This is a genomic window from Limnobacter parvus (genome assembly GCF_024623725.1).
GTDB lineage: Bacteria > Pseudomonadota > Gammaproteobacteria > Burkholderiales > Burkholderiaceae_B > Limnobacter > Limnobacter parvus.
This window is the reverse complement of the sequence record NZ_JANKHG010000001.1, coordinates 169,785-400,470: the sequence shown is the minus strand read 5'-3', so window position 1 is coordinate 400,470 and position 230,686 is coordinate 169,785. Positions and strand designations below refer to the sequence as shown.

214 protein-coding genes and 4 pseudogenes (2 of these 218 only partly in view) are annotated in these 230,686 nt (G+C 50.3%); 128 read left to right on the top strand and 90 right to left on the bottom strand.

From position 1 onward, the window contains the following. Nucleotides 1-437: the 5' portion of a FadR/GntR family transcriptional regulator gene (locus NSP04_RS01850; RefSeq protein ID WP_257510629.1), read on the bottom strand. The gene continues 289 nt to the left of window position 1, outside the view; the window shows 437 of its 726 coding nt (coding positions 1-437); it begins with the start codon at nt 435-437; the stop codon falls past the left edge of the window. 94 nt (nt 438-531) lie between these two features. Continuing rightward, nucleotides 532-1,467 carry a hydrogen peroxide-inducible genes activator gene (locus NSP04_RS01845; protein ID WP_257510628.1) on the bottom strand — a complete coding sequence of 312 codons (936 nt, stop codon included), beginning with the start codon at nt 1,465-1,467 and terminating at the stop codon, nt 532-534. Between the two features lie 83 nt (nt 1,468-1,550). Here NSP04_RS01845 and NSP04_RS01840 point away from each other — a divergent pair, with 83 nt between their 5' ends. The 4 genes from NSP04_RS01840 to NSP04_RS01825 all read left to right on the top strand — a co-directional run bounded on the left by NSP04_RS01840 (nt 1,551) and on the right by NSP04_RS01825 (nt 4,933). Continuing rightward, complete coding sequence (locus NSP04_RS01840) at nt 1,551-2,744, top strand: SUMF1/EgtB/PvdO family nonheme iron enzyme (RefSeq protein ID WP_257510627.1); 1,194 nt, start codon at nt 1,551-1,553, stop codon at nt 2,742-2,744. Between the two features lie 105 nt (nt 2,745-2,849). Continuing rightward, nucleotides 2,850-3,773 (top strand): ZIP family metal transporter, encoded by a 924-nt coding sequence (locus NSP04_RS01835; protein WP_257510626.1) that lies wholly within the window; start codon nt 2,850-2,852, stop codon nt 3,771-3,773. A gap of 22 nt (nt 3,774-3,795) precedes the next feature. Next, a complete protein-coding gene (locus NSP04_RS01830; RefSeq protein ID WP_257510625.1) occupies nt 3,796-4,335 on the top strand; it encodes an MOSC domain-containing protein in 540 nt (179 codons plus the stop codon). 10 nt (nt 4,336-4,345) lie between these two features. Continuing rightward, nucleotides 4,346-4,933: an NUDIX domain-containing protein gene (locus tag NSP04_RS01825; RefSeq protein WP_257510624.1), complete on the top strand. Its 588-nt coding sequence runs from the start codon at nt 4,346-4,348 to the stop codon at nt 4,931-4,933. Here NSP04_RS01825 and NSP04_RS01820 read toward each other — a convergent pair. Continuing rightward, entirely contained in the window at nt 4,921-5,736 is an 816-nt protein-coding gene (locus NSP04_RS01820; RefSeq protein WP_257510623.1) for a DODA-type extradiol aromatic ring-opening family dioxygenase, read from the bottom strand. The genes NSP04_RS01825 and NSP04_RS01820 overlap by 13 nt on opposite strands. A 160-nt stretch (nt 5,737-5,896) precedes the next feature. Here NSP04_RS01820 and NSP04_RS01815 point away from each other — a divergent pair, with 160 nt between their 5' ends. From NSP04_RS01815 to NSP04_RS01750, 14 genes are all read left to right on the top strand, one after another. Further along, on the top strand, nt 5,897-8,044 hold the full coding sequence (locus tag NSP04_RS01815) for a dihydrolipoyl dehydrogenase family protein (RefSeq protein WP_257510622.1): 2,148 nt from the start codon (nt 5,897-5,899) through the stop codon (nt 8,042-8,044). A gap of 645 nt (nt 8,045-8,689) precedes the next feature. Beyond that, nucleotides 8,690-10,051 (top strand): glutathione-disulfide reductase, encoded by a 1,362-nt coding sequence (gene gorA / locus NSP04_RS01810; protein ID WP_257510621.1) that lies wholly within the window; start codon nt 8,690-8,692, stop codon nt 10,049-10,051. A 177-nt stretch (nt 10,052-10,228) separates the two neighbouring features. Next, a complete protein-coding gene (locus tag NSP04_RS01805) occupies nt 10,229-11,305 on the top strand; it encodes a type VI secretion system protein TssA (protein WP_257510620.1) in 1,077 nt (358 codons plus the stop codon). Nucleotides 11,306-11,347: 42 nt separating this feature from the next. After that, a complete protein-coding gene (gene tssB, locus NSP04_RS01800; protein WP_257510619.1) occupies nt 11,348-11,860 on the top strand; it encodes a type VI secretion system contractile sheath small subunit in 513 nt (170 codons plus the stop codon). 2 nt (nt 11,861-11,862) lie between these two features. Then, nucleotides 11,863-13,353, top strand: a complete 1,491-nt coding sequence (tssC, locus tag NSP04_RS01795; protein ID WP_257510618.1) for a type VI secretion system contractile sheath large subunit — start codon at nt 11,863-11,865, stop codon at nt 13,351-13,353. Between the two features lie 39 nt (nt 13,354-13,392). Next, the gene (locus NSP04_RS01790) at nt 13,393-13,875 is read left to right on the top strand and encodes an Hcp family type VI secretion system effector (protein ID WP_257510617.1); all 483 of its coding nucleotides are present in this window, start codon (nt 13,393-13,395) and stop codon (nt 13,873-13,875) included. Between the two features lie 20 nt (nt 13,876-13,895). Beyond that, entirely contained in the window at nt 13,896-14,378 is a 483-nt protein-coding gene (locus tag NSP04_RS01785) for an Hcp family type VI secretion system effector (RefSeq protein WP_257510616.1), read from the top strand. A 4-nt stretch (nt 14,379-14,382) separates the two neighbouring features. Beyond that, complete coding sequence (gene tssE, locus NSP04_RS01780) at nt 14,383-14,886, top strand: type VI secretion system baseplate subunit TssE (RefSeq protein ID WP_257510615.1); 504 nt, start codon at nt 14,383-14,385, stop codon at nt 14,884-14,886. Nucleotides 14,887-14,904: 18 nt separating this feature from the next. Next, the gene (gene tssF, locus NSP04_RS01775) at nt 14,905-16,758 is read left to right on the top strand and encodes a type VI secretion system baseplate subunit TssF (protein ID WP_257510614.1); all 1,854 of its coding nucleotides are present in this window, start codon (nt 14,905-14,907) and stop codon (nt 16,756-16,758) included. 13 nt (nt 16,759-16,771) lie between these two features. After that, on the top strand, nt 16,772-17,857 hold the full coding sequence (gene tssG / locus NSP04_RS01770) for a type VI secretion system baseplate subunit TssG (protein ID WP_257510613.1): 1,086 nt from the start codon (nt 16,772-16,774) through the stop codon (nt 17,855-17,857). Next, nucleotides 17,854-20,538 (top strand): type VI secretion system ATPase TssH, encoded by a 2,685-nt coding sequence (gene tssH / locus NSP04_RS01765; RefSeq protein ID WP_257510612.1) that lies wholly within the window; start codon nt 17,854-17,856, stop codon nt 20,536-20,538. The genes tssG and tssH overlap by 4 nt, the downstream gene beginning before the upstream one ends. Continuing rightward, on the top strand, nt 20,507-21,943 hold the full coding sequence (locus tag NSP04_RS01760) for a caspase family protein (RefSeq protein ID WP_257510611.1): 1,437 nt from the start codon (nt 20,507-20,509) through the stop codon (nt 21,941-21,943). The genes tssH and NSP04_RS01760 overlap by 32 nt, the downstream gene beginning before the upstream one ends. A gap of 139 nt (nt 21,944-22,082) precedes the next feature. Then, on the top strand, nt 22,083-22,727 hold the full coding sequence (locus NSP04_RS01755) for a hypothetical protein (RefSeq protein ID WP_257510610.1): 645 nt from the start codon (nt 22,083-22,085) through the stop codon (nt 22,725-22,727). Between the two features lie 58 nt (nt 22,728-22,785). Further along, nucleotides 22,786-23,241: an RNA-binding S4 domain-containing protein gene (locus NSP04_RS01750; protein ID WP_257510609.1), complete on the top strand. Its 456-nt coding sequence runs from the start codon at nt 22,786-22,788 to the stop codon at nt 23,239-23,241. A 22-nt stretch (nt 23,242-23,263) separates the two neighbouring features. Here NSP04_RS01750 and NSP04_RS01745 read toward each other — a convergent pair whose 3' ends face one another. The 4 genes from NSP04_RS01745 to NSP04_RS01730 form a co-directional block, all read right to left on the bottom strand. Next, the gene (locus NSP04_RS01745) at nt 23,264-23,752 is read right to left on the bottom strand and encodes a TlpA disulfide reductase family protein (protein WP_257510608.1); all 489 of its coding nucleotides are present in this window, start codon (nt 23,750-23,752) and stop codon (nt 23,264-23,266) included. A 19-nt stretch (nt 23,753-23,771) separates the two neighbouring features. Then, a complete protein-coding gene (locus tag NSP04_RS01740; protein ID WP_257510607.1) occupies nt 23,772-24,443 on the bottom strand; it encodes a BON domain-containing protein in 672 nt (223 codons plus the stop codon). Next, nucleotides 24,433-25,035: a phosphoheptose isomerase gene (locus NSP04_RS01735; RefSeq protein WP_257510606.1), complete on the bottom strand. Its 603-nt coding sequence runs from the start codon at nt 25,033-25,035 to the stop codon at nt 24,433-24,435. The genes NSP04_RS01740 and NSP04_RS01735 overlap by 11 nt, the downstream gene beginning before the upstream one ends. A gap of 89 nt (nt 25,036-25,124) precedes the next feature. After that, nucleotides 25,125-25,631 carry a YraN family protein gene (locus NSP04_RS01730; RefSeq protein WP_257510605.1) on the bottom strand — a complete coding sequence of 169 codons (507 nt, stop codon included), beginning with the start codon at nt 25,629-25,631 and terminating at the stop codon, nt 25,125-25,127. 37 nt (nt 25,632-25,668) lie between these two features. On the opposite strand from NSP04_RS01730, the gene rsmI reads away from it, so the two are divergent. After that, nucleotides 25,669-26,559 (top strand): 16S rRNA (cytidine(1402)-2'-O)-methyltransferase, encoded by an 891-nt coding sequence (rsmI, locus tag NSP04_RS01725; protein ID WP_257510604.1) that lies wholly within the window; start codon nt 25,669-25,671, stop codon nt 26,557-26,559. 311 nt (nt 26,560-26,870) lie between these two features. Here rsmI and dksA read toward each other — a convergent pair whose 3' ends face one another. Genes dksA through NSP04_RS01710 form a run of 3 tightly spaced genes read right to left on the bottom strand, consistent with a single transcriptional unit; the run spans nt 26,871 to nt 29,423 of the window. Beyond that, on the bottom strand, nt 26,871-27,296 hold the full coding sequence (gene dksA / locus NSP04_RS01720) for an RNA polymerase-binding protein DksA (RefSeq protein ID WP_257510603.1): 426 nt from the start codon (nt 27,294-27,296) through the stop codon (nt 26,871-26,873). Between the two features lie 51 nt (nt 27,297-27,347). Then, nucleotides 27,348-28,340: a CobW family GTP-binding protein gene (locus NSP04_RS01715; protein ID WP_257510602.1), complete on the bottom strand. Its 993-nt coding sequence runs from the start codon at nt 28,338-28,340 to the stop codon at nt 27,348-27,350. Nucleotides 28,341-28,400: 60 nt separating this feature from the next. Continuing rightward, complete coding sequence (locus tag NSP04_RS01710) at nt 28,401-29,423, bottom strand: MBL fold metallo-hydrolase (RefSeq protein ID WP_257510601.1); 1,023 nt, start codon at nt 29,421-29,423, stop codon at nt 28,401-28,403. A gap of 95 nt (nt 29,424-29,518) precedes the next feature. On the opposite strand from NSP04_RS01710, the gene NSP04_RS01705 reads away from it, so the two are divergent. Continuing rightward, nucleotides 29,519-30,700 (top strand): isovaleryl-CoA dehydrogenase, encoded by a 1,182-nt coding sequence (locus NSP04_RS01705; RefSeq protein ID WP_306815193.1) that lies wholly within the window; start codon nt 29,519-29,521, stop codon nt 30,698-30,700. 4 nt (nt 30,701-30,704) lie between these two features. Here NSP04_RS01705 and NSP04_RS01700 read toward each other — a convergent pair whose 3' ends face one another. Further along, a complete protein-coding gene (locus tag NSP04_RS01700) occupies nt 30,705-31,937 on the bottom strand; it encodes an alpha/beta hydrolase family protein (protein WP_257510600.1) in 1,233 nt (410 codons plus the stop codon). Nucleotides 31,938-32,058: 121 nt separating this feature from the next. On the opposite strand from NSP04_RS01700, the gene aceK reads away from it, so the two are divergent. Beyond that, on the top strand, nt 32,059-33,891 hold the full coding sequence (gene aceK / locus NSP04_RS01695; RefSeq protein ID WP_257510599.1) for a bifunctional isocitrate dehydrogenase kinase/phosphatase: 1,833 nt from the start codon (nt 32,059-32,061) through the stop codon (nt 33,889-33,891). On the opposite strand, the gene NSP04_RS01690 is transcribed toward aceK, so the two are convergent. The 3 genes from NSP04_RS01690 to NSP04_RS01680 all read right to left on the bottom strand — a co-directional run bounded on the left by NSP04_RS01690 (nt 33,875) and on the right by NSP04_RS01680 (nt 38,065). Then, nucleotides 33,875-35,173 carry a hypothetical protein gene (locus NSP04_RS01690; RefSeq protein WP_257510598.1) on the bottom strand — a complete coding sequence of 433 codons (1,299 nt, stop codon included), beginning with the start codon at nt 35,171-35,173 and terminating at the stop codon, nt 33,875-33,877. The two genes, aceK and NSP04_RS01690, sit on opposite strands and share 17 nt — an antisense overlap. A gap of 35 nt (nt 35,174-35,208) precedes the next feature. Then, complete coding sequence (locus NSP04_RS01685; protein ID WP_257510597.1) at nt 35,209-36,510, bottom strand: hypothetical protein; 1,302 nt, start codon at nt 36,508-36,510, stop codon at nt 35,209-35,211. Between the two features lie 829 nt (nt 36,511-37,339). Next, a complete protein-coding gene (locus tag NSP04_RS01680; protein WP_257510596.1) occupies nt 37,340-38,065 on the bottom strand; it encodes a nitroreductase in 726 nt (241 codons plus the stop codon). A gap of 132 nt (nt 38,066-38,197) precedes the next feature. Here NSP04_RS01680 and NSP04_RS01675 point away from each other — a divergent pair, with 132 nt between their 5' ends. Continuing rightward, entirely contained in the window at nt 38,198-39,721 is a 1,524-nt protein-coding gene (locus NSP04_RS01675) for a flavin-containing monooxygenase (protein WP_257510595.1), read from the top strand. A 41-nt stretch (nt 39,722-39,762) separates the two neighbouring features. Here NSP04_RS01675 and NSP04_RS01670 read toward each other — a convergent pair whose 3' ends face one another. From NSP04_RS01670 to NSP04_RS01660, 3 genes are all read right to left on the bottom strand, one after another. Beyond that, nucleotides 39,763-40,359, bottom strand: coding sequence for a hypothetical protein (locus NSP04_RS01670; RefSeq protein ID WP_257510594.1), 597 nt, complete (start codon nt 40,357-40,359; stop codon nt 39,763-39,765). A 2-nt stretch (nt 40,360-40,361) separates the two neighbouring features. Next, nucleotides 40,362-40,868, bottom strand: a complete 507-nt coding sequence (locus tag NSP04_RS01665) for a D-Ala-D-Ala carboxypeptidase family metallohydrolase (RefSeq protein WP_257510593.1) — start codon at nt 40,866-40,868, stop codon at nt 40,362-40,364. 92 nt (nt 40,869-40,960) lie between these two features. Next, complete coding sequence (locus NSP04_RS01660; RefSeq protein ID WP_257510592.1) at nt 40,961-41,458, bottom strand: hypothetical protein; 498 nt, start codon at nt 41,456-41,458, stop codon at nt 40,961-40,963. A gap of 188 nt (nt 41,459-41,646) precedes the next feature. Between NSP04_RS01660 and NSP04_RS01655 the strand changes: the two genes are divergently transcribed. The 4 genes from NSP04_RS01655 (at nt 41,647) to NSP04_RS01640 (ending at nt 45,463) form a co-directional block, all read left to right on the top strand. Then, the gene (locus tag NSP04_RS01655) at nt 41,647-42,315 is read left to right on the top strand and encodes an exopolysaccharide biosynthesis protein (protein WP_257510591.1); all 669 of its coding nucleotides are present in this window, start codon (nt 41,647-41,649) and stop codon (nt 42,313-42,315) included. A gap of 82 nt (nt 42,316-42,397) precedes the next feature. Then, nucleotides 42,398-43,006 carry a 2-hydroxychromene-2-carboxylate isomerase gene (locus tag NSP04_RS01650; RefSeq protein ID WP_257510590.1) on the top strand — a complete coding sequence of 203 codons (609 nt, stop codon included), beginning with the start codon at nt 42,398-42,400 and terminating at the stop codon, nt 43,004-43,006. A 2-nt stretch (nt 43,007-43,008) separates the two neighbouring features. Further along, nucleotides 43,009-44,619 carry a carboxyl transferase domain-containing protein gene (locus tag NSP04_RS01645; protein WP_257510589.1) on the top strand — a complete coding sequence of 537 codons (1,611 nt, stop codon included), beginning with the start codon at nt 43,009-43,011 and terminating at the stop codon, nt 44,617-44,619. 46 nt (nt 44,620-44,665) lie between these two features. Further along, entirely contained in the window at nt 44,666-45,463 is a 798-nt protein-coding gene (locus NSP04_RS01640; protein ID WP_257510588.1) for an enoyl-CoA hydratase-related protein, read from the top strand. 67 nt (nt 45,464-45,530) lie between these two features. On the opposite strand, the gene NSP04_RS01635 is transcribed toward NSP04_RS01640, so the two are convergent. After that, complete coding sequence (locus NSP04_RS01635; RefSeq protein WP_257510587.1) at nt 45,531-45,689, bottom strand: hypothetical protein; 159 nt, start codon at nt 45,687-45,689, stop codon at nt 45,531-45,533. Between the two features lie 19 nt (nt 45,690-45,708). Between NSP04_RS01635 and NSP04_RS01630 the strand changes: the two genes are divergently transcribed. The 4 genes from NSP04_RS01630 to NSP04_RS01615 all read left to right on the top strand — a co-directional run bounded on the left by NSP04_RS01630 (nt 45,709) and on the right by NSP04_RS01615 (nt 51,784). Further along, complete coding sequence (locus NSP04_RS01630; RefSeq protein WP_257510586.1) at nt 45,709-46,632, top strand: protein kinase domain-containing protein; 924 nt, start codon at nt 45,709-45,711, stop codon at nt 46,630-46,632. A 93-nt stretch (nt 46,633-46,725) separates the two neighbouring features. Then, nucleotides 46,726-48,726 carry a cation:proton antiporter gene (locus tag NSP04_RS01625; protein ID WP_257510585.1) on the top strand — a complete coding sequence of 667 codons (2,001 nt, stop codon included), beginning with the start codon at nt 46,726-46,728 and terminating at the stop codon, nt 48,724-48,726. Nucleotides 48,727-48,803: 77 nt separating this feature from the next. Next, a complete protein-coding gene (locus tag NSP04_RS01620; RefSeq protein WP_257510584.1) occupies nt 48,804-50,849 on the top strand; it encodes an acetyl/propionyl/methylcrotonyl-CoA carboxylase subunit alpha in 2,046 nt (681 codons plus the stop codon). Then, on the top strand, nt 50,849-51,784 hold the full coding sequence (locus NSP04_RS01615; protein WP_257510654.1) for a hydroxymethylglutaryl-CoA lyase: 936 nt from the start codon (nt 50,849-50,851) through the stop codon (nt 51,782-51,784). The genes NSP04_RS01620 and NSP04_RS01615 overlap by 1 nt, the downstream gene beginning before the upstream one ends. Here the strand turns inward: NSP04_RS01615 and NSP04_RS01610 are convergent. Genes NSP04_RS01610 through gspG form a run of 15 tightly spaced genes read right to left on the bottom strand, consistent with a single transcriptional unit; the run spans nt 51,781 to nt 67,666 of the window. Beyond that, on the bottom strand, nt 51,781-53,649 hold the full coding sequence (locus NSP04_RS01610; RefSeq protein ID WP_257510583.1) for a sensor histidine kinase: 1,869 nt from the start codon (nt 53,647-53,649) through the stop codon (nt 51,781-51,783). The genes NSP04_RS01615 and NSP04_RS01610 overlap by 4 nt on opposite strands. A gap of 56 nt (nt 53,650-53,705) precedes the next feature. After that, nucleotides 53,706-54,419 (bottom strand): response regulator, encoded by a 714-nt coding sequence (locus NSP04_RS01605; protein ID WP_257510582.1) that lies wholly within the window; start codon nt 54,417-54,419, stop codon nt 53,706-53,708. Nucleotides 54,420-54,427: 8 nt separating this feature from the next. After that, complete coding sequence (locus NSP04_RS01600) at nt 54,428-56,326, bottom strand: sensor histidine kinase (protein ID WP_257510581.1); 1,899 nt, start codon at nt 56,324-56,326, stop codon at nt 54,428-54,430. A gap of 11 nt (nt 56,327-56,337) precedes the next feature. Then, a complete protein-coding gene (locus NSP04_RS01595) occupies nt 56,338-57,081 on the bottom strand; it encodes a response regulator transcription factor (protein WP_257510580.1) in 744 nt (247 codons plus the stop codon). Then, the gene (gene gspF / locus NSP04_RS01590) at nt 57,078-58,292 is read right to left on the bottom strand and encodes a type II secretion system inner membrane protein GspF (RefSeq protein ID WP_257510579.1); all 1,215 of its coding nucleotides are present in this window, start codon (nt 58,290-58,292) and stop codon (nt 57,078-57,080) included. Before gspF ends, NSP04_RS01595 begins: the two co-directional genes overlap by 4 nt. Before the next feature lie 5 nt (nt 58,293-58,297). Next, on the bottom strand, nt 58,298-59,761 hold the full coding sequence (gene gspE / locus NSP04_RS01585) for a type II secretion system ATPase GspE (protein ID WP_257510578.1): 1,464 nt from the start codon (nt 59,759-59,761) through the stop codon (nt 58,298-58,300). Then, nucleotides 59,758-62,157 (bottom strand): type II secretion system secretin GspD, encoded by a 2,400-nt coding sequence (gene gspD / locus NSP04_RS01580; protein ID WP_257510653.1) that lies wholly within the window; start codon nt 62,155-62,157, stop codon nt 59,758-59,760. The genes gspE and gspD overlap by 4 nt, the downstream gene beginning before the upstream one ends. A gap of 26 nt (nt 62,158-62,183) precedes the next feature. Continuing rightward, entirely contained in the window at nt 62,184-62,915 is a 732-nt protein-coding gene (gene gspN, locus NSP04_RS01575) for a type II secretion system protein N (RefSeq protein WP_257510577.1), read from the bottom strand. Further along, nucleotides 62,912-63,421, bottom strand: coding sequence for a type II secretion system protein M (locus tag NSP04_RS01570; RefSeq protein WP_257510576.1), 510 nt, complete (start codon nt 63,419-63,421; stop codon nt 62,912-62,914). The genes gspN and NSP04_RS01570 overlap by 4 nt, the downstream gene beginning before the upstream one ends. Beyond that, nucleotides 63,418-64,671 (bottom strand): type II secretion system protein GspL, encoded by a 1,254-nt coding sequence (gene gspL, locus NSP04_RS01565; RefSeq protein ID WP_257510575.1) that lies wholly within the window; start codon nt 64,669-64,671, stop codon nt 63,418-63,420. The genes NSP04_RS01570 and gspL overlap by 4 nt, the downstream gene beginning before the upstream one ends. Further along, nucleotides 64,672-65,634: a type II secretion system minor pseudopilin GspK gene (gene gspK, locus NSP04_RS01560; protein ID WP_257510574.1), complete on the bottom strand. Its 963-nt coding sequence runs from the start codon at nt 65,632-65,634 to the stop codon at nt 64,672-64,674. Next, the gene (locus tag NSP04_RS01555; RefSeq protein WP_257510573.1) at nt 65,634-66,356 is read right to left on the bottom strand and encodes a PulJ/GspJ family protein; all 723 of its coding nucleotides are present in this window, start codon (nt 66,354-66,356) and stop codon (nt 65,634-65,636) included. The genes gspK and NSP04_RS01555 overlap by 1 nt, the downstream gene beginning before the upstream one ends. After that, on the bottom strand, nt 66,353-66,727 hold the full coding sequence (gene gspI, locus NSP04_RS01550; RefSeq protein WP_257510572.1) for a type II secretion system minor pseudopilin GspI: 375 nt from the start codon (nt 66,725-66,727) through the stop codon (nt 66,353-66,355). The genes NSP04_RS01555 and gspI overlap by 4 nt, the downstream gene beginning before the upstream one ends. Next, nucleotides 66,724-67,233, bottom strand: a complete 510-nt coding sequence (locus NSP04_RS01545; RefSeq protein ID WP_257510571.1) for a prepilin-type N-terminal cleavage/methylation domain-containing protein — start codon at nt 67,231-67,233, stop codon at nt 66,724-66,726. Before NSP04_RS01545 ends, gspI begins: the two co-directional genes overlap by 4 nt. Next, nucleotides 67,205-67,666, bottom strand: coding sequence for a type II secretion system major pseudopilin GspG (gene gspG / locus NSP04_RS01540; protein ID WP_257510570.1), 462 nt, complete (start codon nt 67,664-67,666; stop codon nt 67,205-67,207). Before gspG ends, NSP04_RS01545 begins: the two co-directional genes overlap by 29 nt. A gap of 335 nt (nt 67,667-68,001) precedes the next feature. Here gspG and NSP04_RS01535 point away from each other — a divergent pair, with 335 nt between their 5' ends. Further along, on the top strand, nt 68,002-68,487 hold the full coding sequence (locus tag NSP04_RS01535) for a type II secretion system protein N (protein ID WP_257510569.1): 486 nt from the start codon (nt 68,002-68,004) through the stop codon (nt 68,485-68,487). On the opposite strand, the gene NSP04_RS01530 is transcribed toward NSP04_RS01535, so the two are convergent. Both NSP04_RS01530 and NSP04_RS01525 read right to left on the bottom strand, forming a co-directional pair. Then, nucleotides 68,484-69,251: a DUF3108 domain-containing protein gene (locus NSP04_RS01530; protein ID WP_257510568.1), complete on the bottom strand. Its 768-nt coding sequence runs from the start codon at nt 69,249-69,251 to the stop codon at nt 68,484-68,486. The genes NSP04_RS01535 and NSP04_RS01530 overlap by 4 nt on opposite strands. Before the next feature lie 5 nt (nt 69,252-69,256). Continuing rightward, the gene (locus NSP04_RS01525) at nt 69,257-69,727 is read right to left on the bottom strand and encodes a D-Ala-D-Ala carboxypeptidase family metallohydrolase (RefSeq protein WP_257510567.1); all 471 of its coding nucleotides are present in this window, start codon (nt 69,725-69,727) and stop codon (nt 69,257-69,259) included. Between the two features lie 5 nt (nt 69,728-69,732). On the opposite strand from NSP04_RS01525, the gene NSP04_RS01520 reads away from it, so the two are divergent. After that, nucleotides 69,733-70,425 (top strand): HAD family hydrolase, encoded by a 693-nt coding sequence (locus NSP04_RS01520; protein ID WP_257510566.1) that lies wholly within the window; start codon nt 69,733-69,735, stop codon nt 70,423-70,425. On the opposite strand, the gene NSP04_RS01515 is transcribed toward NSP04_RS01520, so the two are convergent. The 4 genes from NSP04_RS01515 to gpmA are packed head-to-tail and all read right to left on the bottom strand — an operon-like array spanning nt 70,422 to nt 74,637. Next, nucleotides 70,422-71,168, bottom strand: coding sequence for a HesA/MoeB/ThiF family protein (locus NSP04_RS01515; protein ID WP_257510652.1), 747 nt, complete (start codon nt 71,166-71,168; stop codon nt 70,422-70,424). The two genes, NSP04_RS01520 and NSP04_RS01515, sit on opposite strands and share 4 nt — an antisense overlap. Before the next feature lie 38 nt (nt 71,169-71,206). Continuing rightward, nucleotides 71,207-72,595: a S41 family peptidase gene (locus NSP04_RS01510; protein ID WP_371824985.1), complete on the bottom strand. Its 1,389-nt coding sequence runs from the start codon at nt 72,593-72,595 to the stop codon at nt 71,207-71,209. A gap of 2 nt (nt 72,596-72,597) precedes the next feature. Then, on the bottom strand, nt 72,598-73,884 hold the full coding sequence (locus NSP04_RS01505; RefSeq protein WP_257510565.1) for a murein hydrolase activator EnvC family protein: 1,287 nt from the start codon (nt 73,882-73,884) through the stop codon (nt 72,598-72,600). Between the two features lie 6 nt (nt 73,885-73,890). Beyond that, the gene (gene gpmA, locus NSP04_RS01500; protein ID WP_257510564.1) at nt 73,891-74,637 is read right to left on the bottom strand and encodes a 2,3-diphosphoglycerate-dependent phosphoglycerate mutase; all 747 of its coding nucleotides are present in this window, start codon (nt 74,635-74,637) and stop codon (nt 73,891-73,893) included. A 105-nt stretch (nt 74,638-74,742) separates the two neighbouring features. Between gpmA and NSP04_RS01495 the strand changes: the two genes are divergently transcribed. Genes NSP04_RS01495 through NSP04_RS01480 form a run of 4 tightly spaced genes read left to right on the top strand, consistent with a single transcriptional unit; the run spans nt 74,743 to nt 77,084 of the window. Continuing rightward, nucleotides 74,743-75,228 (top strand): rhodanese-like domain-containing protein, encoded by a 486-nt coding sequence (locus NSP04_RS01495; RefSeq protein ID WP_257510563.1) that lies wholly within the window; start codon nt 74,743-74,745, stop codon nt 75,226-75,228. Nucleotides 75,229-75,253: 25 nt separating this feature from the next. Continuing rightward, nucleotides 75,254-75,529: a glutaredoxin 3 gene (grxC, locus tag NSP04_RS01490; RefSeq protein ID WP_257510562.1), complete on the top strand. Its 276-nt coding sequence runs from the start codon at nt 75,254-75,256 to the stop codon at nt 75,527-75,529. A gap of 40 nt (nt 75,530-75,569) precedes the next feature. Next, the gene (gene secB / locus NSP04_RS01485) at nt 75,570-76,058 is read left to right on the top strand and encodes a protein-export chaperone SecB (RefSeq protein ID WP_257510561.1); all 489 of its coding nucleotides are present in this window, start codon (nt 75,570-75,572) and stop codon (nt 76,056-76,058) included. Between the two features lie 12 nt (nt 76,059-76,070). Continuing rightward, nucleotides 76,071-77,084 carry an NAD(P)H-dependent glycerol-3-phosphate dehydrogenase gene (locus tag NSP04_RS01480; protein WP_257510560.1) on the top strand — a complete coding sequence of 338 codons (1,014 nt, stop codon included), beginning with the start codon at nt 76,071-76,073 and terminating at the stop codon, nt 77,082-77,084. 508 nt (nt 77,085-77,592) lie between these two features. Here NSP04_RS01480 and trmL read toward each other — a convergent pair. Together trmL and NSP04_RS15005 are read right to left on the bottom strand one after the other, a co-directional pair. Beyond that, on the bottom strand, nt 77,593-78,063 hold the full coding sequence (gene trmL / locus NSP04_RS01475) for a tRNA (uridine(34)/cytosine(34)/5-carboxymethylaminomethyluridine(34)-2'-O)-methyltransferase TrmL (RefSeq protein ID WP_257510559.1): 471 nt from the start codon (nt 78,061-78,063) through the stop codon (nt 77,593-77,595). Continuing rightward, nucleotides 78,060-78,860 carry a ComF family protein gene (locus NSP04_RS15005; RefSeq protein ID WP_257510558.1) on the bottom strand — a complete coding sequence of 267 codons (801 nt, stop codon included), beginning with the start codon at nt 78,858-78,860 and terminating at the stop codon, nt 78,060-78,062. The genes trmL and NSP04_RS15005 overlap by 4 nt, the downstream gene beginning before the upstream one ends. Nucleotide 78,861: 1 nt before the next feature. Between NSP04_RS15005 and NSP04_RS01465 the strand changes: the two genes are divergently transcribed. The 8 genes from NSP04_RS01465 to NSP04_RS01430 all read left to right on the top strand — a co-directional run bounded on the left by NSP04_RS01465 (nt 78,862) and on the right by NSP04_RS01430 (nt 85,283). After that, nucleotides 78,862-79,776 (top strand): methyltransferase domain-containing protein, encoded by a 915-nt coding sequence (locus tag NSP04_RS01465; protein WP_257510651.1) that lies wholly within the window; start codon nt 78,862-78,864, stop codon nt 79,774-79,776. A gap of 179 nt (nt 79,777-79,955) precedes the next feature. After that, the gene (locus NSP04_RS01460) at nt 79,956-80,483 is read left to right on the top strand and encodes a DUF2244 domain-containing protein (protein ID WP_257510557.1); all 528 of its coding nucleotides are present in this window, start codon (nt 79,956-79,958) and stop codon (nt 80,481-80,483) included. Nucleotides 80,484-80,589: 106 nt separating this feature from the next. Then, nucleotides 80,590-81,708: a cytochrome c oxidase subunit II gene (gene coxB, locus NSP04_RS01455; protein WP_257510650.1), complete on the top strand. Its 1,119-nt coding sequence runs from the start codon at nt 80,590-80,592 to the stop codon at nt 81,706-81,708. A gap of 19 nt (nt 81,709-81,727) precedes the next feature. After that, nucleotides 81,728-83,332 (top strand): cytochrome c oxidase subunit I, encoded by a 1,605-nt coding sequence (gene ctaD, locus NSP04_RS01450; protein ID WP_257510556.1) that lies wholly within the window; start codon nt 81,728-81,730, stop codon nt 83,330-83,332. Nucleotides 83,333-83,401: 69 nt separating this feature from the next. Next, entirely contained in the window at nt 83,402-83,539 is a 138-nt protein-coding gene (locus NSP04_RS01445; protein WP_257510555.1) for a cytochrome oxidase small assembly protein, read from the top strand. Between the two features lie 29 nt (nt 83,540-83,568). Continuing rightward, on the top strand, nt 83,569-84,135 hold the full coding sequence (locus tag NSP04_RS01440) for a cytochrome c oxidase assembly protein (RefSeq protein ID WP_257510554.1): 567 nt from the start codon (nt 83,569-83,571) through the stop codon (nt 84,133-84,135). Further along, nucleotides 84,135-84,365 carry a DUF2970 domain-containing protein gene (locus NSP04_RS01435; RefSeq protein WP_257510553.1) on the top strand — a complete coding sequence of 77 codons (231 nt, stop codon included), beginning with the start codon at nt 84,135-84,137 and terminating at the stop codon, nt 84,363-84,365. The genes NSP04_RS01440 and NSP04_RS01435 overlap by 1 nt, the downstream gene beginning before the upstream one ends. Before the next feature lie 63 nt (nt 84,366-84,428). Further along, nucleotides 84,429-85,283, top strand: coding sequence for a cytochrome c oxidase subunit 3 (locus tag NSP04_RS01430; protein WP_257510552.1), 855 nt, complete (start codon nt 84,429-84,431; stop codon nt 85,281-85,283). Nucleotides 85,284-85,389: 106 nt separating this feature from the next. Here NSP04_RS01430 and NSP04_RS01425 read toward each other — a convergent pair whose 3' ends face one another. After that, the gene (locus NSP04_RS01425; protein ID WP_257510551.1) at nt 85,390-85,590 is read right to left on the bottom strand and encodes a twin transmembrane helix small protein; all 201 of its coding nucleotides are present in this window, start codon (nt 85,588-85,590) and stop codon (nt 85,390-85,392) included. Between the two features lie 53 nt (nt 85,591-85,643). Between NSP04_RS01425 and NSP04_RS01420 the strand changes: the two genes are divergently transcribed. From NSP04_RS01420 to NSP04_RS01400, 5 genes are read left to right on the top strand one after another with little or no spacing between them, the layout of a single operon-like run. Continuing rightward, nucleotides 85,644-86,459 (top strand): SURF1 family protein, encoded by an 816-nt coding sequence (locus tag NSP04_RS01420; RefSeq protein ID WP_257510550.1) that lies wholly within the window; start codon nt 85,644-85,646, stop codon nt 86,457-86,459. Beyond that, nucleotides 86,456-87,088, top strand: coding sequence for an SCO family protein (locus tag NSP04_RS01415; protein WP_257510549.1), 633 nt, complete (start codon nt 86,456-86,458; stop codon nt 87,086-87,088). Before NSP04_RS01420 ends, NSP04_RS01415 begins: the two co-directional genes overlap by 4 nt. A 16-nt stretch (nt 87,089-87,104) precedes the next feature. After that, the gene (locus tag NSP04_RS01410; RefSeq protein WP_257510548.1) at nt 87,105-88,112 is read left to right on the top strand and encodes a COX15/CtaA family protein; all 1,008 of its coding nucleotides are present in this window, start codon (nt 87,105-87,107) and stop codon (nt 88,110-88,112) included. Between the two features lie 8 nt (nt 88,113-88,120). Next, on the top strand, nt 88,121-89,029 hold the full coding sequence (gene cyoE / locus NSP04_RS01405) for a heme o synthase (RefSeq protein WP_257510547.1): 909 nt from the start codon (nt 88,121-88,123) through the stop codon (nt 89,027-89,029). Between the two features lie 5 nt (nt 89,030-89,034). After that, nucleotides 89,035-89,646: an SCO family protein gene (locus NSP04_RS01400; protein WP_257510546.1), complete on the top strand. Its 612-nt coding sequence runs from the start codon at nt 89,035-89,037 to the stop codon at nt 89,644-89,646. Nucleotides 89,647-89,649: 3 nt separating this feature from the next. Here NSP04_RS01400 and NSP04_RS01395 read toward each other — a convergent pair whose 3' ends face one another. The 4 genes from NSP04_RS01395 to rpoH all read right to left on the bottom strand — a co-directional run bounded on the left by NSP04_RS01395 (nt 89,650) and on the right by rpoH (nt 92,914). After that, a complete protein-coding gene (locus tag NSP04_RS01395; RefSeq protein WP_257510545.1) occupies nt 89,650-90,288 on the bottom strand; it encodes a hypothetical protein in 639 nt (212 codons plus the stop codon). Nucleotides 90,289-90,506: 218 nt separating this feature from the next. Beyond that, nucleotides 90,507-91,232 carry a FecR family protein gene (locus NSP04_RS01390; RefSeq protein ID WP_257510544.1) on the bottom strand — a complete coding sequence of 242 codons (726 nt, stop codon included), beginning with the start codon at nt 91,230-91,232 and terminating at the stop codon, nt 90,507-90,509. A gap of 5 nt (nt 91,233-91,237) precedes the next feature. Beyond that, nucleotides 91,238-91,915 carry a glutathione S-transferase gene (locus NSP04_RS01385; protein WP_257510649.1) on the bottom strand — a complete coding sequence of 226 codons (678 nt, stop codon included), beginning with the start codon at nt 91,913-91,915 and terminating at the stop codon, nt 91,238-91,240. 60 nt (nt 91,916-91,975) lie between these two features. Further along, nucleotides 91,976-92,914: an RNA polymerase sigma factor RpoH gene (gene rpoH, locus NSP04_RS01380; protein WP_257510543.1), complete on the bottom strand. Its 939-nt coding sequence runs from the start codon at nt 92,912-92,914 to the stop codon at nt 91,976-91,978. Between the two features lie 399 nt (nt 92,915-93,313). Here rpoH and NSP04_RS01375 point away from each other — a divergent pair, with 399 nt between their 5' ends. Genes NSP04_RS01375 through NSP04_RS01355 form a run of 5 tightly spaced genes read left to right on the top strand, consistent with a single transcriptional unit; the run spans nt 93,314 to nt 101,009 of the window. Continuing rightward, entirely contained in the window at nt 93,314-94,222 is a 909-nt protein-coding gene (locus NSP04_RS01375) for a helix-turn-helix transcriptional regulator (protein WP_257510542.1), read from the top strand. A gap of 7 nt (nt 94,223-94,229) precedes the next feature. Further along, nucleotides 94,230-95,825 (top strand): class I SAM-dependent DNA methyltransferase, encoded by a 1,596-nt coding sequence (locus tag NSP04_RS01370; protein WP_257510541.1) that lies wholly within the window; start codon nt 94,230-94,232, stop codon nt 95,823-95,825. Beyond that, the gene (locus NSP04_RS01365) at nt 95,822-97,078 is read left to right on the top strand and encodes a restriction endonuclease subunit S (protein WP_257510540.1); all 1,257 of its coding nucleotides are present in this window, start codon (nt 95,822-95,824) and stop codon (nt 97,076-97,078) included. Before NSP04_RS01370 ends, NSP04_RS01365 begins: the two co-directional genes overlap by 4 nt. Further along, nucleotides 97,075-97,806: an abortive infection family protein gene (locus tag NSP04_RS01360; RefSeq protein WP_257510539.1), complete on the top strand. Its 732-nt coding sequence runs from the start codon at nt 97,075-97,077 to the stop codon at nt 97,804-97,806. Before NSP04_RS01365 ends, NSP04_RS01360 begins: the two co-directional genes overlap by 4 nt. Continuing rightward, on the top strand, nt 97,806-101,009 hold the full coding sequence (locus tag NSP04_RS01355; RefSeq protein WP_257510538.1) for a type I restriction endonuclease subunit R: 3,204 nt from the start codon (nt 97,806-97,808) through the stop codon (nt 101,007-101,009). Before NSP04_RS01360 ends, NSP04_RS01355 begins: the two co-directional genes overlap by 1 nt. A 48-nt stretch (nt 101,010-101,057) precedes the next feature. Here the strand turns inward: NSP04_RS01355 and NSP04_RS01350 are convergent, their stop codons facing one another. The 5 genes from NSP04_RS01350 to NSP04_RS15000 form a co-directional block, all read right to left on the bottom strand. Further along, nucleotides 101,058-102,002, bottom strand: a complete 945-nt coding sequence (locus NSP04_RS01350; protein WP_257510537.1) for a TniQ family protein — start codon at nt 102,000-102,002, stop codon at nt 101,058-101,060. Next, on the bottom strand, nt 101,977-103,230 hold the full coding sequence (locus NSP04_RS01345; protein WP_257510536.1) for an ATP-binding protein: 1,254 nt from the start codon (nt 103,228-103,230) through the stop codon (nt 101,977-101,979). The genes NSP04_RS01350 and NSP04_RS01345 overlap by 26 nt, the downstream gene beginning before the upstream one ends. After that, complete coding sequence (locus NSP04_RS01340) at nt 103,227-105,494, bottom strand: TnsB C-terminal domain-containing protein (RefSeq protein ID WP_257510535.1); 2,268 nt, start codon at nt 105,492-105,494, stop codon at nt 103,227-103,229. The genes NSP04_RS01345 and NSP04_RS01340 overlap by 4 nt, the downstream gene beginning before the upstream one ends. After that, complete coding sequence (locus tag NSP04_RS01335) at nt 105,485-106,387, bottom strand: TnsA endonuclease N-terminal domain-containing protein (RefSeq protein WP_257510534.1); 903 nt, start codon at nt 106,385-106,387, stop codon at nt 105,485-105,487. Before NSP04_RS01335 ends, NSP04_RS01340 begins: the two co-directional genes overlap by 10 nt. 192 nt (nt 106,388-106,579) lie before the next feature. Then, nucleotides 106,580-106,864: a helix-turn-helix domain-containing protein gene (locus tag NSP04_RS15000; RefSeq protein WP_371824984.1), complete on the bottom strand. Its 285-nt coding sequence runs from the start codon at nt 106,862-106,864 to the stop codon at nt 106,580-106,582. Nucleotides 106,865-106,947: 83 nt separating this feature from the next. Here NSP04_RS15000 and NSP04_RS01330 point away from each other — a divergent pair, with 83 nt between their 5' ends. The 4 genes from NSP04_RS01330 to NSP04_RS01315 are packed head-to-tail and all read left to right on the top strand — an operon-like array spanning nt 106,948 to nt 109,705. Then, nucleotides 106,948-107,616, top strand: coding sequence for a helix-turn-helix domain-containing protein (locus tag NSP04_RS01330; RefSeq protein WP_257510533.1), 669 nt, complete (start codon nt 106,948-106,950; stop codon nt 107,614-107,616). Next, nucleotides 107,606-108,190, top strand: a complete 585-nt coding sequence (locus NSP04_RS01325) for a hypothetical protein (RefSeq protein WP_257510532.1) — start codon at nt 107,606-107,608, stop codon at nt 108,188-108,190. The genes NSP04_RS01330 and NSP04_RS01325 overlap by 11 nt, the downstream gene beginning before the upstream one ends. Then, nucleotides 108,187-109,317 (top strand): TniQ family protein, encoded by a 1,131-nt coding sequence (locus NSP04_RS01320; protein WP_257510531.1) that lies wholly within the window; start codon nt 108,187-108,189, stop codon nt 109,315-109,317. Before NSP04_RS01325 ends, NSP04_RS01320 begins: the two co-directional genes overlap by 4 nt. A 31-nt stretch (nt 109,318-109,348) precedes the next feature. After that, on the top strand, nt 109,349-109,705 hold the full coding sequence (locus tag NSP04_RS01315; RefSeq protein WP_257510530.1) for an antitoxin Xre/MbcA/ParS toxin-binding domain-containing protein: 357 nt from the start codon (nt 109,349-109,351) through the stop codon (nt 109,703-109,705). A gap of 54 nt (nt 109,706-109,759) precedes the next feature. Here NSP04_RS01315 and NSP04_RS01310 read toward each other — a convergent pair whose 3' ends face one another. Together NSP04_RS01310 and NSP04_RS01305 are read right to left on the bottom strand one after the other, a co-directional pair. Continuing rightward, nucleotides 109,760-110,608, bottom strand: coding sequence for an ImmA/IrrE family metallo-endopeptidase (locus NSP04_RS01310; RefSeq protein WP_257510529.1), 849 nt, complete (start codon nt 110,606-110,608; stop codon nt 109,760-109,762). Next, the gene (locus NSP04_RS01305) at nt 110,586-110,924 is read right to left on the bottom strand and encodes a helix-turn-helix domain-containing protein (protein WP_257510528.1); all 339 of its coding nucleotides are present in this window, start codon (nt 110,922-110,924) and stop codon (nt 110,586-110,588) included. The genes NSP04_RS01310 and NSP04_RS01305 overlap by 23 nt, the downstream gene beginning before the upstream one ends. 324 nt (nt 110,925-111,248) lie before the next feature. On the opposite strand from NSP04_RS01305, the gene NSP04_RS01300 reads away from it, so the two are divergent. Continuing rightward, entirely contained in the window at nt 111,249-111,695 is a 447-nt protein-coding gene (locus NSP04_RS01300) for a hypothetical protein (RefSeq protein ID WP_257510527.1), read from the top strand. Nucleotides 111,696-111,754: 59 nt separating this feature from the next. Here NSP04_RS01300 and NSP04_RS01295 read toward each other — a convergent pair whose 3' ends face one another. Further along, complete coding sequence (locus tag NSP04_RS01295; RefSeq protein ID WP_257510526.1) at nt 111,755-112,630, bottom strand: hypothetical protein; 876 nt, start codon at nt 112,628-112,630, stop codon at nt 111,755-111,757. Beyond that, on the bottom strand, nt 112,627-113,448 hold the full coding sequence (locus NSP04_RS01290) for a HipA family kinase (protein ID WP_257510525.1): 822 nt from the start codon (nt 113,446-113,448) through the stop codon (nt 112,627-112,629). The genes NSP04_RS01295 and NSP04_RS01290 overlap by 4 nt, the downstream gene beginning before the upstream one ends. Before the next feature lie 327 nt (nt 113,449-113,775). Here NSP04_RS01290 and NSP04_RS01285 point away from each other — a divergent pair. Beyond that, nucleotides 113,776-114,111: pseudogene (locus NSP04_RS01285) on the top strand (ATP-binding protein); the annotation flags it as partial. Between the two features lie 340 nt (nt 114,112-114,451). Here NSP04_RS01285 and NSP04_RS01280 read toward each other — a convergent pair. Next, nucleotides 114,452-115,126 carry a DUF433 domain-containing protein gene (locus tag NSP04_RS01280; protein ID WP_257510524.1) on the bottom strand — a complete coding sequence of 225 codons (675 nt, stop codon included), beginning with the start codon at nt 115,124-115,126 and terminating at the stop codon, nt 114,452-114,454. Nucleotides 115,127-115,230: 104 nt separating this feature from the next. After that, nucleotides 115,231-115,473 (bottom strand): annotated as a pseudogene (locus tag NSP04_RS01275) (IS21 family transposase); the annotation flags it as partial. A 189-nt stretch (nt 115,474-115,662) separates the two neighbouring features. On the opposite strand from NSP04_RS01275, the gene NSP04_RS01270 reads away from it, so the two are divergent. Continuing rightward, a complete protein-coding gene (locus NSP04_RS01270) occupies nt 115,663-115,968 on the top strand; it encodes a type II toxin-antitoxin system MqsR family toxin (protein WP_257510523.1) in 306 nt (101 codons plus the stop codon). Then, on the top strand, nt 115,965-116,369 hold the full coding sequence (locus tag NSP04_RS01265) for a type II TA system antitoxin MqsA family protein (RefSeq protein WP_257510522.1): 405 nt from the start codon (nt 115,965-115,967) through the stop codon (nt 116,367-116,369). Before NSP04_RS01270 ends, NSP04_RS01265 begins: the two co-directional genes overlap by 4 nt. Before the next feature lie 462 nt (nt 116,370-116,831). Here the strand turns inward: NSP04_RS01265 and NSP04_RS01260 are convergent, their stop codons facing one another. The 4 genes from NSP04_RS01260 to NSP04_RS01245 all read right to left on the bottom strand — a co-directional run bounded on the left by NSP04_RS01260 (nt 116,832) and on the right by NSP04_RS01245 (nt 120,253). Next, entirely contained in the window at nt 116,832-118,139 is a 1,308-nt protein-coding gene (locus NSP04_RS01260; RefSeq protein ID WP_257510521.1) for a PqqD family protein, read from the bottom strand. Between the two features lie 3 nt (nt 118,140-118,142). Beyond that, nucleotides 118,143-118,442, bottom strand: coding sequence for a hypothetical protein (locus NSP04_RS01255; RefSeq protein ID WP_257510520.1), 300 nt, complete (start codon nt 118,440-118,442; stop codon nt 118,143-118,145). Nucleotides 118,443-118,546: 104 nt separating this feature from the next. Then, on the bottom strand, nt 118,547-119,050 hold the full coding sequence (locus NSP04_RS01250; RefSeq protein ID WP_257510519.1) for a TRAP transporter TatT component family protein: 504 nt from the start codon (nt 119,048-119,050) through the stop codon (nt 118,547-118,549). 144 nt (nt 119,051-119,194) lie between these two features. Then, complete coding sequence (locus NSP04_RS01245; RefSeq protein WP_257510518.1) at nt 119,195-120,253, bottom strand: beta-propeller fold lactonase family protein; 1,059 nt, start codon at nt 120,251-120,253, stop codon at nt 119,195-119,197. Nucleotides 120,254-120,452: 199 nt separating this feature from the next. Between NSP04_RS01245 and NSP04_RS01240 the strand changes: the two genes are divergently transcribed. Further along, nucleotides 120,453-121,307 carry an alpha/beta hydrolase gene (locus NSP04_RS01240; RefSeq protein WP_257510517.1) on the top strand — a complete coding sequence of 285 codons (855 nt, stop codon included), beginning with the start codon at nt 120,453-120,455 and terminating at the stop codon, nt 121,305-121,307. On the opposite strand, the gene NSP04_RS01235 is transcribed toward NSP04_RS01240, so the two are convergent. Continuing rightward, nucleotides 121,308-122,363, bottom strand: coding sequence for an AraC family transcriptional regulator (locus tag NSP04_RS01235; protein ID WP_257510516.1), 1,056 nt, complete (start codon nt 122,361-122,363; stop codon nt 121,308-121,310). It lies immediately after the preceding gene. Next, a complete protein-coding gene (locus tag NSP04_RS01230; RefSeq protein ID WP_257510515.1) occupies nt 122,354-122,782 on the bottom strand; it encodes a DUF4149 domain-containing protein in 429 nt (142 codons plus the stop codon). The genes NSP04_RS01235 and NSP04_RS01230 overlap by 10 nt, the downstream gene beginning before the upstream one ends. A gap of 162 nt (nt 122,783-122,944) precedes the next feature. Here NSP04_RS01230 and NSP04_RS01225 point away from each other — a divergent pair, with 162 nt between their 5' ends. From NSP04_RS01225 to NSP04_RS01180, 10 genes are all read left to right on the top strand, one after another. Next, a complete protein-coding gene (locus NSP04_RS01225) occupies nt 122,945-124,498 on the top strand; it encodes a flavin-containing monooxygenase (protein ID WP_257510514.1) in 1,554 nt (517 codons plus the stop codon). A gap of 96 nt (nt 124,499-124,594) precedes the next feature. Continuing rightward, nucleotides 124,595-126,250 carry an acetolactate synthase large subunit gene (locus NSP04_RS01220; RefSeq protein ID WP_257510513.1) on the top strand — a complete coding sequence of 552 codons (1,656 nt, stop codon included), beginning with the start codon at nt 124,595-124,597 and terminating at the stop codon, nt 126,248-126,250. Continuing rightward, nucleotides 126,247-127,647 (top strand): aldehyde dehydrogenase family protein, encoded by a 1,401-nt coding sequence (locus NSP04_RS01215; protein WP_257510512.1) that lies wholly within the window; start codon nt 126,247-126,249, stop codon nt 127,645-127,647. Before NSP04_RS01220 ends, NSP04_RS01215 begins: the two co-directional genes overlap by 4 nt. A 25-nt stretch (nt 127,648-127,672) precedes the next feature. Then, complete coding sequence (locus tag NSP04_RS01210) at nt 127,673-127,954, top strand: helix-turn-helix domain-containing protein (RefSeq protein ID WP_257510511.1); 282 nt, start codon at nt 127,673-127,675, stop codon at nt 127,952-127,954. A gap of 113 nt (nt 127,955-128,067) precedes the next feature. After that, nucleotides 128,068-133,002: an RHS repeat-associated core domain-containing protein gene (locus NSP04_RS01205; protein ID WP_257510510.1), complete on the top strand. Its 4,935-nt coding sequence runs from the start codon at nt 128,068-128,070 to the stop codon at nt 133,000-133,002. Next, on the top strand, nt 132,999-133,322 hold the full coding sequence (locus NSP04_RS01200; protein ID WP_257510509.1) for a hypothetical protein: 324 nt from the start codon (nt 132,999-133,001) through the stop codon (nt 133,320-133,322). The genes NSP04_RS01205 and NSP04_RS01200 overlap by 4 nt, the downstream gene beginning before the upstream one ends. A 75-nt stretch (nt 133,323-133,397) precedes the next feature. Next, the gene (locus tag NSP04_RS01195; RefSeq protein ID WP_257510508.1) at nt 133,398-133,535 is read left to right on the top strand and encodes a hypothetical protein; all 138 of its coding nucleotides are present in this window, start codon (nt 133,398-133,400) and stop codon (nt 133,533-133,535) included. A 201-nt stretch (nt 133,536-133,736) separates the two neighbouring features. After that, nucleotides 133,737-134,534: an RHS repeat domain-containing protein gene (locus NSP04_RS14930; protein ID WP_371824982.1), complete on the top strand. Its 798-nt coding sequence runs from the start codon at nt 133,737-133,739 to the stop codon at nt 134,532-134,534. After that, nucleotides 134,531-134,905: a hypothetical protein gene (locus tag NSP04_RS01185; RefSeq protein ID WP_257510507.1), complete on the top strand. Its 375-nt coding sequence runs from the start codon at nt 134,531-134,533 to the stop codon at nt 134,903-134,905. Before NSP04_RS14930 ends, NSP04_RS01185 begins: the two co-directional genes overlap by 4 nt. A gap of 252 nt (nt 134,906-135,157) precedes the next feature. Beyond that, nucleotides 135,158-135,463 carry a hypothetical protein gene (locus tag NSP04_RS01180; protein ID WP_257510506.1) on the top strand — a complete coding sequence of 102 codons (306 nt, stop codon included), beginning with the start codon at nt 135,158-135,160 and terminating at the stop codon, nt 135,461-135,463. A gap of 6 nt (nt 135,464-135,469) precedes the next feature. On the opposite strand, the gene NSP04_RS01175 is transcribed toward NSP04_RS01180, so the two are convergent. Then, on the bottom strand, nt 135,470-135,670 hold the full coding sequence (locus NSP04_RS01175) for an AbrB/MazE/SpoVT family DNA-binding domain-containing protein (RefSeq protein ID WP_257510505.1): 201 nt from the start codon (nt 135,668-135,670) through the stop codon (nt 135,470-135,472). 118 nt (nt 135,671-135,788) lie between these two features. Between NSP04_RS01175 and NSP04_RS01170 the strand changes: the two genes are divergently transcribed. Then, nucleotides 135,789-136,088 carry a hypothetical protein gene (locus NSP04_RS01170; protein ID WP_257510504.1) on the top strand — a complete coding sequence of 100 codons (300 nt, stop codon included), beginning with the start codon at nt 135,789-135,791 and terminating at the stop codon, nt 136,086-136,088. Between the two features lie 12 nt (nt 136,089-136,100). Here the strand turns inward: NSP04_RS01170 and NSP04_RS01165 are convergent, their stop codons facing one another. From NSP04_RS01165 to NSP04_RS01155, 3 genes are all read right to left on the bottom strand, one after another. Further along, the gene (locus NSP04_RS01165; protein WP_257510503.1) at nt 136,101-136,457 is read right to left on the bottom strand and encodes a HesB/IscA family protein; all 357 of its coding nucleotides are present in this window, start codon (nt 136,455-136,457) and stop codon (nt 136,101-136,103) included. A gap of 1 nt (nt 136,458) precedes the next feature. Continuing rightward, nucleotides 136,459-136,971, bottom strand: a complete 513-nt coding sequence (locus NSP04_RS01160) for a DUF4864 domain-containing protein (protein ID WP_257510502.1) — start codon at nt 136,969-136,971, stop codon at nt 136,459-136,461. Nucleotides 136,972-137,119: 148 nt separating this feature from the next. Next, nucleotides 137,120-139,114: a PhoX family protein gene (locus NSP04_RS01155; RefSeq protein WP_257510501.1), complete on the bottom strand. Its 1,995-nt coding sequence runs from the start codon at nt 139,112-139,114 to the stop codon at nt 137,120-137,122. Nucleotides 139,115-139,357: 243 nt separating this feature from the next. Here NSP04_RS01155 and NSP04_RS01150 point away from each other — a divergent pair, with 243 nt between their 5' ends. Beyond that, on the top strand, nt 139,358-141,349 hold the full coding sequence (locus NSP04_RS01150; protein ID WP_257510500.1) for a S8 family peptidase: 1,992 nt from the start codon (nt 139,358-139,360) through the stop codon (nt 141,347-141,349). On the opposite strand, the gene NSP04_RS01145 is transcribed toward NSP04_RS01150, so the two are convergent. After that, on the bottom strand, nt 141,343-143,082 hold the full coding sequence (locus NSP04_RS01145) for a hypothetical protein (RefSeq protein ID WP_257510499.1): 1,740 nt from the start codon (nt 143,080-143,082) through the stop codon (nt 141,343-141,345). The two genes, NSP04_RS01150 and NSP04_RS01145, sit on opposite strands and share 7 nt — an antisense overlap. Nucleotides 143,083-143,268: 186 nt before the next feature. On the opposite strand from NSP04_RS01145, the gene NSP04_RS01140 reads away from it, so the two are divergent. The 6 genes from NSP04_RS01140 to NSP04_RS01115 are packed head-to-tail and all read left to right on the top strand — an operon-like array spanning nt 143,269 to nt 149,192. Beyond that, the gene (locus tag NSP04_RS01140) at nt 143,269-144,348 is read left to right on the top strand and encodes an AI-2E family transporter (RefSeq protein ID WP_257510498.1); all 1,080 of its coding nucleotides are present in this window, start codon (nt 143,269-143,271) and stop codon (nt 144,346-144,348) included. Then, on the top strand, nt 144,345-145,529 hold the full coding sequence (locus tag NSP04_RS01135; RefSeq protein ID WP_257510497.1) for an O-antigen ligase family protein: 1,185 nt from the start codon (nt 144,345-144,347) through the stop codon (nt 145,527-145,529). The genes NSP04_RS01140 and NSP04_RS01135 overlap by 4 nt, the downstream gene beginning before the upstream one ends. Continuing rightward, nucleotides 145,526-146,779 carry a glycosyltransferase family 4 protein gene (locus tag NSP04_RS01130; protein ID WP_257510496.1) on the top strand — a complete coding sequence of 418 codons (1,254 nt, stop codon included), beginning with the start codon at nt 145,526-145,528 and terminating at the stop codon, nt 146,777-146,779. Before NSP04_RS01135 ends, NSP04_RS01130 begins: the two co-directional genes overlap by 4 nt. Then, nucleotides 146,776-147,408 (top strand): GNAT family N-acetyltransferase, encoded by a 633-nt coding sequence (locus NSP04_RS01125; protein ID WP_257510495.1) that lies wholly within the window; start codon nt 146,776-146,778, stop codon nt 147,406-147,408. The genes NSP04_RS01130 and NSP04_RS01125 overlap by 4 nt, the downstream gene beginning before the upstream one ends. Continuing rightward, entirely contained in the window at nt 147,405-148,592 is a 1,188-nt protein-coding gene (locus NSP04_RS01120) for a DegT/DnrJ/EryC1/StrS family aminotransferase (protein ID WP_306815186.1), read from the top strand. The genes NSP04_RS01125 and NSP04_RS01120 overlap by 4 nt, the downstream gene beginning before the upstream one ends. Nucleotides 148,593-148,598: 6 nt before the next feature. After that, the gene (locus NSP04_RS01115) at nt 148,599-149,192 is read left to right on the top strand and encodes a sugar transferase (protein WP_257510494.1); all 594 of its coding nucleotides are present in this window, start codon (nt 148,599-148,601) and stop codon (nt 149,190-149,192) included. A 4-nt stretch (nt 149,193-149,196) separates the two neighbouring features. On the opposite strand, the gene NSP04_RS01110 is transcribed toward NSP04_RS01115, so the two are convergent. Next, nucleotides 149,197-151,044 (bottom strand): polysaccharide biosynthesis protein, encoded by a 1,848-nt coding sequence (locus NSP04_RS01110; RefSeq protein ID WP_257510493.1) that lies wholly within the window; start codon nt 151,042-151,044, stop codon nt 149,197-149,199. 218 nt (nt 151,045-151,262) lie between these two features. On the opposite strand from NSP04_RS01110, the gene NSP04_RS01105 reads away from it, so the two are divergent. Genes NSP04_RS01105 through NSP04_RS01085 form a run of 5 tightly spaced genes read left to right on the top strand, consistent with a single transcriptional unit; the run spans nt 151,263 to nt 157,066 of the window. Next, nucleotides 151,263-152,237 carry a GDP-mannose 4,6-dehydratase gene (locus NSP04_RS01105; protein ID WP_257510492.1) on the top strand — a complete coding sequence of 325 codons (975 nt, stop codon included), beginning with the start codon at nt 151,263-151,265 and terminating at the stop codon, nt 152,235-152,237. After that, nucleotides 152,234-153,280 carry a glycosyltransferase family 4 protein gene (locus NSP04_RS01100; protein ID WP_257510491.1) on the top strand — a complete coding sequence of 349 codons (1,047 nt, stop codon included), beginning with the start codon at nt 152,234-152,236 and terminating at the stop codon, nt 153,278-153,280. The genes NSP04_RS01105 and NSP04_RS01100 overlap by 4 nt, the downstream gene beginning before the upstream one ends. Before the next feature lie 51 nt (nt 153,281-153,331). Further along, nucleotides 153,332-154,177: a class I SAM-dependent methyltransferase gene (locus NSP04_RS01095; protein WP_257510490.1), complete on the top strand. Its 846-nt coding sequence runs from the start codon at nt 153,332-153,334 to the stop codon at nt 154,175-154,177. Beyond that, on the top strand, nt 154,174-155,577 hold the full coding sequence (locus tag NSP04_RS01090; RefSeq protein WP_257510489.1) for an MATE family efflux transporter: 1,404 nt from the start codon (nt 154,174-154,176) through the stop codon (nt 155,575-155,577). The genes NSP04_RS01095 and NSP04_RS01090 overlap by 4 nt, the downstream gene beginning before the upstream one ends. A gap of 58 nt (nt 155,578-155,635) precedes the next feature. Continuing rightward, nucleotides 155,636-157,066: a glycosyltransferase family 4 protein gene (locus NSP04_RS01085; protein WP_257510488.1), complete on the top strand. Its 1,431-nt coding sequence runs from the start codon at nt 155,636-155,638 to the stop codon at nt 157,064-157,066. On the opposite strand, the gene NSP04_RS01080 is transcribed toward NSP04_RS01085, so the two are convergent. The 6 genes from NSP04_RS01080 to NSP04_RS14995 all read right to left on the bottom strand — a co-directional run bounded on the left by NSP04_RS01080 (nt 157,056) and on the right by NSP04_RS14995 (nt 165,311). After that, the gene (locus tag NSP04_RS01080) at nt 157,056-158,606 is read right to left on the bottom strand and encodes a TolC family protein (RefSeq protein WP_257510487.1); all 1,551 of its coding nucleotides are present in this window, start codon (nt 158,604-158,606) and stop codon (nt 157,056-157,058) included. The two genes, NSP04_RS01085 and NSP04_RS01080, sit on opposite strands and share 11 nt — an antisense overlap. Before the next feature lie 23 nt (nt 158,607-158,629). Then, nucleotides 158,630-159,949 (bottom strand): HlyD family type I secretion periplasmic adaptor subunit, encoded by a 1,320-nt coding sequence (locus NSP04_RS01075; RefSeq protein WP_257510486.1) that lies wholly within the window; start codon nt 159,947-159,949, stop codon nt 158,630-158,632. Nucleotides 159,950-159,954: 5 nt separating this feature from the next. After that, nucleotides 159,955-161,712, bottom strand: coding sequence for a type I secretion system permease/ATPase (locus tag NSP04_RS01070; RefSeq protein ID WP_257510485.1), 1,758 nt, complete (start codon nt 161,710-161,712; stop codon nt 159,955-159,957). Nucleotides 161,713-161,859: 147 nt separating this feature from the next. Then, complete coding sequence (locus tag NSP04_RS01065; protein ID WP_257510484.1) at nt 161,860-163,983, bottom strand: DUF6311 domain-containing protein; 2,124 nt, start codon at nt 163,981-163,983, stop codon at nt 161,860-161,862. Next, nucleotides 163,976-164,938 carry a glycosyltransferase family 2 protein gene (locus NSP04_RS01060; protein ID WP_257510483.1) on the bottom strand — a complete coding sequence of 321 codons (963 nt, stop codon included), beginning with the start codon at nt 164,936-164,938 and terminating at the stop codon, nt 163,976-163,978. Before NSP04_RS01060 ends, NSP04_RS01065 begins: the two co-directional genes overlap by 8 nt. A 7-nt stretch (nt 164,939-164,945) precedes the next feature. Then, complete coding sequence (locus tag NSP04_RS14995; protein ID WP_371824981.1) at nt 164,946-165,311, bottom strand: GtrA family protein; 366 nt, start codon at nt 165,309-165,311, stop codon at nt 164,946-164,948. Nucleotides 165,312-165,678: 367 nt separating this feature from the next. Here NSP04_RS14995 and NSP04_RS01055 point away from each other — a divergent pair, with 367 nt between their 5' ends. The 5 genes from NSP04_RS01055 (at nt 165,679) to NSP04_RS01035 (ending at nt 173,384) form a co-directional block, all read left to right on the top strand. After that, nucleotides 165,679-166,500, top strand: coding sequence for an ABC transporter permease (locus NSP04_RS01055; protein WP_257510482.1), 822 nt, complete (start codon nt 165,679-165,681; stop codon nt 166,498-166,500). A gap of 1 nt (nt 166,501) precedes the next feature. Then, nucleotides 166,502-167,767, top strand: a complete 1,266-nt coding sequence (locus tag NSP04_RS01050; RefSeq protein ID WP_257510481.1) for an ABC transporter ATP-binding protein — start codon at nt 166,502-166,504, stop codon at nt 167,765-167,767. Next, the gene (locus NSP04_RS01045; protein WP_257510480.1) at nt 167,742-168,539 is read left to right on the top strand and encodes an FkbM family methyltransferase; all 798 of its coding nucleotides are present in this window, start codon (nt 167,742-167,744) and stop codon (nt 168,537-168,539) included. The genes NSP04_RS01050 and NSP04_RS01045 overlap by 26 nt, the downstream gene beginning before the upstream one ends. After that, nucleotides 168,536-169,438, top strand: coding sequence for an FkbM family methyltransferase (locus tag NSP04_RS01040; protein WP_257510479.1), 903 nt, complete (start codon nt 168,536-168,538; stop codon nt 169,436-169,438). The genes NSP04_RS01045 and NSP04_RS01040 overlap by 4 nt, the downstream gene beginning before the upstream one ends. Nucleotides 169,439-169,628: 190 nt before the next feature. Then, nucleotides 169,629-173,384 (top strand): beta strand repeat-containing protein, encoded by a 3,756-nt coding sequence (locus NSP04_RS01035; RefSeq protein WP_257510478.1) that lies wholly within the window; start codon nt 169,629-169,631, stop codon nt 173,382-173,384. A 193-nt stretch (nt 173,385-173,577) separates the two neighbouring features. Here NSP04_RS01035 and NSP04_RS01030 read toward each other — a convergent pair whose 3' ends face one another. Together NSP04_RS01030 and NSP04_RS01025 are read right to left on the bottom strand one after the other, a co-directional pair. Then, a complete protein-coding gene (locus NSP04_RS01030) occupies nt 173,578-175,023 on the bottom strand; it encodes a hypothetical protein (RefSeq protein ID WP_257510477.1) in 1,446 nt (481 codons plus the stop codon). A gap of 120 nt (nt 175,024-175,143) precedes the next feature. Beyond that, nucleotides 175,144-175,842 carry an FkbM family methyltransferase gene (locus tag NSP04_RS01025; protein WP_257510476.1) on the bottom strand — a complete coding sequence of 233 codons (699 nt, stop codon included), beginning with the start codon at nt 175,840-175,842 and terminating at the stop codon, nt 175,144-175,146. A gap of 452 nt (nt 175,843-176,294) precedes the next feature. Between NSP04_RS01025 and NSP04_RS01020 the strand changes: the two genes are divergently transcribed. Further along, a complete protein-coding gene (locus NSP04_RS01020; protein WP_257510475.1) occupies nt 176,295-180,368 on the top strand; it encodes a glycosyltransferase in 4,074 nt (1,357 codons plus the stop codon). Nucleotides 180,369-180,370: 2 nt separating this feature from the next. Here the strand turns inward: NSP04_RS01020 and NSP04_RS01015 are convergent, their stop codons facing one another. Next, nucleotides 180,371-181,111 (bottom strand): glycosyltransferase family 2 protein, encoded by a 741-nt coding sequence (locus NSP04_RS01015; RefSeq protein WP_257510474.1) that lies wholly within the window; start codon nt 181,109-181,111, stop codon nt 180,371-180,373. A 323-nt stretch (nt 181,112-181,434) separates the two neighbouring features. On the opposite strand from NSP04_RS01015, the gene NSP04_RS01010 reads away from it, so the two are divergent. The 23 genes and pseudogenes from NSP04_RS01010 (at nt 181,435) to NSP04_RS00905 (ending at nt 207,943) form a co-directional block, all read left to right on the top strand. Continuing rightward, nucleotides 181,435-181,776 carry a MarR family EPS-associated transcriptional regulator gene (locus tag NSP04_RS01010; RefSeq protein ID WP_257510473.1) on the top strand — a complete coding sequence of 114 codons (342 nt, stop codon included), beginning with the start codon at nt 181,435-181,437 and terminating at the stop codon, nt 181,774-181,776. Between the two features lie 7 nt (nt 181,777-181,783). Then, complete coding sequence (locus NSP04_RS01005) at nt 181,784-182,953, top strand: nucleotide sugar dehydrogenase (protein WP_257510472.1); 1,170 nt, start codon at nt 181,784-181,786, stop codon at nt 182,951-182,953. Continuing rightward, complete coding sequence (locus NSP04_RS01000) at nt 182,950-183,957, top strand: NAD-dependent epimerase (protein ID WP_257510471.1); 1,008 nt, start codon at nt 182,950-182,952, stop codon at nt 183,955-183,957. The genes NSP04_RS01005 and NSP04_RS01000 overlap by 4 nt, the downstream gene beginning before the upstream one ends. 1,003 nt (nt 183,958-184,960) lie before the next feature. Then, a complete protein-coding gene (locus NSP04_RS00995; RefSeq protein ID WP_257510470.1) occupies nt 184,961-186,268 on the top strand; it encodes a lipopolysaccharide biosynthesis protein in 1,308 nt (435 codons plus the stop codon). A 17-nt stretch (nt 186,269-186,285) separates the two neighbouring features. Then, on the top strand, nt 186,286-187,110 hold the full coding sequence (locus NSP04_RS00990) for a DUF268 domain-containing protein (RefSeq protein WP_257510469.1): 825 nt from the start codon (nt 186,286-186,288) through the stop codon (nt 187,108-187,110). After that, nucleotides 187,092-187,793, top strand: a complete 702-nt coding sequence (locus tag NSP04_RS00985; protein ID WP_257510468.1) for a class I SAM-dependent methyltransferase — start codon at nt 187,092-187,094, stop codon at nt 187,791-187,793. Before NSP04_RS00990 ends, NSP04_RS00985 begins: the two co-directional genes overlap by 19 nt. A gap of 31 nt (nt 187,794-187,824) precedes the next feature. After that, on the top strand, nt 187,825-188,664 hold the full coding sequence (locus NSP04_RS00980) for an FkbM family methyltransferase (protein ID WP_257510467.1): 840 nt from the start codon (nt 187,825-187,827) through the stop codon (nt 188,662-188,664). A 732-nt stretch (nt 188,665-189,396) separates the two neighbouring features. Next, nucleotides 189,397-190,446 carry a glycosyltransferase family 4 protein gene (locus tag NSP04_RS00975; protein ID WP_257510466.1) on the top strand — a complete coding sequence of 350 codons (1,050 nt, stop codon included), beginning with the start codon at nt 189,397-189,399 and terminating at the stop codon, nt 190,444-190,446. Beyond that, nucleotides 190,443-191,276 carry an O-fucosyltransferase family protein gene (locus NSP04_RS00970; RefSeq protein WP_257510465.1) on the top strand — a complete coding sequence of 278 codons (834 nt, stop codon included), beginning with the start codon at nt 190,443-190,445 and terminating at the stop codon, nt 191,274-191,276. Before NSP04_RS00975 ends, NSP04_RS00970 begins: the two co-directional genes overlap by 4 nt. Then, complete coding sequence (locus NSP04_RS00965; protein ID WP_257510464.1) at nt 191,273-192,427, top strand: glycosyltransferase; 1,155 nt, start codon at nt 191,273-191,275, stop codon at nt 192,425-192,427. Before NSP04_RS00970 ends, NSP04_RS00965 begins: the two co-directional genes overlap by 4 nt. Nucleotides 192,428-192,431: 4 nt before the next feature. After that, nucleotides 192,432-193,481 carry a glycosyltransferase family protein gene (locus NSP04_RS00960; protein ID WP_257510463.1) on the top strand — a complete coding sequence of 350 codons (1,050 nt, stop codon included), beginning with the start codon at nt 192,432-192,434 and terminating at the stop codon, nt 193,479-193,481. Further along, nucleotides 193,481-194,794 (top strand): hypothetical protein, encoded by a 1,314-nt coding sequence (locus NSP04_RS00955; RefSeq protein WP_257510462.1) that lies wholly within the window; start codon nt 193,481-193,483, stop codon nt 194,792-194,794. Before NSP04_RS00960 ends, NSP04_RS00955 begins: the two co-directional genes overlap by 1 nt. A gap of 611 nt (nt 194,795-195,405) precedes the next feature. Beyond that, the gene (locus NSP04_RS00950) at nt 195,406-195,960 is read left to right on the top strand and encodes an LbetaH domain-containing protein (RefSeq protein WP_257510461.1); all 555 of its coding nucleotides are present in this window, start codon (nt 195,406-195,408) and stop codon (nt 195,958-195,960) included. A gap of 11 nt (nt 195,961-195,971) precedes the next feature. Further along, entirely contained in the window at nt 195,972-196,853 is an 882-nt protein-coding gene (locus NSP04_RS00945; RefSeq protein ID WP_257510647.1) for a glycosyltransferase family 2 protein, read from the top strand. A gap of 14 nt (nt 196,854-196,867) precedes the next feature. Beyond that, the gene (locus NSP04_RS00940) at nt 196,868-197,482 is read left to right on the top strand and encodes a class I SAM-dependent methyltransferase (RefSeq protein WP_257510460.1); all 615 of its coding nucleotides are present in this window, start codon (nt 196,868-196,870) and stop codon (nt 197,480-197,482) included. Between the two features lie 262 nt (nt 197,483-197,744). Continuing rightward, a complete protein-coding gene (locus NSP04_RS14990) occupies nt 197,745-198,167 on the top strand; it encodes a transposase (RefSeq protein ID WP_371824980.1) in 423 nt (140 codons plus the stop codon). A gap of 227 nt (nt 198,168-198,394) precedes the next feature. Next, nucleotides 198,395-198,976, top strand: a pseudogene (locus NSP04_RS00935) (IS3 family transposase); the annotation flags it as partial. Nucleotides 198,977-199,228: 252 nt separating this feature from the next. Continuing rightward, nucleotides 199,229-200,278 carry a polysaccharide biosynthesis/export family protein gene (locus NSP04_RS00930; protein WP_257510459.1) on the top strand — a complete coding sequence of 350 codons (1,050 nt, stop codon included), beginning with the start codon at nt 199,229-199,231 and terminating at the stop codon, nt 200,276-200,278. A gap of 25 nt (nt 200,279-200,303) precedes the next feature. Continuing rightward, nucleotides 200,304-202,613, top strand: coding sequence for a polysaccharide biosynthesis tyrosine autokinase (locus NSP04_RS00925; protein ID WP_257510458.1), 2,310 nt, complete (start codon nt 200,304-200,306; stop codon nt 202,611-202,613). A 17-nt stretch (nt 202,614-202,630) separates the two neighbouring features. Next, nucleotides 202,631-203,092 carry an arsenate reductase/protein-tyrosine-phosphatase family protein gene (locus NSP04_RS00920; protein ID WP_257510457.1) on the top strand — a complete coding sequence of 154 codons (462 nt, stop codon included), beginning with the start codon at nt 202,631-202,633 and terminating at the stop codon, nt 203,090-203,092. Between the two features lie 9 nt (nt 203,093-203,101). Continuing rightward, on the top strand, nt 203,102-205,372 hold the full coding sequence (locus NSP04_RS00915) for a YjbH domain-containing protein (protein ID WP_257510456.1): 2,271 nt from the start codon (nt 203,102-203,104) through the stop codon (nt 205,370-205,372). Nucleotides 205,373-205,450: 78 nt separating this feature from the next. Then, nucleotides 205,451-206,266 (top strand): hypothetical protein, encoded by an 816-nt coding sequence (locus tag NSP04_RS00910; protein ID WP_257510455.1) that lies wholly within the window; start codon nt 205,451-205,453, stop codon nt 206,264-206,266. Nucleotides 206,267-206,695: 429 nt separating this feature from the next. Next, on the top strand, nt 206,696-207,943 hold the full coding sequence (locus NSP04_RS00905) for an MraY family glycosyltransferase (RefSeq protein ID WP_257510454.1): 1,248 nt from the start codon (nt 206,696-206,698) through the stop codon (nt 207,941-207,943). Nucleotides 207,944-207,949: 6 nt separating this feature from the next. Here NSP04_RS00905 and NSP04_RS00900 read toward each other — a convergent pair whose 3' ends face one another. From NSP04_RS00900 to NSP04_RS00890, 3 genes are all read right to left on the bottom strand, one after another. Continuing rightward, nucleotides 207,950-208,354, bottom strand: coding sequence for a hypothetical protein (locus NSP04_RS00900; protein WP_257510453.1), 405 nt, complete (start codon nt 208,352-208,354; stop codon nt 207,950-207,952). 162 nt (nt 208,355-208,516) lie between these two features. Continuing rightward, on the bottom strand, nt 208,517-209,467 hold the full coding sequence (locus NSP04_RS00895) for a hypothetical protein (protein ID WP_257510452.1): 951 nt from the start codon (nt 209,465-209,467) through the stop codon (nt 208,517-208,519). Continuing rightward, nucleotides 209,464-209,769: a helix-turn-helix domain-containing protein gene (locus NSP04_RS00890; protein ID WP_257510451.1), complete on the bottom strand. Its 306-nt coding sequence runs from the start codon at nt 209,767-209,769 to the stop codon at nt 209,464-209,466. Before NSP04_RS00890 ends, NSP04_RS00895 begins: the two co-directional genes overlap by 4 nt. A gap of 121 nt (nt 209,770-209,890) precedes the next feature. Between NSP04_RS00890 and gmd the strand changes: the two genes are divergently transcribed. The 3 genes from gmd to NSP04_RS00875 all read left to right on the top strand — a co-directional run bounded on the left by gmd (nt 209,891) and on the right by NSP04_RS00875 (nt 213,581). Continuing rightward, on the top strand, nt 209,891-211,009 hold the full coding sequence (gmd, locus tag NSP04_RS00885) for a GDP-mannose 4,6-dehydratase (RefSeq protein WP_257510450.1): 1,119 nt from the start codon (nt 209,891-209,893) through the stop codon (nt 211,007-211,009). 14 nt (nt 211,010-211,023) lie between these two features. Next, entirely contained in the window at nt 211,024-212,010 is a 987-nt protein-coding gene (gene fcl, locus NSP04_RS00880) for a GDP-L-fucose synthase (RefSeq protein WP_257510449.1), read from the top strand. Between the two features lie 98 nt (nt 212,011-212,108). Beyond that, a complete protein-coding gene (locus tag NSP04_RS00875) occupies nt 212,109-213,581 on the top strand; it encodes a mannose-1-phosphate guanylyltransferase/mannose-6-phosphate isomerase (protein WP_257510448.1) in 1,473 nt (490 codons plus the stop codon). Here NSP04_RS00875 and NSP04_RS00870 read toward each other — a convergent pair. After that, nucleotides 213,578-215,317, bottom strand: coding sequence for a hybrid sensor histidine kinase/response regulator (locus NSP04_RS00870; RefSeq protein WP_257510447.1), 1,740 nt, complete (start codon nt 215,315-215,317; stop codon nt 213,578-213,580). The genes NSP04_RS00875 and NSP04_RS00870 overlap by 4 nt on opposite strands. Nucleotides 215,318-215,456: 139 nt before the next feature. Here NSP04_RS00870 and NSP04_RS00865 point away from each other — a divergent pair, with 139 nt between their 5' ends. The 3 genes from NSP04_RS00865 to rfbA all read left to right on the top strand — a co-directional run bounded on the left by NSP04_RS00865 (nt 215,457) and on the right by rfbA (nt 217,570). Continuing rightward, on the top strand, nt 215,457-216,293 hold the full coding sequence (locus NSP04_RS00865) for a hypothetical protein (protein ID WP_257510446.1): 837 nt from the start codon (nt 215,457-215,459) through the stop codon (nt 216,291-216,293). Next, the gene (locus NSP04_RS00860) at nt 216,290-216,619 is read left to right on the top strand and encodes a hypothetical protein (protein WP_257510445.1); all 330 of its coding nucleotides are present in this window, start codon (nt 216,290-216,292) and stop codon (nt 216,617-216,619) included. Before NSP04_RS00865 ends, NSP04_RS00860 begins: the two co-directional genes overlap by 4 nt. Nucleotides 216,620-216,691: 72 nt before the next feature. Beyond that, entirely contained in the window at nt 216,692-217,570 is an 879-nt protein-coding gene (gene rfbA, locus NSP04_RS00855; RefSeq protein ID WP_257510444.1) for a glucose-1-phosphate thymidylyltransferase RfbA, read from the top strand. On the opposite strand, the gene NSP04_RS00850 is transcribed toward rfbA, so the two are convergent. Beyond that, nucleotides 217,537-217,878 carry a nucleotidyltransferase family protein gene (locus NSP04_RS00850; protein ID WP_257510443.1) on the bottom strand — a complete coding sequence of 114 codons (342 nt, stop codon included), beginning with the start codon at nt 217,876-217,878 and terminating at the stop codon, nt 217,537-217,539. The two genes, rfbA and NSP04_RS00850, sit on opposite strands and share 34 nt — an antisense overlap. Next, on the bottom strand, nt 217,875-218,279 hold the full coding sequence (locus tag NSP04_RS00845; RefSeq protein ID WP_257510442.1) for a nucleotidyltransferase substrate binding protein: 405 nt from the start codon (nt 218,277-218,279) through the stop codon (nt 217,875-217,877). The genes NSP04_RS00850 and NSP04_RS00845 overlap by 4 nt, the downstream gene beginning before the upstream one ends. A 27-nt stretch (nt 218,280-218,306) precedes the next feature. Between NSP04_RS00845 and rfbC the strand changes: the two genes are divergently transcribed. Together rfbC and nusG are read left to right on the top strand one after the other, a co-directional pair. Next, entirely contained in the window at nt 218,307-218,861 is a 555-nt protein-coding gene (rfbC, locus tag NSP04_RS00840; protein ID WP_257510441.1) for a dTDP-4-dehydrorhamnose 3,5-epimerase, read from the top strand. Beyond that, nucleotides 218,861-219,364 carry a transcription termination/antitermination protein NusG gene (gene nusG / locus NSP04_RS00835; RefSeq protein ID WP_257510440.1) on the top strand — a complete coding sequence of 168 codons (504 nt, stop codon included), beginning with the start codon at nt 218,861-218,863 and terminating at the stop codon, nt 219,362-219,364. The genes rfbC and nusG overlap by 1 nt, the downstream gene beginning before the upstream one ends. Here nusG and NSP04_RS00830 read toward each other — a convergent pair. From NSP04_RS00830 to NSP04_RS00820, 3 genes and pseudogenes are all read right to left on the bottom strand, one after another. Further along, nucleotides 219,346-219,726, bottom strand: a complete 381-nt coding sequence (locus NSP04_RS00830) for a response regulator transcription factor (RefSeq protein WP_257510439.1) — start codon at nt 219,724-219,726, stop codon at nt 219,346-219,348. The genes nusG and NSP04_RS00830 overlap by 19 nt on opposite strands. Before the next feature lie 200 nt (nt 219,727-219,926). After that, nucleotides 219,927-221,609: pseudogene (locus NSP04_RS00825) on the bottom strand (PAS domain S-box protein); the annotation flags it as partial. Nucleotides 221,610-221,751: 142 nt separating this feature from the next. Beyond that, nucleotides 221,752-222,153 (bottom strand): hypothetical protein, encoded by a 402-nt coding sequence (locus tag NSP04_RS00820; protein ID WP_257510437.1) that lies wholly within the window; start codon nt 222,151-222,153, stop codon nt 221,752-221,754. A gap of 139 nt (nt 222,154-222,292) precedes the next feature. Here NSP04_RS00820 and rfbB point away from each other — a divergent pair, with 139 nt between their 5' ends. Both rfbB and rfbD read left to right on the top strand, forming a co-directional pair. Next, nucleotides 222,293-223,321, top strand: coding sequence for a dTDP-glucose 4,6-dehydratase (gene rfbB / locus NSP04_RS00815; protein WP_257510436.1), 1,029 nt, complete (start codon nt 222,293-222,295; stop codon nt 223,319-223,321). Between the two features lie 539 nt (nt 223,322-223,860). Continuing rightward, complete coding sequence (rfbD, locus tag NSP04_RS00810) at nt 223,861-224,808, top strand: dTDP-4-dehydrorhamnose reductase (RefSeq protein WP_257510435.1); 948 nt, start codon at nt 223,861-223,863, stop codon at nt 224,806-224,808. Nucleotides 224,809-224,852: 44 nt separating this feature from the next. On the opposite strand, the gene NSP04_RS00805 is transcribed toward rfbD, so the two are convergent. Genes NSP04_RS00805 through ftsY form a run of 3 tightly spaced genes read right to left on the bottom strand, consistent with a single transcriptional unit; the run spans nt 224,853 to nt 227,455 of the window. Next, nucleotides 224,853-225,761, bottom strand: coding sequence for a cell division protein FtsX (locus NSP04_RS00805; protein WP_257510434.1), 909 nt, complete (start codon nt 225,759-225,761; stop codon nt 224,853-224,855). A gap of 21 nt (nt 225,762-225,782) precedes the next feature. Continuing rightward, nucleotides 225,783-226,517 (bottom strand): cell division ATP-binding protein FtsE, encoded by a 735-nt coding sequence (locus NSP04_RS00800; RefSeq protein ID WP_257510433.1) that lies wholly within the window; start codon nt 226,515-226,517, stop codon nt 225,783-225,785. After that, nucleotides 226,514-227,455 (bottom strand): signal recognition particle-docking protein FtsY, encoded by a 942-nt coding sequence (gene ftsY, locus NSP04_RS00795; protein ID WP_257510432.1) that lies wholly within the window; start codon nt 227,453-227,455, stop codon nt 226,514-226,516. The genes NSP04_RS00800 and ftsY overlap by 4 nt, the downstream gene beginning before the upstream one ends. 116 nt (nt 227,456-227,571) lie before the next feature. Between ftsY and NSP04_RS00790 the strand changes: the two genes are divergently transcribed. The 3 genes in view from NSP04_RS00790 to rsmD are tightly spaced (at most 37 nt apart) and all read left to right on the top strand, a layout consistent with a single transcriptional unit that may run on beyond the window. After that, a complete protein-coding gene (locus NSP04_RS00790) occupies nt 227,572-228,987 on the top strand; it encodes a M16 family metallopeptidase (protein ID WP_257510431.1) in 1,416 nt (471 codons plus the stop codon). 37 nt (nt 228,988-229,024) lie between these two features. Beyond that, nucleotides 229,025-230,374 (top strand): M16 family metallopeptidase, encoded by a 1,350-nt coding sequence (locus tag NSP04_RS00785; protein WP_257510430.1) that lies wholly within the window; start codon nt 229,025-229,027, stop codon nt 230,372-230,374. A gap of 19 nt (nt 230,375-230,393) precedes the next feature. Next, nucleotides 230,394-230,686: the 5' portion of a 16S rRNA (guanine(966)-N(2))-methyltransferase RsmD gene (gene rsmD, locus NSP04_RS00780; RefSeq protein WP_257510429.1), read on the top strand. The gene runs 313 nt beyond the window's last position; 293 of the gene's 606 nt are visible here — the first part of the coding sequence; its start codon is at nt 230,394-230,396; its stop codon lies beyond the right edge, outside the window.

Below are 230,686 nucleotides of genomic sequence, written 5' to 3'. Positions count from 1 at the left end.
AGCTGGTGCAGCTCGGTGGTGGCCTGCATTTGGTCAACAATTGGGCGCAGCAGGTTGGACAACTTACGCCCGCCATGCAAGGCTGCTTGCGCCGCCACAACGGGGGCCAGTGCCTTGCGCAAAGTCACGATGCCGCGTGCCACTTCAAGGTTAACTTGCCCGTTGGCATTCACCATTAGGCTGGGCAGCAGTTCCAAGCCGCCCTCAGCTTCGAAGTTTTCGACCTGGGTAGCGCCGCCATGCCGCACCCGAACCAGCCTGGCCTGTTGCAAACGCTTGATGGCCTCCCGCACTGCGCCACGGTTTACGCCCAAGGTTTCCGACAATTCCCGTTCAGAAGGCAACTCGGCGCCAACTGGTAATACCTTTCCAAGAATGCGATCCCGAAGCTGGGCGTACACCTGCTCGGAAATTGATGTTTTTTGAATGGCTTCCATGGTTTGCGCGCGCTTTAATGTAATTTTAGTAAACTGGTAAACTGATCATACCAGTTAATAATGCAAAGATGTGAAGTGAGAATACGCAATGAAATCAATCGGGTTTGCTGTACTTGATCAGTTCACAAAGCTGGTTTTCAATAAACGCCAGTTTGGGGTGGCTGCTGCGGGTTACCAAAGCAATGGTTCGGCTGGGCTGCGGCGCGGCAAGTGAAACCAGCTTCACATCAGTGCCGTGCAAAATACCCGCCTGTATCGCCATGTCGGGAAGCAGGGCACACCCAATGCCAGAATTTACCAATTGCACCATGGTGCTCAGGTTGGTGGCTTCCACCAGACCGGCATCGCCTTGCCCCACTTTGCCGCGGCTTGCGCTGCAGGCGGACACCGTGTGGTCGCGCAGGCAGTGGCCTTTTTCAAGCAGCAACAGGCGGCTTGTGTCAATTTCTTCCAGTGCCTGTTTGGGGCCTTTGCACAGCGAGTCGCTTTGGTGGGCCACCAGCCTTAGCTTTTCATCAAACAGAATTCGTGCATGCAGTTTGCCCAGTTCCACGGGCAGGGCAATGACCGCTGCGTCCAGTTCGCCGCTGTCCACTTCTTCAAGCAACACACGGGTTTGGCTTTCGCGAACACTCATTTGCAATTGCGGAAACTGCGCGCGTGCGTCTGTCAAAATCTTGCCCAGTACATAAGGCGCAATTGTGGGAATAATGCCCAATCGGAATTCCCCGCTGGCCGGGTCGGCTGCCAATTGTGCACGGCTGACCAAATCACTCGCAGCCGACAAAATTCCCTGTGCACGCCGCACCACCTCAATACCTGCCGGGGTCAATGCCACGCGTTGGCGGTCGCGTTCCACCAGTTGCACGCCAAGTGTGCGCTCCAGCTCAGCAATACCACCAGAAAGCGTGGACTGCGTTACAAAACACATTTCCGCTGCGCGCGTGAAATTCAGGGTTTCTGACACGGCCAGCAGGTAACTGAGTTGCTTTAACGACAGGGCGGTGGCTTGGGTGTGTGCAATTTTCATTCTTTACAGATCAACGTGGGTGGCTGGGTTTATTGTAGCCATTTGGCGTAAACTTAAACCACATGCACAACCGCAGCACCGTCGTGAACAGCCGCATCAGCCCTGCTCAACTCGCCAGAACATCCAATGCCGCATTTTTGCGCGATGCGTTGTTGCGCACGCGCGAACGCACGCTGGGTTTGTTGGCTGATTATGTTGCTGGCTTGGGGGAAGAATGCCGCGTACCCCGTCGACCTGAGCTAAATCCGCCGCTGTGGGAGCTTTGCCATGTGGCCTGGTTTCAAGATTGGTGGTTGGCCCGCAACCGGCATTGGGCCAAGGGCTTGGACTGCCCGCACGATGCCCCGAAGCTGGAATCGCGTTTGGTGAATGCCGATGCCCGTTTGAATTCAAGCACAGTTGCACACGACACGCGTTGGGAAATCGGCCTTCCCGATTTGCACGGCACCCGCCGCTATTTGGCAGAATCACTTCAGGACACCTTGAAATTGCTGGAGCAGGCTAATGCTTTGTGCAGCCAGCAGCCCAACAAAGCGGATCAATATTTGTACTTCTTCCGCCTTAGCGTGCTGCACGAGCAAATGCACAACGAAGCCGCTGTGTTCATGGCCAAGTTGTTGAACATACCTTTGACCCAGCGTTATGCGCAGCGCCCCGGCTTGCAAGCGTGTGATGAGCTACACCAACTCAAGCTGCCTGCAACACAGTGGACCCTGGGCTGGCAAGGCGACGGCTTTGCTTTCGACAATGAAGTGCCCGCGTGCCCAATTGAAGTTGCCGCCTTCGAGATTGATTCCCGCCCCGTGTCGTGGGCACAGTACCTTCAATTTGTACAGGAAACCGCACGGGCTTTGCCACCTTTCGTGGCCTTGATCAAAGGCGAGTGGTTCAATCAAAGTTATGGTCAGGTGCAAACACTCGACCTGACCGCCCCAGCTGAGAATTTAAGCTGGCAAGACGCGCTGGATTACTGCGAATGGGCAGGCCGCAGACTGCCCACGGAAGCCGAGTGGGAATACGCCGCCATGACGCAGAACTTCGGGAGCCCTGCCATGCAGTGGGGCCATGTTTGGGAATGGACCGCCAACACCTTCTTGCCCTTCGAAGGGTTTGAAATGCACCCTTACGTGGATTACTCCAAGCCCTGGTTTCATGATCGCAAGGTGTTAAAGGGCGCAAGCTGGGCCACTTCACCTGAAATGGTGCATCCCAAATACCGCAACTATTTTCAGCCCGACCGGCAAGATGTTTTGTCTGGCTTTCGCACTTGCAAGTAAAATCGGAATATCCGATCACTCTAAAAGAAACTATCCGTTAGACGAATATCGCCTGGGTGGGCACAATTAAGCTGTATTCAAGTTTCTTGAAGAACAGGAGCCACCATGAGTTTTCATCAAATGACCAAAATAATTGGTTTGAATGTCGCCGATCAGGAAGGCTTTGACGCCTTCCGCGCGGCACGTGCCGTGGTGGGCCTGCTAATCGCAAGCCTTGGCCTTTACCTGGGTGTCACCCAAGGTGCCCCCAGCATATGGGCAGCCATTCAATACATTGCTGCCACGCCTGAAAAGTTACAGGCCGTTGAATATTCCGCAATAGCGGGTGCTGCAACTGGCCTGGGTGGCATGGCCTTGTTGGTCATGAAAAAAATTGATGACAAAGGATTGGGTCTTTTCATCGCCATTGCGGGCGGCATGATGGCCGCCGCAGCGGTGATGTCTCTTTTCATCCCGGCCATTCAAACCGAGGGTGCCCTGATGGTGGCATTGGTGGCCACCGCTGCTGGCTATGGGGTGATGACCATTCTTGACCAAACCCTTCCCCATGAACACCCGGTTGCAGGTGCTGGCCTTGCAGGCAAAGAACGCATGCGCATGGCCTTGCTAATGACCATTGCGATTGCACTTCACAACGTGCCCGAAGGTTTTGCAGTGGGTGCAAGTGCAGGCAATTTGAATGGATCTTCCAGCACTGCATTCTCGATCGGTTTGCAGAATATTCCTGAAGGTTTGATTGTGGCCACCGCACTGTGGAGCATTGGCGTGCACAAAGCGCTTGCAGCCTTGGCCGCATTGGCCACAGGTTTGGTCGAGCCAATTGGTGCTGGCTTGGGTGTGATTACTGCTGATTCATGGGCCATGGGTACACCGGCTTCAATGGCGTTTGCCGCCGGTGCCATGGCCTTCGTGGTGTGCAATGAAATGATTCCGGAGAGCATGAAAATGACAGGCAAAATTAAAACGGTTTACGTGGCTGGTGTATCCACTGTGTTCACTGCGCTTGCTTTGGGTTGGATGGGTGCCTGAATTCAGGTAGGCTAAGTGCCATATGAGCAGCCTACAACTTCGCGATTTAATTCAACACTTCCCCAATGCTGGCAGGCTTGAAGCCATTGTGCTTCGCCCAGACCGCCGAGTTCAGGCAGTGCATGCCGAACAGGCTACACTTCAGCCTGGGTTCGGCTTGGTGGGCGATCGCCGTGCGCAGAAGGAACGCATCGGTTCAAGCAACCGCAAACGCGAGCTTAGCCTGATTCAACATGAACACCTGCCGCTGGTGGCCAGCCTGTGTGGCAAAGCATCCATAGACGCCGCTGATTTGCGCCGCAATTTGGTGGTGTCGGGCATTAATTTGCTGGCCATGCGTTCACCGTTTAAAAATCAAGTTCTTGAATACCAAATTGGTGATGAAGCGGTGGTGCAAATCACTGGCCTGTGTGAACCTTGCTCCCGCATGGAAGAAGTACTGGGCGAGGGTGGCTACAATGCAATGCGGGGTCACGGTGGTGTTATTGCCATGGTGGTTCATCGTGGTGTCATTCGAGTTGGCGACACTGTGCGTTTGAAATCTGTTGTAGAAGTTGACTAAAAGTATAAGCATGCGTATTTACTTGGCCTTTGCCACTCTTGCACTTTCAGCCTGTTCATCAAGCAATGCACCGCCTGCGGGTTTAATCGCTTACAGCTGTGTGGCGGGCGAAGCCTTGCATTTACTGGCCTTCGATCCACATCCCTCTCGCCGTTCGTGGGCCACTTTGGGCGGTAGCGCGCAAAAAGACGAAACACCAAATCAAACAGCTGTGCGCGAATTCACTGAAGAATCCAACTGCGCTTACTCTGCCGACGAAATCGACATTTCCAATTTGAAAGGCCCCTCGATTTCACCGGGCACTCCCTTTCATCTGTATGCCACAGAAGTACCTTTCAAGTCTGCTGAGCAAATCGCGGAAGCTCGCCAGTGTGCAAGCATAGAACGCAGCCAGTGGGTGTGGGTTCGTCACCTGGATTTGCTGCGTGCGGTTAATGGTTTTAATGCCAGTGGGGATGCGCCCGTCGTGGTGCCCACAGTACAGGGCGAACCACGGGAAGTGCCGCTTTGGGACCGCGGTGTAGAGTCACTGAAAAAAGCCTTGCAAGACGGCGTGCTGCCCGAAACGATTGGCTGCAGTGCTACTCAGTTTTCTTGACTGTTACACCTGAATACAAAGCTTTGCATGGACAAGGCTTTGTAGCGAACATCTTCTGGCAGCACCTCGACCTGTGAACCAAGTCTTGCTGCGCCCATTGCAAATGGCAGGGGCAAGTAGTGGTCGTCGTCTGGGTGGGCGCGTTCAAAATGAGGTGCTGCTTGGGTTGCGTTTGCAATCGCGTCTCGGTCACCTGCCTTTAGTTGAATCTGTACCCAGTTGGTGAATTCACCGACGTAGGCTGGTGTCGCTTCACCCGCAGTGCCTTGTCGTAAATCCATGTCATCAAAGTTGTGGGTCAGGCTGCCACTGCCCACCACCACAGCATTGTGCTTGCGCGCAAATTCACCCACGGCGGCCCCCACCAACATTGCGGTTTGCGGTGTAAAGTCCACCGGCATGCTGAGTTGCAACATGGGCGGCCCACCCTGCGGAAACAGGTGAATGTAGGGCACCCAGGCCCCATGGTCAAAACCCTGTTGTGGGCGCAGTTCAACGGTGAACTCCGCAGCAAACTCATTGGTCAACTTACTGGCCAACTCAGGTGCCCCGCTAATTTCAGGCTGCAGTTCATACAACGCTTTTGGGAAGCCATGGAAATCATGAACAATCACTGGTGCAGTATTGCTTGTTACCGCCAGTTTATTGCTGCGCCAGTGTGGGCTAAGCACAATCAAGGCCTGTGTGTTTTGCGCAATTAATTGCAGCCCAATATGTTCAAGTGCTTTGCCGGGTAGGCCCGGGTCAACGGCATAGGTGGGTGCACCATGGCTGATAAAAATGGAATCAATGAGTTGGGTCATGGTCGATACGCGATAAAGAATCTGTTTGATCTAGATTAACCGGACAATCTTTCCGAATCGAGGTAACTTTTTCATACGACTCGCCGAAATTAACTGAACAATCATCAAACACCATGCATGATTACCACTGCGCTGCCAAGTAAAAGCCCAAGGAATTGAAATGAAAAAAATCATACTGCTGCTAATCGTGGCTGCCGTTGTTGCGGTGTTTGCATTCGATTTGCACAGCCTGTTGACGCTCGACAGCCTCAAGGCTCGGCTTGAGCAATTCCGACAATTTCAAGCCGAATCGCCGTTCATGGTTGCAGGGGTGTTTTTCGCTGCGTATGTGGTGGTCACCGCGTTTTCAATTCCGGGTGCCGCAGTCATGACCCTGGCCGCAGGCGCCCTGTTCGGTCTGCTTCAGGGCCTTGTTATTGTTTCCTTTGCATCCACCATTGGTGCCACCTTGGCATTCATCGGTGCGCGTTATTTGTTACGCGACACGGTGCAGGCAAAATTTGGCAATCGCCTGAAAGCCATCAATGAAGGTGTTGAAAGGGAAGGCGCATTTTATCTGTTCACACTACGCCTGGTGCCCGTGTTTCCGTTTTTCCTAATCAACCTGTTGATGGGTTTGACCAGCATGAAGGCGATTACGTTTTTCTGGGTCAGCCAACTGGGTATGTTGGCCGGCACAGCGGTGTACGTGAATGCAGGCACTGAATTGGCCGAAATCAACAGCCTTGCCGGTATTCTTTCACCCGGCCTTATTCTGTCGTTTGTTCTGCTGGGTGTGTTCCCGCTCATCGCAAAAAAAATCACCGACAAAATCAAGGCGCGCAAGGTGTACGCCAAGTGGACCAAACCCGCAAAATACGATCGCAACATGGTGGTGATTGGTGCCGGTGCAGCGGGCCTTGTCAGTTCATATATTGCGGCAGCCGTGAAAGCCAAAGTAACGCTTGTTGAAGCCCACAAAATGGGCGGCGATTGCCTGAACTTTGGTTGTGTGCCTTCCAAAGCCCTGATTAAAAGTGCCAAGCTTGCCCACCAAATGCGCCACGCCGCGAGGTACGGTTTACATGCCGCCACACCCAGCTTCAGCTTCAAAGTGGTCATGGCGCGCGTGCATGAAATCATCAAAGCCATTGAGCCGCATGACAGTGTTGAGCGGTACACCGGCCTGGGCGTGGATGTGGTTCAAGGCTATGCAAAAATTATCGACCCCTGGACAGTCGAGATTCAACACAACAACGGCGAAACAAGTCGCCTGACCACGCGCAGCATCGTAATTGCCGCCGGTGCGCAGCCCGTGGTGCCACCCTTGCCTGGCATTGAAACAAGTGGTTACTTGACCAGCGACACCCTGTGGGACGAGTTTGCAAAGCGCGAGGAATTGCCCAAACGACTGGTGGTGCTGGGCGGTGGCCCAATTGGCTGCGAACTGGCACAGGCTTTTGCCCGCTTGGGCTCGCAGGTTACCCAGGTTGAAATGGGCGAGCGCATCATGGTTCGCGAAGACCTGGAAATTTCAGCCATGGCAGCCGAATCCATGCGTGCCGATGGCGTGGCCATATTGACTGAACACAAAGCTGTTCGATTCGAACGCCAGGGCGAACAAAAAATTCTGATTGTTGAGCACAAAGGCAAAACGGTCGAAATTCCATACGATGATGTAATTTGTGCCGTGGGTCGCAAAGCCCGCTTGACTGGGTACGGTCTGGAAAACATCGGCGTTGAAACCAACCGCACGGTGGTGACCAACGAGTATCTTGAAACCCTGTACCCGAATATTTTCGCGGCAGGCGATGTGGCTGGGCCCTACCAATTCACGCATGTGGCCGCGCACCAGGCATGGTATGCATCAGTGAATGCATTGTTTGGGCACTTCAAGAAATTCAAGGCAGACTACCGGGTTATTCCCTGGGCCACATTCACTGATCCTGAAGTTGCACGCGTGGGCTTGAACGAACAAGACGCGAAAGAGCAGGGTGTTGAATATGAAGTGACCCGTTACGGCATTGATGACCTGGACCGTGCCATTGCCGACAGCGAAGCGCACGGCGTGGTGAAAGTGCTGACAGTGCCCGGCAAAGACAAAATTCTGGGTGTGACCATTGCCGGTGTGCACGCAGGCGATTTGCTGGCCGAGTTTGTACTGGCTATGAAGCATGGTTTGGGACTGAACAAAATTTTGGGCACCATACACACTTACCCCACCTGGGCTGAGGCGAACAAGTACGCTGCGGGTGAGTGGAAAAGGGCGCATGCGCCAGAGAAAGTGTTGGTGTGGTTGGGCAAGTACCATGCGTGGCGGTTGGGATGACCGCTGCCTTCGAGAAATCTCTGGTGTATTTGCCAACTCGGCGTGATTCACTTGTTCCGCACTGAAAACCGCTTTATCCCTTTTGAAATTCATTCTTGCTCACCGAGCTCGGCAAAAAAGATGGCCGAGTCTCGGTGTCGGCTTTCAGCCGAACGCTGCGCATGAACTCCAACGGGGCGGTTTCCTTGAAGTGCGGAACAAGCGAACCCACCGCCGAGTTGGCTTAACCAGCATCCGCGAATCTCGACCAGCGCGTTATGGTCATCGGCCAGTTTGTAGCCTAATCAGCAGCGGTGTTCCAATCGCTTCGCCTTTGAGAAAACCTGCCCGTTTGAATTCACACGCCACGGTCGGCTAAAGGCCGGCACCAAGTTTGGCCGTCACTTTTGCCAAACTTGGTGAGTCAGTGTGAATTTCAAAAAGGGAAATACAGGTTTTCAGGCGAGTGATTGGGACTCGCGCCGATTCGGGCTTCTAACCCAGGCTACGGACCCAGCGAGCGAGTGATTGGGACTCGCGTCGATTCGGGCATTTAACCCAGGCTACGAACCCAGCAAGCGACTAATCACGCCTCGCGCCGATGGGACAGCATGCGCAGGCGCGTTACAATATGGCTCTAATTCAGCAGCACCCAAGGAGCAAACCATGAGTACATCCAACACACCTTACGATCTCGTTGTCATCGGCGGTGGTTCCGGCGGCGTTGCCAGCGCCCGTCGCGCGGCCAGCTACGGCGCAAAGGTGGCGTTGATCGAATCAAGCCGCTTGGGTGGTACCTGTGTTATCCGTGGTTGCGTACCCAAAAAACTCATGATGTACGCCGCACAATTTGGCCAAACCTTGCGTGAAGGTTTGCAGCCTGGCTGGCAAGTTGCACAGGCGGAATTTTCAATGGCCCAGTGGCAAGAAGCCAAGGGCAAGGAAATTGATCGCCTGGAAGGCATTTACGCTCGCATGCTTGAAAACAGCGGTGTTGAAACCATTCGCGGTCATGGTGTTATCAAGTCAGCAACCGAAGTGCAAGTAGGCGATCGTGTTTTGTCTACACAGCGCATTTTGATCGCCAGTGGCGCGGCACCCAACCTCAGCGCATTCGAAGGTTTGGAGCTTGCTGCAACATCCAATGAATTACTCGATCTTTCCGTGCTGCCCAAAAAAGTTGGCGTAATTGGTGCTGGTTACATTGCGCTGGAATTTGCCTGTATTTTGCGCGGCTTGGGTTCAGAAGTGTCGGTGTTCTATCGCGGCGACCTTCCTTTGCGCGGCTTTGATGAAGGCGTTCGTAGCCGCCTCGTTGCCGCTTTGAAATTGCAAGGCATTCAACTGTTTCCTGAAACTGACTTCAAGTCGCTTCACCAACAAGGCAATGCATTTGAATTGAAAGCAGCGGCTGGTTCGCACAACTTTGATTTCGTGCTGAACGCGACTGGCCGCAGCCCGAACACGCAAGGTTTGGGTTTGGAAAACATCGGTTTGCGCACTGGCGCAATTGGTGAAATCGAAGTCAACAAGTACAGCCAAACCGGCATCAAGGGCGTGTATGCGGTGGGCGACGTCACCAACCGCGTGAACCTGACGCCGGTTGCAATCGCCGAAGGCCGTGCCCTGGCCGAAAATGAATTCAATGGCAAAAACCTGACTGTTGACCACACCAGTGTGCCCACGGCCACCTTCACATCGCCGCCAATCGGCAGTGTGGGTTTGACCGAAGAACAAGCCGCCAAGCTGGCGCCCACCCGCGTGTATGAAACCGAATTCACGCCGATGAAAACAAAGTTCTCGGGCGGTGAACAAAAAACCTACATGAAGTTGTTGGTCGATGACGCCACCGACCGTGTGGTGGGTATTCACATGTTGGGCGACGACTCGCCTGAAATGATTCAGTTGTTGGGTGTGCTGTACACCATGGGTGCAACCAAAGCAGACTTTGACAAAACCATTGCTGTTCATCCCAGCTCAGCTGAAGAGTGGGTGTTGCTGCGCGAGTTGATCCGAAAGGTCGGCTAAGGCAGATCGCAAGGCTGGCCACAAGGTAAAAGAGAAAAGGGCCAATCGCGCCCTTTCTTCTCAAATACTATCCCTCGTTCATCACAAGGGGTGATGGCACTTAGGTTAGACCAATCGCCAACTTCAAATTCCGTTGCTAGAGTCCCGATGACTTGATTATCCGGGCCTTGGCGCAACGTGTCTTTTACTTTTCTTCCACCACCTGTTGTTGCCACAGCGCAGCCTGAAAATTCAGTGCTTCCGGCTTGGGCTTGGCCCTTCGAGAACGGCAGCTGTGGCCCCGATCTTGAATACGACAATGCCTACCTTGAGCTGCAGCAAGCCGCACTTGGCAAACCAGAATCACAGTTTGAAGCAGCCACACCCCCCGACTGGAATGCAGTCGAGGTTGGCGCACTGGCTTTGCTTGAACGAAGCCGCGACCTTCGATTGGTTGCGTTGTGGACGGAATCCCAACTCAACTTAAAGGGGTTGTCGCACCTGTCCGAAGGATTGAATGCATTTGCGGCTTTGCTGGAAAAGGCGTGGCCCACAGTGAACCCGCCCTTGGACGACAACGATCCCTATGCCCGTTTGAACGTGATCGATAGCCTTGGCTATGGTGGCTCCTTTTTTCAGTCTTTACGCAATTGCGTGGTGGTGCGTAGCCCGCGCCTTGGCGAAATTCGATTGAAAGATTTTGAAGCGCTGACCGGCAATTCACCGGGTACGGAATTACCAGTTGTGCGCGATCAGGTCGAGCAGTTTTTCCGTTCCCCGGAAGGGCTGGCCTTGGGCCTGTACGGGCTGGTTGAGTCCTGTTTACAGGGTTTCGCACGCATTCAGTCTGCATTGGCTGCACATGTAGAAGCCGATCGTTTACCCCAGCTTCCCGAAGTGAAATCGTTGTTTTCTTATCTGCGTTCGTGCATGCCAGCACCAACAATGGAACAAAACCCTGTGCTTGCGCCACCAACCACTTTGTATGAATCGAATTTGACAACTGAACAGTGGGCAGCAGGGAAGTCCGTGGCTTTCAATGCCGTGCAGGGAATTCAGTCGCGTGCGCAGGCCCTGGCCGCGATAGACCAAGTGTGCAGCTATCTGGAGCATGCCGAACCCACCAACCCAGCACAGCTTTTGCTAAAACGTGCCCGCCGTTTGATTGACAAAAATTTCATGCAATTGATGAAAGACCTTGCACCTGAAGCCTTGGCCGAGGTTGCAAAAATCATGGGAGTCAATCCCGATTCTCTTGAGCAGGAAGATGCCTAAAGTCGCCCTGCGTTCACCCACTCTAACTTGCGAGATTGATCAATGAGCGGACAAAAATTTGTAGGGCGCAACCGTGCACCGCGTGTGCAGATCGAGTACGACGTCGAGGTATACGGTTCTCAGAAAAAGGTGCAACTTCCCTTTGTCATGGGCGTGATGTCTGATCTGTCCGGTAAATCGGAAGTGCCATTGTTGCCCGTTGCTGAACGCGATTTCCTTGAAGTGGATGTGGACAATTTCGATGCCCGCATGAAAAGCATCAAGCCCCGCGTGGCATTCCATTCACCCAATCACCTGACCAGCGAAGGCAATGTGGCTGTCGACATTACGTTTGAATCCATGGACGACTTCAGCCCCGCTGCCATTGCGCGCAAGGTAGAGCCGCTGCGCAAGCTTTTGGAAGCGCGCCAGCAACTGGCCAATTTGCTGACGTACATGGACGGCAAAAACGGTGCCGAAGCGTTGTTGGCCAAATTATTGGCCGACCCAGCCCTGCTTAAAAGCCTGTCGGCCACAGAAAAGCCCGCCGAATCAACTCCTTCTCAAGGTGAGTAAACATGTCTGAACAACAACTCAACCGCACACTGGATGTGATCGAACTTGAAGGCAGCGAGCTGTCTTCATTGCTGCAAAAAGAATTCAAACCGAAAACCGACGAAGCAAAATCTGAAGTTGAATCGGCCGTGCTCACACTGGCGCAACAGGCGCTGGAAGGCGTAGAGCTGATTGGCGATGATGTAGTGGATTCCATTGAGCGAATGATCGCTTCAATCGATCAAAAGCTTTCTGTGCAAATCAACGAGATTATTCACCATGACGATTTCCAGCAAATTGAAAGTGTATGGCGTGGCTTGAATTACCTGGTCAACAACACCGAAACAGATGAGTTCCTGAAAATCCGTTTTATGAATGTGTCCAAGGCTGAACTGGCCAAAACACTGAAGCGTTACAAGGGTGTAGCCTGGGATCAAAGCCCTGTGTTCAAGAAAATTTATGAACATGAGTACGGCCAATTTGGTGGTGAACCCTATGGTTGCCTGATCGGTGATTACTACTTTGACCATTCTCCCCCCGATGTAGAAATGTTGGGCGAACTGGCCAAAATCAGTGCCTCAGCGCACGCACCATTTTTGTCAGCGGCCTCGCCTTCCACGCTGCAAATGGATTCCTGGCAAGAACTGGCGAACCCACGCGACCTCGGAAAAATTTTCTCTACTCCTGACTACGCTGCATGGCGCAGTCTTCGCGACACCGACGATTCCAAATACCTGGGCTTGACCATGCCCCGCTTTTTGGCGCGTCAACCCTACGGTGCCAAGACCAACCCAGTGGAAGAATTCGCGTTTGAAGAAGACACCGGTTTGGCCGACCATGGCCGCTACACATGGGCGAATTCCGCCTACGCCATGGCGGTGAACATCAACCGTTCTTTCAAGGAATACGGCTGGTGCTCGCGAATTCGCGGCATTGAATCAGGCGGCGCGGTTCCCAACCTGCCCACGCACACCTTCCCGACCGATGACGGTGGTGTGGACATGAAATGCCCCACTGAAATTGCAATTTCAGATCGCCGAGAAGCCGAACTCAGCAAAAGCGGTTTCCTGCCTTTGATTCACAAGAAGAACAGTGATTTGGCAGCATTTATTGGTGCGCAGTCTTTGCACAAGCCAGCCGAGTACGAAGACGCCGACGCCACAGCCAACGCCAAATTGGCTGCCCGTTTGCCTTACCTTTTTGCAACTTGCCGTTTTGCCCATTACCTGAAATGCATCGTGCGCGACAAAGTGGGTTCGTTCAAAGAACGTGCCGACATGCAGCGCTGGCTGCAAGACTGGATCATGCAGTACGTCGATGGAGACCCTGCCAACTCTTCCGAAGCCGTGAAGGCGTCACGCCCACTGGCCGCCGCTGAAGTGGTTGTTGAAGAAATTGAAGGCAACCCTGGCATGTACGCATCGCGTTTCTATTTGCGCCCTCATTACCAGCTTGAGGGTCTTACCGTGTCTTTGCGTTTGGTTAGTAAATTGCCATCCGCCAAAGCGTCTTAAAACTTGAATTATTAACCAACTAATTGCAGAGGGAATCAAATGTCAGTAGACATGTTTTTGAAAATCAAGGGTGTAGATGGCGAATCAGTGGACAGCGTTCACGCCAAGGAAATTGATGTGGCAGCCTGGAGCTGGGGCATGTCCCAATCCGGCACAACCCACGTGGGTCGTGGCGGTGGCGCTGGCAAGGTTAGCGTACAAGACATCAGCGTGACCAAGTTCATTGACAAGGCCACACCCAATCTGATCAAGGCCTGCTGCAATGGCAAGCACTTCGACGAAGCCACTTTGACAGTGCGCAAAGCCGGCGAAAAGCCTTTGGAATATGTTGTGTTGACCATGAAAGACGTGATCATCTCCAACGTAAGCCAGGGTGGTTCTGGCGGTGAAGATCGTTTGACAGAAACAGTGACATTGAACTTTGCTGAATTCAGCTACGTTTACGTGCCACAGAAGAAAGACGGTGGACCAGACGGCAAGGTTGAAGCAACCTTCAACATCGCAACCAACTCCGAGAAGTAATCGGACAGCCAGGAAACACAATGTCGAAAGTCGATATGTTCCTGGCCCTGGATGGTTCCCGTCAGGGGGCCATCCAAGGGGAAAGCCAGGTCAGCGGTCATGTGGGTGAAATTGAAATTCAAGGATGGTCCTGGGGCATGTCTCAGCAGGTTCATTCCTCGTCTCAAATTGCATCGAAAGCGTCTGTACGCACGCTGACAATCCAAAAATCAATAGACAGTTCAAGCACCGCCATCATGAGTGCATTGAAGTCGGCTGAAATTCTCAGCAAGGCTGTAATTACTTGCCGCGACCCCGGGGGTTTGGCCACCATTGATTACCTGCGTATTACCTTGCGCAAGGCACGAATTTGCGATTACGAAATTTCAGGTGGAAGTGACGACGGTCGCCAGGTGGGTGAGTCGTTTTCAATCGCCTTCAAGGAAATTGAAGTGGTGTACACGCCCAAGTCGGCAGCCAACTTAAAGGCAGGTGCTTGCACTTACATCGACGTGTATGAGTAAGGGTATGACTAAGTCACGCGACGCGTTGCAGCCCGCTTTGCTGGATCGTTTGAAAGACGATGAGCCTGCGCGTCAAACTGAAACCGCAAACAGTCGATTCATTTCCAAAGAAGCGCTGCGCCAAATGGTGCTTCGCGACTTGGAGCAACTGCTGAATTCCACGCGCATTCTTGACAGCAAACACCTGGAGCAACAGCCCGCCCTAGGCGGTTCCGTGTTGGCCTATGGCATGCCGCCGATCGCTGGAAAAATTGCGTCCATGATCGATGTGCAGGATTTTGAACGCACAGTGGCCGATCTTATTCGCCGTTTCGAGCCGCGCATTGATGGCAAATCCCTGAAAGTGCAGGCTGAAACACAGCAGGGCTTGATGCATTTGCACAATGTGATCGGCTTGCGAATTTCTGGTTTGTTGTGGGCCCAGCCCTTCCCCATCGAGCTGATGCTGCGCACTGAAGTTGATCTTGAAACTGGCAGGGTGCTGTTAATGCCCTTGTCTGGTTTCTAAAAGCACGCACCCTACACCATGGACCCGCGGCTGCTTCAGTTTTACACGCAAGAATTGGCGCACGTGCGCGACACAGGGGCCGAGTTTGCTACGCGGTTTCCAAAAATTGCATCGCGTTTGGGCATGGACGCCACTGAAGTTCACGACCCTTACGTAGAGCGCCTGCTGGAAGGCTTTGCCTTTCTAACAGCGCGGGTACAACTGCGCCTGCACGAGGAATTTCCGCGCTTTACCGAACAATTGCTGAACCGGATCAGCCCCAATTTTCTTGCACCTGTGCCCGCCATGGGCGTGGTGCAGTTCAACACCAACAACACCGACCAGGCTTTGAAAAAGGGCCTGCATGTGAAGGCGGGCACTGTGCTGCAAAGCCAGGTGGCCAAGGGCATTCAAACGCCCTGCAAGTTCACTGTAGGGCATGCACTCACATTGTGGCCGCTGGAAATTCAAGGCATTGAACATGGTTTGTTCAAGGGCGCTTCTGGTCGAAGCAATATTCGATCAGCGCTGCATTTAAATGTGCGCAACACGGCTCAATCCCCTTTGTCCGCATTGCAGGTTGATGTACTGGATTTTCATGTCAGTTGCGCAGACGAATACGCCTACAGTTTGTTCGAACGAATTTGTTATCAAACCGTGCGGGTGGGCATTCGGGCGCAAGGCCAAACGGAATGGCAGTTTTTGGCGGCTGGCGCAATTCAGCCCACGGGTCTGGAAGACGAGCATGCCTTGCTGCCAGCCGATTCCCGGCAATTCAGCGGTACCCGGTTGCTCCAGGAATTTTTCGCTTTTCCTCAACGCTTTCTGTTTTTTCAAATTCAGGGTTTACAGCATTACTTGGCGAATTACGCTTCGCAGGCATTTGAGTTGGCGCTGTGTTTTAACAACGCCAACCCGGAATTGGACCGTGTGGTGGGCATTGATTCACTGGCCTTGAACTGCACGCCGGTGGTTAACTTGTTTGAGCACAGTTGCGACCGTGTGGTGCTGGATGAACGCCAACATGAATCGCATGTACAACCCAACCGCAGCAAGCCGCTGGACTTTGAAGTACACAGCATAATTTCCGTGCAAGGCCATGGGCCCAAGGGTGTAAGTGAATTGCCCGCCCTGTATTCGAATGGGGGCGATTGCAGCCCTGATTTGCCTCAATTTACAAGCAGGCGCGTGCCTACGTTGTCTTCTGACAAGCAAGTGCGTGAAGGGGGCAGGTCGTCGTACACAGGCAGCGAGGTGTATTTGGGGCTGACCCGCCCCACCGGTGAATTGATTGCGAACCACGATGTTCAGCAACTTGCCGTGCGCGCCTTGTGCACGAACCGCGATTTGCCACTGCTGATGCCCGTGGGCCAGGGTCCCACTGACTTGATGTGGCCGGGCAATTTGCCTTTGCAGTCCATTCGGTTTCTGCGCGGCCCAAGCCGCCCCAAGACGCCGGTGCACAATGGCCAAGCCTGTTGGCAGTTGATTGAACATTTGTCGTTGAATTACTTGGGCTTGATTGACGACGGCCATGAAGCGCAAGGTCAAGGCCCTGCCGCATTCACACAGCTGCTCAGTTTGCATGCTGACCCAGCGCAATCGGCACACCAGCAATTGGTGCGGGCCATTCAAGGCATTCACTCCAAAGCAATGGTGTCCAGAATTTTCCGACAGGGCAGGCCTGCGGTGGTGCGGGGTATTCAGGTCAGCGTTGTTGTGGATGAGCTGGCCATGCAGGGCATGGGAACGGCGGTATTGGGCAGCGTGTTGGCGCGTTACCTGGCTGCGCATGTGTCGGTAAATTCCTTTGTGCAAACGCGGGTGCTTGCCCAGCACACAGACATGGCAATCGATTTCCCGGCCATGTCCGGCAATCGGCCGTTGTTGTAAGCGGAGCACATCCATGAACAAGCCGATCAGCAAACCCACAAACAAAGCGATTACGCCTGCGCCTAACTTTTTTGCCTTGCTGCGCCAAGTCGAAAATGCAAATCCTGAAAGGCCGTTGCTGGGTACGTCGTTGCGATTGCGCGATGACCCGGTTCGGCTTGGGCAGCACCCCCACCTTGATTTTGCAACACAAGACTTTCAGCGTGAAGAAGCCATTCAAGCGGGACGTGCGGGTGCTATTCGAAAACTGTATGTTCAAAACTTTGGTTTATTGGGCCCCAACGGGGCCTTGCCGTTGCATTATACCGAGCATGCTTACGACAGAATTCACCATTGGAACGACACTACATTTTCCGAGTTTCTGGATATTTTTCACCACCGTGCGTACCTGCTGTTTTACCGCGCATGGGCGGAATCGCAACCACACATTGCTTACCACCGCAAAGCGCACAACCCGTTTTCAAATCGGCTTAACAGCTTGGTGGGACATGGCGCGCAAACCAGCTGGGGGCGTGAAGCGCTGCCCACCCATTTTCGTGCAGGGCTTGCCGGGCATTTCAGCCGGCGCACCAAAACGCAGGAAGGTTTGGCCAGTGTGTTGTCGGCCTGTACTGGGCAGCCAGTGGAGGTAAAACCTTTTCAGGCGCAGTGGCTGGTGCTCAATCAACCCACCCTTAGCCCACTGAGGCTTGATCAACCCAAGGGCGGGTCGAGCGGCTTTGGTGCTAATGGAATGGGTGCTTTGGGGCAGGGTGCCATGTTGGGTAGCAGGGTGTGGTGCGCGCAAAGCAAAATTACTTTGGTAATTGGGCCAATGCCTTATTCGGCTTACCAAAACTTGTTGCCAAAAAGCGCTGGCCGCACGCGCCTGGTTCAAGCCACCCACGCTTACCTTGGGCTGGAATTTGATTGCGACTATGAACTGCAAATTCGCACCGATCAAATTCCTCAAGCCCGGTTAAATGGCACCGCCGGTTTGGGCAGAACAGCTTGGGTGGGTTCCATGGCTCGCCTTCAAAAAATCAACAAACCTGCAGTGGTGCGCATGAAGTGCCCAGCAGTTCCTGAATCTTCTTCTTTATCCCGGAGTTTTGCATGAGCAACATCAGCCGTGTGTCGCTGTTTGCCACCTTGAATCCAATCGCTTTCAAATCTGTTGAAGGGGCCACGGTGTTGTGCAAATTGCGTGGCAACCCGTATGTGGAATTGGTGCATTGGGTGTCGACCATTCTTCAGCAAGACGACAGCGATTGGCATTACATTCTTCGCCATTTCGATATAGACGCAAGTGCAGTGCTGGCTGATGTTCAACGCAGCTTGGAGCGTTTGCCCAGTGGCGCGCAGGGCATTTCTGATTTGTCGGAATCAATTACCAATGCCGTAGAACGTGCGTGGGTGTATGCCTCATTGATGTACGGGGCCGGGAAAGTGCGCACCGGGCATGTGCTTCTGGCACTTTTGAAAACCGATTTTCTGTTGCAAGAACTGTTGCGCATTTCACCACGTTTTAAATCCATTCGCGAAGCGGCGTTGGGTGAGAATTTTTCCAGCATCCTAGAAAAGTCTCCCGAGCAGTTGTTGCACTCCACTGACTTACCGCTTGGTGCAGTACCCGGCGAAGCGAGCGGTGCCATGCATGCAGCGCAAATGGGCGGTGAAGAAGCACTGAAACGTTACACCGTTGATTTAACCGAAAAAGCACGCAAGGGCCAGATCGACCCGGTGACCGGTCGTGAACTGGAAGTGCGGCAAATTGTGGATATTCTGTTGCGCCGCCGGCAAAACAACCCCTTGATTACCGGTGAAGCGGGTGTTGGAAAAACCGCTGTAGTGGAAGGTTTTGCGTTGCAGGTGGTGGCAGGCGATGTGCCACCCGCCTTGAAAGACGTGCGAATTTTGACGCTAGACCTTGGCTTGCTGCAAGCCGGTGCATCCATGAAAGGTGAGTTTGAACAACGCTTGCGGCAGGTGATCGACGAAATTCAAGCCAGCGAGCAAAGCACGATTTTATTCATTGATGAAGTGCACACCTTGGTCGGTGCGGGCGGCGCACAAGGCACGGGCGATGCCGCCAATTTGTTAAAGCCAGCTTTGGCACGTGGCACCTTGCGCACCATTGGCGCAACCACATGGGCCGAATACAAAAAGTACATTGAAAAAGACCCTGCGCTAACCCGCCGTTTTCAGGTGGTGCAGGTGGACGAGCCTTCTGAGTCGAAGGGCATCGATATGCTGCGTGGTTTGGCCGCCGCCATGCAAGCCCACCACCGGGTGTGGTTGCTTGATGAAGCAGTGCAAGCTGCGGTGAAGTTGTCGCACCGTTACATTCCCGCGCGCCAGTTGCCAGACAAAGCCATCAGCCTGCTAGACACCGCTTGTGCCCGCGTGGCTGTTTCACAGCATGCCATACCGGCACCCATTGAACTGCTCCAAAAGCAGTTGCACGCTTTGCACACCGAACGCACGGCCATTGAAAAGGAAACCGCATTTGGGCGTGAACACGCAGCGCGCATGGCTGAAATTGATGAAAGTGTTCAGAAGCTTGACCTGCAATTGGCGCAATTGAATGTTCAGTGGGCTCAGGAAAAACGAATTCTGGATTCATTGCTTGAAGTAAGGCAACTGGTCGAAAAAACGCCGCTTGAAGAACAACACAATGAGCAAGCGTTGGTCAATTTGGCGCAACTGAAGGCACTGGAAACCGAGATTAAAACCTTGCAATGCGAAACACCCATGATTCACCCACAAGTGGACGCCCAGTGTGTGGCCTCTGTGGTGGCCGACTGGACAGGTATTCCCGTGGGGCGCATGGTGCGCAATGAAATTGAAAACGTGCTGAATTTGGCCGATTCATTGGGCACACGCATTATTGGGCAAGCCCATGCACTGGAAACCATTGCACGGCGAATTCAAACCAACCGGGCCGGGCTGGATGACCCCAACAAGCCCGTGGGTGTGTTCATGTTGGCGGGTACTTCCGGTGTGGGTAAAACTGAAACTGCCTTGGCGCTGGCCGAGAATTTGTACGGCGGTGAACACAATGTGATCACCATCAACATGAGCGAGTACCAGGAAGCACACACGGTTTCGTCGTTAAAAGGCGCGCCCCCCGGCTATGTGGGTTACGGCGAGGGCGGGGTGCTGACCGAAGCGGTGCGCCGTAAACCCTACAGTGTGGTGCTGCTGGATGAAGTGGAAAAAGCCCACCCCGATGTGCATGAACTGTTTTTTCAGGTATTCGACAAAGGCTGGATGGAAGACGGCGAAGGCCGAAAAATTGATTTTCGAAACACGCTGATTTTGCTGACCACCAACGTGGGCACCAGCACCCTGATGGGCCTTTGCAAGCAAGGCTTGGCCAACAATGGCTTAAGCGATAGCAAACAACTTCCGCAACCTGAGGAACTTGTGCAGGCTTTGCGGGCACCTATGTTGCAAGTGTTTCCACCTGCCCTGTTGGGGCGTTTGGAAGTGGTGCCTTACTACCCACTTTCCAGCGCCATGCTGGCTGAGATTGTGCGCTTGCAGCTTGCAAGAATTGAGCAGCGCATTGCCAAAGCCCATCGTATTTCAGTTGATATTGCACCGTCGGTGATCGACCGAATTGTTGCACGCTGTACCGAGGCCGATTCTGGCGGGCGAATGGTAGGGGCAATTTTAAGCAACACGGTATTGCCCACCATCAGCCGCAAACTCTTGCAAGCGACTTTGGAAGGCAAACCGGTGACCCAGTTGAGCATTCGCACCGATGGCCAAGAGTTCGTTTACCACTATCAATAACACCCTGCAGTGCCCAGGCCGCAGAAGTGCATTGCGTGCATCATTGGATGTATTTGTAGGCTTGGTGGGTTTGCCATTCATGGCACTGAAGTTTTCTGGTGCACAGGCAAACTCCTCTGCTACAAGCAATTCACCACCCAGCGCACAGCGTCTTGCCTTGATCATTGGCAATGGCGACTACCCCGTGCCACACGACCTGCCACCCATTCAGAAAAATGTGACGGACATGGCTGAGGTGCTCGCCTTGCGTGGGTTTGATGTAAGCCAGGCAATGAACCTGGACGAGGCAAGCCTGCAAACCACGGTGAGCGAATTTGTAAAGCGTGTGGCAGCGGCCCCGCGCGATGCGGTAACGCTGTTTTACTACGCGGGCCACGGCCTGCAAGTGGATTCGAATAATTTGCTGTTGGGTTCGGGTTCAAACCCCACGGCACCGCGCAAAGATTTGCTGGCGCGTTCACTGGTGTTGCAGCAAAAGCTGCTGGCGGCTTTGCCATCACGCCCCGAGGCCTTGAACATTACAGTGATAGATGCTTGCCGAACCGACCTTCGGAATGCCTTTGGTGACGGCGAAGGCTTGAACCAGGTTGAAGCCCCTTTGGGCAGCATGGTGTGTTTTTCAACCGGGGCTGGTCGACCTGCTGTGTCGCCCGACAATCCGAACCAAAACACGTTCTACACGGCATCATTGGTCAAGTTGCTGCGTGAATCGGCCGACCACATTACCTTCAATGACTTGTTCCGCATGGTCAAAGCCGATGTGGAGCAAACCATGTTGAACCACCCATTGAATGCCATTCGCCAGTTGGCGCAGTACCCGTTTATTGCAGACAATGCCAAAGTGCAGGTGCCTTTGACCTGGCGCGGTGTAGTCAGCGGCGATGAGCAAGCGGTGAAAATGAGCCCGGAAGAGAAAGCCGACTTGCAGCTGATTCAAAGTACAGAATGGCCAGTTGACTTGCTAAAGCGTTGCAAGGAATTTCTGGAAAAATACCCAAACAGTCCACAAGCCAGTTCAGTGGCGCTGTACCAGACAGGTGCCGCCGACGCGCTTCGCATTTTGCGCAACAAAGACGTGAAGCTGTTTAAAACAAGCTTTGTGATGCCTGTAGCGACCGAGCAAAGCATTGATTCGACAAGCGAGTTGAACCGGGCTGCGCGTGGAGACAAAGACGCCGCTGCCCGAATTGCAAGGCTTCACCGGCAACTGGAAACCGAACAAGCCATGTTGCGTTATGTGGGTTGGCTGCAATACGCCAGTGGCTTGGGCAACGGCATTGCAAGTTACGAGCTGGCCTTGTACTACCGGGAATCGGCCCAGCCCTTGTTGGCGGCACAGGCTGAAGCGCGTGCAAGGCAATTGGGTTATTCGCCACCGCGCGCTTTGGGACATGAACGCAAATAGCACGGCGTTAAGCCCGCAGCGCTGCGGGGTATTCACAGTTTTTAAACTTTCCAACTGACACGGGTTTTCAGGCTTTTTTCCGCTATTGCGTGTTCCCAAGCCCGTGCACACTGGTAGCAAGTGAAAAAGGAATTTAAAAATGATGCGTGCTGCAGTGAAATGGATGGGCTTTGGCTTGGCTTTGGGCTTGTTAACTGCCTGCAATCCAAGAACCGATTTAAGCAACGACAACTTGCTGAAAGGCGCCCGTGCAGAGACTTTCATTCTTAGCCATGGAGCGCTGTGCGCCCGGCTGCCCAGCACTGAGGCCATTGATCAATATTCGCGTGACCAGATCCCCCCCAACAGCGCAGTAGCGCGCGATGTAAAGGCCTGGGACTTGTCGGGCTTGCTGGACATTATGCAGACCCGTGACGGGCGCTGGGTCATCATGCCTTCCAGCGGTTTGAAAAAACTCGAAGGTGTGCACTTCAGACAAGGCCCACAAGGCGACAACGAGGCACTTTGCTTTGGCCGCCTGTGGGTAGAAAAAACAGTGGATTTCAATGAGAACAAACCGTTTGGCCTGGACGATGCAGTTTCCGCACGTTTCGAGGCCAGCCTGAAAGACGCGCACATGATCAACCACTTTAAAAACCTGAAGGTGGAATCGTTTGACCCCAGCGTGTTCACGCTAACCACCGGCACTGCGGTTGCCAGTACCTTGCAGCCCAGCTTCGTGATTGAAATGGCGCTTCGCCCTACCCACACTGGCTGGTACCTGGCCAAGAACGGGGCCAACTGAGCGTTGCTTCTGGCATAATTTCCCGAGCAGTACAGGCCAATCAACGCTCGGAGACACAGTGAGTCGCAGTAAAAACAAAGCCCCCGAACCCGCCAAAACACCCAATGGTAAAACTGATTTTTCAGCACCGGGTGCCAAGGTGCGCATTGACAAATGGTTGTGGGCCGCCCGGTTTTACAAAACCCGTTCGCTTGCCACTGAAGAAGTGGAAGGTGGCAAGGTGAAGTGCAACGACGAGCGAGTGAAACCTGCTTACGGCGTGCAGGTGGGCGATGTGCTGACTGTGCCTGCGGGTTGGGACGACATGGTTCTGGTGGTGAAAGGACTGGGCGACAAGCGGGGCAGCGCAACGATTGCCAAGGGCTTGTACGAAGAAACCATGGAAAGCGCAAAGAAGCGGGCCGAGCGCGCGGCGAACCGCAAACTGATGAAAGACCCTGCACTGGAAATCAAGGCGCGGCCCACCAAACGGGACCGCCGCGTGATGGACGACTTCAAATGGGGTGATGAATAAGGTAGGGTGACGAGTAAGGTACTTAAACCTTCTCAGCCAGTGATTTTTCAATCAGCGCATGCAGCGCTGTAAAGTCGGGTTCGCCCACATAGGTTTTGATGATTTCACCTTTGCGATTGATGATGTAAGTGGTGGGCGTAATTTGCACATCGTCGAATGCCTTGGCAATGTTGCCTGAAACATCCAGCGCCACATCAAAAGGCAGTTGCCGTGTTTTCGCAAAGTTCACCACGTAATCGGGGCGATCGTAGCTCATGGCCACGGCAATGGTTCGAAAACCCTGGTCTTTGAATTTGTTGTGTGTGTCCACAATGTCGGGCATTTCTTTCACACAGGTGACGCAACTGGTGGCCCAGAAGTTCACCAGCATCACTTGGCCTTGGTAATCGGCAGGCGTAATGGTTTGGCCTTCAATGGTGGTGTAGTCCACCTGTGGTGCTTTGTCGCCCCCGCAGGCAGTCAGCAAGCTGACCACTGCAAGGGATGCAAACAATGAAAGAAATTTTTTCATACTAGATTTTCAGGTCCAGTTAACGTGGCCCTGCTGCTGGTTCGGTTCCGTTGTTTGGAGTGGTCGACAGGCGGGAAAGTTCAGCCTCGGAAATCAATTCCAGCACTTTGACCACTTTGACCACGCCGGGTACACCCGCAGCAATAGAGGCTGCGCGATTGGCTTCACGCTCGGTGACCAAGCCCATCAGATACACCACACCCGCTTCGGTAGTCACTTTGAATGAGTTGGCAAAAATGTCTTGCGCATCAACCAGCGAGGCTTTGACCTTGCCGGTAATGAAGGCATCGTTTGAGCGGGCTGATAGCGAACTTTTGAAGCCGATCTGAATGTCGTTCACGATCAAGCGAATATTGGGCAGTGTTGAAACGCGCGCTTCTACCTGACTGCGAATGGTTTCATCTGGTGCTTCGCCAGTCAACAAAATTTGACGGTTGTACACCGTGGCATTGATGTGAACATTTTCACCAAAGCTTTCACGGATTGCACTTTCGGCTTTCACTTGTAGGGTGCGGTCTTCGACCTGTGTGCCCACGGTGCGGCGATCGGCAGCAGCCAGTGAGCCTGCAGTAATGCCTGCCATGGCACCCACGAAACAACCACCAAGCAGCGGTGCTGCCAGTGAGGCCACCAGCACAGCGCTGATGGCAGAGGATCGTGTGCGGGCGAAAAACAGGGGATTACGACTCATTTTCTTCTTCTCCAAGTAAACTCAAATCGATGCCATCGCAAATGCAATGGATCGACAACAGATGTATTTCCTGAATTCGGGCGGTGCGATTGTGTGGCACACACACATGCACATCGCCTTCTTTCAATTGCTGGGTCATTTGACCACCACCTTTGCCGGTCAAGGCAACCACGTTCATGTCGCGGGCATGGGCGGCTTCAATGGCCATTTGTACGTTCTTCGAATTGCCGCTGGTGGATATGGCCAGCAACACATCGCCTGGTTGGCCAATGGCCGCCACCTGCTTCGAAAAAATTTCGTTGAAGCTGTAGTCATTGCCAATTGCTGTCAGCGCCGACGAATCCGTGGTTAGCGCAATTGCCGCCAAACCTGGCCGCTCGCGTTCAAACCGCCCCACCAATTCCGCCGCAAAGTGCTGGCAATCGCCTGCTGAACCACCGTTTCCGCAGGCCAGAACCTTTCCGCCGTTGGTGAGCGCATTCACCATCAGTTCAATGGCCTCGGAAATTGGCCCGGCCAGTTCTTCGGTGGCCGCCTGCTTGGCAGCAATGCTTTCATCAAATTGTTGGGTAATGCGAGTGATCAAGTCCATGGCGACAGGCCTTTTGGCGGTTATCGAGGCTTTCATTATAGGTTAGCCCGTTGCGCACACTTGGCTTGTTACATCGGTTTGATCCGGGTTTAGTTGCTGATTTGCCACGCATTTTGCACCCACTGCGCATCGGTTCCATTTTCCAGAGCTACCACATCAAAACGCAGGTGCTTGAACTTGCGTTGACCCTGCTGCACCCACCACAGCTTCGCGCAACGTGTTACGCGGCTTTGTTTGTGGGTGGAAATGCTTTCAAGTGCGCTGCCGTGCCTGTTGTTGCTGCGCAGGCGCACCTCAACAACAACTGCAGTGTCGCCTTGCGCCATGATCAGGTCGATTTCACCACAGCGGCACCGGTGGTTTTGGGCGATCAGCACCAAGCCCTTCGATTCCAGCAGGCGTAGAGCTTGTATTTCCGCCAGTTGCCCTTGGGCAAGAATGGCCAGTTTGTGTTCGTTCGGTGCGGCAGGAATTACACTGGCGGGTTTTTCTTTGGGCGAGACCCACGGAATTACGGCTTTTCGTGATCTGGATTTGCGTGTGCCCCACGGAATGCCGGACAATTCAGGAACTTTGGATTTGGGTGTGAATGCCATGCAGAAAGCCGGTGATGTGGATGGAGTAAAGGATTCTATGAATTCTGAGGCAAGGGCTGAAACGAAGCGTGAGCCTTCACTCTATGTGGTGGCAACCCCCATCGGCAATATGGGTGACTTAAGCCTGCGTGCACGCGCGGTGCTGGAACAGGTGGACCGCATTGCCGCTGAAGACACCCGAAACACAGCCCGCATGCTGGACGCTTTGGGCATTAAAAAACCCTTGATGGCGCACCATGCCCACAACGAACGCGAAAGTGCGCAGGGTGTGCTGGCCTGCTTGCAGCGGGGTGAATCGATTGCCTTGGTCAGCGACGCGGGCACGCCTGCGGTATCGGATCCCGGTGCTGTGGTGGTGCGCTGTGTGGCCGAGGCCGGGTTTAAGGTAGTGCCCGTGCCAGGTGCCAGCAGCGTGTTGGCGGTTGTGGCCGCCAGTGGGTTGGTGGATGCTGCTTTTACCTTTCGGGGGTTTTTGCCAGCCAAAGGAAAAAGCCGCCTTGATGAGTTGAAAGGCTGGCTGGCTTGCCCGGAACCGCAGGTTGTTTTTGAAGCACCGCATCGGGTGATGCAATTGGTGGATGACCTGGAAACATTGGGCGCGGGCAACCGCAACATGTGCGCAGGCCGCGAGCTGACCAAGCAGTTCGAAACGTTTTACCGGGGGTTGGGCGATGCGGTGTTTGCGCAAATACGGCAAGACCCCAATTCGGAACGTGGTGAATGGGCTTGGGTGATTGAAGGCAGCGCGATTTCAGAAGACGACGCTACTAACGCACAAGCCAGCGCTGATTTGGACGCCTGGCTGGCTTTGTTGATGGCCGAATTGCCATTGAAAACTGCAGTGGCCTTGGTGGTAAAGGCCACTGGCCTGGCCAAAAACACGGTGTACAACCGGGCGCTTGAGTTGAAAAACGCTGGAAATACATGATGGCAGCTTCAGCCAGCTCGTCGTGGTTCACTTGTTCCGCACCGAAAACCGCTATCTCCCTTTTTGAAGTTCATCTTGGCTCATCAAATTAGGCAAAACAGACGGCCTAATTTGATGTCGGCCTCTGGCCGAGCGAGGTGAGTCAGGGTGAATTTCAAAAAGGGAGAATCAGGTTTTCAGGCGAATGATTGGGACTCGCGCCGACTGGGGTACAAGGTGATCAGCGGAAACGGACTACCCCACTTGGTCGTAAAAAAAGCACATCAACCCAAGGTCAATGTGCTTTCCTTCACTATAGCAAAACCGGGAAATCAATCCCCGTACATGCGCTGTTTCAATTCCCGACGCTGTTGTGCTTCCAGCGACAAGGTGGCGGTGGGGCGTGCCAACAAACGCGCCACACCAATGGGGTCGCCTGTTTCTTCACACCATCCGTATTCACCTGCATCAATTTTTTGAATGGACTGCTGAATTTTCTTGAGCAATTTGCGTTCGCGATCGCGGGTGCGAAGTTCAAGTGCATGCTCTTCTTCGATGGTGGCGCGGTCAGCCGGATCAGGCACCACAACGGTTTCGCGCAGGTGCTCCGTGGTTTCGCCAGCGTTGGCCAGCAATTCCTTTTCCATTTCTTGAAGCCGTTGACGGAAAAAGGCCAGCTGCACCTCGTTCATGTAATCGTCTTCTTTCATCGCGAGTAGTTGTTTCTCAGTGATGAGTTGCGTTTTTTCAGTGGTCATAGCACAGCCTCTAGTCCTTTTGTTTTTTACGACTATATACCAGTATATCCGCTATCGGGCCAAACAAAGCTCTAACCCTTGGGTGATAAATTCCTTGGGGAGTTTACGCCCAATGAACACAATTTTGCTTTCTTTTTTCTCGCTGGGTTCCCATTTCCTACCCCAGTCCAAACCCATCAGCATGTGCACACCCTGAAAAAGGGCACGACGGTCACTGGCCTTGATGTTCAGTATGCCTTTGTAGCGCAACATGTCTGGCCCGTACACTTGTGTAACCGACCCCATGAATTCTTCAAACTTTTGCCCGTCAAATGCTTTGGTGCTTTTGAACACAAAGCTTTGAATTTCGTCGTTGTGGGTGTGTTTGTCTTCGTCCAGAAAGTCGGGCGCAATGTCCAGTATGGAATTCAGGTTGAAACCACGCACGTCCAGCAGTTTGTCAATTGGCGCCACGCCGAATTCAGAAATCATCATTTCAGCGCGCGCATTCATTTTAACTAGCCGGCGTTTCAACGCGGTGACGTCGTCTTCCGTGCACAAATCAGTTTTTGAAAGCAAAATTCGGTCGGCAAAGCCTACCTGTTGCTGAATTTCGCGGTGCTCGTCGAGTTGCTGCATGCCGTGCTTGGCATCGACCACGGTAATAACAGCATCCAGAATAAAGCTTTCAGCGACCAAATCGTCGACAAAGAAGGTTTGCGCCACAGGGCCTGGGTCGGCCATGCCGGTGGTTTCAATCACCACACGATCAAATTTGATGGTACCGGCAAGGCGCTTGGCCGCCATTTCGCCCAGAATGCGCACCAAGTCGCCGCGCACTGTGCAACACAGGCAGCCGTTGTTCATTTCAACAATATTTTCCTGCTCATTCTGCATTAGCAGGTCGTTGTCGACGCCTTCTTCTCCAAATTCGTTTTCAATCACTGCGATTTTCATGCCGTGGTTTTCTTTCAGAATTCGGTTCAACAAAGTGGTTTTTCCACTGCCCAGAAAACCGGTCAGGATGGTCACTGGAATCATGTTGTGGGGGGCTGCTTGGTTCATGGTGCTTTTGTTTGCTGCAAAAATTGGGTCAATGGCCGAAATGGGGGCATTTGTTCGTATTTAAAGGGCTTCAAAGGTCCAAACGCCTTCAACGGCCGAACGCTTCACCACGCCTTTGTACCACAGGTAGTGCAGGTGGGCGACGGCTTCGCCCATGGCAAAGCTCATTTGGTGCCCATCCATTTCCCTTCTGAATAGAACACTGATGGCTTGGCGCGCAGTCAGCGGTTTTTCTTTCAAAGCTTCAAGCAGTTCGTTCAAGCGGTGATCGTGGTGGCGAAGCAGTTGGGCACAGCGGTCGTGGACCCCTTTGAAAGGCACGCCATGGGAAGGCAATACAACAAGTTTGTCAGACAACTGGGCCATGCATTGCACTGATTTCAAGAACAGCAGCAGTGGGTTGCCTTCAGGTTCAATGCCATAAACACTTACATTTGTTGAAATGGTAGGCAGCAGCATGTCGCCGCTGATCATCAGGTTCAGGCTGTCGCACACCAAGCTGATGTGTTCCGGGCTGTGCCCGAAGCCTGCATGGCAGCGCCACACGTGGCCACCAATTTCAATTTCATCGCCGTGCTGTATGCGCTGGTAGTTCAAGGGGGGCTCAGGCACCAATCGAGAAAACATGCCGCCGCGCGCTTCCAGTGTTTCATCGGCTTTTTTCTCATTCACCAGTCCATGGCCTGCCATGAAGGTACTCAGAGTATTGGCATCGAACCCGGGCAGGTTGGCGCACAAGCCGCGCGCCATGAAGTATTCCCCGGTGGACATGTGCACATGCACGCCGTGGCGGCGCGCCAAAGGGCCTGCCATGCCAATGTGGTCGGGGTGGGCGTGGGTGCAAATGATTCGGCCCAGCGGTTTGCGTACAAACAAGGTTTTTTCAATGTCTTCCCACATGGCGGCCACATCGGGCAGGCCAGCGCCACAGTCAACCAGGGTGTACTGGTTTTCTTCCTCGAGCAGCCACACATTGATGTGGTCCAGCGCAAAAGGCAGTGGCAAACGCAACCAAAGCACGCCCGGTGCAACCGGGATTGGTTGGCCCAAGACGGGCGGTTCAAACAAACGTTCAATTCCCATGTGTTTTCTGGTGACTTTTCAGTCGCTTGTAAGGGTGAAGGGCCTGATTGTAGGGCATCATTTCAGAAAAGCCTAACTTCTGCGGAGACTTTGATATGTTGAATTTGCCAGGACTTCAGTTTGATCTTGGAGAAGACATCGACGCCCTGCGCGATGCAGTACAAACCTTTGCCCAAGCGGAAATTGCCCCTTTGGCGGCTGAAATGGACAAAACCGACCAATTCCCCATGCATTTGTGGCGAAAAATGGGTGAGATGGGCTTGTTGGGGCTGACGGTTGAAGAAGAACTGGGCGGCAGTGGCATGGGTTATTTGGCCCACATTGTGGCCATGGAAGAAATTTCACGGGCCAGCGCCTCGGTGGCGCTGAGCTACGGTGCCCATTCCAACCTGTGTGTGAACCAGATTCGTCGCAATGGCAACGATTGGCAGCGCAACACCTTCCTGCCGAAGCTGATTTCCGGCGAGCACATTGGTGCATTGGCCATGAGCGAACCCAATGCGGGTTCAGACGTGGTCAGCATGCAGTTGCGTGCTGATAAAAAGGGCGACAAGTACGTACTGAATGGCAACAAAATGTGGATTACCAACGGGCCGGATGCCGATGTGTTGGTGGTTTACGCCAAAACCGACTTGGCGGCTGGGCCACACGGCATTACTGCATTCTTGATCGAGAAAGGCTTTAAGGGTTTTTCAATTGCTCAGAAGCTCGACAAGCTGGGCATGCGAGGCAGCCACACCGGCGAATTGGTGTTCGAAGACTGCGAGGTTCCAGAAACCCATGTGTTGGGCAAGGTGGGTCGTGGTGTGAACGTGCTGATGAGTGGGCTTGATTTTGAACGCGCCGTGCTTTCCGGTGGGCCGCTGGGCATAATGGCGGCGGCTATGGACGTGGTGGTGCCTTATGTGCACGACCGCAAACAGTTCGGCCAAAGCATTGGTGAATTTCAGCTGATTCAGGGCAAGTTGGCCGACATGTATTCCACCATGATGGCCACCCGCGCCTATGTGTACCAAGTGGGCAAGGCCTGCGACAAGGCCACACCCGACACCGTGCGCAAACTGCGCAAAGATTGCGCAGGCGCAATTTTGTATTCAGCTGAAAAAGCCACCTGGATGGCGGGCGAGTCGATTCAAATTCTGGGCGGCAACGGATACATCAACGAATACCCGTGTGGTCGCTTGTGGCGTGACGCCAAGCTGTACGAGATTGGTGCGGGCACCAGCGAAATTCGCCGCATGTTGATTGGACGCGAGCTTTTCTCGGAAACCCTGTAAGCACTTATTGGGGCAGGGCAGGCCCGGCGGATTTGAACACCCGCTTGTCTTGCCCAATCACCACTTCACTTTTCCACAAATAACTCAGCCTGGGGTGCGCGGTTTGAAGCACCTTCAGTGCTTCAGTGTCGCCCAGCAAATGGTAGTTCATCCAGGCCAGTGAATATTGCGCGGCAATTTCACGCCCCCAAGTGGATGTGGGCAGCAGCGGGTAGTTGGTGTGTTGTGCGTGGCTGGCGGCGTCGGCCACAATGAAGGCGCGGTCGTTGGTCAGCTTGTCGTACACAGGGCGCACCACAGCGGGGTTCACGGCAACAATTGGGGCGATGGGGCCATCGTGATCGCCTGTCTGGATCATCACGGGGATCGGGTTTTTATCGAATACCGATTGAATTTCGCTGATGGGGGCGGCCGCCACTGCAGCCTTCAAGCGCGGTTCAACGGCCTGTAAGCCCATGGTAGCAATAGCGCCCATGCTGTGGCCGATTACGCCAATGCGAGCGGGGTCAATGAACTGACGCACAGGCGAATTGTTCAACAGGTAGGTGAGCGCATCCTGCGCTTCTTCAATGTTGTTGCCCGGGTCGCCTTGTACTTCATCATCGGACCGGCCCTGACCGGAAAAATCGAAAGCAAACACGAGGTAGCCCGCATCAGCAAACAACTGATGCCACCAGCGGTACATGGCGGTGTTGGTGTTCAAACCTTCGAGCGCCAAAATAACCGGGTATTTTTGAGCCGTGGCCTCGGTTTGCCCGCGCTTGGGCAGCACAATTTCCCCGTGCAGACGCGTGCCATAGCGGTTCTGGAATTCAACAGGAACCAAGGCCACGGACTCGTTATTCTCGGGGTGACCGTACCAGTGAAACACTTGGTCCACTCGGGAACCATCGTTCAATTGAGCCGCCAAGGCGCGAATCTGGAATTCCAGCAAAGCGGGGTCGGTGATGTCGCTGAGCGTGTAGCCCAAGGCGATGGGATCGACCACCCCGGCCAACTGTTGGCGCGGCAGCATGTCGCTGACCAGGCCCAGTTGAAACAGGACATCGTTGTTGGCCTGAGCTGGGAGCGGACTTTCGGGCGGGTTTTCACCTTGAACCGATGCGGGCCAGCCAAAGGCCTCGGATGACTGAATGGCACTGGGCGTGGCAGTGTCGCCGGAATTGTTTTCTCCGCTGCAGGCCCACACCAGCAATGGCAGCAACAGCAGGTAAATCCATTTGAAACAACTTCGCATGACTTCTTCCTTTGACTACACCCCAATCATACTGAGTTCGTGCAAGTTTTGGATTTTCTTGCGCAAAGGCGGAAGGGATCTCGTAGAATCGACAGTTCATCATATGGAGTGAAGCCAGTTTATGAGCAGCCTGCCCCTGGACCTGAAAACACTTGAGGACGACTTTGGCGAACTCAGCGAAACCAGCCACTTGAGCGAGGAAGAAGAGCGTGAGCTTTCCAAGAAAGTGGCCAGCGATATTCTGGCGGGCTTCGACAAGCACTACCGCCTGTTTCGTTATTGTGCACAACAATCCAAAAAGCTGTTTGAAGAGGGCGACTGGCACCTGATTCAGCAACTGGCCCGTGATCGTATTGATTTTTACGATGAGCGTGTGAAGGAAGCAGTTGACCTGTTGCGCCGCAATTATGGTTCGCTCTTGATGAGTGAGTCGGTGTGGGCAAAAATTAAAACCCGTTTTGTGACCTACCTGGTGGATCACAAACAGCCCGAGCTGGCTGAAACCTTCTTCAATTCGGCGCTAACCAAAATTCTGCACCGCGACTATTACCACAATCGCTTTCTATTTGTGCGCCCTGCAGTGAGCACCGATTATGTAGAAAGTGATCCCCCTTCATACCGTAGCTATTACCCAGCCAACCCGAAAAGTGGTGGTCTGCGGAAAACACTGAAGCGTTTGATTCAGGACTTTTCACTGAATGCCGAGTTTGTGGATTTGGAACGTGACCTGCGCTATGTGGTCCATGCAACCCGAAAGGTGATGCCACGCCCCATCAAGGTCGATCCGGATTGCCAGATTCAAGTGCTTTCCAGCCTGTTTTTCCGCAACAAGGGCGCGTATATCATTGGCAAGTTCATCAATGCCAACATGCCTCAGCCTTTTGCCATACCAATTCTTCGGGACTCATCGGGCAAGTTGTACATCGACACTGTGTTGTTCAATGTGCAGCAAATTGCCACACTTTTCAGTTTCACGCGGGCTTATTTTCTGGTCGATATGGAAACGCCGGGAGCCTATGTGCAGTTTTTGCGCACCTTGTTGCCCAACAAACCCAAAGCAGAGATGTACACCATGCTGGGCTTGCACAAGCAAGGAAAAACCCTGTTTTACCGCGACTTTTTGCATCACCTGAAACATTCGCACGACGAATTTATTGTGGCCCCGGGCATCAAGGGTTTGGTGATGGCGGTGTTCACACTGCCTTCTTACCCGTATGTGTTCAAACTGATCAAAGACAAAATTGCACCTTCCAAAGAAATTGACCGTGCCGGCGTGATGCGCAAGTACCAGTTGGTGAAGGAACATGACCGAGTGGGCCGCATGGCTGACACTTGGGAGTACAGCCATGTGGGCTTGCCGCTGAATCGCTTTTCAGAAGAATTGCTGGACCACTTGAAAGACACCTGCGAAAGTTCGCTGACTTTTGAAGACGACACCGTGGTGATCAAGCATGTGTACATTGAACGGCGCATGACCCCACTGAATATTTACCTGCAGCAGGGCACAGACGCGGAAGTGGAGCACGGAATTACAGAGTATGGCAACGCCATCAAACAGCTTGCCGCCGCGAATATTTTCCCCGGTGACATGCTGTTCAAGAACTTTGGTGTGACCCGTTTGGGCCGCGTGGTGTTCTACGACTACGATGAAATTGAGTACATGACGGATTGCAATTTCCGTCGCATACCCGATGCACCCAACCCGGAGGCGGAGATGTCTTCAGAGCCCTGGTACACCGTGGGCCCGAAAGACGTGTTCCCCGAAGAGTTTGGGCATTTCTTGTTGGGCGATAGAAGAGTGCGCAAGGCGTTTTTGGGAAGGCATCGGGATTTGCTCGAATACGAGTTTTGGCAAGAACGCAAAGACCGCATTGGTGGTGGGCACATTGAAGACATTTTCCCGTATTCCGAAGCGGTGCGGTTTACCAACCGGTTTATCAAGAAGGCGCATTAAAGCCTACCTTCAGGCGTTCACGGTGGGGTGCTATTTCTGCTTCAGTCAAGCCCCCTAGGCGTTTCAAGTCTTGGTTAATGCGTGCTTCAAACATGTTCTGGCCAATCGCGCCAATCGCGTTGTTCTGAGCGTCGCTGTTGCGTTGTGCTGCCGGTATCGCTTCAATGCCTTCCTCAATTAAAGTGTTGAATTGCTCGTAAGTTTTGGCCGCCACGGTAACCACGTCTTCACCCACTTGCCGTGCTTTACCGGCAAAGTTCATGTCAGGGTCAATGCCACTGGGTATGTCTAACAAGCGTTGCAAAAGTCCTGTTACGCAGGGTTTCTCTAGTTCGATTTCTCGAAACCTGCTCAGTAAGGACTGTTTCAGATGATCTCGCATTCCCGAGTCTTGAGTGGCCTGGATGTACTGGCAAACATGACCCAACACCCTTTTTGGGTTGATGTTAACCGCCCAATTGTTGTCGCGCGACGTGTTGCTGGTGCAAATTTTTAGACCTTGGCGCATGAGTGCTTTGTCTGAGTTTGTAGCGTTGCAATTGCTTATTGCTGTTCCCACATACAAATTGATCTCGGCCGAACTAAGTTCCCGTGTTTTTCTGTGTTTCGCTTTCATGATGTCGAGTATCCGGCTGCCGTTGTCTCTCACCGCTTGATCATGCACGTTCTGGCTGTTCCCGGAAGTGCCGTAGCCTTGAAGCCGGGCATCCATGCGCTGTGCCAGCCCGCCCACTGGTTGTCGAAGTTCTCGGCTAATCAGGTTTGGACTTGAAAGCATGGTAATCAACTCTGCCCTGGAGTACAAAATGCCGTCCAGGTTAAATGTGGACTGACTGGGGCAAAGGGTGTTTACCCACAGGCTTAGCATGCTGCGCAAATCTTGTTCAAGGGCGGCGGTGTAGTTTTGATCAAGTTGTTGCAGTGACAAATCGATGCAATATGAGGCGAAAAAGTTGGCTTGTCGGGAGGCTCCCAAACAGTACAGTGAATCTTCCTCGCGCATGCTGTTCGCCATGTGTTTGCACAGAGTTGCTTTTTCTACCTTGCTCGCATGAGGATTGTGAAACGCCACAAGCAAATCGCGCAAAAACTGGGGCCGATCTTCTGCACGGGGAAAATTATTGCTTGCAAACTGGCCAAGCTCCTGAGCAGAGTATGTATGCCCGGGATGGTAGTCGTTGCGTCGCATTGCCCCCAACCATGTGCGTTGATTTGTAGTGGGGGCATGGGTATTTTCGTTGGGTGTATTTGAAAGTCCACACAGTTTAAGAACTCTATTCATCACAAGACCTGGCATAGCTACTCCGCTTGGTATGGTTAATTGAATACTGGCACCAATATATTGTTGGCACCCATGCGTTGAAGTGAACTGAATAGATCGCCAGAGGCACACCATTGATTGCAATGTTGCACTCCGCGTAGTTGGGTTTGGTCTGCATTCAGGCTAAGCCAGTTGCCTTTGGAGTCTGGAACGATGGTTTGATAATGGCCTGCCTCGGCGTCTGCGCCAGTGCGAACGATGATTGGAAAGTCTTTGCCCTGGGCGATTGCGCGATTTGCCAAATCTTCAAGTTGACGAATATGCGTGGAGTGATCAGTCATGTTCAATTGAGCCATTGCAGGTGGTAGATGTGTTTGGTCGGTTTGTTGTAGCTTGTCATTGACCAAATTCAACAGATCGACCATTTCCGTACCACGCTGTGCCGCAAGCCAGTGGTATGCCGTTACCTCGAGCTCCGATATGCTTTCTAGTTCAGTACGATTCGCAACCCAGCTTTTGCCTTGTGCCGCCGGGCTTTGGTTAACCAGGTTCTGCCAGCTTTCACCGATAGTTTGATCGGTGGAAATACAAATTACATTTGGGTTGTTCCCCATAAAATCAGCTTTCGAAATAGTGACTGTTTGTTTGTTTCGTAACGCTTGAACGACAAGCGGATGCATCAAGCCTTTTTGATCAGCGAGGTTCGCACCATAGGTTTCCAGTCCATCTATTTTCCGGCCCACCAAATAAAACGCCACATCGCTTGCTGTCGCTGCATGGTGTTGCAACATGCTGTTGACTGACTGTGAAGCGCATTGCATTTGTTCCAGAGGCTCTTTGTACGCAAGGCCTTGGCTGCGCTGCTGCAGCAAAGCAAGCAAGGAAACATTGCCCTGCCGGGGAACGTTTAAGTTTGGACGCTGTTGGTTCGTAGCACTTTGTGCAGCTTGGCTTGACTGCCCAGTTTCAGGCTGACCTGGCTCAGGGTTGGGCAAATGACGTTTGAATGCACGAATTGCTGCTCCTTCACTTGGGTTGTTGTATGTCCCTATTGAGTAGGGCAAAGGATTCGCGCCGGCATCGGCAATTGCGACACGTCCAAAGAAAGTCTCAAAATCACACGATTCTTCACCCACGAATCGCGGCGATTCGGGGCTGAGAATTTCTAACAGCTCTTCTCCAGCAACTAGCCACGCCGCGCCTGTTCGGCATTGCAGTTCACCGCGGAACTGGCGGCCCAAGTTTTCTTCTTGCGCAGTTACCAGTTGAGCCAGTCGAGGCATCTGGGGGCAAATGATGGCAGGGCATTCGGTGCTGTCTTTGAAAGGCGAAGGCAGTGCACGAAGGTGATTGTCCATGCAATGCTTAAGGGTAATCAGTTGTTCTGTTCGATTGGCTGGATTCTTTAATTTGTCGAATGGTGCTTCTGTTACCGGTACGTCGAATGTTGCCTCAATGCTTGAATCGTGAATTTGAAAAATATAGACAGGTGAAATTTCGGAATTTCTTTTGGACGCGTAGGCACCAATTATTTTGCAATTGTCACCCAGTTCAATGTTTCCCCCCTTTTTGAATGCTTCAACAAAGTCCTCAATTGGGCTTCTCCCCGCACTGTCTCGTATGTAAAGGAAACCCTGTTTGTTGCTGAGCGATTTAGCAAGCTGAGGCAAAAGAGCCATCACCCCAGGGGCTTTTGTACTGAGTGTGTTTCCCGCAGAAAAACTGTGGTTGACTTGATAAGGAAACTGAGTGTTTTGGCTTGCGGCAGCGCAGCTGGGAAAATGAATTGATCTCATGGTGTGATTGTGCAAGGTTCCGTTTCGGGCTTGTGGGCGAGCGTTTCGGCTATAAGTGTTCGCGGTGTTAGCCCGTGTTGCATTTGATGTGTGGGCTGGGCTTGTCAAATGCTCGTAACCTTTCATGAGCTTCGTTGCATTTCTGGCGATTCGCTTAATTGCTGCGATAAACCGTTGCCCAGGGTCCATTTCCGAGAAAAGACGTTTGCGAGACTGTTCGGAAGTGCGGTTCGCTGACGAGGGCGAATTGTTGCCAGTGGTGCTGCGTGGAGGAAAACCGGACATGGGTTGGTCCTGCATAAGTTGCGGACCACTGAGTGATACTTGAATAAGAATGGTTCAATATCTGGTAAGTTCTGCAGAGCTGAGGTCTGCAGAACATTAGCTGACCTTACCCTGTTCGCTTGGGTAGCATCAATTCAGCCGCCGCAATTTTCTCAGGTTGAAACTTATTCACCGGCACGTCCAATTCGTAGCCAATCGCCACGCCGCACAACAGGTGGTACTGCTTGGGAATGTTGAAATGTTTGTCCAGCGGGCTGCGGAACAGGCCCAACGCCCCTTGTGCGCAGGTGCCCAAGCCCTCGTTGGTGGCAGCCAGCATCAGGCTTTGTAGAAAGATACCGGCATCCAGCGCGCTGTAAATACCCACATCTTTGTGCACAAATACGAAAGCTGCGGCGGGCGCACCAAACATGCGAAAGTTCTCCGCCATGGCCTGGTCTCGGGCTTTCAGGTCGCTTCTTTCTACACCCAGCACACCGTAAAGGCCTTTGCCACATTCCACACGGCGGGCTTGCAGGTCTTTGGGGTAGTTCATCACAGGCTTCACATCGCCATCGGGAATGCCTTTGTTGCGGGTGAGCAGCCCTTTAATTTGCGCCAGCTTGCCGCCGCGTTGCAGTTTGATGGTTTCCTGGAAACGCGAATACAGTTCGCTACGCAGGCTTTCGAGCGTTTCGCCTGTGGCCAATGCGATTCGGTAGGGGTGCGTATTCGACCAACTTGGTGACAGTGCAGCCTGTTGAAGTAGCTTTTCCAGCGCGGCTTGGGGCACGGGTTTGGGGTCGAAGGCGCGTACGCTGTGGCGCTGTTTTAAGGTTTCAAGAAATTCCATTTTTCCTTGCTCTGTGTAATAGTTAGGCCAGTTTAGAGTATTTCTTACTAGCCAACAGACCCGGCTCGCCACTATTCTCTCAACTGACAATATAAAAAGTCACATACACAGTCAAACCACGGGGACACAACAATGAATAATCCACATGTAGACGTACTTATTATTGGCGCTGGTCTGTCGGGCATTGGTGCAGCTTGCCACATCAAGCAGAACTGCAAGGGCAAAAGCATCAAGATTTTGGAACGTCGCAAAGCCATCGGCGGCACTTGGGACCTGTTCCGTTACCCCGGCATTCGCTCCGATTCCGACATGTTCACCTTGGGCTACAGCTTCAAGCCTTGGAAGGGCGAGAAGGTATTGGCCAATGGCCAGGAAATTCGCGAATACGTAACCGAAGCCGCCAAAGAACACAATGTGATCAAAGACATTCAGTTCGGCCTGAAGGTGACTGCCGCCAATTGGGATTCCGAAGCGAACCAGTGGACGGTGGAAGGCATTGTTGAAGAAACTGGCGAGAAGCAGGTATTTACCAGCAACTTTTTGTTGGGTTGTACCGGTTACTACAACTATGACAAAGGCTACAGCCCTGAATTCCCCGGCATCAAGAACTTCAAGGGCGCCGTGGTACATCCACAGCAATGGCCTGAAAACCTGGACTACTCTGGCAAGCGTGTGGTGGTGATTGGCAGTGGCGCAACCGCCATTACGCTGGTGCCTGCCATGGCCGATACCGCTGGCCACGTCACCATGCTGCAGCGTTCGCCCACCTACATTGCATCCATTCCATCTGTTGACCCGGTTTCAGTGGTGCTGAAGAAATTCATGCCCGACACCTGGGTGTACAACATTGGCCGGGCGCGCAACATTGGTTTGCAGCGCATGATTTTCAAGCTGAGCAAGCAACGCCCGCAAGCCATTAAACGCCTGCTGCTGGGCGCAACCCGTGCGCGCATGGGCAAAGACTTCGACATGAAGCACTTTACCCCCAGCTACAACCCCTGGGACCAACGCCTGTGCGTGGTGCCCGATGGTGATTTGTTCAAGGTGCTGAAAAAAGGCAAGGCCGATATCGTGACCGACCACATTGACACCTTTGTGGAGAACGGAATCAAGTTGAAAAGTGGCCAGATTCTGGAAGCCGATATCATCATTACCGCGACTGGTCTTGACCTGCAGATTCTTGGCGGCCTGACTGCAACAATCGACGGCACGCCCGTGAACGTGGGCGAAGTGATGAGCTACAAAGGCGTGATGATGAGCAGTATTCCAAACTTTGCAATGGTGTTTGGTTACACCAATGCATCGTGGACATTGAAAGCGGATTTGGCCGCTGAATTTGTGTGCCGTGTAATCAACCACATGGACAAGCATGGCTACACCCGCGTGGTGCCGAATGCAGAAGGTGTGCAGGCCGATGACACGCCCATGTTCGACCTGGAAGCAGGCTACATGAAGCGCGCCGCCGACCGTTTGCCCAAGCAAGGCCCTGCCGCACCATGGACGGTGGTGAACAACTACCTGGCCGACCGGCCGGTGTTGAAAAAAGGCAAAATTGAAGATGGCGTGCTGGAATTTGCGAAAGCGGGTTCAGCGGCTGGCAAGAAGTCTTCGGGCCGCAAGGCGCAAACTAAGCAGAGCGCCAAGCAAGCTGCTTGATTGAAAGATTGACGGCCAGCGATGTCACAGGTGTTTCTGAATTAGAAATTTCTGGAAACTTCTTTGACTTGCTGGCCGTCGACTTTCACCCACCCCTTTGACTCATTGATTCTCGCTTCTATCCACGTCTCTGTTTTTGGTTGATTAAGTAGCACCCACAATCCGGCTGATTCCGTTGGGCAGTCGGAGATTTCATCCACGGTTTGCTTGATCTTTATCAGGCAATTCCCCTCTGATAACCACATTAACAATGTCGGCTTGTCATCTGCGTTGATCGTTCTGTCTTCCCAGGCAATTGACTCGTCGTAATACGCCTCAGCAGTCAATTTCTCGATCTCACCAAAACTTCTGGTTTTAACGAACACATCACCGGAAACTTTGATATTTCCTGCTTCGATGGTTTTAGTGACTACCTTATCGAAAGGCAGGGCTTTACTGTCCGAGATAGGCGCTACTTGGCTAATTGAGGATTCTGAGACTGGTGAATTCCTCAATTCAAGATTCTGTGTAGTGGCCCTGAATTCGGGGCGACCTTCTCCAAGAAAGTTTTCGTAAACAAACGATTTGTTAACAGTAGTGGGCTTAGCGGCGCAGGCGCTCATCACAAGCATCGCGGTAATTATTGGAATCAAGTGCACAGTTATTTCACCGTTTTCTGAGGTGGCACAAGCAAAATGCCGGGGTGATAAATCTGGGAGCCTTTGAATTTGGTCAACACACTGCCGCGATTGTTGTGCGAGTAGGAGCAATGCACCCAACCCGATTGCGGAGAATTCGGTAGAAAGTGTTCAAGAATCAATTGGTCGAAGGTCAGGTGGTCTTTTATCCACATGGCTACCTCATGAACGGTGTGCCCTTGCACTCGAAAATCAACTGCTTCGCCACGTGAATGCTGGGAGTTGTTCGAGCCGCCCACTGCCTTATTTACAGCCGGGCTTCTGTACGCGCTGTGGACAATCACGCTTCGGTCAAAGTGTTTGCGCACCGGCTCTAAAATGTGCTCTGCGACCTTGCGTAAATTGCTTATTACGTTGGGCGCGTGCGGAGTATTTGAAACACCCGTGTTTGTTGTGGTGAGTTCCTCAAGGTTGAAGTGAACTGAAATACAGTTTGGTAATTTGCCGTCGCAGTAATGTTGGGTTTGCATTTAGGTGGGAAGCAATAAAAGAGAGCAAACCGAAGATTAACAATTGCAATTGGAACTGCAAAAAGTTACCCCGGTCTGATGACTCCTCCCAATCAAAACCCGCTTCTGTAACCTAAGCGGTTCAAGCCACGGCTTCCGCGAACCGCGCGTTCGCTGCGAAATTGCACGGCCTGTTCCATGTCGCTTCCAAAGCGCCCGCCAAGGGGGGTGTCCAGTGAGGGGCTGTCAAATCCACCATTCAAGCCCCGGCTGGCGCGTTGTGCGCGTGCTGTGCGGAATTCGGCCACCTGTTCTTTGTCCACTTCGAAGTTTCCGCCCAGTGGGGTTTCAAGCGTGCCGGTGTCAAAACTGTTTGGGCTGCGGTTCAAACCCAGCAGGTCTTCACGCCCAATGGTCAGCAGTGCTTTGGCCAGCGGGAAGTTGCCTTTGGCGCGAATGTCGTCGCGCAGGGTATTCACAGCCAGAATTTCTTCGCCGTTGACGAAGTAATCAATCGGGCGTGGTACATCGGGAAAGCGCTCAGCCAGTGCAGGTTGACTAATCAGGGCACTGGCCGCAATGGCGATGCAGGGCAAAATACGAGTAAGCATGGCAACTCCAAGAGTGAATGCGTCTTCATCATCTAGAGTGATACGTTTGTAGTGACGCTTTATTCATTTATAGAATGCATGCACCCCCCTGTCCATAGGGCTTACCCTTCGCTCGAAATAGGTATGCTGCGGTGCAGTGGACTTCAATTTCACCTAAGATAAGGTGCCTTTCATTTAACAAATCTATCTTGAGCAGTCCTTCCGACACTGATAAATCTTTGCAAGAGCTGCCCTACGCATGGCGTCGGGTGGTGCTGTTCGCCGACAACATGGCGCAAGCCAAGGTGTCTGATGCCATTGGCCGCAGCCCCAAGCAGCAGCTTACTTGGATCGGTTTGGCGGCCTTGCCTTTGCTGCTGCCATTTGGTATTCCCGGAGTGGCCACCAGTTTGGGTTACCTGACCTTTCTACTGGGCGTGGGCTATGCGTTTGGTTATGGCGTGCCAATTCCAAAGTCATTGGGTGAAAAGCGCTTGCCACCCAAAGCAGCCAACGTGTTGAAAAAGTTTTTGGGTGTATTTATTCGCCGGGTTGCGCCCCACAGCAGGCCGCGCCTGTTCATCATGAGCCACCCACGCATGCGCCCGCTCAATGGTTTGGTATTGGCGTTTGCAGGACTCACAATGGCCGCGCCAGTGCCTTTCGCATCATTCGACAATGTGCTGCCCGCCGCAGCCATGGTGTGCATCACCTTTGGATTGCGTGTTCGCGATGGCAGGCTGGTATTGGCAGGCTATGTGCTTACTGTGCTGGCGGCCTTGTTGGTGTTGTTGCTGTGGTGGGGCGGCTATGCCGTGTTTGTGTGGATTTCAAACCAGCCTTGGGCCAGCCAATGGCTGGGCTGGCTTTTTTCCTGACAAGACGCAATCCTGTGCTGGAACTGTGCGCTAAGTTCGATAGAATCATGACAACACCCCTTATCTGGAGCCGAAAAGCACCATGACAACCAAACAAACGATTGATTTCTATTTCGACCTGACCAGCCCATACAGTTATGTGGCCGCCGAGCAAATTGAAGAAATTGCCGCCGCTGGCAATCGTACAGTGAATTACAAACCCACTTTGTTGGGCTTTGTGTTCAAAAGCACAGGCAACACAGCCCCCATGATGAACCCGGCCAAGGGCAGGTATTCTGCGAAAGATTTTGCCCGCACCGCGCGTTTTCACGGGCTGGAAATCAATTGGCCCAAAAAATTCCCGATCAATGCCACCAATGCTTCACGCGCTATTTTGCAGGTGCTGAACACTCAGCCTGAAAAGGCCGGGGAACTGACGCGAGCCCTTTACAAGGCTTATTTTGTGACTGGGCAAGACATTACCGAAGACTCCACAGTGCAAGCAATTGCTGATTCAATTGGCCTTGACGGTGCTGCACTGTTGGCAGGCGCACAAACTGACGCGATAAAAGAACAAATGAAAAATGCAGTGCAGGAGTCCATCGACGCAGGCATGTTTGGGGCGCCCTATTTTGTAGTGGACGGTGAAGCCTTCTGGGGTCAAGACCGCATGGAACAACTGCGCCGATGGGTTGTACAAGGGCCGTTCTAAACATGGCTGTTCTCGATTCCAACAATGTTAAAAATCGCCCCGATTTTGCGGCCAATCACGCAGCACTTAAAAAGCTGACAGATGAGCTGAAAGACAATTTGGCTGTGGTAGCGCAAGGCGGTGGCAAGGTGGCCAATGACCGCCATACCGCACGTGGCAAACTGCTACCGCGCGAGCGCGTTGCGGGTTTGCTCGACCCTGGTTCGCCTTTTCTTGAACTGGCACCGTTGGCCGCTTGGGGTATGTATGGCGGTGCAGCGCCCGGCGCAGGTGCCATTGCGGGTATAGGTCGTGTAAGCGGTGTGGACTGCATGATTGTGTGCAACGACGCCACCGTGAAAGGCGGCACCTACTACCCCTTGAGTGTGAAAAAACACCTGCGCGCGCAGGAAGTGGCGGCCGAAAACAATTTGCCCTGTATTTACCTGGTTGATTCAGGCGGAGCCAACTTGCCGAATCAAGATGAAGTGTTTCCCGATCGTGATCACTTTGGCCGAATTTTTTTCAACCAAGCCAATATGAGTGCGCAAGGCATTGCACAAATTGCCGTGGTGATGGGTAGCTGCACTGCGGGTGGTGCCTATGTGCCCGCGATGAGCGATGAAGCGATTATCGTGAAAAATCAGGCCACAATTTTTCTAGGTGGCCCACCCTTGGTGCAAGCCGCCACGGGCGAAATCGTGAGCGCCGAAGAATTGGGTGGTGCAGACGTGCACACGCGGCTTTCCGGCGTGGCCGACCATTTGGCTGAGAACGACCAGCATGCTTTGGAAATTGCCCGCCGCATTGTGGCCAATTTGGGTCGCCCTGAAAAGCGCTACCCGTGGGCACTTTCGGAAGCACGCGAGCCGTTGTACAGCGCTGAAGAAATTTACGGCATTGTACCCACCGATGCAAAAAAACCATTTGATGTGCGCGAAATCATTGCCCGCGTGGTCGATGGCAGTGAATTCGATGAATTCAAAGCTCGATTCGGCAGCACCTTGGTGTGTGGCTTTGCTCGCCTGTATGGCATGCCTGTGGGCATTGTGGCCAATAACGGCATTTTGTTTTCCGAGTCAGCCCAGAAAGGCGCTCACTTCATTGAACTGTGTTGCCAGCGAAAAATCCCGTTGATTTTCTTGCAAAACATCACCGGCTTCATGGTGGGCAAGAAAGTTGAAAACGAAGGCATTGCACGCCATGGTGCAAAAATGGTGATGGCGGTGGCTTGTGCAAAGGTGCCCAAATTCACAGTGGTGATTGGTGGTTCATTTGGTGCTGGCAACTACGGCATGTGTGGCCGTGCATACAGCCCGCGCTTTATGTGGATGTGGCCCAATGCGCGTATCAGTGTAATGGGTGGCGAACAGGCCGCCGGTGTGTTGGCCACTGTAAAGCGCAACCAGATTGAAGCCAAAGGTGGCACCTGGAGCAAGGAAGAAGAAGCCGAGTTCAAAGCCCCCACACTGAAGCAGTTCGACGAACAAAGCCAACCGTATTACGCCACGGCAAGGCTTTGGGACGACGGATTGATCGACCCCGCCGACACCCGCCGTATTCTGGGCATGGCCATTTCTGCCAGCCTGAACGCTGAAATTCCTGAAACGAAATTTGGCGTCTACAGAATGTAAAAGCGCGAACTTAAATGCGCGAATATAAAAAAACGGAGACTGTGACATGACAGAACAATCGAATGAAAAGCCTGTGATTGAAACCCGTAAGGGAAAATCGGTGTGGCTGACGCTGAATCGTCCGCACATTAAAAACGCCATGAACGGCGAAATGATCGCCATGCTGGTTGAAGCCTTTCAGCGCTTGGGCGGCGATTCTGAAACACGCGCCATCGTGTTGGCTGCCAATGGTGATGCGTTCTGTTCCGGTGCCGATTTGGGCTACATGATGCAAATGGCCCAACAGGCAACAAGTAATCAGCAAAGCGGAACGACCTTGACCAGCCTGTTTCGTGGCATTGCTGAATGCCCAAAACCCGTGGTGGCGCGGGTGCACGGTTTGTGTTTGGCTGGTGCCACAGGCTTGGTCAGTGCCAGCGACATTATTGTGGCCAGCAACAATGTGAAATTCAGTTTGCCAGAAGTGAAGCGCGGTTTGATCCCGGCCACCATCAGCCCCTATGTGGTTCAAGCCATGGGTGTTCAGGCTGCGCGCAGGTATTTCATCACCGGCGAAACATTCACGGCTGAAAAAGCCTACGAACTTGGCATGGTGCATGAACTGACCACACCCGACACACTGGACGCGAAGCTGGATGGCATACTCACCGAGCTCGACAGTTGCGCCCCCGATGCCATGGCAGCCTGCAAAAAACTGGTTCGAGATGTGTCGCGAATGGACATTACCGCCGATGAAACACATGCTGAAGTGGCAGCACGCCTTGCCGCAGTTCGGGGCAGTGCAGAGGCTGCCGAGGGCATGATGGCTTTTATGGAAAAACGCAAACCGAGGTGGATGGCTTAAACACCGGTTGCCAAATAAACCTTTGAATTGATTGGAACTGTTCAGTTGTACTTGGCTACTTAAGTGCTCATGGTTCAAGTGAATCCATTCGTTCCAATTCAAAGGTTTGTATGCCGTTAAAGCCAAATTTATCTATTTCCATCTCCAGTCCTTCCTTGGCTGATGAAGCATCTCCTGCTGCGCAGCGCCCAACCGGCTCCAGTGGTACGGCGAAAACAATTGCCATCAAAACTCTCAGAGAGCGAATGGCCCACCTGTCCGTTGGCCTGGAATCTTCAAGCGGCAGTCCAAAGTCTCAGCACGGTTCAAATCCTCCGTCCTTCCTTACTCCCAACCGGCGCACTTTTGACTACTTTGATGCAACTCCAAAGGTCATCGCCAAGGGCGGTCTTGGATCAGTTCGAATTGCAACGCCCAGACCCAGAGCGCTGATTGGCAACGATCAAACGTCTCCACTCGCCGATCACCAGGAATTCATCTTGAAAGAAGGCAAGTTTCAGCCTTCTGTAGGTGCTGCGCAGGTGCGCCGCGAGATCACTGCAATGGAAAAGCTGGCAGGGGTGAATTCTCCCAAGCTGCTGAATCAGGAAATTACCTCCAGCGGTTACCGCTTGGTAATGGAACAAGCCTCCGGTGCACAGCTGAATCACTTCTTCGACAACGTGATTCAGAAAGCGCCTGTTGAAGAACAAGCGGCATTGTTGAAGGCAACAAGCAAAGAACTCTTGTTGGGCCTGCAAAACTTGCACAACAAAGACGTGTGTCACCGCGACATTAAACCCGGCAATGTGTTCGTGTCTAAAAATGACGACAATAACATTCAGGTTACTTACATCGATTTTGGAGACGCTTCTTCACTGCATGAAGCTGATCAAGGTGCGAGTGGCACCGACAAATACAGCCTGCCCAGCAAAGAAGACAAAACAGCCGCAGAAATCGATCTGTATTCCATGGGCCGAATGCTTGCCGAAGCAACAGGGCAAATTCCAGAACTTAAAGTGGATTTTGATCGACAGGTACTGGAAGATTTGTCCAATGAAGAGCAGGCCGAGGTGGCCAAGCCCGTCAGCGATCAAGCGCCTACGCAAGAAGCGTTCATCAACACCCTGTGTTACAAGCAAGGCCTAACTTTGTCCGATGCAATCAATCACCCCTGGTTACAGTCCTGAAGCGTTTGGCGTCACTATTAATCGTGTGCTCCGGGTAGATTTGGTGTCGTCAGTTACAATAAAAAGCTGCTTCGCTATTTTTACCCACATTCAATGACTGACTTTTTGCCCATTCAGAATCCTGTTTTTGTATTTACCTTGGTGCTTCTTTTAATTTTATTGGCACCTTTTGTAATGGCTCGTTCCCGTTTGCCGGGAATGATTGGGTTGTTACTCGCGGGCGCCTTGCTGGGCCCGAATGCACTCAACGTGCTTGCCCGTGATCAGTCTTTCATTTTGTTTGGTACCGTGGGCTTGCTGTACATCATGTTCATCGCGGCATTGGAAATTGACATGCTGGTGCTTAAACGTTATGGATCTCATAGCGTTGTATTCGGTTTGTTGACCTTCGCAGTGCCGATGTCTGTTGGGGTCATGCTTGGCTTTGTGTTGAATTTTGACTGGCCCGCATCAATTCTGCTTGGCAGTATTTTTGCCTCCCACACTCTGTTGGCCTACCCAGTTGTTAGCCGCTTGGGCTTGGCGCGTAACCCTGCGGTCACGTCTGCCGTTGGCGGGACCATTATTACAGATACTTTGGCATTGCTTGTTTTGGCGGTCATTGCGGCATCAGTTGATCAACAGCCCAGCACTTGGCTTTGGGTGAAGTTGTCACTTGGCTTGGTGGTGTACATGGCAAGCTTGTTGTGGTTATTGCCAAAACTGGCGCGTTGGTTTTTCAAGCTGGCTGGCGAAGACAGTATCGCTGAATTTGTTTTTGTTTTGGCCTGTGTTTTTGGTGCGGCCAGTCTTTCCTATGCGGTTGGGGCAGAGCCGATTGTGGGCGCGTTTCTCGCGGGTTTGTCTTTGAATCGTCTTATTCCTCAAAACGGGGTTTTGATGAATCGATTGCGATTCACTGGCGAAGCCGTTTTTATCCCGTTTTTCCTGATTTCTGTTGGCATGTTGCTCGATGTAAAAATCTTCTCCGGCGGCTTACGCGCCTGGGGCGTCGCGCTGGGAATGCTTTTTACCATATTCTTCACAAAATGGGCTGCATCTGTAGTTTTTCAGCGCTTGATGGGATATTCCAACGCGGAAGCGAAAGTTGTGTTCGGATTAAGTCTTGCCCAAGCCGCGGCAACACTGGCTGCCACAATTGTTGGATACAACATTGGTCTTTTCGACGAAGAAATCGTCAACGGTGCAATCTTGATGATCATTGTCACCTGTGCGTTTGCGCCGTGGGTTGTTGAAAAATATGGTCGTCAGATGGTTGTGACTGAGCAAGCGGAGCCCGCAAACGACGAACCACGTTTTGAGCGCTTCATGGTGAGTTTGTCCCCCCGTCATCAGGATACTCGACTTGTCGAGTTCGCACATTTACTACGCGACCCCGCCCAGAGTCAGGCGCTTTATTTGGCATCGGTTGTTCAAGACATTCATGACAATCAGCAGGCCATCATCAAAGCAGAGCAACTGACAAATCAGGCTGCAAGCATGTTGGCGGGTGCGGAAGTACCGACCGTTAAATTAACTCCATTGGCACTAAGTGTAGCCGACGGCTTGCTTAGGGCTGCTCGGGAAAACCGATGCACTCATCTTGTTTGTGGCTGGGGGGATCGTACTACCACACCTGAAAAATTTTTCGGAAGCCTACAGGAGAAACTGGCCCGTTCGCTGGATTCAGCCCTAACCATTTGTCGGTTGAAAATGCCCTTGCCCGCTACCAAAAGGATGGTTGTTTTTATGCCGCCCAATGCGCAATATGAGTTTGGATTTTTGGAGGCCTTGCGAACCTATTGCAGATTGGCCGCTCAATTGGCAACCCCGATAGTCTTTGTTGGTGAGGAAAGAACTCGGGGTGCGATCCAACGTGGCCTTGACGTGTCAAAAATCAAACTGGAGTTTGAGTTTGAGGCGCTTGCAAATTGGGGGGAGCCAAGAAAAGACCTTGTGCAGCCTGACGATCTTCTGCTCATTCATGGCGTGCGGGAGGGTGGCGTTGCATGGCAACCTGAGTCGGTCAAGTTATCCACCCACCTTGTCAGTAAATTCTCAAGGCACAACGTATTAATGCATTTTCCGGTCAATCAGTCCCCGGTAAAGCAATGATTTCGTAGATCAATCGTTTGGTGGATCAAGGCCGTTTATACTAAAGCCTTTGCTAATTGTTCGCTTGGGCTCACCAAATGTTTCAAATCTTGCTCATCGCCAATCGTGGCGAAATTGCCCGCCGAATTAACCGCACTGCGCAGGCCATGGGCATTCAAACTGTGGCCGTATACTCCACGGCCGATGCCATGGCACTGCATGTTCAGGAATGCAACGAAGCTATCTGTCTGGGTGAACCGGAAGCGGCACAAAGCTACCTGAATATTGAAAAAGTAATTGCAGCGGCCCAGCAAACCGGTGCACAAGCCATACACCCTGGTTATGGTTTTTTGTCTGAAAACGCAGCCTTCGCGCAAGCCTGTGCCGATGCGCAAATCACCTTCATTGGCCCCGGCGTAGAAGCGATTCGCACCATGGGCAGCAAAAGCGAAGCCAAAGCCTGTGTGCAGCCTGCTGGCGTGCCGCTGATTCCTGGGTATTTTGGGGCTGATCAATCGTTGAACACGCTGCAAGCTGAGGCGGAGCGAATTGGTTTTCCGCTCATGATCAAAGCGGTGGCTGGTGGCGGTGGCAAGGGAATTCGAATCGTCAACAGCGCTGGCGAATTGCAGGCCGCATTGGAAAGCTGCCAGCGTGAAGCGAAAAACGCATTTGGCGATGCCACTGTGATGCTTGAAAAGCAAATTATCAAACCTCGCCATGTGGAAGTGCAGGTGTTTGCCGATACGCATGGCAATGTGGTGCATTTGTTTGAACGCGATTGTTCTGCCCAGCGCCGCCACCAAAAAGTGATCGAAGAAGCACCTGCATTCGGATTGACGGAACGACAACGCGAAGCATTCGGCCGCACTGCAGTGCAGGTGGCCAAGGCAGTAAATTATGTGGGTGCGGGCACAGTCGAATTTTTGCTGGATGCGCGTGGTGAGTTTTATTTCATGGAAATGAACACCCGCCTGCAAGTGGAACACCCTGTCACAGAAATGATCACCGGGTTTGATTTGGTGCAATGGCAAATTGAAATTGCAGCCGGCCTGCCGTTGCCAGCCACACAGGAAACCATCCACATTGATGGTCACGCATTCGAGGCTCGCCTGTATGCTGAAAACCCGGACCAGGGATTTCTGCCTGCCATTGGCACGGTGGAATTGTGGGAAGCACCTGAGGTGATCGAGTTTCGCACTGGCACGCATGCGGGCCGAACTGCAGGAATTCGCCTGGATTCTTCCATGCGTTCGGGGTTGGCTGTGTCGCCGTATTACGACCCCATGGTGGGTAAACTTATCACCTGGGCACCCACCCGTGCCGCGGCTTTGCAAAAGCTGGCAGATGCCTTGGCGCAGCTGCGCTGTGTGGGTGTGAAGAACAACCTGGCCTGGCTGCGCAGTTTGTGTTTGCACCCGGAATTCGCTGCGGGTGGATACGACACGGGGCTGATCGACAGAATGAAAATGAATCCGGAAACCAGCATCGATATTCAGACCCAAGCTGCCTTGGCTGGCCTTGCACGCTGGGCTTTGCACAATCAGGCAACATCGAAAAATATCACCGACCCACTGGCCACGCTCGATGGCTTTTATTCCAGCGCCCCGCCACTGCGGGAAGACCGCTGGCATGAACGTGAACGCAGTTTCGCAACCCACAGCCATGTGCAAGTTCAAGGCCACACGGCCATCATTCAGTGCCGAGAGTTTGCACTAAGCTGTCAACTTGATCCGGTCAACGCCACTCAAAAACTGCCCCGATTGACTGGTCAAGTCTGTAACGGTCCGCATGCGGGTAGCGCCTTTGATCTGATTTGGCATGGCGATCAGCTCAGTCTTCATGTGGGTGCTGAACAATGCAGCCTGCAATGGCAAAACCCGGCGCACATTCGCGTAGACCAAGGCCATGATGCCAATGGTGTGGCCGCCCCCATGCCGGGCAAAGTGTTTGCCGTATTTGTAAACGTGGGCGACACAGTGAAGAAAGGCCAGCCACTGATTGGGCTGGAAGCCATGAAGATGGAACACACCCTGAATTCGCCCTGCGATGGCGTGGTGCAGGCCATTCCCCACCCGGTGGGCGATCAGGTGACTGAGGGCACCGAACTCATTCATTTTTCAGAAGATTCAAAGGCAGCATGATCACAGTACCCTCAAAAGTTACCTTGGTCGAAGTTGGCCCACGCGACGGCTTACAAAACGAAAAAACGCCGATTGCCACAGCCATCAAAATTGACCTGTGCAAGCAGTTAATTGAAGCGGGTGTTCAACGCCTTGAAGCTGCTGCATTCGTGTCGCCAAAGTGGGTGCCACAAATGGCCGATGGTGTGGATGTACTGGCCGGTTTGAATGCCATGCATGCATTGAAAGCACGCAAGGTTTCTTATTCTGCTTTGGTACCGAATTTGAAGGGCATGGAAGCGGCCATAGAGGCCGGTGTGCAGGAAGCAGTGGTGTTTACGGCTGCCTCTGAAGCTTTCACTCAGAAAAATATCAACTGCACGATTGCTGAAAGCATAGAACGATTCAAGCCCGTGGCTGAATTGGCACGGACCCACGGCATTCACTTGCGCGGTTCCATTTCGTGCGCCTTGGGTTGCCCTTATCAAGGCGATGTACCCACCCAAAATGCGGCCGAAGTGGCGCTGCGCTTGCAAGACATTGGTGTACAAGAATTCGATGTGGCTGACACCATCGGTGTAGGTACCGCTGGGCGAGTTAGTCAGGTGTTCGAGGCGGTGGGTCAGCGTGTTGGCATTCATGCTGTGGCGGGGCATTTTCATGACACCTATGGGCAGGCATTGGCCAATATTCTGGCCGCATTGCAATTGGGTGTGGCTACCTTTCACAGTTCGATCGCTGGGCTGGGCGGTTGCCCCTACGCCAAGGGCGCAACCGGCAATGTTGCCACTGAAGACGTGGTGTACATGCTGCACGGCATGGGTATCGAAACGGGTTTGAACTTGAATCGCCTGGTTCAAACCGGAGCATGGATTTCCGGCAGCGTTGGCAAGCCTTACATCAGCCGCGCCGGGCGTGCAGTGTGGAACAAGTTGAATGCAGAATCTGCGCCTTAAGCTGAGGATTGCCTTTGTCTGGTTTTTGGTATGGCCATGAACACTGCGACGCCTTGTTTTTCATGCATGTTTTGTCCGGTGTAAAGTTCAATGCAAATCGCTTTTGCCCGCATTTGCATGTGGGCCAAACCTCGGCCACGACCCAGCGTATTTTTGGGCATGCCCACGCCGTTGTCACTTATATTTAGCAGCACTTTGTCGTTGACTTCATCCCAGCGAACACTTAATTCTATTTTCGACGCTTGGGCATGTTTCAGGCTGTTGGCAAAAATTTCCTGAACAATTCGAAGTAAATCAAACAGATCGCGGGAGCTGTAACCCTCAAGCTTAGGCACATCGCCAACGGTCCATACCAGGTTCACGCCGGTGGCTTTCAAACGGCGTTCATACCGCCAGCGGAAGTTGCCCAACAGCGCCAGTAAATCATCGCTCTGCGGATCAAGCGAGTCGATTGCCATGCGCAGGTCATCAAGACATTCTTGCAGCACCTCGCGCATTTCGTCCTGACTCAGTGGGCGTATTTCACTCAAATTTAAAGCCGATACCAGGCTGGAACCTACGCCGTCATGGATGTCCTGCATTATTCGCCTGCGTTCGTCGTCTTTGGCGCGCTGCTGCTCTACCTTGCGCAGCAAATTGAATTGCCTGAACAGTTGTTCTTCCCGTATCACCAACTCGGAGTTCAGCGATTCATTGGATACTTCCAGGTCCTTCAACAAATCCCGATAGCGCTGATAGATAATCCAGCACGCGGAAACAAACAGCATGATCCCTGTGTACTGCGACAACAAAATTGATTCAAGCGGCAGCATATCCAGCATGATGCTCAGGTCGCGAATGCTGAGCAGTGCAAAAAGCAGCGAACTGCAGGCCAAAATTGCGCCTTCGAAGCTTCGGTTTCGCCAGGAGTAGGTTAGCAACAGAATATTGAGCAGGAACACCATCGGAATGATGGGCAGCAGAAGCCAAAAAGTGAACTGCAGTATTTCCTGACCACTCGCAGCCAATGTCAATACAGAAACTGAAATTGCATAGGCCCACAAGGCGCGCCGAATCCACGTCCATTCAAGTGACATGTACTGAATAAGGAAAATCAGGTAGAGCGCAGCAAACCAGGCGTGAAGGCTATGCACCAACTGGCCCCATTGTGCGTGCGGAAGTGGAATCCAGTCCAGGAAGTAACCGATGTTGCGCACGGCAAATACAATCACTGCAAGGCCCAGAAAAACAAACCCTTCTTGTTCACGAAACACTTTCGCAAACAACAGCAAAAGCAAGCCACTGGCAAGGGCCACCAAAGTGGCCAACATTGACCCCGTGACTTGCCACCGATAAGACGACTCATACAAAGGCACCATCAGGTGACCTGGCCCAAGCCACACCCGGCCCATGCCGCTGCGGTAGTTCTTGTAGCCGGCAACTTGTATCATCAGGGTGTTGTTGCCACTGTTTAAAAGTTCGGGCGAAAATTGGAACAGGTAAGGGTGGTTCCAGTGCCGAGTAAGATTGCCTTCCAGGGTTCCTTGCCCGCCGATCCATTGGCCATTCAAGTGGGCGTGCGCATTCATGATCGCCCGGGGCAAAAACACTGTGTCCGGTTTTGGCTTGCCCGGGTCAAGCACAAAGTCAATTTGATACCAGCCCTGGCCTTCAAAATCGGGCTGCGTAGTGTCCCAGGAATCGGGCAACATCACAGTTTTCTTGCCGGCGAGTTGAACCACCTTGTCGGGTGTCAAACTTGGGTCGTTGGAAAAAACAACGCTTGCCTGACTTAACAGGTAGGCTTGTTGATGCGCAAATTGATTGCCTTGGACATGCAATGGTGCTTTAAAAGTACCCCACAGTGCGGCAAGCAGTGTGAGCACGAAGAGCGAGGAAAATTGAAGAGCGAACCTGGGTTCAAGGGCTTGTTGGCCTGTTTTCAAAGTTCAAGCAGCCCCAGTAGGCTAGCTTCGTACACTGCCTCGGATCGGCTGTGTACATGAAGCTTCTTGTAAATCCGTTTCACGTGAGTTGCCACCGTGTGGGTTGATATTCCCATTTGGTCTGCTATTTCATGCGCGGTGAACCCGCGCGCAACTTGCTGAATAACCGCCAGTTCCCGGTCAGTAATACAACTCGCCTTTTGTGAATCGTTCAGTGTGGCTTTGATTTGGGAATGTCTGAGTTGACTGCTGCGCGCACTTTGAATCTTAAAAAGCAGCTGCCTGGCGATCAAGGGGCTGATTGGTGAGCCCCCATTGAACACTTCAATAATGTGCTCAATCAATTCGCTGTTGGAGTAGTCCTTCAGCAAATAACCACTTGCACCTGCTTCAAGGCTGCGCACCACATGGTCTTCATCGCCAAATGCGGTAATGACCAAGCACTCGGTGTCGGGTTTGTTTTTGCTCAGCCACTGAATGATTTCAATGCCTGAAGAATCGGGTAGTCCAAGGTCAATCAGTGCCACATGGGGGTTGGTCATGAACAGCAGGGCGTAAGCGTCTTGAACTGTGTTGGCCACACCAAGTAGTTTCAAATGAGGCGACGATTCAATGACGTGAACCAAGTGGTCTTGGGTGGCGGGCTCATCCTCGACCAAGATCACGCCGATGGTGTTTGACTCAACTTGATCTGGATCCCGCGCATTCATGTGTTGTGCTATTCATCCAAAGGTAATTTGAGCAGAAATCGAGTGCCATGGCCCACTTCGGTGCTCATGTCGATACTGCCTCCCAGTGCTTCAGCACGCTGGGCCAGGTTTTTAAGGCCTCTTCCGTGCTGGCATCTCTCCAGCACAAATCCTACGCCGTTGTCATTAATCTGCACACCCACATATTTTGGTCCCCTTGTTACTTGAAGGCTGATTTCAGTGGCGTTGGCGTGTTTTAAAACATTGGTAAAAACTTCTTGAACAATTCGAAGCACATGCAGGCAATTTCGGGCATCCAGATAAGGAATGGCTGGAATGTTGTCATCAATAACCCAATGCAGACGAATACCCGCACTGCGCATGGTGTCCGCGATTCTGTAACGGAATGCGCCCAGCAGGGTGGTCAGGTCCTGTTCAATCGGCTCCAGCGAATCGATCGTTAATTGCAGATCGCGCAAACCTGATTCAAGCAGGTTCAAGGTGTTCTTGCGATTAAAGTTGGATGATTGCAGGTGGTGTATGGCCGCCACCAAGTGTGCGCCAATGCCATCGTGCATGTCGGCCATTAAACGCTGGCGCTCAGTCATTTTTACTTTTTCTTCATCAATTTTTTGGAGTTTTTTGTACTGGTCAGCCAACTCAGCTTCGCGCGCAGCCAAGCTGGCTTGAAGTGTTTCATTGAAGCGATCCGAATCCGACAGCATGGTGCTGTATCGTTCAATCAGAAAATAGCTCATGGCCAGAAACATGACGATACCCATGTACTGGTTTAAAAAGTAGCCGTCGAATGGCAGTATGCCTGCCAGGTAAAGCAAATCTGAAACACTTAGCAGGGTGTAGCACAGCAGTCCAAATCCGAAGGCATGGGGCGACAATGATTGTGTGGCGTTGCCCATTCTAATCATTAAAATGACCAGCCAGGAATACATGGTTAAACCCACAATGCCGTAGTAACCCACTAGTCGCAAGGCCCAGTTTTCATTGATCAGAATAAAAACCGGAAAACTTAGGGTGTAGGCAAGCCATATTTTCCATTCCAGTCGGCGTTTGGGCACTTTGCAGTACAGCAGGCCAAGCAAGGCAATCAAACTAGCAAACACCAGCAAGCCCCCCTGGGTGATCTGAATCCAAGCGCCATGTTCCACCGGTGGCGTTGTGGTCAAGAATGCCAGGTTTCGCACCCCCCACAAAACACAGGTGACGCCCAACAGCACCAGCATGCTGTTGCGGGATTTGCCTAGAACAATCAAGATGGCCAACACTATGCCTGCACCCAATACAAATGCGGTACTCAGGTAAACCGTGGTTACTTGCACTTCATAGCGCGCCCGGTAAGCTTCGCGCAGATTTTCGTTTGATCCAAGCCAAACCGTTGAAAGCCCAGCCAGGTAATCTGGAAATGCGCGCACCTGCATTGAAATGGTGTTGCTGCCGGGCTGCAATTGCGTGGGGCCCAACTGCACCATTTGTGGCCTGTTCCAGTTGCGCTCGGCAAATTGTCCGGTCATGGGGCCGAAGTAGGCGAGTCGCTCGCCGTTCAGGTACACCTCGGCATTCATCGCGAATCGGGGAATGTAAAGCGCTTCAACACCTGTACCGGGTTGCGCAGTGAAGTCAAACTGGTACCAGTAGAATCCGCCAGGCCCTCGAAGCCTGTCGTCTATCCGGTGTGGTAGTTCCACGGTTGCTGCCGTTTGAAGCTGCTGGGGTGGGTTGGTCTGATAACCGGCATGCGCAGTGAACCTGGCCTGGGTTACTTCCAGCGCATTGGGGTCGTTGGGTGTGGTTTTTGCTATCTGCGAATACACCAAACTGCAGCAAAGCAGAGCGATAAAGACGGCCAGGGTGTAGAAAATACCGAGGCGGCTTGCCCAGCTGGGCGTGGTTGGGTTCTCCGCGTAGGCCATGTGGCGCTGCTCTAGCAGTCTTTGAGATTGATCAAACCCAGCGAATTGGCACGGTGAACGGCGCTGGTTCGGGAGTTTACTGCCAGCTTCTTGTATATCCGTTTGATGTAGGTGCTCACCGTGTTAATGGACACACCCAGAATGTCTGCAATTTCCGCTTGCATGAAGCCTTTGGCAACCATTTCCAGTACCTGTTGTTCCCGCTCGGAAAGCGGGGTGAACGGCCCCTCGGCGGATCGACTTGCTGGAAGCGCACCAGGCAGTGATTCAACTGGTGATTCTTGAGAACCGGAATTGCTTGAATTTCTAAACCTGTTCAGCAACCGACGCGCAATCACCGGGCTAATGGGTGAGCCACCCGCGCGCAGTTGTTTTAGCCGATCAAGAATGTCGCTGGTGCGTGTGTCTTTGGTCAAATAGCCCGTGGCACCTGCTTCGATGCTTGACATCACATGCGACTCGTCGCCAAACACGGTCAACACCATGCTTTCACAATCGGGCAGGTGCTGTTGAATGTATTCAATTAGTTGGAGTCCACTGCCGTCCGGCAGGCCCAAGTCGACCAACACCACGTCGGGCAGCAGTTGTTGCGCCGCGGCCATGCCTTCGCGCAAGGTGTACGCTTGCCCCAGCAGCCTTAATTCTGGATGGGACTCAATCGCGGTTCGCAGGGCTTGCTGAATTTGAGCGTCGTCGTCCACCAGCAGTACGCGGATTTCACTTTGCCCAGTTTCTTTGAGGTTCAGCGTGTTCATTGGATCAGTTGGTTGACTTCAATAATCGGCATCATTACTGCCAATACAATCAGTAAAACAATCAGACCCATTACCAAAATCAGGATGGGCTCCATCAGGCTGGTCAGCCACATTGCTTTGCGTTCCACCTCGGTGCGCTGGCTTTCCGATGCACGTTCCAGCATGGCGGCCAATTGGCCAGTGGCTTCTCCACTTGCGACCAGATGGGTCAGCACAGGCGGAAACAAGCCACTTTTGCCCATGGCCTTGCTCAGGCCGCTGCCTTCTTTCACACGTTCTTGTACATCGACCATGGCAAGTTGCAGGGCACTGTTGCCCAAAGTGCGGTTTGCTGCGGCCAGCGCTTTCAAGATGGGCACGCCACTACCCACCAGAATAGACAATGTCGATGCCAAACGGGCTGTGTTCACCGCACGAATGAAGGGACCAACCACTGGCACGGTCAGAATTCCCTCATCAAACTTCAGCTTAAAGGTTTTGTTCTTCAAGGCATTGCGAAACAGGTAAACCGCAAGTGCAACAACAAGGGCCATTAACCAACCCCAACTGCGCAGCAGGTCGGAAAGTGCAATCATCACCACCGTGATGGTGGGCAAATCCTGATTGCTGTTTTCAAACACCGACACCACCTGGGGCACCACATAAGTCAACAGGCCCACGACTACCATCAATGCCACAACAGTCACAATCGCAGGGTAAATAAATGCGGCGCTTACCTTTTGTTGCAGGGCCTGGCGGGCTTCCAGCGCATCTGCCAGTTTAGAAAGCACACCGCCCAAATCGCCGGTATTTTCACCAGCGGCCACAGTGGCCACGTACATCTCAGGGAAGGCTTTTGGGTATTGGGCAAGCGCCTGGCTTAGCGGTGTGCCTGAAACCACTTCAGAACGAATGCTGTTGATGCGTTCGCGGATCAGGGGTTTTTCGGCCTGTTCCACCAAAGCGGCAAGGGCTTGTGCCAATGCAAGGCGCGCCTGTAGCAGGCTGGCCAATTGCCGGGTTAGCAGCACCACCTCGCGATTGCTGAGTTCACGGTCAAAACGTCCGGCTTTTTTGCCAGTCATCTTCGTGCTGCCCACTTCCACCACTTCAATGGGGGTCATGCCTTGCATGCGCATCTGGTTGCGTGCCGAGCGGGGCGAATCGGCTTCCATCGAGCCTTTGACTGTTTTGCCTTGCGCGCTAAGCGCTTCGTATCGAAAAACGGCCATGGTGTTCAGTCTCGAGTCACGCGCAGCAATTCTTCAAGCGTGGTGGTTCCACTTGCAACCCAGCGCTGACCGTCTTCGCGCATATTCTTCATGCCCTTGGCCTGAGCGCGTTGGCGCATTTCAGATTCAGAATTTTCGTTGTGAACCATGGCGCGAAGTTCATCGTCCACGGTGAACAATTCATACACGCCGGTTCGCCCGATGTAGCCGGTGTGGCTGCACTGGTCGCAGCCTTTGGCATGCCAGTGCGTGTGGCCTTGTTCGTCCAGCGTGCTGGTTTTACAATTCGGGCACAAGCGGCGCACCAGGCGCTGGGCCAATACACCCAGCAGGCTGGATGACAACAAAAACGGCTCGACGCCCATGTCAACCAATCGCGTTACTGCACTTACCGAATCGTTGGTGTGCAGGGTGGCAAGCACCAAGTGGCCGGTAAGCGAAGCTTGCACCGCAATTTGTGCGGTTTCCAGGTCACGGATTTCACCAATCATGATCACGTCCGGGTCTTGCCGCAAAATGGCACGCAAGGCCTTGGCAAAGGTCATGTCGATTTTCGCATTCACCGGGGTTTGGCTAATGCCGGGCAAGTCGTATTCCACAGGGTCTTCCACCGTCATCACGTTGGTGGTCGAGGAATCAATGCGCGACAACGCCGCATACAACGTAGTGGTTTTACCCGAACCAGTGGGGCCGGTGACCAGAATAATGCCGTGCGGCATGTTGCACAGGCGGTCCATTTCTTTCAGGGTGTGCTCAGGCATGCCCAGGCGGCTCAGTTCCAGCCGGCCGGCTTCCTTGTCGAGCAAACGCAGCACAGCGCGTTCACCATGGCCGGTGGGCAGTGTTGAAACACGCACATCCATGGGCTTGCCGCCAATGCGCAGGGTAATGCGGCCATCTTGTGGCAAACGTTTTTCTGCAATGTCCAGGCTGGCCATAATCTTGATCCGGGAAATCAATGCGGAGTGAAGTTCCCGGCGCGGTTGCAACACATCGCGCAGCGTGCCATCCACGCGAAAGCGCACGGCGGAATGGGTCTCGAAGGCTTCAATGTGAATGTCTGAAGCACCGTCGCGGCTGGCCTGGGTTAGCAGGGCGTTGATCATACGAATAATTGGCGCGTCGTCTTCGGTTTCCAGCAGGTCTTCAACTGCGGGAATGTCCTGCATCAACTGGTCCAGGTCCAGGTCGCCGGCCACTTCATCGGCCACAGCGGCTGCGCTGGTTTCCTGGTTCGAATACGCTTGGTTAATGGTTTTTTCCAACACCACAGCGTCTTCACAAAACACCCAGTCAATGGGGCAGGGCGCCACCCGTTGGGCCTCAATCAGCGCATGGCTAGGTGTGCGGGGGCTGAACGCAAGGCGCCACTGCTCGTTGTGTGCATCCAAGCAAAGCACCTGGTTTTGGCGCGCAAAACCGTAGTGCAAGCGGCCCACAGTTTGCGGGTTGAAACGCAACTCACTCAAGGCCGGTTTCCCCCGCTAGCGTCCGTCCCCAGATTTGAATCCGCGTTGCTGCTGCCACCGCGAATAATTCGCCCGCCATTTGGACCCACATTGGGGCCTGTAGTGGAGTTGCTAGGCTGCCCGGCACGCGGAATCACCAGAATACGGCTGCTTGGTGTCAGGTTGATTGAATCATCGGCTGTCGTGGGCGCTGTGTTGGAAGCGGGGGCTGCTGAATCCGCTGGTCGGCGTGACGGCAAAATTGGGGCTTCCATGTTTGGTAACCCAAAGCGGCGTTCAGGCTGGTTTTGCTGTTGTTGCTGGCGCATGTAGTCGTAACGATTGGTCACAATGCCTTGCGCCTGGTCCTCATTGCGAACCACCACGGGGCGCAAAAACACCATCAGGTTGGTTTTCTGGCGGCGGCGGTTGTCGTAGCGGAAAAATTGTCCCAACACCGGTACGTCGCCAAGGCCGGGTACTTTTTCTTCATTGCCGGTTACGCGGTCTTCGACCAAACCACCCAGCACAATGATGTTGCCGCTTTCAACCAGCACATTGCTTTCTATTGATCGCTTGTTGGTAATGATGCCTGACACGTTGGTGCTGTCCACCACCGAACTTACTTCCTGAAAAATACCCAGCTTCACAATGCCACCTTCTGAAACCTGGGGCTTCACACGCAACGTCAAACCCACGTCCTGGCGCTCAATGGTTTGGAAGGGGTTCACAGTGGCACCATTGCCGCCGCTGTTGGTGAACTGACCGGTAATAAAAGGCACGTTCTGACCAATTACGATTTTGGCTTCTTCATTGTCCAAAGTCAGAATGTTTGGTGTGGAAAGAATGTTCGCGTCTGCCTTGCTTTCCAGCGCGCGGGCCAAAAAGCCCAAATTGGAAATGGTGCCAATGCCGGGAATGTTCACCTGCCCGTCGATCACACCGATGTTCAAGCCACGGCCCACTGAACCCAGGTTGGTGGCTGCACCCAGAATATTGCTCCCAGAGCCGGGGGCATTGAAGTTGGTACCGCCAATCACGCGAACGCCATCTGCGCCCACACCCGACAAACCCTGAAACTGAATGCCGAATTCCGCTGCTTTGTCGGTCGACACTTCCACGATCAAGGACTCGACAAACACTTGCGCACGGCGCACATCGAGCTTCTCGATGATTGATCGAAGATTGCGGTAAATCGGTTCAGGCGCAGTAATAATCAGTGAGTTGGTGGACGGATCAGCCTGGACAATGCCACCATTGCTGACATCAATATTGCCAGACGCCGCGCTAAGTTGACCGCTGGACGTACCACCACCCAACGACGAACCCAAGCTGCCAGAACCGCCCAAGCCAGGGCTGCCGTTGGTTACATTTCTAGTGCTGTTGTTGCTGTTGCTGGTGTCGCCAAGGCCACCCACGCCGCCAGACATTGAACTTAATCCGGAGCTGGCATTGTCTGAAATCGGGCTGCTGCTGAGCACCGCCTGCAGGGTTTTCGCAAGCTTGGCTGCTTCGGCGTTTTTCAGGTACACAACCCACACATTGCCAGGTTGCTTGGTGGGCTGGTCCAGCTTTACAATCAAGGCCTTGGCCAGGTTCAAGCGTGCTTTGCTGGGCGTGCGCAGCAGCAGAGAGTTTGTGCGGGGGTCAGCCATCACTGAAAGCCGTTGGCCGGCATCCACAGCGGCACCCGTTCCCCGGTTGCCTTCATCCAGCATGCGGCCCAAAATAGCAGCCAAGTCAACCGCCAGTGCATGTTCCAAGGGCACCACTTCCAGGTCGCCAGAATAGGGACCATCAATGCTTGCAATGATCCGTGCAATGCGTTGCAAGTTGTCTGCGTAGTCAGTAATCACCAGTGTATTGTTGTTGGGGTAGGCCGCAATCGTGTTGTTGGGCGCAATCAGCGGGCGCAGCACGGGTACCAGCGCCGTGGCTGATTCATAGTTCAGCTGAAACACTTGGGTCACAATTGCATTGCCGCTCTGGTTCATCGCACGGCGTGGGTCTACGCTGTCCGCCTGTACTTTTGCATCGTTTTCCGGCAGAACCCGTGCCACACCGCCACTTTCAACAATGGTGAAACCCTGCAGACGCAATGCAGCCAGCAAGGCGTTCTTTGCATCGCGGGCACTCAATGGCTCGGGCGACACCAATGAAATTGTGCCACGCACTCGGGGGTCCACCACGAAGGTTTGATTGGTGAATGAACCAATGGCACGCACCACGGCATCAATTTCAGCATTCACAAAATTCAGGGCAAACCGGTCTTCCTGACTGTTTTGAAAGTTTTGTCCACCCTGTGGGTTCAGGTTTTGTGCATGGCCAGCAAAGCCCAAGCCCAGTCCCATGGATGCAACGGTCAAGCTTAAAAGCGAGCGCTTTAATTGTCCCTTGTATGCAGTGTTCAAGCTCACTGTTCCTTTTCTTTTTGTTTCTTTCATCAAAATACACCCAGGCGATAACGATCACCCTCAAGTCTTCCCATCTGGCTGAGCAGCCCAGTCAACGCTTCTTTGCTGCGCTCCTGTGCACTGGCATACCCATTGAATACAAATCGTTGTCCGTTTGTCCACTGACCATTTCCTTCAAGCATCAAGGGACCTTTGTTGGTGGCCAGTGTCATGTCTATTCTTGTATCAGGGTTTCCTGTCACGCTGATGACATATTCCCCAAGTGGTCGAATACTGGCCAGTGCCGATTGCGCATCCAGCCACTTGAGGGTGCCCGTTAGCGAACTCCCGCTTTGCCATTCAGCCCAGCTTAACTGCAACAGGCCCTCGGGTCGAATGGTATTAAATGGTGCACCCATTGCACCCAACCATGACGCGGGCATTCGAAGTTCACCTTCGGATACATTAATACCTGCGCCAGCGATTCCCAGATGCAGCGGCGCCACCAATTTTGGGTGTTCTACCGCAATCCCAATCCAGTTGTTGTTTTGCCCCAGCTGCAACTGCCACTGCAATTGCTCTGGAATGGCATACACCCGCGAACCATCGAACAAGCCCAACTGCATTCTGCCCGACCAAATCGATCCACTACTGCTTAACACCTGAACTTTGCCGCCACTGGCCGCTTCAATTCGGCCAGAGACTGCATACACGGGGTAATTCCACACCAACACAGTCAGAGCGATCAATGCAAAAGGCCAAATTCTACGAATCCATTTCATTTTGCCGGACCCGGCAGCAAGGTCACATAACCGTTCAGAATGCCAGCTTCTTTCTTTTCAACTTCCGCCATATTCAGGCTTAAGCTTGAAATGGATTCAGCGCGGGCCAGCCACGCTAGAAAGCCGCTGGCCGACACGTCTGTAAATTCAATCCGTATGTCGCCTTCCTCAGTGCGCACCAACACCCCCTGCTCGGCAATCCCCTGTTCTTCAAGCAATTGCTGCAAGCGTAATTGCAAATCGCTTTCCGGCACCACCACGCGGGAACGTGCACCGCGCAGAGCTTCCAGGTCTTGCGCTGCACGCATCACTTGTGCGGCTTTGTCTAACAGTGCGGCTTGTGTTGCCGGGGCTTGCTGCACCGTCAACATCGCAGGTTCAATTAATACAAACCAGGTAATCAACACCGCCGCCAACGCACCGCCATAGGTCACCAGTTTGCGTTCGCGTGTGTTCAGTTGGTCCATTTGGGCTTGAACCTTGTTCAACATCAGGTTCAGCTTCATGGTGTTGCTCCTTTTTTGAGTTGAAGCACTGGCAAGTTCGATTGCGCCCCAATCAACCATTTGGCATCCAGTCTTCGGGCTTTCAGTTTCTGCAGAGCCTCGCCTTGCTGGTCTTCGGTTACATTGGCATTGAAGCGCACGCTCAGTGTGTTTTCTGCCCATGCAAAATCAACCATGCTATTGAAAGGCGCCTGTTCCATGGCCAGCCCTACTTCGTGAAGCAGGGCGCTCAGGCCTTGGGCATTGCTGGTGTCCAACCCGGCGTTCAGGTTGCGTTTCTCACGCTCAATCAACAGCAATGGGTCGGCCACCATGGGCGTGGTGGGCAGCGCTTGTGCGTAGCTTTCTGCGATTTGCGCTTCAATCGCGGCGTTGGCGCGGTTCGCCTTAAATGCCAAGGCATTCAAACCCAACACAGCCACTGCCACCAACACCAACGCCGGGGTGAGTAGCTTGCCGTAGCCCCCTTGGCTGGCCATGGGCCGCATGCCCATCTTCCGCAATTCATCTGCGCCCAGCAGGCTTTTGTTCAACAGTCGCGGCAGGGGTTCAATGGGTGCATGGGTGCTGCTTTGTATTTTGTTCTCGCCCATTGCGCCGTCGACTTGCTGTGCAAGCCAGTCGTGGTCGTTGGCGCTTAGCTGAATGATGGGAGCGCCAAGTTGTTGCAGGCGGCGTTGCAGCATCACTTTCAATACGGCGGGCTGGGCTGTGGGGGTTAGCAATGGCGTGTCAATGCCATCCACCAGAATGAAATCTTCACCGCTTAACCAGGCTGCGCCTTCACTTCCCGTGCGTTCACGCAGGGTTTCGCAGCTTAGGCCCGCCAGTTTTAAGCCCTGCTGCGCGCAGGTGCTGACAATGCTTCTGGCTCGAGTCTTCCCAAGAACAGCGGCCAATTTCGCGCCGCCTGTGTGGCCGGGTAAATTGGGCCACAGGCTGACATGGTTCTCTTCCGGTTCATTCAGCAGGTAGGGCTCTACCAAAAAAGGCAAAGCCTCCTTCAGTTTGTTGCCCGAAAGTTTGGGTGGCACCACCGCAAAAAGCCCAAGCTCGGTGGGGTTCACCAACACCAGGCAGGGCAGGTCCTTGGGCAGTTTATTCAGCGCTTCTTCACCGCCATGCAGCTTGTCGCCACTGCGGGCTTGCACTTGGTAGCGCACCCTCAGCATGCGGCCTTCTTCTTCTGCGCGAGTTTGGTCCAGGGCCTTGGGCCACCAAATCACCAACAAGGGTTGGTTGTTGTTCAATTATTGTCTCCACATCACATACACACGCTGATCGCGCCGCTCGAGCAGGGCCCGGGTTCGGATCAACGCCTCCTCAACCTGTGCAGTGCCTTCCACCAGAAAGTAATTGCTGCTTACGGTTATTAAATCATTGTTTATCGTTGTGTTCGCATTCAATGCTGCCCGAATGTCCGCCACATTGCGGAAAGTGACCCGTTCACGCTGGGCCAGCAGGCGTTGTGCGTCGCCAAAGTTCATGTCTTCTATTACCGCATAAAGCAGCTCTGCAGATGCAGTGTTGGCATTTAAAGCGCTGGCGACCGGCAAAATCACCACATAGGGCCTTAGCTGGTTCCATGTTTCCTCTGTAATTCCGTACTTGCCCCGAAACTCCTCCCACCGCAAGGCCGCTACCATGGGCAGTTCGTCAGGGCTATTGCCTTGCTCTTCCGTATTGTCCTGTTTGGGCAAAAACATGGTGCCCAGGGTTTGAACCAGCAAATTGCGCTGGTCCGTTGGCACGCTGAGCAAATCGCATAATTTGGTGAAAGCGGCCAACCACTGGCTTTGGCGGGCATTGTCCGCGCCCAAATTGCGCAGGTTAAACCGACCCTGTGCATCCTCAATGCGGCCAGTCAGCACCACTTCGCGATCGTCTGCTTCCGAAATATTTTCTTCCTTGCGCAACAAACCTTCGTTGATGCGGCTTTCAGCCAAAGGCACTGCCCACGGCTCAGTCAGGGTGTCGGTGGTGGAAATTCGCGCGTCTTCGCGCAAAATTACCCGAGCCCAGTCCACCCCGCTTCGGCTTACCGCATCGGCTTGGTCGCGGGCCGCGGCCACTGAAATGGTTTTGGCTGTGGCAAAAAGGTTCCAGATCAAAGGCGCCACGGCCAAGGTGCACAGCACAACGATAAATAGTGCCATGACCACTGCCGCGCCGCGTTGCGTGTTGCTTGCTGGGTTTTTTGGATGTATCTGCACTAGTACACCCCACCTGTTAATAACACGCGCGTCACCGCTTGGTTGTTGGTTTGAGTCAAGCTGACTTCAACTGCACGAACCAGGGTTTGAGCGTTTTGATTTTGGCCAGTCGGTGTCTCGGGCGGTTCCCTGCCGGGGTTTTCGCTGTCGTCGTCACTCGGCGGTGGCGCAGCAGCTCCGCCGCCGGAATTCAACTGAAGTGCTGGGCCTTGCAGTTCCAGGTCGCTGCGTTCTTGCACCGTGTGGTTTCCGAAAATAACCGGGCCGCTCCAGCCGCCAGGTTCGCGCAATAGTCGAATTTGCATGCCACGTGCGGGTATGGGCTCACTGACTGAAGGCGCATCAGGGTTCAGTTCACGGCGTGAAATTCGAAGTAGATTACTGCCCTCGATTATCCATTCAACCCGTTCTCGGTAAGCCGGCTCACTGGTATTGCGTTGAGTGAATTGCAGCAACAAACCATTGCCCGTCACTTCCACAAAATCGGCGTCAGGTGTGGGCGCATTCAACGTCATTTCAAGCGCACCCAAATCTTTTTCGAGTTGCGAGAAGACTGCGCTAACCGTTTGCACCCGCTCGTCGACTTCTGTCACACGGTTGGCCGAGCGCAGCACTTCTTCCAGGCCTTGCCACGACAATATCGAAATCACCGCCACAATGCCCAGTGCCACCAACACTTCCAGCAGGGTGAATCCGCGCTGCTGTGTGTTCATGGGGCTCATGGTGCACTACTCAAGAAAATAACCAAGCGGGCCAGTTGGTTGCCAGCATCGCCCTCAAAAGCGTCTTTCACCTGAATTTCAACGCGTCGAAAATTGGGGTTGGGGGTGTTGGTAACTTCAACAAGACAAACAAACCGGAAGTTGCCCTGGGGGCAGATCTGCTGCGTAATTTGTGCACTTGGAAACACACCGGACACCCGAATGAAGTTGGCGGCGTTGTTGGCACTCCATTGTGCGTATTGCCGCTTGATCATGTCGTCTTGCTGAATGTTCAAGTTGCCAGCTGCTTTCAGGCAGGCAATCAGAGCGACCGCAATGATGGTCATCGCCACCAGCGCTTCAATCAGAGTAAAACCGCGCTGCTGCTTCATGGGTTTCGGCTGGCCTGGCTTAAAACCGTGTTGGGTTTGCCCAGCTTAAACACGCCGCTGGCCTGGCTTTCCAGCACAACCTGAACCTGGTTACGTTGAAGTACAATGGCTTGCCGCGTCAGCCCGGCTTGACTTTCAAGGGTTAAAAATCTGTTTTCGAGACCTTCGTTGAACAGGGTCACTTTGTAGGGGCCATTGTCCCAAAGGCGAGTGCGCAACATGGGTTCGGTGGCCACAGGCACCCAGCGGGTACCAGTAAACTCTTCGAAGGTGTAGCCTTCTTCACCTGCAATAAATCGAATGTCTTTGGATTTAAGCAACGATTCCTGCTGCGCAATTCGCAGCAACTGGGCCAGTTTTTTGGCATCCGATTCCAGATAGTTTGAATCGCCGGGTGTACCGCGGACCACAATAAGTCCAGCGGCGATCGACAGTACGACGATCACCACCAGCAATTCAAGCAGGGTGAATCCCTGCTTAGAGACTCCACGAACCAATGTCGGCATTGACGCCCTCACCACCGGCTTTGCCATCAGCGCCAAAGCTCATTACATCCACTTCACCGTTGATACCGGGGCTCAGAAATTGGTAATTGCTGCCCCAGGGGTCCACTGGCAAGCGCGACAAATAGCCACCTTGCTTGTAATTGCGTGGTTGTGGTTCGGTCGAGGGTGGAGTCACCAAGGCTTGCAGGCCCTGTTCAGTTGTGGGGTAACGGCTATTGTCCAGCCTGTAAAGGTTCAAAGCCTGCATAACAGAAGCGATGTCCTGTTTTGCAGCCACTACACGCGCTTCATCAGGGCGACCCATGATTTTGGGAACAACCAGCGTGGCCAAAATACCCAGAATTACGACCACCACCATTATTTCGATTAGTGTGAAACCTTTGCTCAAGCGCTTGGCCTGAAATGTTCTTTGATGCGAATTAAACTTTTTCATAAACAACCGTGTTAGTAAATCGAAATTATCCTTGTCGAAGGTTACACCCATTTTATGAATATTTGACAGCAGGCTGCATTCGCCTTGTGTGTTGGATGACGGTAAAACTCGGTGGTCTGTCACATAAACAGGGTCTTTCTCGGGGGTTCGGGTGTGTCCATACTGGCAAAGTGGGCAGCAATTGCTGCCGACACCCTTGAAGCATGGCTTAAGAACCGGACACCCCCGTGGGGCACGTCCGGTTTTTTTTGGCGTAATCACCTTGTTTGCTCAGGTCCGTGCAGGCCATCACGGCACAGGTTATGATGAGAATCTCGCATTTCCGAACACCAAACATGAAACTTGCATTGAAACGCCCAGTCGCCTTTCCAAACCTTTCACCCAGGCTTATCCAAACCCTGCGCATGCTTTTGTTGCTTGCTGCAGTGGCGCTGGCTGTATGGGTTGTCATCAAGTTGTTTGCACCTGCCCCCCAAGTGGCACCCGCCATGCCCGCACAAGCTTCGACAAAATACCAAATTGACCAGTCGCCTGAGGCGCGTTTAATGGGTGTTGAAACAGCCGGTGGACTCACTCCACCTTCAGTGAACTTGGTGGGTATATTCGCAAACAGCGAAGGCAAGGGCGCAGCTGTTATGTCGATTGAAGGTCAGCCCGCCCAATCCAAACGCGTGGGCGAAGAGGTTGCCAACGGCTGGACACTGGAAGAAGTTGGCCCCACCTTTGCGGTAATGCGCCGCAGTGGCCAGCGTCATCAAGTGAATTTACCCATTTTGGGCGCAGACCCAAATTTGCTTCGTCGAGTGCCAGCGAATGGCTAACTTTTGCCGGTTGAAATCAGGGTTTGGGTCAGTGTTTTGCCTTCATTGTCCTGAATCTGGATTTTCACGGGTTGCCAGTTCAAATCTTTCGCATACCAAATCCGCACAATCTCATCGTCCGACGTTTCCGGTGTTGTTTCAAGCACTAGCGTACTGACTCGGCGTTCTCCTTTGCCCAGATTCAGCGAGATGTCTTCAGTTTTTTGCAGCGTAAACACCTCATTGCTCAGGCGCCCAGTGCTCATTACCCGCAAGGGCAACGTATCGCCAGCTTTTAAGTTGCTGTTGCACCGCAGCCGTGCAGCAATTTGATACACCATGCTAAGTCGGTCTTGAAGGCCTTTTTCGTAGGGCGCTGATTCACCGTTTCGCTTGAACTGAATGCGTTGGGTTTCCGCATTCAACATTGATTCTGCCACCGGTTTTTTTCCCCGTTGTTCGGCGTAATACAGGGGCGTCAGGCCAGTTTGTGAATCCAGTAAACCTTCACTTTTTTGTGTCAGTTGGCCTGAATACAGCAAAGCAAGCAAGCCCTTGGCCTGTGAAGTCGATTCGAGTTTGTACTGCGTACCGGCAACACGCAATTTGTGGGTACTCACAGCCAGTTCACCCGGAATTTGGCTGTGGGTGACTGAAAACTGCAGGTCGGTGTCGATCACCTGTTTGCCCATGCCTCGGCAAGTGGCCTCATTGGCCCACCCCGCACCAGCCTGCACAAAGGCCAGGGTCAAGCCGAGTCCAAATTTCAAAATAGTGCTATTCATTTGTTTCATCGCTTCACAATGCCTTCAAGGTAGCCTTCATTGTTACTGAAAATGCTGAGGCATTCCCGCCGCGCTGCCTGGCCTAGGGGCGCAGCAGACACATGCACCCATTTTCCAAACTCCAGAATAAGTTGATCAAATTCACATGGCAGTTGTGCAATTGCCGCTGCCAACTCATAGGGTGTGCCATAAGCAGGGCACACCACATCGGCCGCCAGGCCGAGGCAGTGCTGCGAGTTTGGCACCCCACCCACTTGTGCATTCAAGGCCTGCGCCCTAAAGCCGCTGTTGATCTTTAACGCACCAGCAGGAATATTCAGGGACTGCTGAATTTCACCCAGCAAACTGGAAAGTCGGCTTAAATTGATCAACAGGTCGGGCGGGCAGCTGTTGTCTAGACCGCACCGCTTTGCAGTGTCAGAATGGCACAAGGTGTCCTGACAAAATTCAGGATGAAAAATCAACTTCAGGTTCATTCGTTTTGCGCATTCGTTATATTCGTCGTCCCCATGCGGGCTTGTCTGGCAAAGTGTACTTGCTCGATCTGGACAATACCCTACACCACGCGTCTTCCCATATTCTGCCCGAGATCAATCGCCAAATGACGCGCTACCTGGCCGAGCATCTTGTTTTGGACCCTCAACAAGCCAGCGAGTTGCGCACCCGCTATTGGTTGCGCTACGGTGCTACCTTGCTGGGCATGATGCGGCACCACAAAACCGACCCACACCATTTTCTGGCCAACACCCATCAGTTTCAGGGGTTCAGGCAAATCAGCTCGCGCCATGGCAGCGTGCCGCATCGTCTGGCTCGTTTGCCCGGTTTGCGGATCATGCTGACCAACGCCCCGCGCGCGTATGCGGTTGCCTTGTGCAAAGAACTTGGTCTTTATCGCCATTTGCATGCAGTTATTGCCATTGAAGACATGGTGGTTCACCAAACCTGGCGGCCCAAACCCGCCGCAATTTTGTGGCCCAACCTGAAAAGCAAATTGAAAGGCAAAAAGGCACTTCTGGTCGACGACACTTTTGGGCATCTGGAGCAGGCTGCGCGCCACGGTATTCAAACCAGCTGGATAACCTTTCCCGGCCTGGGTTTTAAGCCGCGTGGCTTAACCGCGAAAGTAAAGCACAGGGTTCGGCACTTCGAGGCCATTCGCACTGCAAGGTTTTAAGCAGAACAAACCCCACACTTTGGGTCTTTGCGAATCTTCATTTTGGTGAATTCGCAATTGCGCGAATCGTAAATTTGCAGCGTGCTGTACATCGGCTGACCAAAACCCGCCAGAATTTTCAATGCCTCGCTGGCTTGCAGGGTGCCAATGACGCCAGTCAGCGGGGCAAACACACCCATGGTCGCGCAGCGTACTTCAGACACATCGTCGCCCTCAGGGAACAGGCAGTGGTAGCAGGGCGCCTCGGGATTGTTCAATTCGAACACCGCAAGTTGGCCATCCAGCCGAATGGCCGCACCGGAAACCAGGGGCTTGCCGAATTTCACGCAGGCCCTGTTCACAGCGTGGCGGGTTTTAAAGTTGTCGCAACAGTCCAGCACCACATCCACCTTGGCCACAAGCTGCTCAAGTTCCTCGCCCTCAAGGCGATGCGCAATTGGCACAATGGTGCTGCAGGGGTTCAGTTCATTCAAGTGGGTTTTGGCAGAATCAACCTTGGGCATGCCCACACGAGCGGTGGTGTGCAGCACCTGGCGTTGCAAGTTGGTCAGGTCGACTTCGTCGTCGTCGGCAATGTAAAGGGTACCTACGCCTGCGCTGGCCAGGTAAAGCGCACTGGGGCAACCCAGGCCACCGGCACCCACCACCAGCACTTTCGAACTGGCAATGCGGGATTGACCCTCAATTCCAATTTCATCAAGAAGTATATGACGGGAGTACCGAAGTAACTCCTCGTCATTCAAGTCTCGCAGGTCCATGGTTTGGCCGCCTGGATGGCTGCTTACTTGGTCGCTTTTGCAGTTTGTGCTGCTTTGCGGTTTTGCACGACCGGCTTGCCTTTCAGGTAATTCAATGCCTGCTGCAACTGGTAGTCGTCTTTATCGCCGAATACAACGGGTTTCATGTCTGCATTCTTGTTGCCGTCGGCTTTTTTCTCGCTTGGTGTTTCCTCGCCCTTGTCGTTGCTCAAGTGGCGTGTCAGGTCAGCCTCACGAACGCGCTCAACAATATCGCCTTCCGGGGTTTCGGTCACCACGTAATCGGGTTCAATGCCTTTGGCCTGAATGCTACGGCCCTTTGGGGTGTAGTAGCGCGCAGTGGTCAACTTGATTGCAGTGTTGTTGTTCAGGGGCAAAATGGTTTGCACAGACCCCTTGCCGAAGGTCTGTGTACCCAACACCTTGGCGCGGTTGTGGTCTTGCAATGCACCAGCCACGATTTCCGAGGCTGAAGCCGACCCACCGTTCACCACTACAATCATGGGCACCGTTTTGGCAATCGGGCTTAGTTCTTTCAAGTAGTCTTTCTCACGGCCGCGAAGGTAGTCTTCAGGGCCAGCCACCAGTTTGCGCTGGGAGTCTTCGGTGCGGCCATCGGTTGAAACCACCAAGGTATTTTGTGGCAAGAATGCAGCGCTTACACCCACAGCAGCATTCAACAAACCACCCGGGTCGTTGCGCAAATCAAGCACCAAACCTTTCATGGGGGTTTTGGCTTGCAAAGTATTAATGGCTTTCACCAAATACTCGCCGGTGTGTTCTTGAAACTGGGTAATGCGCACGTAACCAATGCTGTCATCCAGCATTTTTGATTTCACGCTTTGAACGCGAATTACATCGCGAACAATGGTGACTTCAATGGGCTTGTCCGCTTCCTTGCGCAGCAAAGTCAGGCGAATCTCTGTTTTGGGCTTGCCGCGCATCAGGTTCACTGCATCAGACAAACTCATGCCCTTGGTCGGCTTGTCATCAATTTTTACGATCAAGTCGCCAGCTTTCACACCCGCTTTCGCGGCTGGGGTGTCTTCAATGGGGGAAATTACCTTGACGAAGCCGTCTTCCGTGCCCACTTCAATGCCCAGACCACCAAATTCACCTTGGGTGCCTACGCGCAGTTCTTTGAATGCTTCAGCATCCAGGTAGCTGGAATGAGGGTCAAGATTGGACACCATGCCGCTGATGGCACCATTGAACAATTTGTCGTCGCCTACTGGTTCGACATAAAAATTCTTGATGGCGCCGAACACCTCGGTGAACTGACGAAGTTCGCTCAAAGGCAATGCTTCAGGCTGTTGCCGCTGGGCCACCGCACTGATGCCCACACTCACTAATACACCGGCTACAACACCGACAGATACCAAACTTATTTGACGCAATTTTTGACGCATAATTCCTACTGACCTTTGGTCCACGAAATAGGATCGAAGGGTTGTCCCTGATGCCTTAGTTCAAAGTATAAACCAGTATCAAGATTACCACTGCTGTTGCCAGTTTCCGCAATGGTGTCACCCGGTTTCACGGAATCTCCAGATCTTTTCATTAATTTACCATTGTTGCCATACACGCTCAGAAATTGGTCGCCGTGGTCAATAATCACGATTTCACCAAAGCCTCGAAGCCATTCAGCAAAAACAACACGACCTGCACCAACGGCTCGAACACCTTGCCCAGCCTCGGTTGCAATGAAAATTCCTTTCCATGAAGGGCCTTGACCATCCTTGGATCGCGTTTTGCCAAACTGACCCGCCACAGTGCCCTGGACAGGCAAAACCAGGCGACCTTTCAGTTTTGCGAACTCCCCCGTACTGGGCATGGGCGGTGGCGCAGTGTATTCCGGTTTGCTGGGTTCCTTGCCCCCACTGCTCTTGCCAGCCTGCTTTTGCTGCTGGGCGGCCAAAGCCTGTCGGCGCTTGGCTTCCTCAATGGCTTTGGCCAATTCTGTAATCACATTGCTCAGGCGTTTTTCATCGCGTTGCAGCCTGGTGCGTTCCAGTTCCTGGTTTTTCAGTTTGGAATTCAGGTCGGCAATTAACTGATTTCGCTCTTCGCGCTGGGCCACCAACTCACGCCGACTTTTGCTCTGCTCCGCAATCGTGCTCTCAAGCTTTTCCTGTTTTTTCTCAAGGCCAAGCCGAATGGCTTGTAGCTCGCGGGCCTGTGTGGCTTGTTTTGCCGCCAAATCGCGCTCCGCGGCGGAAATTCGTTCATACCAATAGCTTTCTCGCGCGGCTTCGCTGGCCGATTTGCCCGCCAGCCAGGCCTGCGTGGGGTTCACTTCAACCCGCCGATATTGGTTGCGCATCACCTCAGCCAAGCGGGCCTGCGTGCTTTCCAAGCTGCGCTGCACTTCGGCTTCTTCTGCACTCAACTTTTTAATGTCGCTTTCCAGTCCATCGCGGTCTTTGTCCAGCGCGTCCAGCCGTGTTTGTGTTTTGTCCAGCCGCTGTTCCAGCAAAGTCAGCGCTTGGGCAGCCTGCTTTTTCTCGCCACTGGTTTCATTGATTTCCTTTTTCAATGCATCCAGTTTGCGGCGTACCTCATCGCGTTCTTGCTTCACGCCAGCGGGGTCCCGCACCCCTGTTTGCGCAGTCGTGGAAACCGGCGCAGCCAAGGCAATACTTGCCAGCAACACCACAAGAATGTTGCTGGCTCGGTAGTTCAAACTCGATAGGTTGCTCACTGGGGCTTACTTGGCCTTGCCTTGGTTTTTAACGGCAGCCATGGCTGCTTCAATCTCGGCCTGATCGCCCAGGTAATAATTGCGAATCGGCTTTAGATTTTCGTCCAGCTCGTACACCAAAGGGCGTGCGGTCGGAATGTTTACCTTCAGAATGTCTTCTTCACTCAGGTTGTCCAAGTACTTGATCAGTGCACGCAAGGAATTGCCGTGCGCTGCAATCATGACTTTCTTGCCTGCCTTGATTGCGGGGGCAATGCCTTCTTTCCACAAGGGAATCACTCGGTCAACCGTGTCTTTCAAGCATTCAGTCAGCGGTATTTCTTCAGGCTTAAGGCGCGCATAGCGTGGGTCGTTGCCCGCAAAGCGGGGGTCATCGATTTTCAAGGGGTTGGGCGCAATCGCGTAGGCGCGGCGCCAAATCAACACCTGTTCTTCACCAAACTTGGCTGCAGTTTCAGATTTGTTTAAACCCTGCAAGTCACCATAGTGACGTTCGTTCAAGCGCCACGCGTGCACCACGGGCAGCCACATTTGGTCCATTTGGTCCAGTGCAATCCACAGTGTGCGGATGGCGCGTTTCAATACCGACGTGTACGCCACGTCAAAGCTGTAGCCCTCGGCTTTCAGCAAATCGCCAGCCTTTCGTGCTTCTTCGCGACCCTTTTCGGTCAAGTCCACATCGGCCCAGCCGGTGAAGCGGTTTTCCAGGTTCCATTGGCTCTCGCCGTGGCGCATTAATACAAGTTTGTACATGTTTGTGGCCTTTAAGTTGCTGTCTAATTAGGCAAACCTCCATTTTAGCCTCGATTCAAGGGGATATAATGGTCGGCCCATCAAGACCCACTTATTGCAGGATTTATGTCGCAGGAATTTCTGATTCAAAACAGCTGGCTCATCGCCTTGGCCGTCGGTTCTGGCCTCATGTTGATTTGGCCCGTGTTGACCAAAGGTGGCGGTACGCGCGTCACCGTGCCCCAGGCCACGCTTATGATCAACCAAAAGAAGGCAGTGCTGATCGACATCCGGGAAGATGATTTCGTCAACAATTCCGGCGTGGTGCCCAATGCCAAGCGCATTGCCATCAAGGAACTTAAAGACAAAGCCAATACCCTGGCGAAAACCAAAGAAACGCCACTAATCGTGTTGTGCCAAACTGGCGCACGTTCAGGTGCTGCAGCCACTGTGCTGAAAGCAGCGGGCTACACGGAAGTATTCGTGCTCGATGGCGGCCTAAATGCATGGAAAGAAGCTGGAATGCCCGTCAAGAAGGTGGAGGCGGGTGAGGCTGCGCCTGCAAAGCCCCGCGCACCCAAGCCCGCCAAGCAATCACCGAACAAGCAGTAACCAAATAAGCGGTAAAGGAGTCGTAATGAGCAATGTCAAAGCCCCTGTTCGCATGTACACCAGTGCGGTGTGCCCATTTTGCGTGCGCGCCGAACGCCTGCTGGGCGAGCGCGGAGTGCAAAACATCGAGAAGATTCGTGTAGATCTGGACCCTTCTCAAAAAGAAAAGATGATGGCCGAAACCGGCCGCCGCACCGTGCCTCAAATTTACATCGGCAGCACCCATGTTGGTGGTTGCGATGACCTCTTCGATTTAGATCGGGCTGGTAAGCTGTTGGAATTGCTGGGTCAAGCCAGTTAAGCATCCCGCATTTTTTCATTCATTCAATAGGAGCCAGCAAATGGCCGAACAGAATTCAGAAGCCGTGTTTCAAATGCAGCGCGTGTACATCAAAGACGCTTCGCTTGAACTGCCCAATGCACCCCAAATTTTTCTTGAAAAGAACGCGCCGAAAATTGAAGTGGCCGTGGATGTTGGTGCACAACGTCTGGCTGAGAATATTTTTGAGTCGGAAGTCACCGTGACCGTGACTGCGAAAATCGACGACAAAGTTGCTTTTCTTGTGGAATGCAAACAAGCTGGCATTTTCGAAATCTCCAATGTGCCCGAAGAGCAGTTCGATCCATTGTTGGGTATTTTGTGCCCCAACATGATCTACCCCTACCTGCGTGCGAATGTGGCTGATTTGATTACCCGCACAGGCTTCCCCCCCGTGCATTTGTCCGACATTAATTTTGAGCAGTTCTATCAGCAGCGCTTGGCGGCTGCGCAAGAACAGCAGGCTGCTGCAAGCAAGCAGAACGGTTCTGGCATTATTACCACCGCTTAATTGGTGGCGCGCATGAACATCACCGTGTTTGGGGCGGGGGCGTGGGGCACCGCTGTGGCAGCCCACATGTCGTTTGCCCACGATGTGGTGTTGTGGGGTCGAGACCCTTCGGTGCTGGAATCAATTGCCGGTCACCGAGAAAACCCGCGATATTTGGCGGGCATCAAACTACACCCCAGCTTAAAAGTGCAAGGCGATTTCAGCCTTGCAGCTCGACATTCTTTGGATAACTCCGCAGCCCTTTGGGTGCTCGGCACCCCAATGGGCGCATTGCGTCAAACCCTTGAGCATCTGCTGCAAATTGCTCCCATCGAGCAATGGCCCCCGCTGGTGTGGCTGTGCAAAGGTTTTGAGGTGGGCACGGGTTTAATGCCGCATCAAGTGGTTGAAGAAGTGCTCGGCAAGCCATACGGCGGTGCGCTTACGGGCCCATCGTTTGCGGCTGAAGTGGCGCGAGGTTTGCCCTGTGCACTGACCGCCGCGTCAGCCGATGAGCCCACCCGTCAGGCCATGGTTCAGGCCGCGCACCATGCTGCGTTGCGGGTGTATGAACTTGATGATCTTGTTGGTGCAGAAGTCGGCGGGGCTGTAAAAAACATCATGGCCGTGGCCACAGGTATTTGCGATGGTTTGCAGTTGGGCCTGAACGCACGTGCTGCGCTGATAACCCGTGGCATGGCGGAAATTAAACGCCTAGCCGTGGCATTGGGCGCGCAGGCTGAAACCTTGAATGGGCTTTCGGGTTTTGGTGATCTTATTTTGACTTGCACAGGCGATTTGTCCAGAAACCGCCGGGTTGGTTTGATGCTGGCCCAGGGCAAGTCGCTGGACACCATTTTGAAAGAGCTTGGGCAGGTGGCGGAAGGCGTGAAGTGCGCGCCTGTGGTGAAAGAACTTGCCGCCAAGCTGGGTGTGGACATGCCAATTACTGCAGCGGTGAATGCCGTGTTGTTTGAAGGGGTAAGCCCAGGCGAGGGCGTTTTGCGGTTGCTGGCGCGGGAAGCGCGGTCGGAAGAAGCGGAATAGCCACTCGGCGTTCGCGCTGGCGCCAACTCGTCGTTTGCGTTGTTACCAGCTCTACATTTGCGCTATTGCCGACCCGCCGCGGGTTGTTTGTCCCGCACTGAAAACCGCCTAATCCCTTTTTGAAATTCATCCTGGCTTACAAAATTCGGCAAAAGAAACGGCCGAATTTTGTATCGGCCGTTGGCCGAACGCTGCGGTTGAATTCAAACGGGGCGGTTTTCTTGAAGCGCAGAACAAGCAAACCCACTGCCGGCTGGCTGAGCAGGCTCCCGCGTGATCAATCACTGGTCTGGTTCAAGACCAATCGGCAGCGAGATCCCAATCGCTTCGCCTTGAAGAAAACCTGCCCGTTTGAATTCACATGCCACGGTCGGCCAAAGGCCGACATCTTTCTCGACCATCTGTTTTGTCGAGAAAGATGAGTCAGTGTGAACTTCAAAAAGGGAAATACAGGTTTTCAGGCGAAGTATTGGGACTCGCGCCGATTGGGCGTATAACTCGCGCTGGCTTAATTTCCGCCGTCAAATCCCAATTGCCGCCACGCCTCATACACCACAACAGCCACCGAATTCGACAAATTCAGCGACCTGCTCTCGGGCCGCATGGGCAATCGCAACCAGTTGTCGCGTTCGAACCAGTTCCGAACACCTTCGGAAAGTCCGCGTGTTTCGCTGCCAAACATCAAAAAATCACCTGCTTTAAACTGCACTTCAAACGGCGAGTTCTTCCCTTTGGTGGTCATGGCAAAGCATCGGTTGCGGTCGGGTTGGCATGTGTCCAGAAATGTTTGCCAGTCGGCATGCACTTTCATGTTCGCAAATTCATGGTAATCGAGTCCGGCGCGGCGCATGCGCGCGTCTTCCAATGGGAAACCCAGCGGCTCGATTAAATGTAACTGCACGCCCGTGTTGGCGCACAAGCGAATAATATTGCCCGTGTTGGGCGGAATTTCTGGTTCAACCAAAACTACGTGGATCATTCTGGGGTCCTGCAAACAGCCATGGTGACAATCGATTTTGCGCCCGCTTTCTCAAGCGCTTGAACGCAACTTTCAAGGGTGGCGCCAGTGGTAATTACATCGTCCACAAGGCCAATCCGCAGGCCGTGTGGAATAGGGCGCGTGGCAATGAAGGCGTTTTCCAGATTGCTTAATCGCTCGGCCCTGCCCAGTTCGGCTTGCGCGCCAGCCTCTTTAATTTTGATTAGCCAGTCGGTTTGAACAGGGCGCTGAATGTACTTACCAGCGTGCCGGGCAATCAGCGCGGCTTGATTATAGCCCCGCTGTCTTGATTTTTCGCGGCTGCTTGGCACCGGAATCAGCAAATCAGGCAAAGGGGCGCTGGCCCGCAAGGCGGCCATGCCCAACCACAGCCCTAGAAATTTCGACAAACCGTGGGCCTTGCCATACTTCAACTGTGCAATCCACTGGTCAAAAGGCGGTACATAGTCACAGCACACCACGCAATCATGCAAGCGTGCATTGGGTTCCTGCAGTGCAGCCCGGCAATGTCGGCAGTGGGTCCAGCCAAAAGCCTGCAATCGCGGGCCCAATGTCAGTGCGCAGGTTTCGCATCGTACCTTGGGTGTGTTTTCAATCAGCAAAAGGCAATGGTTGCACACATGGCGCCCCAGCGGGTGTAAATAGGGGTTATTGAGCCCACCTTGGCAAGCCGCGCAACGCCTGGGCAGCGCCGCATTGAACAATGCGTCACTTACCTGCCAACAACTTCGATAGAATGGGCTGCCTGCTAATTTGTTTGAAATGGTCTTGCTCACAATGTCCTTGCAGTTCTGGAAACATCCCCGTTCAAATGTCGCGCTTGCTGCCCAGTGGCAAAAGCGTGCGCGCGCGCCGCTGCCTTTCATTCTCGAAGAGGTCAACAAGCGCATGGTGGACCGAGCGCAGATCATGCGCCCAGTCGAGGGAGGCCTGGTGCACCAAGGCTGGTTACACCCTGGCGCGCTTGGCAGTGTGAAGCAGCTGTTTACAGGTCGCGAATTCACTGTGTTTGCCCCGCAGGCCATCGATCTGCCCGCGGCGGAAGTCGACAAAGCCGCTGCATCTTTTCTTGCCAAGCTGTGGCCGGGGCGCAGTGCATTGCCGAAATCGCAGGCAGCCACACAGCTGCCCATCAATGGTGTATTGCCTTTGGCCAATGAAAGCCAGGCCATGGTATGGTCGCCGCTTTGGTTGCATGCCATTGAGGACCCAGCTCAGCAAATGGCCGAATGGCTGCGCGTGCTTAAACCTGAAGGCGGTGTGTTTTTCAGCTGTTTTGGGCCAGACACTGCCCGCGAGTTGCACGGCTTTGCGCAAGCCTTGGGTGAAACCTTCCCCGATTTCGCCGACATGCACGACATCGGCGACTTGATGAGCAAGCAGGGTTTTTCCGATCCCGTCATGGAAATGGAAAAGCTCACCCTGACCTACACCACCGCGGAGAAGCTGTTGGCCGACTGGCGCGCTTTGGTGGGCAACAACTTGATGGCTAGAAATACGAGCCTGCTAACGCCGGGGCGCCACGTGCGCGCTGTGCAGCAGCTTGAAAATTTACGTAATTCTGAAACAGGCCGCATTTCGCTGACGCTTGAACTAGTCTACGGCCATGCCTGGAAAGTAAAACGAAAAACAAAAATCGATGTGGCCACCGTGAAAATCACAGACATAAAGGGTCGCAAAGGGCCGAAATAACGTTGTGCTGCGCAGCATTTTCAAATGTAGCGCATTGTTTTCAACTTATTTCGGGGAAATCAGGGTTTGATTGCACCTGTCATATTGCTTGCGTCTTGGCCTTGAGCCTATAATTCGAAGGTTTCGATGCACTCTTTTGGGTGTGGGTTGGGTCTGAATGAATGCTCTCTGAGAGGTAAATGGGCATGATTCCAGAAAGTTCAAGTTCTGCAGGCGAGCCTGTTGATGCATTGGGTGCGGGTCAGGCAAGCGAACCGCAAAGCAAAACGTGGGTTTTCAGGCGGAATTGTTCGCTGACTCCCAAGCAGCTTTTGCATTGGTATTTAAGCCTGTGTGCAATCACTCTCGTGATTGCAACCGGCTTTTTGCTGGCAGGCTTCTGGATTGTGCTTCCCTTTGCAGGCTTGGAATTGTTTTTGGTGGGTACGGCCTTTGTAGTCTACGCAAGGCATGCGGCAGACTACGAAATGATCGAGTTGCAACCCAATCAGCTTGTTCTGGTGATGGCAGATGGCGCAAAGCTAACCCAGCTGAAATGGACTCCCCAGTGGGCGAAGTTAAGTTACAACGGTAAATACAAAGCGCCCTTGCTGTTTAGTCACAGGGGGCAACAAGTGAAAATAGGCAAGTTTATTGCCGAGAAAGACAAGTCAGCGTTGCACCGTGAATTGAAAGCGGCGTTGGCAAGGGCAACATGTCCCGTTTAGGGCTGTCGCTTCCACCAGTTTGATATTTTTTTTGAGATTGAGGATCGCCATGTTGAAGTCGTCCTTGGGTATTCGCAAAGTAGTAGCATCTGCTGCCGCAATCGCGATGACATCCTTTGGAGGTGCTGCGTTCGCCGAGAATGTTTCTGGGCAGCCCCTGCAGTACAACCTCGTTGAGCCGGTTACCGAAATCGCGCGTCAAATCTATGATTTGCACACGTTGATGCTAGTGATCTGTCTGGTTATTTTCGTAGCCGTATTCGGCGTGATGTTTTACTCAATCTATGCGCACCGCAAGTCAAAGGGTGCAAAGTCAGCCTCCTTCCACGAAAGCGTGAAAGTTGAAATTGCGTGGACCATCGTGCCTTTCCTGATCGTGATCGGTATGGCCTTGCCCGCAACCAAAACAGTGGTCGCAATGAAAGACACTTCCAACGCCGACCTGACCATCAAGGCCACGGGTTATCAGTGGAAATGGGGTTACGAGTATTTGGCTGGTGAAGGCGAAGGCATTTCCTTCCTGTCTACCCTGGCGACACCTCGAGACCAGATCGACGACCATGAAGGCCAGGCAGTGGCACGTGGTGAAAACTACCTGATGGAAGTTGACAACCACGTGGTTGTACCCGTCGGCAAGAAAGTGCGCGTGGTCACCACTGCGAACGACGTGATTCACGCCTGGATGATTCCCGCCTTTGGCGTGAAACAAGACGCGATTCCAGGTTTTGTTCGCGACACCTGGTTCAAGGCTGAAGAAGAAGGCATTTACCGCGGTCAGTGTGCTGAATTGTGTGGCAAAGACCACGCGTACATGCCCATTGTTGTGGAAGTGATGTCTGAAGAAAACTATTCCACTTGGGTACAAGCCAAGCTGGAAGAAATGAAAGCCAAGCAAGACGACCCCACTAAAGAATGGGCGGCCGCCGACTTGATCGCCCGTGGCGAGCAGGTCTACAACGCAAACTGTGCAGCTTGTCACCAAGCCACAGGTGAAGGCATCCCCGGTGCATTCCCTACCCTGGTTGCAGCACCGTCGGTTGTTGGTCCTCAAGATGCGCAAATTGGCATCTTGCTGAACGGCATCGGTGCTGGCATGCCAGCTTGGAAGCAGTTAAGCGATGTTGAAATTGCTTCAGTGATTACATACACAAGAAACGCTTGGGCCAATGCTGGCACAGGTACAGACCCGGTTGTTCAGCCAAGTGCTGTTACGGCTGCACGTTAATATTGCTTAGGAGATTTACATGAGCACTACCGCGGCAGATTTAACCCACGGACATGGTCACGACCATGACCACGCGCACGACCACCCGCACGGCTGGCGCCGTTGGTTGTACGCAACCAACCACAAAGACATTGGTACGATGTACCTGATTTTCTCGTTCGTCATGCTGATCGAGGGCGGCGTACTGGCCTTGATGCTGCGTGCAGAACTGTTCTCGCCTGGCCTGCAATTGGTTCAGCCCGAGTTCTTTAACCAGCTCACCACCATGCACGGTCTGATTATGGTGTTTGGTGCGGTAATGCCTGCGTTCGTGGGTTTTGCCAACTGGATGATTCCGCTGCAAATCGGCTGTTCCGACATGGCGTTTGCCCGCATGAACAACTTCAGCTTCTGGCTGATGGTTCCTGCCGCAATCATTCTGACAGCGTCATTCTTCATGCCCGGTGGCGCAACAGCTGCTGGCTGGACCTTGTACGCGCCGTTGTCCATTCAAATGGGCCCCGGCATGGATGCTGCCATTTTCGCGATGCACATCCTGGGTGCTTCATCGATCATGGGTTCCATCAACATCATCACCACCATCCTGAACATGCGCGCGCCTGGCATGACCTTGATGAAAATGCCGATGTTTGCCTGGACCTGGTTGATTACGGCCTACCTGTTGATCGCGGTAATGCCCGTGTTGGCCGGTGCCATCACCATGGTGTTGACTGACCGTCACTTCGGTACTTCCTTCTTCAACGCCGCTGGCGGTGGCGACCCCGTGATGTATCAACACATCTTCTGGTTCTTCGGACACCCAGAGGTGTACATCATGATTTTGCCTGCTTTCGGCATCATCAGCCACATCGTGCCAACGTTCGCCCGCAAAACACTGTTCGGCTACAGCTCAATGGTTTATGCCACAGCGTCCATCGCGATTCTGTCGTTCATCGTGTGGGCGCACCACATGTTTACAACCGGCATGCCAGTGACCGGCCAGTTGTTCTTCATGTACGCCACCATGCTGATCGCGGTGCCAACCGGCGTAAAAGTGTTCAACTGGCTGGCCACCATGTGGCGCGGCTCAATGACTTTCGAAACCCCCATGTTGTTCGCAGTGGGTTTCATTTTCGTGTTCACAATGGGTGGTTTCACCGGCCTTATTCTGGCTGTTGCGCCAGTTGATATTCAGTTGCAAGACACCTATTACGTGGTTGCTCATTTCCACTACGTGTTGGTAGCTGGTTCGCTGTTTGCCTTGTTTGCGGGTACTTACTACTGGTTGCCCAAGTGGTCTGGCCGCATGTACAGCGAAAAGCTGGGTAAGCTGCACTTCTGGTCTTCACTGATCAGCTTTAACGTGACCTTCTTCCCGATGCACTTCTTGGGATTGGCTGGCATGCCACGTCGCTACGCCGATTACGCCACGCAGTTCACTGACTTCCATGCCATTGCCACCGTCGGTGCGTTCTGGTTCGGTCTATCTCAGTTGATCTTCCTGTGGTGTGTATTGCGTGCCTGGACGTTCCAGAAAGGCGAGCAAGCGCCTGCCAAGCCATGGGAAGGCGCGGAAGGCCTGGAGTGGACTGTTCCATCACCAGCACCGTTCCACACATTTGAAGATCCACCCACAGTGAAGTAATTCACAAGGGTTAACGCGCGGGGGTTCGGCTTAAATGGCAAACCCCCGTTGTGTAAAAAGGAAAATATTGTGAAGTCCGAAGAAAAGGAAAAAGCCAAGCAAAACAAACGCACAGGTTTGATTTTGTTGTCAGTGGCCGCCGTGTTCTTCCTTGGGATTTTGGTCCGTAAGGTGATGGAACCCAGCATTTTGAGTTTGGTGAATTAGAAACAAAGCAGCAGTAGAGGTGAAGCGGCATGGCACAAGGAAACAACCAGAAATCAGGCGGTTTGCACAAGCAAATGCTGGTGCGGTTAATGGTGATCGTAGTGGCCATGTTTGGTTTTGGTTACGCGTTGGTGCCTATTTATGAGGCGATTTGCGAAATCACCGGAATCAATGTGCTAACTCAGCAAGACAAGAATGCGGCTGACATACTGAAGAACACGCAAGTGGACACCAGCCGCAGTATTGAAGTGATTTTTGATGCCAATGAGCGGGGCAAGTTTCAGTTCAAACCTGAAACGAATCGCATGATGGTCCACCCCGGTGAATTGGTCACAATGAATTACGTGGTGTACAACAACCTGAAGAACGACACGGCAGGCCAGGCCATACCCAGTTATTTGCCCAGCAAAGCAGCTGAGCATTTCACCAAGCTGGAATGTTTTTGCTTCAAACAGCAACCATTCAAGGCAGGTGAAACGAAAGAATTTCCGGTGGTGTTTGTGATCAACCCGAAGTTGCCACAAGACGTACACACCATTACCTTGAGTTACACGTTTTTTGAAGTGGCTGGAGCCACTGCCATGGTTTCGGAGTAATGTCGGAAGACATTAAAAAAGCGGCTTCTCGCAAAGCGACCAAGGCCACTTTTCTCCAAACATTGTCGGCGGTGTTGTGGTCGTTTTTTGGTGTTCGGAAGGGTGCAAACCACTCCGAAGACATGCAAAAATTAAATCCTGTCCACGTCATCATCGTGGGCCTGCTGGCAGCCGCGGGTTTTGTGCTCGGCTTGCTGGCATTGGTAAATTATGTGGTGGGTTCCGCTTAAGCCGTACGGAATCTGCTGTTGCAGTACTAAAGCATCTAAATTAAAGAAATAGGAGAAACCACCATGCGTGCGAATGCACCATATTATTTTGTGCCCGGCTTGTCCCAGTGGCCTGTGCTTGGCGCAGTGGCCATGTTCTTTTTTGTGTTGGGCATGTCCCAGTGGGTCAACGGTGAGGCCTCTGGCCCCTACCTGTTTGCACTCAGCATGGCGATTCTTATTTATGTGCTGACAGGTTGGTTTAAGCATGTGGTCGGTGAATCCGAAAGTGGCCAGTACAGCGCACGCGTGGATGTCTCTTTCCGCTGGTCCATGGGCTGGTTCATTTTTTCTGAAGTCATGTTCTTTGCGGCATTCTTCGGCGCGCTGTTCTATGCGCGTCAAATTGCATTGCCCTGGCTTGGCGACATCGACAACAAAGCGTTCCTGTGGCCCGATTTCACTGCCAACTGGCCAAACACTGGTCCTGCCGGCATTGTGGATTCATTCCAGACCATGGGCCCTTGGCCAATTCCAACCATCAACACTGCGTTGTTGCTCACATCTGGCCTTACGCTGACGTGGGCACACCATGCCTTGATCGCGAACAAGCGCTCACAGTTGATCTGGGGCTTGGCGCTGACCGTGTTGTTGGGCGCCGTGTTCATGGGTTTCCAGGTGTATGAATATGTTCACGCCTATCGCGACTTGAACCTGAAGATGACTTCCGGTATTTTCGGTTCGACCTTCTTTATGCTGACCGGGTTTCACGGTTTCCACGTCACCATTGGTGCAATCATGCTGTTCTTCATCATGATCCGTTGCATCAAGGGCCATTTCACACCTGACAGCCATTTCGCTTTCGAAGCCGCTGCATGGTATTGGCACTTTGTGGATGTTGTGTGGTTGGGCTTGTACGTGGTGGTGTATTGGTTATAAGTGGCTGTAAGCAAGTAAAAATTTGCTAGCTTGGTCACAACAATAAAAAAGCCACTGGAAAATTCCGGTGGCTTTTTTTTAGATCACTTGTTTTTGAACTGCAGAATCAACGAATTCCTGTGGCTTCTATCCAGCCCATGTACCAAGCAAACAGGATGAGTAGAAACAGGGCAATCGACAAACCAATGCGCATGGTCAATGCGTTAACTGTTCGACTGGATTTGCTTTTGTCTTTCATGAGAAAGAAAAATGCCGAACCCAAACTTGCCAGAATGCCCAGAAATGCCAGGCCAATGATTAACTTCATGGTGAACACCTTTATAAAACCAACCGTGTACAGCACACAAGTGGAAGTATGTCATGGTTAATGCGATCAAATCACCCGGTAAAGTCAAGCTGGCTTTCACCCTGCTAATCGGTGCAGGATTGGTTTGGATGACTTTCAGCCTGGGCCAATGGCAAACTGGTCGAGGGCAGGAAAAGCAGGCGTTGTTTGACGCGCAGGCAAGCGCCTTGGCGGCTGCGCCCATCTCGCCGGGTACGGCGCAGCTCGACTTGGACAATTTGTCCTACCGAAAAATTGAGCTGAAGGGTCGATACCAAGCCAAAGCCCTGATATACATAGACAACCGTCAAGTGAATGGTCGGCCCGCTGTGCAGGTGGTTCAGGGGTTTCAGCCGGAAGGCGCGCAATTTTTGATTCCCGTTGACCGCGGGTTATTGTTGCGCGACCCCGCCGACCCGCGCAGGGCGCCCGACATGCCGGGTAGTCAGGATGGCGCTGACCAGCTGATCGAATTGCGTGGCACCATCTTGCCACGGTTCGCCCAGTCGGCGGAACTTCGGGGAATTCAACTTGGCGATGCAGAAAACATTTACCAAGAGGAAAGCAATGGTTTTCAGGTGTGGTCCAATTTTAGTGTGAATGAATTCGAAAGGCAGGTTGGGCAAGCGGTCAGTAATTTTGTAGTGACCTTGCAACCTGTTGAGCAAACCGGTGAAACGTTGAATGAAACCCGCAAGGTCGACGGCTTTTACCATGTGGCCGTTCCCTTGCAAGAGCAAGTGGCCAAGCACAAAGGCTACGCCTTTCAGTGGTATAGCATGTCAGCAGTTTTGGTCTTGCTAACCCTGTTTTTCGTGTATCGCGAGTTTTACAAAGGAAAGAAAACATGAATGCAGCCAGCGCACCAGCGAAGCTGAACAAGAGTCGAATCACCATTGTTTTGGTGTTCCTGACCTGTGCATTACCGATCGTGGCCGCCTTTTATTTGTACTTTTTCAACAAGCCCGATGGCACAAACAACTACGGCACTATTCTTGATCCGCAAGTGGATGTGTCCACCGAGGTATTCAAGAACATCAATGGCGACGACTTCACCATGAAGCAAGTGGCTGACAAGTGGGTGCTGATTCAGGTCATCAACAGTGAATGCGATGAAGTGTGCCAGAACACCATGTACTTCCAGCGCCAGGCCCGTGCATCGAAAGGCAAGGAACAGGGCAGAATTGCGCGTGTGGTATTCGTGACCGACGATGGTCCCCTGGAAACATTGCTGCTACGCCAGTTCCCGGATGTTCACTTTGTACGTGCCAGTGAGGCCCAACTGCAAAGCTGGTTGCCGCTAGAGCAGGGCATCGTGGGTAACAAAGGCAGTGCCGATATTGGCACCGTGCGCGACCACGTGTTCGTGGCCGACCCGCTGGGCCACGTCATGATGCGTTTCCCACCCAACAACACCCTTCAGTTCGACAAGTTTCGTAAAGACGTAAGCCGCCTGTTGTGGGCTTCAAACATAGGTTAAACACGAGAGCAGCATCATGAGTAGTTACAAGCGTTTGGTCGCATTCACCACAGTACTTACGTTCCTTTTGATTATGTTGGGCGCTTTTGTACGTCTGACTGATGCGGGTTTGGGTTGCCCCGATTGGCCGGGTTGCTACGGCAAGTTAACACCCACGCAGGCATCGGCTGAAATTGCTGCCGCTGTGGAAGCACAAGGCGGCACGCACGGCCCGGTTTCAATTCCCAAAGCCTGGAAGGAAATGGTTCACCGCTACGTGGCTACTTTTCTGGGCCTGTTGATAATCGGCATCATGGTTATGGCCTGGAAAAAGCGCGCAGAGCTGAAGCAGTCGCCCGCACTGGCAACCTGGTTGTTTTTTGCAGTGTGCTTGCAGGGTGCTTTTGGTGCCTGGACCGTCACCATGTTGCTAAAGCCCGCCATCGTGACCGGGCACTTGATTGGTGGCATGACTATTTTGGGCATGCTGACCTGGCTGTGGCTGCGCCAAACCAGCCCGGCCCGCACCGTTGCCCCACCGAAAGACTTAAGCAGTCTGCGTGTGCTTGCCCGTGTAGGCTTTGTGGCTGTTGCGGCACAAATTATTCTGGGTGGATGGGTCAGCACCAACTACGCGGCTGTGGTGTGTACCGATTTCCCGACCTGCCAGGGCAGCTACTGGCCACACATGGAATTCAACCACGCCTTTCACATTGTGCGTGAATTGGGTGAAACACCCGATGGGCAAAACCTGAATGTGGCCTCACTCACCGCCATTCACTTCATCCACCGAATTGGCGCATTGGTGGTAACAGGTATATTGGGCTTCCTGGCATTTGCCCTGTGGCGCAACCCGGGTACCAAGCCGCTGGCCATTGGCGTGGTGGCTGCACTCACCCTGCAAATTGCGATGGGCATCGGCAATGTAGTCTTCCAGTTGCCTTTGTGGTTGGCCGTGGCGCACAATGGGGGCGCTGCGCTGTTGTTGGTCACCCTGATCTTGGTAAACTATCGGGTTGCCGGCAATCGCCATCGAATTTCATAAGGGCCACCATGCCATCTGCTCCATCCAAGGCCAACAAAGCCACCAACGGCTTTTTGCATGTCATTAAACAGTACTGGACATTGACCAAGCCCCGTGTGGTGGCCTTGATCGTGTTCTGTGCTGTCATTGGCATGTTTCTGGCCACCCCTGATTTGCCGAATGTGCAGGTGTTGATTGCAGGTACCTTGGGTATTTGGTTGGTGGCGGGTGCGGCAGCAGCATTTAACTGCCTGGTTGAACAAAAAATTGATGCAGCCATGGCACGCACCCGGGCGCGCCCCTTGCCCCGTGGCGAATTAAACTCCATGCAAACCTTGGTGTTTTCAAGCATGGTGGGTGGCGTGGGTGTGTGGATTTTGTATGTGTTTGTGAATCCGCTGACCATGTGGCTGACTTTGGCCACCTTCGTTGGCTATGCGGTTATCTACACCCTGCTTCTAAAGCCGAATACGCCTCAAAATATTGTAATTGGCGGTGCATCTGGCGCAATGCCGCCTGTACTGGGCTGGGCAGCGGTGACCAACAGCGTCTCTGCCGAAGCTTTGGTGCTGTTTCTCATTATTTTTGTGTGGACACCCCCGCATTTCTGGGCCCTGGCCCTTTACCGCACGCAGGAATATGCACGCGCTGGTTTGCCCATGTTGCCTGTTACACATGGCGCGGCATTTACCCAGTTCCATGTGTTTCTGTACACCATCATGCTGGCAGCCACCACCATGATTCCCTACGCCATGAAAATGAGTGGGCTGATTTACCTTGCCAGCGCGGTGGTATTAAATGCAATCTTTATTGGGTATGGCTACAAAATCTGGAAAAATTACAGCGACGCCTTGGCCAAAAAGGCATTTACCTATTCCATCGCCTACCTGGCGTTTTTGTTCGCGGCCTTGTTGGTCGACCATTACATAACGGTGTAAGCAGTATGCGCAGTTTATCTACCCAGTTTCGAAAAGCAGTGAAGTTGGCAGCCATGGGTGCAGTGGTTTTGTTGGCCGCATGCAATGTAGGCCCAGCCCAGTTTGTGAATACCGACATTACGGGTTCAGCACTGGTGGCCAATTTCAAATTGAAAGATTTGTCTGGCACCGAGCGCACAATTGAAAGCTACAAGGGCAAGGTGGTTGCCATGTTTTTTGGTTACACCCATTGCCCGGACGTGTGCCCAATCACCATGCAGCAGTGGAGCGAGGTAAAAACGAAGTTGGGCGAGAAAGGCGACAACCTGCAGGTGTTGTTTGTGTCTGTTGACCCTGAACGCGACACACCTGAATTGTTGCGCAGTTATGTGCCCCAATTCAACCCAACCTTTGACGCCTTGACCGCACAGTCTTCAGAAGAACTGAAGCCCTTGTTGAGTGGCCTGCGGGTGTTTGCAGGAAAGGTTGAGGGCAGCACCCCGGACAATTACTTGATGGACCACACATCGGCCAGCTACGTATTTGACCAGCAGGGCAGGGCACGTTTGCTGGTGCGCCACAATGCCGACTCGGCCCCTGTGATCAGCGACGTCGAGCAAATCCTTGACGGCAAATAATCCCTAATCTTTTTCGGCGGTGATTACACAACAGCTTAGTGCTTCCATTTCCATTTGAAGGCATCTGCTGAATTCCTCAAATGTCCATGCTTTTTCAGCGTCGGCATATGAACAGTACTTGGTGTAAATACCGGTGCTGCTGGTTTTGAAAACAACCTGCCACTCCACACTCACGGGTTGCCCCACTTGCCTGTGGTTGACCAGCACAATGACAGGGCGTCCCTGCCCAATTTCGTACTTAATCAACTGCAAGGTCTTTTCTACCGAACTGCCTGAATACCACTGTGCACGCAGACCCGCCTTTCTCAGGCTTGCCAGCATCATGCCGGGCGTGGTGCCCATGTCACCAGCCAGCGTACCGGGTGCTTGGCTCCAGCGTATTAATTCTTCGATGTAAGGGTCATTTACAGGGCGACCGTTGCGTTCCTTGGGCAGATGACTCCAGCCAATTGAATGGAAGTGAAGCACGGTGCCCAAAGCACACGGGCCGCTGAAGCTGTTATTTTTATTGGGCGCTGCAAAGCCCCAAATATTTTCAAGACGCACAATCTCATTTTGCGTAATTGGGTAAACGCGCTCGGGTAGGCTTGCAATGTTTTTTGCTTCAGTAAAGTCAATTTCAAAAGCCTTGTTTTCGTTCATTCAATACTTCCTCATGCCTCGTCTGTTTAACAGGCATCTTATTCAGTGAATCGGCACGACTCTGTCGTGCATAGTTCTATGCATATTTCTTATTCCGTTGTGCAGAACAAGACCTATGTTGGAAAGTGATGAAACAGTTTGAAGTTCAGAAAAGCAATTGACCTTGCGTTACCGTTGAACGCGGGTCATGGCTTGGGTGGGTGAGTTGAAATGTTGGCTCAGCGAGTAGATTCAGTGCTGGAGAGCGAGGAAAAAAGAATGTCAGTTTGTGATTGATTGCCCAATGTGCCCAAAGGCGAGGCAATTCCTGTGGCACCCAACAAACCATCCAAGGCACCACTTATAGGTCCTATTATACCATCAAGTGGATTTGGCTCTGGCTGGGGCTCTGCGGGGGGTTGGGGTGTGCCTGCCGGGGGTGGGTTGGTGGTTTCCCCAGCGTTTGATTCGTTGGTGGTGCTCGTTGCGGGTGGGTTGTCGTCGTTGTCGCTAAATACCGCAGCAGTGGCGCCCAGCGCCAGCACACTTTCAAGCACTGGGTAGCCGGTTGACTCGCCAGCGCTGCTTGTACCGCTGCCCGAACCAAACAGACCAAACAAGTTGGGCGCTTCTTCGCCGGCCTGTGCAGTGTTAACTGCAGCCTGGCTGTCGAAGTACACCCCTTGCCCGTAAAGTTCAGTGGCTATCCACTGCGGTGCTTCATCCATTTCAACCACTTCAAGATTGAAAGTGGCTGCTGCGCCCTTTTCAATTACCAACGCGTCATTTACACCAGTAAATTGAATTACTGCTTTTGCATTAATGTCGCTAACTACCCGGTCGCCTGGCAGCAGCGCCATGCCGACCTGGGCCGGCAGAAAAAAGCCATCGCGAATCAGCTGCACATTGCCGCTGACGGCAGTCACATTGGCTTGTTGTTCAATCGAAACAGTGTTTGTGTTCATGGTGCTTAGGCATAGTTGTAGGGGCCGCCTACTTCCAGTGCTTTCTTGTAACTGGGCATGGCATGTATGCGTTTCACATACGCTGTTATTCTGGGCATGCTGCCAATAGCTTCTGCGCGGCTAATGGCTGCTTCCAGCGGAAAGCTCATCATGAAGTCGGCACCTGTCATTTCATTGCCGCAAAACCACTCGTTTTTGGCCAGTACACTTTCAATGTAGGCAAACTGTTTTTCAAGGTTTGGGTTAATAAAGCTGGTTTTAACCTGCTTGGAAATGCCGCGCGCAATCGGCAGCACAATTGGCTTTAGCAGCGCAGGCACTGGCGCATTTTCAATTTTGTTGAATACCAGCGTCATGACCAATGGTGGCATGGCCGTGCCTTCAGCAAAGTGCATCCAGTAGGTGTAATCGCGGTGCGCCTGGGTGCCCGCTGCAGGCCTTAGGTTGCCGCCTGCTTTGTCGATCAGGTATTCAACAATTGCACCACTTTCTGCCACGGTAATGTCGCCGTCAGTAATCACTGGCGACTTGCCCAAGGGGTGAATTTTCAGCAACTCGGGTGGAGCCAGGTAGGTTTTTGCATCACGGGCATAGCGGGTTACCTTGTAGGGCAAGCCGAGTTCTTCGAGCAGCCAAATAATGCGTTGCGAGCGTGAATGTTCCAGGTGGTGAACTTCAATCATCATAAAAAAGGGCTTGTTTCCAAGCCCTTAGTGTAGTCAGTTTTCACCCAAAATGATTACTTAGCTTGTTAAAGCCTCGCCATTCTCGTATTTCAAAAGGGCGGTTTTCATTTTCTTCATGGCCTGAGTTTCGATTTGGCGAACCCGTTCCGCCGACACACCCAGCTCGGCGGCCAGATCATGCAGGGTTTTGGCTTGGTCGCCAGCCAACCAACGGCTGGAAATAATGCGTTGGCTGCGTTCATCGAGGCTGGAAAGCGCAAGGTCCAGGCCCTCGGTGTGCAAGCGCTCGTTGTTGGCGTCTTCCAGCACCTCGGTGGGTTCGGCGCCTTCGGCGGTCAGGTAGCGGGCGGGGTTGTAGCTGCTTTCCTCGCCATCCACATCAATAATCGGGTCCAGGCTGAATTCATGGCCCGCCATGCGGCGTTCCATGTCTGAGACATCTTCAGGGCGCACGTTCAGTTCGGTGGCCACTTCGCTGATTTGGTCGGGCGACAGGGTTTGGCCATACTTTTTGAAGCTGTTCAGGTTGAAAAACAGCTTGCGGTGCGCCTTGGTGGTGATCATTTTGACCATACGCCAGTTGCGAATAATGTACTCGTGAATTTCAGCCTTGATCCAGTGCAGGGCAAAGCTGACCAGGCGCACGCCACGGGTGGTGTCAAATCGCTTAACGGCTTTCATCAGGCCAATATTGCCTTCCTGAATCAGGTCGGCATGGGGCAAACCGTAGCCCAGGTACTGGCGGGCCACGGCCACTACCAAACGCAGGTGGCTAAGCACAAGGCGGCGGGCGGCTTCAAGGTCGTTGTCGCGTTGCAGGCGTTCGCCAAGCTCCACTTCTTCCTCGGGCGTAAGCATTGGGATTTGGTGGGTAGCTGAAATATAGGCATCAAGGTTGCCAAGCGGCCCGCGGGCCACCAGTGCCCAAGGGTCGCGCACAGCCAGGCTGCTGCCAATGGCGCGGGTGTTAGCAAGTGTTAATGCTGCTGTGGTCATATTTGCGGTGTTCTCCGATAAATGAACCAAATTCCATTTAATTTTAGCACTCTTCGTTTATGAGTGCTAAGGGGGTGGAAAGTTCCGCGATAAAGCTGTTCTGAACTATTAAAGTCGAAAACTGGCTATTAAAGTCGAAAACAAAACATTAAAGTCGAAAACAACATTGGGTCGGGTTTTTAACCAGTGTCAGTAGTGTTAAGAGCAAGTTTTGACGTCGATACCTCCCAAATACGATTGCCTCCACCCATTCTGATCAGGGTTCAATCTATTCAACTCGATCTCAACTTGATCTGAGTCAAGATAAACCGCATAATCTAATCAATTTGATTAGATCGTTCGTCCCGGTTCTCGTAAAGTCAGAGATATCGTTTTGTTCCCTTATTTTGGGAGTTTCGGGTGTCCCAACCTCAAAAGCTCGCAAACTTGACTCCTACCCAGCGTGAGCGTCTGGCCCATATCGATTTTCGACTCTACTTTTTTGGTGATGTTGGTCGTAGAGATCTAATGGAACGCTTCGGCTCCGCACCGGCTGGGGCCACTCGCGATTTGGCGTTGTACCGTGAAATCGCGCCGAAAAATATCACCTTTGACGGCAGTAACAAGATCTATCGAATAGGGCAGGCGTTTTCTCCGCTGTTTGATCACCCAGCTAAGCGGGTGTTGTCGGTACTGGCCCAGGGCTTTGGCGATGGTCAGAGCGGCCAGACGCAGCCGCCATTGCCCTGCGAGTCACCAACAGCGTTAAGCAATCCTAGGATGGATGTTCTTGCACCGGTCTGTCGAGCGATCCACGCGAAGCGACCAGTGGCAATTCGTTACCACTCGCTTAGTAGTGGTGAATCTGAGAGAGTCATCGTGCCCTTTGCGCTGGTGGATACTGGCCTACGCTGGCACGTACGTGCATTCGATAGGAAGAGTCGCGAGTTCAGGGACTTCGTTGTGACACGTATCGAATCGACTGCTCTTCTTGATGAGGAGTCACTGTCCTGGGAACTACCAGATAGCGACATACAGTGGACACGCATAGTCGAGTTGAACTTTGTGCCTCACCCTCGATTAGAACGCCCTGAAGTTATCAAGATGGATTATGGGATGATAGGGGACTCAATCAGGATGCATGTGCGTGCAGCGGTGGTGGGTTATATGCTGTTGCGCTGGGGCGTAGACTGCTCGCCAGATCACCGTCTTAAGGAAGAACATTACCGCCTATGGCTCAACGATCCTCAACCTCTTTATGGTGTTGAAAACGCTAAGCTTGCTCCTGGGTATGAGGCCCAGACAGCAAAGACATCACGCAAAGGATAACAACAGAATGACAAAAAATGACAACCTTAAAAATGCTAACGGGGGAGACTTAGGTTTTGAGGCGGACCTTTTCAGAACTGCCGACAAGCTGCGCGGTAATATGGAACCCAGCGACTACAAACACGTCGCACTTGGTCTCATCTTTCTGAAATACATTTCCGATGCCTTTGAGGCTAAGCACAAGGCCCTGCTGGCCGAAGATGCTTTAGCCGCAGAGGATAAGGACGAGTACCTCGCCGACAACGTGTTCTGGGTGCCAAAGGAGGCGCGCTGGTCGCACCTGCAGGCCAACGCCAAGCTGCCCACAATCGGCACCTTGATCGACGACGCAATGCGCGCCATCGAGAAGGATAACGAGTCGCTCAAGGGAGTGCTGGCCAAGGATTACGCCAGGCCTGCACTTAACAAGGTGATGCTAGGCGAGCTGATTGACCTTATTTCAGGCATTGCACTCAACGAGGAAGGCGGGCGCTCTAAAGACATTCTAGGGCGGGTATACGAATATTTCCTTGGCCAATTTGCTGGTGCCGAGGGCAAGCGTGGCGGCGAGTTTTACACCCCACGTTCGGTGGTTAGGCTAATGGTTGAAATGCTGGAACCTTATTCAGGGCGTATCTATGACCCGTGTTGTGGATCTGGTGGAATGTTTGTGCAATCAGAAAAATTCGTTAAAGAACACGGTGGCCGCCTTGGCGACATTGCCGTTTACGGGCAAGAGTCTAATTACACGACATGGAGGCTCGCCAAAATGAACCTGGCTGTACGCGGCATCGACTCAAAAATTTTCTGGAACAATGAAGGTAGCTTCCACAAAGATGAATTTGCCGCCCAGCGCGGTAGCGATGGCGCACCGATGAAGGCGGACTATATTCTCGCCAATCCGCCATTTAATATTTCGGATTGGGGGGGAGACCGACTACGAGAGGATGTGCGTTGGAAGTTCGGTGTGCCGCCCGCGGGCAATGCTAACTATGCTTGGCTGCAACACATCATCCATCATCTTTCGCCAAATGGTACGGCTGGAGTCGTTCTAGCTAACGGATCGATGTCATCGATGCAGTCCGGTGAAGGCGACATTCGACGCGAAATGATTGAGAAGGATGTTGTCGATTGTATGGTGGCCTTACCAGGGCAGTTTTTTTACTCGACCCAGATTCCTGCTTGTCTCTGGTTTCTTGCTCGCAATAAAAATCCCGGAAATGGTTGGCGAGACAGGCGCGGAGAGGTGCTGTTCATCGATGCGCGTAGACTCGGAGTGCTAGTTGATCGGACGCGACGAGAGTTCTTAGACGCAGATATTCAGAAAATTGCTGAAACTTATCACGCGTGGCGCGGCGAGTCTGAGGGGGGAGCCTACCGGGATATTTCTGGTTTCTGTAAGTCGGCCTCGTTGGATGCAATTCGCGAGCAGGGTTATATTTTGACACCAGGTCGTTTTGTTGGTATTGAGGAAATAGCAGAAGGCAGCGAGTCGTTAGCCGCGAGGATGGGGCGTCTCACTATTACACTCAGTGAGCAATTGGCCGAGTCCAAGGAGAACGAACAAACGGTGCGTGAGAAATTGCGACTGGTTGGTTTTCCCATTGGGGAGGACATCAAGTGAAGTTATCCGACTTAGTCGATTTCAATCCAAGGCGGCCTTTGGAAAAAGGAATATTTGCACCGTTTATAGAGATGGCCGATTTACCGGAAGGTGGCCGAGATATTACCCGTATTGGACATCGTGAGTTCTCCGGTGGCGGTAGCAAGTTTTCCAACGGGGATATCTTGTTTGCTCGAATAACACCTTGTCTGGAGAACGGGAAAACTGTGAGAGTAAGTGGACTGCCCGATAGCTCCGTTGGACATGGGTCAACCGAGTTCATCGTCATGGCAGCTAAGGACAAGGGCCATGATACCGATTTTGTTTACTACCTTACTCGATTGCCGGAATTTAGGGCTTTTGCCAAAGGTCGTATGGAAGGAACGTCAGGCCGTCAGCGTGTATCTTGGCAAGCGCTGGCTGATTTCGAGTTTCCTGATATCGATATTAAAACGCGTAAGTCTATTGCCGAGGTTCTCTCGTCTTTGGACAATCGGATTGCCTCCAACTGTCTAGTCAACAGAACGCTAGAAGACATCGCGAGGACACTATACAAGGACTGGTTTGTCGATTTTGGTCCGGTACGCACAAAGGCTAGTGGCCTAAATTCGCGCTGTATCACCGCTGAGATTTTGTCCCGATTCCCTGCTTCTATAGATGATGGGGGGACTCCTCGTGGGTGGATCGCTGGGAAACTTGGGGACATTGCAGAATCGCGTAATAAAGTAGTTATGCCGGCCGATGTATCACCTGAGACACCATATATCGGGTTAGAGCATTTACCACGGCGTTGCATTGCCCTATCAAATTGGGATAGTGCGAGTATTGTTGCCAGCAACAAGTCACGTTTTTCCAAAGGCGAGATCCTATTTGGCAAGTTACGTCCCTATTTTCACAAAGTTGGTATTGCTCCAATAGATGGTATTTGTTCAACCGATATACTTGTCTTGGCGCCGAGGGCAAAGGAATGGGATGCCTTTGTTATGATGTGCGTGGCTAGTGACGAATTCGTTGCTTATACCGACCAAACCTCGAATGGCACTAAAATGCCGCGTACAAGTTGGGATGCTTTGAGTCGCTACTCGATTGCCCTGCCCGATGAGGCTGTTGTAAATGCTTTCAACGAAGTTGTGCGCCCGATGCTTACAACTATTCAGGCCAATGTTCTGGAAAACAAATCACTGGCCACAATAAGGGATCTATTGTTACCAAAGCTAATTTCTGGTGAGCTAAGGGTGAATGAGGCTGACAGTATCGTAGGAGGGGCTGTATGACTATGGACTGGTGCCCTGGGATCAGAGAAGCCTGCGCGCACTGGCAGAATGCGACAATGCTTCAACACACCTTTGACGCTTTGCAGATGGCCTTGGAGAGCGATAGTGATGCGTCGATCGATGCGGTAAAAGGACTTGTTGAGTGTATTTGTAGGGTAATCATAGATCAACTCGATGATCCCACTTCGCCTCTGAAACCAAAGGACGAGGCATCCATTACGGAGTGGGTGTCAGCTGCAATACGGGTTTTAGGACGAGGCGATGTTCGGGATAGAAAATTCGCCGACCTAATCAAGCACCACAATGGCTTGGCCGAATCTCTGCGTGTGCTGAGAAATGACGCAGGGCCATTCAGTCATGGAAAAGATGGCTTCATCCAAGCATTGACGATTTACCATCGTCGAGCGGCGATTCTTGCTGCGGATGCGCTTGTTACTTTTCTGTACAAGGCTTATCTCGACTCACAACTCGATCCGATAAGCTCTCGCGAACCATGGGAGCGGTTTGCAGAGGGCAATGCACTGATCGATGCACACGTGGGGTTAGTTGTGGATGACGATGACTCAACGACCCTGCGCTTCATATTACCAAGTGGCGATGAGCTGCCCATAAATATCGAAGTCAGCCGATTGCTCTACCAGCTAGATCGGGAGGCTTACGTCGAGGCATTGAACGCTGCGCGCGGGGCGCAAAAGCCAGCGCAAGTTAGAGAGCAAGGAGAACACTAATGGCGTTTCTTTCGGAGGCCGCCATCGAGAAAACACTGCTGGATCAGCTACGCGCTCTCAATTATAGAATCGAATGCGAGGAGGACATCGGTCCTGACGGTCAACGGCCTGAGCGAGAAAGCCATGATGAGGTAGTGCTGAAGCGTCTCTTTGAGGAGGCTGTCACACGCTTGAACCCTGGTTTGCCATTTGAGGCACGACAAGATGCGATACGAAAGGTAACTCAGTCCGAACTGCCATCACTTCTAGAGGAGAATCGCCGACTCCACAAGCTAATGACGGAAGGTGTGGATGTCGAGTACCACGCTGACGATGGCACGCTGACCGCAGGGAAAGTCGCACTCCTCGATTTCGAGCGCCCCGAACTAAATGACTGGCTGGCAGTAAGCCAGTTCGTCGTTATCAACGGCCAGAATAGCCGGCGGCCCGATGTGGTGGTGTTCGTGAACGGTTTGCCGCTGTGCGTAATCGAACTGAAAGCACCGGGTAGCACTGGGGCGCATCTGCTGGGCGCATACAACCAACTGCAAACCTACAAAAAGCAGATTCCAGCGCTGTTCAATACCAACGCGCTGCTTGTCACTTCAGACGGTATTGCCGCCCGAGTGGGTTCCCTGTCGGCAGACCTTGAACGCTTCATGCCCTGGCGCACCACTAATGGTAAGGATATTGCGCCAAAAGGTGCGCCAGAATTATCGACACTTATTGAAGGTATGTTTGAGCATAGCCGGTTGCTCAATCTGCTAGCGCACTTTACGGTGTTTGGTGAAACCGGTTCGGGTTTGGTCAAGATCATCGCGGGTTACCATCAATTCCATGCGGTGCGACGGGCTGTGGATTCAACCGTTCGTGCATCTGCGCTATTTTCAGGCTCGGAAGAAGACCCTGCGGACTATGGTTTTTCTAGCGTTAAATCGCAGGCTAAAGGCGACCAGCGAGTTGGCGTTATTTGGCATACACAAGGTTCTGGCAAAAGTTTCTTGATGGCGTTTTATGCGGGGCAACTGGTGAAGCACCCAGCTATGGCCAACCCCACGCTGGTGGTGCTGACAGACCGTAACGACCTCGACGATCAGCTTTTCTCCACCTTCTCGATGTGCCGCGACTTGATAAGGCAAACACCGGTGCAGGCGGAAAGTCGTGAGGATTTGCAGAAAGTGTTAAGCCGGGCATCAGGTGGTGTAATTTTCACGACCTTGCAGAAGTTCGGTGAAATTGCAGAGCCGCTGACCACGCGCCGCAACGTGGTTGTCATGGCGGATGAGGCCCACCGCAGCCAGTATGGCTTTAAGGCGAAGGTTGATGCGAAGACTGGTCAAATTTCATATGGCTTCGCAAAGTACATGCGTGATGCTCTGCCAAACGCTTCCTTCATCGGCTTTACCGGCACGCCTATTGAGGCCGACGACGTGAACACACCAGCTGTGTTCGGCAATTACATTGATGTGTACGACATCAGCCGCGCTGTGGAAGATGGCGCTACCGTGCCGATTTATTACGAGTCGCGGTTGGCACGCATCGAACTGAACGAGGAAGAAAAGCCGAAGATTGATGTGGAGGTCGATGACCTGACGGAAGAGGATTCCGAGGCCGACCAGGAACGCTTCAAGCAAAAGTGGTCAACGGTTGAAGCCTTGGTTGGTAGCGACAAGCGCCTTGCTCTTGTGGCCAAGGACATGGTTGCCCACTTTGAAGATCGCGTGGCCGCGCTGGACGGCAAAGCAATGGTGGTGTGCATGAGCCGCCGCATCTGCGTGAAGCTGTACGACGAAATAGTAAAACTGCGCCCAGACTGGCACAGCACTGATGACAACGCAGGCGCTGTCAAGATTGTGATGACGGGCGCAGCAAGCGACCCGCAGGAGTGGCAGCAGCACATTGGCAACAAGGCCCGGCGCGATTTGCTAGCCAAACGCGCCCGCGACCCCAAAGACCCGCTGAAATTGGTGATTGTGAGGGACATGTGGCTGACCGGCTTTGATGCGCCATGTATGCACACCATGTACATTGACAAGCCCATGCAAGGCCATGGATTGATGCAGGCAATTGCGCGCGTAAACCGAGTGTTTCGCGACAAGCCCGCTGGGCTTATCGTCGATTATATTGGGATTGCGCAAAACCTGAAGTCGGCACTTCAGCAGTATTCCAAAAATGATCAGGAAAATACTGGTGTTGATGAAGCGCAAGCTGTCGCTGTGATGATGGAGAAGTATGAAGTTGTGCGGGATATGTACCATGGCTTTGACTACGCATCTGCAATGAACGGAACGCCGCAAGAGCGTTTGATGATGATGGCTGGGGCCATTGAGTGGATTCTTGATTTACAACAAAAGTTGGCTGCAAACGAAAGAACAGTTGAGGGTAAGAAGAATATTCACCGGCGATACCAAGACGCGGTACTGGCCTTGTCCAAAGCGTTCGCCCTCGCATCGGCTTCCGACGAGGCTCGGGAAATTCGGGAAGAAGTCGGTTTTTTTCAGGCGATTCGTGCCGCGTTGACCAAGAGCAGTACTGGTTCTGGAGTGAGTCAGCAAGAGCGCGAATTGGCCATTCAGCAAATCGTTAGTCGTGCGGTGGTATCGACCGAGATCGTGGATATCCTGGCTGCAGCGGGCATTAAGAGCCCAGACATTTCCATTCTTTCCGATGAGTTTCTGCTTGAAGTGCAGCAGATGGAACGCAAAAATCTTGCGTTAGAGGCATTGCGCAAGCTGATCAACGACGGCATTCGCTCGCGCAGCAAAGCCAACGTGGTTCAAACCAAGGCGTTCTCTGAGCGATTGGAAGACGCCGTAGCACGCTACCACGCAAACGCAATTACCACTGCCGAGGTGCTGCAGGAGTTGATTCGACTGGCCAAGGATATTCGCGCGGCTCGCCAGCGTGGCGAAGAGCAAGGATTGTCAGAAGAGGAAATCGCCTTTTATGATGCTTTGGCTGAAAACGAGAATGCCGTGCAGATGATGGGTGATGAGAAACTAAGGCTGATCGCACACGAATTACTGATGAGCCTGCGAGAGAATGTATCTGTAGACTGGGCGCATCGAGATTCAGCCAGGGCACGAATGAGAGTTCTTGTGAAGCGTATCCTGCGCAAATACGGATACCCTCCCGATCTCCAAGACACGGCGGTTCAAACTGTTTTGCAGCAGGCAGAAGCGCTGTCGTCAGGATGGTCTGTATTGCGTGGCGGGTTCATCTAATTTGCTCGATCGTGAGAAGGCTATCTATCCACGCTTATGCAGACCGATTCAAGTCGACAGTTTGTATTTGAAACTTGAGAACTCCTCGATCAGCGTTTCTGCTGACTCAAAGAGCCCCATCATGATTGGCAAAATCATTGTAATTTTTGCTGCGGATCGGTAGCCATAAATTAGATATCCATCGACAGGATCGAATAGCAGGCCTCTTGTTTTCTTGAATCTTGCTGGGTACACCTCCTCAAACAATCCGGTTCCGTAAATATCTAAAATGTGGTCAGAAAATACATGATTGCCTTGGTCATCGGGCGTGGTTTGGAACCCTTGGTTGCGTGCGGTGGAAACTAGAAAAAGTCTCATCAAATCACAATCGATGAAGTTCGTGGATTGTTCTAATTCGCTCCAATAGCTATGGAATTTCATTTGAGTGGAAATTTCCATTTTCGACCTCACAGGAATTTTGTAAAGAATTTTTTCGTTTGCAGGTAAGTGGGGCATCCAGACATCCCAGCTGCTGGGCTGATTCCTCAAAAGTGGCTGGCCGTAATGAATGTGGCAATAGCTAATATGTTCAAGCTGGTGGTGCCGCTTGTACGACGACCAACCAATTTGATCGAATTCATCATCAGTACATTTCTTGCAATAAGTCAGGTCTTTTGAAATATGCTTAGACGCGGCCAACAGAAGTTTTTCCCCAGTAATCCTTAGATCGAAAGTGCCGACGGTCCCAGGCAAGATGGATGTAAACGGCAATATGGTGTGTTTCAGGATTATGTCTAGGGCTGTGGTGTTAAGTAGCCTTGCGATTAGCTCTACTGAAGGTGTGATACCTAGGTTATCCGGTAAACCAAATCGATTGGCAATGTGATGCAACATGACTTGTCGATCCTTAAAGCCGTTCACAGTGGTCAAACGATGAATGTATGTGGAAACAAGTTCATTGAGAGTTGGTGCAAGAACTAACAAATTTTTATTTTTTCTTAGGTGGTTTGCCATTAGACAGGAGAAATTCGTTCCAGAAAACGCTGTTTCCAGGCATCAGATCTTCATAGTGGCTCATGGCGTTGCGGTCATTGTGCATAAGTGCCGAAACACCGTGGCTTAGCATTTGTGTTAATTTTTGAGAGCCTAGCTCGAAAGATTCTACCGATAGCGTTGAGTGCCCTTGTCGAATCGCATAACGATGGGCGGCTATCCAAAGGCCAATAACGATTCGAGGAATCCCGGCGCTCAGTTCAAGAATCAAACTAGCGAGTTCATCTGTCAATTCAATTTGCTGCTCAGTGTATTGATACTCAAAAAGGTAGATCAAAAAGTGATTTTTGAACGCGCTTAAACTTTGTTGATTGAAAGTGGGTATTTGGTGATAGCCCATACTCGTGGATCTTTGCGCATTGCTGAATCTTTTTGCCAGCGCATCGAGTCCATCAGGGGTTCCAGAATAAAGAACTGGGATTTGACCGCTGTTGCTTAGGTTAAGGAGCCACTTCAGCAAGTCATCTTCCACAATTCTAAGCTCACGCTTATGGTTGCTACTTTTTCGACTCGCAGCCGAGCTAAGTTGAAAGAGGTTCTGCACTTCATCGATGTGCAGAACCCCCAGAAATCCTGATTTTGCAACCTGCAACCACTCGTTTAAATCTGATGTTGGTCTTCGCGATGTTGAGTTCGGTCGACGTTGAAATCTTGCTTGTTCTATGGCTGTATTCCAAGCTTCCATAAGATTGTCGACAAAATCACGTGCCTTACCACTGTGTGGGGCTTCCACACTCAACCAAACCACTTGTTTAACCGGGCCTTCAGCATTCGGGAAATCATCGTGATCAATTACCTGTGGGTAACATTTTGACAGGATGGTTGCGCAGGTAATTGATTTGCCAACGCCCGGCAACCCCACTACTGTTGCGCCTGGTGCTGTCCGTGGTACTAGGTAGGTTCCTGGATGATGGAGATCTCGCCAAGTTCTAACGTTCAATGGGTTTCGAGGTCTATAGCCGTTCCTGATCATTAGGTCGATCGTGTCGAAAATTTCGAATTCAATAGGTTGTGGAATGTGTAAATCCGCTACTTCCTCACAGCACTGAATGCGATGAGAATCTGAGGTGAATTCGATGTCTTTGGGCAATTGAGGTAAATACACGAGACGTTCAAGCAACTCTCCGCGTGTTTTGAATGTTTCAAGTTTTTTGATCAGTACGTTATCGAGATGATGGGATTTGTTCATTCGTCGCCGCCTTTATTTCTACCTGTTAAACGTTGCATAAGCAGTGCGTAACTTCTCTCCAGTTCTTTGTCAGGTCGCGAAACATTTGCAGTCACGGCTTCTTTGGGCCGAATACCAATTTCGTTCAACTCAGCTTTTTGATTTGATGTTTCAATCTCTATTCTTCTGGCCGCCGAGATGTTCGGAATGGGATCATTTTTGACCTTGTCCATTTTCTGAGTTGATTTTTTTGATTCACTAATAATCGATTTTTGTTTCGAGTAAGTGTGAACGCTGATCTCATTGTGTTTGTGTTCATGTATAGATTTAGTTGCAGCACGAATAGCTTCACAGTCGAGCCATTCATCAGCGGTAATCGTAGGTAGTGACAATGAGGTGTCGGTGATTGTGAATCGAATGAGATCATCGGATCCGTTATCAGGAATCCACAAAGACTGCATCGATCCAGGATAGTGATAGGCATTGATTTCTATAAGCCCTCGATTTCGCGCGATGGTCGTAAATTCTTTGAGATCAATTTTTGGAGAGGTGTAATTGCAGTTCAAGTGAGTCAAACCGTCTCGCTGAATACTTGCTCTCACTGGTTGTAACAATGAACGGTTGATTTCGTCTGCTGGAATAGCTTTTCGATATCCAATCCCAACCGAATGTCCCCAGTTCCAAAGTCCAGCGGGGGAGGGGTCAACTCCATCGGCAAGCATCGACGCATCCAACCGGTTTGAGCGATCGGCTGTGAGGTTGTATTCATGAATTGAATGCTGTAAGTAAGCCCAAAATTCATTTAAGGTCAATGCGCTTTCTTGTGGTTTTGACTTTCTAAGGTCCATTTCATCGCGGCGTGTATCGAGTGCACCAGGTACAAATCGGAACATCTTGTCTTTTTCAATTCGGTGCAGTACTTCCACCAATCCTTTGAGGTCACCTCGGTAGGGTGGTGTGTAGCTGGTGTGCGGAAAAAGCTTGATTGCAGTTTCCTTATGCTTTTCGCTCAGGTATTCACCTCGATCACACAACAAGGCCGCTGGTAACATTGGTCTTGGATTTAGGGATTCAAGTGGATCTTGCCCCCACAGCTCGCCTAGAATTGCTGGGTCACAAACTGCGTTAAATATTGCGAGTTTGGCTGTCTTCCAACTTGGCCCTTCCAGACAAATATGTCCACCAACGATTGCGGTTGACCACATGTCGACAATTAGGTAAACGATCGGTCTTCCAATAATCCAGTCGCGGTTGACCGAGGAGCGAAGATATATATCACCAATGGTCGAGTCGATAGCCCAAGTGTGACCTGGCCCTGGAACACCTTGCCAGCCCTTCGCGGTAAGCCCCCGGCGAGAGGACTCCAAATGACGTTTGCTGGTTGTTTCGCCGATTCTTTGCATAGAGGATGTTCCACTCTTTAGCACGTGGAGGATTTGTGCTCTCGAGGGATATTGGCCCCGTGGCCAGAGGGCTTTAACCATCTGACCGTTGACCTCAGTGACGTCACTAAAGCCCATTTCCAAAATATGCTTGCATCGCACTGGATACGATGGCTTGGGATTTTTAAATTTTGAATCAAGGGATAAAATCATTTTGCGCCATTCGCTAGTGATCCCTGGTTGCAATACAAATTCGTGGCCCAGAGTTTTCTGCATGGATTGAACTTTGCGTTTGCGACCGGGTTTTTGTCGTATCAAACTACCGTCCGGGTTTACATCGCAAGGGCGAGGGATGCCTCGTCCCCCACAATTTTTTAAAGACGGACTTAGGGACGGGGCTGTTAAGCCGTACCTACAAAGCAAGGACCAGTTTTTGTGGACGTAAAACTTTGAGACTGAGAACTTGTTCATCGCCTGCTTAACTAAAGAGCTTATGGAGCAAGTTGCCTCAAGCTCATCGTGCAAACGAATTTGATCAAGGAAGTCGCCCATAACTTGCACCCTGCGCGAATATATTGACAGAGCCTTCGGACTCAGGCTTTTTGCGTCGCTACTATTGCGCTTGTATTCGATGGATACGATTTGCCCTTGTTCAACAAGTGAAGCAAATACTTTTTTTGGTATCCATCGTAGTTTTCCTACAAGTGGTAGTGGGGACTTTTTCCTTTTTCGTTTGCGGGCCCTGGTTTTTGAAGTCTCTGAATCTTCGTTTGCGATTAATGAACAGGCGATTAGACCTCGCGCAACGCTATTAATGATGATTCTGTAAATGCCAGGGTCAAAATCTTTGTAGGTTGTTTCAGGGCCAATTAGCCGAAATGTTTCATTGGAGATCATTTCCATGCCGATCTCCCACTGAGTACAGGGTTTTGATTCTCAAATTCTTGCTGTGAGATTAGTTCTACTGACTCGCTAGGTCTCCAGCCTCTGGTTAGTTTGATTGGGCAGTAGCCGCTCCATACACACCGCCAAAATGCAATCTGTGCGCAGTTAATGTCACCGACCGCATCACCCAGGATTTGCAGGATTTCGGATAATGGTCGGCCTTGATTTCTCGCCACAATGTCGCTCACAAGAGAAAAATTAATCGTCCTATCGAGCTCTGTAATTACCCATCCAGCGGTACGTCTTAGATTTTCACCCACGCGATGGTCGTAGGTTTCTGGCGTTATCAACAGCCATTCGGTGTCCCTCTGCCTCCAATACTCACGTTCAATATCCATGAGTTGCATTGTTCGGCGATTCTTGATAATGCTCGTCCATGGCTCAGCCTTCACACTTATAGCAAGCTTTTTCACTGCGTTTTCTTGCCGCAGCAGTACCAAGAAGTCTGTGGACATTCTCCAGGGTAGTGACTGCTCAGCATCATGGGTACTGGGATGTTTGACCTTCAGCGTTTCGCTGATTTCTAAGGTGCCTGGGTACATTCCGTACTCATTTAGGTCAGCTGTTTGATCCAGGTAGTCGTTTTCTCGGTACAGGCAGAGTGGTTGTTGCTCTCGGACCTCAATCAAATTCGGCAGCATTTGAATGAAGTATCTGACGATCAATTCCTTGTCGCTGAGCAGGTGTATGAAACGTCCCTCATGGAAAACTAGGTGACTTCTCCCGTGGCTTGCTGGATCTGATCGGGTGATCTGATGCCATGGTTGGTAGTTTTCAAATCTTCCAATTCCACGCTCGCGTTCTTCAAATCTTTCCAAAGTACGCGGTGTAAATCTTTTGGTTGTTCTCAATATTCACCCCCATTATTTGAACGAATGTGTTTCTCACATAAGTCCGTGATGCGTAATAAAAAAATGGGGGTATTGACGAGCGATGGCTCTGCTCGTAGACTGAGAAATGTAAGTAGTCAGTCGGGTCAAACCCCCGGCACAAAAAGCGTGAGGGCCCTAATCCTCGCGCTTTTTTCTTTTGGTTCTATGCTGTCACGTTGGCGACCCTCCTTTCGAACCGATTTTTGTATCTCGATAGCCTTTGATTGGGGACACTTTGCCCTCGAATTTTCTGGGTTTATAAATATACTGAGATGGCCAAATCTGGCTGATTTCAAGTCCCAATAGGTGAGCGATGTGGCTCGCGACAAAATGGGAGGTGGTGCGACCATGGACCACATTGCTGACAATCCCCGTGCTTACACCGAGCTCCCGCGCAATTGATGATTGAGATTTCCCAATCCGTTTTAGGCTGTAATTGATCTCGAGCGGGTCCAAGTTGTTGGTGACATCCTTAGTAATAGGTAGTAATCTATTTTTAAGACATTTAAAAAAATACTCTTTAAGCAAATATATATTCAATGAAAGATATTGAGCAAGCTATTTCTGATGTAGAAATGTCGTCTTTGGACGGTCTCGCCTCAAGGCTTGGTTTAGTAATTGCCCTGAGCGGCATGAACCAAGGGGAGTTCGCAAAAGCAATCGGTGCCTCCGCGGCATTTGTAAGCGATGTTGTACGTGGTCAAAAAAAACCAGGGGCAGAGTTTCTGCTTGCAATTAGGCAGGCGGTAAAAGTTTCAATTGATTGGTTGCTTACTGGCGAAGGATCAATGTCAGGGGAGAGTCGGATAGATTTAGATTGGATGCGGGCCATCAGATTGCGGGTGTCGCTTGCCGAGTTGGCCTGCAGGGAGAATAACCAGATGGCTCGGGCAGTCCTCGATCTAATTGAGAATGAGAGGCTCACCGAAGTTGTTGATGAGCCTGCGATACAGAGCTTTCTGAATTCTGCGCTTGATCGGCCAGTGCCGATTGATTTAATTCTCACCATGTACAACTCCCAAGTGTGGAATCAAGATCGGACCAGTGCTGGTAAGACCGTGCTTAGCGATGCGATTGCTTACTTCCAAGCGAAGAAACCTGTCGATTTCTCAGCGTTGCTGCATCAGGAAAAGGCTGAGTCCCAAAATTCTCAAGTCAACATCGGATCAGGAAATAGAATTGCGGGACGTGACTATCATGAAGAATGACTTTAAAACTGCGCAGGCTCATCTAGATAGTTCTGCGAATTCTCGACCCCTTCAAACCAATATCGGCGAACGCAATCGAGTGGCGGGCCATAACTATTACGAATCCATAAACTATTCAGATTCAGTTCTGGACATCGGTGATGAAGTGCTCATCGATGAATTGGCACTTAACAGCGAGAGATTTTTCCGCAGGCGGTTTGGTTTTTCGGTGCCCAAAAGCAATCGACAGCAGGTGTTGGATCTTCAAAAACAGATGGGTGCTTCTGATCACCAAATCCGTTGGTTGCATCGAGGTGGATATTTGCAGCTTCAAAACGAAGCAATTCGGTTGCATGTCAACAAGTGGATGCCTGTCTTTGCGCTTGCCGGCATTGGGTTGCTGTCGATTGTTTATCTGTTTTTGTTTTTGCGTGCAGTTCCCTCGGAGCACATCTCGCCATTTCAAGCCGTTGGTACTCAGTTGCTCATCGCCACAGTATGGTTTTCGATAATTGCATGGATGTACGAGGGGACTGTGAAGCCATGGCCAATCGTTAAAAGATGGGCGGTTCGCAGGTCGAGCTGTGAAGGTTGACCTTGTTTCTGCCAAAGCTATTGCCAGATGAAACCTTATACAGTTTGATGGTTCGGGTGTGCCGCTTAAATGGGGTTGTCGATTGCCGCGACTTGTATGAAAAGCAATTCAATTTGGGGGTTTGCACGTCCTTCGTCGATTCCAAAGTGGATTGGGGTGGGCTTTTTAAAGCCCACCTGGGTCGGTATGCAAAATCAATTCACGATTGGCATTCGGTAAATTATCCTTCGCCTGCCGAGAGGAGAGCTGACCCCTTGAGAGGTCAATACTCGTTGGCGGAAGTGAGTTTTGCAGGTGGCTCAAATCTATTGTTTTGTCCCAAATGCAGGAACGAAGATTCGAGGCAGTTTGGTTTCTCATACTGGCGTGTTTCTCATCAGTTGGAGTTTTGCGATTGGTGCGTTAATCACGAAGTTCGTTTGCAGCGACTGCGGATCAAGAAATCCTCTCTGCATATTTACGGATATCTTCCCAGCGACATAACAGATTTTGATAAGCAGGAAGACACACTGGTTACACCCCTCGCGTTATCGATGGCATTTCCTGAATTTCGCAGAAAGTTGTTGGCGGATCAGATGGAGGCAGGATCTAGTCAGTCGGATAACTTATGTGGAATGTTACTGGATGGCATTCATGGCATAGGGTGCTTGAAAGATGACGGGAAAGTTGCTGCCCGCATGCTTTTGAAATTCCTATGTCAGCGATTAATGGGCTGTGAGCCCGCCCAGCTCGATAAAGTGAACTTAAGGCGTATAGGCCGCTTGGTATCTTCACTTAAATCGGGTCAATTTACTCCGGTGTCCGAGGAGAGTGTGACGCTAATGGCAATTCTCTATGAAAGTACGGAGGCTTTGAGTAACCAGTCTTTGTGGGTCTCTGTCTTTGGATATCGGGGAGTACACCAAGCAACTGTAAACAAAAGCGCGGATACAGATGTGCGCGTGGTGCATCGAAAAGTTTGTTTGAATTACCTGGAGCAAAACGATGCTCCCTCTCGGCTTGAATTTACCCAGCGCCATTACCGCTCATTTTGTTGGCTTAACAGGTGGGATTCCGACTGGTTGGATTTACGCCTACCGATGGTGGGCCGACAGCCAAAGCAATTGGATTTATTTGACGGGCTTTGATGCTCCAATCTACAACACGGGATGTCACACCATGCATTTTTCTCAGTTCACTGATCTCGCGGCCGAGTTGGGGCTAAATCAAAAAACTCTTTCATCTTGGGTGGGGATAAGCAGCGGGTCGCTGAATTGGGCGCGACAGCGAGGAACATTCAAGGGCGATGCTTCAAGCTTGCTTTCAGGTGTTCAATTGATGCTCGACACAATTAAGACTGCGGATCTTTCGCCTGATGCTGTGAATTTTCAACATGGCCGGTGGTTGGCAAGTTGGATGGAAGAGCCTAACCCGGCTTTGGGTGGGGTGACACCCAGAGAGTTGCTCGGAGAGCCTGATGGGCAGGGGACAGTGTTGAATTTACTGAATGCGATTTTGCACGGGGTATATCAATGAAGACTTTTCGATAGGTGTTGACTTGATATTTAATTTTTTAAAACCACAACAATGTCATTCCTCATCCACTTCCCCAAGTAGCAGTGTCATGCGGTATCCATTTTGCTGAAGAAGTACTTCCTCCCAAATGGTCCAGTTTCTTGCGTCTTTATCGTCAAGCCAGAGAAAAGCGTCTGTCTCTTCTTGGTCTGAAATGTCCCCAATCGAACCACTAAATTCTTTAGTGAGTGATTTACTAAATATCTGCTGATCTTTCTTAAGATTGATATACGGAAAGTCTTCAGACCGCACGCTGTATATAAATCGACCATTCTTGGAGAAAATAATAGCCACATGATCTCCATGCAGTTCGGTAAGGCGTCTAGCGGCTGACTCCTTACTAACTTGGCACAAGTTCTGCAGATCGATAATGTTTTGAAGTGATGGAGTTTGACGAATTAATCTATGCGTCGCCAAAAATGACTTTGGCATCAAAAGGTGAGAGGCAAACTCGTTTGCCTCTTTTTCCATATCTGAAACGCTGTTTCGACCTTTCTCGCGTAAAGACATGTCCTCTTTTGTACACATTAATTGCGTTTGTCCGGGCTTCGCTACATGACGTAAATTGAGGAAGTGTCCAAGCTCATGGGCAATGGTAAAACGTTTTCGAAATGTTTGAGAGGTTTGGTTGACTAGGATGAATCCGTTCGTTTTGGTATCGTCTTGAATCAATCCACCTTCAAAACCGGTTGTTTCCAGTTCTTTAATTTCGAGTATTCCACACGCAGCTGCGCATGCTTCTATGTTGATCGGAACAGGGTTCTCTAATTGGTTTGATATTTGAGAGAAAAGAAGCTCCGCCAACTTTGCGGGTTGCGCTGTATCAGCTAACTCACATCGATCAATCGTTAACGTTGGTTGCATTCTTTCTGGATCTCAGCTGCTCGGTCATAGATTTAATTAGTTCTATATCCCGGTCTTCTAGTTCACGAAGATCCCTGAAAAGTGGCGCCAGAGCATCATCTGCTTCAGTCTCACTAGCTTCGCCTACCAAGGTCTTTATTGGAACGTCCAGGGCTCTAGACAAGTTTGTCAGAAGAGAGAGTGATGGATTCTTGGTTTTGCCTTGTTCCAAGTCCCATATGTGAGCTTTTGACGATCCGACCTTCTCCGCAAGCGCCTGTAGAGACAGGTTCTTGGCCATCCGGTACTTTCTTAAACGTTTTGCAAAATCATCCATACGCAGAATTATATGCCAACTGACAGCAGCATAAAAATTTTATTGACTTACGAAAACGTACAGATATATCATTACGCCACGGTCATGTGATCGGGTACTTCAGGAGTAACTGCGATGCGTAAACCAATAGGTACAACAGCTAGAACTGGTGAGGTTTGTCCGGAAAGTGGAGTCTGGCGTCCGCAAAATGGCAATACAACTGCACCGATTGCGAGGGGTAATAGAATGCCCCCGTATAACCAACAAGCAACCATCTGGGTTTTAGTGCAGCATGCGTAACTTGTGGGCCCTCGAGTTTCGAGGGCTTTTTTTAAGGAAAACGCTGTGATCAAGTTTTTTCTAGCAACCGGGCAAACTATTGATCAAACGTTGACGCGAGCGGTGAGATTGATATTTTCATTCTCTGGCGCTCGATGTCTAATGCTGGCTAGTTCAATTTTTTTTAGCGTTGGATTGATTGGTTTGTCTTCAGGTTTTATGGAGTTGTTAAAACTCCAGTTGGAACTAATGAAGGAGGTTCAAACCCTTTCTGGGCCAAGTTTTGAGGAACTTAGCGTTGTTAGTTGCGCCACAATTGAACAAGCACTCGTGAGTACTTGTAAGGGATTGAAGGCCCGCGCGGATTTGCTTGATTCTGCTGCACAACTAGCTGAAATGATAGTAATTTATGCCTTCTTGCTCGGATTTTTAGTCGCATTAGCCGCTTTAGCAGCCTTTCTTCGGGGAGCGTATTCAGCAAAAGAAACAAATGAGCGATTCGAAAAAGATTAAGTTAAAAAATCAATAATGATGACTGAGTACAGCGGGGTAGTTCAACCGGATGTCATCATTTAAGCTTTAACATAGATTTTTGACGATAGATGGTGGGCCGCTTGCAGGTGAGACTCAAATTTAATAAAGCTTACGTGTCTAGCTTTAGATTCTTTTTCTAAAAATTCTAAAGAATCGATAAAATTATTTCGTTCTTTATTTGAAAGATATGAAAGAGTTTCGACGTTAGGGCAGCCGACTAATAATTCAGTGTTTAAGACAGAAAACATGTTTGATCGATTGACCGCTTCGAGATCAAAAACCTTGGCCTTAAGAGATCTTGTGTCAGCAGATGAGGAAACACCTGGTCTCATTACGCCAAAGTTAGCCGCGTAAGAACCTTTTAAGAAACCAATCTTTATAGATTTTCCGCCGACTTTTAGTGGAACATTGAAGTCTTTCGTAAAGTCATGATGGTATAAGGCTGGGCTTTCTAAGCTAAATAGATCTTTTTTTATTTTTTCTGCCCAATCTCTAAATGCAAGTTTAGACGAGTCACTTATCTCGGATCTCACGCCGTAATTGGATTGACCAAAAGCAGTAGAAAGTCGAACGGACACATCAAATATTTCATTTAAATCTTTTCCTATACATTCCTTGCAAGCGCCAAGAAAAAAACCTCCGAAAGGAAACTCAAGCTCCTCTACTCTCCTACCTGCGTTAAGCTGTTGTTGTATTTCTATTAATGACGCAGCTAGCATTGAGGACATCCCTTTTGCGGAGGTACCAAATAGAGCACTTATCAAACTAGGTGAAATACTTTGTCTGATCTGTGATTGGCCTGATGCAGCTCTAACAACCGTAGCAACGGAGATTTTTTCTCCGCTACCTGGTATCGTTTCCATAAATACAGGCCACCAGTGCGCTTCTAGCTTAGGAAGTTCGAAAGGTATCACGCTTGCTCAGCCCCGTCGATTTGAGTTGTTGTTAGATTTAAATGTAACTGATTTGGAAAAATTCTTTGCGATACAAGTCTGTGAATATGAGTTAATCTTTCAGTCAGAAATTTGGTTAACTCTAAATACAACTCCCCCGATCCTTGTATAAATCCTGATGAAAGAGGAGCGGACGTGAATTTGATTCGCTGAAATGCAGCGATTCTAGAATGCATTTGCCTCAGAAGTTTTCTTCGTTCTTGATCATTCATGCTTTCTAAAAGTCGGTCTGCCAACCAGTTAGTAAGTTGTTCATCTGCGCTTTTATTAGGTGGAATTGCTGACTCATGATCAATTAGATATAACAAGTTATCTGGACTGAAAAGAATATCGTTTGGACTTCTTACATCATTGGCAATCCATTCGTCATAAGTTGCAATCATGTCTTCAATTTTTAATTTTTGTAGCAGTGTTAAAACTTGATTTAGACATTTAATAGGCCGAGCTAGTGATTGCGAACCCATATCTAAGGTGCCGAAGCAGACAATATTCGAATTCCCTTTCCCCCCCACGTGCTTAGATTTTGCAGTCACGATATATGGCTGGGGGACTGGTAGTGTTAATACTTGGGCAATTTGAGAGCACAGGATTTCAACCATTATCGCTCTTGCAGTTAGCCCCTTCTTTACATACAGAGGAGCTCCCTTTCCTTCTGCATCATACGTAGGACATAGCCAAATCTCAGACTTGGAGCCTGAGATCAGGTTACCAGTTCCAGATGTCGACGCTATCCCAATCCCCGGAAGTAGGAGCGGCGGTAACTGTACTATTTTTCCCATTTTGAGAACCTCATGCCTACATCTGACATGGTTAGTTTACCGTAGTTCGGAGATCCTAACTTGCGGTGGGTCTTTCATGTTCTCGAACAGACCGACTCGGTGATCGCCGAGATGCGTCATCTTTTGTCATACAACCTGAGCATGTCAGTTTCTTTAACACCTGAGTCAAAACATACCGCTAGCCGCTTGTTGTACTGAATAAAAACGTACCCAGTCAGGGTGTTGGGTCGTATCAAAATTTATCCATGAACAATTATGAGGAGTCAATCGACAATTACCGCGTGGTTTTCGACTTAAATTTCACTTTTCAAATTTTCTTCCTCCCCACTGGTGCTTGATGAAATCGGATACATGCCGATGAGCCGGGAGGACGCCAGCTTGTTCTTCCGAGTCATCAGCCGCCAATATGAGAAAGCATCAACTATTCTGAGCTTAAACAAAAGCTTTGTGGATTGGGGTGAAGTGTTTGCTGATCCAGTGCTAGCCACGGCCATCCTGGACCGACGGCTACACCACGCGACCACGTTGAATATCAAAGGTGAAAGTTACCGCTTGAAAGAGAAGCGCTGCGCAGGTCTGCTTGGCGCTTCTCAAAACCGAAAACCCGAAACCCACTTGACCGAGGAGGAAATGTTTGCCGAACTGACCACTGAAGACCGTTAAAAACAGGACAATTTACCGTTTATTGGTGGACAAAATATTCTGGTGAAAATTGGACATTCAGTGCTGGTGTTGACAGCCGCAAAAGTAACAGCGAAGGTTCATGTAAGTGGCTCTCCTTACTTCGCGAACTGTCTCGATCACCAAGCCTATAGACAATCCCAAAAATCTACGTAATTTAGGTTGTCCAAAGTGCCCCGTAATGTACAAAGCGTGCGCTCGTCGTATAAACAGTGTGTGCTGCTCAGCAGCGATTTCGGGAGCGCGTAACAATTGTGTGTCTAATAGTATTCTCGGTTGGGTGTTTTTGTATGCGAATTATCATTGTTAGGCGATTCAAGAGCTAATCAATTTTGGGCGACATTATTCCTCTCGCACTTTGGTTACCTGCTCGAACCTTGAGTGCTTGGTTTACTTCCGCCAGGCGACGAGGACGCCCACGAGGGGGGTGAAGCTTCACATAGACCTTCGCAGCATCGATTTGCTTCTCAGTTAAGGACGGGTAGGCCTCTTGAACTTCTTGAATGCTTAACTCTGATCCCCAGCAATCGACAATCATGTCTACCGGAAGTCTTGTTCCCTTGAATACCGGGCGGCCTGACATCACAGACTCGTCCCGCGTAATTAAACTTTTAGCCGCATCTGCTAGGCGAAGATTCGACCAAACCTTTCGTACAAAAGGCGAGATATCAACGTTCACCATATCAATTCCAATTTCCCAACGTTTGTCCCCAAACACAACCTCATCTGGGATTCTGTAGTGTTTGCCACGGGTTCGAACATTTCCATGGGCTAGATTGATGATGTCTTTGCGGCACGTCGCACTTAGGATTCGTGCAGATTCAAAGTAAAACTTTGCGAAAGCGAGGCTCAACGCAGAAAAACGCCTACCATTCTTGCCCTGAATGATTAGCTCGTTCGGGACCAACTTCTCATCAACTACTCTGTTTAGGTCACGGTCAGCCAAACCTGACACAAATGCAGCCTCCGATATCGATAAATATTTGGACGTACTCATGATTTTAATACTCCGATTTATCGGAACATTAAACTAATCGATTCAGGAAATCAATTCAAGCAGAGATCAGCGATTGTCAGGCAATTAAATGTGAATCGGAATGCATAAGCCCGAAGCACAAAGGCCCGGCTGTGAGCCAACTTAAACTGGGTAATCTGAAGTTTGACCTGCTTGCCCGCTTTGCGCGTTGAACTGCTCGGAATCTTTCCACTGCCTTGCAAAGGCACCCCCCGGTCATAAGACCCTGTAAAGCCCAAGGCGACCAAATCCCGGTACATGCTGCGCAGGTTTCTGCGCAGCTTCTTCGGTTTCAAGTGTTCGGTAGACATACGTGGGTCAAAGTTCGAGGCAAATCTTCACCCTAAGTGGGTCAATTTTGGATGCAACTCAACACTGGTCGATCGAATAGGGCCCAGTGTCTTTTTCTTCAAAAATACGACCGTTTGTTGACGCTTTGTATAATCCTTGTACCTATACGTCTTAAGCAAGCAAATTTGCTTACTAGACAAATTAACCTAATAGGAATAAAATTAACAATGGAAAAGAGCACCGCCCACACAAAACTAGCCGTTGTGCACCAATTGATAAAAGAAGGTAAGGTAAATGCGACAAAGACCGCGTTTAATACCGCTGCTGATTTGAATGTTTTTACGCTGTCTGAGATGTGCAAAGTGGTTTCTTCGTTGACCACAAAAAATTTTAAGAAATCGATGACGACTTATCAAGACCACACAAAGTGGCAAGACGTTTACCTGGTCACGGTTAACAACACAGAAGCCTATGTGAAGCTAATGGTTGAAGAGGGTGTTTTAATAGTTAGCTTTAAGGAGTCAGAATCATGAAAAACTGCCCAAATTGTGGTTCAAGCCAAATGGTGTATGAAACAAAGGGCCTTGAAATATCTTACAAGGGCCGCTCTACTGTTGCGCAAGGAATCGAAGGTCAATTTTGCATGGATTGCGGAGAGGGTATTCTCGATCGTTTTAATGGCGATAAATACGGTGCCGCTATTCGTGAGTTCCGAAACTCGGTTAATTCTGATTTTGTAGAAGGGAGCTGGATAGCAGGCGTTCGAAAAAAACTAGACTTGGACCAGAAGACAGCAGCCTCCATTTTCGGAGGTGGGGCTAGTGCCTTTTCTCGCTATGAACGAGGTGCTGCGAAACCTCCAAAATCGTTGGTTCAGCTTTTCAAAATTTTGGAAAAACACCCAGAAATGCTTCGTGAACTGGATCAAGTGTAAACCTCTCGAAAATGGCCAAATAGACAAGCTGATCGAAGAGGTGAACACAGCTTTTCCGCATGTGTTGCCGCAATTCAAAGGATCAATACTTTTCACAGCAACAAACTTCGCGAACTCCATCACAATTCGCTTTCTTCAGTATTTATGCACATGTGGGGGTTTGTTGTTCTTGAATTTGATACCTCAGACGATGAAGATGACTCACCCAGAAGTCTAAAAGTACAACCACTTTTGCGCGAAACTTTCTACTTTGAAATTTGAGGTTGGACAACAGTCACACTAAACAGAACAAATTGCGAGAACGGTGTCCGACTAAACGAGGTCTGCTCTGAGCACAACCCAATACTTGGCGGTATGTAAACAGAGAGAATCAATTCAATAATCACCAATAGCCGCGTTGTTTTCGACTTTATTTTCACTTCTCAAGTTTTCTTCCTCGCATGTCAGCTCCCGTTTTCGACTTTAATTCAGGTACGCCGCTGATCGCATGCCTCGCAAGGCCCATGAATCCACGGGCCTAGTTTTCGACTTTATTAGTTCAGAACAAAAGCCTTCTTCCTTCATCACCGCCATTAACCCGGCAATGTCTTTTTCAAGTTGCGCCTTGGGCACTTGAACAAACACTTCCCCAAGTACATCTGCCAATTCTTCAGCACTGCCCGGCGTTTCAAGCAATGCCCACACCGCTTCAGCAACTGTGTTCAAGCGCCACACCGAATTTTCGCTGGCTAGCCACAAGAAGGTAGAGTTGCCAATGCGCCGCACTGCCGCACCGGGGGCACGCGCAAACACTTGCTTGGCCCTTATAGGCTCGGCAGCACGGGCAGTCTCTGGCTGCCACGCCTGGGCTGGCTGCACCGGTAGGTTCGTGTATGGTTCTGCACTTTGGCCGAACGCTTGGCGCAGCAAGGCCACTGCATCTTCCAGGTCGTGGTAAACTAGGCGCAGGCAGCGCACATTGCCAAGCAGCGCTTGAGTACGTAACAACGCCTCTTGTGGATTGGCAAAGTTGCCCATGTTTTGTTGCAGGGCATAAAACAGTGCGTCGTCCTCATTAAGCTCGCAGAAATGGGCATTTGTTGCCTGTGCCCTGCGGTCCAGAATAATCAGCGCTGCCAGCGGGTGTGTGGTGCCATGGGCTGCAACATTGGCTGAACACAGGTAGCCGTAGCGTTCATCGTGTGGGCCTAGATGTTGCTGCACATGTTGCCTGAAAACCGGGCTGGCAAGTTTGGGCAGGGGCAAGCGCAAGCGAGGTGCCAAACCCAAGGCAATGCCATGGCCGCTGGGGTTAACAGGCAGCACATCGTCGCAATAAATTTGTACGTCGGGTTCCGCACACAACCTTGAAATCAGCGTGCTTTTGCCTGCACGGCGCGGCCCGCTGACAGCAATCAGCTTGCCACCCATTACAAATGCGCCAGCATGCAATGCAATCGGGTTTGCTGAATTCGAAATGTGGGTTTCAAGAATATCGGCCAGCAGCGAGCACACTGCGCTGGCCGTTGACAAGCCCATCATGGGCTCTTCGGTGTAAATCGAGTTTATGTTGTAGCAAAGCGGGGCATGGAAAGCAATGGAAACATGCGCCACGCAGTGGTCGCCAATTTCGCAGTCGCTACTCAGGGCTTCTTCAGTGAAGTCCCAGGTGGGCACAACCTCCCGAAGGGCGTTCATTAAGGCCAGGTGGTTGGGCACACACAGACCCTGGCCTACGCCAGAAAACTTCAACAGCAGGCGCGCGGCCTGCTGTTTGGCAATGGTTTCCATGTTTTAAAAGCGAATGGTGATCCAGGGCCGGCTAACGCGTGAATAGCGGGTATACCTGCTGGGGCGTGAGGGGCGCGAATACCGAGAAGAGCGATTGCCCCGACCGTACTTTGAGTAGTAGCGGTCGGGCCGGGATGGCCGCGACCAACGGCTTTGTCGGGAATAGCTTGGGCGCGATCGGCCGTCGGCTTGCGCGGTGGCCAAACCCACCATGGATGGTGCGGCATACAGCGCGCCTACCACCAAACCCAAACGAACCAATGCGGCTCGCCTTGCTTTTACTTTGTCGTCGGTATTTGACATCTCGCTACTCCTGTCAACAGGCGGTGCATCGGGATAGATGCCGCCATTTCCTACCCAACGCGTAAGCAAGAAATTTGTAGTACTTCTTTTCAAAACTTAACGTTTCAAGCCAAGCGAATGTGGCCCAATCGTTGACCCTGCGCATTCAGTGTTAGGGCTAGACCTTGTTCAAGCAGGGCTTTGGCCATGGTTTCATTGCCAAAGCTGTAAGGTGCTTCCGGTGCCTGGTCATACAGCAAGCCCAAATACAGGTAGGCTGCACCGTCTTTTGGAGCCAAGGCGATTGCCCGCTCCAGTGATGCTTTCGCTGTGCTTTGAAACTGCAGTGCGCACAAACCGCCCAGCGATTTCGCATAGCCCGTTAACACAATGCCGTTCCACAACAGTGTTCTTGCATCGTTTGGGTATTGCTGGGCCAATTCTTGAGTGGATTGTGCAAGTTCGCACAAAATTGCATCGCGGGTGCGGCCAAAATCGCTGCGTAGGGCTTGGGCCCATGCGGATTGAATGGCCTCAATACATTCCTGCGGCGCAGCCGATATGGTGGCTGAATGGTTGGCGGGGCTGCTGGTGGCGTTGCTTTCAATGACATTAAATACGCGCCTCATAAGTGACTCCTAAGCGACGTTAATTAGATTAAAAGTGTTGCGTGGTGGCAACCGTTTAATTGATTAACGCGGAAAATTAATTTAGGAGTACACACAGCCTTATTTTTTTGGTTTGCTGCGCAGCCATTTTTTAACTAAGCGAGCCTAGGGTGAACTTAGGGAGCCAACCGATTTTGGCAGCATCATGACGCCCCAGGGCGCCCTGTCAGGTTCTGGCAATTCTTTAACCAACTCGCCTGTTTCGGCATTCAATACGAGCACGTTGTTGCTGCGGCCGCAAGCCACGACCAAATTTTTATCATCGGGTGTCAGGCTGAAATGCAAGCAGCGTTCGCCGATGGGTATTTCGCGTTTCAACTCCAACGTTTCTGTATTGAACACCTGAACGGCTTTGCCTCGGGCAAGAGCCACAAAAATTTCTGTGCCTGTGCGGTTGTAACTAATGCCATAGGGCACTTCACCGGTGGGGATTTCCTGGGTAATGGTGTAGTCGCGGTCGAGAATCAAAATTTTGTTGCCGTATTCCAGCGTAACCGCAAAATAATCGCCATCTGGCGAGCGCGCAATTCCACGCGGGCGAATTCCGTACTCACGAGTTTCAATTGTTTTAAGCAGCTTGCCGGTTTCCAGCTCGTGTACTGAAATGGTTTCGTTGGCTTCGTGGGTCACAAGGATGTGCTCACCATCTGCTGACAATTCCATGCCCAGCGCTTGCAGCCCAACATCCAGTTCCCAGGTTTTTTCACCGGTGCTTAAGTCGATAACTGCCAGTTTTGTTGGGCTGCCTTTTGTTTGTGGGTCGAGGGTTGCGTAAGCCAGCATGCCTTGAACCCGAACAGTTTCAGGATTGTGGCCCACCGGCACGCGCCGCACCACGGCGCGAGTGGCCAAGTCAACAATTGCAATGTCGTTTGTCGCTGGCACGGCAACAGCCAGCAGCCTTTCGTCGTCGACCAGACCCATGCCACGGCCACCCTTGCCCACACTGATTTCGCCCAGTTTGCTGTAATCGGCCAGGGAGTAAATAGATATTGGGCCTTCCTGATTGGTGATGTAAAACTTGCCTTGCGGTGCAGGGTTTGCAAGTGGCACCGCTTCCAATGTTGTTTCTTCTACAGCGGGTGCGGGTGCTTCGTCCTGTTTGGAGCAGGCGGCCAGCAAAATGGCAGTGCTTAGGACCAAGGTGGTCACTCTGAACTTCATGTGTTCTCTCCCTGCGAATCACTTTAACGCGACTGAATTTTTCGTGAAATATAGCCTGCCATTGTGACAGGTCATGTTGGCAATTCCTTCCAAACATTGATTTAACGCGCTTTCGCCAAGCACATTGAACCTTTGTGACAGTTTGGTTTCAATACACTATGTATTGTGACCAGTAACCCTTTTGTAAAGAAGCACCCCGATGAAGTACTCAGAACAAAAACAACAACGCGCGCCGGAATCCCGGTTGGTACCTCGTGTGGCGTGGTCGGCATCGATGGGGCTTGCTGCGTACTGGACCTACCTCTACTTTAGTCAAACCAAGCATATTTTCAGTCCTTCCATCAAACACCATGATTTGCTCACGCAGCATGCGCATGAGTTCACCGAACTGCGCCTGCAGGTGGCGCCCGGCGTGGAACTGGAAGGCTGGGTGCGAATGCCTGCCGGCATGGGTGGCGCAGGCAGCAAAGCGCCCTGTGCCATTTACTTCGGTGGGCGAAGTGAAGACGTGCGCTGGCTACTGAATGAAGCACAAGGTTTCAAGAATTTGCCTTTGGTATTTTTTAACTACCGGGGGTATGGCAATTCAAAAGGCACGCCGATTGAAAAAAATTTGGTGGCCGATGCACGCGCCATTTACAAATGGGTGGCTGAGCAGCCTTGGTGTGACCGCAATCAAATTTCGGTAATTGGCCGCAGTTTGGGTACTGGTGTGGCCATGCAATTGGCGGCAAGCACGCCGGTTCACAAACTGGTGTTGTTCACGCCATACGATAGCTTGATTAACATCGCAAAAAAGAAGGTGCCACTTGCGCCAGTTTCCCTTTTGTTGCGTAGCAAATTCAATTCACAGGCCTGTGCGGTGAATGTTCACAACCCGACCTTTGTGCTGCTGGCCGAGAATGATCAGGTGATTCCGCATGATTCATCGCTGCGCTTGATGCAAAATTTTGCAGTGAAACCTTTGGTTGCCACGGTGAAAGGCACCGACCATGTCAGCTTGCCGCATGATGCAGATGCGCAGGGTTTGGTCAGCCATTTTTTGGCGGCGTAATTATTGCAGGGTCATCCACGCCCGGTATTCACTGGGCGTTTTTCCAGTCAGCTTTTTGAATGCCCGCGTGAAGTTTGCGCGGTCTTGGTAACCCACACGCTGTGCAATTTCGTCCACATTAAGCCGTGTGGTTTCAAGCAGCAGGCAGGCGTCGCGTTGCACCACTTCACCCAGTAAGTCTGAAAAACTTCGGCCTTCGTGTTGCAGCTTTCGTTTCAAAGTGCGCACCGACATGTGCAGTGTATTTGCCATGTCTTCCAGTTGCGGGTAATTGCCATCACGGCAAATCAGCAAATTCTTCACGCGCCCGCTTAAATTGTCGCCCAAGCCCAGCGCAATCAGTTCTTGCTCGCACTGTTGAATCACCATTTGCGCAGTGCTGGCGTTCGCGGTGGGCAAGGGCAGGTCAAGCCACTTGGCAGGAATGCGAATTTGGTTGCCCGCTGCATTGAACCGGCATTTGGGCAAGCTGCTGGCATAGCTGCCGTAATAAGCGGGTTCGGGCCAATCAAACCACAATTCAATTCCGCTGGCCTCGCGTGCGTTGCCCATGGGGTTAAACAGGCTTTCAAACAAACGCCACACTTCAATTACAAAGTTTTCAATGGCGAATTTGCGCACGGGTTCAAGTGACATGGCTTCGCGAATGTGGCACACAAATGTGCGCTCGTCTTCGCTGGTATCAATGGTGTAGAACGGCACTTTGGTGGGCAGAAAACGTATGCCCAATTCAATGGCTTCACGCAGGGTAGCGCAGCTCATCAAGCCAAAACCAATCATGCCGGCTTTGGTCAGGCTGCTTTGCAAACCCATGTCGATTGCAATGTGCTCGCTTTGAAACAGCGCCAGCAAATTCATGGTCACAATGCCGTGCTGTGCCGCGGCTATACGGCTGTTGGGCACCTGCAATTGCTGCACCGTAAGCCCGGTGTGTTCCAAAACCTGTTCGGCTTCAAAGCCCCGCTGCACCGCATAGTTCACGAAGAACAGCGGGTAGGCTTGCGCCACCGTAGTTTGCTCCAGCAGCCGAAGCTGCGGAAAATCTTTTAGTTCCATGCCCAGCAAACCAGCACTGCGCCAGCCACCAACAGCTGCACGCTGTTAATGATCACGCTAAGCCGGTGTTTGCTATTGAATTCCGCACCCGCTGCGGTGTCACCAGCCAATTCACGGTCACGCAATTCGTTGATTTGAAGCATCAGCACCTGGCGGGTGTACACGCTGGCCAAGCCAACCAAAGCCGATGGAAACAACACCCAGAAACCTGCACCTGCAAGACCCGCGAAAATAGCACTAAGAAAACCAAACACAATCACATACAAGTAGTACCAAGGGAATACAGCGCGAATAAATGGCCCGGCTTGCTCCATCGGCAATTTGGTAAATACAAGCGGTGCAAACAAGGCGGAAAATGCCAAAATACCGCCGAACAATCCACCCAAGGCCAGGGTGGTCAGTGCTTGAAACCATTCCATACGTCACCTGCTGCTAAGTTACTACGAGTTTTTATTGTGCATCAGCAAAGCCAACTTGTGGCCTAAATTGACTCCAAACTCGTCACTTTTCACACTCACGCCTTTTGCCCTCCCAGGCCTACACTGCATCTCATCGAAAACCAACACACCACGAGACAACACATGGCCCGCTCAAAAAAAGAAGCACAAAACATTCTTGAAGTTGCAATTGTTGGCGCAGGCGTTTCCGGCCTGGGCATGGGTATTCAACTGCTGAAAGCAGGCGAAACCAATTTCAAGATTTTCGACAAGGGCCACGATGTGGGCGGCACATGGCGCGACAACACCTACCCCGGTTGTGGTTGCGATGTAAAAAGCAGCCTGTACAGCTATTCCTTCGAACCTTGGGCCGAGTGGAGCAACAGCTACGCCAAGCAGGGCGAAATCTACAAATACCTGCGCCATTGCGCCACCAAGTACGGTGTGTACCCTTACATTCAATTCAACACAAGCATTACAGGTTCAGTGTTCGACGAACAGGCCGGCTTGTGGAACATCACCACCGCTGATGGCAAAACCATTCAGGCGCGCAACGTGGTGACCGCAGTAGGCCCCTTCAGCGCACCGAAAGTTGCAGAATTCAAAGGCGCTGAAAAGTTCAAAGGCAAAACAGTGCACACCGCAGCCTGGGACCATTCCGTAGAACTGGAAGGCAAGCGTGTGGGTTTGATTGGTACTGGTGCCACAGCAGTGCAGGTTGGCCCCGCCATTGCCGACAAGGTTAAAAACCTGGTGGTGTTTCAGCGCACAGCCAACTGGATCATGCCGCGCCCCGATCGCAACATTGAAGAAGCTGAAAAAGCGCTGAACCGCAAAACCCCGCTGAACATGAAAATGAATCGCTTGGGCGTGTATTGGTTCAATGAATTGACTGCGCCGTTCCTGATTTTGAAGTACGACATGTTCAAGGCGCAGCCAGAAAAAATGTCGAGCAGCTACCTGGCCCGCAAGGTCAAAGACCCTGAATTGCGCAAGAAGCTGACCCCCACTTTCAAGTTTGGTTGCAAGCGCGTGCTGGTCAGTTCTGACTGGTACCCCACCATGCAAAAAGAGCATGTGCATCTGGAAACCAATGCCATTGATTGCATCACCGAAAAAGGCATTCGCACAGCCGATGGTGTGGAGCATGAACTCGATGTCATTATTTACGCCACCGGCTATGAAGTGCGCCACACCGGTTCGCCGATTGATGCCAAGGGCATTGGCGGTGCAAGCTTGAACGAGAAGTGGAAAGAAGGTTCTGAAGCGTACCAAGGCATTTCAACCGCGGGCTTCCCCAACCTGTACTTCCTGGTGGGCCCTTTCACAGGCCCCGGTCACACTTCGGTGATTGCTTACGCCGAAGCGCAAATCGGCTATGTGATTCAGGCCATCAAACTGCGTCAAAAGCGCAAGCTGAAAGCCATTTCGGTTAAGCCTGAAGTTGAAAAGAAGTTTGTGGACACCATGGACTTCCGCAGCGATCACACCGTGTGGAAAAGTGGTTGCGCCAGCTGGTATTTAAGCCCCAATGGCCGCAACAACACCCTGTACCCCGGCCTGAATGCTGAGTACCGCATGCGAGTTGCAAGGTTTAACCCGGCCGAGTATGTGCTGACTGGCCCAAATGGAAAAATAGTAAAGCCCACCATGACAGATCACGTAAGCACAGGTTTAATGGCCCTGAAAGCCGCCTGAGTTTATGACGGAATAATCATATGCAGAATGGACATAACTATTGAAATTAAGGCGTAAGAGGCAGACACTGGGCGTTCACCCACAAGGAGAGCGCCCATGTCGAACCCCAGCACCAAAGCTTCCGACCTTTTCGTTCAGGCCCTTGAAGCGGAAGGTGTAAAACACATTTTCGCTGTGCCGGGCGAAGAAAACCTCGACATGCTTGAAAGCCTGCGCAACAGCAGCATCAAGCTTGTGCTGACCCGGCATGAACAAGGCGCGGGCTTCATGGCAGCCACCTACGGGCGCTTAACTGGAAGGGCGGGGGTTTGCATGGCCACGCTGGGGCCTGGGGCAACCAACTTCACAACCCCTGCGGCATATGCCCATCTGGGTGCATTTCCTCTCATCATGATCACTGGGCAAAAGCCCATCAAGAAATCCAAGCAAGGCCAATTCCAAATTATTGACGTGGTCAATCTGTTTGCTCCCATTTGTAAAATGAGCAAGCAGATTGTTCATGGCAACAATATTCCAGCCCTTGTTCGCGAAGCGTTTCGTGTGGCTGAAGAAGAGCGGCCTGGCGCCGTGCTGCTTGAACTGCCCGAAGACATTGCCGCTGAGCCCACCACTGCGAAAGTAATTCCCCGCAGTGAGCGGCATTATGCGGTTGCCGACGACACGGTGCTGAACGAAGCTGTTTCCATGATTCGCTCTGCCCGCATGCCCCTGGTGCTGTTGGGGGCAGGTGCCAACCGCAAGCAAGCCCGGCTTGCCTTGCAGGAATTTATTGAAACCACGGGCATTCCTTTTTTCAGTACTCAGATGGGTAAAGGTGTGGTCGATGAAGGCTCGCCGCATTTTCTGGGCACCGCTGCATTGTCAGATGGTGATTATTTGCATTGCGCGATTGAGCGATCTGATTTGATTATCAATGTGGGTCACGACGTCGTTGAAAAGCCACCCTTCTTCATGAGCCATGGCGGCAAAAAAGTAATTCATGTGAATTACCGTTCTGCCAAAGTAGACCAAGTGTATTTTCCACAATGTGAGGTAGTGGGCGATTTGGCGCGTTCCGTGCAAAAACTGACCCAGAAAATCGGCGGCAAAGTGGTGTGTGATTTGGCCTACTTCAACCGAATTCGCGAAGAAGTGGAGCTGCACATCAAAGAGGGTGCAGATGACAATCGCTTCCCCATCATTCCACAACGGCTGGTGGCGGAAACACGCAAGGCCATGGGTGCCAAAGACATCATTGCCCTGGACAACGGCATTTACAAACTTTGGTACGCCCGCAACTACAAAGCCTACGAGCCAAACACCGTGCTGCTTGATAACGCACTGGCCACCATGGGTGCAGGTCTGCCATCGGCCATGATGGCCGCCATGTTGTACCCCGACCGCCGGGTAATGGCCATTTGCGGGGACGGTGGTTTCATGATGAATTCGCAAGAAATTGAAACAGCCGTGCGCCTGAAAATGAATTTGGTGGTGACCATTTTGAACGACAGTTCGTACGGCATGATTCGCTGGAAACAAGAACATGTTGGCTTTGCCGACTGGGGTCTTGAATTCGGTAATCCCGACTTTGTGAAATACGCCGAAGCCTATGGTGCCACGGGGCACCGTGTGGGCAGCGCCGATGAACTGGTACCCACTTTCGACCGCGCATTCAAAGCCGGTGGCGTGCACATTGTGGATGTACCGGTGGATTATTCCGAGAATAAAAAAGTACTGATTGATGAACTGGCTGCAAAGGTGTGCTTAATATGAACAAGTCTGCAAGCAATTCAATGTTGGAAGTGGTCAACCCGTACTCCCTGGACCCAATAGGCGAAGTAAAGCTGGTGGATTGGCCGACCATTGATGGCTGGTTGAATGTCGCTAGCCAACTTCACAAGCAACGCGCCAAGTGGCTTCCGGCCCACCAGCGAATTGCCATCTTGAAAAAGACCGCGCAAATAATGCAGGGCAAATTCGATGAACTCGCCTTTCAAATAGCAAATGAAGGTGGCAAGCCATTGATTGACGCCAAGGTCGAAGTAACTCGCGCCATCGACGGTGTAGAACTGTGCATCAAAGAACTCAGCCACCTGACGGGTCATGAAATACCGATGGACCTGACCGCAGCGGGTTCAGGTCGCATGGCGTTCACCACCCGCGAACCGATTGGGCCAGTGGTTGCGGTTTCTGCGTTCAACCACCCCCTGAATTTGATTGTTCACCAGGTTGGCCCAGCCATTGCCACAGGTTGCCCGGTGCTGGTAAAACCCGCCAGCGCGACACCATTGAGCTGCCAGGCTTTCGTCCACATGTTGTATGAAGCTGGCTTGCCAGAAGAATGGTGCCGGTTCGCACCCTGCAAAAGCGATGTGGCCGAACAAATGGTGACCGATTCCCGTGTGGCGTTTTTCAGTTTCATCGGTTCAGGTGCTGTGGGTTGGAGGCTTAAAAGCAAGCTGGCCCCAGGCACGCGTTGCGCGCTTGAACATGGCGGCGTGGCCCCGGTTATTGTCGACGAAACTGCCAATGTGGATGCCATGATTCCCGCTTTGGTTAAAGGCGGCTTTTACCATTCAGGGCAAGTGTGCGTTAGCGTACAGAAAATTTATGTGCCAGAAGATATTGTCTCATCCGTGGCTCAGGCTATTGCTGACAAGGCTTCACAACTCAAAGTGGGCAATGCCATTCAGGCCGACACGGAATGCGGCCCACTCGTCAACCCGAATGAAGTTGAGCGCGTTGATCAGTGGGTTAATGAAGCAGTCGCGGGTGGTGCGAAGGTGCTGTGTGGCGCAAACAAATTGGGTAAAACCGCATACGCCCCCACAGTGTTATTGAATCCACCCAAGCAAGCCAAAATAAGTACTCAAGAAGTGTTTGGACCCGTGGTGTGTGTGTATGGTACCGACTCGCTAAGCAGTGCGATTGAACAAGCCAACAGCTTGCCAGTTGCGTTTCAGGCTGCGGTGTTTACACAGAAGCTGAATGTCGCTTTGCGCTGTGTGCGTGAAATTGACGCCACAGCAGTGATGGTCAACGACCACACCGCGTTTCGTGTTGATTGGATGCCGTTCGGGGGGCGCCGTCAATCGGGTTATGGCATGGGTGGCATAGGGCACACTATGCGCGACATGACCCAAGAAAAGATGGCAGTCATCAAGCTGTAAAACTTAACAAATTCGAAACAAAAAAATGGCACTAAAAAAAGTAAATTTAAATGATGTGACCTTTCTCATTCGCACTCGCAGGCGGGAACTGGGTCTCACTCAAAAGCAATTGGGCGAGAAACTCGGCATCGACCAACGTACAGTGTCTTCCCTGGAAAAAAACCCAGGTTCAATCAGCGTAAACCGTTTGTTCGCGGTGCTTGATGCCTTGCAGGTTGGTTTGTATTCGTCGACCGACCCGCGTGACGAAGGCAGCTTGGCGCGGCTTACCGTAGACCAGCTATTCCGGAATGCAAAGATAGTTTAGAAATGGTTTAAACGCTCACCCCATCACTCGGGAGTAATCACCCGAACTGATTCGATTCGCTGAAATCCACGCGGGCAAGTAACTTTCCACGGTTATTCGTCCGCAAAGTGTCCATGGATTTCGCTCAAATTCCCGTATTCGGTCAATCCGTAAAGCCCGGCTTGGGGCTGCGTTTTCGCGGCAACTACTGGGCTTTTTTCGACAAGCGCACCGTGCTTTCGCCTTGGTTGGCCTTGCACCGAGAATCCATTAACGACACAGAACTGGACGAGTTGTTGCTGCACGGTTTTCCGCGCACACGCACTGGCGACTCCGTGGATTGTAAAGTACTGACGTATTTCGGCCTGCTTCATGGCGACTTGTATGAACCCGGCTGGCTGGTTGGGCGCACCGAGCGCCAACGCACGGCAGCATTCACGGGCGACCTGCTGGTTGTAAAAATTCCGCTTTCAGGCAATCCGCAGAAAGACCTGCTTGACCCCCAAAGTATTTACTGGGCCAGCGAAAGTAGTTTGGTGCAGCACCCCGCAGGTAGCCCTGAACATGAACGAGGTCAGGCCCTGGTTGAAATGGCCACCATTTTGCTGGCCCGCTGGCGCGAACACGATGCACAAAATCTGGAATTCAAGGTAAAAAACCGAATTCATGAACTGTGGGCAGAAGGCAAAGCGATTGGTGCGGGTGCAGGTGCTGCAGCCATGGGTTTTATCCAGGGTCTATGGAGCCTGATCACCGTTACGGTTGAATTCACAGTTGGCGCAGTGAAGGCCACCTGCCATGGCATGGACACAATTATCAATTCCAACTTTGCGCAAATTCGGCAAATGCTGATTGGTGCGGGCATGGCGGCGTACAACACCGCGCAAGAAATGTTGGCGGCGATGAAGGAAGGTTTGCGCTTGTTTAACCTGATCGGATCCGACCGTTTGCTGCGCACTGGACTGTTCGAATTTCTCGATGGCTATTCTGAAAGCACACCGCATCTAAGGCGCTTGCGCAATGCAGCCACGGTGGTGGTGGCCATTGGTATTGAAGTGTTGTTGGCCATCGCCACCTTGGGTGGTTCAGTGGCCGTGGCTGCAGCGCGTGTGGGTGCGCGAACGGCAAAAGCAGCAAGTCATGTGGGCCCATTCACCATGGCGGCACTGCGTCATTTGGCGCGTTATGCCTCGGCCGTGGAAAAAGCACAGGCGCCAAAAATGCGCTTGGTTGAAAATGCACCTGCATCCGGTTCGAAAGGCCCACAGTCAAAAACGCAGCCGCGCAATGCCGCCAGTTCAGGCAATTCAGCCAGCAGCACCAAGCCAACCGATTCAAATTCCCAGGGCGCAAATACGCTAAAGGTAAGCGACACAAAAACTGCGGGCGAACCCATCAGCATGATCAACGGTGAGGAGTTGTTGCAGCTTGTGGACTGTTCCATGCCCGGCTTGGTGGGGTTGAGCTGGCAACGCACCTACCGCAGCAGTTTGGCTGAACAAGGCTTTAATGCAGGCGTGGGTGCGGGCTGGGTACACCCCTTAAGCCAGCACATTCAAGTGCAGGCAGGCAGCCTGAATTACATTGACGACGAAGGCCGCACCGTTTATTTCAAACCATTGAAAGTGGGCCAGCGCTGCACCAACACCAGTGAGTTTTTAACGCTGGTGCGCACCAGTGAAAGTACTTATCGATTGCAAAGCAGCAATGGTTTGGGCCTGGCTTGGCACTTTGAAAGTATCGAGGGCAAAGAAGGCATTTGCGCATTGGTGCGCATTGAAGATGCATTTGGCAACGCACTGCGTGTGGGCTACACCAAGGGCTTGCCCACCCACTTGCACACCAGCCAAAGCACCTGGGTGTTGGCCTACAACGAACAAGGATTGATTGCGCAAGTGGTCCAACTTGCGCAGGGCGTTTCACCCGCTGATGAAACTGACCCCATGGTGTTAAATCAGTTGGCGTTGGTGCAATACCGCTACAACGAATTGGGTCAACTTGTTGGCGCAAGCGACGCGGCTGGGTTCGAAGAAAAATACGCCTACAACGCACGCAATGTGCTGGTTCAGCGCACGCTGAAAAGTGGCTACAACATTAATTTTGAATGGGAAAGTGCGGAAGAGAACTCCCGTTGCGTTCGCCAGTGGGGCGACCCCATTGATGGCAAACCCACCTACCACTATCGGTTTGAGTGGAATGTGAATGGCAACCCAAACAGCAGTGCATCAATCGACAGCCGCGGTGCCCGTACTGAATACCAGTTCAATGCGCAGGGCTTGCCTGTGCTTGAAAGGGGCCCTGAAGGTGTTACCACACGTACCCTTTACAACAGCAACGGGCAGCTGCTGGAACAAACTGATGCATTGGGCCACCGTGAACAGTTTCAGTACAACAGTCAAGGCCACTTGGTGGGCTACATTAACAAGCTGGGGCAGGCACACCAGTTTGAAGTGAACCGGCAGGGGCAAGTACTGAAGCACACCGATGCCGCCGGCAATGTGCGCACCAACACGTACACCGCAGAAGGTTTGTTAGCGACCCACACCGATGCCACAGGCGCCACCACGCGTTACCGTTACAACCCTTTGGGTTTGCTGTGCGAAAGCATCAACCCACTGGGCCAAAGCACGCGAATTTTGTACAACGCGCAGGGCCAGGTACAAGCGCAAACCAATGCACTTGGGCAAAGCAGCACTTATCAGTTTGATACATGGGGCAGGCTGGCCAGCATTGGCAACCCGCTGGGCCGCAGTGCTTCTTACGCCTACGACCTAATGGGCCGCTGCACCCGCGCTAGCAACCACGAAGGTTTGAGCACTGAATACAGCTACACCCCGCTGGGCCAGCTTGAAAGCATCACCGACCCCACTGGCCGCAGCACGGTGTATGAATACGCCGACCGCCTAAGCCAACCCACCGCGCGCATCGACCCCATGGGTTTGCGCCTGCGCTACCGCTACGACAGCGAACGCAACCTGATTGAACTGCAAAACGAAAACGGCCAAAGCTGCCACTTTGAATACGACTTGGCTGAACGCTTGGTGAAAGAAAGCGGCTTTGATGGCCGCGTGCAAACTTACCAGTACAACGCGGTTGGACACCTTGTTGAAAAACAGGAATGGGGGGTGCTTCATGGCAACGGGGGCGGCAATGGCGGTGAGGCGATCTACCTCGATCAAATTCCTGATCAACCATTGGCTGATACTCGCTACAAACGCGACGCACTGGGCCGTTTGCTGAAAGCCACGCACAGCGATGGCGAAGAAGCTGCCTACAGCTATAACCTGCAAGGCCAACTGGTGCAAGCCAGCAATGCGCACCGCACCTTGCAATGGGAAGTAGACGCGGAAGGACGCGTGCTGGCTGAACTGCAAGACCAACATCGAATTGAACACCAATACAACCCAGCGGGCTGGTTAAAGCAAACTGCTTGGGGTGCAATGGGTGGCGGCCTGAATGGCGGGTTGCCTGCGGGCGCTTTGGCCTACCAATACAACGCACTGGGCTTGATCAGCGAAATCAATTTCAATGGCGAATTGTTGGCACAGTTTGAACGCGACACCCTGGGCCGGGAAGTGGTGCGCAAACTAAGCAACCAGGTTAACACCCAAAGCCTGTACGACCCACAAGGCAGGTTGGTGGGGCAAGTTAACCGCCGCGAGAAATCAAGCGAACTTGCACCCACAGTTTCAAGAAGGCGCTACTGCTACAACCAGCGCAACCAACTGGTTCGAATCGACGACCAGGGCCACGGCACCAGCCTGTACCACTACGACGTGCTGGACAGGTTGCGCACTGTTGAAGGTCCCACACCTGAAGCGTTTTTGTTCGACCCAGCCAGTAACCTGCTTGAAGCGCTTGAAGGACAAGAAGCCACAGATGCACAAGCAAGCCGTGCCCTGCCAGAACCCACCAGCCCCAACGCACGCAGGCCCCAACAAACCCCGGGCAACAGGCTAAAGCGCCAAGGCAACCGCCGGTTTAATTACGACGCACGCGGCAACCGCATTGAAGAAATTATTGAGCGAGGCCCACGCCAGGGGCAAGTAACGCGCTACAGGTACAACGCCCAAAACCAGCTTGTTGAAGTGAATGTGGGTGGTGTTGTAACCCGCTACACCTACGACGCACTGGGCAGGCGAATTTCGAAAAATAGCGAGCGTGGCAACACCACTTTTTACTGGAACGGCGACGTATTGCTGGGCGAGGTTAGCAATCAGCTGAACATCAATTCAGATTGCCCCAGCCGCACTTACCTGTTCGAACCCTTCAGCTTCAAACCACTGGCACTGGTTCAAAACGATGAGGTGTTTCACTACCACACCGACCACATTGGCACACCGCGAGAAATCACCAATAGCAGCGCGGAAGTAGTGTGGTCAAGCACCTTCAAAACCTACGGTGCACTTGCCCTGGCCCATGTGAACGAAGTGGAAAACCCTCTGCGCTTTCAAGGCCAATATTACGACAGCGAAACAGGGCTACACTACAACAGGCACCGATACTACGACCCCAACTGCGGACAGTTCACCACGCAAGACCCGATCGGCCTGCTGGGTGGAATGAATGCGTACCAGTACGCACCCAACCCCATGATGTGGGTGGATCCCTGGGGGTTGAGTTGTAAGGACAGTGCTTTCGATCGAGTGGCTAATGCCAGAGTAAGACAATCGCAAATGTTGAAAGACAATGTCGCTTACAACATCAGCCCAGTGGAGTGGGATCAGTATCCCACTATCGGCAGAAATGGTAGCTTTGTAACTGATCGTCAAGGAATATCTGACGTAATTGGCGAATTTAATGATCTTTCGGAAATTTCACAAAGTCAGGCAAGACAGTTGGAAAGTGCCTTTGGTTTAGAACCTAAATCACTCGATGGGGACTTCAAAATTCGAGAAGTAACTAACATTCAGGCTATGGCGCCAAGAAGTCCGCTGGAAGGAAATAGATTTTTTGAGGGGCCTGGAATGCATCTACCAGGGGGTGCGCCAGAGCTTGTCATAGATTCCATACCTACTATTGATGTTCCTCACGTAAAAACGATTACTCAAATCAAGATTGGGCCATGATTGAAATTTCAGGTTATGTTGTTGAAGCGAACTCCTCATTTTTGAGGGTTATTGCGTTGTCTCAAGTAGGCGCGAGTTGCTTGAAACAACTCGGATTTTCAGAAGAGAGTCCTTTAAGTTTTACTTTGTCGGTTAATAGTCCGAATGACCGCGTGAGGTTATTTCAAGAGCTTAGGGCCAATGATTTTGCATTCTCCGCTGGCCGTGAATGGTCGCCATCAGAATTATTTGAATTTTTTCGAGACCAAGGGTTGCTTTCAGGCGATTACATAAGAGTCGCATGGATTGATGGCACAAGTACCACCTTGACTTTGTCTTAATATGTAGTGGTTTCAATCTGATCTAACAGTCTTCATTTTTCCAGAAGGCGCTACTGCTACAACCAGCGCAACCAATTGGTTCGAATTGACGACCAAGGCCACGGCACCAGCCTGTACCACTACGATGTGCTGGACAGGTTGCGAACTGTTGAAGGCCCCACACCTGAAGCGTTTTTGTTCGACCCAGCCAGCAACCTGCTTGAAGCGCTTTAAGGGCAAGAAGCCACCGACGCACAAGCATGCAAAGCCCTGCCCGAACCTACCAGCCCCAACGCACGCAGGCCCCAACAAACCCCGGGCAACAGGCTAAAGCGCCAAGGCAACCGCCGGTTTAATTACGACGCACGCGGCAACCGCACTTACCTGTTCGAACCCTTCAGCTTCAAACCACTGGCACTGGTGCAACATGGTGAAGTGTTTCACTACCACACCGACCACATCGGCACACCGCGAGAAATCACCAACGCCCGCGCCGAAGTGGTGTGGTCAAGCACCTTCAAAACCTACGGTGCACTGGCCCTTGCGCATGTGAACGAAGTGGAAAACCCGCTGCGCTTTCAGGGCCAATATTACGACAGCGAAACAGGGCTACACTACAACCGGCACCGGTACTACGACCCCAACTGCGGCCAGTTCACCACGCAAGACCCGATCGGCCTGCTGGGTGGAATGAACGCATATCAGTACGCACCAAACCCGATGACGTGGGTGGATCCGTGGGGGTTAAGTAGCAAAGAGGAATGTCGAGTCAACTTATGGAATGATTTCCAAAAACATCATAAAGGGCAGTTCCCAAATTCGTCACAATCCGCTGCTGCATATCAGGGCTTGAAAGTCGATCAATCCCCATGGCCCATAAATGGAGCGCCTTCCGATGCTGTGATTTTGCCTGGCACGAAGGTAAATATGGCAATGTCTCCTGGTCAACCAAACAACAGACCTGGTGGCTTTGCAACACTTGATGACATTCCGGATGTTGAGTACGTGCGTAATCAATTAGCGGTGAAGGCGGATTGGAAGCCCCAAATCGACAGGGTCGTTCAGTATGAGGTTACCCAACCCATACCGGTGAAAATTGGACCGGTTGGGCCGCAAATAGACTCAACTGCAAGAGCATATCTTCCTGGGGGTGGCAATCAAATTCAATTCGATGTACCCCCTGCAGATAGAATGAAGTACCTGAACGTTATTTCGGAAACTGGAGTCAAATGATGACGATTCTTAACGCTAAGTTGGTCAAAAATAAATTAACTTGGCAATCTAATTCAATCACCTGTCAAGTTGATGTTGAAGGTATCGATCAGTTTTTGGTTGATGAAAGTAAAGATCTGGTTTTCGTTTTGACCGGTGTCGGATCGAAAGAGTTAGCCTCCACATCATTATTTATTTATGATCAATCAGGTCAACAGCTTAAAATCAATACCAATTTACCCGGTCATCTTTATTCTCATTTGGTTAAAAATCCGCGATTCGGTGTAACGGTGGTTGCACAATTTCAAGAGACTTATCAAGGACGGTACGATTGGCAACTTGGCCTTGCTGAAGATGGACAGTTATTGATAGCAGTGTGCCCAGCCATGTAACGTAAAATGATGACGTGTTGTTGGATGACGTGATGTTAGGTTTGGGTAGGAGAATAATCACTCAGTCGCACTTATTTTTTATAACTCTTCAGCTTCAAGGAATGAGTTTGGTGCGAAGGACCCTAAAGGTACTTGTTTACTATGAGGGGCCTGCCGCGCCACAAACCGGAACAATAGGTATGCGACCTCAGGTGATGGGTGGGGGAAGCCAAATTTACATTCCAAAAGTTGACGCAGGGTTGATAAAGCCAGATGTCCCATAAAGATTTCTTGCTTTTAAAGCAGTGGTTAGCAGATGTTGGATGCATGGTGTTTTATTTAGAACATCCGTTCCTTGGTAGACCTGGTGATAACCAATTTGAATTTTTGGGTGCAACATCGCAAGGAAATATTGGAGTATTTAATTTCTCTAATAATTTACAAATCGAAATATTTAACCCCGGCGAGCTTAATTTTTTACAGTCTTACATCGAGCTTCAATCGATCGAAAATCTCCGAGTAAATTGGTGTGGAAATATCGTCGAGTTGCATGACATGTCACTTTGCATAGACCAATAAAAATGCTTAGGCCGCGTCCGATTTGTTGCAAGCGTCAAGTCTGTCTTTGTCTGCAATCGCGTTTTCTTTTTCAAAGTTTTCGGTGTGCATAAATAGCTCTAAATTTTCAGCCAACAGTAGATCTTGTTCCCGGTCACTCATAAAATCGACCGTCACTTTTCCGCTGTCGAACCAACTGCTCCAAGTATTTACGTGTTTTTCTGTCATCTCTGAACCAGCATAAAACTAAATAAGCTCAAAGTTAGCGGCGCTCCTACACCCCGTCAACTCCATATCTCGCCCACCCGTTATTACCTCCAATCACAAACCCTTCGAGGTAGTACCCATGAAGTTGTTGCAGGCAGCCACCACAATCACATTCGCTTTCGCATTCATGTTGCCAACGTATGCCACAGGCGGCGGCGACTACGGCTATTGGGAGCGCAGCAAGCAGGAATATTGGGATGGGCCGTGCCTCGTCAAAATTGAATCCAAGCCCTTTGAGTACAAGAAAGAAGTGAAATGCGAAGACGGGTTTTCGCCCGTGGCTGATGCACCTTGGAAAGAGGAATACCAGGACGGCGATTGCAATGTAAAACGTGAAGCGAAGTACGACGAATTCAAAGAAGAAATCAAGTGCCGCTAGCGTTTACCAATACTATTCCACCGAAAAGCTCGACCCACAGCCACAGGTGCTTGTTGCCTGCGGGTTGTTGAACACAAACCGTGAAGCCAGTGTGTGGGCTTCGTAGTCGATGGTGGTGCCTTCCAGGTAAGGGGCGCTCACCTGGTCTACATAAATGTGAATGTAGGGGTTGATTTGAACCAGTATGTCGTCCTCGTCGGTTTCCTTCGCAAGGTCGATTTTGTATTCAAAACCGGAACAGCCACCCCCTTGTACATACAGGCGAATCATCGCCGGTTTGTGCATGTTGTCGCGCAGGTCAAGAATACGTTCTTGCGCGGCATCGGTCAGGGAAATGTTGCAGGTGGGGGTGGCGTCTACAGTGCTCATGTCAAATCAGGTCGGTTTCAGCTTTCTCGGTTTCACAACTGGAAATCTTCCAGCTGCCATCCGGTCGCTTTTGCAGCACGTAGTATACGTTCCACAGGGTTTTCTGGCGGTCTATCATCTGCACCGCGTGCAGCGCATTTGCGCCATCTGTCTGGAATTTCACAAATCGCACGGTCACTGGCATTAGCACCACATCGTAACCCTTGCGTACCATTTGCATGAAGGTTTCGGCATCGCCAAACATGGTTTGAATGTTGGGGGTGGCGTAGGAAAAGGCTTTTGCGCTGTCGCCCTGTTTGAAAGCTTCAAGCTGGGCTTCAATCACTGCCCGGGATTCCTGCTTGTCGATGGCCTCGTTGGCTTGTGCCATGCTGGTGGTGAATGCTGCAGCAAGGCCTGCTGCGAAAATTACAAGCCACAACTTCCAGATTCGTTGCTGAATGCTGTGTTCTTTTTGAGTTCGGGGGTCTTTTTTGATCGGGGAGGGAGGGCGAGAATTGCTGTCACTGGGCATTTGCGTACTACCTATGCAAAACGAGATTTTTTAGTTTGCATCGAAATCGGTGTTTTTGCAACCCACCAAATTCAAGGGGCCGCCTTCCGAAAAAGGCAGCCCGTGGTTAACTTGGCTTTATAAGAACTTAGTTAATGATAACAACGGCTTAAGTGCCGATAATGCCACCATCTGTGCGGCGAACAACCACAGTGCCCGAGCGTGGGCGGCTAGCACTTGCACCATCGGGCCAGCTTGAAAACGCGGTTGGGTCCGCAATCAATTCAGCTTCGGTGTACTTCACACCTGTTGCCGGGTTGATCGAATTGGGGTGGCCTGCACCACTGCCAACTTCGCCGGGGTGCTGAATGTCTACAAACATGGTGCGCATGTCTGGCGTCCAGGTTACGCCAGTTACCTCGCAGCCGTCTGGGCCAACGAAGAAGCGCTGAACCGTGCCTGCCTCCAGATCGGCAACCAGCATTTGGTTGTTGCCGTGGCCAGCAAATGGAGCCACATTGTTGAAGTTGCCGTCGGTCTGCACCCACAGGCGGCCTAGGCGGTCAAATTGCAAACCATCGGGGCTGTTGAACAGTTCTTGCGTACCGTCACCGGCCAGCAGGAAAATGTTCCAGTCAAAGGTAGTGCCTGTAGCGTCTTCATTCATTTCGTTAATTCGAATGATGTGGCCGTAAATGTTGTTCGCGCGTGGGTTGGCTTCGTCAACTTGCGCCAAAGTGCGGTTGCTGTTGTTGGTCAATGTCACAAACACTTCACCTGGCTTCAAAGGGTTGGCGGCAACCCATTCTGGCCGGTCCATGGGTGTAGCGCCCACTGCACTTGCAGCCTGGCGGGTACGTATCAGCAAGTCACCCTGGTTCAGGAAACCGTCGCCAACAGTCAGGTTGGGGTTGCCGAAGACCAATGGAATCCAAACTCCAACACCAACACCATCTCCGGCATTGCCATCGTCGTTGAACTGAGCAACATACAGAGTACCCGTGTCTAAAATATCGGCATTGGCGGCCATGTTGCTTTCGTCGTAAGCTGCGTCTGAAACAAATTTGTACACGTATTCAAAGCGCTCGTCACAGCCCATATACACCACCACTTTCTTAGTGGTGGGGTCAATCACCAGCTCTGCATTCTCATGCTTAAAGCGACCTAGGGCAGTGCGCTTCTTGGGCGTGCTCGCTGGGCGGAATGGATCAATTTCAACTACCCAGCCATGGCGGTTTGGTTCGTTAGGGTTTGCGTTCAAGTCAAAGCGTGGGTCGCTTTCGTGCCAGCGGTAGCCAAAGCCGTTTGCGTTCAAACCATAGCGAGCCTGCAAAGCGTCGGGTGTAAACGCACCGTTCGCGCCAAAGTAGCCGTTAAAGTTCTCTTCGCAGGTAATGTAGGTGCCCCATGGGGTTTGGCCCGCGCCACAGTTATTCAAAGTACCCAAAACACGGGTTCCTGTTGGGTCGGCTGCGGTTTGCAACAAGGCATTGCCACGGGCTGGGCCGGTGATGTCGATTTGTGTGTTGCCGTGAATGCGGCGGTTGAATGTGGAGTTGCGGTTCACATTCCATTTGCCATTGCTGTTGCGCATCACTTCGATGATTGATACGCCGTGGGCAGCCTGACCCTTGCGCGCGTCTTCTAAAGTAAATACCACGCCCGGGTCGCTCACCAACTTGTCATAGTAGTACTCTGGGTTCAAATACTCGTGGTTGATACAAAGTAAACCAACATCGCTACGCTCTGAGCCATCGGCATTCCTGAACGGGAAGAAGTTGATCGCGTCGTGGTTGTCGCCACTTTGTTGTTCGGCCACTGCTGAAGTTTCGCTTAAATCGCCCGCAAATTCTGGGGATCCTGCCACGCAGGGGTCGCCCCAGCGGTACAAAATTTCGGCTACGTAGCCGTGTGGTACCAGTACTTTGCTTCCTGAAGATGCAGCTAGTGCTGCGAAGGCGACCTCAGTATTGGCGGGTGCGGATGCTGCAACGGAACCATGTGCGGGCAATCCAAAAATGGACAGTGCTGCCAAACCTGCTCCGCTTTTCAATACATTGCGGCGGCCCCGGTTCACTTTAATCGCACGTTCAACAATGTCGGTCAGGCTCAATTCCTTGGCAGTGTTCACACCAATGTCTTCCGGCTCAAGTTTGCGTAGCATTTCTGTATTCTCTTTAACGAGGTTGTTTGCATAGACAAATACATTTAATCGCCTTTTCTATGCCACTTTTGTTACATGGGTGCATGTGCGCTCAATGTCATAAAAATTTCAAACAGAAAAGCCACAGAAGGAAGCTAAGTTAATAGTTTGTCAATGACACACCTCGACGAAATTCAATTTGAATCCATGCGATGTATACGTGGGTACAAAGATATACCACCGACCAAATGCGGAGTAGTAAAAGTGGCAGCAATCAAATCAATTTTCGTAGTTCTACTTTGGGCAATGCCTGCAGCGCTTTTGGCCCAAGCTGCCGCCACCCCTGCTGCCCCAACCCCCATGCGCTGGGTGGTCAACATCGACCCCGCCCAATCGTCAACCATGCTTCAACAGGTTCAAACTGCGCTGGGCGTGCCCGTGAATATGGTGCGCCCTTTGCTGCAACCCAACAGCTACCTGGTTGAAATGCAAAGCCTGCCCGTGCTGGGTAGTTTGCAAACTCCACAAGCCATTTTCGCAACATTGAATGCCATGCCCGGCGTGCGTTTTGCTAGTCCGGATTTGCCGCTAAAGCGCGCAGCAGTGCCCGCGCCCAGCGATGGCGCATATGGTGCCAACCAAGCCAGCTACATGCACCAAGGTGCATATGCGTCGCTTCGCATGCAAGACGTTTGGGAACAAACCCGCGGCAGCAGCAGCGTGGTCATTGCCGTGCTTGATTCAGGGGTGTTGTTTGAAAATACGGAATTAAAGGGACGGCTGCTACCAGGTTATGATTTTGTAAGTCAGGTCACGCCACCCACTGGCATTCGTGAAAGCGGCTCAGTGCTCGATTCAGGTTCAAACGACGGAAACGGACGCGACCCTGATCCGTCTGATCCCGGTGATGCACCGCCCCCTGGCTTCACCTGCCCCGATGGCTCAACCACCAGTTCATGGCACGGCACCACGGTCGCTTCGGTGGCTGCTGCGCAATCCAACAATGGCCAGTTTTTGGCAGGCATGGACTGGAATGCAAAAATACTTCCAGTGCGGGTTTCCGGGCGATGTGGCATTGCCACCAGTTCCGATATTGTGGACGCCTTTTACTGGGCCAGCGGTTCAGGCCGTGTCGACCCAGTCATCGGTGTGAACCCCAACCCGGCCGATGTCATCAATCTAAGTTTTGCAACTGACACCCCTTTGTTCGGTGGTGGTTGTTCAGCCAATGACATGGTGGCTTTGGCGATTGCAGACGCACGCGCACGCAATGTGTCAGTTGTGGTGTCCGCAGGCAACAATTCGGGTGGGGCTGTGCAATACCCGGCCAACTGCGCGGGCACAATTGCCGCAGGGGCGGCAGAGCAGGACGGTCAACTGGCCACCTACACAGCCAAGGGTTCGGGCACCGGTTTTTTAACCTTGCATGCGCCAGGCAATGCAAATGGTTTTTATGCTGGTGCCAGTAACACGGGTACAACCACCCCCAATGCCAACGGAACCACTGCGCGTTTGTTTGCAGGCACCAGTTTTTCTGCACCCATGGTGGCCGGCATGGTTTCGCTTTTGAAGGCAGTGCGGCCTTCATTAACACCCAGTCAAATCGAGAGCCTGCTGCGCAACAATGCGCTGGCGTATCCGGCCAATGCTGATTTCAACAACGGCCTGTTTGGATTTTCCCGACGCGCTTGCACAGCTAGCGCCTGTGGGGCAGGTTTGCTGAACCCGCTCGACTCACTGGAAGCTGCTCGCACCTTGAGCAATCCCTTGCCCGTTGCAAACGTGCAGCAATCTGCCCTTGTGGGTAGCGATGGTCCTTTTGTGCTGAATGGCAGCTTGTCCACCAACAGCGCGGGCGGCAGCAACAATTTAAGTTTTAGTTGGCAACAGGTGTTTGGAAACCCGGTGGTGTTGGCTGGTGCTACCACCAGCGCCTTGCAAGTTCAATCAGGCATGGCAGGCAATATTGCGGAGTTTGAACTCACGGTGACTGACACAGCCACCAATCGCAGCAACACCAGCGTGCTTCGCCTGGCCAACGCCAGTGTGAATGAGCGCACGTTTGTGTCCAGCGGGGGCGCTGTGGGCACGGGTGGTGCAGGCGGTACGGGGGGTGTTGGGGGGTCTGGGGTACCAAGACCAACCACCACCGCACAAGGTGGCGGTGGTGGGGGCGGCGCATTGGGCCTATTTGGTTTGGTGGCTGCTTGGATGTTAATGGGTCTATATCGCAAGACCGACAAGTGCTACTACTGAAGGCTGTATCGTCTTGAATACAGGTGTCCGTCTTGGTCTGTGCTGTAAATCACATAGGAATCCTTATTCGCGGGCAACAACTCGCTGGGAATCTTGACCTTCCGCGTGTCGCGCACACAAACTTTCGGGGAGTTTTCCTCTATATCGGTGGATATACACACTTCGTTGAAGCTCGCAGGGGGAGATAATTCAATGTCCAGCCCGGTGGCAGTGTGTCCATCGCGACCATAGGTGTACAGTGCGCGCAAGCTTGCCTCATTCAGATTCGGAATATCCGAGGTTCTAAAGGCTCTCGACATCCGAACAAACGGAAATTCAATGAGTGTCGCAGAGTCGCTCGGGTGCACAAACAAGCTTATGGCACCATCACGTGAATCAGCGTCAATTGTAATTGGTTCTTCGAGATCCTTATGTCGACTGCAATTTGCATTGTTTAACGGATTTAAGACCAAGTTACCTACCCCAATGCATTCAGTACTGGCGGGTTTTATCAGGCTGATAAAAGTCTTTCGAAATCTTCCGGCTCGAAGTTGTGCTTCGCGTACGTTTTGATTTGCTAATGTGCCTTCCAGCTTAAAAGTCAAACCGATTCGAGGTATAAAGCCACTGTCTCTGCGAATTAGATCATCGAAAAGCAAATCATCTTCGGCTTGTTGTATCAGAAAAGGCTTAGCTGAATAGGGGCTGAACTGACCACCAGCCAGTTTTAGTGAACCTCCATCGGGTTCCGTCACTCGACGTTCTACGATCAAATCGTATTTTTTTGTCACTTTTAATTGAGCAATGTTGGGGTTACCCCAATCCATCTTATCTGTGGTGCCCGTAATAAGCAGCAAGCGTATCAAGCATCGTTGCTGGGTATCGTTGTCGTCTTGGTAGCAGTGTAATATTTCGAAGCGCTCCATTTCAATTTTTTTAACACCACCAAAACGAGCGAGGTCAGTGGCTGAGTTGCCATCAGGATCGACAAATTTGGGATGCAGCACCGCATCGAACTTTGCTGGATTGGTGGAGGCAACATTCAACGCGTCCACATAGTTCAATAAAAGGTTACGAAGATCGACTACGTCCACTGTGTGATCGACTGCCGTGGCTGGAAGGTTTATTATTTGAATTGGGTTTTTTTCAGCTCTAATGACTCCACGGCGTGTTCGGTCTGCCCGGCTTTCTAAATCGATGCCTAGACCATCAAATTCGATTAGTACCTGTGCCAGTACCGAATCTGCCCCCGTAAAGTCAGCGCGGTAGTTCTTGTCTTGTATAAAATCTATTTGACCAGGTGGCAGGTAGTTGACCAAGGCGCTGATCAACGCTTGGTGAAGTTCTGTTTGGCGAGGTTGCGTTGGGTTACTTCCCATTGCCAAGGTAATCGCATGACTGGCTTCGTTGATGTTGGCCACCATTTGCCCTTCAAAGGCAATACTGCTTAAGACAAGCCGATCAGCGGTGCGCTTGTTTGTAGCAGTAAGATACAGTGGGCGATCAAGGCCAGTTACGTTCAATTCGAAACTGCCGTCCGCTTGGGTTACCGTTGCTGCGCTTCTGCCGCCACCATTTTCAACAGCCACAATTTCAATGTCAGCCATTGGCCCCCCGTTTGAGGCTACCCCGTGCAACATTTCGAGGTCTTCTTTCTCACTGAACTTGCTACTATCGGCGCTCCCACCTCCACAGGCAGCGCTTAGGCCTGTCAGCAGGATCGCGGCGCAGACTTTTAGAATGATATTTTTCATTGTTATCTTCCAATTGAGCTAGTATTTGCGCCGCATGGTATCAGTGCTAAACGATGGGGTAGAACAATTGCGCTGGGGTTGCTCAGTTAGAGTCACTCTCATTGTGTAGCAATGAAAAAACCAAAATCTGGGATAGAATCCATATTCCCTTGGTCACACTCCAATCTAAAACTAGCCAAGAACCGCATGCACCACCCCAACAATCATCAGGAAAACCCTTCAATTCGCTGGGAATATGCCTCCGTAGTCGGCATTCTGGCCATTTGGGTTGGCATGTTGTCGCTAAAAATTGGTGTTGGCCTTATTGCCGGCCTGGCCATCTATGCGTTGACCCGTTTTACACGCCGTGGTTTTGTGCGGCTGCTACAGCCTCACATCAACAAATTCAACGGCCCCTTCATGCGCGGCCTGTTTGGCTGGATGCCCACTTTTTTAACCACGGCCGTTGTGGCGGCTGCAGTCGTGTTGCTGGGCATTGGTTTAAACAGTGGTTTCCGTTTTGTGGTGCAAACCATGGCCCAGCAGGGCCCGCAATTGGTTGAAGAAGCACTGCGCAACTTGAATTCGGTCACCGCAAGCTTGCCGCAAACGATTAAAGAACACATTCCCGGCAAACCCAGCGATCTGTACAAGATGATCACCAAGGAAGAAGGCGATGTGGTGGGCTACATCCGCAGCTTTGGCGGCGCAAGCTTCTTCATCTTTTTGCAGTTTGTGTTTGCATTAATTTTGGGTGTTTCTGCTGCGCTGATGGTGCCTGCCCCAGTGAACACGGGCCCAAGCAAGCCACTGGCCGATGCTTGGCTACAATCTCTTGAAAAATATGTACGCTGCTTTACCCTGTTGATGGGTGCACAAGTGTACGTCAGCATCTGGAACACCTTTTGCACTGCCGTGTTCATTTACGGCATATTGCCTGCCTTCGACGTGGTGCTGCCGTTCCGTGAACTGCTTCTTATGTTCACTGCGGTGGCCAGCCTTATTCCTGCTGCTGGCAATATTATGGCCAACACCCTTATTCTGGTGCTCACCATTCGTTATGGTGTTTTTGTGGCCATGGGGTCTGTGCTGTACCTGTTCATTATTCACAAGCTTGAATACTTCGTGAATGGCTACATCATTGGCCGCAACGTGCGCGCCAGCGTGCCTGAAATGCTGATCGCCATTATTCTGGGCGAAGTGGCGTTTGGCTTGCCCGGGCTAATTACAGCGCCTGTTACCTACGCATTCTTGAAAATGCACTGGCAACGGTGGGGTTGGGTTTGAACGCATTGGCCCGAATAAACCCCGCCTGGTTTCTGGCGGGTGCGGCGTTTTTTTTGCCGATCAAGCCCGCGCCGGTGAATTTGTTGTTGGCGCTTACTTTGCTTTTTGTATTCGTAAACTCAAAAACACGAAGCCGGCTGACTGAGCTGTTCAAACATCCTGTCACCATCACGGCCTATGCGCTGGTGGCATGGTTGCTCTTTACACTTGTATTTGAAACAAGCGACTTCAATTCTGCGGGCGACTACCTCAGCAAGTATCTTCGACTTCTGTTATTGCCAATACTGGCTGCTGCATTTCTGAATCGGCAAGACTGCTTTAATGTTTTTGATGCTTTCTGCGTGGGTGTTTTTGTCAGTGTACTCGGTAGTTTCGCGGTTGCTATGGGCTTGTTTCCCTCGCCAGAAGGTTCTGAATCTCCGCTACTGTTCAAGCTTCACATCACACACAACTTTTTTATTGCTTTGGCCACGGGCTACGTGGGGTATCGCCTTCATTCCGAATGGCACAACTGCAGCTTGGCAAGCAAGGTTTTGGTTTTCATCGCATTAACACTTGCGTTAATCAATTTTTTCTTTATGGTCGAGGGGCGTTCTGGTTGGGTCGCTATGGCGGTATTGCCCGTTGTAATTGCCTATGAACGAATCGGCTTTAAAGGCTCATTGGCCGCAGCAGTTGCTGTAATTCTTGTCTTGCTGGCCTTGTATTTCGGCTCAGACTTTTTCACCACTCGAGTCAATGCAGTGTTCATAGAAGTGCAGCAGTGGATCGACGGGCAAACCATTGCACAAGAAACCAGCAATGGCAGAAGGCTCAGCTTTTGGCTTCACTCCGTTGAAGCATTTGTGCAAGCACCCTGGTTTGGGTATGGCATGGGCGGGTTTGAGGCCGCAGTAACACCGCATGCGCAAGCCGCAGGGTTTATGTTCGCGTTCAATAATCCGCACAACCAATATTTACTGTTGGCAGTTCAAGGCGGAACGGCGGCCTTGTTGCTGTATGCAATTTTCATCGCTGCGGTTTTGTATCGAAACGATTCGCAGCATCCGCTGTTACTCCATGGTTTCTTGTTGGCTTACGTGCTTCTCAATTTATTGAATTCGTTTCACTACGATTTCGCTGAGGGTGTATTTTTTGTAGTTGGGTTGGCAGCGTTGGCTTTTCGTGCAGAACAATCATGAGCAATCAACGCTCTGTTTTATTTCTTAGTCAGTGGTTTCCACCAGAACACGCACCGATGGGCTACATGCTCAAGGAACTTGCTGAAAACCTGGCAGCCCAAGAATGGGAGGTAGAGGTAGTTACCGGCTTTCCGAATCACCCCAGTGGAAAAGTAAAAGCGCCCTATGTAAAGCAACGAATTTTGCGTGAAACCCAGGGTTCAATCCGCATCACACGTCTATGGCTTTACACCTCGGAAACACGCAGCTTCCTGAGTCGAGCGCTGAATTTTTTAAGCTTCGTTCTCAGTAGTTTCTTTTACTTGCTAACTTGCAAAAAGCCAGATTTGGTCTTTGCCGTCTTACAACCGTTGCCCCTGGGGGCAACGCTCACCCTGCTTGCCAAATTACGGGGATTTAAACTCATCTTTAATGTTCAGGATTTGCATCCCGATGTACTTGTTGATCTGGGCTTGATCAAGAACAAGTCAGCTATTCGCGTCTTGAAGTGGATTGAAAAAACAGCGTATAAAAATGCAGACGGTTTGGCTGTAATTTGCCAAGGGTTTAAAAGCCATGTGGAACAACATGGGGCGAACAAGGCAATCGCAGTAATTCCCAACTGGATCGATATTGAAGAAATAAAGCCCCAGCCAGAGAAAGGGCGCATCATTCTTGAAATGGCCAATATACCGGTCGGCGCCCCTGTTGTTTTATATGCGGGAACCATTGGTCATGTGTCGGGTGCACAGGTGGTTGTACATGCTGCCCAGCTTGCTTTAGAAAATGCCTCAACCAAAACAATTCATTGGCTTTTTGTAGGGGAGGGCCCCTTGTTAGCTGAATTGCAGCAGATGGCAGCGGGTTTGCCCAACGTACATTTTTTGCCGTTTCAGGCACGCGAAATGCTGCCAGCTGTTCAAAATTGTGCAACGTTGTCGATGGTTAGCCTGTTACCGGGCAAAGGTACTTTCTCTGTACCCAGCAAAGTGCTGGGCTACATGGCAGCGGCCAAGCCAGTTGTGGCCAGTGTAGATATACACAGTGAAACGGGTCGCCTTGTGCAGCAAGCCGAGTGCGGCGTTGTGGTTGAACCCGGTAACGCAGAGGCTCTGTTACAGGCTGTTGAACAATTGCTTTTTCAGCAACAAAGCACCAAACACCTTGGCGAAAATGGGCGTCAGTTTCTTGAGCAGCGATACAGTCGCACGCAAGTATGTGCGCAGTACGCCAGGTTTTTCCAGCAAACCCTTGGTGGGGCAAGGTCGTGAAGCAATGCCAGCCCATTCAGATTCGCGCAGCGCAGGCCAGCGATATCCCACAAATGGTGCAGGTGCATCTTCAAGCGTTTCCAGGGTTTTTTCTCTCGCTGATGGGGCCTCGTTTTTTGAATCTTTTGTACAGCGGATTTTTAAACCATCCCACCGGTATTTCATTGGTGGCATTTACGCAGGGAAAGCCTTCGGAAGTGATTGGCTTTGTAGTGGGTACCACGCAACCACAAGGATTCTTCTCGCAATTGCTCAAGCAGCGCTGGTTTGCATTTGGGCTGGCCTCACTGTGGCCTTTGCTTCGAAGGCCCAGCCTGGTAATTGTCAAGCTATGGTCCGCCTTGTTTTATCGGGGCGAATCACTGCCTGATCAACCCAATGCGGCCTTGCTCAGCAGTCTAGGCGTGTTGCCTGCCATGCAGGGCCAGCGCACAGGGCAGCAGCTTGTCTCCGCATTTCTGGCGCATGCACAAACGGCTGGTGCTAGCGCGGTTTACCTTACAACCGACCAAAGTAACAACATCAAGGCCAATCACTTTTACACACAGCTTGGTTTTAAGCTCGCTGGTACCTGTAAGCGTCCTCATGGCCGTATACTCAATCGATATTTGATCGAATTAGACGTATGAGCATACAACCTTTTTTGCCCTTTGCTTTGCCTGAAATTGGTGAAGAAGAAATACAGGAAGTGGCCAACTGCCTGCGCTCAGGCTGGTTGACCACGGGCCCTAAAACCCGCCAGTTTGAAACTGATTTTGAAGCCATGCTCAATGCCGCCGGTGGCGGAGTGGCACAGGGTAATCAACCCGTGCAGGCCATCGCCGTGAACTCGGCCACAGCGGGTTTGCATTTGGCGCTCGAAGCCATCGGTATCGGCCCAGGCGACGAGGTGATCGTGCCCACCCACACTTTCACTGCAACAGCCGAGGTGGTGCGTTACCTGGGTGCCGACCCCGTGTTCGTTGATGTATTGCCCGGCAGCCTGAATATCAACCCTGCCCTGGTTCGCGCTGCAATCACCTCCAGAACGAAGGCCATCATGCCCGTTCACTTTGCAGGTTTGGCCGCAGACATGGCTGAAATCATTGCAATTGCCAAGCAACACGGTTTGAAAGTGGTTGAAGATGCAGCGCATGCCTTACCTTGCACGGTAAATGGAATAGCGGTGGGTAATTTGCAAACCGACGCGGCAGTATTCAGCTTTTATGCCAACAAAACCATTACCACCGGTGAAGGTGGCATGGTGGTGTCTCGTAACCCCGAGCTGATCAAGCGTTGCAAAACCATGCGCCTACATGGCATTAATCGAGATGTGTTTGATCGATTCACATCCAAGGCGCCCAGTTGGTATTACGAAGTGGTTGCCCCTGGTTTTAAATACAATCTTACGGATTTGGCCTCTGCCATCGGTATTCACCAGCTTAAAAAAGCCGAGTTGTTTCGGGCCAAGCGCCAAGCGATTGTTGATCAATACAATGCTGCTTTTGAAAACTTACCGGTTATATTGCCTCAAGGTGCGGTCGCCGATGGTCTGCATTCATGGCACCTGTATGTGCTGCGTTTAAGCGATGCATGCCTGCTTTCTCGCGATCAATTCGTTGAAGCCCTGTATGCCCAAGGAATTGGTTGCAGCGTGCATTACATACCTTTGCACCTGCAGCCTTATTGGCAAGACACCTATAAACTCAGCAAGAATAGTTTTCCGGTTAGTCAAAAAGCCTACGAGCGCATGGTGTCCATTCCCTTGTATTCAAAGATGACCCAAGCTGAAGTTGATCGCGTTGTTTCAGCCGTTCAACAAACATTGGCTTGATTTCACGTGCTTAAACGAACATTCGACCTGGTGCTTTCGTTCGCTGGCTTGCTGTTGCTTAGCCCAATGTTGGTACTTGTCGCCTTGTTAATCAAACGCGATTCGCCGGGCCCCGTGTTTTTCCGGCAAGAACGCATTGGCCTGCACGGCACCCCATTTCGAATTCACAAATTCAGAACGATGACGGTGGCCCAGCCCGGCAACGCCATGCAAATTACTGTGGGTCAAGACGCAAGAATCACAAAAATAGGGGCTTTTTTACGGCATTACAAAATTGATGAGTTGCCCCAGCTTATTGATGTGCTTCAAGGCACGATGAGCTTGGTGGGCCCCCGCCCAGAAGTGCCCAAATACGTGGCCATGTACCCAGAGCCCACCAAGAGTATTGTGCTTTCGGTGCGGCCGGGAATCACCGATTTAGCGAGCATTGAATACCGCAGTGAAAGCGAGTTGCTCGGCAAAAGCAGCAACCCCGAGCAAACCTATATCGAAGAGGTGATGCCCGCCAAGCTGGCCTATTGCGTGCGCTATGTGCAGCAACAAAGCCTTTGGCTTGATATTCAAATCATTGCACGTACTTTTTTCGCTGTATTGAAGTAGCCGCTCAGGCCTTGGGAAGGCCAGCCTTGGCCAAAGCATCGAAAGTTTCGCTTTCCGGTTGGTAACCATCTACCAGGCGTAGCAACAGATTCTTCAACTCGGGTACATCTCTTGATTGCAAAATTTCTTGTAGCGCCTGCACTTCTTGTTCAAGTTCGTCATCGGCAATGGATTTTTCATTGGCTTTCATAATACGGGGGTGCTCCGTGGGTTTTGGGTCATTGCCAATCAACAGCTCTTCGTAAAGCTTCTCGCCGGGGCGCAGGCCTGTCACCTTGATTTCAATCTCTCCGTTGGGTTGGTCAAGCTCTTTCACGGTGTAGCCAGCCAAAGTAATCATGCGTTTGGCCAAATCAATAATTCGAATGGGCTCACCCATGTCCAGCACAAAAACATCGCCGCCTTTGGCCATGGCCCCTGCCTGAATTACCAACTGTGCCGCTTCAGGAATGGTCATGAAAAACCGCGTTACTTCCGGGTCGGTGATGGTTACCGGCCCAAGCTTGGCGATTTGTTGACGAAACAGCGGCACCACCGACCCGCTCGAGCCAAGCACATTGCCAAACCGAACCATGCTGAATCGAGTTTTAACGCCCGGTTTAGCCGCCAAGGCTTGCAGGGCCAGTTCGGCCAAACGCTTGCTGGCACCCATAATATTGGTGGGGCGCACTGCCTTGTCGGTGCTGATCAGCACGAAATCTTCCACCCCGATTTCCTCTGCCACCTGCGCGGTTAATCGAGTGCCCAAAAAGTTGTTCCGAATACCTTCAAACGGGTTTAGCTCAACCAAAGGCACATGTTTGTAAGCGGCAGCGTGGTAAACCGTATTGGGTTTAATCGCCCTGAATACTTCGCGCAACCGGTGCGCGTCTCGCACGTCGCCAAGTACTGGGGACAACTGCACCTCGCGGTAGAATGAGTTTACTTTCTGCTGAAGCTCGTGGTGCAGCGCGTAGAGTGCAAACTCATTGTTCTCAAAAAGCACCAAACGGGCAGGGCGAGTAGCCAAAATTTGCCGACACAATTCAGCACCAATGCTTCCCCCGGCGCCAGTCACCAAAACCACTTTCTGGTGGTTCTTCAGGTTCAGCAATTCCACATTCGCGGGCACGTGGTCGCGGCCCAGCAGGTCGTCAATGTCCAGTTCGCGAATTGAAGAATGCTCGCTGTCCAAGGTAAGCCCAGCTGTTTGAATGTGCACCGGCAGGCCCTTGCATTCCTCAATAATTTGCCGGCGAGCCCCCTGTGCACCACTACCCAGGGCAATCACCAGGTCGGAGACCTCATAGTTTTCGATCACCGACCGCAGTTCGTTCATTGCAAACACACGGTGGCCAGTCATGTTGCGCCCAACCAATTGCTGGTCATCACTAACAAAGCCGATTTGAATGTACGCAGGCGAACCTCTTAGGGCATTGGCCAGTTGTACGGCTTCCTCGCCCGCTCCAACGATCAGTAGTCTGCGTCGGAGCAGTCTTAGTCGTGGATCGATATTGCTGGATAGTAGCCAAAACCGTGCAAACATTCTCACGCCCACAATAAATGCACTCAGCATGAAAGGCTGAAGAACACCAATGGACCGGGGATTGGGCGGAATATAGAACGCGAGCACCACAGCGGTGTATATGGCCGCATACACGGCCACGGCCTTTAATATTTGCTTGATGGCGGCCAGGTCGGTATAGCGGAATATGGCACGGTACAGGCCAAAATAAATAAATACGGGCAAGGCCAGCAGTGGGCCGAACCAATATGGAATCCATTCATTCCCTTGGGGAACATGCATGCCGTCGATACGAAGGCTGAACGCAAGCCAGGTGGCAACAATACCCAAGGCAAGATCAACGGTCATTACGACAGCTTGTTTCAGCCAGCGTGGCAAACCAATAAGGTGCTCAGATTTCAATGTTTAAGATGAGGTAAAGGCACTGGGTTCTTAAGATGGTGGACGTAACGGAGTCGAAAGCGGTTTCAGATAACCCACGGGTTAGCAGCACGGAATCTACTGGCCTGATAAAATCCAATATTACACGAGCATTGCGCCCAAGTCGTCAAGGAACAAATCAAGATATGACAAAGAAAGTAGCGTTAGTACTCGGGGTCACTGGACAAGACGGGGCCTACCTCGCCGAGTTTTTACTTAAAAAAAACTATCATGTTATTGGAACATCCAGGGATGCCCATGCGAATAACACCACTAACCTCAAGAATCTAGGAATCCATCACGACATCCAGATGGAATCCTTAGCGCTGTTGGATTTTCGTAGTGTTGTTGAACTACTGCGGTCGGAAAAACCGGTGGAGGTTTACCATTTGGCCGGACAAACGTCCGTGGGATTATCGTTCGATCAACCAATTGAAACTTTTGAAAGTGTATCGATAAGTACCCTATCTCTTCTCGAGGCTATTCGACTTACTGATCTACCAATTCGATTTTATAGCGCTGGCTCGGGCGAGGTCTTCGGCGACACTCTTGACAAGCCAGCCAACGAGGAATCTCGATTTAAGCCCCGAAGTCCCTACGGCATTGCAAAGGCTTCTGCATTTTGGTGTGTTGCCAACTACCGGGAGGCGTATAAAATGCACGCCAGTACAGGAATCTTATTTAATCATGAGTCTCCTTTTAGACCCGGTCGATTTGTGACACAAAAGATCATTCATGGTGCTTGCAAATGCGCCCGAACTGGCAAGGGAAGGCTTAAGCTTGGAAACCTTGACATTGCCAGAGACTGGGGGTGGGCACCAGAATATGTAGAGGCAATGTGGAAAATGTTGCAACTTGACGAAGCTCAAGATTTTGTAATCGCCACAGGTAAAACTGTAACCTTAGAGAAATTTATAGATATTGCTTTCAGTCAGTTCGATCTGAACTGGAAAGACTGGGTCGATCTTGACCCAAAATTCTCGCGACCCACCGACATCAAATTTGGTAGTGCGGACCCCCGCAAGGCGGAAAGATTGTTGGATTGGAAAGCCAGGTTACATGTTGAACAAGTGATTGATTTAATGACCAAAGCAGCGCTTGAACAAACGGACTGTCGATGATTCATTTCGATGGCATTGTCTATGCCCTTCAGGCCTACGGTGGCATATCTGTTTATTTCAATGCCTTGTGCACTGAGTTTTCAAGAAGGGGGCTAGAAATCGGCCTATATCTGCCTGCGGGAAACTTAATGGGCAAGCCCCCCTCTTCTGTAGAAACTAAACTTGTAAATTCGACAAATAGACTGCTTGAGCGTTATCGAGATTATGAATGCGATGCGCCGGTAGGACATAGTAGTTACTACCGGTTACCATCAAGCGGTGCAAAATCAGTAGTTACTGTGTACGACTTTACTTATGAACGTTATTTCAAAACTCGTCAGAAAATACTGCACTGTTGGCAAAAGAACAGAGCAATTCGCCAGGCTGATGCTGTAATTTGTATCAGTGAAAGCACACGTAACGATCTTTTTAAATTTCTCCCTGATGTGCCTCGGAACAAAGTACACGTGGTACACCTGGGCATAAACAGCGCATTTCTGCAGGGTTATACCCATAGCCCAACATTTGTTAGCCCAACTAGTCAACCTTATTTTCTATACGTTGGTGCACGCAGTACCTACAAGAATTTTTTGCCAGTATTGGCTGCACTAAAAGACCGGACCGAGCACTTGATCTGTGTTGGTGGTGGGCCCATCACTGAACAAGAAGAATCATATTTAGACAAGAGTTTAAAAGGTCGAGTGCATCATTTAACCTGGGCAAATGATGAAGATCTAGCCATACTATATCGACATTCTCTAGGTTTGGTCTTCCCCTCACTATACGAAGGCTTTGGAATTCCTGTTGCGGAGGCTATGGCTTGTGGGTGTCCTGTAATCGCATCAAACACCTCTTCAGTACCTGAAGTGGCCGGCCAAGCGGCTTACCTGCTTGACTCTGTAACTGCTGATACTTTGGGCGTTGCGTTTGACGCAATTCAGGAACGCCCTCGTAGGGCCGAAATGATTGCGCTTGGAATTGACAGAGCAGCTTTCTTTTCGTGGCAGAACTGCTGTAATGCAACACATGAAATATATGATCTTTTGACGACGCGGCGAGCGTAAGCTGCGGGCAAATCTTTTAAATTTAATTCAAACTGTTTACGTTGGTATTTAATGACATCTTCAGCCGATACCTGTTCCGAAAATCAATTTTGTAGACTTTGTGGCGGGCCCACGACACAAAGCTTTACCGCCACGATTTTGCTCAAAAGGCGCATCGCCTACTTTAAGTGTCAACATTGCGAAAGTTTGCAGAGTCAGTTACCCGACTGGTTGGATGAAGCATACGGTACAAATCTCGCAGATATTGACACGGGTGCAGCCCAAAGAAACTGGAATAATCTCGCCATCGTCTTTCATGTTTGTAAGCTTTTTGATCTTGTAAATGTCTTGGATTATGGTGCGGGCGATGGTTTGCTATGTCGCTTGCTTCGGGACTATGGAATCAATGCGTTCGGTTTCGATAAACATGCGAAGCTGACCTACGCCAAGGGTTTCGAAGCGGATGATTTAACACAGCCTGAAATAATTGTCGCATTTGAAGTATTGGAGCACTTCGATCAACCATCGAGTCAGTTAGGTGAGTTGTTCGAGCGGTCAGCTCGGTTGGTATTGGTATCAACTGAGCTTTATGCGGGCCAAGGGGCCGACTGGCGCTACTTAATGCCCACCAGTGGTCAACACGTATTTTTTTACAGCCGCAAAGCTCTTGAAGATTTTGCGCGCTTTAAAGGGTATACAGCTCATTTCTATGGGCAATACACCTTGTTTACCCAGAACAACTTCTATCTTGACAAGGCAGTTTCCGGTTATAGATCTTTAATGCTGAGTTTGCTGCTAAATCGTTATGGTCTTCAGCTTTTTAGATTGCTGATGGTGGCGCGTCGACCTACTGGAGTAGAAGCTGATTTTCAGCGGCTGATCTCTCAGATTCAAAGCAAGCCAAAGCGCAAAGAATGAACGTGAGAATTCGCCAATGGTTTACCCTTTTGTTGGGGCGGCCCGAACGTGGTTTATCTGACAGTGAACTTAAATCTCTCGAGCGAAATCGAGTTGTAGTGCTCACTGCCATGGCTTCAGCTTTCAACAAAGGCGTTACCATGCTCACAGTTATCGCCGCAATTTCTTGGACCCTTCCGTATCTTGGTGAAACTTTGACCGGTGCTTGGCTGATCATCATCAGTCTTTTTGCCGTGTTGGCTTTCATGGATTTGGGTTTGGGAAATGCCATGACAAATTACGCATCGAACGGACTGATCGCTGGACCGCATACTCTACAACGAGAAGTCTCGGTGGGCATCGTTTTGCTACTTATCCTTGGAGTTGTGCTCACGGTTTGCGCGTTATTGTTGATTGAATACGTATCGTGGCAACCCTTGTTTAAAATTCCGCCGACAGAGTTAGCTGTTGTTGACACCGAGATCAGCAATGCGCTAACACTATTTGCTTCTCTATTTGGCTTACATCTGCTGACCAACGGAGTTATCCGAACTATGGTGGGAATGCAGCAAGCCCATATCGTGTATCTGTTTCAGACATTTATGGGGGTTTTAGGCCTTGCGCTACTTTTTTTCCTCACAGAAGTAAACTCAGGACTGACTACCTTGTTAGCCTGTATCATGGCCCCACAAATTGTTACTGGCTTTGTATTCTTACTTAAATTAATACGCACGGACGTATTTAATTTTCGTACGGGTATTATTAACTTGCCGCTTCATTGGAGAACCTTCCTAAGTCTTGGGGGCTCATTTTTTGTGCTGCAAATTTGCGCAACCCTGGGTTGGGGTGCAGATGCGTTAATCATTTCCAGTACCTTGGGTACGGCTGCAGTAACGCCCTTCATAATTTGTCAAAGGATATTTCAATTTGCAAGTCAGCCGGTTTCCATCCTTGTCACGCCGCTTTGGCCGGCTTATGCCAATGCAGCTGCCGGTGGCGATAAGGCGTATATTCGGAAAATGCTTTTGTTAAGCATGGCTTGTGCAGCTTTTGTTGGGGGAGTTCTTATTCTGGCCATTATTTTCTTGGCCCCCGCCTTGATTGACTTGCTGGTTGACGATCACGTCAGCGTACCACTCAAATTAATTGCTATTTATGGTGGCTGGGTATTCTTGGAAATCTTGGGTGCGACTTTTGCAATGTTTCTAAATGGTATGGGTATTGTGCGGCTTCAAGCCGTGATCGCTTTACTGTATGTTGCCGTGTCGCTTCCGCTCAAGTTTTGGGCTGTACAACACGGTGGGATTGAATCGTTGATCCTCACTGGAATTGTTTGCTATTTCGCCTTGGTTGTGTTGCCCTACACATTTTTTGTGTTGAGAAACCAAAGTTTTCGAATGTTTTTTTCTACCAAATCATGAGTCGGCAACAGCTTCTTGTATGCAGTCATTCACAACTTGAAATCTTGTGTGGTCTCGCATGAAAAGAATTTTTGTAGATTGTTCATTCCTGGTCCAACATCCGCATATCCGTACGGGTATTCAAAGAGTTGTTCGCCGCTTGGTTGAGGAAATTCCTCGCCAACTAGAGGGTCGGTCCATTCAGATGATTTTGGTCCGGCTTGACACAGGTCGTGTGGTTGTCGTCCATCCTGAGTCCCTGCGCCTCAAAGAATTTCATAACCGGTGGTTTGCTAAGTTCATAACAAGCGAAACTTGTCAGCTCGTCTTGCGCGCTTCCAAAGTGTATCTCTGGGGTGTGGCGAATGCCTTGTTAAACTTGGCGCTAATGATTCTTCCAACACACCGCAGTCGGCAACTATTGCTAAGCGGGCTTAGAAAATCTCGTAGTGTTTTCCGGTCTATCTCTAGAATGTTTTCGTTGACGGGTGGTATCAACCCAACTCAGCACCCTGTTGTCGAACCTGCCGACCTTATTTTCAACTCAGACGACTGTTTGCTGATGCTCGACGCCTCTTGGCATATTTCGGCCGACACAGCGATTCAAAAATTTAAGCGAGCCCAGGCAAAGGTCGTTTACGTGGTCTATGACCTTATTCCCATTCTTCATCCTGAGTTTTTTGAACATAGGTTTGCGCTCACTTTCAAAAACTGGATGTACAACACCAGCCGATACGCCGACGGATATCTTTGCATTTCCAATGCTGTCAAGAATGATTTGGGTCGCTACATGCAAAGTCACTTTCAGAATCGCGCAAACACATTCACCTATGGAAGTTTCCCGCTGGGTTGCGACTTTGGTATCAGTGCCAGTCAGCGTGCGTACCCAGTTGAATCAGGCGTCGTTCCCCCCAGCATCGCTGTATTGTTTAGATCGGCACCTACCTTTTTAATGGTTTCGACGATCGAGCCCCGAAAGAATCACACTATGGTATTGGATGCTTTCGAAAAGTTGTGGAGTCTTGGGCATGAAGTGAATTTAATCGTATTGGGTAAAGTTGGCTGGAATGTGCAAGGCTTAATGTTGCGTATAAACTGCCACCCGCAGTTGGGAAAACATTTATTTGTTGTTCACGATGCCTCTGACGAATTACTCAAATACTGCTATGCGAGTTCTACAGCGCTGGTATTTGCTTCCCACATGGAGGGGTTTGGTTTACCGATTGTAGAAGCATTGGCGCACGGATTGCCAGTCATCGCCAGCGATATACCCTGTCACCGAGAGGTGGGTGGTGATCTAATCACCTATTTCGATTTGTCTGATGGCCAGTCATTGGTCAGCGGACTAATCGACTTAAAGACTCAAAGCGAAATAATCAAGACATCGCTGCGCGCCAAGGTTGCCGGGGCGGGGGTGGTTGTGCCCTGGAGCGAGAGCGCCAAAAGGGCTCTCGCTTTCTGCGATACTGTAATGGAATCCAAAGCCTGCGGTCAAACCACTAGTCAATGATTTGCTCAACTGTGGGTGGCGCGAGTAGATCTGGTTTGTCTTCCAGACGGTAAACAACCTCATTGCCTTCCTTGATTTCCTTCTTTAATACTTTGTCAGGTTCTGCACTTGGAGTAACGGGTTCATCTTGATCAAATTCCAGCAATTCGAACTGCTGCAAGTTTGGCGATTGCATGTTAATCAAGTCTGGCCGCTCGAATACAACCACTTCGGCCTGCACAGCCAGCAAATCGCTTATTTCTTTGATACGGCTTACGTTCAATTGCCCGCTAACAGAGCTTACCTCTACTAATGACATCAGCGTTTCATAGCGAACCCTGGACAAGTCTTTCTGGGTACTAAATAGCAGCCGTTGTGCTTCAAGCACATCGGAAAGTGTTCGAATACCCAGTGTCTGTCCCAGCTCAGCAGCTTTTAAAGACTCTTGGCTTGATTCAACTGCTTTTTTGAACGCGTTTATTTTAATCTGGCTGGTGTTGAACTTACTGTATGACTCTTGTAGCTTGTAAGCATTTTCCTGAACTTGCGCCTGCCAAGCTACATTTGCTCTTTCTAAATTTGCGGTTGCCTTATCTACGCTTGCATCGATACCAAATCCAGAAAAAATGGGCACTTGCATTTGTAGTGCGTAGGTAGTTTGATCATTGCGTTGACCAATCGTGGTCACAGTATCCGATTCACTCTGTGCGGCACGAACCACAAAATCAACTCGAGGCAAATGCCCCGCATTTTGCTTGGCTACCTCTTGCTCCGCTATTCGAATTTCGTATAACGCACTAATTACGCTAGGGCTGTTTAACATCATCCGCGATTTAAGCTTCTCGAATGGAAGTGGCGGTGTTAATTGGCTCAAATCCAATTCAACTGGAAACAATACTTTGTTACTTTTAATACCGGTGATGTTTTCTAATGCTCGCAGGCTTAAGCTCAAAGATTCTTTGGCTTCTAGTAATCGGGCATTCGCAAGGTCCAGCTGAGCCCTCGATTCCGCCTGATCTGTTCGCGACGCTTCCCCAGCCACAATACTGGCGTTCACTAATGAAAGTCTCTCTTTCAACGCTTTTGATTCACTTTCAGCCAAACGGACTTGGTCTATTGCGCTAAGAATACCCATGTAGGCGGTGGTCACTCTCAATGACAGTTGTGCAAGTGCTTCAGCTTCTTGGGCAATCGTTTGCTTGGAAATCAGATCCCCTTGTATGAAACGAGCACGCCCATCTGCATTAAAAAGTGGCTGTTGAAGTGTTATCGCGTTATTTGAAACATCGTAATCAATAATATCGGTAGCAGGGTTGGGGCTGTTCAGCAAACGGCGTTCGGTTTCCGCTTTCCCTTCGTAAATAGAAGCAGAAATCTGCGGCAATAAAGAAGCTCGTCCTATTCGCCTTTCAGCTTCACCTGCTTTTCTATTTGCTTGACTGGCACGATAACTCGGGTCGTGTTTTATCGAATTTTCTAGTGCTTCAAGTAGCGTTTGAGATTTTACGGGTTGGGCAAATACCATTAGCAAGGCAAGCAGCAACGACGGTTTCAATTCCATGTCCAGTATGCTCACAGTTCGGTTCAATGTTCGGTGAATGAGGTACCCACTCTGTCCATCAAGGGTTTGAACAGATAATTCATTAAAGTCCTTTCGCCGGTATTGATAAATACCTCCGACATCATTCCTGGCTGAATTCCAAAATCGGGAGCTTTGCTCAAGCTTTCATCTGTCAGTAAAATTCTTACCGAGTAGTAAGGTACTCCGGTCCGTTCGTCGACCAAGCTGTCAGCTGAAATGCTCTTCAATGCACCTTCAAGTTCAGGTGTTTTTGTAGCGCTGATGCCAGAAAACTTGATGGAAACAGGCATGCCCGTGGCTACTTTGTCGACCAGGTTTAAGTCTAGCCTGCCGTCAATTTCAAGTCGTCCTTCGCTGGGTGCAATGTCCATCAACTTTTCTCCAGGTCCAATAACACCACCCTCGGTAAACACTTTCAAGCCAACCACATAGCCTGAAACAGGGCTTTTGATTACGCTATTCTGCTCGTCAAATTCCACCGACTTCAGTTGCTCGTCCAGCTCAGCGGATTGGTTCTGAATCTCCGTCAGTTGGGTTTGGCTTTCCGACAAATAGGCCGAGCGTACTTGTAGCAAACGTTGACGGGCCTCAGCCAGCTGTCCGCTCAGTTGGGCCATACGGCCCGTTTCCTGCGCCAGGCTGATGCCCAGTGAGCTACGTTCGCTTTCGGCTTCAATCAAGCGATTGCGTGGCAGATAGCCTTGTTCGGCCATTTCACGCAGACCGTTCAATCTGTCGTCTGAAAGAGCAATCCTCTGTCTACTCGCGTTTATGCTTTCTCTAACGCTACGCAATGCCGATTCAAGCGCACTAATATTTTCGGTCAATCCTGCAATTTCGGCAGCATAGGTCGATGCTCTGCTGTTAAATAACTCGTTTTGTAGCAGCACAGCACCCTGCACCCGCGTATCGTCTGCATTCGCCGCGAACCATGCTGGATACTCAATCAATTCTTTATTCTGAATCTCTGCAAGTAAACGCGCTTGCGTGGCTTTGATCGAAATCCATCGGCTGCGTACCTGTTCCAATTCAGCCTCGGTGCGGGTAGGGTTCATACGAATCAGTACATCGCCTTCTTTTACCTTTTGCCCGTCGGTCACCAAAATTTCCTCAATAATTCCGCCACGAAAATGCTGAATTGTTTTACGGCTTCCCTCAATCGTAACCTGGCCTTGCAGTAGGGCACCTTGATCCAGCGGAGCAAAAAACGCCCACACCATGAATCCTACAAAACCTACTAGAAAAAAAATCCAGCCTAGTTTGCTTTTCGCACGGTCATCAGTGTCTACGAATTCGACGTCTTGAATGTTTGTATTGCTCATACTTATTAACGGTTGGTATTAACCACCTGAATAGGATTGTTGCCGGCACTGGCAATGGCCGCTGTATTTTTTTGCGGAGCCTGTTGCTGTGTAATTACTTTTAATACTTCACCAGATGGTCCAGCCGCAGCAATGGTGCCGTCTCGCATCAAGATCAATGAATCAGTCACTGTGAGCACACTGGTTTTGTGAGTAATTACAATTACAGTATGTCCCGCTTCACGTTGTGTGGTCAGGGCATTAATCAGGGCCTGTTCGCCCGCGTCATCCAGGTTTGAATTGGGTTCGTCCAGAACAAGCAACTTTGGATTTCCGTACATGGCGCGCGCAAGTCCCAACCTTTGCTTTTGCCCGCCTGATAATCCTGCACCGCGCTCACCCAGTGGTGTGTCATATCCCTTGGGTAAATTCAGAATCATTTGGTGAACGCCTGCCGCTTGCGCAGCAGCCACAATTTTCTGCGAATCAAGTTCACCGAAGCGCGCAATATTCTCGCTAACCGTTCCGGCAAACAACTCAACTTCCTGTGGCAGATAGCCAATAAAAGGTCCAATGTGTTCGCGAGAGTATTGATTGATGTCGGCACCATCCAGGCGAATGATGCCATTTTGCGGTTTCCATATGCCAATCGCTAGTCTTGCTAAAGTGCTTTTCCCTGCACCACTAGGGCCAATTACACCCACCACCTGTCCGGCCTTTATCGCGACAGATAAATTGCGCACTGTAAACTGCCTTGATCCAGGCGGGCCAGCAGTGACTGATTCAAAACTCAGATTGGGTGCGGGGTCAGGTAGTTTTAATCCTTCTGGCGCAGCCGGGGCATTTTCCATCAATTTTATCAAGCGCATATATGCCTGCTTGGTGCTGTTATAGGACTTCCAAACGCCGATTAGCTGGTCAATTGGTGCCAGTGCACGCCCCATCAAAATAGACGCGGCAATCATCATGCCCGGGGTCATGGTTTGTTCAATCACATAGTATGCCCCTAAACCCAGTGCGGCACTTTGAAGGAAAATGCGAAAGTATTTACTGGCATGTGTCCACACTGCGGCTTTGTCCGAGGCCTGCGCCTGAAGCGCTAGAAACTTAAAATGCTCCTCAAGCCAACGATTGCGCAATGCGCCCAGCATGCCCATGGCCTCAATTACTTCGGCGTTACGCAAATTGCTGTCTGCTGTCGCAGCACTCTTAATTGCTAACCTATTGGCCTCGGTAAGTGGGGGGTCGGTTTGTTTGTTGTTGGCGAAAGTTAATGTAATCGAAATCAAAGCGCCAACTACAGCCAATAATCCGAGCCCGGGGTGGAACAGAAACATGACACCCATGTAAATTGGAATCCAGGGCGTGTCAAAAAACGCCATAATTCCATTACCGGTTAAAAATTGACGAACCACGGTCAAGTCGCGCAGTGACTGCCCTGCATTGCCGGAAGCACCTGTGCGTAGTTGAACCTCGTAGGCACAGTTGTACACCCGCTGGTTCAGTGCCACGTCTAGTTTGTTGCCAACCCGCACCAAAATGAACGTGCGCGAAGCTTCAAGAAGGCCAGCCAGCACGAACAAACCAACCGCAATTAAAGTCAACATGGCCAGCGTCGCTTCATTTGAACTGGCCAACACCCGATCATAAACTTGCAGCATGTAGATCGAAGGAGTTAGCGCCAAAATGTTGACCGCCGCGCTAAAAGTCATCAAGCTGCGGAAGCTTTTTTTGCAGGTTTTAAGCGCTTCAGTAAGCTCGTTCTGGTCGCGAAAAATGTTCAACGTTGCACCATGTCACTGATTTTTTTGAATAACCCAGAATTGTATCAGGAATGTACCTCTAAATGGTTAGCCCCTAAAACTCTAGGGCGTCACTCTATCTGGCGGTAGGTGCTTTTAGGGCAAGCGCAAGATTGCGGACGTGGCCTCTTATTGAAAAGTGAGGTCTGTAAGTCCAACACCAAGTCTGCGCGGGTCATTTCCGGTCCCTAGGTCTATCGGGCGAGAAGTGTTTTTAGTAACAAAGGTGATTCCCACTTCGCATAGCGCTAGGCGACAATTTTTGCCAAGTTCCTGCAAAGAGATATTCAGAATTTGCGGGGTATTGTCAATTATCGACACGGTTCTCCATGGTTTTCCATCTATGTAGACTGAGACATCCAAAGGACGTTGAAGCGTTCCATTAAAACCTAGAAAAGACAAAGAGAGTGCTTCAACATCACTTTTAAATAGAGGTATTGTTAGTGATGCCTCTTGCCCATCCTGCCAAACACCCCAATGTTCGGGTTGAGACCAACCGTCGTTGAGAAAAATCTTACCCATTCCTGAGTACGAGAATTCAATGATGTCATCCTTACTAAATCTAGGTACTAGCTCATCTGGTTTGAGAATTTCAACACCCTTCGGAGCCTTCGTGCTGCAGTCAGAGCAATTGGGGGCCAGGAGAGTGTAACCATCCATACGAAAAATGAAGTCTCCCTCTCGAACTGTCCTACTTATCTTCGCGAAAACAGATTCATCAAGCACGTAAAGTGTATCTGGATCAAAATCGCCCATAGTTGCAATATTCATCGACTCTTGATGAAGCTTAGTAAGACTCTTTTGATCCACTCGAGCCAAATACACAATATCGGTCTGCATTTTATTTTGAGAGGCATACAGGGCCAAAGGCAACCATCCCTCAGAAATATTTGCAGTGGGTAGTCTTCTTATTTTTTTGTATTTAGCCCCGAGGTGATCCCATAATGGACCTCTTAATCGAATCTCCGCACGCTTTGCTCCAGATACACTCGATAAGAAAGTGTTAAGTTGCGATGTCATTTGGGAAGAATCCACAACTTGTAGGGTCAGGGCGATAAACAACAGGCTAATTGAGGCCACCTGTGGGTATCGCTTGCAAACAAAAATCAAACAAGCAAGAAAAATAAAATAATAAGCCGGCCATACAAAGCGACCAGATGCTCTGAATACAGCGAACATTCGCTCAAAAACGTCAGGTACTTTACCTGCTGAATACGGACCAAACCCAACAGCAGGTGTGATTGCATATAAAACCAAAACAACGAGCACCAAGGTCAAGAACCAATACTCGATAAAGAATGTACGCAAAGATTGAACAAGTGCTTTGGGCCTCGCAAAAGAAAGCCCTAGTAAAAATAGGCCTCCAAGGCCAAGAAATGCAAATCCCTCGTACTCGCCTCTGCCGGCATTGGGAATGTCGGGCAAGATTGTTGACCAGGATTCATCCGGGTCAAACAAGCTAAGCAAGTTTAGTTTGTAGGTGCCATAGCCAATCAGCGCCGCCCCGCTCGACACAACAAAATAGCCTGCTAGATACGCGACAACTCCGACGGTAGTTACCATGAAAATAAACTCACCGACCCAAGCTTTACTGGGGCGCCACCCGTCCCACTTTGCGCGGCACAAGTCTGCAAACCACAAGGCACCAACCATCGCCACGAAATAGGCATGAGTTAAGGTTGCCGCTGCCAAAAGTAAAGCCCAAGGCCAAAGTTGGCGCTTACCGTCCTGAGCAAACACAAGCACGATAGACGCTAACAATAAATAATGTGCCGTTAAGCTAAAGTGCCCTTGCAGCCTCCATATCATTGGCAGTGAGAAGGTCAGAAGCGCCGTGCAGAGAAGGCGGTGTGTGTAACGTAGCTCGAACTGACCGATCAAAAGCCAAGAAAAAACTGCTTGAAGAATAAAGGAACAAAGGAGCCAAGCTCCAAAATATTGAAAAGGGTCGATCCCTAGCAATTGGCCTATAAACTTAGCTGGAATGGCCACGAGTGGAATCGCATCAGAGAACACTATAGAACTGGAAATTTCTATTCCGAAAGACGGGTTAACTCCAATCGGAAACCCGAAAGGACTCAAGTAATAGAATGACCAGCCTGCATAATGCGCTGCAGTATCACCAAAAAGCAAGATGTCAGTATTGTACGGATTGAGGACATCAACTCCAACCACGTACAAGAAAATCACTGCGCCCAATATGGGGGCTGTAACGTAGGCAGACAATCGGAGAAACAGATTGCTCCTAGTCATCGGAGAGTCTCGGATTTTCCAGGTTCAGGGTTTTTCTGACAATGTAAGCGGGCCTACCTTTTACCTCGATAAATACCCTTCCAAGATACTCACCTAACACACCGATCCCAATCAGCTGCATGCCGCTAAAGACCACAATTGCAGTCAGTAAGGTGACATAACCTGGGGTGGTTACACCGAACAACAGCGCCGAAACAATGATAAAACCCGCATAGATTAGACCAATAAGTACAAACAGTAAACCTAGGTAAGTCCAAGCTCTAAGTGGAACCGTACTGAAGTTTGCCAGCCCCTCCAGAGCAAAATTCCACGAACGCCATTTGTTGAAAGTAGATTGACCGGCATGCCTAGGCGCCACTTCATAATCGACTACTGTGGGTTCAAAACCTACCCATGCAAAGAGCCCCTTCATGAACCGCTGACGCTCGGTTAACCTACGTAATTCCTTTGCCACGGCTTTATCTATTAATCTGAAATCACCCACGTTTTCAGGTAGCTTTACGGTTGCGATGCGGTTGTACATTTTGTAAAACAGTGTGGCTAACCTGCGATAAGAAGATGAATCGGTGTCTCTATTCATGCGACGTGCGACAACGACCTGGACTCCCGATTGCCAATGCTCAATGAAAACTGGCAGTACGCTGAAAGGATGTTGTAGATCTGCATCCATAAAAATAATCGCATCGCCTGCGGCGAAATCCAACCCAGCAGTAATGGCAGCTTCTTTACCGAAATTTCGCGAAAAGTCGACAATTTTGATCCATTCGTTCCGTTCGGATGCCTCCCCCAACAAATCAAGCGTCCTGTCTGTGCTTCCGTCGTTGACGAAAACCACCTCGAGGTCAACTGTTAGATATGAGCTCTTGAAACGATTCAACTGAGCGATGAATTCTTTTAAACAAGCGGCTTCGTTACGGCATGGCACGACCAGACTAATTAATGGCTTGCTTTTCATTGGCAGATTATTTGAACGTAAATCTTCGATGTAGAAGGTATGAAGCCACGGGCAACGCAACGATACTCACTAGCATAGTGACTCCGTAGTGTAAGCGATAACTATCTGCCAGAAAACCTACTGTTGCACTCACGAATAGCCCTAAGGCCCCAACTTTATGAAACCGAATGAAGCGCATGAAACTCAATTCTTTTCTAAAAACCCAAGTTGAGTTGATAAAAAATGAAAGAGTAGAGGCGCACAAGTAGCCAGCGACATTACCGAATAGTTGGTCTGCCCCCAGATGCCTAGTGCTGAATGCCAAAATTAAAAAATGTATCAAGGTGTTAAACACACCTACCAAGGCAAACTTTGGAAAATTAGAACCCACCATTTTCAACCACCAGCCTTAACTTGGCCCGTTTAAACGCCGTAACACACGCTATTTTTTTTAAGCCCTAGCTTTCTTCAGGCAAGAAAAAGCGAAATGGCCTATGTAAATAAACATCAATGTAGCCCTGGGCACTCAAGTGATGGGCAATTTTATTGTCGGCAACTGACGTAGACGCAGATGGTAGTTAGTGAATTGGATCAAGTCAAATTAATAGTGAACTGCCGTGGCTTTAAAGCAGGCGCCGCGTAATCAAACGGTTTTCTCAGGTTTTTAACAATAACATTTTGTGAGATTGTTTCTATTGGCGTTGCCTGTAAAGCAGTCGGGCGTTTACGATACGGTCTTCTTCAAGCGAGTTCCCCAAGTCATGTTCACTTCAGTCCAAAGTACAACCGTGTTGCGCGCACCCCGGGCAATATGGGCTCACCGTAATTTTATTTCTGCATTGGTCAAGCGGGAATTCATGACCAAGTACGCGAACTCTTCATTGGGCGCTGCTTGGTCGGTCATCAGCCCATTGGTCATGATGTCGATGTACGCGTTAGTTTTCTCCCAGGTCATGGAAGTAAAACTGTCTAGCGCCGTTTCGGGTTGGGGCTATGTCATGCACCTGTTTACGGGGCTGTTGCTCTGGACTCTGTTTTCAGACGTGCTAATGAGAACTCAAAGTATGTTTCCCGATTATTCTAATTTCCTGAAAAAAATGAAAATACACATCGGCGTTGTGCCTGTTGTGGTGGTTCTTAACGTGTTGGTTTCCTGGGGAATCATGGCAGTTTTGTTTTTCTTGTTCTTAACGCTTGGCGGGTACTTGGGGCAAGTTTCTTTCCTCCACTTGGGAATGGCAATCTTTGTAGTGGCCGTTCTGGCCGTGGGCACAGGCCTTATTTTGTCCACGCTCAACGTCTTTTTCCGCGATATTGGGCAACTGGTACCCGTCTTGTTGAATGTGGGCTTCTGGGCTACGCCCATCGTGTACCCACCCAGCGTGCTACCAGGTTGGGCATTGAATATTCTGCAGCACAGTCCTGTTTTTCAATTGGTTGATTTTGCGCAAAACAGTGTAGTTGCAGGTGGAAGTGCCTCGACTAACGCAATATTTATACCGCTAGTTTGGGCGATCGTGGCATTTGTTTTTGGTTGTCTGGTGCTTGGCCGAGCAAAAACTGACCTAGTGGACCAACTTTGAAATGCCGGTAATCATCGCCAACAACTTAGGCAAGGCCTACAAACATTTTTCTCGGCGAATTTGGCGTCTTCTAGAGCTGATCTCACTGGGTTTTGTGCAACGTCACACCAATCACTGGATATTGAGAGGTGTTTCATTTCAAATTCAGCCCGGCGAATCGGTCGGTTTGATTGGAATTAATGGCGCCGGCAAAAGCACACTGTTAAAAATTATCGCAGGGGTAACTCAGCCCACCGAGGGAAAATTACAGGTAAGCGGGCGCGTCTCAGCCCTGCTCGAGCTAGGGCTTGGTTTCAATGCCGACTTCACTGGTCGGCAAAACGTGTTCATGGCTGGGCAGTTGTTGGGCTACACGCTGCGTGAGCTTCAGGACCTAATGCCGGAGATCGAAGAATTTGCCGGGCTGGGTCACTACATTGACCAACCTGTCAGGGTCTATTCAAGTGGCATGCAGGTAAGGCTGGCATTTAGCCTGGCCACAGCAACTCGACCCGATATATTGATAGTCGACGAAGCACTGTCGGTCGGCGACATCGCTTTTCAGCAAAAAAGTTTTAACCGCATATTGCAGTTCAAATCGTTGGGCACCACTTTGTTGGTAGTTAGCCATGACAAAGAGGCCATTCAGGCCTTGTGCAGCCGGGCCATTTTGTTAAGCAAGGGTGTTGTGGCTCTTGATGGTACCCCCGAATCTGTATTCGACCGATACAACGCGCTGCTGGCCGACCCTGAAGGCACTAGTGTAAGCACATCGGTGATTCAAGGGAACAAAGTACAAACCAGTTCTGGCAATGGCATGGCGATATTACAAAGTGTGTTGTTGACCGACCCCATTAGCGCCAAAGAATTGAAGGTAATTAAAGTGGGGCAGCCAATTGCCGCAATTGTTACGGTGTTGGTGCAGGAAAACATACCCACCCTAGTACTGGGCTTCGGAATTAAAGACCGCCTGGGTCAGATGGTTTTTGGTGCCAACACGTTTTATACAGGCCAAACTGTCGGGCCTTTAAATGCCGGGCAGGTGTGCACGTACACCGTGCAATTTAAAAACATCCTGGCCCCAGGGCACTACAGTGTGCACGCCAGCCTGGTAAGAAGCGACAACCACATTGATTGTAATTACCACTGGCTAGACGGCGTTTGTGTATTCGAAGTGATTAATGAAAACTTGCCGCAATTCGTCGGAAGTGTGTGGAATGAATTAACTTTTAATTGTGAAATACAGAACAGCAGGGATTCAAATGACCAAGCCTTACCGATTAATTGACATTGGCTGCCGCTGGGGCTTCGCAGAGCGATTTTTGCAGACAGACCAGCTGGTGGAAATTTATGGATTCGACCCGGACGAAGTTGAGTGCAATCGTCTTCGTGATCATTATTCCGACCCCCGAGTCACGTTAATTCCGCAGGCCTTGGCTGGCCAGGCAGGTAACCGCACGTTGCATTTAACCCAGGAACCTGCCTGCAGTTCGCTGCTGCTTCCTGACCCCTTATTGACCCAGAATTTGCCTGCACTTTCTTGTGCCCGCAAGGTGGGTGAACAACAAATTGTAGTTACCACTTTGGACCTTTGGGCCCAAAGTACAGGCACCCAAGCTGCTGATTTCCTAAAATTAGACACCCAGGGCACCGAGTTGGAAATTTTGCAAGGGGGGGCACATTTACTTCAAACCGTGGCTGCAGTCGAGCTAGAGGTTGAATTCAATCCAATCTACCTGGGACAACCACTTTACCAAGATGTAGCGCAGTACCTGTACGGCCAAGGATTTGTTCTGTGGCGCTTGGAAAATATGGTTCATTATTCCGAATTGCCACAGCCTGGTCCCTTGTTGGGTCAGGACTTCATTTATCACGACCTTCACCATAGAGAACCCGTGAGCAGGTACGCCGGCCAGTTGTACTGGGCCAATTGCCTGTTTGTGCGGCAAAGTTTGTTGCAGCCAGGAATTTCTGCCAATGAAGCCAAGCGGTACGGGTCCTTGTTCGATTTGCTGGGGTATGTCGATATTTCAGCCCAAATACGTGGTGCACTGAAATGATTTCTTACGCCCAAAATTTTGAAGACGTAATTCTGTGGCGTGTTTTAAAGGATTTCACACCTGGCTTTTATGTGGACGTAGGTGCCAACGACCCCGTGGTCGACTCAGTAACGCACTGGTTTTATTCTCAAGGGTGGCGCGGTATCAATGTTGAACCTGTTCCCGCTTGGCACGCCAGGCTTGCAGCCGAGCGTGGTGAAGACACCAATCTGATGGTGGCCATTGCCGACAAAGAAGGTTGTCTCGAACTATTTGACATTCCAGACACTGGCTTAAGTACCTTCGATTCGGGTACGGCACGCCAACACGGTCTCGACGGATACGGTGCAACATCAATTGTAGTTGCCACCACCACGCTGACTAAAGTTTTAGGTCAGTACAGGCCAACGGGGCCAATTCACTTCTTGAAAATAGATGTTGAAAGTTATGAAGCGCAGGTTCTTGAGTCTTTGGACTTGGTGAAGTACCGCCCCTGGATAATCGTTGTAGAAGCCACAATACCTAGAAAACCGGATATTTCTGATGCTCAGGTGCGAAAACTGTTGGAATCCGCCAACTACACAGCGGTTTATTTCGACGGTTTAAACAAATTTTACGTGGCTCATGAGCAGCTTGACGTGTTAGCGAATAAATGGTACCCGCCAAATGTTTTCGATGGTTTTGTACTTCACCAAACCCTGATCAAGGACCTAAAAATTGGTGCGCTTGAAGCGCATTTGGAGAAATTGAGCAATGAAATAAGTGTTTTAAATCAGAATCTTGACGTTTCTTTGGCCGAGGCTTCATTATTGCGTGCGCAAGTTGTCAGCTTGTTGGGTAGTACGTCGTGGCGCATAACCCGCCCACTGCGTTGGTTAGGTGCGATGCTAAGAAAGTTGGCTGAAAAACGCTCTGATTAGCCCACTAGAGGTATGTGTCGGTTATTTTCTACTTGAATCGAGCTAATCAATTGTTCTATGATTAACAGGTATTAGACAAAGAAAATGTCTTGACATCAAAGAAAACCACCTCTACCCATCGGTGAAAATTTGTGGCCTCACTACAGAGCCACGGAACAAAACGTTAATTTAATTTTTGGAGATTTAAAACATGGCTCATGTCGGTAAAGGTTACGCCGGGATTTTCGGTATTGCTTCCAACGTAGAAGGCTACAATTTTTGGAACAACACATTTTTCGCACGTGAGGGATTTACTGGCCCAACCGACCCACGCGTATTGCCAGTAACGTTTGAAGCCATGTTCCAAACAACTTCGGCACGCGCTTTCTACCCCGCAAACGTTGCAGCTAACAATACATTGCTTGTGAATCGCGCTTACGAAATCTTGTTAGGCGTAGACGTTTCAGGTGCTGCCGCCAACAGCGTGCTTGGCCAAGGTCGTGATTTCTGGATTGGCCGCTTGAATGCATCAGACGCAAGCAGCGATCCCCTGAAGTTCGGTAACTTCTTCACAGGCTTTTTGAATTCAATTGAAATCGTCGGTAATGGACTGAATAACGGTACACGGCCATCCACTGGCGACGCCCAGCTGGATGCAGGCGCACAAGCATTCCCGTTCAAAATCATGATTGCGAACTTCACTGGCTTGACTGGCGCAACTGGCGGTAACGTAACTACCGGCAACGTGAACGAGCTGAAAGCAATTGTAGACCGCGTGAACAGCCAAGCTACCCTTGACCAAACCCGCGCCGACGTAGCAGCCAACATCGGTGCAGGCGGTGACGGAAGCGGCGTAGGTGGTGGCAACCAAGTTCCAGGACAGTTATTTCCTCTCAGCAACGGTGTAGATAACATTACCGGAACAGCAGGTAATGACACCTTTGACGCAAGGCCTCTCAATGGCAATCCGACCCTTGACCAGTTCGACATGCTCGACGGTGGCGCAGGCCGTGATACTTTGATTAACGTTGGCGCATTGAATGTTGGTGACTTGACCGGCGTTCGCAACATTGAAATTATCAGTGCCGCTGGCAATATCGCTTTGGGTGCAGATGCAGCCGCAGCGGGTATTGATACAGTGAACATGTCTCGTGCAGGCGCAACAGCCGCGACTATTAATGGCTTTAACGCGGCACTGACTGTGAATGGTTCTTCGCTGGCAGATACCGTTAATTTGAATCTGGCCGACGCTGGTAACAAGACTTTGGTGTTAGGTGCTGGTGCCAACCAAGTCAACGTGACTGGCGTGGTAGGCGCAGCCGCTGGCTCAGTGGTCATGTCTTTTGAAAGCGGCGCCGTTGGCAATGGCACAGGCACCGTGAATATTGACGGCGCAAACGGTGACATCACTGCTGGAAACACAAGCACAAAGTTCGTTGGTAACCAAGCTGACCAGTTCAGCGTAATTGGTACAGACGCGGCTGGTGCGTTGGTTCCAGCACAAGATCGTGGCGATTTCCAAACTGTAATTCTGGGCACAGCTGCTGCCGATACGGCAACAACCGTTGGTGAAGTAGGCAACGTATACATCAACGCTGGCGCGGGCGACGATGTCTTGACCGCCAATGCAGCAGCCGCAGCTCGCCACTTCTTGGTGGGCGGCGCTGGTAATGACACGCTAAATGTGACCACAACTGCAACCGGTTCTGTTGTTGTGATTTCTGGTGGTGGTAACGACACAGTAAACGTGGCCGCCAACAGCACAGGTTCTGAATCAATCACTTTGATTTCAGGCACCAACACCGTGAACTACGCTGGCGCTGGCCTTACTTTGAATACTGCAGTGGGTAGCGCTAACCGTGACGTACTGACTGGCGGTTCCGATCGTGACACCTTGGCTGCAACCTCAGCCGTTCTAACCGCTGTTGGCCCAGCTGCTGTTGCCGCTAACCAATCCATCAGTGGTTTTGAAGCGCTTACCGTAATTGATGCACAGAACGCAACCACATTGGTCACTTCAAACATTCAGGCAGGTATCGACACAGTAAGCTTGAACGGTACTGCTGTTGCAGCTTCCAGCGTAACCTTCGGCACCGGTGTTGCTGCAACGGTTAACCTTGGTGCTGCTGCCACTGGCGCAATTGTAGTGGCCTCTGCAGGTACAGGAACATCTGACCAAGTGACCATTGCTAACACGGCAGCGGCTGTTAACGTTGGTAACCCAGCGGTGTTAACTGCAGTTAACGCATTTGGTGGTCAATCGATCACTGCCAACGGCGTTGAAACTTTGGTTATCAACACCAGCGCAGCTGGCGCAGCAACCCTGCAAACTGCCAACGCTGTAACAGTTAATGGCACTACGACTGGCAACCCAGCCGTAACAGCACCAGCAACCGTGAACATCACTGGCTCTAATGGCTTTGTAGCGACTTCGATTAACGCCGAAACAGTAAATGCTTCTGGCCTAACCGGCACCGCTGGTTTGGTTGCAACAACTGGTACACGTGCTGTAAACGTAACTGGTTCCTCAGGCAACGACGCCTTGACTGTAACAGCCACCACAGCGGCTGAAGTGGCTCAGGTTTCCCAGACAGTTGGCGGTGTTACTACCGTCATCACCCCAGGCGTTGCTGCTGTAAATGCAGTGGTAAGCACTGGTGCTGGCAATGATGGCGTGACAATGGCGACGACAGGCACTGGTGCAACCACAGTCTCTACCGGTGACGGAGTGGACGGTGTAACACTGAACTCTCGTTCAACAGGCAAGCTGACCATTGACATGGGTGCAGGCAACGACGGTTTGAACTTGGGCGCAGTGGGTGCTGGCGGCATTCTGGTTGGTGACTCAATCACCGGCGGTGATGGCACGGATACAGTTGCTGTTACCGGTGTAGCTGGTCGTCAAAACGGCGATTACGTTGTTATCAATGAGCGCTTGTTGAGCTTCGAGCAGCTGGTTTTCAACGGTGCAGAAACTGGCCTGAACGCTAACTTGCTACAGGCTCGCTACACAGCACTGCAGTTTACTGACAACTCGTCTGTAACTGGTGTTACAACCCAGCGCTTGGGTACCCAAGACGACTTGGTTGCAACTGCACAGGGCTATACAGTGAATGCTGCCAACGTTGGTACCTTGAACATTACTTCAGGTGATGTGATCGGTTCAGCTTCACCCGCGTTTGTATTCAACGCGTCTGCAGCCAACCAAGTAACAGCAAATGCTCAAACTCTGAACTTGAGCGTGTTGGCCAATGCGTCTAACGCGGTTAACACCACAGTGGCCGGTGATTTGACAACACTGAACGTTACATTGACTAACGGTGCAACAACTGCGACTCCTCCTGTACCAACTTTGGCATCAGTCGCGGTAACTACCGTTGATGGCGGATCACTCGACGAGTTGACATCGCTGACATTGTCCGGAAACGGCAGTGCAACAGTGGTTAACGGATTGGGCACAAGCTTGGTCACTGTTAATGCAAGCGCAATGACAGCAGGTATCGCCAACGATGATGGTTTGGAATACACAACATCCAACACAGCGGCTGAAAGCATTACCCTTGGCGGCGGTTCGGATATTGTTACATTCAACGCAGGCGGTTCTAACATTGTATTGGGTGCTGGCGGTGTAATTACCAACTTTGACACCGTAACAGGCTTGAACTTGGTGCTGAACACCAATAACCCACTGGTATTGGCTGCCACTTCCGACGACATCGCAGTAGCTGGTTTCACCGGCGGTGCGAAGTTCACAGTTGCAGCTGGTGTTACCACTCTTGAAAACGCCGTGCAATCTGCTGCCCAGGCAGCAGGAAACTCACTTGTGTTCCAATTCCAGGGTGACACATACGCGTTCGTTGACAATGGCAACACTTCCAACCTTGACACCGGCGACACACTTGTTAAGTTGACTGGTCTAGTGGATCTGGATGCTTTGCTAATCGCTTTGGCACCTTTGGCTCCTTAATCACCCGATTAGGAACTAATCCAACAGCAATAACAATGCCCCTTGCGGGGCATTTAAAACCCCCAGTTCTCACAAGGAGCTGGGGGTTTTTACTGGTGTGTTATCAATAAAAAACCCTCAAGCATTTCCATGGTTGAGGGTTTTTTTATATGGCAGCAAGCAGCTATGCAGTGTCGCCAAAATCGGTAAAGCTTTACGGGGTAACAGGCATTCCGTTGACAGTGGCCGCGGTAGTTTCAGTCACGCCGTTTCCACTCATGTTTTTCAACACAATGCCACTGCCAGTGGCAATCCACTCATCAACTGTCGAAGCTTGCGAGTTGTTCACAATCTCTTTTCTGAATCGGCAAGCCTGAAAGGTACCTAAGGGCACAGAAACGGGCTCAATTCCCAAGAACGTTACCGTCACGGTTTGTGAAGCACTGCTGCTGTTGCTGAAAGGAAACCCAGCAGCTGAACCTGAAACCGTGGTCGTGGAGCTTTCTGTACGCATTAACGATCCACCCGCCTGCAAAGTAAGGTCGGCTACTGTGGAGGGTGGGGTAAATACAGTTTTGGTATTGGTTTGTGTACCTGAAACCGTAATGTTTGATTCAGAGCCAAACAAGGTGGTTATGTTGTTGGCAAAATCAAAATATGATTTCGTGATTACACCGCCCGAATCAGAAACTTGTTCTAAAGCACTGTTGCCTTCAAATAAAGTTCGTTGGGTTATTTCCGAGTTCACCGTGCTATTAATTGTCGTACTACCGGCTGTGGTGCGGAACGTGTAGCTTGTGGTCGTGCCAATCGTTGCCAATGCTGAGTTAGCACAAGCACTCGCACTGCCGGTACCGGTACCTCCGCCCGTATTGGGAGGTGGTGTCTCAGGTTCTGGTTCTGGCGTGGGTGGTGGGTTCGGGTTCATGGTTGCATCCATTCCCCCTTTTTCGGCTGCTGCATTCAAATCTGCCAGCGCGGGTCTGCCGTTGGCATCAATTGCGCCTGCAGTTTTCAAAGCCTCAAGCCGTTGATCGGCTTGGTTTCCCTGGGGGTTTTCTGTAGTGGGGGTCACAATTTCTTCGTTAATGAAGTTTAGCCCCACATCAATCCCGTACTGGGCAAGTAGTCTATCCCTAACTGCAGCCAGAGCAGCGTCAATGTTGGCTTGGTTGCCAACAATACTTGCGTAGTTGGGGTTGTCTACAAAATCATCTGCAGTGAAGTTACCCGGCAAGCCAGCTCGGCCAGCCAAATAAGCCATCGCTAGTTGGCTTAGTGGCGTCAGGTTTGCCCGGGTTTGTCCGAAAAACAAACTAAGCAATTCATCGTTACCCGCATTGGAACCAAGGCCCAAAATACAAGGCGCTACGCCACCAGGTACGCTTAGGTTAAAACTACCATTGCTTGTGGTTACAGCAGTAGCCACGGTTCCATTGCTACATTCCGTTTCAACCGTAACGCCTGCCAGCGCAGCCCCGGTTGCAGCGGTGCCAATAATCGTCAAGCTGCTTGGCGTGGTTGGTGGAGTAGGTGTGCCAGGGCCAGCGGTGCCAGGCGCAGTGGCCGTTGTGCCACCGCCCCCGCCACCACCGCATGCGGCTAAAAATAGGGTACCAATGGCCAGTGTCAACTGATGTTTAACGGTTGTGGAGTTCATGATCGGGTCTCCGTACTGTGAAAGATATGAAAAATAGTTAAATAGGGTTAACCCTTTTAGGGTAATTACATTCTACGAGAAGTGATATCCCGTGTTTACGGGGGGGCTCCCAAAAAATCCTTATATTCCCCTTAGTAAGCGAGGTAACCGCGCGAATAAGGGCGGCTGAAAGGTTTTGCTGACATATATTGAGTTGACCCGTGGCAGGTCCGAACGGAAAGGAACAAGTTTTGAATAACTTTCATTTGGCATCATGGCCAAGTAGCCCAAGCGATCAATAAAGGGCGCAAGCCTATCCCAATCGCCATTCTCTACAAACAAAATCGGCTTGTACTTGTGTATGGTTTGCTCAAAGCCAGCAACCACTTCCGATTCAACGCCTTCCACATCAATTTTGATCAGGTCAGGCCTGAAATTGAAAGAGTCCCCAACTTCAATCGGAGCGTTGAATTTCTCGAAGCTTACTTTGTCGCCACGTTTTTTAAATCGTTCAACAACCCACGGTGCTTGAAGTGATTCAAGGCGCATGGTTGTTTCTTGTGTGTACCTTACGCCATTAATGACAGGTAGGAAAAAGTCCATGTTGGAAACAGCTTTCCCCAATCCACTTAAATGAATGTGCACGTTCTCGAATTGCTGTTGCGTAAAAAACAGCTGTTCTGAAAATTCAGGATTGGGTTCGAAGCTATGTATAATCGCCATGGGCCTGGCGTGTTTGATTGAATGTATCGATTGACCGGAATTGGCGCCAGCATCAATACACACGGGCGTTCTAGGTAAAATATGCGCCAGTATGGCGAAGTCTGGGTCGTGGTACATAATTGCTCGTTAATTAAAAATACAAATGAAATACTTGACCTTTCAATGTCAGCCTTTTTATTCTGCCGAACCCTTCAACGCAATACAAGTTTGTAAATCATTTCCTGTTTTCAGGAAATCTTATACTCGGAGTTGTCTTTGAGTAACCCATCTGTGTCAATTCAAAGAATGATGCGTATTGTGTTTGCAGTCGTTATGCGGTCAACAAGGCTCAGGAAAATTTCCCTGCAGCTACTGGACAAAGCACCCGGTTTAAAAATCAAGTTGCGCAGCGCTTACTTTACTGCGCTTGCTACTCAGCCCGACAACCCATTAGACCAAACTGAAGCAGTGGCAAACTCGGGTTCAGCAAATGTTCAGGCAGCGATATTGGTGAACACTCTTTCCCAGCACGAAGACACCTTGTCCTCTCCGTTAGAAAAATACAGCCGAAGTATCTCTTTGGTCCAAAAATGAAAACAGTTCTGGTTCTAAGCTTCTTCCCGGCATTTGTGCCGCCGAGCAATGGTGGTGAAAGTCGCCTACTGAATTTTTATTGCGCCTTGTCGCAACATTTTAAAGTAGTGCTGCTTAGCAGCACCGGGCACGACATGGCCGCTGAAGAAGTGTGGCACACCCCCACATTTGTAGAAAAACGTATCCCACGTGATCAGGCCTTTTTGCAGGCTTGGCAACAACTTTTGCCTTTAAGCAGCGGTGGCGATTTGTCTGCACCGGCTTTGCTTCGTGCCGGCATACGCTGGACGCGCCTGCACGACGCTTATTGGGCAGAGTACGCCACAGCCGATGTATTGGTGCATGAATCGCCATTTACCCAGGGCATTGACCTATTTATGGGGTGCGACAACAAGCCCCGAATTTACTGTGCCTACAACTGTGAAGCCGCGCTTTACAAAATGCTACACCCTGCTGAAAAGTCGCAACCGCTGGTCGATGAAATTCAACAGGCTGAGCATGATTTGTTGCAGTCGGTAGATGCCCTGTTTTATTGTGCGGAAAACGACGTTACCAATATGCGTTCTTTTGCGGATTTTTCTGATTTGCAAATACTTTACACCCCGCATGGGGTTTCAAGTGCAGCGTTAAACGCTGCAAAGCCGCATGTAGTAATTCCCGAAGGAAAGGCTGCTGAAGTTTATTTCATAGGCAGTGCGCACCCACCGAACGTTACGGCTGCCAACTACATTGCGCATGAACTGGCACCAACCATGCCACAGATTGTTTTTCATTTAATCGGCGGCTGTGGTGGTGGAATCAAATCGTCGGGAAACTTGCATGTGCATGGCTTCGTTGCCAACCATGCCAAAGAAAAAATAATTGCGGGCTGTGCCCTGGCAATTAATCCGCTAAATACGGGTGGTGGCGCCAGCCTTAAAATTCTTGATTTTATAGCCGCAGGCAAGCCCGTGTTGTCCACGAAGTATGGCGCGCGCGGTTATGGTTTATTACCAGGCGCACATTATTTGAATGCGGAGTTGCATGAATTCAAACCAGCACTTGAACAAGCCTTGGCATTGGGCAACAAGGTATTAGAAGAAATTGCGGACAAAGCATTGCAGCATGTGCGAAGCACGCTGACCTGGAATTCAATTGCAGGTAATGCGGCAGATCTGCTTGCTACCCTAATTGAAAACGCCCAGAACAAGCCAAAGTTCACACTTGTGCTTAATGATTACAATTCATTCGATGCAATTGGTGGTGGTGCAACCCGAACCCAAGGCCTGTGTGAAGCACTGGCCCGCTTGGGGCCGGTTGTACTGCTGGCATATTCAAATAGTTCGTACTGCCGAAATTACAAAGTACGAGATGTCCGCGTACTCGAGGTACCAAGGTCGAAGCTGGTTGAAGAAGAAATTGAAAGTTCGCGTGGCTCAAGCCATATTTCTACAGCCGACATTCTTACCGCCATAGGCTTAGAAAGCGACCAGCGTATCCAAGGTATTTATGCCGTGCTTCGTCAGCATGCCAGCGCAGTAGTTGTAGAACACTGTTACATGGCACCGCTGCCACTTCAGTTTGCAGACCGTTTTGTGTATTCCTCGCAAAACAATGAAACTGAACTGAAGCGCGGTTTGTTGGCCGGGCATCCAGAAAAAGCCAAGCTTCTTGAGTACGTCCAAAAGCTGGAAGGCCGTTGCATTAGCGGCTCATCGCTTACCGTCGCGGTTAGTGATGAAGACGCCACAGCATTTTCCGAAGCACAGCAGGTTACTGCGCCGATTGTTGTTATTCCTAATGGTGTGGTGGGTGAACTTGGCCCCAAGAATTTGCCTGAATTCGACAGCAATGCGCAAAAGGCATTTGAGCGCCCGGTGAATGTTGTGTTTTTGGGATCTGCCCACATGCCCAATGTATTGGCAGCCCAATTTTTGGTGAAGGAAGTGGTACCTCGATGCCCAAGCCTGCACTTTCACTTCGTGGGTTCAGTTTGTTCAAGTGTACTTGGCACACACGCTAACGTTACCCTTTGGGGTACTGTCAGTAGCGAACTAAAAACACAAATACTTTACAGATCACAGATTGCCCTGAACCCAGTTCTGGACGGCAGCGGGTCGAACGTCAAGTTTGCAGACTACCTGGCCCATGGCTTGCCTACCTTGTCGACTGAATTCGGTTTGCGAGGCTACCCTGAACAGGCGCGGATTGAAGCCACACTTGCAACCAAGAAAACTTTTGTAGCAACATTGCTTGCAATGGCGTCGAAGCCAGCATTGTGGAACGCGGCAGCCCGCGATACCCGCATACAAATGTTTCGCGATTTACTGGACTTCAGGCCAGTTGCTGATCGCTTCGCGCAGTTGGTTGACCGTTTGAATCGACCAAGAAAAAATGTTCTGTTTGTTACCTACCGTTATACCAACCCTGCGCGTGGCGGTGCCGAAATATATGCACGGCACCTAATTGATGCGCTTGATCAAACAGGCAGGTATAACATCGACGTTGTATCGACCAACGCCTGTGAAGTTGTCGACATTGGGCGCTTCGCTTCCCGCTTTGACGCGCAGCCAAGTGCAACCTTTCAGGGTTTGCAACACACACGGGTGGCACGTTTTCCGGTTGATGTACACACCCTGGCCAATCTTGTTGAGCGGGCACGCCCAGTATGGTTTGCACACATTGAATTCGAAAAAACGCTTTGGAATCATTTGAGTGCCAATGTGCCGCGCACCGCCACCAAAACTGAACTGCTTTGGGGGTGGGCACCCGCCGAGGTTCGGCCAGGCCATGTGGTTCGGTGGGCGTTGAAGAATGCCGGCATGTGGATCCACAATGCTGGGGTTCTTGAAATCAAAGGGTACGCGCACAAACCTAGCCTGGTTCGTGTTGCCGTGGCGGGTGGTGAAACGCTTTGCGAGCAAAAAATTGAAGGCGAGTTTGCTTTGTCGGTTGTTCTTGGCCAACCATGTGAGTTGGAAATCAACTCCACGCTTGCGGCTTTGCAAGACGATGCAAGGCCACTGGCCTTGCTCATTAAACAACTAATTGTGGGGGGCAGCACTGTTGATCTGGCCGCACAGCGCCCAATTGACATAACAGTTCTGAAGCGCAGTTACAGCGAACCCCAGTTAATCGATCTGCTTGCCAAAGTTAGCCAAGAATCGCGCGCCAGGCTCGGCGTTTCGCTTACCAATGCGCGTGGCCCGCACAGCCAATTGCTGGAACATTACTTAACGCAACAAGTTGCCAAATACGACTTGGTGGTAACCCACAATGTGGTTTTTAAAACAGCCCAGGTGGCAATAAATACAGCCCACCAACAAGGCGTGCCAAGCATCTTGGTGCCACATGTGCACCTTGACGATGACTATTATCACTTTCCCGATTTGCTTCAAACTGCGCAGCAAAGTTCACTGGTATTGGCATCGCCCATGGACGCAGTGCGCTATTACGATCAGCGGCAATGCAATGTAGATTATTTGCCTGCGGGTATTGATGAAAAGGAATTTACGCAAGCTGCAAACCATGAATTATTCACCAAGCTTTACACGTCGAAATTGCCGTTTGTGCTGGTGTTGGGTCGGAAGTCGGGTGCCAAAAACTACGATGCAACCATTCGTGCTATAGAACGAATCAACGAAAAAGGCGCACGGCTTAACATGGTCATGATTGGTCCAGACGATGATCAAAAAGCGATCAAATCCCCGCACCTGTTTTACCTTGGCCCGCAACCACGCAGCATCGTATTAAGTGCCTTGCACAACTGTTTTGCCTTGTGCAATATGAGCCAAAGTGAAAGTTTTGGCATTGTTTTGCTGGAAGCCTGGATGGCCGGCAAACCGGTACTGGCCAATGCGCAATGCGGCGCTTTCGCTGAATTGGTAAACCATGGCGAAAATGGCTTGCTGGTTACTGAAGCCACTTTGCAAAATGCACTTGTGGAATTGCTTGAAAGCCCAAGCCAATGTGAATCGATGGGCGCGGCTGGCAAGTCCACTGCATCGGCTTTCACATGGAATTCGATGCAAAAAAAATTCCTGCAGTTTGCTGATCAGGTTTTAACAAATGCGGTTTCTTCCGGTGGGTAACATTAAAAAAACTGCTTAACCTTGCTCAGGTTTTTAAACACCAGCGTGCCAAAACCACCCACCCCGTTGTTGCGCAGGGCAATTATGTCTTCGCGGCTTTTCTGCACAATCTTTTTAAGCGACTTGTTGCTTTCACCACCCACCCGCATTTTCACCAGCACACGCGGAATGTAGGCCAGTTGAATTTGGCCTTTGTGCAGGTAGCGCAGCATGGCGTCGTAATCGGCGGCAATGCGCAGGCTGGTGTCGTATCCACCCCATTGCTCAATGACCTCGCGCTTTAAAAACAGGGTGGGGTGCGGGGGCATCCAACCTTGCTTTAATTTGCTGTGTTGGTATTCGCCAGATACCCAATGGCGAATAACCCGGTTTGTGTCGTCTTTCGACACGTATTGCAAATCGCCATACACCCCATGTACACCGGGCTTGCTTAGGGCTTGTGCCACATCGCGCAGCACATGCACATCGGCCAGAAAGTCGTCTGAATGCACCAGGCCAATTACATCGCCCGTGGCCAGTTTCAAGCCCTTGTTCAATGCATCGTAGATGCCGCCATCGCGTTCGCTGATGAACACATCGCCAGCACGCATGCGCTGTTGAATCAGCTCAACAGACCCATCGCTGGAAGCCCCGTCAACCAGCACATGCTCGGTGTGGGCATGGCATTGCGATTGAACTGAATCGATAGAACTCGCCAGTGTGCTGGCGCGGTTGTACACCGCAGTGATGATGGAAATTTTCATGAACGCAAGTTTGTTTCCGAAGTTGATTTTGGTCAATAAAGAAACGCTCTAAACTACCCCCACAAATGCGGGGAGCCATCAGTAAAAAATCAGTAAAACATCAGTAAAACTGCGCTATTTGTGCCCAATATTGGGTATGTGCAGTGCAGCAATGTAATAGACATGTAATGCCTTAGGCTTTACTATTTGGTGTGTTCAACTTTGAACGCAGCAGCAACTTAAGTTATACATTTCCTCTTGCAACTGCGTTTCCCGCTTGTTGATCGGCGCACAACACGGCGGTAGCGTGCCTGAAAAAAAGCAGTCTTTTACCAAATATTCCAGTGTCAGATCGATTAGACCAACAACGTGAAGAAGTGCGTTTTCGCGTGCTTCGCCTTATTGAGAGCAAGCCCGATATTTCCCAGCGCGAACTGGCCGACGAGCTTGGTGTTAGTTTGGGGCAAATCAATTACCAGCTTAAAGCCTTGAAAGAACGCGGCTTGATCAAAGTGGGTAATTTCCTGCGCAGCGACAACAAACTGGCCTATGTGTACCAACTTACCCCGAAGGGTGTTGCAAACAAGCTTGCCATTACCACGCGGTTTTTGGCCCGTAAGCGACATGAATTTGAGTTGATGAGAGCCGAACTTGAAGAACTTGAACAAGAACTGAACAGGAAATGACTAAGCCATGAAAATAGCAATTGTAGGCACGGGCTACGTGGGTTTAAGCAACGCCATGTTGCTGGCCCAGCACAATGAAGTAGTGGCCTTAGATATTGTTCAAGCCAAGGTTGATTTGCTGAACCAGAAAAAGTCGCCAATACACGATGCTGAAATCGAAGATTTTCTGGCCAACAAGCAATTGAACTTCACGGCGACTACGAATAAAGAACAAGCCTATGCCGGCGCAAGCTTTGTAGTTATTGCCACCCCCACCGATTACGATCCGCAAACCAACCACTTCGATACCAGCTCGATTGAAGCGGTGGTGGCCGATGTACTGGCCATTAACCCACAGGCCACAATGGTGATTAAAAGCACCATACCGGTGGGTTACACAGAACAACTGCGCAAGAAACTAGGCACAAACCAGATAATCTTCAGCCCAGAGTTTTTGCGTGAAGGCAAAGCCCTATACGACAACCTGTACCCCAGCCGAATTGTGGTGGGCGAGCAAAGCGAGCGTGCCCAGCAGTTTTCTGCCTTGTTGCAGCAAGGCGCAATAAAGCAAAACATACCCACCCTGTTTACCGGCAGTGCGGAAGCTGAAGCCATCAAACTGTTTGCAAACACCTACCTCGCCATGCGCGTGGCGTACTTCAATGAGCTTGATACCTATGCAGCGCGCCACGGGCTTGATACACGCCAAATTATTGATGGCGTGTGCCTAGACCCCCGCATTGGCAACCACTACAACAACCCTAGCTTTGGTTATGGTGGCTATTGCCTGCCCAAAGACACAAAACAACTGCTGGCCAATTACAGCGACGTGCCGCAGAACATGATTCAAGCGATTGTAGATGCCAACACCACGCGCAAAGACTTCATCGCGGCGGACGTCATCGCAAGGAATCCAAAGGTGGTGGGTATTTACAGGCTGGTCATGAAGGCGGGCAGTGACAATTTCCGAGCTTCAAGCATTCAAGGAGTTATGAAGCGAATCAAAGCGAAGGGTATTGAGGTAATTGTTTATGAACCTGTACTTGATCAATCTGATTTTTTTGGATCAAAAGTGGTGAATGATATTGCCGAATTCAAAAAGCGAGCCGATTTGATAGTTAGCAACCGTAATACTGAATCACTCAATGATGTCAGGACCAGGGTTTATACTCGCGATCTTTTTGGGGGTGACGTATGAAAATACTTCTAACAGGCGCTGCCGGCTTTATTGGCATGCATGTTGCAAAGTTATTGCTAGATCGTGGCGACGAGGTGGTTGGGCTTGATAACTTAACCGACTACTACGATCCACGATTGAAGGACGCACGATTGGAGCAACTTAAACCTTATAAAAACTTTAGATTTATTCATTGTGACATTGCAAATAATACAACCGTAGATGCAGTTTTTACTGAAGTAAAGCCAATCCGAGTAATTAATTTGGCAGCACAGCCGGGTGTGCGATATTCGATAAAGAACCCACACATATATATTCAAACTAATCTGGTGGGCTTTTGCAACATTCTAGAAGGATGTCGCCACCATAACGTAGAACATTTGGTTTATGCCAGTTCATCAAGCGTTTATGGAGCGAATTCAAAAATGCCATTCTCGGTACACCACAACGTAGACCATCCAGTGAGTTTGTATGCAGCAAGTAAAAAAGCCAATGAGCTTTTAGCTCATAGTTATAGCCACTTGTATGGACTACCTACAACCGGACTGCGCTACTTTACGGTGTACGGTCCTTGGGGAAGGCCGGATATGTCGCCATGGTTATTCACTAGTGCAATATTGGAAGGAAGGCCCATTGATGTATTCAATTACGGAAAAATGATGCGTGATTTCACATACGTCGATGATGTAGCGGAGGGTACTGTAAAAGTATTAGACAAAGTTGCGCAATCAAATAATAACTTCAACAATTTGTACCCTGATGCGGCCACGAGTAGTGCACCTTACAAAGTATACAATATTGGTAATAACTCGCCTGTTGAACTCTTGAGATTTATTGATCTTCTTGAAAAAGAATTGGGGAAGTTTGCTGTCAAGAATTTTCTGCCTATGCAAAGTGGTGATGTTCTCGCGACATATGCAGATATTGAAGAATTAAAATTAGATATAGGATACGAACCTAAAATCTCTTTAGAAAATGGAATGGAAAGATGGGTTAAGTGGTATAGGGAATTTAAATTTTATTAAAATAAATATAGTATAATTTATTTTTTGTGAAAATAAATTAAGTAATTTAATAAAAATTAAAAATATAAAGTTTATATTAAAGTATCTTTCTTTAGAATTCTCAGTTTCTATCTATCAGTGCTGAAATTCGATAAAAAAAATAAGATGGATTGAATGTGCGATTTACAATTATTGAAAAAGGAAGTGCTGAAACTACATGATCAAGGTCTTTCGAAAGCAAGATTTTGGTGGCTCTGAAGCGGGTTTGGAAACGACTGACCTGCGCCATGAGAATAAATTAGCATACCCTGGAACAGGCCAGCGTTTTTCGATATAGCATGGCCTAACAACAATGCTTTCTCAAAGAAGACGGAGATGAAATGAAACGAGCCCGATTCAGTGATGAACAGATTGTTCAAATCCTGAAAGAAACAAACAGAGAAGTACTGGTGTAAATAGCTAAACGTCACGGCGTGGAGCTATGATTTCGCGTGCGACTTACATACCGATTCAATCAAACGCCCGATTTTTGTGGATGAATCCAAACTAAAATACACGCTATCGATATGGCCGGCAGAATTATCTCCTAAAGAGTCATGGATTTGCTGAGCAGAGTGAATAGTTTGCGCGGTGCACTAAAATACCGCCGAAGCGATAATCGCCAGGGATTCGTGGTCGACAAACTTCTCGAATTGACTGTTGTGCGAGAAAAATCTAAAAGCTATTGGTCGATTTAGGCAAGCCACATTGTTATGCCACGAATGTAAGCTGGAATTGTGAATTCGGGGACGCAGGCTAGTCGATGAAGTGGTTTGCAAGCGGACTTGAAGCGTCGATTAGTCAAGACTTAGTGCCGCATTAATATGCGGCTCGACCTCGCTCCAGTTTGAGTGACCAGGCACCCTATAAGTTCTCGGCATGAAAGTAGGACAATTTATCAAGCGAGACTAGGAAGTTAGGTTCCCGGTAGTAGAAAATTTCCCCTGCATGTCCGTCTCCCTTATATGACAAGTTATTTAGGTAAATGCTTAAGTTAGCTCGCCAATATTATCAAGCCAATAAAGACCGCGTTCATCGCCTTTCAAAGGAAGGTAGCTGGGTTGTGGGAGGGCAGATTGCTAGCGTGATGGGATCTTTAGCGTTAGTACTGGTACTCACCGAATATCTTAGCCTTGAACAATATGGACAACTTGCATTAGGACTTACTGTCGCTGGACTGGTTAATCAGGTAGTCATGGGAGGCTTAGCTGCCGGTATCGGTAGGTATTATTCCATCGCAGCGGAAAGGAAAGACTTAAGTGGTTATTTGCGCGCCACTCGTTACTTGCTTATCTGTGCTACAGCCCTGGTATTGGCTATCGGCTTGATGCTCATGACGTGCCTTTATTGGTTAGGATATGGGCAATGGATACATATGGCGGCGGTGGCCTTACTATTCGCCGTGTTGAGTGGATATAACAGTGTCCTCAATGGTATTCAAAATGCAGCTCGGCAGCGAGCCATCGTCGCTTTACATGGAGGGCTAGATGCTTGGCTGAAAATTTTTCTTGCATTATGTCTAATGCTTTGGTTGGATTTTTCCAGCACTGTAGTCTTAATTGGATATGCATGCTCGTCAATGCTAATAATAATTTCTCAGATTATTTTTTTGCGCCGAACAATTCCTCTGCGGCAAACGTCTACACAGCTTAGAGAGAAATGGGCACCTCAGATATACTCTTATTCATTTCCATTCACAATCTTTGGTATTTTCACATGGGGGCAACAAATATCCGACCGTTGGGCGTTACAAGTTTTTGCGTCCACTAGTGACGTTGGCCAGTATGCGGTACTGTTCCAATTGGGATTCACACCGATTGCTTTAATTACCGGCATGGCCGTAAGTTTTTTGGGTCCTGTTCTTTATCAACGTTCTGGTGACGCGACTGACCAAACTCGCAATACGAATGTTCACCGAATAAGCTGGAGAATAGCTATATTTTCGCTGTTTTTTACTCTGCTTGGTTCTGCGATAACACTAGTGCTACACGAGTGGTTATTCGGCATTCTTGTCGCCTCTGAGTTTCATGGGAATTCCCACTTATTGCCTCTGGTTATCCTTTCCGGAGGTGTTTTTGCGGCTGGTCAAATGCTCGCCCTGAAACTTTTAAGCGAGATGAAGCCATCTGCTATGACAGTAGCGAAAATTATTACGGCATTGACAGGTATTTTATTAAATATAACTGGCGCTGCACTGGGTGGCCTTCAGGGCGTGGTGTGGGCAATGCTCGCTTTTTCTGGTTTTTACTTTGTGTGGATGGCGATCCTAGCTCGTCGGATGTCCACAACATAATAAAGGGAATGATTGAAATGAAGTCAACTCTTATCAAACTTCACTGGGTGCTCTCCAGCCAATTTGGCTTCGACCCACAGCGTTTACTTCGATCGCTTAGAGGCCTTCCCTCTTTCTTGCGTGATTGGTTTACTTTTCGCCAGGGCTATGAGGGCACGATGAAGGTTATGCCATGCCTGCATGATCGCTATGTAGAAGGAGGTACAACTAAAAGCGAGTATTTTTGGCAGGATCTGTTGGTAGCGCGTGCAATTCATGAGGCTAACCCGATCAAACACGTAGACATTGGATCAAGGATAGATGGCTTTGTAGCGCACGTGGCCAGCTTTAGAGAATGTGAGGTCTTCGACGTTCGTCCAGTTAGCACAAAAGTGCCCGGTGTGACATTCCGTCAGTCTGACCTAATGGACTCGGCCTCGCTGCCAACAGCCGAAGGCGAGGGTTATTGTGATTCTCTATCATGTCTGCATGCTATCGAGCACTTCGGTCTTGGCCGTTATGGTGATCCGATTAACCCCCTAGGATATCAACGCGGCATCGCCAATATGGCAAAGTTACTTAAGCCGGGGGGTACATATTATCTTTCAACCCCGATCGGTGAAGAACGCGTCGAATTTAACGCTAACTGGGTGTTCGACCCACGTAGTATATTGCGCTGTGCTGAAGCTGCTGATTTATTTCTACAAAAGTTAATTATTATTAATCCAGAGAATGGACCACAGGAACTAAATGTTGATAGCACAGCATTGCATGAATTTACTTTACAGCGCTACCAGTTAGGCCTGTTCGTGTTCACCAAACGAAGCATGGATAAGGAAGCGGTATGTTCTTCAAAGATATAAACGAAATAAACCGTCAAGCTTGGTTGAGGAAAATCTTAAATGGATTGCCGGCTGGGGTGCGATTGCTTGATGCAGGTGCTGGTGAGCTAAGAAACCGCAGGTACTGCGAGCATCTCGAATATGTATCACAAGATTTCTGCCAATATCATGGCTCGCTAGGTGGGGCATCTAAGGAGGGCTTGCATTCCAAAAAATGGGATACTTCATGCATTGACTTAGTTAGTGACATAATGGCGATCCCTGCGCCCGACGCTAGTTTCGATGTGATTTTATGTAGCGAAGTGCTAGAACACGTGCCCGAGCCTACTAAGGCCCTTGATGAATTCACCCGTTTGCTTAAACCAGGCGGTGTCTTGATCCTTACTGCTCCATTTGCCTCAAACGTCCACATGGCACCTTATCATTATTGCAGTGGTTTTTCGAAGTATTGGTATGAATATCATCTGCCAAATCGAGGTTTTTGCATTGAGACTTTGGTGGCAAACGGTGATTGGTATGGGGTATTGCAACAAGAGATAGCACGCTTAGGTGGCTTTGAAAGGCAACGACGAAATTGGAGTTGGCCCCTAGCATATGCTTACGCGCTGTTAGGTTTAGCCTATTTCAAACTGCGTGGAAATAGGTGCGCCAAAGATGTGGCGTGTTTTGGTTGGTTATGCGTGGCAGTAAAGCGCGCATTATAAAAAACGCTGATTTGAAATATGGAACCATAATATGAAAAGATTAATTAATTTTGTTGGTGAGCGTTATCCAACCTTGGCGCTCTTATACCGTAACTCACGTGATCTTCTTGATCAGAGGCGACCACCGCGTGATACGCAATGGGGCTTCAGCCTAGCTGGGCACGATGCAATGGCATCCGGTGCTTTTGAAAAAGAGGAAACGGCCATGGTACGTAAACTGCTCCCTTATGTGGATGTTTTGGTTAATGTAGGTGCAAATGTGGGGTACTACTGCTGCCACGCACTGAGTTTGGGTAAACCCGTTGTTGCTGTAGAACCAAATTTGCGCAACTTGTACTATTTGTTATTAAATATACGAAACAACGGTTGGTCGAATCGAGCTGAAGTTTTTCCAGTTGCTTTGGGCTCAAGTACAGAAATTTTGCAAATGTGGGGAGGTGGAACGGGAGCATCTTTGGTCAAGGGCTGGGCAAATATCCCGGAAAATTATGTGACTCAAGTGCCTGTATTAAGCCTTGATCGCATACTGGGAGATACTCTGCGAGGCAAAAAGGCTCTAATGATGGTGGATGTTGAAGGGGCGGAATGGATGATGCTACAAGGCGCAAAACAAGTGTTGGCAAATAATCCTCGCCCGATATGGCTGTTGGAGGTATCTTTTAACGAACACCAACCAGCAGGTATCAATATAAATCCAACTTTCGATAAAACTTTTGAATTGTTCTTTGCAAATGGTTATCGAGCGGTCACAGCGGATACAAAAGCCATGCCAGTGACTCAAAAAATCATCGATGGGGTAATGACCGGTGAGTACAAATTGGAAACCCATAATTTTCTATTTGTAGACAAAAATATAAATATTCCTATTTAGAATAAGGAGAGAAATCAGCTTATAAGACACGTAATATAAACGAATAAGAACATTAATTTGGAGACACTGATGGTATTTATAAGTTGCAAATTAAAAAGTCCTAAGGCATCAAATAAAACATTCTTAAGAAAATTAAAAGTGTAAACCAAAAGACGAAGGCTAGATAAGGTTTCAGATGATCGAGAAAAATTGATATCAAAACAATAATGCTACGTGAGCTTATTAAATAACAAGGAAAAGTGAAGTGGATGAATAAAATCCAATGCAAACTAAAAAACCCCCAGCCAGCCTGACGAGAGGAATAGAGGTGTATTGAATTGAAAATTATTCACGAATCTAAATATGGCTTAACGCTGAATATAAATGATGTAGAGAAGCGGCAAGGTGCAGTTCAGTTTTGACGAATAAAATAATTAAATTTTGAAAATACAATATAGCTTGAGATAAAAAATATAGATGTAGGTGTATAAGATAATCTGAAAAGAAGAGTAAAAGGGGTAAATCTTTTCAAATAAAATTTTTTTATTAAAGGGGAATGTTCAAAATAAAAGAAATTTCGGGTTATTAATAAATATAATCCAAATATTTTTTTGATTGTGTGTAAGTATGAATAAAAAAACATGGTTTAAAAGGGTTTGGAGGGTACTTAAAATTAATTTACATAAATCACGTACAAGATAAATAGTTATGATCAAGATATATAAAAATATACCGGCGCCATATCGGGTAGCAATGTTTAACATGATATATGCAGATCACAAAGATATCGATTTTGAAGTTATATATTATGCTGAGACTGAGCCAAATAGACAATGGGTATATTTGAAAAGAGAAAATGCATACCCACATAGATTTATGAAAAGTTTATATTATGAGAATTTTGGATTTTCAAGCTATTTCAGTTATCGGTCGTTTTTCGAAAAAATAAATTGCGAGTGTTTAATCCTCGGAGGGTCTTGGACACATTTAAATAATTGGATTTTAGCATGTCGTGCTAAGATTTCTGGGACTAGAGTAATTTTTTGGTCTGAGAGTCATGCGAAGTCGATAGCTCGAAAAAATTATATTATAAGAATAATGAGAAAATGCTTTTACAAAATATTCGATGGGTATTTATGCCCTAATCATGAAGCTATTTGCTATATAAAAAATAATTTGGGAATTGATAGTCCAATATACTACTTTCCCAACACAATTGATGAGAGGCAATATGCGAGAAATATAGAAGGGCGATGTATAAGTATAGATCCAATGGTTAAATTTGTTACAGTTGCGCGCTTGGAACATTTTAAGGGTGTTGTTGAATTAATAAAAGAATTCAATAATATAAATAAGAAGAATAATTGGCACTTAACTATCGTCGGAGACGGAAGTCTAAGAAATAATGTGAAGCAAATAATATCCGATTTAAAATTAGGTGATAAGATTGAGCTGGTGGCACATGTTGATCCAAAGGATATGCCACAGATATACAAAGAGGCGCATGTCTTCCTACTTAATACATTCCGTGACCCCTCGCCACTTTCATTAGTCGAGGCGGCGTTCTGTGGATTAATGCTAGGAACCACAAAGTTCTGCGGAAATTCTGCTTTGCTTGTTACTGAGAAAAATGGCTTTATTGCTAAAGATGATGGTGGTATTTTAAGCCGAGACTTGGAGTTAATATTGGAAATGCCAATAGATAAAATAAAATCAAAAGGATGTTTATCTATTGAACTTGCGAAGTCACACTGTTCGATTGAAATCGTAGCAGATGTATTAAGAAAACTAAATAAATTATGATTGTGATTCGTTTGAAAGGTGGTTTGGGAAATCAGCTATTTCAGTTGACGCGGGCAATTGTATTTTGCGATAAATACGCTCAACGATTGCTGGTTGACGATAAAACCGGGTTTGCATATGATTTCAAGTATAAAAGAAAGCCAAATTACCGACTTGTATTTAATTTCAATTCAATGCCTCTGCTTCTCGCAAAAATAATTTTCATTGCCACGAAACTAGTTCCAAATAATCGTTTTATAGGTTATTGGCATGAGCGATATGAAAGCGATTCCAAAGTCGAATATTCTTTAATGAAATTGATAATGCTCGAAACTGATATTCAGGATGTCAGGGATTATTATGACAGTAAAGGGCAGTTAAAATATTGCATCTTAGAGAGTCTAAGTTTTACTAAGATGGAAAATAAAACTAAAAATAACAGTGAATTGGGAGTCCATGTTCGTCGGTTTGACAAGGACGACGGTGACTATGACATTTCTCCTATTTTAGACTGGCAGGTAAGGGCTATAAATAAAATTCTTTGTGTAAAACCAAATATAAGAAAAGTTAAGGTATATAGTGATATGCATGACGACTCTTATATAAAATCTATTGCGATTGGTTTGTGCTGTGATACGGTAAAATTTGAGTATGTCGATGGAGATGAAAGTAGCGTATTTATTGAGATGATGGGGTATGAAACGTTTGTTGGATGCAATAGCACCTTCTCATTGTGGGCGAGAATATTAACTAACAGTAATAAAAGTTATTTCCCGCCGTTTAGTATAAACGGCATAGGTCGATGGAATCCTTTGCAAATGATTCCCGCCAATTGGGCTAAAATTGAATGAAAATATACCATTTTATTGATTCTTTAGACCCAAAAAGTGGCGGCACCTCGACTTTTGTAGAATCATTTATCTCATCCCAATACTTTTCAGGAACTAATTTCACAAATATTGTGGTAGTCAAGCAATGGCTACAATTAGATTCTTATGAAATGAGATTTAATGATAATAAGGATCCGAATACAGCCGCTGGTAGCCTGCAAATTAAAGTTATTAATTATCGACGGTTGCTAAATTTATTTATAAAATCTAAATCAGAGAGGAAATCCAGCTTCGTAATGCATTTCCATGGTTTATGGCAACCTTGGACTTGGATTTTTCTATTTATCAGAAAAGCAGGATTCCTTTCAAATTCCATTGCAGTGGTGCAGCCTCATGGGATGTTGCAAAAATATTCAATGTATAAATCGCACAAGAAAAAAAAACTGGTGCTCCAAATTTTTCTAGGGCGACTTTTGAATACTGCTAACCGTTTTATTTTTTCCTCTGATAAAGAGGCACTAGAATCCTTATTGGTAAAATCGATTACAATAAAAAGTTATGTGAAAATAAATCACTATATTCCAGATAACGTATATTCGAAAATTTGTGATGATGCTGAACGATTTTATAATAAGGAATTAAATGTTATATTTCTAGGTCGGCTTGACGAGATAAAAAATATTGATGTTATCTTAAAAGCTTTTGTTGAGACAACCAATGATAGGCTTATTCTGAAAATTGCGGGTTCCGGCGATGCAAGTTATGAAGAATATTTGAAGAGTCTGGTAAGCCCATCTTTTCGTGACCGAGTAAGATTTCTTGGTTTTTTGAACCAAGAAGAAAAAATAAAGCAGCTCAAGTGTAGCGACTTCATTATTATGTGTAGCAAAACGGAAAATTTCGGATTGTCCTTGCTGGAAGGAGTTGCTGCTGGTTGTATTCCGATTTTTTCCGATAACCTTCATTGGGTGTCTGTTAAATTTCCTGTTAATCCTATAGTTTGCCAATACGAGAGCCTTCAGCTTAATCTTGTGAATACGTTCGATAGACTTAATAAACCATTTTATTGTGAAGAAAATAACTCAATATCTTTGAGGCAATTTATAAATCAGTTTTCCGAAAAAAATATCTTGTCGGAATATTTAAAATTATATGAAAAGCTAGGAAATTGAAAACTTGAGAAAAGTTATTGTTCATGGAACATACATTTATCCAATTTATGAGGATGCGCTTGTTGTAGCATTGCGAAAAGTTGGATATTTAGTAATTAGCGATAAAGTGTCTCTTGGGAACTCTATTTTTACGAAGTTTCAGTTAAGGTTTAACTTTTTGCCGTCGCCATTAGTTATTTATTTAAGTATTAATTTATTTTTTCGAATAATTAAAGGAAATCCTAATGTTGTTTTTCTTTGGAAAGCATTTTGGATACATCCAATCGTTTTACGGATCTTAAAGTTTGTAAGGCCTGGATGTCAGATAATAATATACAATAATGATAATCCTTATTCTTCTCTTCAAAATCCGGGAATTTTCGACGACAAATATCTAGTACGATATTTTCGTCAGCAAATTAAATACGCTGACAATGTTCTCGTTTATCGTTGGCAGAATGTTGAAGAAGCTAAAGCCTACGGAGCTGTTAGTGTATTACTTTTTCCAAGCTATTACCTACCTTGGATTGATCTTCGCACCGCACCCACATTGGGTGAATACACAGGCCGCCCTTTTGAAGTCTGTTTTGTTGGACATTATGAATGTGATGGACGCATTATTTATTTAAAGGAAATAAACTCTCTATTTAAATTGATTCTAGGTGGGGGTAATACTTGGACTGCTAATGTATTGGATGAAATTAATTATTACGACCATGTTTGTGAGCACTTTGGTGATCAATATATAGACTTATTGAGTAAATCAAAAATTTGCCTTTGTTTTCTTTCTAAGCATAACAAAGATGAATATACTAGACGCTGTTTTGAAATTCCTGCTTCAGGAAATTTACTTCTTGTAGAAAGAACTAAATATTTAGAATCAATATTTGTTGATTTTGAATCCGCTCTTTTTTTTAGTTCAGTTGAAGAAGCAATTCAAAAGATTTATTGGGCCTTGTCTAATCAATCTTGCGCACACGAGATTCTGCTCAACGGTCAGGCTGTAGTTATAAAAGGTAACTTCTCGGTTTTTGATCGAGTTCGTCAAGTCATTAACCCACCTAAGGTGTTTTAATGCCAAATCTTTTTCTTCTACCTGATTATTTCGCTTTTATACCATTGCTTTTTTTTATTTATAGTTTGTATAGAAGTGATAGTTTGAATCTTAGGGCTTTCGCTGTCTCGCTTATGTTATATGACGGTTTGTGCTTTATTGTTGGCGGATCCACTTTTGACCCCATAAAAACTTCTGGGATTATTCTCACAATAATTTATTTTGGTGTTTATTATAATCTGCGTTACTCTCCGTATTTTATATTATTTATTATTTATCTCTTCGCTCGAGATGTGATAAATTTTATTTTTTCTGATCTTAATATTGATTTAAATTCAGTACGCTTCTCAGTTCAATTTTTTGTTAATTTAATTATCATTTGGTTTTTGTCACGAATTCTTTTTAAAGGTGTAGATCTGCGATCTCGGTTGGATTTAGTCTCAAGAGTTTGCGTTTTTCTAATTTCTTTTTCTTTTTTGCTGTCGATCTATCAAATTGTAGCCTTTAATGTTGGCTTTCCTGTTAATGGAATTAAATCAAGTTATAGTCTTAACGTTTTGGGTGAAATAAAGTATGCAGCCTATAATTTAGGTGGAGTTTCTATCTTTAGGCCATATGCTCTATTTGGTGAGCCGAAGTTTTTGGCGAACGTTTCTTCTGTGTGCTTTATAGTAGTTTTGTATTGTATGAAGTATGGCGTTGATTCAATATTGAAAATTCGCTATCTGATTGTTGCGCAGTTTTCATTGCTGGTTTTAACTGCTTCTACATCCGCAATGGTTTCATTTGTTTTGGCAGTAATTATATATTTTCTCACTAATTTAAGAATTTCTTTTCGCGGAGTTGTTTTTTTCGGAATAATAGTATTTGTATCAAATATGTTGTTTCCATCTCTTAGGGAGTTTATCTTTGACTTTGTTTCTAATCGGTTACTTGAAAGATTTAGTGGAGAAACTGGACCGTTAGAGAGCCATGAGTCATTCTATGCTGATCGTTGGTTAGCTGATTACTTTAATTTTTTTCTTGGCTCTGGATACTCATATTTTTATGAATATGGTTTTTCTCAAGGATTTAGATCTTTGCCAAATGCAACCTTAATATTTTATGGCATTGTTGGAGGAATTGGTGGTATATTTCTTTTGATTTTATCTATATATGGTTCATTAATTCGCGTGTTTTACTTCATCGCTTTCCTGCCTTTAATTTTTGTCTTTTTTCCGTTCGGTAGTTTTTTAATATTGATGTTGTTCTTCAATGCAATTAGTACCTGTGATGTTGAATATAGATCTCTTGCGAAGATCTCTAGATTTGATGGAGTTCATTTTAAATCTTAATTTGTCTTGTATTGATAAGTATTGTATTTCTATTGTTTAATTATTCTTGAGTAGTATTTATAGCGCTGCAGATTTCATTAATTCTATTTATTATTGTATCCTATTTGGCTCGTATGATTTTACCTTGCCTGGTATTGCTTTGATTGATTAATTGCATTATATAATAATTTTAAATGGTGATTTGATTTTAAATTGCACTTAAGAATTTTAATCAATTGCTTTTTATATTCAAATTTGTCAAATAAAATTCGATATATACGCATGTTTTATTTTAATTACTGCGTAGGATTCGAAAAATTGTTGTGTTGATTCATGGATGTGATTTGATGCTTTTGTCTGTTCTTCTTATTTATATATAATTTATTTTGTTATAGACAATATTTTTCCTGTTTTTTTAATGTATATTAAGTTACATTTTTCAGTGCGATTTATATTTGTTTTCCATGATGGTTATTGCGCTTTAGGTTTATTATTTTTATTGGCTGTCGGATGGTTGTTCCAGTCTATTTCGTGTTTTGTTGTTGATGCATGTGAATTGTTTGTGAGTACTTTAGCAAAAATATTTTCCTTCGATTTGATTTTCTTAAAAATTCGTAGAGATGGTTTCTTATATGGGTCTTTCCGATAATTATCACGTCAAAAGATTATCTTTAAAAAATAAGATCGCTCGATTACTTTGGTACTTTGTTTCTTCTACTTTTTTTCGCCTGAGTCCTATACCACTGCATGGTTGGAGGCGATTTATTTTAAGATTATTTGGTGCATCAGTTGGTAGCGGTGCCCATCCTTACCCATCGGCCAATATTTGGGCTCCTTGGAATTTGATTATGGAAGAAAACTCCTGCTTAAGCCATGGGGTTAATTGCTATAACGTCGCAACGGTAAGTCTCGGTAAAAATGTCACTGTTAGTCAATTTTGCCATCTGTGTACCGCAACACACGATTACACGGATCTTCAAATGCCATTATTGGTTGCTTCTATTAGAATCGATGACTACGCATGGGTTACTGCGGATGTCTTTGTAGGCCCTGGGGTTGTTATCGGAGAAGGTGCGGTAGTTAATGCTCGTTCTTGCGTTTTTTCGGATATTGATCCATGGACTGTTGCTAGAGGTTATCCGGCCAAATCTTATAGAAAGAGAATTTTGAAAGGGGTCAAAGATTGATCTTGTCGGTTGTGGTTTTAACTTACAATGAAGCTATTCACCTAGAAAGATGTATGGCTAGTGTCATAGATCTTGCTCATGAAATTGTAGTCGTCGATTGTGGTTCTACTGATGATACGAGCAAAATTGCTCGGCGGTTTGGAGCAAGTGTATTTCACAATCCCTGGGTCAACTATAGTACTCAATTCAAGTTTGCCGTATCAAAAGTTAATTCTAATTGTAAATGGATTATGCGTCTTGACGCAGATGAGTACCTTACAGAGGAACTAAAAGTTTCTGTTAGCGATTTTTTAATTAATACATCCGATGGTATTTCTGGAGTATTTTTTCGAAGACGTATGGCGTTTATGGGTCGAAAAATAATTTATGGCGGCGTATTTCCAGCCGAGATGTTAAGGTTGTTTCGGGCTGGCCGCGGCTCTATCGAGTGCCGTTGGATGGATGAGCACATTAAGGTGGAAGGCAAAACTGTTGTCCTAAATGGAGAATTGATCGATGACAACCTGAATTCTCTAACTTGGTGGATTGATAAGCATAATAAGTACGCTTCACGCGAAGCGATTGATATGTTAAATCTTCAGTTCGGTTTCATGGAATATGACTCTGTTGCTTCTATGAGCGGTGACTCTCAGGCTTCGCTAAAGCGTTGGGTAAAGGAAAAAGTTTATTCACGCATGCCTATGGGCTTTCGCGCATTCGCCTATTTTTTTTACCGATACGTGATTCGTCTAGGGGTTCTGGACGGTAAAGAGGGTGCTATGTTTCACTTTCTGCAGGGTTTCTGGTACAGGTATTTGGTTGATTGTAAAGTGTACGAAGTTAAAAAATGTATGCGTGAGCAAAGTGTGGGTATTAAAGCTGCCATTAAAAACGTATTAAACATCGAGCTCTAATGGAGGATTAGTGTATGAGTTATGAATGGTTGAACGGCGAGCACTGTGACTCCCATGGCTATCTTCTGCCTGCATTGTTGAGAGAGGCTGACCTAATTGGAGTGGTAGGGCGAGCATTCGACTTAGGTTGCGGCAATGGTTCGATCGCAAGAGCCATGCAAGCTAAGGGTTGGAAAGTCTCTGGTGTTGACCCTTCCTTAGATGGTGTGATGTTCGCCAAAGATAATGACCCTTATATCGACTTGCATGTGGGCTCTGCATACGATGATTTGCGGACAAAGTTTGGAACGTTCCATCTTGTTTATAGCCTGGAAGTAGTTGAGCATTTGTATGCGCCTCGAGATTATGCAAAGACGCTTGTAAGTCTCATGCAAGATGATGGGGTTGCGATTGTTTCAACGCCTTATCATGGGTATTGGAAAAATTTAGTCATGGCGCTAACTGGTAGAATGGATTCACACTTCACTGCGCTGTGGGATGATGGGCATATCAAGTTCTGGTCTATAAGAACCTTAACCCAATTGTTTGCGGAAGTTGGATTGGACGTGATAAGAATAAATCGCATCGGGCGGGTCCCTGCTCTCGCTAAGTCTATGATTTTAGTATTAAAGAAAAAAAATAACACATGAGAGAATGACAGTGTACAGATTTCACGCCAGCAAATTTCTAATCTACGGGCGAAGAGCAGAGAATGATGGCTAAAAAATCGCCGAGACATAAAAATATTATGTTGTAGAGTGTCTAGTTAACTCGGGGCTATTCAGTGCCAACGATTGCGACGGTCAAGCCGACAGTACTAATGCTAATGCAGACCCAAAAAGATGTGGTTGATCAGATTCGCGCAATGGATAAGCAGCTTGCGAAATATGCAAGCGACGACCCTGTTGCAAGTTGCTGAAAACAATCCCAGGAGTTGGAGCACGCACCGCAATTAGCTATAAAACCTCAATTGATGACCCCACCAGATTTACCAGCGTGGCTGATGTAGGGGCATTCTTAGGATTGACGCCCAAACGGTATCAGTCTGGGGAGGTTGACAGAAATGGTGGGATTTCAAAACACGGCAGTCGTCAGACCCGATCACTTCTATACGAGGCAGTATCTTGCTTGCTAACACGGTACGGCAAACATACAGTATCTTGCTTGCTAACACGGTACGGCAAACATACAACGCTGGCAGCTTGGGCAACTAAACTTCGAGAGCGGCTTGGGTTCAAAAAGGCTGTTGTCGCCCTGGCCCGAAAACTGTCCACCTTGATGCTCAGCATGTGGAGATCTGGAGAGGTGTATAGAAGTGAAATCGCGAGTGTCTAATTGATCTAATTTTTTTATTGTTGGGCTTGAGAAGTTGAGAGAATCAAACTGAGTTCCTCGACTTATCCAATTCCGAGATTCGCTTTGCACGATTTAGAAATGCGAGAATCACATAGGAATGGATGCGACGTCTGGCTGCATGTTGTAGCGCTGAAAGGATGACTAGGTAGACGACAAAGACCGAGTTTGAGACTTTTATTTAAAAGCGATTTGACAAATTAGACGATAAAAGGATTTATCGCATTTATCGTGAGCTGGAATTGAACCTGCGAATCAAGCCGAAGAAGCGCTTGGTGCGAGAGAAATCTGAGCAGCTGTTTGAGCCTATGAGAATCAATCATGTGTGGTCGATGGATTTCATGCACGATCAATTGGCCGACGGCAGAAGTATTCGACTGTTCAACGAGATCGACAATTTCAATCGGGAAGTATTGACCATCGAGATTGATTTCTCTCTGCCTTCAGAGCGCGTGATACGCGCTCTGTATCAGCTCATTGAATGGCGTGGCAAACCCGAGGCCATCATCGTAGACAACGGCCACGAATACATCAGTGGCGTCATGGTGGCTTGGGCAGAAAAACGCGGCATCACTTTGAAATATATTCAACCTGGCAAGCCGCAGCAAAACGCCTATGTTGAACGATTCAACCGAATAGTTCGATACGACTGGCTGGTTCAACATTTGTTTGATGATTTGGAACAAATGCAGGGACACGCAGCAGACTGGATGTGGATTTACAATCACGAAAGGCCGAACATGGCCATTGGTGGAATCACACCCAAAATGAAGTTGGCTATGGCGGCCTAAGCTCTACTTTCGAACCCCGTTAAAAATGGGGGTATTACCGTACCATATAAAAATTTGGCAGAGAATGTCTCTATCATTCTGTTCCTTGGTGTTACATTAATCACTGCATTGAGTCCACTTTATTTGTACTTATTAGTCATAGTATTTTAGGTCTTTTCGATGATTTCCTTAAGCAAATTCCGTTTTTTAGCATTACTATGCGTCCCAACCTTGGTGTCTTGTGCTTTTCCTGGCCAGTATTTGGGTCTCGACTTGACCAAGCCTAACCAGCAAAACGCCGAGGCTACCGGAGTCGAATATCAATTAACCCCTATCGATGCAATCACCCTACAAGCGCTCAACAGCCAGCAACGCGAAGCGTCAGCTGTTCCCCTTGGCTTGAAGCAGAATTTATCGGATTATCAATACAAAATCGGTGTGAGCGACTTGGTGCGCATTACCGTTTGGGACCACCCTGAGCTAACCAACCCGGCAGGCAACACCACCGGGCAATTGCAAGGCCAAGTGGTATTGCCTGACGGCACCTTTTACTTCCCGTTCTTGAACAAAGTGAACGCCGCTGGCCGCACCACCGAGGAAATACGGGTTGAAATGACCCAAAAGCTGGAGAAGTTCATTCGCAGCCCGCAAGTGGATGTGTACATTCAACCCAACGGTTTTCGTTCGCAGAAAATTTATGTTAGCGGTGAAGTGGCGCAGCCCGGCTTTTTCCCAATTACCGATGTACCCACGCGCCTTGGGGACGCAATTTCACAAGCTGGTGGGTTAAGCAAGGAAGCCGACCTTGAGCAAATTACCCTGCAGCGCAACGACCAAACTTTTGTGTTGAACGCATACAGTTTGTTGTACCAAGGCGACCTAACCCAGAACGTACTGCTGCAAAACGGCGATGTAATTAATATTCCGGATCGCCGTTTGAAAAAGGTATTTTTAATGGGCGAGGTGGTAGAACCCACTTCATTCGTAATGCCCGTGGGCAAACTGACATTGGCCGAAGTGCTAAGCGATGTAGGCGGCATTAACCAAAACACGGCCAATGCACAACAGGTGTATGTAATTCGTTCGCCAAGTGGCCCAATAGCAATTAACGGCATGCAACAAACACTGGATATTTTTCACCTGGACAGTACAAGCCCCACAAGCGTTGTGTTTGCTGATCAGTTTGTGATGCAGCCACGCGACGTGGTGTACGTAGACCCTGTGCGCTTGGTGCGCATTAACAGGTTGCTGGGTACAATTTTGCCATCACTTCAGGTATTGCCAGCAATACGTTCCAACATTCGCGTGTTGGAAGGCGAATAAACGAGAGAACAAGAGATTGAACCCAATGAATATGCCTTTCGAAACCAACAGCAAAGGCCAGGCCTTTGCTGCTGTTCACCCGCAATCGGGTGAACGAACCGAAGATGCAAGTGAAATCAACTTGATCGATCTATGGTACAACCTACTTGACTTTAAGTGGGTGGCCTTGGCGATCGCTGGTGTGGCCTTGGCCTTGGGGCTCGTATACGCCACCGTCGCCACCCCTATTTATTCGGCCGATGTATTGTTGCAGGTTGAAACCAAACAGGCGGGTGGCCTGGCCGCGTTGGAAGATGTAAGCGGTGTACTGGCCGCTGGTGGCAGCAATGTAACAGGTGAAATTGAAATTATTACAAGCCGTACTGTTGTTGAAAGCGTAGCTAACTCTATGGGTTTGGCTCAGATTGTTTTGCCAGAATATTTTCCTATATTTGGTCGGTGGCTGGCTACACAGCATGAAGCAGCATTGGGCCTGGCCCAGCCGCCTTTAGGATTAAATCAATTTGCCTGGGGTGGTGAAAAATTAAAGCTGGCCCAGTTCAACATACCCACCGAATTTACCGACCAGGCTTTCAAGGTAATTAAAGGCGAAGGGAATACCTATGCGTTGTACAGCCCAGAAAACCAGCTGTTGGGCGCAGGCACAGTGGGGCAAGTTTTGAATTTTGACGTAGGTTATGGTTCAGGTAGCTTGAATATTTCCCAGTTCGAAGCCAACCCCGGCCTGCAGGCCAACGTGATACGCCGCCACCCGCTAAGTTTGCACAATGGTTTGGTGGGTTCGCTTTCTGCAAGCGAAGTGGGCCGCAACAGCAGCATGATTCGCGTGAATTATGAAAGCCCTAGCCCAGCATTTGCAGTTCAGTTTTTGAATGGACTTGCCAACGCGTATTTGCGCCAGAATGTGGAACGTAAAGGGCAGGAAGCCGAACAGCAACTGGTGTTTCTGGACCAGCAACTGCCCAGCATTAAAGAACAACTGCGCAAGGCCGAAGACGCTTTGAATGTGTTTGTGCAAAGCAAAGGCACGATTGACCCCACCCTGGACACTCAACGAATTTTGGGGCAAGACGTTGAGCTTGAAACCAAACGTGTGGAGTTTGGACTTGAAAGGGAAAAGCTGCTTCAGCGGTTTCAGCCCGGGCACCCCCTGATTCAGGCAATCGACGATCAACTAGCCCAGTTGCGCAGTGTGCGTGGCGGTGTGGCCAGCCAGGCCCAGGCCTTGCCGGAGGTGCAGCAGGAATACTTGCGCTTGCGCCGCGATGTAGAGGTGAACCAGGCTTTGTACACCTCGCTATTGAACGGTGCACAGCAACTGAAAGTAGCCAAGGCGGGCACTGTGGGCAACGTGGCCATAGTGGATTATGCGCAGCAACCCAAAAACGCATTCAAGCCCAGGAAGGGGCAGGTGGTGGCCTTGGCCTTGCTTGCAGGCTTATTTTTTGGTGTATTGGCCGCGCAGGTACTGGCCATGCTGCGCAGCGCCATACGTGACCCCAGCAAGCTGGAGCAAGCCACTGGCTTGTCGGTTTATTCGATTGTGCCGCTAAGCAAACGGCAAACAGAAGCTGAAAAAAGCCTGCGCCGCCGCACAGACAAAGTGGGCTTGCTGGCAGTTTCTTCACCCAACGACCCGTCGATTGAGGCCTTGCGCAGTTTCCGCACGGGTTTGCAGTTTGCCACCATCGATTCACCCAACAAACGGGTGCTGATCACCGGCCCTGTGCCTGAAATTGGAAAGTCGTTTGTGTCGGCAAACTTCGCGGCCATTATGGCGCAGGCTGGAAAGCGTGTGTTACTGATTGATGGCGACATGCGCAAAGGCACCTTGAGCCGTTATTTCATTCAGGAAGAACGCAGCGATGTGAAACACCCCGGTTTAAGTGATGTGGTGGCTGGGCAAGTTGAATTCAACAAGGCGCTGGTAAGCACTGAATTGGATAACCTTCATGTGCTGGTAGCAGGTTCAGTGCCGCCCAACCCAAGCGAATTGTTGCTGCACCCCAATTTCATTGCCCTGCTTGAAAAAGCCGACGCTGAATACGATTACATCATTATTGACAGCCCACCCGTGCTGCTGGTTAGCGATGCTTCTATTCTTGGGCAACACTGCTCTGCCGCGTTCATTGTGGCCCGTTATGGCGCCAGCAATGTGCGGCAGGTGGCCGATTCGCAGAAGCGCTTGGCGCAGGCCGGTGTTCGGGTAAATGGATTGATATTCAACGGTTTTATTGCCAACCGTTCTGGCTACTATTACGGCTATGGCTACGGCTATGGCTACAAAAATGCCTACGGCACCTATGGCGACCCTGTGGCTGGCAAAGCCAGCTGAAACGGGAATTGAAGCGCATGGCAACCATTCCACTGATTACCGTAATATGCACGGCCAATATTTGCCGCAGCCCCATGGGGCAGGCTATTTTGCAGGCCAAAGCCGATGCCGCAGGTTTGCAGTTGGCAGTAAATTCTTGCGGTGTGCAGGCCTTAACCGGCATGCGGCCTGATAAACAGGCGCTGGGTGCGCTGGAACGCGCTGGTTACAAAATTGGTGAAGAAAAGCGTGCCATGCAATTGTTAATGCCACAAGCCAATGCAGCACAGTTAATGTTGGTGATGGAACACAGGCACAAGCAGTGGATTACGCACAACTTTCCCGCTTATTCCGGAAAAGTGTGGTTGATGGGCCACTGGAACCTGCAAAGCGAAGTACCCGACCCCATTGGGAAAGGGCCGGAGCAGTTCGATGAGTGTTTGCAGTTGCTGGAATACGAAATTGACCAGTGGCTGCCCAAGTTAAAAACCCTTCTTTAGCCAAATGACATGAAGATTGACACTGTTTTGAACCGCCGCAGTATTGTGTTGCTGGCCACCTGCATGTTGGCCCCGGTTGCTGCAAATGCTGGCGGTGGCGGTCATGGTATCGATTTTTCATGGGCAGGATTTTGGCGTGGTGGCGATTTGCCTGCCTCGACAAGTTATGCAGGTGCTACGGGTTTGTTAAATAGCCCAAGTGCTGAAATTCTTGACCAAGGTGTGTTTGCCCTGCACCGGGATAATTTTATCGACCGGCGTTTTGGGGCCCGCAGCGAGAGCGGTAACAGCACTGCGTTGGTGGTGGGCATATTGCCGTTTTTGGAAGTTTCTGGCCGCTTGGCCAACTATGACAACAGCTTGCCGCCCCGGCCAAATGGCTTTGATCAAAGTGGGCCGCGCGATTTGTCGGCAAATCTTAAAATTCAGGTGCCACGCTTATTCGATGGCATGCCCTTTTTGGCAATTGGCGCGACCGATGTAGGCGGTGCGGCCAACAACTTTGAATCAACCTACGCGGTGGCCACCCAGCCTTGGGGGCCATTCAAGTTCACGGCGGGTGTTGGTGCTGGGCCAGACCAATTCGATGGCGCATTTGGTGGCGTGGAAATGGATGTGTTCAACACAGGCGTTTCCTTGTTGCTGGAAAACGATGCACGCGACACATTTGCAGGTGTGCGCTACACGTCACCAGAAATTCGCCGGGCCTTGAATTCAAGAATTGTGACCACCGTGTCGCGCAGCTTCGGTGCGCTGAACGAAAGAAACATTGAACAAGACCGAACGGAGTTTTCAGTGGCGCTGCAAATTCCGTTGCAACCCCGCGAAAGCGCTGGGCGCCTTGATGGTTTGGTGAATGTTGCGCCCAGCAAGCTGCCCCCGCGTGCGCCATTGCCGCAGGCTGGAATTGAGGGCGAGCGCTTAAACGTTCAAAGAACACGGGCAAGCGATATTCCAGATTTGAATGCAGCACGCAAACAAGAATTGACCAAACTTCGTGAAGCGGTTTATGCCGCAGACCCCGGTTTGAGGCCCTACACAGAGCAAGCTGCTCAAGAGCTGCAATCTGTGTTGGTGCAGCACGGCCTTGAAGAAGTGCGTGTTGGCTTGGCTGGTAACCGCACCAAAATATTGGTGATTCAATACCAAAATCAGCGATTTGTGAACAATGAATTAGACGCTGTTGGTTTGGTGCTGGGTGAAGCCGTGCGCAATACCCAGGGTCTTGATGTGTCTGATTTGCTAGTAATTTCCTTGAAGGCGAAGTCACCAATTTTTGAAGTGTTTGTTCGGCGAGACAGGTATGCAGCCTTCCTGGCTGGCGAACACGCTGCGGTATTGAACAGCAGCTTTGAGGTAAGGCCTGGCGGTGCTTCATTGGAAAGAGACATCGACTGGCTAACGGGAAAAAAAGGCCGAAGTTATGTGCGGGTAATGCTTGAGCCGCGCCTTACTACCCGGTATGGCACCGAAGTGGCCACCGTAGATTATTCAGCTGGTTTGGCAACCAATGTGTACGCGCCCTTGTGGCGCGGTGCCGAGCTAAGTACTTCTTATGTGGATCAGCTTTATAAGTCCACCAACTTTAGGCAGGGTGGGGTATTCAGCGGCGAAGAAATACGTTCAGGGTTGGAAACAGTGGCCTTGAACCAGGCATGGTGGCTGGGTAACAATTTGCTGAATGTTACCAGCGCGGGCAAGTATCAGTTTGATTACACGGGGCTGCAGCATGAAAGCACGTATTTTTTACCTGCCAGCGATGATGTATTGCGATTGCGTTTCACAGAGCTTGAACTGGACGAGGTTGGCAGGCCCGGCGCACTGAATAGCCTTAGTTCAAGCCAGCTGGCTTACCGAACATACTTTAAGAACATTAATTCTTATCTTGAGTTGAGTTATCACAACTACATCACTGAAGATTCCGGCGTAAGTGTTGAATTCAAGCGTTTTTTTGGTGATGTTTCTGTTGCCATGTCAATTCGAGACAGTGAACGTGTTCGGTTTGCAGGGTTAACTCTGGGGTTACCGATTTCACCGCGCGGTGGTGTCAAGCCGATGTATGGTGTGCAGTTAATGGGAACACCAGAATTTGCCACTGGTGTGTTTACCAAGGTGGGTGAGGACGACAACAGCGTGGCACTGGTTGGTACGGCGTTAACTTCGTACCCCTATAACACTTCAAACCTGTTGTTGAATCGTGGTCGAGTTGGCGATTCTTACTTTAAGCAACACTATGGCCGCCTGCGCGAGGCGTTTTACATGTACGGGCGCAGCGATTGAATTTATTCTTCAACTTTCTATGAATTTGATTTACAGTGAATGTTGATTTTTTTGGGCGTTTTATCTCGGGGGATTTTTATGAAGCTATTTAAATTTAAAGCAATCGCCGCAGTTGGCGTTAGTTCATTGGTGTTGGCAGCATGTGGCGGTGGTGGCGGTGGCAGTGCTCCCGCCGCGCCTGCTACCACTTCGATTTCTGGTAGTGGTGTGAAGGGGCCAATTTTTGGCGCCATGGTTACTGTTCGCAATGCATCAAGCAATGCTGTGGTTCCAGGTTCTTCTTGTACAGCAACAGCCCGTAATGGCACGTATTCTTGCACCATTCCGGCAGCTGCTACAGGCCCCTTTAAAGTAGAGCTGACCGGCGGTACGTTCTGCCCAACAGAAGTTCAGGTTCCGGAAAGTGGTCAGTGCCCAGGCGCGGTAACACCCAAGGCTGTAGACACACCGCTTAGCACCATTGTGGTGGGTACTGCTGGGGCAACTACATTTGCATCTGCACCAATTACTCCGTTTACCACAGCGGCAGTAGCCCGCGCAGGTGCCAACCCGGCAACCTTTGTTCAGCAATACCAAACCTTGGCACAAACTTACGGTATTTCCCCCAACCCAACCGACAACCCGTTGGCGGGTGGCCAGCAGGCTAGTTTGTTGGCAGCGATTGGTGCTTCTAACCAGCCATTGTCGCAAGTGCTTGCGAACATTGATGCCAATGAAGTGCCAACCAATGCACCGGGAGAAAACACCAGCCAGCCCGCGGCTGCAACACCGGACCAAGGTAGTTCAGCTGGATTGGTTGTACCTACTGCACCACCAGCAAGTGGCGCGCCTGTAACGGGTGGTACTGGTGGTACAACAGGTGGATCGGGCGGTGGTTCGTCTTCCGCAAGTTAATACCTGAAGCTTTGAAAAGGGCCCCGACTGGTTCGGGGCTTTTTTTTGACTAATGCCGCACAATGCCGTAACGGTATTGAATTTTTCTTCTAAAGGCTTTTGGAGTAATGAAGTTTTTTACTCATTGATGCAGTATGTAGATGGTCCACCCCAATTTTTTGGGGGAAGCAAATGTTGCGAATTGTGAGTAAACTTGTTGTCTATGTTTAGTTCAGGCGGGTTGAATGAAACGAGTCAACCACAGCCGAAAATTATTGAATTTTGTTTTGTAATTTTGAATCAAGTGAATTCTATTCACAGCAGCACCTACTAAATATTCATTGTCGTTATTTAAATTTTATTGATTTTATTGGTCAGTAATTTGATGGAAATAAGGGCTTTTTACCCCGTATATTTCCGATTACCACCGTTTACAGGATTAGGTGTTTGATGAATACGCCAGGCAAAGCAGTTCCCATTAAAAACAGCCGCCGCATTGGCCTGGCGCTTGCCTCGCGCTTGTGGGTGTGGGCAAGTTTCGTCAGTTTTGTGGCCCTGGTATTGGGCATTGTTATCGATGTTTTGCCTTTAATAAAGCTGACTGATCGATCTGGCAGCGCCTTTGTGCTGTTTGGTGGTATTTTTGCGGTCAGCGTATTGGCATGCTGCGTTGTATTGTTAACCAAGCGTTGGCATGCCCGGTTTAGCATGGACAGCGATTTAAGCGCAGTTCAAAAAATTCATCAGGTTGCAGTTCCTCGCGTAGGCGGCCTGCCCATATCCTTGGCTGCAGCTGCGGGCGTAATATGGATGGGGGTTAGTGACCACCCTTTGTTCTCGACCGCTTCCCTTGTTTTGTTATGTGGTCTACCTGTGTTTTTAATCGGCTTTACTGAAGACCTGACCAAACAGGTTTCTGTAAAGCTTCGGTTTCAAGCCACTTTCTTGGGTGGCTTGTTGGCTTGCGCTGCATTGGGAGCTGTAATTACTTCAGTGAATATTGCGTGGATAAACAAGCTATTGGCCATTGCGCCTGTTGCTTGGTGTTTCACGGCTTTTGCAATGAGCGGGTACAGCAATGCGATCAACATGATCGATGGTTTAAACGGCTTGGCCAGCGGTGTAGTCTGCATTTTGGCTATAGGGCTGTGCGTGCTGGCACTGAACCATCAGGCGATGGACATTGCTTTGTACTGTATTGTGTTGATCGCCGCTGTGTTGGGGTTTTGGGTTTTTAATTTTCCGGTAGGTAATCTGTTTCTTGGCGATGGTGGTGCCTATTTTCTGGGTTTTACCTTGGCTGTTCAGGCGGTTATGTTGCAGTCTGGGTATGGTGATGTAAATGCATGGGCTATTTTGTCGGTTTTGGCCTACCCAGTTATCGAAGTGATGTATTCAATACTGCGCCGCAAATTGGTGAATGCGAACCCAGGGATGCCCGATCGTTCCCATTTTCACCAGTACGTGCAGCGCAGCCTACAAATCATGGTTCGCAAGCAAGGTGGTGTGCCGAACATGTGTGTAAATTCCCAAGCCACGCCATTTTTGTGGCTGTTCACGTTAATGTCCGTGGGTTTTGCTTTGTATTTCAATCGCTTGGGGATGCCAGCGCTTGGGTTTTTGTTAACCGTTGTGTTTTATGTGGCGTCGTATCAGGTATTGGGGCGTTACATTGCCAAAAACAGGCAATGGGAATAACCCAAATTATTCCGTGATTTTTGAAGTAAAACGTTCAAATTTAACTTGCGCGCTTGGCGTTAAAGTGAAGTCACCAATCGCGGTGCGCAACGCGTCTGAATCATTCCTAGGTTGAACACACACTAGGCGATATACCTTGTAGCCAGCCTTGTCGAGTTTGTTGTTCTTGGGGCGGTGCCCAACAGCAAAAGCAAGCAAATCAATTTCGTTGGGCTGTAAGGAAACACTAAAGCGGTCTGTTAGCAGCCCTCCGCGGGCTTTTAATCGCAACTCACCAGAAGCATGCTTGGAAAATCGTAGATTGTGGGTAATGAAGGTTGCACCCCGGTTGAGTAACAAGCCGCTTTGCAGTGCATAGCGACCCAGAAGCACAACTACAGCCAAGCCTGCGATAAATGCGGTGATAGTCATGAAGTAGCCTGAAGTCGATGTAAACACATATAAACGTGAGATGTAAGGGAACTTCTTACAAAGTATCTTCAGTATGAATTAAATTTTTAGAGTGGTTTATTAAATTTTTAACCATCTTGGGGTGATTGGCGGTTTGTCACGTATTTTGGGTAGCGCAGGTTTCTAAACTAATAAATATTCCAATCCAAATACTGTGGGGAGTGTTGTTTTTAAGTTGTTTTGGTTTGTGGCATAAACAAGAAACGGGGTAATTTTCCCGGTCCGCAGCAGTGGTGAAAGTGCAGAAATAACTTTGGTTTCGAGAGAGAAGTTTTTGCAGTACGTGCGCGCAATTTCTTGAAGAACCGGAATAAGGCGATTGCCAAGAATAAAATGCTGGAATGCGCTGCTGCTCATGTTGAGCAGGCTGCTGACATGTTCTAGACCAAGCAGGCGTTGTTGATAAAGGTCAAGATCAGGTCGTTGACAGTAGGTTAACTGTGCCATTGGCTTTGAATTGGTCGCCCAGCGAAGTGCATGTAGGCGATTAGATGGATCCAGTTCCTCTTTAAAGTTTTTTAGAAGTTGTACTGTAGCCCAGGCATTTTTGGCATAAACCAGCGTGTCAGCGAATCGTTGACGGGGATGGGTGCTGATCAGTATGGCTGCATTGTTTGTTGCACCGGGCATGCTGCACTGAACATGCTGTTTTAAAAGATCGTTGAAATGCACGTTTGCTAGCGCTGCTGGTGCCACCATGTTCAATGGCCGAACAACTGGGTTATCGGGATTTGCAAAACTGATGGAACCCAAATGGCTTTCATCAAACAGATACAGAAAATCCAGAGCACCCAATTCAATCTCGGGATATTGTTGTTGCGTAGTTTCTTGCTGTGACTTACTAGGAAGGTGTTGTGCAAAAACTTGAAACAATTCAGTTTGTTGATAGAAGTTGATGCAGGGTGGCATCAACACGCTAACCCAGTTTTGGTACGGGTTGTTGTTGCCGTAGTGAAACCAAAAACCATCCATGCTTTTTCCAAGCCACCCGCTGGGTTGGCCGTTGTTGAACACTTGGAGAATTTGTAAGGGAGCATGGTGACGTGGCAGGTTTAAAAACTGTGCGTTGCTCATTCCGTGTGGGCTTTGAAATAGGAATTTGCTTCGGTCAGTTTTGGCCAGGGCACAACTGTTGCGTGAAGCCCCAAACCAAATACCCGCAGCACAGCCATGACAGTTGAAAACGAAACATCTTCCCCGCGTTCTATCCTGAATACTGTGTCACGGCCAATGCCTGCTAGGTCAGCCAGTACTTGTGCAGGCATTTTGCCCCCCTTGGGCCCGGCGCGATGACGTTGTTGCCGCACCAATGCGGCAAGGTCGAGCTGGTTTTTAAGCACTGAGAATTCTTGAATTGTGTCGGTTTTAGTAATCATTAATGTAAAATATATACAAATGATGTTTATATAATACCAAGAATAAATGTACGTTACTTGGACATTGCTGGAGCTTGCCCTACACTTCCCATTTGGAAATTAGCAGGCAAGGCGATAAATCATGAGTAAAGTGGCGTTGATTACTGGTGTAACGGGGCAAGATGGTTCGTACCTGGCCGAGTTTTTGCTGGGCAAGGGCTATGAAGTGCACGGGATCAAGCGCCGCGCTTCACTATTCAATACCCAGCGGGTGGACCACATTTATGAGGATCCACATGTTGAAAATGCCAAGTTCAAACTGCACTACGGTGACCTTACCGATAGCTCGAACCTGACTCGGATTATTCAAGAGGTTCAGCCTGATGAGGTTTATAACCTAGGTGCACAAAGCCACGTCGCTGTGAGTTTCGAAGCCCCTGAATACACCGCCGATGTAGACGCCATGGGAACCTTGCGACTACTGGAAGCGATTCGCTTTCTTGGCCTGGAAAAGAAGACCCGTTTTTACCAGGCCAGTACTTCTGAACTGTATGGTTTGGTTCAGGAAATTCCGCAAAAGGAAACCACGCCTTTTTACCCGCGCAGCCCCTATGCAGTGGCCAAAATGTACGCCTACTGGATTACGGTGAACTATCGCGAAAGTTATGGCATGTACGCCTGCAACGGTATTTTGTTTAACCATGAAAGCCCGCGCCGTGGCGAAACCTTTGTAACCCGCAAAATTACCCGTGGCATGAGCAACATTGCTGTGGGCCTTGAACAGTGCTTGTACATGGGCAATATGGATGCGCTGCGCGATTGGGGCCATGCGAAAGATTACGTGGAAATGCAGTGGCTGATGCTGCAGCAAGATGCGCCAGACGACTTTGTGATAGCCACGGGTGTGCAGTACAGTGTGCGCCAGTTTATTGAAATGACGGCGCAAGAGTTGGGCGTCACTTTGCAATGGGTGGGTTCCGGTGTAGAGGAAAAAGGGGTGGTGGCTAGTATTGAGGGTGACAAGGCACCAGCATTGAAGGTGGGCGATACAGTGGTGCAGGTTGACCCCCGTTACTTCCGCCCAGCAGAAGTAGAAACCTTGCTTGGAGACCCTACCAAAGCCCGCGAGAAGCTAGGATGGACACCGCAAATTACTTTGCAGGAAATGGTGCGGGAAATGGTGCAGTTTGATTTGAACGCCGCGCGCCAGCATGCGCTATTGAAGCAGCATGGTTACAACGTTGCAGTAAGTCGCGAATAAATAGGGCGGAAACCATGTCGAAAGTTGCTTTGAACAACGAGTCAAAAATTTACGTAGCAGGCCATGGCGGCATGGTAGGTAGTGCGATTGTGCGTTGTCTAAAATCGCGTGGTTTTTCAAATTTGGTGATGCGGACACATGCAGAGCTGGATTTATGCAACCAAGCGGCGGTAAATACATTTTTTGCGCAGGAACGTCCCGATGCCGTAGTACTGGCTGCGGCCAAAGTGGGTGGTATTTACGCCAACAACATTTACCCTGCTGAATTCATTTTTCAGAACTTGCTTGTTGAGTGCAACGTAGTACATGCCGCACACATGAATGATTGCCAACACCTTCTGTTTTTGGGTTCAAGCTGCATTTATCCAAAGTTGGCCGAGCAACCTATGACTGAATCGGCTTTGCTTACCGGTACATTGGAAAGCACCAACGAGCCGTATGCAGTTGCGAAAATTGCTGGAATTAAATTGTGTGAAAGCTACAACCGCCAATATGGTCGAAATTACCGAAGCGTGATGCCCACTAATTTGTATGGCGAAAATGACAACTTTCATCCTGAGAATAGCCACGTAATTCCCGCAATGATGCGCCGTTTCCATGAGGCGAAACTGAATGGAGATTCGGAGGTGATTGTGTGGGGTACCGGCACGCCAATGCGCGAGTTCCTTTACGTAGATGACATGGCTTCAGCCAGCGCGCATGTTCTGCTGTTGGGGGATGATGTTTACCGTGCCAATACTGATGCAATGCTAAGCCACATCAATGTGGGCACCGGTGTGGATTGCACGATCCGCGAGCTGGCAGAAACCATGCAACGCGTGGTGGGTTTTTCTGGCAGATTGGTATTTGACCCCACCAAGCCGGATGGTACGCCCCGTAAGTTGATGGATGTTAGCCGACTCCGCAAACTGGGTTGGCAGTACAGCACAGACTTGGAAACAGGGTTGAGGAAAACCTATGAATGGTTTCTTGAAAATGTGGAAGGGTTGAGGCAGGTTTAGGCGCCGTGCAGAACCAGGCTTGAAGTGGACTTTTGAATTGTTCACGATCACTATGCACACGGGGCAACGCCCCCAAAACTACAATCGATGGACCTTACATGACAAGCACGAACCGAGTAATCCCCGTAATTTTGTGTGGCGGCGCAGGCACCCGGCTGTGGCCGGTTTCCCGCAAAAACTTTCCCAAGCCATTTTTGAAAGTGGGGGCTGAAAGCCTGATTGCGCAAACTGTGCGCCGCGCGGCGGCGGTGGCCAAGGCTGCCGATTCACAAGACATTTTGCTGGTGAGCAATGAAGGCTACCAATTCCTGCTGCAAGACGAATGCGCACCCGTGCTGAAAAGCGAGGGCGGTAACCTGGCCCTGCACCAATTGCTGGAGCCCCAAGGCCGCAATACCGCACCCGCGATTGCCCTGGCCGCACAATGGGCGCAGGCCAAATACCCCAATGAAAACCCCGTGCTGTTGGTGTTGCCCGCAGACCATTTAATTAACCCTGTGGCTGAATTTGTTCGCGTGGCCCAGCAGGCAGTGGCTGCTGCACGCAAGGGTTGGTTGACCTGTTTTGGCATTACGCCCACTGCACCGGAAACCGGTTTTGGTTACATTCAGCAAGGTGCACCCGTCGATGAAATCAACGGTACCTTTGCAGTGCAGCGCTTTGTTGAAAAACCCAAATTAAGCGTGGCCATGGAATACCTGGCCAGCGGCCAGTACGTGTGGAACGGCGGGATGTTTGCGCTGCGCGCAGGCGACGTGTTGAATGCCCTTGAAGCGAACGAACCCACTGTGGCGGCGCAGGCTGCCGTGGTGTGGGGTACGGCCAAAGCGACTGTCGGCAGTGCCTACACATTCAACAAAGATGAATTTGCGAAACTGCCCGATATCAGCATTGATTACGCGGTGATGGAAAAGGCCAGCAATGTGGCGGTGGTGGCCGCCAACTTTCAGTGGAGCGACATTGGCAGCTGGGCTGCCTTGGCCGAGCAGTGCGAAGCCGATTCCAAAGGCAACACCGTGCAGCAGGAAGGCGAGGGCCAGTTGATTTCAATCGACAGCAACAACACCCATGTGCGTTTGGGCAACCGCGCGGTGGCAACACTGGGCGTGGAAAACCTGTTGATTGTCGACACACCCGATGCCTTGCTGGTGGCCGACAAAAGCCGCCACCAGGATGTAAAGAAAGTGGTGGAAACCTTGAAGGCGCAGGGCAGTGAATTGGTGAATGTGCACCCCACAGCGCATCGCCCTTGGGGCACTTACACCGTGCTTGAAGATTCGAAGGGCTACAAAATAAAGCGCATTGAAGTAAAACCTGGTGCCGCGCTAAGTTTGCAAATGCACCACCACCGCAGTGAACACTGGATTGTCGTTAGTGGTACTGCTGAAGTAACGAATGGCGAAAATGTTTTCCTGGTGCGGAAAAACGAATCAACCTACATTCCGGCTGGCAACAAGCACCGCCTGGTGAACCCCGGTGTGTTGAATTTGGTGATGATTGAAGTGCAAAGTGGCGACTACCTTGAGGAAGACGACATTGTGCGTTTTGATGACGTGTACGGCAGGGCTTAAGCCGAGGCTTGGCCAATTAATTCACTAAGCGCTTCACGCAGCTGCACGCCGCTTAAAGGCTTGTGCAGCAGCTTGAAGCCAGATTGATTGGCTTCTTGAACCCGGCTGGCGCCGGTGTCGCCGGTTAATATTACAGCGGGTACATTTCCAAGTTGTGAGCGTAATGATTGAATAGCCTGCATGCCATTGCATTTGGTTTGCAGGCGATAGTCGGCCACAATGGCGTCTGGCATTTTGCCTTGTGCCACCAAAATACGCAGCGCGGCTTCGGCGTTTTCTGCAGCAACAGTATTGCATTCCCAGCGGCTCAACATTTCACTGACGCTGGCGCGCACCATGTCATCGTCGTCAATCACCAGTACTGTTTTTCCACGCAATGGGGTTAGGTTGGCCGGCGCATGGTGGGGCACATCAATCAAATGGCTGGATTTGCCCAATGGCACGGTGACATAAAACATTGAACCTTTGCCTACTGTGGAACGTACACCCAAATCGTGATTCAGTAGCCTGCTTAAGCTGTCTGCAATGTACAACCCTAAGCCAAGGCCCTTTGCTTTGTCGCGTTCAGGGTTGCCCAGTTGGTAGTATTCCTGAAACACAGTTTCTTGGGCACTGGTCGGTATGCCAATACCCATGTCATGCACTTCAATTCGAATGAATTCCCCAAGTCTGCGGCAGCCCACCAATATGCGGCCTTTGTGGCTGTACTTGATTGCGTTTTCAATGTAGTTGCGCAAAATTAATTCAAGCAGGGCGGGGTCGCTGTAACCGCAGGCCTTGGTAGATGCCACGCGAATATCCAGATTTTTAAGCCGTGCTTGTGGTGCCAATTCCTGGCAAACCCTGCGCAACAACGGTTCCAGTTGAATGTGGCGTGGTTTGGCGGTAATGGCTGCCGAATTTACCTTTGCGGAATCTAGCAGGGTGTTCAACAAATTGCGCAAGCCGTGCCCGGCTTCTTGAATGCGGTTGAGTAAACCCTTGCTGGGGTGGTTGGCCAGGTCTGTGCCCAAGGCGTCAATTAAAAGCTCAATGGCTTGAACGGGTTGGCGTAAGTCGTGGCTTGCTGCCGCCAGGAATCGAGTTTTTGCGGCACTGGCTTGTTCAGCCACACGTTTTTGCATGGTGAGTTCTTCAACCAGCTCGGCGTTTTGAAACCGCAGGCGAATCGATTGAATCACCATGTTCTGCAAGTTGCGGCCGTAGTGAATGTTGATTAGCACATACACCAGCGACACCGTGCCCAGCACCACGTAGAACGTACTGGCTTCCGCAATGCAACGCGCAATGAAGGGCAAGGATGCAGGCAGCGCAAATGCTGCAAAGGCCGGGGTGTGGCAGGAATGAGAGGAAACCGCACCTGCCACCATGGCAGCCAGAAAGATGGTCAGGGTAATAAGAACCAAAGGTTCAGTTGAAAAAAACAGAACACCCGCGATACCCCATAGCACCCCAGAAGCTGCTGTGAATGCGATGGCTGTTTTGATCCAGTACTTTGGGTCGAAATGATGGCCTTGCTGCAAAAAACGCCGCCTTCCCAACCAACGCAAGCCTGTGAGCAAATAAACCGCAAGCAACCACAGCAGCAATGTAGCATCTTGGCTTGTTTGCCAAAGCACCGCCACAAGCCCTGCAGACGCCGCCATAACGCCATACAAAACAAAAGGAAGGTGTTCGAAAAGCAGCTTGGTTTGTTCGCGAAGAATAAGGTGCAGGTGTGTATTGTTGGCTTTCATAAATAGCGCAATAGGGCAATTGGACTAAGCATAATTGGTGAAGTGCTTGCCATGCAATGAGTAATTGGGTGATACCAATTTTGGTGGGTCGGTACCATGACACCTTCTGCATTAACAATGCAACCTGTGGAGAAATGGTTTGACCCCAATAATTCATCGCCTTGTGCTTTGCACGGCTGTAATGCTGCTGGCCGCTTGCGCGAGTAAAACGCCCCTGCAAGTTGAAGGTGTTTCAAAAACCGGCCAGCAGTACACCGCCACCTTAAAGAAAGTGAATGAGTTTGCGCTGAATCATTCACTTGAATTTACTGCCGACTTGTTACCGAATTTGCCGCGAACTGACGCCACTTTGCAGCAGCAAAGCGAGGCACTGCGTGAACGTGCGGAATTGCTGTGGCAGGTCGATGATTATTTTGATGTTCAGGCGATGTATTTCGCGCAGCTTGAAGCGTTGGCCAAGGGCGACCACAGCAGTGGCACCGAACAGGCTTTGAAAAAACTGGTGGAGGCCCTGAACAAAGCGCCCGATGTGGGCGGTATTCCCCGTGTAGCCAAGGAAGCTGTTGCTGGCCTGGCCGGGCATGTTTCAAGCTGGAAACATTCTGCCGCAGTGAAACAGGTGCTAATGCGCGACGCAGAAACAGTGGCCCAGTCGCTGTTGCTGAACCAGCGAATTCTGGAAGCGCAGATTAACTGGATTAATCAGCGAGAGAATTTGGCACGGCAAGTGGAGTACCGCGAGAAAGTGCAAAAGCCTTTTGTGGGCGATAAAAACCTGACTGAAACCTGGAAGAAGGCTTGGGTTGCAAGCATTAAGCGCCCGCCCGCCATTGAACTATTGGAACAAGCCAAACAGGCCAGCGTGGGCATGCAACAAGCGTGGTTGGATGTGCTGCGTGGGCAGGGAAGTTTCGAGCACATGCGCGAAACATTCGAACTGATTAATCAAAATATTCAAGGGAGCAAGCAACCATGAACCATGAAGAATTACAAACAGTGCGCGATCAGCTTGAGTCGGTTTTTGCGGCGCTGTATTTGATCGACCCCGACAATTTGAATGCCGAACAACGCAAACAACACCAGCAAACTTTGGCTGCAGCTTACCTGGCTCTGGTAAATGCCGAAAATGCGGATTACGACGTGTTGGGCATTCAGGCCCGGCAGCAAATTGCTGAGCTGTCGAAGGGTTTGCAGGGAATACAGAAAGGCGTTTCAGGCTTGGCCACACCCGATGAAAAACTGGGCGTTGTCACTGAAGGGCTCGACCTGTTGGCCAGGCTGGCAAGAATAGTACAGATTTAACCCGCTTTATTAAATTTGCAAAGTTGTGTGTTGTCGTAAACTAGCAGCAGAACAACTCAGGCAGGTTAATCGATGAACCGCAAAGGCATTGTGTTGGCTGGTGGGCAGGCTACCCGCTTGTACCCGGCAACCGCCGCAGTCAGCAAGCAGTTGCTGCCTGTGTACGACAAACCCATGATTTACTACCCGCTTAGCACGCTGATGTTGGCTGGTGTACGCGAATTGCTGGTGATTTCAACCCCGCACGACACTCCCCGGTTTGAACAATTGTTGGGCGACGGCACACGCTGGGGCATGCGGATTGAGTATGCAGTGCAGGCCACCCCCGGTGGCGTGGCGCAGTCGCTGATTGTGGCTGAACCTTTTTTGCAGGGCGAACCATGCGCTTTGGTGTTGGGCGACAATTTGTTTTATGGTCAAAACCTGGTTCGCCAAATGCGCTACGCCTATGGGCAAAAAAAAGGTGCCACGGTATTCGCTTATTCCGTGGCCAACCCACAGGCCTATGGCGTGCTTGAGCTGAACGCCGAGGGCACGGTAATTGGCGTGGAAGAAAAGCCAGCCCAACCCAAAAGCAAACAGGCCGTGACCGGGCTGTATTTCTTCGATGGGCAGGCGGCAGGCATTGCGAGAAATTTGGAACCTTCACCCCGCGGCGAACTTGAAATTACCGATGTAATTCGCGCCTACCTAAGTGCTGGGCAACTTGAAGTGCAGCACATGGGGCGCGGGCAGGCGTGGCTGGACACCGGCACTGCCGATAGTTTGCTGGACGCGGCAAACTTCATTCAGACCATTGAACGCCGACAGGGCCTGAAAGTAAGTTGCCCTGAAGAAATTGCCTGGCGCAACCAGTGGATAACATCTGCACAATTGGCCGCACTGGCCAAGCCCCTGCGAAACAGTGGCTATGGCGATTATTTGCTGGGGCTGCTTGAAGCGGGGGTTTGAAGAATTTCGTGATTGGCCTGAATTATTTTTTGAAATTCTGGGGAAATGCCATGCCAATCTACCAAGTCGACTTTCCAGGGTAAATCCGATTCTGAAAACGCGTTGTTTAGTTCAGCTCGGGTGGAAAGGGGTAATTCATGGGCACCAATTAGCGCAAGATCAAGATCGGAAAACGGTTTTGGATTGCCGTCCACCCGAGAACCGAATGCCCAGATTTCGTAGGCTGGCACACATTTTTCAATAATCTTGAGCACGATGTCCAGTTCATGAGCCTGAATTTTGAGCTTGTGTGGTGCCGGGTTTTTCACTTGTTTCTTGGTAATAGTTGTTGGAGTAAGTACTGCGCTTCGTGCAAAAACGCCGGGATTTCCGCAACTACTTGAAGAGCGATTGATTCATCATAGGTGTGGCTGGTTTTCGAACGCATTTCACGGTATTTCTTCCAAACGGTCCAGTCGCTTAACAACAGGCCTTGTTCATTGCCCGTGCGAATCAAATCCTGAAATGCGAGCGCATCAATTTCTGCAGGGCTTGGCGAGGTAGACTCCAGAAAACGCTTAAGCATTTTGTGGCTGAGTTCATAGGTGAATTCAAAGCGCTGAATCAAGCCGTCGCGAATTTGTGTGTCGCTGATGTCTTGACGATAACGTTGAATGCCCTCGTCGAGGCGAAGGACCGCATTTTGAAGAGAGCTAAGGTCTAAGATCATTTTGATAATAATACACCGCGAATTTGTATGAAATGTAACTTTACTCCCTTGGACGGCCTGTTGCTGCTAACGCCTTCGGTGTACACCGATGCACGCGGCCATTTCTTTGAAAGTTTCAATGCGAAAACTTTTCGACAGGTGGCGGGTATTCAACCAGAGTTTGTACAAACCAATGAATCGCTTTCCAGGCAGGGTGTGCTGCGCGGCTTGCATTGGCAAAAGGCGCCCAAAGCACAAGGCAAGCTGGTGCGTGTGGTGCTGGGTGCAGTGTTTGATGTTGCCGTTGACTTGCGTGAAAACTCTGAAACCTTCGGGCAGTGGTATGGATGTGAATTGAGCGATGAAAACCATGCGCAGTTGTGGATACCGCCGGGCTTTGCGCATGGCTTTTTAACACTGAGCGAAACCGCAATTACCAGTTACCAGGTAACTGAACACCACAGCCCTGACCATGAAATATGCATGGCCTGGAATGACCCGGTGCTGAACATTGATTGGCCCCTGAGGCGCGCTGGTGTCACGCAGCCTGTGTTGTCGCCCAAGGATGCGCAGGGCATTGCTTTCACGGAGCTTGATGAATAATGGCCAATTGGTATGTGATGTACACCAAACCCCGCCAGGAGGCTGTGGCCCTTGATCACCTGCAGCGGCAAAACTACACTGTGTTTTATCCGCAGGCCCGTGTGCAAAAACGCAAGGCTGGGCAAGGCAGTGTGCAGGTGGTGGAGCCCTTGTTTCCCCGTTATATGTTTGTCAATCTGGAAGTGGGTGTAGACGACTTTTCCAAGTTGCGTTCCACCAAGGGTTGCATGGATTTGGTGAAGTTTGGCGGCAAGCCAGCCATTGTGCCAGGCGATTTAATCGACCTTATTCAAAATCAAACCGATGATGAAAACATTTTGAATTTGGCGGCATTGAATGATCTGGAAGTGGGCGGTGTTGTTCGCGTGGCTGAAGGCCCATTTGAAGGTTTGATGGGCACTATTGCGAAAAAGAAAAGCGAAGAACGCGTGATTGTTCTGCTGCATGTGTTGGGCGCAGAACGCAGTGTGGAGCTAAGCCGCAATCAGGTGGACAAGGCCTGAGTTTCTCCAAGAATGGCAGTCAGTCTGTTCAAAAAATATCCGGGTTCAACGGGTTTAAGCAGCCAGTTTTGTATGCCCAGCTTTTGAGCCTGTGCAACCAGTTCTTTGTCTGAAAGTGCGCTCATGATAATGATGGGCGTTTGTTTTGAAAGCTTACGCACCCGCCTGCAAAATTCCATGCCGCCAATTCCTGGCATGTGAATGTCGCTAATGATCAGGTCTGGGAAGCCGTTTTCAACGATGTACAGCAACGCTTCTTCCGCACTGGATGCAGTTTGGGTATTGAACCCAGCCTGGCGAATCACTTCCCCAAATAGGCTGCGAATGGAGCGTGCATCGTCCAGCAACATCACTGTTTTCATACGGATTTTCCTGCCATTGGAATTACTCTATAGCAAATGTTAAATCAATACGAAATGTAAAAGACAAGTTTTAACCAAAGTTAACAGTGCTGTTGACAGTGCTGTTGGTGAACTTATCCTTGGTTGGCTTGTTTCGAGTCCAGTTCCGCCAAGGATTTCGCCAAGCCTTCTACCTTGTGTTTTGTTTCGCCCACCAAGTTGGAAATTTCATAGGCTGCCGATGCACTGCGCTGCGCAAGTCCACGCACTTCGTCGGCAACCACCGCAAACCCCCGGCCTGCTTCACCAGCGCGTGCTGCTTCAATGGCAGCATTCAGGGCCAACAGGTTGGTTTGCGATGCAATGCCATTGATGGTGCCAACAATCGAGCCGATTTGGTCGCTTACCTGCACCACATCGCGCATGGCTTGGTTGGTTTCTTCAATGGTGCGGCGGCGCGCAGTAATGTCGCTTCCATACATCACGATTCGCTTAATGCTTCCATCAAAGGCTTGAATCGGGGTCAGTGTGGCTGCAACGAACACTGCGCCACCATTGCTCGCTTTGAATTGAAGTTCTGCGGCGGCTGCTTCGCCTTTGCGCAGTTTTGCAAGTGTGTCGGTGCCAATTACTTGATCCAGCTTGTTCTCATTTCGTTTCAGTTCATCCACGGATTTAGCACCCATCAGGCTTTTGAACAGCATATTGGCTATTTCAATCTCGCCCTGTGCATTCCATTCAAGCACCAGATTTGATCGTTGAATCGCGTTCAGTCGAACATCGAATTCCACCGAGCGGTTTTTGGTTTCAGTGATGTTGGCCTGGATTGAAATGAACTGGCTAAGTACCCCTTTGTCATCAAACACCGGGTTGATGGCCAGGGAAATCCAGTAGGGTTTGCCATGGCGGTCGTAGTTCAGGATTTCATCGTAAAACGCTTCACGTGCTTGCAATTTGCTGCGGATTTTTTGAACTGTTTCTGGTGAAGTTTCTTTGCCTTGCAGCACATGCCCCGGTTTTTTGCCTTTGACTTCATCCAGCTTGTAGCCGGTTAAACGCACAAAGCCCGGGTTGACGTATTCGATCAGGCCTTCAGCATCGGTGATGACCACGGAGTTGTCGGTTTCATTGGCCACCAGTGAAAGCAGGCGGAACTGTTCGCGTTGTTCAACTTCTTTGGTGACGTCTTTCACAAAGGCGGTGTACATGATGTATTCGCCAACTCGCAGCTTTGAAAGCGACAAGCCACCCCACACCACGCGACCATCTTTGCGTTCAATACGAACTTCTCGGCTGGTGCCTACAATTTTGTCAATGCCAGTGGTGCGGTTGGCATTCACCAGGTTGTCGTGGTTGCTTTGAATGGCAAAGGGCACCAACATTTTAACGTTCTTGCCCAGCACTTCGTCGCGCTCGTAACCCCACAAACGCTCTGCGGCCTTGTTGAAAAAAGTCACATTGTTGTGACCGTCAATCGTGACCACTGCGTCAATTGTTTGCTCAAGGGTTTGGTTGATTTGTTCGCGGGCATTGCGTTCGGCGGAAATGTCGCGCACAAAGGCGGTATAGCAAATCTTTTTGCCGGTTTTCACCCGTGACAGGCTAAGCGATGCCCATATTTTCTCGCCGCTTTTACGTTCAAGTTCCACTTCGCGGAAAGTGCCCACGATGCGGTCTTGCCCCGTGCTGCGGTTGCGGTTTACATAGTCGTCGTGATTGCTTTGAATGGCCCGTGGCACCAGCATTTTGACGTTTTTGCCAATGACCTCGTCTGGGGTGTAGCCCCACAGCTTTTCAGCCGCTGCATTGTAATAAGTAACCAAATTTTTTTCATCAATGCTGACCACCGCATCGATGGTTTGATCAAGAATTTGGTTTTGATTTGATTTTCCGAACAAACGCATGCTGATACTCCAGAAGACACCAATTGAATGATTTCATTCTGGAGCAAGCCTGCCGGTGGCCAATTGCAAATCAGGAGGGCAAACCCCCCTCAATTCGGACTAACCCCCTTGGGTAGGGCCAATCGACCGGCCCTTTGTGCATCTATTTGGTGCGATTCCAGTCATTGATGCAGCCAATTTGAACGGTGTTTCGCTCAACCGGGCCGGTTTGAGTAAGGGTGCGATTGTTACCGGGCATGATGTACAGTTCGGTGGCTTGATTGCCGATTAATACCCGGCATCGTTTTGGATGTTCTTTGTGCTGATTCTCGATGTAGATCACGGTTTCTTCGCACGACTGGCTGACTTTGGCAATCGTGGTGCCGTCTGAAAGATCTTGTTCCTGTTTGCCTTCAATGTTGCACATGCTGGCCGATGTGGCGCTGCTTTGCGAGTCGGCGTTTTCCTTGTTTGGCATCGGTGCCACTGCTACACAGGCTGCCGCCAATGAAGAACAAATCGCGATAAAACCGATGCGTGTGAAAGAATTTCCGCGGATAGTCATGTTCTGTCCCTATTTAAATGAAAAGTGGGGTGTTGCCGGTAATAAGCGAAGAGCCGCTTTTGTGCACAATTTTTGATATTGTGACTTATTGTGTGCTTTTTTATTGCAGGTTTCATTCTAAGCATTCTACTGAATCACCATGACTTTACTAGTAACCGGATCGGCAGGTTTTATTGGTTCGTGCTTTGTGCGGCAACATTTTGAGCACAGCGCAGAACCAGTTGTCAGCCTGGATGCGCTGACCTACGCCGGGCATCTAAGCACGCTTGGGCCTGTCATGGCGAATCCTGCCCATACGTTCGTGCATGCCTCAATTGGCGACACGGATGCCGTGCGTGCAATTTTCGCCGAATACAAGCCACGCGCGGTTTTGAATTTTGCTGCGGAAAGCCATGTGGACCGATCTATTCTGGGGCCAGGTGCATTCATTGAAACCAATGTGGTGGGCACTTATCGCTTGCTGGAATGTGCGCGTGAGTACTTCAATGATTTGGGCGGTGAAGAGAAAAATGCCTTTCGTTTTTTGCATGTGAGCACCGACGAGGTGTACGGCACGCTAAGCGCAACCGACGCTCCATTTTCAGAGACCAACCGGTACGAACCCAACAGCCCTTACGCCGCCAGCAAAGCGGCCAGTGACCACTTGGTGCGCGCATGGCACCACACCTATGGTTTACCTGTGCTGACCACCAACTGCAGCAACAATTATGGGCCGTACCACTTTCCCGAAAAACTGATTCCACTTTGCATTGCGAATGCATTGAATGGAAGGCAACTGCCTGTGTATGGCGATGGCCAGCAAATTCGCGACTGGTTGTATGTTGAAGACCACACGCGCGGAATTCGCGCCGTGCTTGAGCTAGGCGTTTGCGGCGAGACCTACAACATTGGTGGATGGAACGAGAAAGCAAACCTGGATGTTGTGAAGCTGATTTGTAGTTTGCTCGATGAGTTACAACCGCGTGCCGATGGTGTTTCATATTCATCGCAGATTGCGTTTGTCACCGACCGCCCGGGGCATGATCGGCGCTACGCAATTGATGCGCGAAAAATTGAACGCGAGTTGGGTTGGAAGCCGGTGGAAACTTTCGAGACTGGCATTCGGAAAACCGTGCAGTGGTATTTGGCGAGCCAGGCATGGGTGGATGAGGTGACAGCGACGCGGTGAGCGCGTTATGTTGCCAACCCGGCGTGGTTCACTTGTTCCGCACTGAAAACCGCTTAGTCCCTTTTTGAATTTATTCTTGCTCACCGAACTCGGCAAAAAAGCGGGCCGAGTTTGGTGTCGGCTTGGGGCCGAACGCTGCAAATAAACTCAAACGGGGCGGTTTTCTTGAAGTGCGGAACAAGCAAACCCGCTACCAAGTTGGCTTAAACCCGCACAGGCGAACCGCCACAATGTGTAGCGCGCTGCAAGTTCAGTCCCAATCAGCAGCGATGTTCCGACCACTTCGCCTTTAAGAAAACCTGCCCGTTTGAATTCACACGCCACGTCCGGGCAAGGCCGGCAACATGCTCGACCATCAGTTTTGTCGAGCGTGTTGAGTAAGTGTGATATTCAAAAAGGGATCAACAGGTTTTCAGGCGAGTGGTCGGGACTCGCGCTGATTGGGGCTCGCGCTGATTGAGCATGATTCGAACTAACGATAGATTGCAACTCGCGCGGTTCAGTTAAACTACTCCAACAGTTTTCAGGAGAACTTTGCTTTGGGAATTCGCGTACTCGTGCTTGGCGCACAAGGCCAGCTGGGCCACACCCTTGTTCAACACGCCAAACCCGCCTTGATGGAAACCATGGACGCGCTGGTGGCTTATGGCCGCGACAAAGTTGACCTGAGTAAACCTGATTCAATAGTGAATGCGCTGAAAGATGTTCGGCCCGATGTGGTGATCAACGCCGCCGCATACACGAATGTAGAAAAAGCAGAAACTGAAAGCGAGCTTGCGCATGCCATCAACGCCAAGGCGGTGGGTGTGTTGGCCGAGCAATGCAAGAAGCAAGGCGTGCCGCTGGTGCACTACAGCACTGATTACGTGTTCGATGGAAAAGCCACGCAGCCTTATGTTGAAACAGACGCTACAAACCCTCTGAGTGTGTACGGCAAATCGAAACTGGAAGGCGAAAAATACCTGAAAGAAATTGGTGGCAATTGGGTGGTGTTTCGCACCAGTTGGGTGTACGGCCAGCGTGGTGGAAACTTTTGCAGAACCATGATTAAACTGGCGCAAGAGCGCGACACTCTGAAAGTTGTGGATGATCAAACTGGTGCACCCACACCAGCCAATTGGTTGGCAGAGTTGGGCTTGAGTGTGGCGGGCGTTGTGGCCATGCACCGCTACAAATCTTCAGGAAAACTGGCCCCGACTTTTCTGCCCGACTTCCCTTCAGAAGTTCCCAGTGGTGAAATTTTCCACGCCAGTGCAGCGGGTGTAACCACATGGTTTGATTACGCGTGTATCGCCATTGAATATGCGCACAAGCAAGGCCTTGTTGAACGCTTGCCCAACATTGAACGCGCGAAAACTGCCGACATGAATTTTGCTGCGCAACGCCCTGCGTATTCGGTGTTGAACAACAAAAAATTGATGGACACCTTTCGCGTAAACCCACCGGAGTGGACGAAAGGTGTTCGTAATTTTGTGTTGAATTATTGAGCGTAGAACAAGCTTCTTCGTGCAAGTTGCTCAGTGCAGCTTGCTTAGTGAATACGCAACACCGTGCTTTTCACGGAAGCCCAAGCACCCAGCATGACCAACACCACCCAGACCAGGATCAGCCCCAGCGCGGTAATGCCGCTGGGTTGTTCGAAGCGGAAGTCGCGGTCGAATTCACGAATAAAGGTGCCGGCTGCGTCGTCAGCCAGCCCCATGGCACCACTGACCACCGCGTAGGCCAAACCGAAAGCCACCAGCGCCAAGCTGACTGACCACCACAGGGTGGGGCGGCCCACTTCGGTGTCGGTTGCGCCCAGCGATTTCAACACATGCACTTCAGCCTGGTTGCGAATCAGCTGTAGGCGCACGGTGTTAAAGGTAACCACCAGCACCATGCCAGCAATTAACACGGCCAACGCCATCGCGATAACCTGCGTGCCATTCAACACCGATTGCAGGCGGCGCACCCACTGTGCGTCGTACTGCACATGTTCAACACCCGTGAAGTTTTGCCACTGCGCAATTTTGTCTTCGATGGCTTTTGTATCGGTGGTGGCGTCTACTTCCAGCACCACCACCACTGTGTAGGGCAACGGGTTTTCGGGCAGTGCGCCAGCCAAATCGGGCGTTTGGCTTTGGGTACGCAGGCGTTCCATGGCCTGTTCGGGCGTTACGATGTTGACGCTGTCCAAATCAAAATCGCGTTTCAGTTGTGCAGCGGCACTTTTCACGGAATCAAGTGCGGCATCGGGTTTGAAATACAAACTGATTTCGGGGTCGCCCACCCAGCGGTCCATGCTGGGCACAATGGCGCTGAGGCCCTGAGCAATGGTCCAGGGCATGGCCAGTGCAATGGCCAGCACCAAGGCGTTGAACAGGTGGCCGAGCGGTTCATCAAGCCACAGCTTTAAACCGGCAGAAATTGAAAACCACTGCAAACGTAACCAACGCATGTGTTGTCTCTTAAAAGTGGATCAAGCCCCGTAGGCCTTGTTCAGGAAGTCTTTGGAAAAGGATTGGGCACCTGATTCGCGCCCACCGTTGTGCGACAAATCCGCTGGCGCTGGCAGCACGGCACCTTCGCCCAGTTTCAGGCGGTGGGTTACGCGGTTGAAGCGGTGCGCTTCGTGGGTGGCCACAATAATTGTTACACCAGCACGGTTGAATTCTTCCAGCAGGCCCACCACGCGCGCGGCCGATTCATCATCGAGCTGGGCGGTGGGTTCATCGGCCAACACCAGCGCAGGGCGATTCACCACGGCGCGTGCAATTTGCAAACGCAATTGTTGCCCGCCTGATAACTCGCTGGGCAGCATGCGGTCAGTGTGGCTTAGGCCCACGCGGGCCAGTGCAGCTTTAACCCTGCTTTGAATGTCACTTTCACTCAAACCCACCACCCGCAAAGGCAGCGCCACATTGTCGAAGCAGTTGCGGTTCTCCAGCAGTTCCACATCAAACCCGGTGTATCCCACGCTTCGGCGGTAGTGGGAACGTTCGCGCCGGTTCAGGCGCGCAATCGAGCTTTTGCCCACCAGAATGTCGCCACTGCTGGGTTGCTCGAACGTGGCCAGCAGCCGAAGAATCGAGCTTTTACCCGCACCGGAATGGCCTTCAAGCAATGTGAATGAACCCTTGGGCAACTGAAAATTCACGCCCTTTAAGGCGGCGTGCGTGCCGTACTTCAAGGTGACGTTTTTGAATTGGATCATGCGGTTTGGTTTCCATCGGTATCTATACCCACCAGCGCGTTGGCAAATTCACGTGGGCTGAAGGGGCGCAAATCGCCAAGTTTTTCACCCACGCCAATGTAGGCCACGGGTACGCGGGCGCTCATGCTCATGGCTGCCAAAATACCGCCTTTGGCTGTGCCATCCAGTTTGGTGACCACCAGTGCAGTCAGTGTAAGCGCATCGTTGAAGGCTTTGATTTGTTGCAAGGCGTTTTGGCCATTGGTGGCATCGACCACGAGTACAATTTCATGCGGCGCATCCACTTTGGCCTTGCCCAGCACTTTCTTGATTTTTTTCAATTCTTCCATCAGGTGAAGTTGGGTGGGCAGGCGGCCTGCGGTGTCGCAAATTACGATGTGTTTGTTGCGTGAAATTCCCGCCTGAACGGAATCGAATGCCACCGCGCCTGGGTCGCTGCCCTCGGCAGAAATAACGTCGACATTGCTGCGCTGGGCCCACACGTCGAGTTGTTCGCGGGCGGCTGCACGAAACGTGTCACCAGCAGCCAGCAGAACGGAATAACCAATTTCAGCATAGTGGTTGGCCAGTTTGCCAATGCTGGTGGTTTTGCCGGCGCCATTCACGCCCACAACCATCATCACCAACGGGCGGGCACGGTCTACGCCCATGCTGGTTTCAAGCGGGCGTAGCAAGTCGAACACCGCATCGCGTAGCACCAGGCGTACGTCTTCAGGCTTGGTCAGGCCCTTTTGGTATACAGTGTCGCGAACCTTCTGCATCAGCAGTTCGGTGGCGGGCAAGCCGCAATCGGCCAGCAGCAGGCGTTCTTCCATTTCTTCGAAAAAAGCCTCGTCGACTTTTTCGCCAGTGAACATGGAAGTAAGGCCGGAACGGGTTTTGGTTAACCCGGATTTCAAACGACCAAGCCAGTCCTGTCTCTGCCCAGGAATCTGCATGTAAAACTCCAAATGTGGAAACTAAGCGGTGTGAACGACTGTCTCACCACGAGATGTTGAATGACTTATTCTACCATTGAGCGTAAAACGCACGTTTGTTGTAAAAGGTGTCTTGAATGATAAAAACAGGTTTTCAACTGAATCAGCGATTGAATCAACATTGGGCGGCATTGGCCACCAGCGCTTTGATTTTCGCATTTGCTCAATTGCCAGTGGCCCATGCGGCCGATGGGGATGTAACCGAGTACACGCTGAACAATGGCTTGCGCGTGGTGGTGAAGGAAGACCACCGTTCGCCCACCGTGGCGCACATGGTGTGGTACAAGGCTGGTTCCATCGACGAATACAACGGCACCACCGGTGTAGCCCACGTGCTTGAACACATGATGTTCAAGGAAACCAAAACCCTGAAAGTGGGTGAGTTTTCTGAAACTGTGGCTGCACTGGGCGGGCGCGACAACGCCTTCACCAGCCGCGACTACACCGCGTATTTCCAGCAGCTTCAAGCCAAAGACTTAAGCAAGGTAATGGCCCTTGAAGCCGACCGCATGGCCAACCTGATCCTTAGTGAAAGCGAATTCAAGAAAGAGATCAAGGTCGTGATGGAAGAGCGCCGCTGGCGCACTGACGACAAAGCCACTGGCAAGCTGTACGAGGCCTTCATGGCCACGGCCTTCCAGGCCAGCCCCACGCGTTACCCTGTGATTGGCTGGATGAGCGACCTGGAAGCCATGACCTACCAAGACGCCCGCAAGTGGTACGACACCTGGTATACCCCACAGAATGCGGTGCTGGTGGTGGTGGGTAGCGTGAAACCGGCCGAAGTGAAGGGCCTGGCTGATAAAACCTATGGCAAGGTGAAGCCTAAAACTTTGGAAGATCGCAAGCCACAAGTGGAGCCCAAGCAGGAAGGCATACGCCGTGTGCAGGTGAAGGCGCCAGCCGAGAACCCATACATGATTATGGGTTTCAAGGTGCCCAAGCTGGTGGACGTGTTGAAAGACCGTGACGCCTATTCCCTGGCTGTGTTAAGTGCCGTGCTGGACGGTTATTCCGGTGCGCGTTTGAACCGCGAACTGGTGCAAAACCAGAAAGTGGCCTTGCAAGTGGGGGCTGGTTACGACATGACAGGCCGTGGCCCTTCGTTGTTTTATCTGGATGGTGCACCTGCACCCGGGCAAACTGTAGAAGCGCTGGAAAAAGCGCTGTTGGCTCAGGTGAAGAAGGTGGCCGACGAAGGTGTGAGCGATGCAGAGCTAGCCCGTGTGAAAGCCCAGCTGATTGCCAGCCAGGTGTACAAGCGTGATTCCGTGTACGGGCAGGCCATGGAGCTTGGGCAGAACCTGACCATTGGTTTTGAGGTGACTGACATTGACCGGATGATTGAGCAGATTAAAACCGTGACTGCCCAGGAAGTGCAATATGCCGCGCAAACCTTTTTCGATCAAGATCAGCTGACCGTGGGTACCTTGTACCCCTTGCCAATTGACCCGAACAAGAAAGACGCGCCGCCCAAGGGCCTGAGCCACTAATGAGTCAATACTGAGCCAATGAGCAGGAAACAGAATCATGTTGAGTAGCAAAAACAAAGTATTCATTCGCGGCCTGTTTGCCGCAGGTGCCACGGCCGCCGCCGTGTTTTCCACGCCTGCGCACGCTGCATTGCCGATTGAAAGCTGGACCGCAGCCAGCGGTGCGAAGGTAATGTTCATGCGTGCAGAAGCACTGCCCATGCTAGATGTTCGTGTGGACTTTCCTGCCGGAAGCCGTGCCGACCCTTTGGGCAAAGAAGGCCTGGCCAGTGCCACGGGCGACATGATAGGCCGTGGCGCTGAAGGTTTGTCGGAAAACCAGATCGCTGACGGCTTTGCTGACACCGGCGCCCAGTTTTCGGGCGGTGCCAGCACTGATTCAGCCGGTGTGCAGTTGCGTACACTCACTTCCGAACCAGAGTTTTCAAAAGCCATTAATTTGATGAAAACCGTGCTGCAAAAACCGGTGTTCAATGGCGATATTTTGGCCCGTGAAATGTCACGCAGCGTTGCAGGCTTGAAGGAATCGCTGACCAAACCCGACACATTGGCCGACCGCGCGTTTGCCACAGCTTTGTACCCCAACCACCCCTACGGCACACACACCACAGAAGCCAGCCTGAACGCCATTACTTTGAGCGACGTGCAGCAGTTTTATAAAACCCGCTACCTGGGCAACAAGGCGGTGGTGTCGATGGTGGGCAACATTACCCGCGCGCAGGCTGAGGCATTGGCCAATGAGTTAACCGCAGGCTTGCCCAAAGGCGAGTTGGAAGGCAATCCGCTGGGTGGCACTGACTTTCAGGAACTGCAAGCGGCCATGAAAGGCCAAACCATTCAGATTGACCACCCCGCCGCGCAAAGCCATGTTTTGATGGGCTTGCCTGCCATGCGCCGTGGCGCACCCGATTATTTCGATTTGTTGGTGGCCAATCACATTCTGGGCGGCGGTGGCTTTGTATCGCGCCTGATGGATGAGATTCGCGAGAAGCGTGGGCTGGCTTACAGCACCTATTCTTACTTCATGCCCGCTGGTGATGCGGGCCCATTCCAGGCGGGTGTTCAGACCAAAAAGGAATCGACAGCCGAAGCGGTGGGCATTATGCGCAAAACAATTCTGGAGTTCATCGAGAAAGGCCCCACCCAGGCTGAACTGAATGCCGCCAAACAAAACCTGATTGGTGGCTTCCCCTTGAGAATTGACAGCAATGGCAAGTTGCTGGGCAATATTTCCATGATGGGTCTGCACAATATGCCGTTAAATTACCTTGACAACTGGACAGCAGAAATTGAAAAGGTAACCGTACAAAGCGCCCGCGAGGCCTTTGCCCGGCGTGTGAATGCCGACAAGTTGGTCACCGTGGTGGTGGGCGGCAAGGTTGAGTAAACAAGTTGAGTGAGCTGAGTTGAGTGAATTAAGAATCATCGGTGGGGTGTGGCGCAGGCACAAGCTGCCTGTCGCAGCAGTGGAGGGCTTAAGGCCCACGCCCGACCGGGTACGGGAAACTGTGTTCAACTGGTTGGGGCAAGATTGCACGGGCATGGAGGTACTCGACCTGTACGCAGGCACTGGTGCTTTGGGCTTTGAAGCTGCTTCACGCGGCGCAAGCAGCGTGTTGTTTGTTGAGCAGAACCGCAAGGTGCTGGCCCAGTTGCAGGAAAATCGCGCCTACCTGCTTTCCAAGTGGGTTGATGCCAT

Excerpts from the sequence above, each read along its gene's own strand:
- NSP04_RS01845 (WP_257510628.1), bottom strand. The coding sequence starts at position 1,467 with ATGAAAATTGCACACACCCAAGCCACCGCCCTGTCGTTAAAGCAACTC.
- NSP04_RS01835 (WP_257510626.1), top strand. The coding sequence starts at position 2,850 with ATGAGTTTTCATCAAATGACCAAAATAATTGGTTTGAATGTCGCCGAT.
- NSP04_RS01830 (WP_257510625.1), top strand. The coding sequence starts at position 3,796 with ATGAGCAGCCTACAACTTCGCGATTTAATTCAACACTTCCCCAATGCT.
- NSP04_RS01825 (WP_257510624.1), top strand. The coding sequence starts at position 4,346 with ATGCGTATTTACTTGGCCTTTGCCACTCTTGCACTTTCAGCCTGTTCA.
- NSP04_RS01820 (WP_257510623.1), bottom strand. The coding sequence starts at position 5,736 with ATGACCCAACTCATTGATTCCATTTTTATCAGCCATGGTGCACCCACC.
- NSP04_RS01815 (WP_257510622.1), top strand. The coding sequence starts at position 5,897 with ATGAAAAAAATCATACTGCTGCTAATCGTGGCTGCCGTTGTTGCGGTG.
- gorA (WP_257510621.1), top strand. The coding sequence starts at position 8,690 with ATGAGTACATCCAACACACCTTACGATCTCGTTGTCATCGGCGGTGGT.
- tssB (WP_257510619.1), top strand. The coding sequence starts at position 11,348 with ATGAGCGGACAAAAATTTGTAGGGCGCAACCGTGCACCGCGTGTGCAG.
- tssC (WP_257510618.1), top strand. The coding sequence starts at position 11,863 with ATGTCTGAACAACAACTCAACCGCACACTGGATGTGATCGAACTTGAA.
- NSP04_RS01790 (WP_257510617.1), top strand. The coding sequence starts at position 13,393 with ATGTCAGTAGACATGTTTTTGAAAATCAAGGGTGTAGATGGCGAATCA.
- NSP04_RS01785 (WP_257510616.1), top strand. The coding sequence starts at position 13,896 with ATGTCGAAAGTCGATATGTTCCTGGCCCTGGATGGTTCCCGTCAGGGG.
- tssE (WP_257510615.1), top strand. The coding sequence starts at position 14,383 with ATGACTAAGTCACGCGACGCGTTGCAGCCCGCTTTGCTGGATCGTTTG.
- tssF (WP_257510614.1), top strand. The coding sequence starts at position 14,905 with ATGGACCCGCGGCTGCTTCAGTTTTACACGCAAGAATTGGCGCACGTG.
- tssG (WP_257510613.1), top strand. The coding sequence starts at position 16,772 with ATGAACAAGCCGATCAGCAAACCCACAAACAAAGCGATTACGCCTGCG.
- tssH (WP_257510612.1), top strand. The coding sequence starts at position 17,854 with ATGAGCAACATCAGCCGTGTGTCGCTGTTTGCCACCTTGAATCCAATC.
- NSP04_RS01760 (WP_257510611.1), top strand. The coding sequence starts at position 20,507 with ATGGCCAAGAGTTCGTTTACCACTATCAATAACACCCTGCAGTGCCCA.
- NSP04_RS01755 (WP_257510610.1), top strand. The coding sequence starts at position 22,083 with ATGATGCGTGCTGCAGTGAAATGGATGGGCTTTGGCTTGGCTTTGGGC.
- NSP04_RS01745 (WP_257510608.1), bottom strand. The coding sequence starts at position 23,752 with ATGAAAAAATTTCTTTCATTGTTTGCATCCCTTGCAGTGGTCAGCTTG.
- NSP04_RS01740 (WP_257510607.1), bottom strand. The coding sequence starts at position 24,443 with ATGAGTCGTAATCCCCTGTTTTTCGCCCGCACACGATCCTCTGCCATC.
- NSP04_RS01735 (WP_257510606.1), bottom strand. The coding sequence starts at position 25,035 with ATGGACTTGATCACTCGCATTACCCAACAATTTGATGAAAGCATTGCT.
- NSP04_RS01730 (WP_257510605.1), bottom strand. The coding sequence starts at position 25,631 with ATGGCATTCACACCCAAATCCAAAGTTCCTGAATTGTCCGGCATTCCG.
- rsmI (WP_257510604.1), top strand. The coding sequence starts at position 25,669 with ATGAATTCTGAGGCAAGGGCTGAAACGAAGCGTGAGCCTTCACTCTAT.
- dksA (WP_257510603.1), bottom strand. The coding sequence starts at position 27,296 with ATGACCACTGAAAAAACGCAACTCATCACTGAGAAACAACTACTCGCG.
- NSP04_RS01715 (WP_257510602.1), bottom strand. The coding sequence starts at position 28,340 with ATGAACCAAGCAGCCCCCCACAACATGATTCCAGTGACCATCCTGACC.
- NSP04_RS01710 (WP_257510601.1), bottom strand. The coding sequence starts at position 29,423 with ATGGGAATTGAACGTTTGTTTGAACCGCCCGTCTTGGGCCAACCAATC.
- NSP04_RS01705 (WP_306815193.1), top strand. The coding sequence starts at position 29,519 with ATGTTGAATTTGCCAGGACTTCAGTTTGATCTTGGAGAAGACATCGAC.
- NSP04_RS01700 (WP_257510600.1), bottom strand. The coding sequence starts at position 31,937 with ATGCGAAGTTGTTTCAAATGGATTTACCTGCTGTTGCTGCCATTGCTG.
- aceK (WP_257510599.1), top strand. The coding sequence starts at position 32,059 with ATGAGCAGCCTGCCCCTGGACCTGAAAACACTTGAGGACGACTTTGGC.
- NSP04_RS01690 (WP_257510598.1), bottom strand. The coding sequence starts at position 35,173 with ATGAATAGAGTTCTTAAACTGTGTGGACTTTCAAATACACCCAACGAA.
- NSP04_RS01685 (WP_257510597.1), bottom strand. The coding sequence starts at position 36,510 with ATGGACAATCACCTTCGTGCACTGCCTTCGCCTTTCAAAGACAGCACC.
- NSP04_RS01680 (WP_257510596.1), bottom strand. The coding sequence starts at position 38,065 with ATGGAATTTCTTGAAACCTTAAAACAGCGCCACAGCGTACGCGCCTTC.
- NSP04_RS01675 (WP_257510595.1), top strand. The coding sequence starts at position 38,198 with ATGAATAATCCACATGTAGACGTACTTATTATTGGCGCTGGTCTGTCG.
- NSP04_RS01665 (WP_257510593.1), bottom strand. The coding sequence starts at position 40,868 with ATGCAAACCCAACATTACTGCGACGGCAAATTACCAAACTGTATTTCA.
- NSP04_RS01660 (WP_257510592.1), bottom strand. The coding sequence starts at position 41,458 with ATGCTTACTCGTATTTTGCCCTGCATCGCCATTGCGGCCAGTGCCCTG.
- NSP04_RS01650 (WP_257510590.1), top strand. The coding sequence starts at position 42,398 with ATGACAACCAAACAAACGATTGATTTCTATTTCGACCTGACCAGCCCA.
- NSP04_RS01645 (WP_257510589.1), top strand. The coding sequence starts at position 43,009 with ATGGCTGTTCTCGATTCCAACAATGTTAAAAATCGCCCCGATTTTGCG.
- NSP04_RS01640 (WP_257510588.1), top strand. The coding sequence starts at position 44,666 with ATGACAGAACAATCGAATGAAAAGCCTGTGATTGAAACCCGTAAGGGA.
- NSP04_RS01635 (WP_257510587.1), bottom strand. The coding sequence starts at position 45,689 with ATGGCAATTGTTTTCGCCGTACCACTGGAGCCGGTTGGGCGCTGCGCA.
- NSP04_RS01630 (WP_257510586.1), top strand. The coding sequence starts at position 45,709 with ATGGCCCACCTGTCCGTTGGCCTGGAATCTTCAAGCGGCAGTCCAAAG.
- NSP04_RS01625 (WP_257510585.1), top strand. The coding sequence starts at position 46,726 with ATGACTGACTTTTTGCCCATTCAGAATCCTGTTTTTGTATTTACCTTG.
- NSP04_RS01620 (WP_257510584.1), top strand. The coding sequence starts at position 48,804 with ATGTTTCAAATCTTGCTCATCGCCAATCGTGGCGAAATTGCCCGCCGA.
- NSP04_RS01605 (WP_257510582.1), bottom strand. The coding sequence starts at position 54,419 with ATGAATGCGCGGGATCCAGATCAAGTTGAGTCAAACACCATCGGCGTG.
- NSP04_RS01600 (WP_257510581.1), bottom strand. The coding sequence starts at position 56,326 with ATGGCCTACGCGGAGAACCCAACCACGCCCAGCTGGGCAAGCCGCCTC.
- NSP04_RS01595 (WP_257510580.1), bottom strand. The coding sequence starts at position 57,081 with ATGAACACGCTGAACCTCAAAGAAACTGGGCAAAGTGAAATCCGCGTA.
- gspF (WP_257510579.1), bottom strand. The coding sequence starts at position 58,292 with ATGGCCGTTTTTCGATACGAAGCGCTTAGCGCGCAAGGCAAAACAGTC.
- gspN (WP_257510577.1), bottom strand. The coding sequence starts at position 62,915 with ATGAAATGGATTCGTAGAATTTGGCCTTTTGCATTGATCGCTCTGACT.
- NSP04_RS01570 (WP_257510576.1), bottom strand. The coding sequence starts at position 63,421 with ATGAAGCTGAACCTGATGTTGAACAAGGTTCAAGCCCAAATGGACCAA.
- NSP04_RS01555 (WP_257510573.1), bottom strand. The coding sequence starts at position 66,356 with ATGAGCCCCATGAACACACAGCAGCGCGGATTCACCCTGCTGGAAGTG.
- gspI (WP_257510572.1), bottom strand. The coding sequence starts at position 66,727 with ATGAAGCAGCAGCGCGGTTTTACTCTGATTGAAGCGCTGGTGGCGATG.
- NSP04_RS01545 (WP_257510571.1), bottom strand. The coding sequence starts at position 67,233 with ATGCCGACATTGGTTCGTGGAGTCTCTAAGCAGGGATTCACCCTGCTT.
- gspG (WP_257510570.1), bottom strand. The coding sequence starts at position 67,666 with ATGAAAAAGTTTAATTCGCATCAAAGAACATTTCAGGCCAAGCGCTTG.
- NSP04_RS01535 (WP_257510569.1), top strand. The coding sequence starts at position 68,002 with ATGAAACTTGCATTGAAACGCCCAGTCGCCTTTCCAAACCTTTCACCC.
- NSP04_RS01530 (WP_257510568.1), bottom strand. The coding sequence starts at position 69,251 with ATGAATAGCACTATTTTGAAATTTGGACTCGGCTTGACCCTGGCCTTT.
- NSP04_RS01525 (WP_257510567.1), bottom strand. The coding sequence starts at position 69,727 with ATGAACCTGAAGTTGATTTTTCATCCTGAATTTTGTCAGGACACCTTG.
- gpmA (WP_257510564.1), bottom strand. The coding sequence starts at position 74,637 with ATGTACAAACTTGTATTAATGCGCCACGGCGAGAGCCAATGGAACCTG.
- NSP04_RS01495 (WP_257510563.1), top strand. The coding sequence starts at position 74,743 with ATGTCGCAGGAATTTCTGATTCAAAACAGCTGGCTCATCGCCTTGGCC.
- grxC (WP_257510562.1), top strand. The coding sequence starts at position 75,254 with ATGAGCAATGTCAAAGCCCCTGTTCGCATGTACACCAGTGCGGTGTGC.
- secB (WP_257510561.1), top strand. The coding sequence starts at position 75,570 with ATGGCCGAACAGAATTCAGAAGCCGTGTTTCAAATGCAGCGCGTGTAC.
- NSP04_RS01480 (WP_257510560.1), top strand. The coding sequence starts at position 76,071 with ATGAACATCACCGTGTTTGGGGCGGGGGCGTGGGGCACCGCTGTGGCA.
- trmL (WP_257510559.1), bottom strand. The coding sequence starts at position 78,063 with ATGATCCACGTAGTTTTGGTTGAACCAGAAATTCCGCCCAACACGGGC.
- NSP04_RS01465 (WP_257510651.1), top strand. The coding sequence starts at position 78,862 with ATGTCCTTGCAGTTCTGGAAACATCCCCGTTCAAATGTCGCGCTTGCT.
- NSP04_RS01460 (WP_257510557.1), top strand. The coding sequence starts at position 79,956 with ATGGGCATGATTCCAGAAAGTTCAAGTTCTGCAGGCGAGCCTGTTGAT.
- coxB (WP_257510650.1), top strand. The coding sequence starts at position 80,590 with ATGACATCCTTTGGAGGTGCTGCGTTCGCCGAGAATGTTTCTGGGCAG.
- ctaD (WP_257510556.1), top strand. The coding sequence starts at position 81,728 with ATGAGCACTACCGCGGCAGATTTAACCCACGGACATGGTCACGACCAT.
- NSP04_RS01440 (WP_257510554.1), top strand. The coding sequence starts at position 83,569 with ATGGCACAAGGAAACAACCAGAAATCAGGCGGTTTGCACAAGCAAATG.
- NSP04_RS01435 (WP_257510553.1), top strand. The coding sequence starts at position 84,135 with ATGTCGGAAGACATTAAAAAAGCGGCTTCTCGCAAAGCGACCAAGGCC.
- NSP04_RS01430 (WP_257510552.1), top strand. The coding sequence starts at position 84,429 with ATGCGTGCGAATGCACCATATTATTTTGTGCCCGGCTTGTCCCAGTGG.
- NSP04_RS01425 (WP_257510551.1), bottom strand. The coding sequence starts at position 85,590 with ATGAAGTTAATCATTGGCCTGGCATTTCTGGGCATTCTGGCAAGTTTG.
- NSP04_RS01420 (WP_257510550.1), top strand. The coding sequence starts at position 85,644 with ATGGTTAATGCGATCAAATCACCCGGTAAAGTCAAGCTGGCTTTCACC.
- NSP04_RS01415 (WP_257510549.1), top strand. The coding sequence starts at position 86,456 with ATGAATGCAGCCAGCGCACCAGCGAAGCTGAACAAGAGTCGAATCACC.
- NSP04_RS01410 (WP_257510548.1), top strand. The coding sequence starts at position 87,105 with ATGAGTAGTTACAAGCGTTTGGTCGCATTCACCACAGTACTTACGTTC.
- cyoE (WP_257510547.1), top strand. The coding sequence starts at position 88,121 with ATGCCATCTGCTCCATCCAAGGCCAACAAAGCCACCAACGGCTTTTTG.
- NSP04_RS01400 (WP_257510546.1), top strand. The coding sequence starts at position 89,035 with ATGCGCAGTTTATCTACCCAGTTTCGAAAAGCAGTGAAGTTGGCAGCC.
- NSP04_RS01395 (WP_257510545.1), bottom strand. The coding sequence starts at position 90,288 with ATGAACGAAAACAAGGCTTTTGAAATTGACTTTACTGAAGCAAAAAAC.
- NSP04_RS01390 (WP_257510544.1), bottom strand. The coding sequence starts at position 91,232 with ATGAACACAAACACTGTTTCGATTGAACAACAAGCCAATGTGACTGCC.
- NSP04_RS01385 (WP_257510649.1), bottom strand. The coding sequence starts at position 91,915 with ATGATTGAAGTTCACCACCTGGAACATTCACGCTCGCAACGCATTATT.
- rpoH (WP_257510543.1), bottom strand. The coding sequence starts at position 92,914 with ATGACCACAGCAGCATTAACACTTGCTAACACCCGCGCCATTGGCAGC.
- NSP04_RS01370 (WP_257510541.1), top strand. The coding sequence starts at position 94,230 with ATGACAAAAAATGACAACCTTAAAAATGCTAACGGGGGAGACTTAGGT.
- NSP04_RS01360 (WP_257510539.1), top strand. The coding sequence starts at position 97,075 with ATGACTATGGACTGGTGCCCTGGGATCAGAGAAGCCTGCGCGCACTGG.
- NSP04_RS01355 (WP_257510538.1), top strand. The coding sequence starts at position 97,806 with ATGGCGTTTCTTTCGGAGGCCGCCATCGAGAAAACACTGCTGGATCAG.
- NSP04_RS01350 (WP_257510537.1), bottom strand. The coding sequence starts at position 102,002 with ATGGCAAACCACCTAAGAAAAAATAAAAATTTGTTAGTTCTTGCACCA.
- NSP04_RS01345 (WP_257510536.1), bottom strand. The coding sequence starts at position 103,230 with ATGAACAAATCCCATCATCTCGATAACGTACTGATCAAAAAACTTGAA.
- NSP04_RS01340 (WP_257510535.1), bottom strand. The coding sequence starts at position 105,494 with ATGGAAATGATCTCCAATGAAACATTTCGGCTAATTGGCCCTGAAACA.
- NSP04_RS01330 (WP_257510533.1), top strand. The coding sequence starts at position 106,948 with ATGAAAGATATTGAGCAAGCTATTTCTGATGTAGAAATGTCGTCTTTG.
- NSP04_RS01325 (WP_257510532.1), top strand. The coding sequence starts at position 107,606 with ATGAAGAATGACTTTAAAACTGCGCAGGCTCATCTAGATAGTTCTGCG.
- NSP04_RS01315 (WP_257510530.1), top strand. The coding sequence starts at position 109,349 with ATGCATTTTTCTCAGTTCACTGATCTCGCGGCCGAGTTGGGGCTAAAT.
- NSP04_RS01310 (WP_257510529.1), bottom strand. The coding sequence starts at position 110,608 with ATGCAACCAACGTTAACGATTGATCGATGTGAGTTAGCTGATACAGCG.
- NSP04_RS01305 (WP_257510528.1), bottom strand. The coding sequence starts at position 110,924 with ATGGATGATTTTGCAAAACGTTTAAGAAAGTACCGGATGGCCAAGAAC.
- NSP04_RS01290 (WP_257510525.1), bottom strand. The coding sequence starts at position 113,448 with ATGGGAAAAATAGTACAGTTACCGCCGCTCCTACTTCCGGGGATTGGG.
- NSP04_RS01280 (WP_257510524.1), bottom strand. The coding sequence starts at position 115,126 with ATGAGTACGTCCAAATATTTATCGATATCGGAGGCTGCATTTGTGTCA.
- NSP04_RS01270 (WP_257510523.1), top strand. The coding sequence starts at position 115,663 with ATGGAAAAGAGCACCGCCCACACAAAACTAGCCGTTGTGCACCAATTG.
- NSP04_RS01265 (WP_257510522.1), top strand. The coding sequence starts at position 115,965 with ATGAAAAACTGCCCAAATTGTGGTTCAAGCCAAATGGTGTATGAAACA.
- NSP04_RS01260 (WP_257510521.1), bottom strand. The coding sequence starts at position 118,139 with ATGGAAACCATTGCCAAACAGCAGGCCGCGCGCCTGCTGTTGAAGTTT.
- NSP04_RS01255 (WP_257510520.1), bottom strand. The coding sequence starts at position 118,442 with ATGTCAAATACCGACGACAAAGTAAAAGCAAGGCGAGCCGCATTGGTT.
- NSP04_RS01250 (WP_257510519.1), bottom strand. The coding sequence starts at position 119,050 with ATGAGGCGCGTATTTAATGTCATTGAAAGCAACGCCACCAGCAGCCCC.
- NSP04_RS01245 (WP_257510518.1), bottom strand. The coding sequence starts at position 120,253 with ATGAAGTTCAGAGTGACCACCTTGGTCCTAAGCACTGCCATTTTGCTG.
- NSP04_RS01240 (WP_257510517.1), top strand. The coding sequence starts at position 120,453 with ATGAAGTACTCAGAACAAAAACAACAACGCGCGCCGGAATCCCGGTTG.
- NSP04_RS01235 (WP_257510516.1), bottom strand. The coding sequence starts at position 122,363 with ATGGAACTAAAAGATTTTCCGCAGCTTCGGCTGCTGGAGCAAACTACG.
- NSP04_RS01230 (WP_257510515.1), bottom strand. The coding sequence starts at position 122,782 with ATGGAATGGTTTCAAGCACTGACCACCCTGGCCTTGGGTGGATTGTTC.
- NSP04_RS01225 (WP_257510514.1), top strand. The coding sequence starts at position 122,945 with ATGGCCCGCTCAAAAAAAGAAGCACAAAACATTCTTGAAGTTGCAATT.
- NSP04_RS01220 (WP_257510513.1), top strand. The coding sequence starts at position 124,595 with ATGTCGAACCCCAGCACCAAAGCTTCCGACCTTTTCGTTCAGGCCCTT.
- NSP04_RS01215 (WP_257510512.1), top strand. The coding sequence starts at position 126,247 with ATGAACAAGTCTGCAAGCAATTCAATGTTGGAAGTGGTCAACCCGTAC.
- NSP04_RS01210 (WP_257510511.1), top strand. The coding sequence starts at position 127,673 with ATGGCACTAAAAAAAGTAAATTTAAATGATGTGACCTTTCTCATTCGC.
- NSP04_RS01205 (WP_257510510.1), top strand. The coding sequence starts at position 128,068 with ATGGATTTCGCTCAAATTCCCGTATTCGGTCAATCCGTAAAGCCCGGC.
- NSP04_RS01200 (WP_257510509.1), top strand. The coding sequence starts at position 132,999 with ATGATTGAAATTTCAGGTTATGTTGTTGAAGCGAACTCCTCATTTTTG.
- NSP04_RS01185 (WP_257510507.1), top strand. The coding sequence starts at position 134,531 with ATGATGACGATTCTTAACGCTAAGTTGGTCAAAAATAAATTAACTTGG.
- NSP04_RS01180 (WP_257510506.1), top strand. The coding sequence starts at position 135,158 with ATGTCCCATAAAGATTTCTTGCTTTTAAAGCAGTGGTTAGCAGATGTT.
- NSP04_RS01175 (WP_257510505.1), bottom strand. The coding sequence starts at position 135,670 with ATGACAGAAAAACACGTAAATACTTGGAGCAGTTGGTTCGACAGCGGA.
- NSP04_RS01170 (WP_257510504.1), top strand. The coding sequence starts at position 135,789 with ATGAAGTTGTTGCAGGCAGCCACCACAATCACATTCGCTTTCGCATTC.
- NSP04_RS01165 (WP_257510503.1), bottom strand. The coding sequence starts at position 136,457 with ATGAGCACTGTAGACGCCACCCCCACCTGCAACATTTCCCTGACCGAT.
- NSP04_RS01160 (WP_257510502.1), bottom strand. The coding sequence starts at position 136,971 with ATGCCCAGTGACAGCAATTCTCGCCCTCCCTCCCCGATCAAAAAAGAC.
- NSP04_RS01155 (WP_257510501.1), bottom strand. The coding sequence starts at position 139,114 with ATGCTACGCAAACTTGAGCCGGAAGACATTGGTGTGAACACTGCCAAG.
- NSP04_RS01145 (WP_257510499.1), bottom strand. The coding sequence starts at position 143,082 with ATGAAAAATATCATTCTAAAAGTCTGCGCCGCGATCCTGCTGACAGGC.
- NSP04_RS01140 (WP_257510498.1), top strand. The coding sequence starts at position 143,269 with ATGCACCACCCCAACAATCATCAGGAAAACCCTTCAATTCGCTGGGAA.
- NSP04_RS01130 (WP_257510496.1), top strand. The coding sequence starts at position 145,526 with ATGAGCAATCAACGCTCTGTTTTATTTCTTAGTCAGTGGTTTCCACCA.
- NSP04_RS01120 (WP_306815186.1), top strand. The coding sequence starts at position 147,405 with ATGAGCATACAACCTTTTTTGCCCTTTGCTTTGCCTGAAATTGGTGAA.
- NSP04_RS01110 (WP_257510493.1), bottom strand. The coding sequence starts at position 151,044 with ATGACCGTTGATCTTGCCTTGGGTATTGTTGCCACCTGGCTTGCGTTC.
- NSP04_RS01105 (WP_257510492.1), top strand. The coding sequence starts at position 151,263 with ATGACAAAGAAAGTAGCGTTAGTACTCGGGGTCACTGGACAAGACGGG.
- NSP04_RS01100 (WP_257510491.1), top strand. The coding sequence starts at position 152,234 with ATGATTCATTTCGATGGCATTGTCTATGCCCTTCAGGCCTACGGTGGC.
- NSP04_RS01095 (WP_257510490.1), top strand. The coding sequence starts at position 153,332 with ATGACATCTTCAGCCGATACCTGTTCCGAAAATCAATTTTGTAGACTT.
- NSP04_RS01090 (WP_257510489.1), top strand. The coding sequence starts at position 154,174 with ATGAACGTGAGAATTCGCCAATGGTTTACCCTTTTGTTGGGGCGGCCC.
- NSP04_RS01085 (WP_257510488.1), top strand. The coding sequence starts at position 155,636 with ATGAAAAGAATTTTTGTAGATTGTTCATTCCTGGTCCAACATCCGCAT.
- NSP04_RS01080 (WP_257510487.1), bottom strand. The coding sequence starts at position 158,606 with ATGGAATTGAAACCGTCGTTGCTGCTTGCCTTGCTAATGGTATTTGCC.
- NSP04_RS01075 (WP_257510486.1), bottom strand. The coding sequence starts at position 159,949 with ATGAGCAATACAAACATTCAAGACGTCGAATTCGTAGACACTGATGAC.
- NSP04_RS01065 (WP_257510484.1), bottom strand. The coding sequence starts at position 163,983 with ATGACTAGGAGCAATCTGTTTCTCCGATTGTCTGCCTACGTTACAGCC.
- NSP04_RS01060 (WP_257510483.1), bottom strand. The coding sequence starts at position 164,938 with ATGAAAAGCAAGCCATTAATTAGTCTGGTCGTGCCATGCCGTAACGAA.
- NSP04_RS14995 (WP_371824981.1), bottom strand. The coding sequence starts at position 165,311 with ATGGTGGGTTCTAATTTTCCAAAGTTTGCCTTGGTAGGTGTGTTTAAC.
- NSP04_RS01055 (WP_257510482.1), top strand. The coding sequence starts at position 165,679 with ATGTTCACTTCAGTCCAAAGTACAACCGTGTTGCGCGCACCCCGGGCA.
- NSP04_RS01050 (WP_257510481.1), top strand. The coding sequence starts at position 166,502 with ATGCCGGTAATCATCGCCAACAACTTAGGCAAGGCCTACAAACATTTT.
- NSP04_RS01045 (WP_257510480.1), top strand. The coding sequence starts at position 167,742 with ATGACCAAGCCTTACCGATTAATTGACATTGGCTGCCGCTGGGGCTTC.
- NSP04_RS01040 (WP_257510479.1), top strand. The coding sequence starts at position 168,536 with ATGATTTCTTACGCCCAAAATTTTGAAGACGTAATTCTGTGGCGTGTT.
- NSP04_RS01035 (WP_257510478.1), top strand. The coding sequence starts at position 169,629 with ATGGCTCATGTCGGTAAAGGTTACGCCGGGATTTTCGGTATTGCTTCC.
- NSP04_RS01030 (WP_257510477.1), bottom strand. The coding sequence starts at position 175,023 with ATGAACTCCACAACCGTTAAACATCAGTTGACACTGGCCATTGGTACC.
- NSP04_RS01025 (WP_257510476.1), bottom strand. The coding sequence starts at position 175,842 with ATGTACCACGACCCAGACTTCGCCATACTGGCGCATATTTTACCTAGA.
- NSP04_RS01020 (WP_257510475.1), top strand. The coding sequence starts at position 176,295 with ATGAAAACAGTTCTGGTTCTAAGCTTCTTCCCGGCATTTGTGCCGCCG.
- NSP04_RS01015 (WP_257510474.1), bottom strand. The coding sequence starts at position 181,111 with ATGAAAATTTCCATCATCACTGCGGTGTACAACCGCGCCAGCACACTG.
- NSP04_RS01005 (WP_257510472.1), top strand. The coding sequence starts at position 181,784 with ATGAAAATAGCAATTGTAGGCACGGGCTACGTGGGTTTAAGCAACGCC.
- NSP04_RS01000 (WP_257510471.1), top strand. The coding sequence starts at position 182,950 with ATGAAAATACTTCTAACAGGCGCTGCCGGCTTTATTGGCATGCATGTT.
- NSP04_RS00995 (WP_257510470.1), top strand. The coding sequence starts at position 184,961 with ATGCTTAAGTTAGCTCGCCAATATTATCAAGCCAATAAAGACCGCGTT.
- NSP04_RS00990 (WP_257510469.1), top strand. The coding sequence starts at position 186,286 with ATGAAGTCAACTCTTATCAAACTTCACTGGGTGCTCTCCAGCCAATTT.
- NSP04_RS00985 (WP_257510468.1), top strand. The coding sequence starts at position 187,092 with ATGTTCTTCAAAGATATAAACGAAATAAACCGTCAAGCTTGGTTGAGG.
- NSP04_RS00980 (WP_257510467.1), top strand. The coding sequence starts at position 187,825 with ATGAAAAGATTAATTAATTTTGTTGGTGAGCGTTATCCAACCTTGGCG.
- NSP04_RS00975 (WP_257510466.1), top strand. The coding sequence starts at position 189,397 with ATGTTTAACATGATATATGCAGATCACAAAGATATCGATTTTGAAGTT.
- NSP04_RS00970 (WP_257510465.1), top strand. The coding sequence starts at position 190,443 with ATGATTGTGATTCGTTTGAAAGGTGGTTTGGGAAATCAGCTATTTCAG.
- NSP04_RS00965 (WP_257510464.1), top strand. The coding sequence starts at position 191,273 with ATGAAAATATACCATTTTATTGATTCTTTAGACCCAAAAAGTGGCGGC.
- NSP04_RS00955 (WP_257510462.1), top strand. The coding sequence starts at position 193,481 with ATGCCAAATCTTTTTCTTCTACCTGATTATTTCGCTTTTATACCATTG.
- NSP04_RS00950 (WP_257510461.1), top strand. The coding sequence starts at position 195,406 with ATGGGTCTTTCCGATAATTATCACGTCAAAAGATTATCTTTAAAAAAT.
- NSP04_RS00940 (WP_257510460.1), top strand. The coding sequence starts at position 196,868 with ATGAGTTATGAATGGTTGAACGGCGAGCACTGTGACTCCCATGGCTAT.
- NSP04_RS00925 (WP_257510458.1), top strand. The coding sequence starts at position 200,304 with ATGAATATGCCTTTCGAAACCAACAGCAAAGGCCAGGCCTTTGCTGCT.
- NSP04_RS00920 (WP_257510457.1), top strand. The coding sequence starts at position 202,631 with ATGGCAACCATTCCACTGATTACCGTAATATGCACGGCCAATATTTGC.
- NSP04_RS00915 (WP_257510456.1), top strand. The coding sequence starts at position 203,102 with ATGAAGATTGACACTGTTTTGAACCGCCGCAGTATTGTGTTGCTGGCC.
- NSP04_RS00910 (WP_257510455.1), top strand. The coding sequence starts at position 205,451 with ATGAAGCTATTTAAATTTAAAGCAATCGCCGCAGTTGGCGTTAGTTCA.
- NSP04_RS00905 (WP_257510454.1), top strand. The coding sequence starts at position 206,696 with ATGAATACGCCAGGCAAAGCAGTTCCCATTAAAAACAGCCGCCGCATT.
- NSP04_RS00900 (WP_257510453.1), bottom strand. The coding sequence starts at position 208,354 with ATGACTATCACCGCATTTATCGCAGGCTTGGCTGTAGTTGTGCTTCTG.
- NSP04_RS00895 (WP_257510452.1), bottom strand. The coding sequence starts at position 209,467 with ATGAGCAACGCACAGTTTTTAAACCTGCCACGTCACCATGCTCCCTTA.
- NSP04_RS00890 (WP_257510451.1), bottom strand. The coding sequence starts at position 209,769 with ATGATTACTAAAACCGACACAATTCAAGAATTCTCAGTGCTTAAAAAC.
- gmd (WP_257510450.1), top strand. The coding sequence starts at position 209,891 with ATGAGTAAAGTGGCGTTGATTACTGGTGTAACGGGGCAAGATGGTTCG.
- fcl (WP_257510449.1), top strand. The coding sequence starts at position 211,024 with ATGTCGAAAGTTGCTTTGAACAACGAGTCAAAAATTTACGTAGCAGGC.
- NSP04_RS00875 (WP_257510448.1), top strand. The coding sequence starts at position 212,109 with ATGACAAGCACGAACCGAGTAATCCCCGTAATTTTGTGTGGCGGCGCA.
- NSP04_RS00870 (WP_257510447.1), bottom strand. The coding sequence starts at position 215,317 with ATGAAAGCCAACAATACACACCTGCACCTTATTCTTCGCGAACAAACC.
- NSP04_RS00860 (WP_257510445.1), top strand. The coding sequence starts at position 216,290 with ATGAACCATGAAGAATTACAAACAGTGCGCGATCAGCTTGAGTCGGTT.
- rfbA (WP_257510444.1), top strand. The coding sequence starts at position 216,692 with ATGAACCGCAAAGGCATTGTGTTGGCTGGTGGGCAGGCTACCCGCTTG.
- NSP04_RS00845 (WP_257510442.1), bottom strand. The coding sequence starts at position 218,279 with ATGATCTTAGACCTTAGCTCTCTTCAAAATGCGGTCCTTCGCCTCGAC.
- rfbC (WP_257510441.1), top strand. The coding sequence starts at position 218,307 with ATGAAATGTAACTTTACTCCCTTGGACGGCCTGTTGCTGCTAACGCCT.
- nusG (WP_257510440.1), top strand. The coding sequence starts at position 218,861 with ATGGCCAATTGGTATGTGATGTACACCAAACCCCGCCAGGAGGCTGTG.
- NSP04_RS00830 (WP_257510439.1), bottom strand. The coding sequence starts at position 219,726 with ATGAAAACAGTGATGTTGCTGGACGATGCACGCTCCATTCGCAGCCTA.
- NSP04_RS00820 (WP_257510437.1), bottom strand. The coding sequence starts at position 222,153 with ATGACTATCCGCGGAAATTCTTTCACACGCATCGGTTTTATCGCGATT.
- rfbB (WP_257510436.1), top strand. The coding sequence starts at position 222,293 with ATGACTTTACTAGTAACCGGATCGGCAGGTTTTATTGGTTCGTGCTTT.
- NSP04_RS00805 (WP_257510434.1), bottom strand. The coding sequence starts at position 225,761 with ATGCGTTGGTTACGTTTGCAGTGGTTTTCAATTTCTGCCGGTTTAAAG.
- NSP04_RS00800 (WP_257510433.1), bottom strand. The coding sequence starts at position 226,517 with ATGATCCAATTCAAAAACGTCACCTTGAAGTACGGCACGCACGCCGCC.
- ftsY (WP_257510432.1), bottom strand. The coding sequence starts at position 227,455 with ATGCAGATTCCTGGGCAGAGACAGGACTGGCTTGGTCGTTTGAAATCC.
- NSP04_RS00790 (WP_257510431.1), top strand. The coding sequence starts at position 227,572 with ATGATAAAAACAGGTTTTCAACTGAATCAGCGATTGAATCAACATTGG.
- NSP04_RS00785 (WP_257510430.1), top strand. The coding sequence starts at position 229,025 with ATGTTGAGTAGCAAAAACAAAGTATTCATTCGCGGCCTGTTTGCCGCA.